Below are 230686 nucleotides of genomic sequence, written 5' to 3'. Positions count from 1 at the left end.
CTTCTTCCTCACGACTTCCGCCAGCGCCGCCTGAAACGCCGCCTTGAACCCCACGCGCGGGTATTGCTGCAATACGTCGTCCACGAGCGATGGCGCAATCTCGTCCAGATGCAGGCCCATGACGTCGGCATGCGCGCCGAGGTAGACGAGGGCGACTTCGGGCTCGCGCCGGTCGGCGATTCCCGCCGTCGAGTGCAGCGCAATGGCATCCCACACGATGCGCGCCCGTGCTTCCGAATCGCCATGGCTGAGCAGAAACCGGCTCGCCGCGTCGGCGCCATCGACCTCGAAGCGTTGGTCCGCCATGAAATCCTCCGTGAGTCCGAGGTCATGGAGCAGCGAGGCGAGATAGACGGTCTCGCGGTCATACGTCAGTCCTCGCTTGCGGCCCAACAGATCCGCAAACCACCAGGTGCGATGGACGTGATGCAGCATGGCGTCCGCATGTACGCGCTTGACCAGCGACGCTGCTTTGCGGGACAGGGTGGAGTCGGGGGCAGCGACACCACCGATGGTGACGATTGGGTTCACGACGGACACTCGCAAGGGAAGGGATGTGCAAAGTGTAGGCAAGGCGGCCATGACACAAATGACTGTTTTCAGTCGTTTTGTGCCAAAATGAAAAATCGTTCCGCATTCCAACGCTTCCGCATCCGTCCCTCAGATGACGACACACGCACAACCCGCCCGCGAGCGGCCGCCGTCGGCCGCGAGACGTGTCGTGATCCTCGGCCTGCCCCCCGTCGATGCGCTCGACGTCATCGGCCCCGCGGAGGTCTTCGCGAACGCCAACCGCATGCACGCGGGCAAGCGGCCACCATATGTGCTGGAACTCGTCACGGCCAGCCCCGGTACGCAGATCGAAAGCGAAACGGGCATCGCCCTCGTCGGGCATCGAACGCTGGCGCAGGAGCGCCGGGCGGCCAGGCCGATCGATACCCTGATCGTCACCACCGGCTTCAGCGCCATCGGCAATGCGGACCCCGCAGCCATTGCATGGCTGCAAAAGCGTGCCGCATCGGTCAGGCGCATGTGTGCCATCTGCGTCGGCGCATTTCCATTGGCGGAGGCGGGCCTGCTCGACGGCCGCCGCGCCACGACGCACTGGCAGGCCGCGTCGTACCTTGCGGAGCGTTACCCCTCGGTGACGGTGGACCCGGCGCCGATCTGGATCCGGGACGGCAATGTCTATACATCCGCCGGCGTATCGGCGGGCATCGACCTCGCGCTGGCACTGGTGGCGGAGGACCTCGGCGACGAAGTGGCGCTCGCCATCGCACGAGGCCTCGTGCTCTACCTGCGTCGCCCCGGTGGACAAGCGCAGTTCAGCACCACACTGCGCGCGCAGCACACACCGGGATCGGCGCTCGAACGCCTCTGCCGATGGATCGCCGAGAACCTCGACGCCGACCTCAGCGTGGAAGCGCTGGCGAGCCATGCGGCCATGAGCGTGAGAACGCTCATCCGCGCATTCCAGCGGGAGCTGGACACCACGCCCGCACGGTACGTCGAAGAGGTTCGCATCGAGGCGGTACGACGCGCGCTGGAGATGGGAGGGCGAACGGTCGAAGACATCGCGCGACGGCATGGTTACCAGAGCATTGATGTCCTGCGAAAGGCCTTCATCCGCCGGGTGGGCGTCAGTCCCAAGGACTACCTGAAGCAATTCACGCCGGAGCGTGGGGCTGCATAGCGGTTACTGTCCCCGCTACAGATGCGTGCATGACGCGAGCATGACGCGGGCCCGCAACAGCGGGGCCGCAACCGTTCACTGCTGCACCGCAATTTTCCCGCGCAATCTGTCATGCAGCACGATCTCCCACGGTCCCCCGCGGACACCACATCCCGATCCTCAGGAAACCTGGCCAGGTTGCCAACGCCGAGGCAATGCATCGGCAACGCCGTCGCACCGCACCAACGCGCGCCGCGCGGGAATGTCCATACGTTTGCTTATCAGAGTCCGATACCTATGCTTCGTACCGCGAGCGGAGCAACGCGCGTCGTTCGTGACGTGATGTGATGTTCTTTAAGGAGACAAGCGATGAGAGCATTCCAGCTTGGACTGATTGGCGCGGCCATCATGGCGGCGTTTGTGCCTTCCATCGGGGTAGCGCAGGGCAACGACGAAGCGTCGGCTTTCCGGCGAAGTAACCCAGCGCAGCTGGCCGCGATGGTCAAGGCGCGGCAGCATTTCTTCGGCCCCGAGAATGTCGACGAGCGGACAGGCAAGGTTCGCGAGGACAAGGTCATCTTCTCGTGGTTCAGCGTCGCGTCGTTCGCCGTCGCCGCCAAAGGCCGCGTGTTCCTGCTGGACTCGTACATCTACCGCCTCGCGGACAAGCGGGCATACGTACCCGCCACCGTGCAGGATCTGGTCGATGTCCGCCCCGAATTCATCTTTCTGGGCCACGGCCATGGCGACCATGCCGACAACGCGGCCTATATCGCCAAGCTCACAGGCGCGACGATCTACGGCGCCGCCGAGCACTGCGATGCGATGAAGGCCGACGCCGCGCGCATCTTCGGCGCCGGCACGACGGTCAAATGCGAGGCGATCACGACCGCCGGTTCTGCGCCGGGCGCGGAAGTTCGCACGCTGCGGCCGCTGGCGCCGGACCTGTGCATCACGGCATGGAAGCACGTGCATTCGGCCACCGTGCCGGTGGACCCGTCGCTGCCTCCCAATCCGATCAATGCGGTACGCGACCCGAGGGTAGACACGCTGTTCCCGCCGAACCCCGCGCCGGCGCTCGACACGCGCACCAACGCGGGCGTGGGCGGCCCGATTCCGATCATGTACCAGTTCACGGTCGGCGGATCGGACTTCACGTTCACGTGGCACGACACGGCCGGCCCGCTGAAGGAGCAGGCCCCTGCGCTGTTGCAGTACTTCACCACGCTGCCGAAGACCGACGTCGAACTCGGTGCTGGCGTGAGCATTGGCGAAGCGAACAATGGCGTGCGCGATATCACGATGTATATCCAGGCGCTACAGCCGAAGGTCTTCTTCATGACCCATACGGACAACTTCAATATCGGCGCATCGATGTTCTATCTGCAGGCGATTCAGCGGCAATTCGATATCTTCAATATCCCCGCCGCCGATCGTCCGGAGATCCGCGGCCTGCACGACCCCTACGACTACGTGCGTCCGGGGCTGATGACCTTCAATTACCGCGACGACTATTGGCGGGATTCACGGCGTGGCAATCGCCATAGCCGCTATTGTTCTGGTTGATCGATCGTCGAGCGTCTGGCGCGGCTTCGCATGAAGCGGATTTGGCCTTATGCTTTGTCGGCTTACCACGACAAGGAAGACAATGAGAGCCAAATCCGCCCAACAATTGGCGATGCTGTTCGCAACGACGTGCCTCACGGCCGCCGCCGCGCAAGCCGCCTCCATGACACCAGAAGCCGCCCAGACGCAAGCCGCGGCCAGCTACCGCGAGTATCTGGACCTGCTGAGCATCCCCAACGATTCGATCGTCCCCGAAGACATCCAGCGCAACGTGGCGTGGCTCGAACAGGCGTTCAAGAAGCGCGGCTTCACGACGCAGGCGCTCGATAATGACGGCAAGCCCATGCTGTTCGCCGAGTACCCGGGCAAGCAGCCGAATCGCAAGACGGTCCTGTTTTATATGCACCTGGACGGCCAGCCGGTTATCCCGTCGCAGTGGCAGCAGAAGAGCCCATGGACGCCGGTGCTGAAGCAGAAGGGCGCCAATGGCAACTGGGAGGAGATCGACACGAACAAGCTGTTCTCGGGCACGGTGGATCCGGAGTGGCGAGTCTTCGGCCGCTCGTCGTCCGACGACAAGGGCCCCATCATGATGATGCTGGCCGCGATCGACGCACTGAAGGGCGCCAACGGCGAGCCGGCGGTGAACGTGAAGGTGATCCTCGACAGCGAAGAAGAAAAGGGCTCGCCGTCGATCGCCAAGGTCATGCAGGCACATAAGGATCTGCTGGCCTGCGACGCGATCGTCATCCACGATGGCCCCATGCACGCGACGAACCGTCCGACGCTGGTCTTCGGCAACCGCGGCGCCGCCAAGGCGAAGCTGACCGTCTACGGCCCGAAGTCGCCGCTGCATAGCGGCCACTACGGCAACTACGCCCCGAACCCGGCACAACGCCTGGCCACGCTGCTGGCGTCCATGAAAGACGACACCGGCCGCGTCACGATTCCGGGCTACTACAGCAAGGTGAAACTCGGCGAAGCCGAACGCAAGATCATGGCCGCCGTCCCGGACGACGAGACCGCCCTGAAACGCCGGCTTGGCATCGCGCAGACCGACAAGGTCGGCAAGAACTATCAGGAAGCGATGCAATACCCGTCGCTAAACGTACGCGGCATGGCCGCCGCCGCGGTCGGCGACAAGGTCGCCAACATCGTCCCCGACAAGGCCGAAGCGGAGCTGGACCTCCGCACGACGCCAGACTCGGACGCCGCGTACCTCGGCAAGCTGGTAGAGCAACACATCGTCAAGCAGGGCTACCACCTCGTACAGGGCGCCCCGACGGACGAGGACCGCGCCCGCTACGACAAGCTGGCCTCTTTCAGCTACCAAAGCGAAGGCGGCAACGCCGCCGGCTCGCCGATCGATTCCGGCGTCGCCAAGTGGGCATACGCGGCGTTGACCGGCACGTTCGGCACCAACCCCGAACCGGTACGGATCCGAATGATGGGCGGCACGGTGCCCACCGCCGAAATCGTGAACGTACTGAAGGTACCGTTCGTGATCGTGCCGTTGGTGAACGCCGATAACAATCAGCATGCGGCGAATGAGAACCTGCGGCTCGGTAACTATACGAGCGGCGTGCGGACGATGTATGGGTTGCTGACGCAGGGGTTTTGAGTCGTTTCTGAGTTGTAATTCAAGGGATCGCAGCGCGTCGGCGCTGCGATCCCTATTGAGGGTGCTGCTCGTCAAAATGAGAGTCATCTCATATCCAGCGTGCGCCGAGTGGCTCAGAGTTGATGCAACGGATCGATGGTAGTGCCTCTTCAGGAACCACGATCCATTGGTCAACAAAGGAGCCAAAGATGCCCGACAACCCTCGCAGCAAAACGACGGAAGCTAAGACGGAACGGATGTTCGAGAAGCGACACCGAAAGCGCAACGCCGCAGACCGGATGATCAAGGTAGCGTGCATCCTCTGTGGCGGCACGTCAGCGGCGCTAACGGCGGCGGTGCTCGTACCCAGCGGCCCCGTGATCACTGGTATCGCGACAGTTTTGGGGCTGATTGGGAGCGGGTTGGTGGTGAGGAAATATGGGTGATCGCTCCGGTCGCCGCCACGCCAAGGACGCCTATCGCCCGTGAGTTCCGGGCCGCCAAGGCAGCCTTGGGGTTGCGCCAAGTGCAGATATGGGTGCCAGACACGCGCTCCCCCGCCTACATTGTCGAGGGCAAGCGACAGTCGGCGCTTATCGCATCAGAGCCTCGCGAATGGGAACTCGCGGAAGAGCTCGCCAAAATGAGTGATACGTCGGGGTGGAAATGAAGCGAGGTGACGTTGTTGTGGTTGCGATGAACACGGAGGTCGGTAAGCCTTGCCCAGCTCTCATCGTCCAATCGAACATCTACTTGGACCAGCATCCAACCGTCAACGTACTACCTATCACTAGCGAACTTCGCGGACACACCCGCATTTCGGATTCGCGTGGAACCGGACGAGCAGAATAGGCTTCGAGAGATATCGGAAATTATGGTTGACAAACTTCAATCGCCGCTGAGGGACAGAGATCGGAAAGGTTATCGGCCGTCTCGCCAGCGGTCGTATGGCGGAGGTGGACCGCGCACTGACCGTCTGGCTCGGTATCGTCTGATCTACACATGTTTTGATAAGAGCGCCTAATCTGTGCGCTCGGGCCCCGACGTCCGGACCGCATCGCGCCTGGCCTGCGGGCCCACTATTTTCGCGCCAGCAGATTCTTCAGCGCCACGTTGTCGAGCATTGAATCGGCCAGCAGGCGTTTGAGCTTGTTGTTCTCCTGCTCCAGCTCCTTCAAACGATGCGCGTCGGAGACAGTCGTCCCGCAAAACTTTGTCTTCCAGCTGTAGTGGCCCTGCCTCGGCCTCTTTCACCACGCCGATGCCACAGGGGGCAGGTCACAGGGTTTTTGGCCCGTTGTGCAAACGCGTATGTGTCGCTAATGTTTGTTATCGGTATAGTTGCGTGTTGTGAGGCAAACGTAGTACGCCCATGTATCTAAAAGCTGAGTCTTTTTCTGACTCAGCCGAAGCGCCGCAGCTACTTGGCGAACCGCCAGCGCTTGGCGGGCGTACAGGATGGTCGACCAGCTTGTACTGCATGCCTCCTGACGCCGGCGATCGTACATGTCGAGCGTCAACTGCCGCAGACGTTCGCACGGTCCTATCGAGGACGCACGACTACGAGACGTTGCTGAGGGCGTTGCGACGACTTGAGGGCGTTGCGACGACTGGCGCGCCTGGCGGGGACGCATACCCTCAATGCGCTTGCGATGCCTCACCCGGAGCTTGCGGGGATACGCCTGTCCGCCTCGCAGTGTATCGCCGTGGCCAGTCTGGCCCGGTCGCTTGCGCCGTGTATACGCCAGCAATTCGCAAGTGCTACGCGTTCTCTCTTGAGGTGGCCAGAACGCTGTGGTGCGCGTCGCCTTCTTTTCAGTGGCGCGCACCCCGGATCGATATCTGGACGAGTTTCACGGCCGCCGGTCTCTGTGACAGACGATTGGGCTTTGGCGACCATACGGGAGAAACCGCCAGCATGATCGTGGACAAGCTGTCGTCCATCACGGCCGATGGTGTGCAGCTACGCTGCTTCGGCAGTCTGCGGTTTGCGAAGCTGAGCAAAGCGCGCGCGGCGTGCCTCGTCGATGCCCTTGTCACACAGTTCCCTGATGCAGCTCAGAATGATGACCTGTTCGGCACCGCTATTTGCATCGCCAAAATCCTGATGCAACGTGCCGATTTCACCAGCGATCTCTACTGGCACATCGCCATACTCGCTGACCTGATAAAGAAATCGCAGCAATCCGCAGATCTCGATGGTACGCCGCCCCTTGTCCGTGTGCGGAATGAAGAAAAGCGGGTTGGAAACAACCTTCAGGTGTGCCTCGTATTGATCGAAGTGCGGGTGGCATATCAGGTACGCTTCGCGATTACGCGGAAACCTCTTGAGTTGCGGATTTGTGAGAACATTTTTGTTCGATTTTTCTCCGTTGCAGTCCTTGCAGGCGATGCATAGATTCTCGGGCTCGAACATGAACTCGGGGCGCGCGTCTTTCGCAATGATGTGCTCTGCGTCCCATGCGCCGTTGTGATCGACCACCATCTTCTGCTGGCAATAAGGACACACGTGATCCTGCACTTTGATGTAGTAGTCCTTTATGTGCTTTTTCACATCCGACAGGTCGCCGTCATCCGTCTTGTCCCAGTAGCTGCCCTGTTTTTGCTCGGGCGATAGTGCCGCGAAGGCGTCTACCTTGGCCCTGATCTTTCCTTCATACACGACTGGCGCGGGAATCATTGCAGACGCTCCATAAGGACCTCTTCGAGCATCGTCATGAGCTTGCTAACTGGATCCGACGCGTCCAGCACGGGTTTGAGCTTCAGCAGTTTGTGCGCAAACGAAACCTGTTCGTCGGACAGGGCTCCGGACTTACTGAACTGGGTCAAAAGCGAAATCAACTCGCGGGACAGGTACTCATTCTTGTATCCGGGGGCGCCGAAGGTATTGGCGAGCTGGAAATCCGACGATCGCTTGATCAGTTCGCTTGCGTCCACGGTTTCACCGGTTTCAATGTTGAGGACAAAGCAGTTTTCATCCTCCAGTCGCGAGATAATTTGGGGAGAATGGGTAGCGATGACGAAATGGCAGCGCTTGAAACGACTGAAGGTCGAAATCAGAAGCTTGATATAGCGCTCTTGCCACTCCGGGTGGAGGCAAATCTCGGGTTCATCGATGCAGATCAGTGATCCATCTTGAATATGCGCGGCGATGCCAAGAAAGCCCAGAACAACGGACTGCTCGCCAGAGCTGGCTTCGTTCAGATGAATTCTATTGTGGGAATTGAGCTTGCGCAGGCTTACTTCTCGGAGCTTGAGCAGCCCAAGCTCCAACAGAAAGACAAAATCCCCATCGATCTGGAGATTGGGGTTGTTGACGCTTCTTACGCCGGTATGATCGATCACAATATCGATTCTCGGGCGCGTGAGCGCACCTAAAAATCTGTTCAGCACATGCCAAATGGCTTTCGCATTCGCTGACCAGATCCGGGTGTTTGGTCGCCAACCACTCTCTCGCTTCTGCAAATACTCATGGAGGTGTGCAATGGCATCTTCCTCCTCCGCGTCGGTGCTCAGTAGCTCCTTCAGCTTGGAAATCGAGTACGGAAGTTGGAGGCGTGCCGCAATGGTCCCGTCGTACTCCAGGTAATTCAGAACATTGCAAACCTGTTCGGCATGTTGCCCATTTTCAATCATCGAGTCGATGAGCCCCGTTATGGCCCGACTCATAAAAGAAATGCCGAGATTGCGGCTGGAGAGGCCACGTATGCCGAGATACTCGTAGCTGGCGCTATCGATACCTGGAAGGTACATGCGAAAGTCAGGACGGGAGGGAGCCGGCAACGGAAACCGGTCGAATGGGCTGGCTGACAATGCGATCACACTGCTCGGTCTGTACTCGTAGGCGAGTTTGAAGTCCGGCGGTGGCGCACTGATTTGCAGATCATCCGAGTTCCGTCGCTCGTCACGGGCTTCGGGCGGGACGAACGTCTCGACAATTGCCTTCAGCAGTCGGCTCTTTCCCGTGCCGTTTTTCCCAACCAGTACGGAGTATTTGTTTGCATCCTCGACCACGTTAGGCGTCGTGGCATGGAGCGTTTTGCCACCAAGAAAAAAGACAGATAGCATGAATGTGAACGAGCGGTGTGACGATGGCGAGCGGGCCGTCGGGTGGGGCGGCACGCCTATGAGCTTTGGAGGAACGGAACGAAGCGGAACTTGTTAATGCTGGTCGCGCCGCGTGACGACTACGCTGGGCTGCTGCGATCGGTCATTGTGGAGAGCATTTCAGATTTGTGATGCGGATTGTCCCAAGGCGGGTGGACTGTACCTCATGGCATGGTAAGTGGCGCGTAGCACGGGCGCCCGTTCACGACGCAGTCGGCCTGCTGTTCTATCGGGCATTTTGTCGTGCTGCAACCCTACTTTCATGGGGGTGACGGCGCGCTGCCTCCTATAATTCAATTTAGTTTGATTAACGTCTGATAGAGAAAATATTCAATATTTGTTCGCGCCGTCTACGTCGTAAGCTCACTCCGGCTTCGGAGGCGAAAAAATTGATTGCCGGGCAATGCGGCTGCCGCGTAAGCGCGCGGACCCACGGGTAAAGATGTCTGTCGGGGCAAAGCACTCGCGTATCGCGTGTCTGTGTGAGCCATATTTTGCCGAATGCGAAGAGGGGTCTTATGGGAAGCTCAGGGTCTGGCAGTTTTTCCGATTATTCTGGATCGACCGCGCCGAAGAGCGGACCCGGCGCGGGCGGTGGCGGGACGAGCGGCGTCGACCGATGTCAGCAGGCATTCTCGACGGTGCTGGAAGAGGTGGCGCAATGCGACTACTTCACGCAGTCCAGAACTGTGCCGGGCGTCGACCAACCCCTGACCCTCGTTTTTGCGACGCGCGTTTTCGCGGTTGATCAGCGCGGTATCAAAGTCGGGGCCCTGCCGACCGCTTACAACTACCTCGCGTCTTGCCTCAAGGCCGGGTTGAGCTACACTGGCGTGGTCAGGTCGTCGGCGCTCACGCCAATGCCTACCGTTGAAGCCGACTTCGTTCCCCAATAATGGAGACGCACGCCGACGCAGTGCTGATCGTTGGGGAAATCGTCGTCGACTTCACCCTTCCTCAGCAGAAGGCGGAATCGAAGCTCAGGCTTGGTGGGATCGTCCATGCAGCGAGAGGTCTGTGGGCTGCCGGCGTGCCGTACGCGGTGGCCGCCTTCTGTCCGAAATATTTGGAAGGCGAAGCGCGCCGCTATCTCGCGGCGCACGGGTGCCAGGAATTCCACTGGGTCGGAGATATCGTTGGGGCGCCGAATGTCGTTGCGATTGTTGACCCGACTGAGGTCTCGCACCAGGGCTACGAAGACCTGCTGCGTCAATGCAAGCAGGTGGTAGTGCGCGAGCCGGCTCCTGATCTGCGGGGCTACAGTCGGGTGGTCGTCTTTCCGGGCAAATATGACATGGGCGGACTGCGAGACCAGTTTTCCCTTGATGCGAAATTTACGTTCGACGTGGCCTATGACGTCGACAGCCTAGCGTCCTTGCAGCCCTTCCAGGCCCGCACCGAAGCAGTCATCCTGTCGACGTCGTCAATACTCTTCGCGGCGCTAGGGGCGGATTCCGTTGATCCCCTGATTGCCGAAGTGACGACGCTCTCGCCCGAAGTCTTTCTCTTAAAGGAGAACCGCGGCGGCAGCCGACTCTTCGATTTGCGTGATGGCAGCGTCGAGGAAATTCCCGCTACGCTCGGTGAGACGGTCAATTCTGTTGGCGTGGGCGACGTCTATTCGGCGGTGATGGTCGCTTACGCGGAACGGGGTTGGGTCGAAGCGGCGTGGCGTGGATGCCAAGCCGCCACGGTGTATGCGCAGACCACGTATCCGGACGATCTGCGGCGGGATGTACGACGCAGCTTCGCCCTGACAGTGGGGGAGTTGCGCGGATTGGGCGGCACGAGGTTGCCCTGGCACGATCGCCAGCGATTCTCCATTTACCTCGCCGGGCCGGATTTTTCGTACGTCCACAAGCCCGAGCTGGACCGTGCCGTCGAGAGCCTCGTTTATCATAATTTTCGCGTACGACGACCCATCCAGGAGAACGGCGAACTGCCGAAGCCGGCCAGCGATGGCGACTTGCGCCGCACCTACCGGTTGGATTGCCAACTGCTAAAGGCCTGCGACGCCATTTTTGCGATTCCGTTGGAGCGCGATCCCGGCACGCTGGTTGAAATCGGAATGGCCATAGGGCTGGGTAAACCGGTCATCACATTCGATCCGCGCAACGAAAACAACAATACGATGGTCATAGCGGGAAGTTCGGTATACTCCGCGGACCTTGACGCGTGCCTGAACGGCACCTTCGACGCACTGGCCAAATTGAGGATCGCAACGGCATGAAGGCGGCGCTTCTCCTGGCGTCTGGCGGACTGGACTCCACGACCGTGGCGTATCAACTTTTTTCGAGGGGCGTTGATGTTCTGCCGGTATTTTTCGACTATGGACAGCATTGCGTGGAGACCGAGTGGAGCAGGGTTAATGAAGTGCTTCCGTCGGCGATGCGCCGGCCGGCGAGGTATGACATTTCCGACGTCTTCCGGGATTCCGCGTCGCGCCTAATTCGCGAGGCGAACCTCTGGAACGAGGAGGTCAAGGATGATGAGCTGTATATTCCGTACCGGACCATGCTGTTCTTTGCAGCCGCAGCAGCACGCGCCCAGACTGTGGGCATCTTGGACGTGTACACCGGCTTCATCAACAGTAACCATGCCAAAGAAATTGACTGTACCGCTGCGTTCATGAACAGCCTTGACGCGCTGACCACCACCATTGGTCCCGTGCGCTTTCACTCCCCCTTTCGCCACGCATCCAAGGCCGATGTCGCACGTGCGGCTGCTGATCTTGGCGTGCCGATCGGACGGACATACTCCTGCCAGGCGTCGGCAACATTTCCGTGCGGGGCCTGCCCTAACTGCGTGGAGCGGCTCCAAGCATTGAGACTGGCAGGGCTAGTATGAGCGTGGCCCAGGATTCTGCCATGGCGGTTCTGATGGCCGCGCGACGGATTGCGGACTGCGCGAGAGACGAGGGCGCGCTTGCCGAGCAAAATATTCCCAGGGCAACCTGCGGGCATCTCGGTGCGGTGCTGGCGGATTCGGTCCTGCAGGCTGGTCTGAACTACGCGACGGTGGTCCGCCCGAGGGTGCTCGCCATCTTGCGCACCTATCCCCAGCTAGGCACGGTCTCGGCGTTGCTCGGGCTGATCGAGGCGCGGGGGACTGGCGACTTCCTTAGCTGGCGACATCACGAAAAGGTCGCGCGGTTTGAAGCGCTGGTCGCTTTCCTAAAGGCCTGGGGCGTCGAGGACGTGCAAGACTTGCGTGCCCAACTGACTCTTGAAGCCTTTCGCAGTGCCATGCAGACCCTTCACGGCATCGGCCCGAAGACCGTGGACTACATGGGCTGCCTAGTGGGTATCGAGTCGATCGCAGTGGACCGGCACGTGCGCACGTTTGCCAGGAAGGTTGGTGTCGAGAATGACGACTACCATTTTCTTCGGAAGGCGTTCTGCTGCGCTGCGGATCTGCTTGCGCTCCCTCGTAGAGAGTTTGATGCCTGGCTCTGGCGACGGGCAACGACGTCCGCGCAAACGCAACTCGGCTTTGCATTCTGACCGTGGTCCGCTCGCTCCGATGGCGGGCGGACGGGCCTGATTGCTGCCGCGCTACTTTACGTCCGATGGACTGAATCAAGCAGTGCGACTCGCCTGCTGTATACCGCTCCCGCACCGGGCACCGGGGTATCGAGGACTTAGTTGAAACTCGCATGGATGCCGCGTTCTAGCTAAATCAAAATGTCCGCTTCAGACATACGACGCCCAGTCCGCAGTCTCGCCATCTACCCAATTCAGACCTTAAACAACCGCAAGCGCCTCTCCCGCGACTCGATCTCGTTGGTCGCAACGTTCCACTTGGCGGCGAAGGTAGTCCAGTTGCTGAACGCCTCGACGGTTCGCTGGATGATCTCCTTCGGCTTGGTGACGTCGTACTTGTTGCCGAAGGCAACCAGTTCCTCGACGGTGAAGTCATCCGCCTTGCCGGCGATCGTCATCTGATGCTGCAGCGTGTATCCATTGCCCGCGGAGAACGTCAGGTCATAGGCCGGCGACAGGCTCCACTCCCCGGTGGGGGACATCAGGAACGCGAAGTTCTTCACGTGGTCGTCCTGGTTACGACCCACGACATTGAAGATCATCCGTCGGTACGCTTCGTCGATGGCTTGCTGGGGCATCAGGAATGTGCGAATCCAGCGGAAGTATTGATCGTAGCTGTAGGCGCGCGGGATGTTGTAGTCGATGTGTGCGAGGCCTGCCAGGCTGTGCATATGGATTCGGCCGCCATCTGCGGTGCGGTCGAATCGCTTCGTCAGGAAGTGGAATCGACCGGTTGGCTCCTCGATAAAGTCCACTGGCGCCAAGGCTGGTGCCGGCGCAACGTGTTGCTACTGACCATCGCGGGGTTCCTTGTCTTCAACTCGATCACGGCGTTCTCGTCGAACTATTGGCTGACGCTGGCGGCGCGCTTCTTCGCCGGTGTGTCGGCAGGACTGGCGTGGAGTCTGCTGGCGGGATATGCACGCCGCATGGTGCCCGTGCATCGACAAGGCAAAGCCCTTGCAGTGGCGATGGTCGGCACACCGATCGCGCTGTCGCTCGGGGTGCCCCTGGGCACATGGCTAGGCACCGTTGTCGGCTGGCGCAGCGCATTCGCCGTCATGTCGGCGCTGACCGTGGTGCTGATCGGGTGGGTACTCGCCAGCGTGCCGGATTATCCGGGGCAGGCCGGCCATGAGCGCCTGCCTCTGCGCCGGGTGTCCACGACGCCCGGTGTGCGGCTATGCCGCTCAATGCTTGCTGATTGCCAAGGGCTGAAGCATATGCGGTGTGCGATTGTCCGGCCCGTTACCGGGCTGAAGCTCGTAGGCCAGCAGTCCGCACCTGCCGTTGCCACCGAGGGATGTGCCAACCAACGAGATCACGATTTCGTAATCGTGTCCCGGCAACGGGGTGAACTGACCTTCGGCGCCGCAGAGGGTCCGACCATCGAGTCGCGCTTCGATTAGCAATGGCAGCGGCACGTCTGCGCTAACGAAACGTTCGATGACCTCCGGATGTCAGCGCGGCTCGCAAGCACGAAACCTGACCTGCCGGCAGCCGCAAGACGCGTTTGTTCGCTCTTAAAGACTCCCAACCTGATCGGTGCTCGCGTGCAGGAGCACGCGGTCATGCATTGACGACAGCACGTCGTCACGCTGTCGATCGTCCGGAATCTGGTGGTAGGTGTCGTTGCGAATCGCGTCGTCGATCATGCCAAGCACATCGACCGTACGAGACTTTGCGTTCGGCGTCGTGATATCGCTCTGAAGACGACCCAATTCGTATTTCTGCACGCGGCTGGACTGGTCGGCCGCCTGCGTCAGGGTTGCCTGGACCAATGCGCCCTTGGCGTAGGCGAGCGACATGTCGCTGCTGGCCGTGTCGTGAATCTGATCGTAGTAATAGTTCTGTGAGTAGGGGCTGTCCGTCAGCATCAGCGCCGTATCACCGAACAGTGAGCGATGGAAGCTGGCGTCGAGCCTGGATTCCTGCCGTTGATGCACGCTGCGATCGAGTTCGCTTTTGCCCGAGATCTCGGTGTGCTGCGATACCTGATAGGAAAAGGCGTCGACCTCGTCGCGCCGCATCGGATTGCTGGCGACCGCCGTTTGCGAGATCGAAGCCTGGAAATCGCCGAGGCCGGTCATCATGCCGTGGTCGGCGCCGCTCAGCGCGATCCGCGATGCGGGAACGATGCCGTTCGACGACGGCTTGCCAAAAACGCCGTCGCTGCTGGCACGATGGCCGTGCAGCGCCGCGAAGGCATCCTTGAACATCGCCATGAGTGCGGGGTCGCCCTGGCCGCGCGACTTGGCGGCGTCGAATTGCTGCAGATAATGGCGGATGGCGGAGGCCTGCTGCGCGGCCGTGCCGAGCGTGGATGTCTCGCGCATATCGACATTGAGATCGAGGTCGCCGCTCGGGCCCCTGACCGAGACCGTGCGTTGCTGATCGCTGGCCACGAAGTCGATCGTCTGCGGCTGATTCTGGCCGACGTCGATGCTCGCATGCAGATTGACGGCGGCGAACAGGTCCGCATCGGTATCGAGCAGCCCACCGAGATCGAGACGCGGCGGCGTTTCGCCGAGCGCGTCGATGGCGGTCTGGAAAGCGCCGGCGAGCCCCGCGACCGCATCGCGGTCCTTGGCGCCGAGGGTGCCGCCGGTGACTGCCACGTTCACGGCGAGCCGGTCGGTATCGCTGCCGAGCGTCACGGTAATCGTCGCACCGCTGCGCATGGTAAGAGTGAGTCCGACCTGATTCAGGGCAGGCGCCTGAAACCTCGAGGCATGGATCGCATTCGCCTGGGCACCGGGCGCGACCCCGATCACCGACTGCGAGTAGTCGCTGCCATCCCCGCCCAACTGCGTGAGCAACGCCGCGCCGAGACCCGCGAAGCGACCGGACATTGTCGACGCCAGGACGTTGCCCGCCAGCCGTCCAGATATCGCGTCGCTCGAGGCGCGCTCCCACGCATAGGTCGGCGCGAGCTGCGCGCGCGTGTAGACGGGGGATCCACCGCCTTGCCCAAGCGCAACGGCCTCCGCGCCATCCGAAGCCGATGCCCCAGCGGACGCACCGGCCGGTCCCGCGGACGCGGGGCTGGTGCCAGATCTGCCATAGGGGGCAGTAGAACTGAGGGCAGGGGTTCCAACGGAGCTAATGGCGACCATGTCGAGTCATCGGATGATGTGCATCCGTGATGTATCGGCAACTTTCAGGGGGAACTTGAGCCGAGATGGGAGGCAGAGCTCAAGCGTGTACGCACCGTTGCGGAAACCTATCGGCAGGCGCGGCATCCTGATTAGGGAGTTCAGCGAATAGGAGGCCAGCCATCAACGGACCATTGAGCACGTGCATCACACCGTTACCGTTCGCTATCTCGGTACGCCGCTGTCAATCGCAGTCGCCGTTGAGCGACCCAGTACAGCGTCCGGAGGGGCGCCGCTTCTGCCTGGAGGCGTGCGGCCAGGTCGGCGGGCGGCGAGACTCGAAAGCCTAATTCCACGGCACAGGCGAGTCCGATGACTTGTTGCCTGATCGCCCGCGCATTCAGTTGATGTCCGAGCGAGGCGAGGACGAGCGGCAGGTACTCGCCTTCGCCCGCACTCCGAGGAAGGCGGTGTCGAACGTCTCGCAGTATTTCCAGCCGCCGGTTCCTCACTTCATCGAGCAATACGGATAGCTCTTCCCTGGGTGTCCTCACTGGATGGCGCATGGGTCGTCGGGCCCGGGAAGTACACGCCCAGGGTTCAATAGATTCTTCGGGTCCAGCGCCCGTTTCACTTGCCACATCAACTGCAGTTCCACCTCGGACTTGTACTTCCGCAGGTCGTCGCGCTTCACCACACCGATACCGTGCTCCGCGGAAATGGAACCCTGCTCACGGTGTGCGAGGCCGTCGACGGTCTCCGATACCACCCTGTAGTGCCGCGCCAGAAACTCGGCCGCCTGCTGGTCTCGGGGCCTGAGCGGATTGAAATGGACATTGCCATCGCCCAGGTGACCGTAGATGACGAGGCGAATCTCGGGGTCGAGCGCCAGCACCTCGGCCGACGCGGCGTCGATAAAATCGGCAATGCGCGAGATCGGTACGGACACATCGCACTTGATACTGCCGCCCGCGCGCGTTTGCGCATCGGAGATGTCTTCGCGAATGCGCCAGAAAGCCTGAATATCGGCAAGGCTCGCCGCAATCGCGGCGTCTTCGATCAGCCCTTCCGCGAAGCCGCGCTCGAGAATGTCCAATAGTGCCGCGTGCAATGCCTCGTCGGTGCCGCCCGATGTCAGCTCCATCAGAACCATCCATTCGTGCGCATGTTGCAGAGGCAATTTCGCATCGCCAAGGTAGTCCAGAACAAGTTCGAGCGCGGGAGCGGACACGAGTTCGAATGCGCTCACGGCGTTGCCAGAGCTGATCTTCGCGGCCTGAAGGAGCGCGACTGCCGCATGCGGGTTCTTCACCGCGATGAAAGCCGCCGCGGTAGCCCTCGGCTGCGGCGCGAGCTTCAGCACCACGGCGGTGACAATGCCCAGCGTCCCCTCGGCCCCAATGAAAAGTTGCTTGAGGTCGTAGCCGGTATTGTCTTTGCGCAGCCCCTTGAGCGACGAATAAATACGGCCGTCCGGCAGCACGACTTCAATGCCGAGCACGAGGTCCCGCATATTGCCGTACCGCAGTACGGCGGTGCCGCCCGCATTGGTGGAGACATTACCCCCGATCTGGCACGATCCTTCGGAGCCAATGCGCAGCGGGAAGAGTCGCTGTGCGTTCTCCGCGGCCTCGCGCGCAGCCGCGAGGGTGGCGCCGGCCTGCACCGTCATGGTGTCGTTGACGACATCGACCGACAGCACGCGGTTCAGCTTTCGCAGACTGATGACGACGGCCGTGCCGGTATCGTCGGGGACCGCGCCACCCATCAGCGACGTGTTGCCGCCCTGCGGTACGACCGGGACGTCGTGTTGGTAACACCACGATACGACATCGCCCACCTGCTGCGTCGAAACAGGCGTTACCACCACCATGGCCTCGCCGTGGAAGATACCGCGGTAATCCGTGAGATAGGGCCGCTTGTCCTGTGCGGCTACGGTGCAGTTGGCGGCGCCGACCAGTTCGGTCAGGGCTTCAGCGGCGGTCTGGACTGAAACGGTCATGCTGGATCCTCGCATCGTGCAGTGTCACTCCGCGCTTGCGCCGGAGTTGCGGATCAGCGTTGCCCACTTCGGGATTTCCTTCGAGACATGCGCCTTGAACGCTTCGGCGGTGCCACCCTCGGGCGTGGCGCCCAGTGCCGCGAGTTTGTCGCGCAGGCTCTTGTCCTGCAGCGCGATATTGAGTTCCTTGTTCAGAGCCGCGACGATGGCCGAAGGCGTGGCGGCCGGTGCGAAGAGCCCATACCAGGAGGAGATCTCGTAGCCGGGAAGTCCGGACGACGTCATGGTGGGCACACCCGGGAGAAAGCCCTGCGGCTGCGGGCTGGTGACGGCAAGCGCGCGCAGTTTCCCGCTCTGGACGAACGGCAGCACGGATGGCGCATTGTCGAACATCACCTGCACCTGTCCTGCCATCAGGTCCGTCAACGCTGGAGCGCTACCCTTGTACTGCACGTGCTGCATCTCGATGCCCGCCATGGAACGGAACATTTCGCCCGCGATAAAGGTGGAAGAGCCGAGTCCCGACGAGCCATAGTTGACGGCGTTCGGGTGCGCCTTCGCATAGGCAATGAAGTCGCTGACGCTCTTCACGGGAAGCGAAGGACTGACGACCATGATGTTCGGGAAACTCGCCACGAGCCCGATCGGTGCAAGATCCTTCTGCAGGTCGAACGGCAGCTTCTTGTAGAGCGTGACGTTGATGGTGTTCGCGTTCGAGCCAAGAAAGATCGTGTAGCCGTCAGGATTCGACTTGGCGACTGCATTGGCGCCGATGCTGCTTGCGGCGCCAGGCCGGTTGTCGACGACGAAGGTCTGTCCCATCTGGACGGACAGGCGATTGGCGATCAGCCGCGCGAGCGAATCTGCGGAACCGCCCGGTGCGTAGCCGATGATGAGCCGGACGGGCTTGGTCGGGTAGTGGGAGTCGGACTGGGCCTTTCCCTGTAGCGGCAGGAGCAGGGCGGTCGCGGCGAGAAGGGGGAGGGCAAGGCGCTTCATGATGGCAGTCATGCGAAATGGATGATTCGGGTAACGGTCGCGTGGCCGAACCTGCGGCCGGCGAACCCATTATTGGTTTCCGCCGCCCTCCGAATCAATGCAGTCGCCGCCGCTAAATCGTTGCCCTGTGGTCAACGATTCGGCGAAACTGCCGCCCCACCTAGGTCCCGCTGGCGAAAAGCGGCATCTGCGTAATGCACCGCTGTACTTCCTGCAGGGCGGCCGAAGACGCTCGCCCGGCGCGAACGATCAGCTGGACCGTGGCGGCCTCCAGGATGCTGTTCCGGATAGGGATATGGACCAGTTCCCCGGTGGCGACCTCGCGTGCGACGGCGTTGGCCGACAGAAAGGTGACCGTTGCGCCGGATTTCACGTGATTCTTCACGGCGGCGAGCGAGTTCGAGCTGAAGTGCGGGACGAACTGGATTCCCTCCGCGTACTCGGCGGACACCAGTAACTGCCTGACACCAAACTGTTCCTGCATCAGCGCCACGCGGTGCGGCAGCACATCCTTGAGCGCGATGGGTGCCCGCATTCGCGCCAACGGATGCCCGGGCGCCGCGATCAGCCCCACCGGTAGCGATCGTGACCGCAACAGGCGTACGGATCCACTCTCGGGCGAGCAGTACGCAATGCCGATATGCGCCTCGTCCTCCAGCACCATGCGCACCACCTCATAGCTGCTGACCTGGTCGAGCTTCAGGTTGATGTTCGGATAGCGCTTGCAGAAGTCGAGTGTCAGCGTCTGGCTGAGTTGTTCGAGAAATCCTTCCCCGGCGACGATGCGAATCTCGCCACGCTGTAGTCCCTTGAGCTCGTCGAGGCGCGCGAGAAGCAGCTCCTCGCTGGCCCAGCGGTCCCGGCAATGCTCGATGACCAGACCGGCAGCCTCGGTCGGCCGGACGTTGCGCCCGTGGCGTTCCAGGAGGCGGCACCCGAGCTCCCGCTCCAGTTGCTGGATCTGCCGCGTTACCACCGACGCCGCGACGTCGAGGCGCTCGGCAGCACCGCGGATGGAACCGGCTTTGACCACCTCGAAGAAGTATCTGAGCCGGTGCTCGTTGACGACCCGTCCTGCCTGACCCATTGCATCTCCAAGCTTGCGTTTCGGCAATTGTTGCCTGCGTAGCAACGAAATCGCAAGGGGGACGTTATTGTTCACAGGCCGGGGACCCCGCAGACTGTCGATTCTTCTCACTGGCAGCGATACATGTCTGAAATCTTCAAGCTCGGCGCGGGCGAAGCATTGCGCGGACGGCTCGCGACCACCGGCTTTCTACCGATGCCCTCGGTATGGGACGGCCTGAGCGCGAGGCTGGCCACGGAGGCCGGATTCGACGCGCTTTTCGTGTCGGGCCTGTGTGTGTCGGCCGCCCGCTTCGGGGGGCCGGATCTGGACCTCATCAGTTTCGCGGAGCTGCTCGACGCGCTCGTGATGGTGCGCGAAGCGGCGCCAGCCGCATTGGTCATGGTCGACGGCGACCATGGATTCGGGAATGCGCTGAACGTCGAGCGCACCGTCCGGGCGTTCGGCCGAGCAGGCGCGGCAGCCATCATGATCGAGGACAAGGCGTCTCCGCGTGTGCTGGAGGCGCAGGAGAAGCTATGCCTGCCGCGGAAAGAAGCGGTCATCAAGGTTCGCGCCGCCGTCGAGGCGTCCCGCGAGTCCGGCATGCTCGTGCTCGCGCGGACGGATTGCAGGCCCACGCTTGGCCTCGACGAAGCGTTGGCGCGCATCGCGCTATTCGTGGAGGCGGGCGCGGACATCGTGTTGCTCGATGCGCCCGCCAGCGAGGAAGAGATCGTGCGCTCCGTCGCCGCCGCACGCGGCCGGCCCGCTTTTGGGGTCGTGACTGGCGAACCATCGCGTCCGCCGTATTCCGGAAGACATGCGCAAAGCCTGGGACTGCGGCTGGGCACGTTTCCGTTTTCAACGCTGGCGCCCGCCATGCATGGCATGCGCGAAGCGTTGGCGCAGCTCGCTTCGGAAGAGGGGCGACCCTACGCCTTCGATCGCGCGGCATTGCGCCACGTGCTGGGATACGACGCCTATGCGACTCGCGCCGAGGCATTCACCACGCAGCAGACTCTTGTCGAATGAAGCGAATCCTGATTGCTGGCTTCCAGCACGAAACCAATACTTTCGCGCCGACCAAGGCGACGTACGAGAGCTTCGAGCGGGGCGAAAGCTTTCCGGCCATGCGTCGCGGTGACGCCATTCTGGAACTGCGCGACGTGAATCTTCCGGTTGGCGGCTTTCTGCGGCGTATCCGTACACTGGGACATGCCGTACAGCCCGTGATATGGGCAGGAGCGAGTCCTTCGGCGCACGTCACGGAGGACGCGTTCGAGAGGATCGCCGCCGAGATCGTGGATGCGGCAAAGCAAATCCGCCCCGAGGGTGTCTACCTCGACCTGCACGGTGCCGCTGTCTGCGAACATCTCGACGATCCCGAAGGGGAGTTGCTGGCACGGTTGCGCGATGCGGTGGGTCCAGACGTCAGAATCGTCGCATCGCTGGACCTTCATGCCAACGTCACATCCGGCATGCTCGGCGCGGCGGATGCATTGGTGGGATATCGCACATATCCGCATATCGACCTGGCTGCGACAGGCGCCCGTGCCGCGGATCTGTTGCATCGCCTGCTGGAACATCCGGGCCCCTGGCATCTGCACGCGCGGCGCGTCCCGTTCCTGATTCCCATCAATGCAATGTGTACGCAGACGGCGCCTGCCGCGGATGTCTACGCGGAACTCGCCCGTCTGGAGACGGGCGCGGCGGTGGAAAGTCTTTCGTTCACGCCAGGCTTCCCCGCCGCCGATATTCCCGAATGCGGCGGCGTCGTCTGGGGTTACGGGGCCGACGCGTCGGCCGTTGCCGCGGCAGTGGACCGTCTCCATGCCTGCGTGACGGCCGACGAGTCCGCGTGGGATGCGGGATTCCTTACGCCCGAAGCGGCGGTGGCGCGCGCGCAGGAGATCGTCCGAAACACCGGTGGGCCGGTGATCATCGCCGATACGCAGGACAACCCCGGCGCCGGCGCCGACTCGAACACCATGGGTATGGTTCGCGCCCTGCTGGCGGCGGGAGCGACAAATGCTGCCGTCGGCCTGATATGGGACCCGGAGGCGGCGCGCATGGCCCACGCGGCGGGTGTTGGCGCGCGGACGACGTTGTCCATCGGCGGGAAGTCCGGTGTGGCAGGCGATGCGCCGCTCATCGCCCGATGCGTGGTGCGCCATCTGTCCGATGGAAAGCTGCGTTACGACGGCGTGATGAAGCATGGATTGTGGACGGACATCGGGCCCGTCGCGGGCCTCGAAGTGGACGGTGTCACGATCTGCGTGTGCTCCGTCAAATCTCAGGTTATCGATCGCAATCTGATCCGCGCTGCCGGCGTCGAGCCCGCGGAGGTGGACATCCTCGTGGTCAAGAGCTCGGTGCATTTTCGTGCGGACTTCGAGCCTATCGCGCGCGCGGTGCTCGTGGCGAAGGCGCCGGGACCGATGGCCGCCGACCCTGGCGACCTGCCCTGGCGCCGCCTGCGGCCAGGCATGCGCGTGCGCCCGAACGGCCCAGCCTTCCTGTCTTAACCCTTTCGAGGTCCGTCATATGCATCCATCCGATGTCACTCGCCCCGTGGCGGGATATTTTACGTCCGTCACGGCGACGGAGTTGTCGTCACACCTGCAACGTGGCACGCTCGAGAGCCGTGAGGTCGTCCAACGATGCCTTGACGAGATCGAGCGACTGAATCCGCTGATCAACGCGTTTGTCCACGTCGACGCCGAAGGGGCCCGTCGTGCGGCTGCGGCTTCGGATCGAAGGCGGGCAGAGGGCCATGCGCTCGGCCCGCTGGACGGGTTGCCTGTCGCCGTAAAGGACAATATCGATACATTCGATATGCCGACGACCTATGGCTCCGCCCACTTCGCGGGCCATCGGCCGTTACGCGACGCCGCATGCGTGTCGACACTGCGTGCGGCCGGGGCGATCATCGTCGGAAAGACGCTGACCCACGAGTTCGCCTATGGTCCTACCGGGGACCGGTCCCTGCAGGGCGCCGCAAGAAATCCACACGACATGAGTCGCATGACGGGCGGTTCCAGCGCGGGCAGCGCCGCTGCCATCGCGGCCGGCATGGTGCCGCTGGCCCTGGGAACGGACACGGGAGGCTCTGTGCGGATTCCTTCGGCACTGTGCGGCACGGTGGGGTTCAAACCGAGCTTCAATACCCTGCCGATGGACGGCGTGTTCCCGCTTTCCTCGAGCCTCGATCATCTCGGCACGATGGCGAGGACGGTTGAGGACGCGGCGCTCATCTTTCGCGCGCTGCGCCCGGGAGCGGAAACCGTGGATGGCCCGACGGGGCGGCCGCGGGTGGCATGGATCGACGGCAGCGATCTCGGACCCATTGACCCTGCAGTGCGCGCATGCGTGCGGCGTCATGCGGAGGAATGGCTGGCGGGGAGGGTGGAATCTTTCGATGCCGTGGAGGATCTTCAGCCCCTCGCCAGGCGTCTTCTTGCGTGCGTCGCGGCGTTGCAAAGATCCGAGGCCTACGCGGTCCATGCCGCGCGCATGCGGGCCGCCCCAGAGCTTTTCGATGCTGAAGTCAGATCGCGGCTGGAGGTCTCCGCGCAGGTCGCCGGATGGGAATATGTGCAAGGTCTCCACGAGCAGCGATTGTTGCGCGAGGCCATGGCAACGTTCTTTACGCGCTACGACTTGCTCGCCATGCCCACCACGCCGATCACGGCGCCCCATGTCGGCGAACGAGACATCCTCGTCGATGGCACCCGCACGGAAGCAAGGGCGGCTCTGCTGAGCCTGACCAGCCCCTGGAACGCGACGGGGCTCCCGGCGTTGAGCGTGCCCGCCGGTTGCGTTGCGGGGCTCCCTGTCGGGTTGCAAATCGTCGCGCCTTTCGCACGTGACGCATGGCTCTTGAGGCTGTTTGAATCCGTCTGCTGACTTCGCTGCGTTGGCGGCTATCGTTCAGCTCCGGCGATCGGCCGCAAGGGGTGTCAGCAGGCTGACGGGCATGAACTCCGATGCAATCAGCGCGAAGATGCACAGCGACATCGCGCAGACACCACCCCGTGTTCCGACGGCGTCCCGGTAGGGGATTCTGAATGAGCGCGGCGAATGGCGTCGTATGTCTCGAGGGTCATGCATGCTCCGGTGCTGAGGAGGCAGATCCTCCGTCTGCCGAGATCATGACCGTTGCGGGGTCGCGTGACTAGCTAATGAAAGGCGATATCGGATATAAGTAACGCTTATCAGCCCCAAACGCCATCATCCAAGGAAGCCATTAGATATGAAAAGCCAATCTCGTTTTAGCATTTTTAACCACGAAATCGACACGGACGCAAAGGTGGTCCGGTCATTTCGGCGTTATCCGTTATGAACAAGGCGCGCCTCGCTCTCAGCGTGGACCATGCAACGATTGAACAGGCTGAACTCTTGGGGACGTTACTGCGCGATTGTCTTATCGAACTTGGCGCGAGCACTGAGTACCCGTATCTGCCGTTGTACTGGGAAGAAGCAGGTCGCAAGCCATATCTCTTCTTTATAGAAGGCAGAGTTGCTGGCTTTGCGCTCGTTCGCGAGGTGGCGAGATCCGTGCAGGAAATGGCCGAATTTTGGGTGGCTCCTGCCTATCGGCGCGCTGGCATCGGTCGGGCAGCGGCCCTAGAGATTTTTCGAGCACATCCAGGTGAGTGGGTCGTTTCAAGTTACCCTGGCAATGTGGCGGCGGAGGTGTTTTGGCGGGAAGTGATACCCGAGAAGGGACGCTCCGAACACGCGGAAGGTAATGGGTCCGTCTACCGCTTCGTCACGACGGATAACATGCCTATCGATCGGACCACCTAAAGCGGACGCCATTTTCACGTTAATTGTCCTCTTTCTTCTGCGGTTTAAGAACTAGATTGCAATGCCCTGCAGAATGGCAAAACGACTAGCGCAGAGGTTCGCGAGAAATTTGGAACGCCGCTCCGCGAAAGCGACGTCAGCGTGAATGATCAGGACATCAAGACGCTGTCGTATGCCTATGCAACGACCGGCGGGACGCCACTGGATGCCGGCGTCATTCCGGCCCGAGCATTAGACCTGTCGTTCTGGAAGGACACGCTCGTGTCGAACGTGTTTGTGTCTTCATTCAAGGAAGACGCGAGCAACTTCGATGCTTCCAAGCGCACCGCGATCGTTAAGGGTAAGACCACGCGCGAGGAAGTCATCGGACTGCTCGGAAGACCGGCGGGATACGCAATCTATCCGGTGATCAAGGAAAAGGACGGGGTGGCAATGCTGTACGCCTACAACACGACCAGCGGCAATGCCTTCAACCTGACGTTCGCCCGGCGCAGCCTTACTGTCACGATTGGACCAGATGAGATCGTCAGCGACGTCAGCTACGAGTCCTCGGGGAAGCAATAACAGATGCGAAAGACCCGGCTACACGCCGGGTCGCAATCTATTCGGCCGTCACGGACAGCAATGTCGGCGCTGAGCCTGGCCGCTGGAAATGACTGTTACCCGAACGACCACATTGGTTCACAAACAACCCGTCGCCATCTACCCAATTCAGACCTTAAACAACCGCAAGCGCCTCTCCCGCGCCTCGATCTCGTTGGTCGCAACGTTCCACTCGGCGGCGAGAGCGGGCCAGTTGCTGAACGCCTCGACGGTTCGCTGGATGATCTCCTTCGGCTTGGTGACGTCGTACTTGTTGCCGAAGGCAACAAGTTCCTCGACGGTGAAGTCATCCGCCTTGCCGGCGATCGTCATCTGATGCTGCAGGGTGTATCCATTGCCCGCGGAGAACGTCAGGTCATAGGCCGGTGACAGGCTCCACTCCCCGGTGGGGGACATCAGGAACGCGAAGTTCTTCACGTGGTCGTCCTGGTTACGACCCACGACATTGAAGATCATCCGTCGGTACGCTTCGTCGATGGCGTGCTGGGGCATCAGGAATGTGCGAATCCAGCGGAAGTATTGATCGTAGCTGTAGGCGCGCGGGATGTTGTAGTCGATGTGTGCGAGGCCTGCCAGGCTGTGCATATGGATTCGGCCGCCGTCTGCGGTGCGGTCGAATCGCTTCGTCAGGAAGTGGAATCGACCGGTTGGCTCCTCGATAAAGTCCACTGGCGCCATGTCGATGCCGAGTTCTTTCGTCAGGAGTGCGTACGTATATTCGACGCGATTGAACGGTTGCGCTTGATGATCCTTCGGGTTGGCGGACTCCACGCCCCCGAACTTGATCAGCCAGTGTTCCTCGCCAGGCTGCGGCTCGACGAATGCAGAGCGCATCTGCTTGTTGTCACGGTCCCAGAGAATGAGCGCTTTGGCCCGTGCGCCGCCGGCGCTCGCACCAATACGCATGAGTTCGGCGATGGCGCCGTCCTGTTCGCCGGCCACAATCTTTCGAGCGGCCTCGACTAGGGCGCCGACTTCGAGGGCTTCAGCCTCGTGGCCTGTCTGCGTGCGATCGATGCGGGGCAGAAACTCCAGGGCGCCCATGGCGCGGTCGCCGATGTAGAGCAGTCGTTGTACGGGGCTCATCGCCTTTTCAGGCTGGCCGCGATCAGCGAAATACTTCTTGATGATGAGGTTGCCGAAGGTGTCCGGCAAGGCGTCGGCCAACACGCCGGGGAGGCCAAGAAACGCCTCCGTTCGCCTGAGTTCAGGAAACTCAAATGAGCCCGTTTCAGCCGGCAGGTATTCAGGCGAGATGCTGTGACCGCCGGTGCCGAGGTACTCCGGGTCGTAATTGAACCCGATCCGCCCACTGTCAAATTCCGTGACGGTGCCGATAGTCTGGCCGTGCATCTGAACCTGTGCGCTGACCAGGACGCCCGGCGCCGGGCGAGAAACTCGTCTGCGCGCCGGCTGGGCGGGCCTTTTTTCGGTAGCCAACTACATCTCCTTTGGTTTGCGGGCGCGTTCCCTGACCTGACCGCGTTGGTTGAGCGCTGCGCTCGTAGGCAACGCATCCGGAACAGCAGCGTCAAGGTTGCTGAGCATGCCGAGTGCGCGCATGACCTTGATGAGGGTCGAAACCCGCACGTCTTTACCTGCCTCGAGGTCGCCTATAGCGTTTCTTCCGAGGCCGGCCCGCTTTGCCAGCTCATCGGCGGTCAGGTTACGCTCCATGCGCTTGACGCGTAATCGAGCGCCGATTTCTGCGGCAACCTCGCCACCGGTCGAAGAGTTGCGGATAGTAGACATTTGCGCAATCGGAGAAAGTTTATATTGCACTAGAGATGCAGCATTAACGACCGAAAATTAGGATAGCGCACGGTAGGGGGTGCGTTATGAATGTATCTCTCAACGATCTGGTCGTCAACAAATAAGGCACCCTTTGGCGTGCGCTAGCGACAAAAATTGACGTTTACGCATGCTATACCGTGCATTATGAAGGCTTTTTATCGCGCAGATCGACACATACCAGAAGGCACAGCCCCTCGGAGCACATGCCCTGTACGAGCGCTACCTTGAGGAGTTGAGCGGCTATCTGGATATCAAGGTTCGCGGTGGCGCCGACCTCGAGACGATGGCGAGCGAGCGGCTACCGGTGGAGACGCTCTAACGGCTGCTCGCGGCGGGGCTATCGGGGATGAAGTGGCCCAGGGGGTGCGGGAGGATTCTCGGACTACTTGGAGGTGGTCCAAGAATCTTCGCACCCCAATTCATGCAAGGTTCGATTGACGTTGACATGGGTCACGGTGCTAGACGCCGGAAGCAGATCAACCCATCCGCGGGTAGTCTGTATAACCGACGCTAGTTCCACCAAAGAACGAAGCCGGGTCGGGCGTGTTGAGAGGGGCTGCACGCATGATTCGTTCCGGCAAGTCGGGATTAGCGATGAACGGCCGGCCGAATGCAATGATGTCGGCACGGCCTTGAGCCACTGCCTCAGCAGCTGACTTTCCATCGTAACCGCCCGCTAGAATCAGAATGCCCTGATAGTCCTTACGCATGCTGAGGATCATGGCGTCCCATCTGGGGTCGGTCGAGTCTTCCTTAACGTTGCCCACCATCGCCGGCTCCACGAGATGGAGGTAAGCGAGCTTCCATTCGTTCAGGCGTTTTGCGATGTAGCCAAAAGTCTGTTCCGGCGTGTCGTCGCCCATGCCCATGAAGCGGCCCATCGGCGTAAGGCGGACGCCCACTCGTTCGGCACCGATCTCGGAAACGATCGCTTCAACGACTTCTAGAAGCAGGCGCGCACGATTCTCGAAACTGCCACCATACTCGTCCGTCCGATGGTTGCTGTTTGAATTGATGAACTGATCGAGTAAGTATCCGTTCCCAGCGTGAATCTCCACGCCATCCATGCCGGCCGCGATAGCATTGCGGGCTGCCTTGCGATAGTCCGACACAATCGAAGCGATGCCAGCCAGGTCGAGAGCCTGAGGCGTCGGAACGTCGCTCCATACGCCATTTCCATTTGCATCCTCGATGAAGGTCTTGCCAGGGACAGGCAGGGCGCTTGGTGCTACGGGCAATGCGCCATTGGGCTGAAAAGAGGGATGCGAGACGCGCCCCACGTGCCAGAGTTGCAGGAACATTCGACCGCCGGCAGCGTGGACAGCATTCGCGACCGCTTTCCAACCGTCAATTTGCGCTTCGCTGTAGATGCCCGGCGTCCATGCGTAACCTTGGCCCTGTTGAGAGATCTGGGTGGCCTCCGAAATGATGAGAGCCGCGGAAGCTCGCTGCCGGTAGTACTCGACATTCATGGACGTCGGCACGTTGCCGGGCTGGCCGGCGCGCGAGCGCGTCAGCGGTGCCATAGCGATACGATGAGGCAGCAGGAGCTCGCCAACAGAGATAGGTGAGAAAAGGGTCATCGACATTGCAGAGCTTTTCAGGTGAAGGTCAGTGAATGGAAAATAGGCGGCCAAACACCATCTTGGAAGCCTCGAAATCCTGGATCAACTGAACGAAGGGATCCGGCGCAGCTCGCGTGAGCGAGACGGTCTCTTCGTCTCGCATGCTTCCCGGCGGCCGGGAGTGACTATGTACCTGGCCACTACGATCGATGATGATGGCGAGAGGGCGTTTGGATGAAGGCATTGCGCGTTTCAGGTCAGGACCCGATCAACTTGCTGCGCAGGCTTTCGCCCGCCAACGGCATATCGCGGAGGCGAAGTTTCGTGGCATCGAAGATGGCATTGCCAAGCGCGCCTGCCGTGGGACCCATGGGCGCTTCGGCGACGCCGAGAAACGGCGCGCCCGGACGGTCAATAAGATGAACGTTGACCTGGGTCGGCACGGCGGAGAACCGCATGATCGGATACGTCCCCCAATCGAAACTGCGCAAACCATTGGCGTCGAACTTCAGTTGTTCATAGAGGGTCCAGCTTGCCGACTGAAGAATGCCGCCTTCGATTTGATTGCGGACCCCATCAGGATTGACGATCTGTCCGCAATCCACAGCGGCTTCTGCATGAACGAGTCGGACCCTTCCAGTGTCCTTCTCGATAGCTACCTCCAGCGCGATCGCCATATAAGCCATGATGTTCTTGTACTTTCCGAACGCGAAGCCGTAACCGTGGCCAGGTTTGCGTTTCCGATCGCTCCAGTCGAACTTGCCGGCGGCAAGACGGATGACATCGACAGCGCGCGGGTCGTCCATATGTTTTAGCCGGAACGCCACCGGGTCTTGACCGGCGGCCACAGCAAGCTCATCCATGAAGGTCTCGATCGTGAAAACGTTCATGTGAGCCCCCAGCGACCGCATCGCCGAAGTCCGAAGCGGCATGGTGGGCGAGAAGTTGTTCACGATATGGCGCTTCGGCAGGCGGTACAGCGGGATGGCGTTCCGATCGCCGCCGCCCTCTGGCTGCGTCATAGGCACAGATGGCGCTGGCTTGAAAGGCTTCGCGAGCAGCGTGGCCGGCAATAGTCGTCCCGCATTGACCACTCGCTCGTTATGAGAGCTGCTCCATAGCGCATAGTCCCAATTCACGATCGTCCCGTCGGCCGACAGCGACGCCTGGACTTTGGTGACCATTGCCGGCGTATAGTGATCCCAGACGTGTTCCTGATCGCGCATCCACTGAACGCGGACTGGTCGGCCGGGAAGCGCTCGCGCAATCCACGCGGCATGGGCGGCGGCATCGTCGGCGCCGTTGTGTCCATAGCATCCCGATCCGACGACATGGATGCAGCGCACTTTCTCCTTGTCCATCGACAGCATTTCAGCCAGGCCATCGCGAAGGGGATACACCCCCTGTGAGTGCGTCCAGACGGTCAGCGTGCCGTTATCGAGATGGGCCACGGCCGCGGAGGGACCGATCGATCCATGCATCAGGTATGGCTTGGTGTAGGTCGCAGAAAGCGTCTTCACCGCTGGGGCCGTCGCCGCACTGTTGTCCGCGATCACGATGCGCTCGGTGGCAATTTCCTTGAGCTGTGCGTGCACGTCCTCGGGGCGCGGCAGGATACGGCCTTTCCCCCATTGGCATCCGGCAGACAGCACACGCTGCGCCTGTACGGACTGCCACTCGTGCTGCGTGACCACCGCTAGCAGGTTGCCGTCGCGCAGCACGGCTACGACTCCTGGCATGGCGCGCACCTTCGTCTCGTCGAGTGCCAACAATGGCGCGTCGTAGGCGGGAGGGAGAACCACGCGGGCGTGGACCATGTCCGGGAACCTGAGGTCTTGCACATAGCTCGCCCCACCGGTCACCTTTGCCGGAATATCGGCGCGGGGCATCGACTTGCCGATTACCGTGAACGACGAAGGTTCACGCAACGGCGAGGTGACCTTGGCGGTGACATGCAGGTTGACCGTCGGCAGGAGGTCGGCAAAGCTCACGGAGCGGCCATCCCGAGCGGTGATCCGGGCGTCGGCCACCGTCAGCGTGGAGACATCCACTCGAAACTTTCTGGCCGCTGCGTCGCTCAGCAGTCCACGGACCTGTGCCGCGGCATTGAGCAACGCGCTCCCACTGTCCGCCATGGTATGGCTGCCCGCTGTCAGTCCTTCATCCGGCGATCGCGCGGTATCTGCCGTGAGGAAGGTGATCAGATGGGGGGCGATCTGTAATTCTTCGGCGGCTACCTGGTGCAACGCGGTCCGGACACCGGTGCCGAGTTCGACCTTGCCCGTGTAGACCGTGACGTGATTGTCGGGCGAGACCTTGATCCAGGCGTCGAGGAAAGGGTTGGTCTTGAGGCTGCCCGCGAGTCGTTCGCTCTGCTTTCCAACGCGGACTGCTGCGCCTTCATCGGCAAGAACCAGATCCGCCAGAGCATTGCTCGCGGGCAACAAGGAGAAGCCTACTACCAGCGAGCCGGATATCAGCAGGGCGCGGCGTTTCGGGCTATCAAGATGATCCTCGTTCTGGGCGTCGTGATGTGTCATTGCTTGCTCTCCGGCTTCGACTGTGCCGTCGCGGTAGCAAGGCTTGCGGCACGGATCGCGGCAAGGATCCGCATATGTGTTCCGCACCGGCAGAGGTTGGGTTCCATGTGTTGGAGAATCTCTGCGTCGGTCGGGCGCGGATTGCTTTCGAGCAGGGATTGGGCGCGCATGATCATCCCAGCAATGCAATAGCCGCACTGTGCTGCCTGGTGGTCGATGAACGCCTGCTGAAGTCGCCCAGGCTTGTCGGGGCTGCCGAGGCTCTCGATGGTCCTGATAGCGCCATCGCCGACTGCAGTGACTGGCGTGATGCATGAGAAGGTCGGCTTGTTGTCGACGATTACCGTGCATGCGCCGCACTGACCCATGCCGCATCCGAACTTGGCGCCATTGAGGCCGAGGTGGTCGCGGAGGGCATATAGCAGAGGCGTCGCAGGATCGATATCGAGGGCTTGCCTGGTGCCATTGATTGTGAGGTGGATCATCTCGATTGGTCTCCCTTCCTGATTTCGGCCGCGGTCTGCACGACATCCTTCCAGGGCGGCTGGTCGGTATAGGTCGCGCGTAGATAGTTCGCGATGTCGGCTACCTGGCGATCATTCAGCATGTGTTTGAACGGCGGCATGTAGTGCACCTCCCGCTCTCCTTGCCATTGCACGCCCTCCAACATCATTTGCACGGTATTGCGCGGCGTGGCCGCATTCACAGTGGAGCTTGTCGCGAGGCTTGGTCGTTGACCAAGGCTTTGCATGGGCGAATGCTCACCGTGACACGCGGCGCATGCCGCCGAGAACAAGACCGCGCCTCGCTGAATGGAGGTCTTGTCCGCGCCGGCATGATCGGGCGGCATAACGTCGCGGGTGCGCGGCTTCTGTAGCGATAGAAGATAGGTAGCGATGGCGTCCACATCGTCCTCCGGCACGGTGGCCAACTCTTGCGTGACCGGCAACATCGGGCCAGCGGCGGCGCTGTGCTGCGATGACATGCCGGTACGCAGGTACGCGATCAACTGCGATTTCGTCCACGGATGCGGCGACGCGGTAAGGGTGTTAAGCGAGGGTGCTTCCCAACCGTCCACCACGCCGCCATCGAACGCCTTCCCCCACTGTTCGCCGCCAATCGGGTTGAGAGGGGTATGACATGCTGCGCAGTGGCCGAGCCCGTTCACCAGTTCGCGGCCGCGGTTCCATTTGTCATCGCGAGACGCATCCCTGGCCTCCGGGCCTTCTCGCAGGAACAGGACGTTCCAGAAAGCGACGAGCGGCCGGAAATTGAGCGGGAAGATGAGGGCGTTGTCGGGCGCCTTGCTAACGACCGGGTCGCGTTGCATCAGAAAGGCATACGCGGCGGCGATGTCGCCGTCCGACATCCGCGTGTAATGTACGTACGGAAATGCGGGATAGAGCTGATGGCCGTCCCTCGAGATGCCACGGCGCATGGCGCGGGTGAAAGCCTCGAGCGACCATGACCCAATCCCCGTCTCCGTGTCCGGCGTAATGTTGGTGGTGTAGATGGTGCCGAAAGGGGTAGCAAGCGGCAGACCGCCGGCGTAGGGCTTGCCGCCCGGTGCCGTGTGGCAGACCGCGCAATCACCCAGCGCCGCGACTCGCGAGCCATGCAGGACCAGTTGTCGGTCGAATGAGGAGGGCACTGGAGGGACCGTCGGAGCAATCGCCTTTTCCCACGTTAGATAGACCGAGACGGCGGCGGCTAGGACCGCCGCAGCCGCTGCGAAGATCAGTAGTGGCAAGAAGCGATGTCGGGCTTTCATAGTTGTAGGGTCCCGTTAAGTTGAGAAGGGCTCAGGCAATGCTAGGGATTCTGGTTGGCGGCGACAATCGACAGGTGGGTGCTACCCATTAACACCAAGGTTTAAATCGATTGCGACTTCACGTCGAGCGCCGCGCTCCTTCGAAGAGATGCCGCAATGGGTCGCCGAAGCAGAGCATTCCAACTGGGTGCCAATGTACGGGACGCATCGACTCAGCACTACTAGCTGTCCACGCAACAAAGCTTTCGACGCTGCGCAACGCACGAGGCTCGTTCTTTTCGAGACCTCAAGGTCAGGCAGCCGCGGGCGAACGTGGACGGCAGCATCCGGGTATGGGAAAGCAAGCGAGGCTCGAGGCGTGTGTCGCGCCGGTTTGAAGTGAAAGGGCAGAGGTGTGGTCGTGCGTTGCGCAGGACGTAGTGCCGTCTGCCGCGACGCTTGATCCAGAGGCGCGATTGGTGCGACAGTGGCAACACCGTGAGCGCCTGAAGACGCTACTCATTCACGAGGCGACTCCCTACAATTTTGTCATCCATCGCCTGCAGCGCAAACGTTGCAGTCATCTACAACATCTTGACGCGAGTCGTTTTGGGAGTCAGCCATGCAGTACGGCCGTTTCGTCTATGGGGCCTTCTTTTCGTTCGCGTTCCTGGCTGCGATGCCGGCCGCGGTGTCAGCTAGCCCTTTCACGGTGAATGTGGACGATGTGGGGCGTAACAAGACCTTCGACAATGCACAGGTTTACGACGGGTTCGGTTGCCACGGCGAAAACGTCTCGCCGCGCGTATCTTGGACCCATGTTCCGAGCGGGACCAAGAGCATCGTTGTCACGATTCACGATCCTGACGCGCCGACCGCAGGCCTTGGATGGACGCACTGGAACGTCGTCAATATCTCGCCGATGACATCGTCGATTCCTAGAGGCGCCTCGGGGGATCCTGCGCTCTTGCCCGTCGGCGCGCTCGAGACGTTGACGGATTTCGGTGCATCGCGGTACGGTGGTCCTTGCCCGCCGGAAGGGGAGTCCCATCGTTACGTCATCACCATCTCCGCGCTATCCGTCGCGAGTATCGATGTAAAACCAGATGCTAGTCCCGCGCTGGTCGCATATCTGATGCACGGGAACATCATCGCTCAGGCTCGATTCGTCGCGCGATACCATCGGGCATCCGGAAAACGCAGCCAGGGCCGATAGCTGCTGGCAAGCGATGCCGGTAGCTTCATCACCGGCGTCACAGCGGCGTAAGGTAGCGATCTCCCACGCTCGATCGTCGGACCTCCGACAGCAACTTGCTCCGAGCGTAGTCTTAAGCGATCCAAGGCTCGTACGTGTGCAGCGACGGCATCGTCACCAGCTCACTTCTGGGCTTGCACACATGGGCTGCCTTGGGGCGGCCCTTTTTTTGGTTGATCATTAAGCGGCCCCGTTCCCACCACGCGCATCGCCGACTAGATGTTTAGACGCCATGCTCGCCCCAGACGAAAGTGCACGAAAAAATGAGAGTCGTCTCATTTTCGAATCACTTCGTAGGCTTCAAGATGGATGCAACGGGGCAATGCCGATATGCAATGGCGGCATTCACCGGACAATGCGAGGGGCTCGCTCACATCCTCTTCGTTCGATGCGAGAGAACTCCTCGTTCCATACGGGAGAACTGGCAGACGGAGGGAATATGTACTGTCAAAGTAGACCCAACATGTCGGCGTCGCTTGAGTGGCTCCTGCTGGAGGCTCTACTTCCGCTTTTTGGGGCAACCATCTTCTATGCCCTGCTTGGCGCCGCAAGGTGGCTGGTGACACCTAAGGCCAGACGTATGGGATGGGCCTGGACGGGTGCGGTCGACCCGACGGGATGGTTGTATGGCGGCACGATCCTCGCTGTCAGAGCGGGCCTTCAGGGCAAAAATCTGGCGATCTATGACGAGAGCCCGTACGTCGTCATCACTGCCTTCACGGCGGCTTTCATCGCAGGCATCATCCTCGCGGCTGCGATGGTTGCGCGAGGAGAAGATCCCGAGTGGAAGCCGCCGCTCCTTCTGCTCGTGCACATATGCGGCTTGATGGCAGTCATCGTCATTTCCGCATTCGAGATTCAAAGCGCTGCGTTCACTATTGGAGTCAGCAATGTATGACCAGCATCAGAAAGATACGATGGCACATGAGAATGCACACGCTACCGTGGGCTCCCATCCGGAAGAGGGCGCCGCCCGAAAGCAGCTCAGCGGCTTTGCCGACGGACTGATCAAGATCGCTTCTACTCTGAGCGGTGGTGTGTCGCTCGCACTCGCCGCCGCGGTATTCGTACCCAGCGCGCCAGCCCTAACCGGGGCCGCTGCGATTGTGGGGCTCGTTGGGTCCGGTTTGCTTGTGAGGAAATACGGTTGATCGTAGATCCGAGGCATCGGCCCGACCTCTGATTGCCGCAAGACCGTGTTGATCCGCCGAGACATCGGAGCGTCGGTACTGATGCCGCCACGGGCGCGCTTCAAAACTCCGTGAAAAGACTCCGGAGCACAACCTTGGCATCCGTGAAGTGCCTCACATCGTCCATCACCCGCTGCGTTTGCGGGCTCTTTAGCGCGTCATGCACGCCCTGTTCCGAGGCGAACGTGTATACGCCGATGGACTTCCATTCGCCCTTGGCGGAGTAGGGGAAGAACGCCTCCGCGGATTGGAGTCCATACTGTTCCCAGCATGACATCGCCAGCTTGAAATGTTCGTTCGCGTAATAGTCCCGATCGAACCGCGTGTTGGCGTCGCCCGTGCAAACCACAATCATCTTCGTCATCTTTTTTCCTCCTGTGCCCGATTTCAGGCGCTGATGCCGCCATCGACAAGAATCCCCGAGCCCGTGATATACGCGGCAGCCGGCCCGGCAAGGAACGCGACGGCGTCGGCAACTTCGCGGGGCTTGCCGTAGCGGGCGATCGAGAGGTTCGGCAGGATCGCCGTGGCGAGCGGGCCGTCGGCGGGGTTCATGTCGGTGTCGATCGGTCCGGGGCGAACCAGATTGACGGTGATGTCACGAGGGCCCAGTTCACGCGCAAGACCGCGGGTGAAGCTCTCCATCGCCGATTTGGTCGCTGCATAGACGGCGATACCGGTGAACGGCACCGAGAGTCCCGCATTGCTGCCGATGGTGATGATGCGGCCGCCATTCGGGATGTGCTGGAGCGCGACCTGAGTGGTCAAAAATACCCCGCGTACGTTCACGTTCAGCTGTAGATCGATATCGTCCAGCGACAGCTCGGAGAACGCCCCTGCGACAAGGACTCCCGCGTTATTGACGAGGATGTCGAGGCCGCCGAGTTCGGCAACCGTCCGCTCGACCGCGGTTTTCGCGGACTCCGGCCTGGCCGCGTCCGCCTGAATGGCGACGGCATTGCGGCCGAGGCTGCGGATGTCGGCGACAAGTGCCTCGGCTTTCTCGGCCGACTTCTCATAGGTGATGGCGACGTCGGCGCCGTCTTCCGCCAGCTTCAGCGCAATGGCGGCACCGATGCCGCGCGCGGCGCCGGTGACCAGCGCGCGCTTGCCGGCCAGGGGGTGAGAGGACTTGCTCATAGCGCTTTGACATTCTGTAGTGATCAATACAGAAAGTGTCGTCGATCTGAAGCGCCGGACGCAAGCATTATTTTGTATCGATCATTAAAAAAATCCCCGAGGTCGCCCCCTCACCCCCGTCCGCCTCGGCTATTCGACCGATCAAGGACGCAGGCGAGTGGAGGCAGAGATCTTCTTCCAGGGCAACTCGCCCGGGTCGACAAGCAATTGGCCGCGCGCCAATGCAAACAGAATGTCCTGCTCCGGATCCTCCACCAGGCGGTCGAAGTCCGCACGAAAATGGTGGGAGCTCTTGACGACGATGATCTTCATCGACTCGGGATCGATGGCCACCATCCGGAAGAGTTCACGATCCTGTGCCCCGATCCTCCCGCTCGCGACCACGATCAGAATTCCCTCCAGTTCCAGGCAGGCGGATCGACCCAGTTGCGTCTGGAATCCCGTCATCTTCGGACCCTTGAATGTCGTGACGCCGTTGGACAACGCACGAACGAGGAAGCGGCCCCGCACGGGTGGCTCGCTCGGCCCCGCCGGCGTGCGCACCGACTCGCCGATAGCCGTCTCCAGATACGCGCCAACACCCGCACGATGCGCCGCGTCTGCCGCAGTGGGGTCGTAGAGGACCCCAAGTGCCACGCGCTGCGGAAACACCTTGCCCGCGCCAGCGTTCACCAGAGCATGCAGCACGCCTGTCGTCGACCCGGTGCCGCCTATACCAGGGTTGTCCTGTGTGTCCGCGACCATGACAGGACCTTGTGACACCCCGGCGCGCGCGAGGGCGGCGTCCACAGCGTCCTGTGCAGTCTGTGCGGTGAGTCGCCACTGCGCCGGCTCCGCGATGTGTTCATAGAGTGCCGCGACAGCCTGCTCGGCCCGCTCGCCATGAGACCAGATTACCGGCGCACACTCTTCGAAGTCGGACGCGGGAAAGCCCATGCAGAAGCTGGATACGGTGCCGAGCTCGCGGTCGACGTTCTCGATCATCTCGTAGCAACCCTTGGCCGGCTGCGAAGACGTACCCTGCGAGTTGATCGATATGAGGTACGGGAGCCGGCGCGCGCTGGTTCGTTCCCTTCCTCCGTTTGCAACCAGTCGTTCAAGCAGTTCGGCGGCGCGTTCGCCCGTCTTGACGTAATCGATGTGCGGATACGTTCGAAACGCGACCATGGCGTCGGCCAGTTCGAGCATGCCACGCGTCACGTTCGCATGAAGGTCGAGGCTGACGACGATGGGGATAGTCTTGCCGACGATCGTGCGCAGGCGACCGAGGAGTTCGCCTTCCGCATCGTCGTGCGACTGGGAGAGCGCGGCGCCATGCAGCTCCAGGTAGATCGCGTCGAAATCGAGGCGGCGGGCATCGGCCGCGATGGTGTCGCAGATGTATTCGAACGCCTCGTCCGTGACGTACGACGAGGGCACCGCGCCGCACCACAGGCTTGGAATCAATGTCCACCCGCGTTCGCGTGCGTACCGCGCAAAGCCGGTCGCCGAGACGTCGATGTTGGCGATCATCTCCAGCATCGCCTGACCACGGGTCGGCTTCGGGAAAGTTTCGCCACGCTCGAATGCCGGCCAATCGGCAAGGTTCTCCGCGAAGGTGTTGGTTTCGTGCTTGAAGCCTGCAACGAGTACGCGCATGTTGAGTCCGGTCGGGTTTCGTTGACAGAATTCTTGTCGTGAATACACTGATGCACAATCGCTTCTTAGTGCGGTGGTCCGTAATGAAACTACTGTCCCCTGGTGGCCCGCCAACGTTGTCCGCCTCCGAACTCGCCTGGTTACGCTGCTTCGACGCCGCGGCGCGGTGCGCGAGCTTCACCAAGGCAGCCAACGAACTTCACATCTCGCAGAGTGCCGTCGGACAACAAGTCAAGAAGCTGGAAGAGCGGCTGGGGCATGCACTGATATTGCGCACGACGGCCGGTCTCAGGCTGACGCGCGAGGGCGAGCAGCTGTTCGCGGCAACGCGTGAATCCTTCAGGGGACTGGAGTCGGCAGTCCATCGATTGCATATCGCGCGCGCGGGCGAGCCCGTCAACGTGAGTTGCTCTCCGTCCTTCGCCATGTTCTGGCTGACCCTTCGGCTCGACAATTTCTACCGTGCGTACCCACATCTCACGCTGCGGGTCGTCGGGGACTCGCAGCATCCGGAGGCGGGACATATCACGCAGGAAAGCCTCGCCGCAGCCATCCGCTTCGAGCTTCCCGGCGGCCGGAGAGCTGACGACGAAGTGCTTTTCGACGAGTGGCTGGTGCCGGTGGCAACGCCCGCGTTCCTGCAGGCGCACCCCGACGTGCAATCCGTCGCGGATCTGCGCGGCGAGCATTTGCTGCACGCGGCGGACCCGTGGGAGGGGACCGAGCCCGCGCAGGAATGGTCGACGTGGCTATCCGCCATCGGTCATGACATCCCGGCGGCGACGCTGCGGCGCGGAACCCAGTTCAACCATTCTCTTCTGGCCATGCAGGCCGCGCTTGGCGGGCAGGGGGTCGCGATGGGAAGAGTGGCCCTCGTTCTGCGGTATCTGCTGCAAGGCAGGCTCGTCACGCCATTTCGGCAGCGGGTTCGTCTTGACGCCAGTTATCGCGTCGTCGTCAACGCGCAGCATCCGGAGGCGCCGACGATACGGAGCTGGCTGCGAAGCGAGGCCGATGTGTTTGTCGCCCAGCGCGATTCGCTTTTCGAGGACGAGAGGGTGGAAAAGGTGTAGCTGCCGGCATTCGCCGCACCCGGATGGGTGAGAATGAAGTTTTACTTCGGCGACTCCAACTACAGCGATGTTGTGATCTGGCCCTGAGGCACTTCAATATTGCGGTGCTCCTGGAGAGCGATGCCAGGCCTACAACATAAGGAGTTGGATGATGACGTTCTCAATGCCATTACGGGCGTGTCTCACGGGCCTGGCGCTTGCCTTGACGTGTGCGGTCGTGCATGCCGCGGACCCCGGTCGCCCGATCCGGCTGATTGTGCCCACGCCACCCGGTTCCGCGTCGGACGCGCTGGCGCGTGCGCTCGCGACGCCCTGGGGAAGCGCGAGCGGCCATCCGATCGTGGTAGAGAACTACGCTGGCGCGGGAACGACGATCGGCATGCGACAGATCGCGCGTGGCGCCAAGGATGGCTTGACGCTCGGCGTCATGAGCGCCAATCACACGATCAATCCATGGCTCTACAAGAACCTGCCCTACGATCCGATCGCCGATTTCACCCCGATTGCGATGATAGGTACGGTGCCATCGATGTTGGTGGCGAACAACCGGGTGGCCGCCAACTCGGCGTCGGAGCTCGTCGCGCTGGCGCGGTCTTCGAACACGCCGCTCGCGGAGGGCGTGGTGTCTGGCACGAGTTATCACCTGGCGAGCGAGGTCTTCAAGGAGCAAGCCAGCCTCGTGACGCGTCCGATCCCCTACAAGGGGACAACCCAGATCGTTACGGACCTGCTGGGAGGAACCATCGATATCGCATTCGTCGCCGCGCAGGCGGCCGCGCCTTTGGTGGCAGCGGGGAAACTGAAGGGCCTCGCGATGACCGGCACCGCGCGTAGCGAGGTCGCGCCGCAGGTTCGCACCCTGAAGGAGAGCGGGTTTCCGAACTTCAATGTGGATGTCTGGCTGGCTATCGTGGGGCCCGGTGGATTGAAGCCCGAGGACGTCGCCGCGCGGCGGAAAGAAGTGCTGGAAGCGCTCAAGTCTCCCGACATGGCGGACACGATGCGGCGCCAGGGCGTTCAACCCCTGTCGATGGAACAGTCCGCCATCCAGCCTTTCATCAAGCGCGAGTTGATGCGCAATAAACCCATCGTCGAGAAGCTCCAGATCTCCGTCGACTGAGCGCCGCGGCGTCCCACACGCCGTTAGAACGGGTAGACGATCGGCTCGTCGCGGGCGCTGATCCACTGCGTCTGCGTGAATGCGTGGAAGTTCGCCGGTCCGCCGAACCGGCTGCTGTTGCCCGATGCCCCCATACCACCGAACGGCACGTGGAATTCGTTGTTGACGGTCTGATCGTTGATGTGGACCATCCCCGCCCGGATGCGAGAAGCGAGCGCAAGGCCGCGGCCCAGCGACCGGGTGTGAATAGCGGCAGCCAGTCCATAGTCGGAAGCGTTCGCCAGCGCGACGGCTTCCTCTTCGTCGTCGAAGACAGTGATCGGCGCGACCGGCCCGAAGACTTCTTCCGAGAACACCCGCATAGGCGGCGTCACGTCGGTCAGAACGGTTGGCGCGTAGAAGAGCCCGTCATAGCGGCCGCCGGTCAGCAGCGTGGCGCCAGACTCGACGCTCTGTCTGACGATGCTGTCGACGCGGTCGCGCTGTCGTTCACTGATCAGCGGTCCGAGATGCACGGCTTGGCGATGCGGATCTCCCACCGTCAGGTTTCGCGCGCGCTCGGCGAGTCTGGCGGCATATGCGCTGGCGATGGAGCGATGCACGAGATGACGCCCGGTCTGCATGCAGATCTGCCCCTGATGCAGGAACGATCCCCATGCGCCATGGGAAGCCGCGGCATCGAGGTCGGCATCCTCGAGCACGATCATCGCGTTGTTGCCGCCCAGTTCAAGGGAGACCTTCTTGAGCGCCCGTCCGCACGCTTCCCCGATCGCGCGCCCGACGGCGGTGGATCCGGTGAAGGAAATCATGTCGATGCGCGGGTGACGCACCATGGCGTCGCCCGTCGCTGGGCCGCCTGGAATGACATGCAGCACGCCTGCCGGGAGGCCAGCCTGCTCGAAGACCTCGGCCAGAAGCAAACCACCTGTGATCGCGCTCATCGGATCTGGCTTCAGGATGACCGTGTTGCCCATCGCCAAGGCAGGCGCAACCGAGCGAATTGCGAGCAGGAGCGGAAAATTCCACGGTGCGATCACCCCGACGACACCGATCGGCACCTGACGGCTCAAATTCAGACGGCCCGGTATCGAAGACGCATAGAGTGCGCCTTCTGGCTGCAAGGGCATGGCCGCCGCCATGTTCAATTGCTCGTACGCGGCATGGAGTTCCCACTCCGCCTTCGGCGGCGTCGAGCCACACTCCCGGATGTTCCACCGGTTGATGTCGTCTGCCCGCGCTTTCAACAAACGCGCCGCTTCGCGAATGATCTCGGCGCGGCGATCGAAACTCATCGCGCCCCACGCCGCCTGCGCGGCGCTGGCCGACGTTGCGGCGTAGTCAATGTCCTCGATGAAACCCGTCCCAATCGTGGCGAGCTTCTCGCCGGTCGCAGGTTCGACGACGTCGGCGCACCCCGTCCCGGCCCGCCAGCCATCCGAATAGATTCGACCTTCCCACACCGCTTCAACGCGACTTTCCATGACTTGCGCTCCAGACATGCATTGCTGAAAAAAGAGTTGCCGGATTTGATTCGAATATCGTCGGCAACATCCGGTAGCGCGGAGACTATGCCCGCCGTCGCGGGGCGGTCAAGGCGAGGGGAGCGGCATTGTCGAGCGAAGAAAAGCGGGCGGGGTGGGGCATTACGGTGCGGCGCCGAGAGGCCCGCAAATGGCGCAGTGGTGCGCTATGGCGGCAATTCCATACATCGCGTTTCCGGCGTAACAAGGGGGCTCAGTCGGCCCCGGTGGGCGAGGCGTTATCGGTTGATTGACCGATACAGCCAATATTGCCGATGCTTATGAGGTCGTTCTTTTGTGAAACTGGCGAATTGCACCGGCGGGAATCGAAGCCTGAGGCCGGCGCAACTTGCGAAGCCTCGCGGTCGGCCGCTAGTCCATCCCCATGGCGTTCTTGCGGATCACGTCCTGCCAGAGCGTGTTCTCCTGCGCGACGTAGGTCGCCATCTCGGCCGGCGACTTGAGCAAGGGCGTCATGCCGCGCGCATTCATGGTCTGCACGATCGCGGGATCACGGAGGGCGGCATCCAGCGCCGCCGCCAGCTTGTTGAGGACCGGTGGCGGTGTCCGGGCCGGTACGAACAAGCCGAACCACGTGCTGACCTCGAAGTTGGGTACGCCAAGTTCGGCGAAGGTGGGCACGCTGGGCAGCACCGGCGAGCGCTTCGCGCTGCTGATGGCGATCGGCACAACCTTGCCCGCGCTGACCTGCGGCAACGTGGTGGGTAGCGGATCCATCAGGAAATCCACCTGACCGCCTAGCAGGTCCGCCATCGCCGGACCGCTGCCCTTGTAGGGCACATGCAGCATCGATATGCCCATCTGCATATCGAAGTAGGTCATCTGCACATGATGCGAGGTACCGGGTCCCGCCGAGCCATAGGTCAGGCTGCCGGGGCGCTTCTTTGCTTCCGCCACCACGGCCGCCAGGTTCGGATACTTGTCGGCGCGCCCGGTGATCAGCACGCTCGGCACCGAAGCAATGCCACCGATTGGTGCGAAGTCGGTCGTCGGCGCGTACGGTACGGATTTCATCATATGCGGCACCACCGCCATGGTGCTCGCCGCGCCCAGTAATACCGTGTAGCCGTCGGGCTCCGCGCGGGCCGCGGCGGCCGTCCCGATCGTGCCGCTGGCGCCGGGACGGTTGTCGATGACGAAGCTGACGTTGAGGATCTCGCCCATTTTCTGGAAGATCGGGCGCGCCACCGTATCGTTGATGCCGCCGGGCGGGAAGGGCACGATCACGCGGACTGGCTTTGACGGAAACGTATTCTGCGCCGTGCCCATCAGAGGCCAGCCGGAGGCGGCGGCAGCCATGCAAAGGAGGGCAAGCCTCAAATGCAGGCGTACCGAGGTGCGGCGTGGCAATGCGATGCCCATACGAAAGCTCCTGTTACCTGAGAGGGGGAACAACCGTGCCCGCATCCATTTAGCGAGATCCGTGCCTGACGCGTTGCTTCATTCAGGTGCCGACGCGCAGCGGGCTGCGCAGCTTGCGTAGCACCGCGAGTACGCTCTGCGCCGTGATGCGGCCCGTCTTGGGGTTCTCGGTGGGGATGTTCTGGATACGCAGCGAGAACGAGGCCGCATCCGAGTCCACCTCGATCTCGTGCGTGTTGCGCGTCAGCGCCGGATCCGCCCAGATCTCGAGTTGCGTACGGTCCGGACCGATGCCCGCGAGCGCCAGCGCCACCACCACGTTGAGGTTGGCGGGGAAGCCCTTTGCCGCTTCGCGCGCGGTGCCCGAGAAGATCTTGAGCGGCTCGGTCACATCCTCGATATCGATGTTGTTGTTGACGAGGAACGGCGCGCCAACCAGCCCCCGCACGGGCTTGCGCGTGATCATCCTGACCGAGTGGATGGTTCCTTCGGCGGCGGCGGTGACGGCGTCGAGACCCAGCAGCGCGCCCGTCGGCACGATGATCTGGCCGCCATGCGCGCGCGCCAGATCGACGAGGTCCATACGGTCGAGCAGCGCACCGCAGCTCAGCACGATCACCGTCTTGCCCGCACGCAGCACCGGTTCGGCAATCGCTCCCACCAGTTCCGCGGGGGCGCATTCGATGACGATGTCCGCGTGTTCGGCCAGCTCGGCGATGTCTACGATGGCGATATGCCCCTTTACGCCCCGCAGCTTCTCGGCGGCCCGCAGCTTGTCGCGCGCCGCCACGGCGGTCAGCCGAAGACCGTGGATGCCCTGATCCAGTTGCTCGACCAGCTTGGTGCCCACCGCACCGAGGCCGGCGATCCCCACGCGCAGTTCCCTGATCTCCTTGTCGCCCGACATGTCGTTATCTCCTGCAAGATCGTTGGTTGTTCGTGCGCATCATGGTCAGCGCTGCGAGGGGTCTAGACAAACAACTTGAATGCAGCGACGCATGAGTTATAGTGATGCGTCCTTTGCCCCCGCACGACCATGAAACGCCTACTCCCACCGCTGGTAGCGCTACGCGCCTTCGAGGCGGTGGCCCGGCATATGAGCTTTACGCTTGCGGCCGACGAGTTGTGCGTCACGCAGAGCGCCGTCAGCCGCCATATCCGCAACCTCGAAACGCATTACGGCGTGAAGCTGTTCAACCGGCTGACGCGCGCGATCGAATGCACGGCCGAGGGCGCGCGGCTGTTCGCCGTGGTGACCGCGGCGCTCGCGCAGATCGAAGCCGTGGGAGAAGAACTGACCGGACGTCCTACCTCGCGTCAGCTGCTGGTGAGCATCCTTCCGACACTGGCATCGAGCTGGCTGATGCCGCGGCTGGTCAATTTCACCCAGGCGCACCAGCACATCGAGATCCGGCTCATCACTTCCATCGAGGCCGTATCGTTCAGCCGCGACAAGATCGATGTGGCCATCCGTGTCGGCAAACCACCGGGCAAGCGCGCGCGGCACGGCGCGCCGCGCATCGACCTCGTGATGACGGACGAGTGGCGCGGCGTGGCGGTGGAACCGCTATTCCCCGATGTACTCGTGCCGATCTGCAAGCCCGAACTGATCCAGGGCAGGTTGCCCGTACGGCCGGCCGCGCTGACGCGGATGCCGCTGATCCATACCGACTCGCGCGTACGGGCCTGGACTGACTGGTTCGCGGCACAGGACATTGCCTACGAGCGCAAACCGGAAGCCTTGCACTTTGGGCACTTCTTCATGTCGATGCGCGCGGCCCTCGAGGGACGTGGGGTGGCACTGGTGCCCGATGTGCTCGTGGCAGACGACGTGGCGAGCGGCAACCTGATCGTGCCGGTGCGCGAGCGCGTGCAGAGCGGCGGCGAGTACTGCCTGCTTTACCGGAAAGAACGTGCCGGCGACGATGCCATCGCGGCGTTTCGCCAATGGGTCCATGCGGAAGTTGCCGCGATGGTGCGATAGCGTCGGCGCTACTCCTTGACTGCGCCGGTCATGCCGGAAACGTAATACTCCACGAAAAACGAGTACACCACGGCCACTGGCAGGGAGCCGAGCAAGGCGCCCGCCATCAAGGCACCCCAGTGATAGACGTCACCCTCGACCAGCTCCGTGACGATGCCAACGGGTACGGTCTTGACCTCCGATGACGAGATGAACGTCAGCGCGTAGATGAACTCGTTCCATGACAGCGTGAATGCAAAAATGCCGGCCGATATCAGGCCTGGCACCGCGAGGGGAAGGATGATCTTGACGAGAATCTCCCAGCGCGTCGCACCGTCGATAAGCGCGCATTCCTCGAGCTCGTAGGGAATCGACCGGAAATAGCCCATCAGCAGCCACGTGCAGAACGGGATCAGAAACGTCGGATAGGTCAGGATCAGCGCCCAGCGGGTATCGAACAACCCCAGCTGGAAAACAATCGAAGCCAGCGGAATGAACAGGATCGACGGCGGAATCAGATAGGCCAGGAATATCGCAAGGCCAACCTGTTTCGCGCCCTGAAAACGCAGACGCTCGATCGCATAGGCGGCCAGCACGCTAGCGGCGAGGGAGGCGAACGTGGACACCGTGGAGACGATCACGGTATTCAGCAGCCATGCGGGGTACGGCGTGTCGAACAACAGCTTCCTGAAGTGAGCCAGTGTGGGCTTCATCACGATCAGCGGGTTCGCGCTCTGCATCAACAGCTCGCCGTCCGGCTTGAACGCTGTAATACCCATCCAGTAGAACGGAAACAGCAGTACGAAGAGGAAGATGCCGATGGGAATATAAAGCGTGACCCAGCGCCGCGGAATGGACTGGAGATACTCCATTCCCTGCCGTTCTTCTTCCATGGTCGTCGCTTTCACTTGTCGCCCCCCTGTTGCCAGGCACGTCGCTGTAGTCCGAAGTAGGAGAACATGATGGCCGCGAGCAGGAACGGCACCATCATCGTGGCCAGCGCCGCGCCTTCACCCAGCGAGCCGCCCGGAATCGCGCGCTGAAAGGATAGCGTCGCCATCAGGTGCGTGGCATTGAGCGGACCGCCGCGCGTGAGCACATAGATCAGTTGAAAATCGGTGAAGGTGAACAGCACGGAAAATGTCATCACAACGGCGATGATTGGGGTCAGTAACGGCAGCGTGATGTAGCGGAACTGCTGCCATGGCGTGACGCCGTCGATCGACGCGGCCTCATACAGCGTGGGGGAGATCGTCTGCAGGCCCGCCAGCAGCGAGATGGCGACGAATGGAATGCCGCGCCAGACGTTGGCCGCGATCGTCGAGAATCTGGCCAGCCATGGGTCACCGAGAAAGTCGATATAGCGATCGATGATTCCGAGCCTGACCAGCGCCCAGCTGATGACCGAAAACTGCGCGTCATAGATCCACCAGAACGCCAGCGCGGACAGCGCGGTCGGCACGATCCACGGCAATAGCACCACCGCGCGAAAAAAGGACTTGAACGGGAGGTTTCGGTTGAGCAGCAGCGCGAGCCACAGACCTAGCGCGAACTTGAGCACGCTGGCAACCAGCGTGTAGAAGATGGTGTTGAACAGCGCAAGTTGCGAGATCGAATCGCCCGCAAGATAGCTGTAGTTCGCGAAGCCGATCCACTCGCCGGCGCGGCCGATCTTGGCATCCGTGAAGCCTAGCCAGACACCGAGCCCGAGCGGGTAGGTGAGGAACACCAGCAGCAACAACGCGGTGGGCAACATGAACAGCAGCCCGAGCGAATGGCGGTTGTTTGACAGGCGGGACAGCATGGCTCTCCTTGGCTGCCGCCGCGACGGGGAGCGCGTCGCGGCGGATTCCTCCACGACGATCGGATCGGCTAAGCCTTGTAGAAGCGTTCGGCACGCTGCGCCGCGCGTGCCGCGGCTTCCTTCGGCGTCCTGGAGCCGCTGGCCGCCTCCGCCACCATATCGAGCACGATATAGTCCGCCATAGATGCCGCCGATGCGGTCCCGAGCGGGCCCGCATGGCCGTTGTCGAGCATCAGCGAAGCCGCGTCGCGATAGACCGTGTGCTTGGGATCGGCGGTCCAGATCGGATTCGATTCGTAGGCCTTGAGCGGCTGGCTCACATACCCGATCGCGGCTTCCATCCATGCGTTGTATTGTTCAGGCTCCATCATGAATTGCAGATAGGCCTTGGCGGCGTTCGGGTACTTGCAGTACCTGAACACCATCATCTGTGTGATCTGCATCAACTCGGTCGGCTTGCCACTGGACCCGATCGGGAAATGCGCATGCTGTATATCGCGCGCCATCTCCTGCAATTTCGGCTCCTTCGAATTCTTGGCCGCGTAGTAGACCGATATGCCGTTGGCGGTTAGGCTGACCTGACCGTCAAGAAAGGCCTTGTTGTTCGATGGGTCCTGCCAGGACAGCGTTCCCGGTACGAACGTCGCGTATAGCTGTTTGGCGTACTCGAGCGCCGCCAATGTCTCGGGAGAATTGACCACGACCTTGCCCTTGCTGTCGACGAGCATGCCGCCGTGCGACCACAGCAGCCAGTGGGCCCAGTTGTTGCCGTCACCGACGGCCTTGCCGAGGGCGAAGCCGCATGGCGTGCCCTTGGCTTTCAGTGCCTGGCATAGTTTGAGGAAGCCAGCCGTATCCTTGGGGATCGCATCGAACCCCGCGGCTTTGATATGGCTGTCGCGATAGACCAGCGCGTTCCCCACCACGCCGAGCGGCAGCGCGATCCATTTCCCTCCGTGCGTGCCGTATTTTTTGCACACGTCGTACCAGCCGCCATGCTTGCCGCCGAGATAGGTGGCCACGTCGCTCACGTCGACGAGCTTGTCTGGATATTGCTGCGGATCATCGAACCAGCCCAGCACGATATCCGGACCGGTGCCGACGCTGGCGGCCACCGCGGCCTTGGGGCGAACGTCCTCCCAGCCTTCGTTGTCGACGCGTACCTCCACGCCGGTGAGGTCGGAGAACTTCTTCGTGTTGGCCATCCACAGATCTTCGTCGCCCTGCACAAACCGCTTCCAGCGCAGGACGCGCAGCTTGGCGCCGGCCTCGGGCTTGTACTGCAACGCGGTGGCGGCATGCACGGGGCTGCCGAGCGTCGTGACGGCCGCCACCGCCGCGGTGGACACAATGAAATCGCGCCTTGTGAATTTTCCGGAATTGCTCATTGCTGGTCTCCTCCATGTTTATGGGTATGTCACCGCCTGAACTTCGCGAGTGCTACAGCATGGAATCATTGCCGGGGCAGCGCCTGTCCCGTTTCCGCATCGAACAGATGCGTGTGCTTGTGGTCGGGAACCAGATGCAGCGCCTGTCCCGGTGCAAAGTCATGTCGCTCGCGAAACATCGCGATGAGCTCGGTGTCCCCAAAGCGCGAATACACCTCGGTATTGGCGCCGGTGGGCTCCACCACCGCGACGCTGGTCGGAATGCCTTCGCCCGGCGCGCCAAAGCTCAGATGCTCGGGTCGAACGCCGTAGATCACGCGCTGGTCGTCGGCGCCGGCACCTGTCGCGAGCCGCGCGGGGGATGGCATCTGCGTGCCGTCGGCGAATTCCACTTTCACCGTGCCGTTCTGACGGCGTAATACGGCGGGAATGAAGTTCATCGCCGGCGAGCCGATAAATCCCGCGACGAACAGATTGTCGGGATGGTCATAGATGGCCAGTGGCCGCCCGCGCTGTTCCACACGGCCTTCCCGCATCACCACGATCTGGTCCGCGAGGGTCATCGCTTCAATCTGGTCGTGCGTGACATAGACCGATGTGGTGCGCAGCCGCTGATGCAATTCCTTGATCTCGGCGCGCATCTGCACGCGCAGCTTGGCATCGAGGTTGGAGAGCGGCTCGTCGAACAGGAATACCTGCGGGTCTCGCACGATCGCGCGTCCCATCGCCACGCGCTGGCGCTGGCCGCCGGAGAGCTGGCGCGGATAGCGGTCAAGCAACTGGCCAAGTCCGAGAATGCCGGAGGCCTTGTCCACCTTTGTCTTGATCGCATCCCTCGACATGCCGGCCAGCTTCAGCGAAAACGCCATGTTGTCGTAGACGGACATATGCGGGTAGAGCGCATAGTTCTGGAACACCATGGCGATGTCGCGCTCTTTTGGCGGGAGGCGATTGACCACGCGGTTGCCAATGGCGACCTCCCCGACGGTGATTTCCTCGAGTCCCGCAAGCATGCGGAGCAGCGTGGACTTGCCGCACCCGGATGGGCCGACCAGCACCGTGAACTGTCCATCCGGAATATCGATGCTTACCCCGCGGATGACCGGCGTGCCGCCAAAGTGCTTCTCCACCTCGCGAATCTGTACCGATGCCATGCGTCCCGTCTCCTGGCCGAGTCCAAAGGCAGTCTAGGTCACGGACCTGTGCAGTTGAATGGGTATTACGAATAATCAGTAGTAACCCCAAGTCATCTGGTTATCCACCGGGCAGCTCTGCCATTTGCCGACGGCTTTGCCACGCTAATGTCAGATCGTGGCATCGCGCTCTCTCCGTACGCTGTGCCGGACCGCGATGTCGTCGCCTCCGCAGGGCTATGTTGCGACACTTCATCGATACCGACACGCCAGCCTGTTATAGTCCCGCGATACACGTATGAATTTTTTGAACGCGATGGGCTTCGAACAACTGGCAGCACTCAAGGCAAAACTGACCGAGCAGGCAAAAGAGCAGGCGAAAAACGAGGCGCGGGCGAAGGGTCCGCGTCCGGCGCGTCAGCCGCATCCCGCAAAGGGCTCCGCAAAGGGCGCCGGGCAGAATCCGGCGAAGGGCGCGGAGGGTGGCCGGGGTGCGAAACCTTCGGGCGCGCCGCGCCATGCCGCGAAACCGGCTACGCCGGTGGATCCGGTCGTACGCACGTTCGGCAAGCTGCAGAAGCGCTTTCCGCTGGCGTTCCCCAAGAATCCCGCGCCCAAGGTGCCGCTCAAGGTCGGCATTTTCGAGGACGTGCTCGCCCATGCCACGGAGCTCGGGCTCACCGAGGCCGAGTTGCGTGATGCAATTCGGACGTGGTGCCGTGGTGCGCGCTATTGGGCTTGCCTGACGGAAGGTGCGCCGCGGCTGGATCTGGCCGGGCAGCCGGCGGGCGCGGTGACGGAAGCCGATGCGCGTCGCGGCAAGCAGCTGCTGGCGGGCGGGCGCCGGAAGCAGGCGTCGGAGAAGGCATCACAGAAGGCGAAGGCACAGGCGGAAGGTGCTGCCGCCGAGCAGGCCCCTTCGGCTAGCACACCCGAGGCGCCGGCACGACCCGAGGGTGCCGCGGACGCCTGAAGCGGTTCCTTCCGAGCTTTGCCGTGGAAAAGCACGGGCGCGCTGCAAACGACCTGTGGGAACGATGAATCCGTAGCTTCGCTTCGTTTTTGGCGCCCTTCGCGGCGGTGACGGCCGCTGTCTCCTTGTTGATGGGTCCGAATATATCGGATCGATCAACATGGATGACCCTAGGCAATGGTATTTTCTCCAAAGATTTCAGGCGGCAACTCGATCGGCTCGCTCGATTTCACGACATCTCCTGCCAGGACATCGAGCCCAAGAGGCTCTGCCCGCATGCCGAGAGACGTCCCCCCGGGGCTGGACAGGCGCATGCCGAGGTCCAATGAGGGCGTGGATTCCATCAGCAACCCGCCAGTTACGGATCGTCGCCGCAACGGCTTGGCCAGGGCTCTCTCCGATGAGCACGCGCAAGTTCGCGGCGGTATGAACCGTTGGGGAGGGGGCGATCCGAGGTATCCGCAAGGCCACGAGCAAGACCACGAGCAAGGCCACGGTCGGGCCGGCTTTCACTATTACGGCCCGACGCAGACGCCCGGTGCCGGGCCGTCTTCCGCCCCCGCGAATCATGCTCCCCTTGCGCACGGAGGCCATTTCTATCCCCCGCACTTGCGGCAGGCCATGCCAGCGCTGCAGACGCAACCGGCGACACCAATCAGTCCTTGGCACATTGGGGCCACGCAAATCGCCAGTCATGTGCCACCGCTCGCGCAACAGATCGACGGTCTGACCCGCGGACCGCTGAACGCAGCGCTGAATCCGGGCAATCGTCCAGTCAGCGCGGTATCGGAGCGGCAGTCCGCCGATGGCGTTGTACAGAGATCCTTCTCTATTCAGATGTATCCCGGCACCGTGCCGCTCCGCGTCACCGCAACGGTCCGCCACGGTGTGCTGCAGCAAATCGACCTGAACCCGCCGAGAAGAACGATTCGATTCGAGGCGTCGCCGCCTGTCGTATTGCATGCGCCCGGCAACCCGATGGCGTCCGGCAGCGGCCATCCCGGCCATGCCGTGATACCTGGCGGGGCGCAGGTGATGCCATACGATTCTCGCCGCACACTGATGCCAATGAGCGAACGACATCGAGCGTTGGAGGAACGCGATGTCGCCCCTTATATGCAGTTGCGAAAGGATTACCCCGAGTACTTTCGAGGAGGCGACATCCATCGCCTCCAGGAAACCAATGCCTTCGCCTTCCGGGACGTCGTTGACGTGGGGATGGACGATTGTCAGGTCATCACGGGAGGCAACGGCTTACATATCGGGACCGACGGACTGGGGCCATGCATTGCGATCTGCGCGCGCGGGGTGACGGGCTCCGGCGAGACGGTACTTGGCGTATATCACTACTCCGGGGCCGGAGCCACGCCGGCAGAGGCGATGCATGAAATCGATACACAAATGCGTGAGAACGGGGCGCATGACATTGGCTACATGTTCGTCGGAGGCATGATCATGCCGATTGACAGCGACTCGGGGAGCTACGAAAACGAGTTGGGATTACTGGCGCTGGGGGACCAGTACCGCATCGAAGGTGCGCGGCTGCACCTTTGTCATGGCGACCATGACGCCGACGGCATGACGAACTCTACGGCGGTTGTACTCACACCCGACGGGGTGTTTTTCCGTTCGAATGCAATGTATCCGTATGCGCCCCAACCCGAGTAGGACGCGTCGCTATTTCAGAAAAACGTAATCCGCGCGATACGGGACACGGCTTTCCTGGCCTTCCTGCGAGCAAGCCTGTGCCGGTGCCAGCCCGCCGGAAGTGTTCAGGCGTTGCACGTATCGCGTCTTCGACAGCAGGCCCGGTCCGCCAGCATTCGTGGCCTGCAATAGCAGCAGTGGGATGCTATCCGGCTGGCTGGCGTTCGGCGCCTGTCGCAACACCTTTCCGGTCACCTTGCTGCCATCGGGTGCTTCCCAGCTGGGTCCGGCGTAATGCTTGACGGTGACGCGTCCGCCGTCGTCTTGCAGCGTGGCCTCCGGCGCTACGAATGTCCACGCCAGCCGGCCATCGGCGGCGCGTTTGCATTGGTAGATCTGCACGCCCGATGCGTGCATGACCGCGACGGTGCCCTGCGCGTCGGCGGGCTGCAGGTCGGGAGGCGCCGAGACCTTCTGCGACGCGCAGGCGGCGAGGGCGGCCACCGTGCAGAGCGTCATGAGCTTTGCCTTGCAAAAACGCCGGGAAATTTTATTCATCGTTCGCTCCTTGGCTTGTTTCGCGTATATCGCTCGAGCGAGCATAAGCCATCGCCTTAGGAAGCGTTCAACTCCTCTCGTCCCACCTCACCCCATACACCTCCCACACCGCCCCGCGCAGCGCCTCCACCATCCGCTCCGCCGCGGGCGACAGCAGTCTGTCTGTCCGGGTAATCAAACCGAAGTCGTCCATGTGGCATGGCACCTCGAGGGGCAATATCTCCAGCATCCCATGCCGCGCATAGTATTCGGCGACGTCTGCCGCCAGCACCGCAAGCATGTCGCTGAGTTCCAGCATGCGCGTCACGAAGAGGAGGGCGGAGGTTTCCACGATGTCGCGTGGCGGGACCAGACTCGCGCGGCGGAACATGACGTCGAAGCGGTGTCGCAGCACTGTACCGTCGGGCGGGACGACCCAGCAGGCGTTGGCCACGGTCTCCAGGGTCAGCGCGCCGGCGCTCAGCAGTGGATGGCCGGCTCTTGCGACAACGCACACCGGTTCGTCGGACATCGGACGGTAGCGGAGCGGTAGCTTGTCGTGTTCCGCCGATAAGCGGCCGATGACCACATCCAGCTTCTCTTGCGCGAGTCTCTCCAGCAGGACGTTGCTGTTCTCGATCTCCAGCGTCACGCGCACGCCCGGGTTGTCGCGTTTGAGGGCGGCGATGGCGGGCGGCAGCAGTTTTACCGCGGGCGAGGTGATCACGCCTACCGCGACGTGGCCGCGTTGGCCCGCCTTCAGACCCATGACTTCTTCCTGCGCCTGATCGAGGCTGCCGACGACCGCGCGGGCATGTCGGATCATGGCTTCGCCATAGAGCGTGGGGCGCATGCCTCTGGGCAATCGCTCGAAAAGCGGAACGTCGAGCATGGTTTCCAGTTCGCGCAACAGCTTCGATGCCGCCGGCTGTGTCATGTTGAGCGCTTCCGCCGCGCGATGGATGTTGCCTTCCTCGTCCAGCGCGACCAGCAGCATCAACTGGCGGGTCTTCAGGCGGGCGCGGACGTACCACGGGGACGTGCTCATGGTCTCAATGAATGAGGGTTTCTACTGATATCCGAATGGATATCGCAACCGCGTGATTCTTCATTAGAAGGATATTCGTCGCGTTTGTACACTCCCGCCAGAGAAAAGAAAAGCGAAAAAGCGCGCACCCTCGGTGCAGTGCCTACGGAGACAATCCCGCCCCCTGGCCGCGCGCTGTTCCTTTGCTTTCCCCCGCCATTCCCCAAAAGACGTCAGGAATATCCATGCCGGATTCGAAGAAAAAGCTCCGTTCCACCGAATGGTTCGGCACTGCCGACAAGAACGGCTTCATGTACCGCAGCTGGATGAAAAACCAGGGCATTCCCAATCACGAATTCGATGGACGACCGATCGTCGGCATCTGCAATACGTGGTCGGAGCTCACGCCCTGCAATGCGCATTTCCGCAAGATCGCGGAGCACGTCAAGCGCGGGATCTATGAAGCCGGCGGCTTCCCCGTCGAGTTTCCGGTGTTCTCGAATGGCGAGTCGAATCTGCGTCCGAGCGCGATGCTCACGCGCAATCTCGCGGCGATGGATGTGGAAGAAGCCATCCGCGGCAATCCGATCGATGCCGTCGTGCTGCTCGCCGGCTGCGACAAGACCACGCCCGCGCTGCTCATGGGCGCGGCCAGCTGCGATGTGCCCGCCATCGTCGTCAGCGGCGGCCCGATGCTCAACGGCAAGCTCGATGGCAAGGACATCGGCTCCGGTACCGCGGTATGGCAGTTGCATGAATCGCTGAAGGCCGGAGAGATCGACCTTCATCATTTCCTGTCGGCGGAGGCAGGCATGTCGCGCTCGGCGGGCACCTGCAACACGATGGGCACGGCCTCGACGATGGCCTGCATGGCCGAGGCGCTCGGTACCACGCTGCCGCACAACGCCGCCATTCCGGCCGTGGATGCGCGACGCTACGTGCTCGCGCATATGTCCGGCATCCGCATTGTCGACATGGCGAAGGAGGGCCTCACGCTGTCGAAGATTCTCACGCGCGAGGCCTTCGAGAATGCGATCCGCACCAATGCGGCGATCGGCGGCTCCACCAATGCGGTGATTCACCTCAAGGCCATCGCGGGCCGCATTGGCGTGCCGCTCGAGCTCGAGGATTGGACGCGCATTGGCCGCGATACGCCAACCATCGTCGACCTCATGCCGTCGGGGCGTTTCCTGATGGAGGAGTTTTACTACGCGGGCGGACTGCCGGCGGTGCTGCGCCGGCTCGGTGAAGCCGGATTGCTGCCGCACCCGGATGCGTTGACGGTCAACGGGCAGTCGCTTTGGGACAACGTGAAGGCCGCGCCGAACTTCAATGACGAGGTCATCCGCACGCTGGACAACCCCTTGATGCAGGACGGCGGCATTCGCGTCCTGCGGGGCAACCTGGCGCCGCGCGGCGCGGTGCTCAAGCCCTCGGCTGCCACGCCTTCCCTGCTCAAGCATCGCGGCCGGGCGGTGGTGTTTGAAAACCTCGAACATTACAAGGCGCGCATCGTCGATGAATCGCTCGATGTCGACGCGGACTCGATTCTCGTCATGAAGAACTGCGGCCCGAAAGGCTATCCGGGCATGGCGGAGGTCGGCAACATGGGCCTGCCGCCGAAGCTGCTGCGGCAGGGCGTCAAGGACATGGTGCGGATCTCCGATGCGCGCATGAGCGGCACGGCCTATGGCACCGTCGTGCTGCATGTCGCGCCGGAAGCCGCGGCCGGTGGGCCATTGGCGGCCGTGCGCGATGGCGATTGGATCGAACTCGATTGCGAGGCGGGCCGCCTGCATCTCGATGTGTCGCAGGAACAGCTCGCGGAACGCATGGAAGGCTTCAGGCCGCCCGAGCCGGATACGCGTGCCGGCAAGGGCGGGTATCAGCGGCTGTATGTCGAGCATGTGCTGCAGGCCGATGAGGGGTGCGATCTGGACTTTCTGGTGGGATGCCGGGGCGCCGATGTTCCGCGACATTCGCATTGAGACAATACCGACTGCAATAACAAAGACAACGAGGAGGAGACACCCGTGAATAGTCAAACCAACGCCGGCCTGGAGCGTCCTGTACCGCTACCACTTCCGGACGAGGGCGCCGTCAACAGGCCCGATGAGGAGTCCCGCATCGTCGGCATGCTGACCCGCAAGCTGATCCCGTTCCTGGCGCTGATCTACGTGGTTGCGTATATCGACCGCTCGGTGGTCGGCTTCGCCAAGCTGCACATGAATGCGGCCATCGGCATCAGCGACGCGGCATACGGACTCGGCGCGGGGCTGTTCTTCATTGGCTACTTCCTCTGCGAAGTCCCCAGCAACCTCGCCCTCGAACGCTTCGGCGCGCGGCGCTGGTTCGCGCGCATCCTGTTCACGTGGGGCGTCATCACCATGGCGATGGCGCTGATCCACAACGCCACCACGTTCTATCTCCTGCGCTTTCTGCTCGGCGCGGCGGAGGCGGGCCTCTATCCCGGCATCCTCTACTTCCTGACCAAGTGGTTTCCGATGCGCCATCGCGCGCGCATCATTGGCTTGCTCGTGCTGGCGCAGCCCATCGCGCTGATCGTCACCGGACCCATCGCAGGCTGGATCCTGTCGATGCCCGGCGCGTTCGGCCTCTCGAACTGGCAGACGCTGTTCATCGTAAGCGGCCTGCCCGCGGTGCTGCTGTGCCTGCCCACGCTGCGGCTGGTACCCGAGTCGCCGGCCGATGCGAAGTGGCTGTCAGCCGGCGACCGCGCGTGGATCGAACGCGAACTGTCCACGGACCGCAAGACGTTCGCGCTCAAGGCGCATGGCAACCCGCTCGCCGCCCTCAAGGACAAGCGCGTGCTGCTGCTGTCGCTGCTGTTCCTGCCGTTTCCACTGAGCATTTATGGGCTGTCGCTGTGGCTGCCGACGATCATCAAGCAGTTCGGCGTGAGCGACGCCACCACTGGCCTGCTGTCCGCGGTACCGTATCTGTTCGCGGTGGCGGGGCTGTATCTGGTACCGCGGCATTCGGACCGCAAGGGCGAGCGGTATTGGCATATCGTCGTGGTGTCCGCCGCCGCCGCAGTGACGATGGCCGCGAGCGCATGGGTGCAGACGCCCGCGCTGCAGTTCCTGTTCATCTGCCTGACAGCGTTCTCGATCTACTCGATCCAGGCCGTCGTGTGGGCGCTGCCGGGGCAGTTCCTGACGGGCGCCAGTGCGGCGGTAGGGATTGCCACGATCAATTCGCTCGCCAATCTCGGCGGCTATCTGGGTCCTTTCGGCATCGGTGTGATCAAGGATGCGACCGGCAGCATTGCCGCTGGCCTGTACTTTCTGGCGGCGATGCTCGTGTTTGCCGTCGTCATGACGTTCGTCGTGCGGTCGGCGCTGGATAACAAGGAGAGTCAATGACGAACACCCCACGATACCGGGGCATTTTCCCGGTCGTGCCCACGACCTTCACGGAATCGGGCGAACTCGACCTCGCCAGCCAGAAGCGCGCGGTCGACTTCATGATCGACGCGGGCTCCGACGGCCTCTGCATCCTCGCGAATTTCTCCGAGCAGTTCGCGCTGTCGGACGACGAGCGCGACGTGCTCACGCGTACCGTGCTCGAGCACGTGAATGGCCGGGTGCCCGTGATCGTGACCACCACGCACTACAGCACGCAGATCTGCATCGCACGCAGCCGGCAGGCGCAGGCCTTCGGCGCGGCGATGGTGATGGTCATGCCGCCGTACCACGGCGCGACCTTCCGCGTGCCGGAGCCGCGCATCTACGAGTTCTTCGCCAAGCTGTCGGACGCGATCGATATCCCGATCATGATCCAGGACGCTCCCGCGAGCGGCACCGTGCTGTCCGCGCCGTTCCTTGCCCGGATGGCGAACGAGATCGAGCAGGTGTCGTACTTCAAGATCGAAACGCCTGGCGCCGCCAACAAGCTTCGGGAACTGATCGCGCTGGGCGGGGGCGCGGTGGAGGGGCCATGGGACGGCGAGGAAGCCATCACGCTGCTCGCGGATCTCGAGGCCGGCGCCACGGGCGCGATGACGGGCGGCGGCTTTCCCGACGGGATTCGGCCGATCATCGAGGCGCATCGGGAGGGGAACGGCGATCTGGCGTTCGAGCGGTATCAGCGATGGCTGCCGCTCATCAATCACGAGAACCGGCAGGGCGGCATTCTGACGGCAAAGGCCTTGATGAAGGCCGGGGGCGTGATTGCCTCGGACGCGCCGCGGCATCCAATGCCGACGATGCCGGCGGCTACCCGCGCCGAGCTGCTCCAGATCGCAAAGCGGCTCGATCCGCTGGTCTTGCGATGGGCGTAGCGCCCGGGCGCCGCCGTTGCCAATTCATGAATTCGGGGCACGAATGAATTGATTCCGGGCGCATTGCGGCGCCGAATTCAAGTGCTAGCATCTCCTTCATAACAAGGCCGTACCACAGAAGGAGACATGTCATGAAGCTAGCCCGTCTTACCGCCGCGTGCCTCGCATGCGCCGCCATGATCGGAAGCGCCGCGGCGCAATCGTTCCCGCAGCGCCCGATCCGGCTGATCGTGCCGTACGCACCCGGCGGCAGCGCCGATATCGCGGCGCGACTCGTCACCGATGCATGGTCGAAAAACCTCGGCGGCACCATCGTGGTCGATAACCGCGCGGGCGCCGGCGGCAATATCGGCGTGGACGCGGTGGCCAAGTCGCCCGCCGATGGCTACACCATCGGCCTCCAGACCGTCTCGCTGGCCATCAATCCGGGGCTGTTCCCGAAGATGCCATACGACACGCTCAAGGATCTGGCGCCCATCGGCATGGTCGCGGGTTCCCAGCACGTCCTCGTCATCAACAACAAGGTCCCGGCCAAAAACCTGCAGGAGCTGATCGCGCTCGCCAGGGCCAGGCCCGACAAGATGACCTATGGCTCGGCCGGTAACGGCAGCACGTTCCACATGTCGGCGGAGCTGTTCAAGTCCGTCGCCAACGTCTCCATCGTGCACGTGCCATACCGCGGCGGCGGCCCGGCGCTGGTCGACACCATCGCGGGGCAGGTGGACATGAGCTTCCCCGTCATCTCCGCGGCACAACAGCACGTGCTGGCCGGCAAGCTCACCGCGCTGGCCGTCACGGGCTCGAAGCGCTCGCCGCTGCTGCCGAATGTACCCACTGCCGCCGAAGCCGGCTTGCCGGGCTACAACTTCGAGACATGGTTCATGGTCTTCGCGCCGGCCGGCACGCCGAAGGCCGTCATCGACAAGCTGAACGCGAGCCTCAATGCAACGCTCACAGGCGATGCGAAGGAACGCATGGTCAAGGAAGGCTTCGACCCGATGCCCACCACCCCGGAAGCCGCCCGCGCGCGTCTGGAGAGGGAGTTGCCGATGTGGGCGCAACTCATCAGGCAGCGCGGCATCACCGCTGAGTAGTTTTCACCGCCGAGTCATCTTGCGAACCCAGGTAGTCCTTATGTCCCCCCGCACCCTTTACAACAAGCTCGTCGACTCCCACACCGTCACGCGGATCGATGACGACAACGTCCTGCTGTTCTGCGACTTGCACCTCATGAACGAGTACACGAGTCCGCAGGCGTTCGCCGGATTGCACGAACAGGGCAGGGAAGTGCTCGTTCCCGGCCAGAATGTCTCCGTCGTCAGTCACATCATCCCCACGCATCCGACGAAGATCCGCGTGATCGCCGACCCCGCGTCGTCTTTGCAGGCCACGAACCTGCGAGCAAACTGCGAGCGGCACGGCATTCCGCTGTTCGATACCAACGACACGCTGCAGGGCATCGAGCACGTCGTGGCGCCCGAGCACGGGATGATCCGTCCGGGCATGGTGGTGATCTGCGGGGACAGCCATACGACGACCTACGGCGCGCTAGGTGCGCTGGGCTTCGGCATCGGCACATCGGAAGTCGAACACGTGCTCGCGACGCAGACGCTGGTCTATCGGATGGCGAAGACCATGCGCATTCGCGTGGACGGCACGCTGCCGGCCGGTACCACGGCCAAGGACCTGATCCTGATGATCATCGGCCGGATCGGCGCGCAGGGCGCGCGCGGCTATGTGGTCGAGTACTGCGGCTCGGCGATCCGCGCGTTAAGCGTCGAGGCGCGCTTCACGCTCTGCAATATGACCGTCGAAGCGGCGGCGCGCGGTGCGCTGATCGCGCCCGACGCTGTGTCCACTGACTACGTGCTGCGCCGCGCGCCGGACATGGACGACGCGCAGCGCACCGCCGCGCTGGCGTACTGGGAGCTGCTGAAGAGCGATGCCGACGCGGCGTTCGATCTCGACTTCGTGTTCGATGCCAGCGACGTGGAGCCGCACGTGACGTGGGGCACCAGCCCGGATCAGGTGGTGCCGGTGTCCGGACGGATTCCCTTCGCGGAGGATCAGATGGACGAAGCCGACCAGCGCTCCGTCGAGCGCGCGTTGTCGTACACGCACCTGCAGCCGGGCACCGCGCTCGAGGGCACGCCGATCCAGCATGTCTTCATCGGGTCGTGCACCAACGGCCGGATCGAGGATCTGCGGGCAGTGGCGGGCATCGTCCGCGGCAAGCGCGTGGCGCCAGGCGTGCGGGCGATGGTCGTGCCGGGGTCGGGCGCCGTCAAGGCGCAGGCCGAGCGGGAAGGCATCGCGGAGATTCTCACTGCGGCGGGATTCGAGTGGCGCCAGCCCGGCTGCTCGATGTGCCTGGCCATGAATGACGACGTGCTCGCCGATGGCGTGCGGTGTGCGTCCACGACGAACCGGAATTTCGAAGGACGGCAGGGGCGGGGCGCCATTACCCATCTGATGAGCCCCGCGATGGCCGCCGCCGCCGCCATCACCGGCGCCATCACCGACGTCCGCAAGCTGGAGAATGCCCATGTCTGACCACGTCACCCAAGTCGTCAACGCCGGCAACGCGGCCAACGCCACGCACATCGCCGGCAAGGCCGCCGCCATCCGGTTCGAGAACCTCGATACCGATCAGATCATCCCGAAGCAATTCCTGCGCGGCATCGACAAGGCGGGGCTCGACAAGGGCATCCTCTACGATCATCGCTTCGATGCCGATGGCAACCTCCGCCCGGACTTCGTGCTGAATCGTCCGGAATACGCGGGGACACGCATCCTCGTCAGCGGCGCGAACTTCGGTTGCGGCTCCAGCCGCGAGCATGCGGTCTGGGGGCTGCAGCAGTTTGGCATCCGCGCCGTGCTGGCGCCGAGCTATGGCGAGATTTTCTACTCCAACGCGATGAACAACCGGCTGCTGCTCGTCATGCTGCCGCGCGAGGTCATCGAGTCGCTGATGGACGCCGTCGATACGGACAGCGGGAACGAGATCTCGATCGATATCGATACCATGCGGGTGACAACGCCCGTCGGCGAGTTCGGTTTCCAACTCTCCGAACGGCATCGTCAGATGTTCCGCGAGGGGCTCGACATGATCGGTCTGTCGCTCAAGCACAAGTCGGACATCGAACGGTTTGCCGACCGGTATTGGGCCGACTTTCCCTGGACGCGGAACATCGCCCGGCGTACGCGCGACCGCCTCGGCGCAACCTGAACTCGTGCATAGGGATGAGGCGAAAATAAGTTTCGCTCGAATGTCTGTTTTCGGCCCGGTAGATGACGGGTACATGGCGGGTACATGGCGGGCGGCGTGTCGGGTGCCCGCACCGCGCACGACACCGCTTTCGCCCGCTCTCGACAATTTGACGCGGCTTGTACTGCACGTAGCGGGCGAACAAGGCGCTGCCCCACGCAGTCTTTGTACTGTCATTGAGACAATCAAGGCCCAGAATTCATGTCTGTGTCGCGGCTGCAACGCAAATTGAAATAAGAATCGTACGCATTTATATTCCGTGGCGCCCATCCTGGGCCCTTACTCGCCACCTGCCTACGATCTCATGATTCGCCGCACGCCCGTTGCGACCGCGCTGCTCGCCTTGTTTGCCGCGCCCACCGCCTTTGCCCAGCAGGCACCGACGCCGCCGGCCGCCGACCCCAACGTGCCGACGCTCAAGGCCGTGACCGTGCAGGGCGCCGCTTCGCGCGACGACTTCAATACCGGTACGACTTCGCTCTCGAAGCTGCCTGCCGATCTGCGAGACGTGCCGCAATCGGTGACGGTGGTCAACAAGGCTTTGATGGAATCGCAGGGCGTGAGTTCGCTGGCCGATGCCCTGCGCAACGTGCCGGGCATCACGATCGGCGGTGCCGAAGGCGGTCAGATCGGCAACAACATCAACCTGAACGGCTTTTCCGCGCGTACGGACATCTACCTCGATGGCTTCCGCGATCGCGGCCAGTATTACCGCGACACCTTCGCGCTGGATCAGGTGGAAGTGCTGATGGGGCCGTCGTCGATGCTGTTCGGGCGAGGTTCCACCGGCGGCGTGATCAACCAGGTCACCAAGAAACCGAAGCTGCAGGCCGCGACGGAAGTGACTGGCTCCGTCACCACGAATGGCCTCGTGCGTGCCACCGCTGACGTGAACACCCCGACTGGCGATACGTCGGCGTTCCGCATCTCCGCGATGGCCCAGGACGGCAAGCCGAGCACGCGCGACGAGATGACCGTGCAGGACTTCGGCATCGCCCCGTCGTGGCGTTATGGCATCGGTACCTCCACGGAAATCACGCTGTCCGCGCTGCTCCAGCACAACGAGGACATGCCCGACTACGGCCTGCCCGCGATCAATGGCCATCCGGTCAACGTCGACCGCAACACGTACTACGGCTTCAACAACGACCGCACGCGACAGAACATCGTGTCGCTCAACGGCGGCATCGATCACAAGTTCTCGCCAAACCTGCGGCTGCGCAACTACACGGCGTTCAACTACGTCGAGACCGATGCACGGGAAACCGCGCCGAACGCGGTCGGCACCCTCAACGGGGCAGGCGCCTTCACCGCGCTGACCACGACCAATCTGCCGCTGTCGCAGCTATATGTGCGGCAGCAGAGCCACGATCGCAACATCCGCGACTACTCGATCTACAACCAGACCGAGCTGACCGCGAAGTTCGATACCGGCCCGGTCAAGCACACGCTGCTGACGGGCCTGGAACTCGGCCACGACGGGTACAACAATCAGAACTACTATCGCAACGGCAGTTGCGGGACCACGCCGCTGAATCCGGCGACGGGCACGTCGGGCTTCGTCGCCTGCACGCCGGTGATCAATCCGACGTACTCGGATTCGCCGGGCAGCGTGCCGACGAGCACGGGGAACCTGCAGGGTGGATCGGCGAACACGGTAGCCGTGTACGCGAACGACTCCATCGAGTTCAGCAAGCAATGGAAAGCCGTCGCGGGCGTGCGTTACGACAAGTACATCGCCAGCATCAGCAACTCGATCAACTCGGGCAATACCGCGGGCAACACCGCGCTGCCCAACGCCAATCAGGACATCCACTTCACCAGCGTGCGGCTTGGTGGCATCTGGCAACCGACGGAGCAGCAGTCGTACTACGTGTCGTATGGCACGTCGTTCAATCCTTCGCTGGAACAGCTCGTGGGCACCGTGGGGCAGCAGTCGCTCGACCCCGAGAAGAACAAGGCGTACGAAGCGGGCGGCAAGTGGGACCTGATGAACGGCAACCTGTCGCTGACGTCGGCATTCTTCCGCATTACCAAGGACAACGCCCGTAGCCAGATCGACAGCACCACGTATGCCTTGACCGGCAAGATCCAGGTCGACGGTTTCCGCGCGGGCGTGACGGGGCGCATCACGCCGAAGTGGCAGGTCTTCGCGGGCTATACGTACCTCGATGCCGAGATCAAGGACGGTATCGCGGCCAACACGCAGGGCAAGGTGCCGACGAATACGCCGAAGCACACCGCCACGGCATGGACGAGCTATTCCGTGCTGCCGAACTGGGAAGTCGGCGGCGGGGCGTTCTACATGTCGCAGCGCTACGCGAACAACACCAACACCGTGCAGGTGGGCGGCTTCGTGCGCTGGGATGGCATGATTGCGTTCCACCAGCCGAAGTACGATGTCCGGCTGAATCTCTTCAACATCTTCGACAAGAAGTATTACGATGCGCTGATCCAGTCGGACGGCGGCCGGTCGGTGCCGGGCACGGGCCGCACCGCCATGCTGTCCTTCACGTATCGCATGTAGGCAGGAATCGCCAGGAACCACCCATGCTCGTCTGCGTCCCGAAAGTTCTCAATCCTGAACAGCTGGCCGTTCTGGTCCGGCAACTCGAACATGCGGGCGATGCGTGGGTGGATGGCCGGGTCACGGCCGGGTATTCCGGGGCGCCGGTCAAGTTCAACCAGCAGATCGACGAGCGTTCCGAGGTGGCGGCGCAGTGCCAGAGCCTGATCCTGTCCGCGCTCGAACGCAACCCGCTGTTCATCAGCGCGGCGCTGCCGAACATCGTGTATCCGCCGATGTTCAACCGCTACAGCGAGGGCATGACCTTCGGCGCGCACGTTGACGGCAGCGTTCGCATCCATCCCCACAACGGCCGCAAGCTGCGGACCGACATCTCGGCCACGTTGTTCCTTTCCGATCCCGAGAGCTACGACGGCGGCGAGCTTCAGGTCGAAGACACCTACGGCGTCCACGCAGTCAAGCTGGCCGCGGGGGATATGGTCGTCTACCCCGCCACCAGCCTCCACCAGGTCACGCCCATCACGCGCGGCACGCGCCTCGCCAGCTTCTTCTGGATCCAGAGCCTCATCCGCGACGACACGCAGCGCGCGCTGCTGTTCGACATGGACAACGCCATCCAGACCCTCAACCAGACCAACGCCGACGAACGCGCACGCCGCTCGCTGGTGGGTTGCTATCACAACCTGTTACGGCAGTGGAGCGAGACCTGATTTGCCGCGTTACCCGACGGCCTTCGCGGTCGGCGGTTGATGGCGCTCGCCGGGACGGGCGTACTGGATCGGCATCGCCCGCGCCGGTCTCAGCGGCTGCAGCACGTCCAGTGCGCGGCTCGCCATGGCCAGTTGCTCGGCTAGCGCGGCCGAGGCGGTTGTCATGGGCGATCGCAACGCGTTGCGCAGCCATCCGTGTTCGCTCAGCAGGGCCTTCAGCGGGCCGGGGTTCGGCTCTGCAAACAGCAGCCGGATGATCGGCATCAGCGTGTGAAAGAGGTGCCGTGCGACGTCCAGTTGCTGGTCGGCGACCGCGCGCCACAGCGCGGCGAACAGGTCGGGCCGGATGTGCGCCGAGGCGATGATCGCGCCGTGGCCGCCCATGCAGAGCGTGGAGAGCAGTTGGTGGTCTTCTCCCGCGAGCACGGCGAGGCGGCCGTCGGCGATGAGGGCCTGCGTGGTGTCGGCGTTGCCGCCGCAATCCTTGATCGCGCGGATGTTTTCGTGGCCCGCGAGCGAGAGGAGCGTGTCGGCGGTGAGCGTCGCCCCTGTGCGATACGGGATGTCGTACAGCACGAGCGGCGCGCGCGAGCGGTCGGCCAGGGATCGGAAGTAATCCTTCAATCCGTCCTGCGAGGGCCTGATGTAATACGGCGCGGGCGCGAGGATGCCCGCGAGGGGCCGCGTGTTGAGCTTGTCCAGACGGGTCAGCACATGCCTGAGATTGTTGCCGGCGAGGCCCATGATGACGGGCAGGTCACCGGCTTCGGCCAGCACGGTGTCCAGCACCGCGAGCTGCTCGGCCTGGTCGAGGGCGGCCGCTTCGCCCGTGCTGCCGCAGACGACGAGCCCCGCCAGTCCGCTCTCGCGGTAATGCGCGACCAGTCCCCGCAGGGCGACGTGATCCACGTCACCATGACCTGCGACGCCGCAGCCATTGGCGTCGCTGAAAGGCGTGACGAGCGGCAGCCAGATACCGCGGTAAAGAGATTCAACGGATGGCACTTCCTGCATTGCTTGCTCCAGATCGACCGATTCGGAAACCGCGAGACAAGCGGCGGAGCAGGGGGCGCTAGAAGGGGGAAGCCAGGAGGTACGCCAAAGGGCAATGGGCAAGGGGCGACCGTTTTCCGCGCTGATACTGTTCCGTCGCTCAACTGACGGAACAGCACGCTCCGGTCAGGTGAGCGACTGTTTTTTGGCTTTGGCGCGCGCGTCCCGCTGCGGCTGTTGCGCAGCAACTTCAGGGCGAGGAGTGTAAAGACGGCGGCTCATGATGGTCGCAATGTAGCGGCTTCCGGCGCGGGTCGTCAAGCCCGAGGCGGGCGTGCGGGCGATGGATGCCGCTGGCATAGCGATTGCAGGAAGGTGGCATTGCCCATCGGCTCAGCACGTTCCCCATATGGTCTCAGACGCCTCTCAGCATGCCTCGTCGCACGCCTCGTTACTGCACGCCAATCTTTCGCTCACGCCCGCCGCACGCAGGGTGCTACGCGAAACATTCGGCGTGCGCGGGCTGCGGCCCGGGCAGGGCGAGGTGCTCGCCGCCGTGCTCGAGGGGCGGGATACGATCGCCGTCATGCCGACCGGCAGCGGCAAGTCACTGTGCTATCAGTTGCCGGCGTTGCTCGGCGATGGACTCACGGTCGTAGTGTCTCCGCTGATCGCGCTGATGCAGGATCAGGCCGACAAGCTCGAGGCGCTCGGCTTTCCGCCTGCCGTCGTCAACAGCGTCGTGGGCCAGGACGAACTGGCGGGACTCGATGCCGCAGCCAGCCGGATTCTGCTGACCACGCCCGAGCAACTGGAGAAGGCCGAGGTGCGCGACGCGATTCGCCGTTGCGGCGTCTCCCTGTTCGTCGTGGATGAAGCCCATTGCATCTCACAGTGGGGACATGACTTTCGCCCTGCCTATCTCGGGCTGCATGACGCGACGAAGGCGCTCGGGCGTCCCCCGATGCTGGCCCTGACGGCGACCGCGACGGATCAGGTCGTCGAGGATATCGCCGAGCAGTTGCGCCTGCGCAAGCCGAAGGTCGTGCGGACCGCGTTGTATCGGCCGAATCTCGCCTATGCAGTGGAGCACGTTGCCGATGAGGCGGCACGCATGGCGGCGGTTCGCGCGCGGGTGGTCGATAGCCATGAACCGGGCATCGTGTATGCCGCCACGGTTGCGATGGCCGAGTCCATTCATGCGATGCTGGTGGAGGCGGACGGCTCCGTGGCCCTCTATCACGGGCGACGCACGGCAGCGCAGCGTACCGCCGCGCAGGAGGCGTTCATGACGGGCCAGGCGCGCGTGATGGTCGCCACCAATGCGTTCGGCATGGGTATCGACAAATCCGATGTCCGCTTCATCGTCCACGCGCAGTTTCCCGCGACGCTCGATGCGTATTACCAGGAGTCGGGCCGCGCGGGCCGTGACGGGAAGACGGCGCGATGCACGCTGCTGTTCCATGAGGGCGACAAGCGGATCCATCGGTTCTTCATGGCCAACCGCTATCCGTCTGCTGCGGACTTACGGCGGATTGCGGTGGCGATCCGAAAACAGCCCGCCACGACGGCTGAAGTCGGCATCGCGTTGCCGGACATCAGCACCACACGCCTGCAGGTGGGCCTGCGCATGCTCGGCGAATTTGGCGCGGCAAAGCGCGATCGGGGCGGCCGTTTCCGGCTGATGGAGGACGGCGACGCGGCGATCGAGCGCGTCTCGGAGCAATATGAGCGACGAAGCCGTGACGATCACGATGCCTTGCGCGCGATGATCGATTATGCGCGGAGCGGGCGATGCCGGTGGGCGATGCTGCTGGACTACTACGGCGAGGCGGCGTTCTCTGGCGAGTGCGGGATGTGCGATTCGTGCCGGCGAATGGCGGAACTAGCGGAGCTCACGGAGTTGGCCGAACTGGCGGGTGAGGGAGGAAGCGAGCGGCAGGAGGGTGAGGAGGCCGAGAAAGGCCGGACGATGGGGAAGGGCCAGGGGATTGGAAAAGGTCAAGAGCGGCCTGCCCATGCGGATCGCAAGGATGTCGTGACGTTTGTCGTCGGCGACGACGCCCGGGCGCCACGATTTGGGCGTGGCGAAGTGGTGGCCGTGTCCGACCTGTCGGTGGACCTCCGCTTTGCCGATGGCAGCGTCAGGCGCTTTCTGCCCGAGTACCTCAAGCCCGCGCGGCCCCGAAAATTACAACGTCTTGCCGCGCAAACTGCAACGGCGCCGGCCGCATAGACGCGCCGCCGTCGCGATGACAACGATTACTGCGCCGCACGCGTGCTGGCATGCGCGATGCGTCGGCCCCTGCATCTTTCAACAGGAGCCCAAGCATGAGCGAATCTACCCTCAACGGCAAGAAGGTCGCCATCCTCGTCACCGACGGTTTCGAGCAGGTGGAATTACTGGAACCGCGCAAGGCCCTCGACGCCGCCGGCGCGCAGACCACTGTGGTGTCGCCACAAGACAAGCAGGTGAAGGGCTGGAACATCAAGGAGTGGGGCGATACCGTCCCGGTCGACCAGCCGCTCGCCCAGGCCAGGCCCGATCAGTTCGATGCGCTGTTGCTGCCTGGCGGCGTTATCAACCCCGACGCGCTGCGCATGCAGCCGGAGGCGGTGGCCTTCGTCAAGGCCTTCGTGGACGCGGGCAAGCCGATTGCGGCCATTTGCCACGGGCCGTGGACGCTAATCGAAGCGGGCGCCGTCAAGGGCCGCAAGATCACCTCGTGGCCGTCGCTACGGAGCGATCTGACCAATGCAGGCGCGAACTGGGTCGATCAGGAATCGGTGACCGACGGCAACCTCGTCACGAGCCGCAAACCGGATGACATCCCCGCCTTCAACCGCGCAACGATCGAGCTGTTTGCCGGCGGCAGGTAAGCGACGCCGGCCTTCATCACGTCTCCACTTTTCCGGACCGCAGCGAGTGTAGCGGCGGCGAACGCGCCTGAAAAATGCCCACAAAGCGAGCAGGCGCGTTTCGCCGTAGACTTGCCGTGCTTCCTGAAACGGAGACTTTGCATGAAGGACGACGAAGGCATGAGCAATTTTCCAGCGGGCTATGAAGTGCCCGAGGTTTGGTCGTGGGAAACAGAGAACGGTGGGCAGTTCGCCAATATCAACCGGCCGACTGCCGGCGCCCAGGCCGAGACCGTGCTGCCGGTGGGCAAGCACCCATTGCAGCTGTACTCGCAGGGCACGCCTAACGGCCAGAAGATCACGATTCTGCTGGAGGAATTGCTTGAACAGGGCCACAAGGACGCCGAGTACGATGCGTGGCTGATCAATATTTTCAAGGGCGACCAGTTCGGGTCCGGGTTCGTCGATATCAATCCGAATTCCAAGATTCCCGCGCTCGTGGATCGATCGACGCCCACGCCTACGCGCGTGTTCGAGAGCGGATCGATCCTCGTGTATCTGGCGAGGAAGTTCGACGCGTTCCTCCCAAGGGAGCATCAGGCGCAGACGGAGGCGCTGAACTGGCTGTTCTGGCAGGTGGGCGCGGCACCGTACCTTGGCGGCGGGTTCGGTCATTTCTACGCGTATGCGCCAATGCGCATCCAGTACGCGATCGACCGCTTCGCCATGGAGGTCAAGCGCCAGCTCGACGTGCTGGACAAGCACCTGGCGAACCATCGCTTTCTGGCCGGCGAGGAATACTCGATCGCCGATATCGCCGTGTGGCCATGGTATGGCGCGCTTGCCGCCAACGAGATCTATGCCGACGGGGGCCGATTCCTGTCGGTGGGCGACTACAGGCACGTGCAGCGGTGGAAGGACGAGATCGCAGCGCGACCCGCGGTGAAGCGAGGACGAATCGTGAACCGGACGAGCGGCGCGCCCTCGGAGCAGTTGCGCGAGCGGCACGATGCGTCGGACTTTGCGAAGCTCGGGCAACCGACCAAGGCAAAAGCGAAGCGCTAGGCCGGGTTTCCCGCGATTGAGTTTTTCTCAATCGCGAACCAGAATCCCGGCATGGACCGCCTGCCGCCCCTCAACGCCATTCGTGCCTTCGAAATCGTCGCGCGCCGCCTCAGCATCACGGTGGCCGCCACCGAACTGCACGTCACCGCCGGCGCGGTGAGCCGGCAGATCCGGACGCTGGAGGAGGCGTTAGGGATTCCGCTGTTCGTGCGTGGGCATCGCGAGATCACGCTCACGCGCGAAGGCGAGGAGTACTACCGCGCCGTCACGAGTTCCATGGACGGGCTGCGCAAGGCGACCAGCCGCGTGATGCAGCGCACGCGGAGGACGCAGCTCAAGGTACGGGCGTACACCACGTTCGCGATGCGCTGGCTGATCCCGCGGCTGTCCAGCTTCCATGCCGCCAACAAGGGCATCGAGGTCCTGCTCACCGCATCCCTCGATCCCGTCGATTTTCGCCGCGAGGACATCGACGGCGCGATCCGGCTCGGCGATGGCAAGTGGCCGGGAGCGAAGACCTATCGGCTCGTCTCCAATCTGCTCGTGCCCGTATGCAGTCCCGCTGTTGCCAAAGGCGTGCGGGGCGTGGCGGATCTCCAGCGGCAGGTGCTGCTGCATTCGATCGCGCGGCCCGACGACTGGGCCTGCTGGCTCACTGCCGCCAGGGCCGGCGACCGCGTCGATCCGCGCAGCGGCATGACGTACCAGAGTTCGGCGATGGCCTATGCCGCGGCGCTCGAAGGGCAGGGCTTTGCGATCGCGCAGCGGTTTCTCGTGGAGGACGACCTCGATGCGGGCAAGCTCGTGGCCCCGTTTCGCAAGGTCGTCGACATGGGCGATTTCACGTACTACCTGCTGACGCCGGCAGATCGCGCGGAGAGTCCCAGTATGACGACGTTCCGCAAGTGGCTGCTGGCACAGTTCGATCAGGCCTAGTGCACGCCTCAGCCCGCACAGTGGACCGCGCGGCTGTCGATCAGACCGGCGATCTCTCCATTGGCAAAGCCAAAGTCCCGCAGCACCGCGATCGTATCCTGCCCGCACGCGGGCGCGTGCCGATGCGGCCCATCGTTGACTTCCGCGCTGCATACCGGAAAGCCCGGCATGCGGATCGTCCCATGGACGGGATGCGTCGCCTCGGCGATCATGCGATTGGCCGCGACCTGCGGATGCGCGGCAACGTCCGCATACGTCGCCACGCGCGCGCAGAGGATATCGGCCGCCTCTAGCACGGGAAGCCAGCCATCCGTCGTGCGGGTGACGAAGACCGCCGTCAACGCTTCCACCATGGCCTCGCGGTTCGCCACGCGCAGCGGCGACGTTGCGAACCGAGGGTCATCGGCAAGGCCGGGCAGGCCCAGCACGTCGCATAGCTTGCGCCACCGCTCGGGCATATAGGCCGCCACCATGATCCAGCCATCCCGCGTGCGGAACGCCTGATTCGGGGCCGCATAGGGCGCCGCGCTGCCGGCGCGCACGGGCAGTTCGCCATCGGCGAGATAGCTTGCCAGCGCCGATTGCTGCAAGGCCAGCGCCGCGTTGAGCAGGTTCACGTCCAGGTGCCCGCCGCGGCCATCGCGCTGCCGCTGCGCGAGCCTGGCGAGGATGCCCATCACCGCGACATACCCCGTCATCACGTCCACAACCGGCGACTGCACCTTGCACGGCTCGTGCCCCTCCGTGCCGATCAGGCTCATCAGCCCGGAATCCGCCTGCAAAATGCCATCGACGCCGGCACGATCGGCATAGGGGCCGACCTGTCCGTATGCCGAGATCGAGCAGTAGATCAGCGCGGGATGATCCGGACCCAGCTGCGCGTAACCCAGGCCAAGCCGGTCCATCACACCCGGCCGCATGCTTTCGACGACGATGTCGGCCTGTGCGATCAACCTTCGGGCGACCGCCGCGCCGTCGGCGGTCTTCAGGTCCAGCGCAATGCCGGACTTGTTCCGATTGAACGCGTGGAACAGCGTGCTGTCGTCACCGATCCAGCCAGGGCCGAGCCCGCGGCCGAGCTCGCCGCGCGGCGGCTCGACCTTGATCACGCGGGCGCCCATGTCCGCCATGAGCATCGTCGAGATCGGTCCAGCCGCAATCTGTGTGAAATCGATGATCGTGAGCCCTTCGAGCGCGTGGTTCAACATGATGGGCTCCCGGTCACATCGCGACCCTGATGTTGTTCTCGGTGATCACGCGCTGCCAGCGCTGCAGTTCGCCGCGGATATACGTCTTGAGTTCATCGGGGGACGATCCCTTGACCTCGAAGCCCTGATTGCGGAACTGCTCGGCGAGATCGGGCGCCTTCAATGCATTCAGCAGCGCGGCATTGAGCTTCTCAACCACCGCGCGCGGGGTCTTGACGGGCGCGAGCATGCAGTACCAGAGCTCGACGTCATACCCTTTCAGACCCGCTTCCGTGAAGGTCGGCAGGTCGGGCATCAGCGAAGTGCGATGCTGGCCCGCGATGCCGAGGGCGCGCAGCTTGCCGGTCTTGACGTACTGCGACGCCGAGGCATAGGTGGCGAACGACACCTGCACCTGGTTGCCCATCAGATCGGCGATCGAAGGGCCCGTGCCGCGATAGGGCACGTGGAGCAGTTCGGTCTTGTTCAGCCGCGCGAACACCTCGCCCGCGAGATGCTGGGGCGTGCCGGGCCCGGGGCTGCTGTAGCTGACCTTGCCGGGGTTGGCGCGCGTGTAGTCGATGAACTCCTTCAGCGTGCGGTACGGTTGTTCGGGGTTCGATACGAGCATCAGCGGTACGGAGCCGATCTTGCCGACGGCTTCGAAGTCGTGCTCGATGTTGAACGGTACCTTCATGCCGAGGTACGGGTTCATCGTGATCTGGCTCGAGGCGATGACGACCGTGTAGCCGTCGGGCGCCGCATGCGCGACGTAGTCCGCGCCGAGATTCCCGCCCGCGCCGGGCTTGTTCTCGATGACGATTGGCTGGCCCAGTTGCTGACTCATCTTCGGCGCGATGAGGCGCGCCAGGATATCGTTGCCGCCGCCGGGGGCGAATGGCACGACCAGCGTGATGGGCTTGCTCGGGTAGCTGGCCTGCGCCGCGGCTGGCATCGACATCGATGTAAGGCAGGCGACGGTGGCGAGGGTAACGATGCTCGGGCGCTTCATGGTTGTCTCCGGTATTGATATTGGTATTGGTATGGATATTGGTATGGGTGCTGGGGAGGGTGCGGGAATGGCGCGGGAGGCGTGCGTCACCGTCCTGTGAACGCCGGCGGCCGCTTCTCGGCAAACGCCGCCCGACCCTCGATCCGATCCGCGGTATCGCGCAGCGCGCCCCAGTAGAGCTCGGTAATCTCCTGCGCGTCGGCATCGCTGAGGTGAGCGGTCTGCCGCGCGAGCTTCTTCACTGCCTGCACCGCCAGCGGGGCGTTGGCGGCGATCCGATGCGCCAGGGCCATCGCCCGATCGACCAGTTCGCCCGGCGCCGTGACCTCGGAGACGAGCCCGATGCGCGCGGCCTCGGCAGCATCGATCCGCTCGCCCGTCAGCGCCATCCGCATCGCATAGGCCGACGGCACGGCCTTGAGCAGCCGGTGCAGGCCCGACACACCCGGGATCGAGCCCACGCGCACCTCTGGCAGCCCGAAGGTCGCCTCGGCAGACGCGATACGCAGGTCGCATTGCAGCGCGATCTCGATGCCCGCGCCAAGGCAGTGCCCGTTGACGGCCGCGATCATGGGCTTCCAGCACTGCAGGTTGCTCAGGTCCATCAGCCGCAAGTAGAGCCCGAGGTCCGCGGCGGGGCCGGGGGCGTGGAACAGCGCCTCTGCATAGGAGGCCCCCGAGGAGACCCCCGACGACGCCCCCGGGGAGCCCTGCGTGCCCTTGAGGTCCGCGCCCGCGCAGAACGCGCGCGTCCCGCTGCCGGTCAGCACCAGCGCCCGCAGATCGGATCGGTCGCGCACCTCGCACACGATCTCGCGCAAGGCATGCAGCGTGGCCACGTTCAGCGCATTGAGCGCCTCGGGCCGGTCAATCGTCAGCAGCGCCACGGCGCCTTCGGTCCGGAATGTCGCGCTCATGGGTATCTCCTACACGTTCGGCGATGACAGGCTGCGGCCGCCGCAGACATACAGCGTCTGGCCGGTCACGTACGACGCCTCCGGGCTGGTGAAGAAGCTCACTGCATTGGCGATATCGTCCGCCGTGCCGATACGCTGCACAGGCACCGACTTTCGCAGGCGCGCCTGCACGTCCGGCTCGAAATTGCGGAACAGCGGGGTATCGACGATGCCGGGCGCCACGGCATTGACCGTGATGCCTTTCGACGCGAACTCGATGGCGAGCGAGCGTGTGAGGCTGACCACGCCGCCCTTGGCGGACGAGTAGTTGGCCTGCCCGAAACCGCCGAGCCATGCCCGCGACGAGATATTGACGATGCGGCCGTAGCCGCGATCGACCATCCCCGGCAGCGCGGCGCGGCAGCACAGAAACGGCGCGCGCAGGTTCGTATCGACAACGAGGTCCCAGTCTTCGTCGCGCATCTTGAGGAAGCGCATATCGCGGACCACGCCCGCGTTATTGACGAGGCAGTCGATGCGGCCCAGCTTCGCTTCGATATGCGCGAACGCGGCGTTGACGGCCATGGAGTCGGTCAGATCGACGGTCACGCCCATCGCGCGGCGATCTGACTGAAGCAGTCCGGCTACCGCATCGGAGAGCGCATCGGCATCGCGATCGAGCAGCGCCACCGCCATGCCCTGTGCGGCAAGGCGCGTGGCAATGCCCAGGCCGATGCCGCGTGCCGCCCCGGTGACCACGGCGACGCGTTCGTTGTCGGAGGTGTCGGGGATATCGGGAGTGCCGGCAATGTTGGGGCTGTCAACGTTCATCTCAGACCCCCAGAATATGCACGGACGACGCGGCATGATCGACGCCCGCGATGCCGCCGCCCGTGCACTGCGTCAGACCGATGCGAGCATTGGCCACCTGCCGGCCGCCCGCGCGATCCTGCAGATGCCACATGACCTCGACCATCTGCGCGATGCCGGTCGCGCCGAGCGGATGCCCCTTGGCGAGCAGGCCGCCGCTCGGATTGACGGGCACGCGGCCGCCAAGGCGTGTGGCGCCCGACCGCAGCAGCGGCACCGCGTCACCGGGTGCGGCGAGCTGCAATGCCTCGTAGTACAGCAACTCGGCAATCGTGAACGCGTCGTGCAATTCCACCACGTTGACGTCGCGCGGGCTTACACCGGCCTGGTCGTAGGCCTGCCTCGCGGCACGCGCGGTGATCTCGGCATCGAGGATGTCGTCGTCGGCCTGTTCCCGGACGCCCGACACCACCACCGAAGACAGGACCTTGACGGGCTTGCGCTGCGTGGGCCGGCGCGTGGTCATCACGACGGCGGCCGCGCCATCGACCTGCGACGGGCAGCATTGCAGCAGCGTCAGCGGGTCGGCGATCATGCGCGAGCCGAGGACCTCGTCGATCGTCGTTTCGGTGCGTTGCTGTGCGAACGCGTTGAGCGAACCATGATGGCGATTCTTGACGGCGATCGCGGCAAGATCTTCCCGCGTGGCATCGCGTTCGTGCAGGAAACGCGTGCCGCGCATCGCATAGACCGCGGGCAGCACCATGCCCGCCGTCGCGTAGAGGTCGGTCTTGATGTCGTTGCGCTGCATCGGGATGGTGCCGCCGCCGAGCGCGGTCAGCTGTTCGATGCCGAACACGAGCACGGTCGAATACTGTCCGGCCATCAGCGCGTGGCGCGCCAGATGGACGCCGGTCGCACCGCTGGCGCACGCGTTCTCGACGTTGTAGACCGGAATGCCGCGCAGGCCCAGATCGCGCACGATCAGCTGTCCGAGGATCATGCCGTCGAGCACATTGGCGCAGTACACGGCCTCGATGTCATCGAGCGCAACGCCGGCGTCATCGACCGCCTTGAGGATCGCCTGCTGGGCCAGTTCGGGCGCGAGCACGCCCGTGTGGCGGCCGAAGGACGTCATGGCGCCGCCGGAAATATAGATGTCTTGCATGATCGCCATCACTCCTGAATCGCTTCGCTGATTGCCACGAACACATAGCCGTACGTGTCGTCGGCCCGCACGGCGTAGCGGTCGCCGATGACCGGTCGGTCCTTCCCCTCCAGCCGGCCGAATATGCGCACCGGGCCGTCGAAGTCGACATAGCCGAGCGCGTAGGGCTGCAGCCCCGATTTCGCGGAGGGATGAATGATCGTGAAGCTGTAAACGCTTCCCGCCCCCGTCACGGGAACGGTCGCGTGGCGCGCGGCCAGCGGCGAATGGTCGGGCAGGGCCGGGAACACGTACTCGCCCGTCGCGCGGTCGCGGGATGCGAGTAGCGTGGGCGGCGCGGCGGTGCTCCACAGGTTGGCAGGGACGTTTGACATGGGCGGTCTCCTTTATCGGTCTTTGGCGGATTGCGGCGGGTGCCGTGCGTTGACTCGATATTGGTGCGCGGCCGCCCCGCCGACAAACGAGATTTCCGCCGCGTTCGCTTGAGAAAAACGCAATCGGCAGACGGCAAAAAGCCCGCGCAAGGCGGGCTTCCGGGCCATGCGGCGGTCCGGATCAGGGCTGACCGGCGAGCTTCGCGAAGTCCCGGTCGAGCCGCGCCAGCGAGCTATCGATCCTGGTGCGCCGGTCCTGAATCCATGCCGCTTGATCGGCCAGCGTCTGCTTCGCTTCCTTGAGCATGCGGTCCATTTCCGCGGGCTGCGGGCCACCCGCCGTCGCGCGATGGTTGACGATCGCCACGGGGTCGAGCGTCTCGCGGAACTCCTGCTCGCTCATCGGCAGCGTCGCGGGACCCGTAGCGGTGTCGAACTCCCCGATGGCCTGCGCATAGATGCGCTGCGCTTCCGTGTACGGGAAATCGCTCGGGCGGATGTTTTTCGCCTTCGCATAGTCAACGACTTCCGACGCAAAGTGGTGGCCCACGCGGAACGGCAGCTTGTACTTGCGCATCAGTACATCGGCCAGTTCCTGCGAGGCGGTCCAGTCGCTGTTCAGCTCGTCGAGCGCGCGATCGCGGTCGATGACCAATGCGTTGAGAATACGGTCCCAGCCCTGCAGCACCTTGATGGCGCTCTGCACCATCTCCTTGTTCGGCTTGACCTCCTTGGCGTCGGCCATGCCCGGCGGCAGGTTGTGCGCGCGCATTACGGGTCCCATCGCCAGCGTGATCGCGGTGGAGGCCTCCGCGCGCGTCCCGTTGAGCAGCCCGGGATTGCGCTTCTGCGGCATCGCGCTGGACACGTACGTATTGCCGCCGCCTTCGCGCAGCAGAATCCACGGGCGCGAGTTCGCGTACTGCGCCATCACGTCCTCGATAAAGCTACCCGCATGCAGCGCGATGCTGGTCACGATGGCGCCGGCTTCCACGGGCTGATCGACGGCCGCGATCTGGTGCGCGTCGTAGGCGTTGTTCACGATCTTCGAGAAGCCCAGGTAATTCCCCATCCGCTGGCGATCGAGCGGCCAGCTCGTGCCATTCAGGACCGTCGTCCCCATCGGCGACTGGTCGATGCGCGCATAGGCCTCGCGAATCCGCTGCGCGTCGCGGTCCAGCGCGGCGGCGAAACCGAGGAGGTAGTGGCCATAACTATTGGGCTGTGCCGCGACGCCATTGGTGTAATTGGGCACGATGGTCTTGGCATGCTGTTCCGCCAGTCGCACGACGGTGGACGCCGTGGTGTTCAGTTGCGCCGCGAGCTTGAGCATCTCGTCGCGCAGAATCGCCGCACGGTACGTGGCATGCATATCCTGGCTCGACCGGCCCGCATGCAGCAGGGTCACTTCGACGCCGCCAGCCTTGATCAGCAGCGGTTCGAAGGTGATGACCGTGGAAGGCCGCTTGCCCCCCGCCTGCTCGCCATCCTTGAGCACCTTGTGGAGCCCGACGGCGATGCGCCGCGCGGTGGCTTTATCGAGCAGGCCCTGCTCCGAATTGATGACGGCCGTCGCCTTGTTGATCTCGCCGAGCCAATAGAACTCGTCGCGTTCTTTCGCCTGCTGCGCGTGGACAGGAACCGCCTGCACCAGCATGAGCGTGGCCAGGGCGATGAGTTTCGATTTGAACATTGGAATGCGGACGCGACAGTGGCGTAGCTCGGTTAACGTATGTCAGGTAACGTAGGTCAGGTAGCGCAGGACTATAGCGCATCCACATTCGATGACAAATATCGATGCGACGCGTATCCATATCTCTAGCGTATGGCAGTCCTGGCGGGCGCCGCGGCGCGCAGGTATCCGTCTACCGCCGTCACGAGATTGCCGACCGCATGGTCGAGGTCGGCGGTGGAGGCATCGTCGCTGGACCCCTCTGCCGCGGGAAAGATCGGCAATTCGGACGCCTGCGCGGGCGGGGCCTCCAACGCCTCGAGCATCTGGCCGGCCGCATCGTCGTAAGCGTCCGCGCGCTGCCGATCGCGCGCATCGGGCTCGCCGGCACGCAGCACTTCGATCACGGCGGCCGCACCGCAGATGATGCGTGCCGCCACGATGACCTCTCGCAGGCGGTCCAATGCTGCCGATCGCCACCTTCCCTCCAGCATGATCCTTTCGCGCGCCGTCTCCAGGCGCGTGCTGGCCATGCCGGCCTCGCGTTGCAGGTGGTCCAGCTTGGCCGCCTGGCTCGGGGCAAGCCTTGCCACGGCGGCGGCGAATGCCATGTTGGCGGAGATCGTCGATGAGAGGGCGGCGGCCAGGCCATTGTTGGCGCGACCCGGCCACAGCAGGAAGCTTGCCGCGACGCCCACGCATGCGCCGACGAACTCGTTGGTCAGCCGCGCGAGGATCAGGCCATCGGCGGGGCGAATGAAATCCGACAGCAGCATGAACATCGGCGTCAGGAAGACCACGAACAGCCCATAGTTCACGAGGCGCAGGGAGACGGTAATCGCCGCGAGCGGAAGGATGGCGAGCGCCATGGCGAGCGGCGTGGTGAGATGTGTGAGCAGATACGCGGCAAGGATGCCACCGACGAAGCTGCCGCATGCGCGTTCCACCACGCGCAGCCATGTGTTGGCGGAGATCGGCTGCGTCACGACGATCGCGGCGATCGCGCCCCAGTACGCGAACGTGACGTTGAACCAGGTGCAGACGAGATACGCGATCACCGCGGCGGTTGCCACGCGCACCGCGTGGCGCCAGACGAGCGCATCGATATGGAACGTCGCGGGGGGAGAGGGCGAAGGCGATGTGGGCGCGGGCGCGGATGCCGACTCTGCCGCCGACTGTGCCCCCGACTCTGCTCCCGACTCTGCTCCCGACTCTGCTCCCCTTGCGAGCCCATGATCGTGCTCCGCCAGCCTCAGGATCGCCATGGCCGCGAAGGATACCGCCCGCGCGGCCTGGTCGTTGCGTCCCGCCGTCCGCCGCACGAGGGCGTGGGCCTGCGCGCGCGGCACGTCGGCGATCGGCATCTCCTGCTCCGCGAGGTCGCCGAGGCTCTGCAACAGTTGCCGCAGACCTTGCAGCAGGGACCGCCAGTCCTCGGGAAGCGCCACCTCCGGATTGCGCCGAGAATGTCCGAGCGCGATCAGCGCGGAGAAAACCCGGCCGGCCGCGTCGATGCCAGGTCCCAGCACAGGGGCCGTTCGCGGATCATGCGCCGCGAGCGCGCGGCCGCGTTCGATCGACATGCGGACGCCGCGGCGGTAGACGGTGTCGAATGCCTCCCAGCCGTCGGCATCCATGCCCGGCCGCGCGTCCAGCATTTCCAGATGACCGGCCATATCGTCGAGCCGCGCGAAGATCGTCTCGAGCGTGAGGCAGGCGGACTGCCGGAAGGGCAGTTGCCACAGCACGATGCAGAACAGCATCGTCCATAACGAGCCGAGCAGGAAATAGCCGCCCTGCAAGAGGGCGCCGCCGAACGGCGCCGGCGACGCCACGCCGATGACCACGGCCAGCGAGGCGATGAGTCCCGCCTGCGCCGGCATCGGCCCGAGCGCGGGCTTGTACGACCGCGTCAGTCCGCAGAGGAACACGAGCACGAATAGCGTGACGATGCTGGCGCCATACCCCCAGTGCGCGAGATAGGCCGCAGCGGGCAGGACGACCGCGCCGAGCGCGGTGAACATGCCCATGCTCCTGAGACGTTCGTCCTTCGCGCCTTGCGGATCGCAGAGGCAGTTCCAGAACGCGGCCACCGCCCCGAATGCGACCTCCGGGCGCGCGAGCAGCACGGCGGCGCAGAGCATCGGCGCCATGGCCAGCGCCGCGTGAATGCCTTCCGCCACGGCGATGCGCTCGGGCGTCACGGCGAACACGTGGCCCTCCGACCGCAGCGTGCGACGGCTGACAAGGGAAACAAGCTTGCCGAGGAGGGCCATGAGACCTTTTGGCGTGTCGGGGAGGCGATGTGGCTGCTACCCCATTCTAGATAGCCCGGGGATTCCGGCAAGCTCGACGATGGTCGGGGGTCACACCATGAAAAACCCGACTGGCGTCGAGGCGTTTATGTCATCACTGGAATAGATCGCGCTCGCTACACTCCAGTCATGAACAAGGCGCATGCGCGCCGCAGAAGGAGACATGATGTATCGCGATCGGATCCGGCTGGCGAGCCTCCAGGACAAGATCATGTCGGCGGAAGATGCTGCCGCCCTGATTCAAGACGGCATGACCGTCGGCATGAGCGGGTTCACCCGCGCGGGCGACGCCAAGGCAGTGCCGCTGGCACTGGCGAAGCGGGCGGAGACGGATCCGCTGCAAATCACGCTGATCACCGGCGCATCGCTGGGCAACGACACCGACAAGATCCTCGCCGAGCGCCATGTGCTCGCGCGCCGGCTGCCGTTCCAGTCCGATGCCACGCTCCGTCGCAAGATCAACGATGGCGAGGTGATGTTCATCGACCAGCATCTCGGAGAGACCGCCGAACTCCTGCGCGGCGGCCAGATCGCGCCGGTGGACGTCGCCGTGATCGAGGCATGCGCCATCACGGAAACGGGCGGCATCGTGCCGACCACCTCGGTGGGCAACTCCGCAACCTTCGCGATGCAGGCCCGGAAGATCATCGTCGAGATCAACCTCAACATGCCAGCAGCGCTGGAAGGGCTGCATGACGTGGTGTCGCCCGCGTCGCGTCCGCATCGCCAGCCGATTCCGCTCACGGAGGTCGAGCAGCGCATCGGGCTGACCTATATTCCCGTGGATCCCGCCAGGATCGCCGCCATCGTCATCACGCAGCACGACGACAGCCCGTCGAACGCCGCGGCGCCCGACGACGAGACGCGCCGCATCGCCGGCCATCTGATCGGACTGCTCGAGAATGAAGTGAAGGCCGGCCGGCTGCCGCCGTCGCTGCTGCCGCTGCAGGCCGGCATCGGCACGATCGCCAACGCCGTGCTGCATGGCCTCGCCGATTCGCCGTTCCATGACCTGACAATGTATTCCGAAGTGCTGCAGGACAGCACCATTGCGTTGCTCGATGCGGGCAAGCTTCGGTTTGCCTCGGCCTCGTCGATGACGCTGTCCGCGCCGGTGTATGAGCACGTGCTGAACAACATCGCGCACTACAAGTCGCGGCTCGTCCTGCGGCCGCAGGAAATCAGCAATCATCCGGAGGTCCTGCGCAGGCTTGGCCCCATCACGATCAATACCGCGCTCGAGTGCGATATCTACGGGAACGTCAACTCGACGCACGTCGGCGGCACGCACATGATGAACGGCATCGGCGGCTCGGGCGACTTCGCGCGCAATGCGCATCTGTCCGTGTTCGTCACCAAGTCGGTGGCCAAGGGCGGCAAGATCTCGAGCATCGTGCCGATGGTGCCCCACGTGGACAACGCCGAGCACGACGTGGATATCCTTGTGACCGAGCACGGCCTCGCGGACCTGCGCGGCCTGGCGCCGCGCGAACGGGCGCGGGCGATCATCGACAACTGCGTGGATCCGGCCTATCGCGGCATGCTGCAGGACTACTTCGAGCGCGCCTGCGCGCGGGGCGGCCAGACGCCGCATCTGCTGGAGGAAGCCTTTGCGATGCATCTGCGGTATCGCGACACGGGCACGATGCTGCCGGCGCCGGTGGCGATGCCCACGCGCGCGGCCGCGCCCGTGACGACCGCGGAGCCGCTCGCGGCCTGACCGCCGCGTCCCTCAGCGTCCCTCAGCGTCTCTCAGCGTCTCTCAGCGTCTTTCGGCGTCATGTTTTCGCCGCGCTGCCCATTATTCGGCCGCCCATTACTCGGCCCCCATTACCTCGTCGCATACGTCCAGCCACGCCCTGGCCGCGTGCGACAGGTAGCGCCCCGGCGACCAGATGTGGGCGAGCGTCCAGTCCACAGTCGGCTCGATGAGTCGCGCGACGGCCAGCCTGTCGCGCGACTCGAGCCGTGCGACGAGCGGTTCCGGCAGGAACGTGGTGCCCAGTCCCGCAGCGGCCATCGATGCCAGAAAATCCCAGTGGCCGCTTTGCGCGACGACTCTGGGCTCGATGCGCGCCTCCAGGAAGATCTGGCGCATCGTGCGCGTCAGGGAGAAGGCTTCGGTCAGCATGACCAGCGGCTCCTGGCTCAGCGCGTGCAGGGAGATCGTGCCGACCGCGGTGCGTCCCGTGGTGCGTCCCGCGGTACGCGTCGCAGTACGGCCCGCACTGCGTTCCTTCGCCCACGCCGCGTCGCGCGGGCCCACGACCCAGATGGGATACTTCGCGAACTGCCGCGTTTCCAGCGCGAGTCCGCTGTCGCCGGGCAGCACGGTCGCGCCCACCTCAATCTCGCCATTGGCGACCTGTTGCTCGATCACCTGTCCGCCATGCTCCGCCAGCGTCAGTTGCAGGTTTGGATAGCGCTTGCGAAATGCGCTGACGGCGGGGGAGAAGAACAGGTTGACCATCGGCGGAATCCCCACGTGCAGTTGCCCGCGTCCCAACGATGAGAGGTCGGCCACTTCCAGCGTCAGCCGGTGCACCACGCCGAGCGCTTCCTGGCCGCGCTCGTAGACCACCTTGCCAACGTCTGTCAGCCGCACGGATTTCCCTTCCCGGATCAGCAGCGGCTGGCCGATCTCGTCCTCGAGCTGCCTGACCATCTTGCTGATGGTGGACTGCGTCACGTACAGGGACGACGCGGCCTGCGTGAAGCTCTTCTGGCGCGCGGTTTCCACGAAGTAGCGCAGCGCGCGGATGTCGATCGGCATGTGGGTCTCGCTATGAAAATTCCGACTGGTTGGCGGCATATTAAATCATGCAGGGAATATTCGCGCGGCCACTACACTTGGCATCTCTACCCCGCAATCGCGCCGAACCGCCGGCGTGTGACATGTTATGGCGCACTGGCCCAATGCCCGGCAGTGGCTGTTCTCGCTGAAGGCATTCGTGGCCGCGATGCTGGCCCTGTACGTCGCGCTCTCTTTCGGTCTGACCCGTCCTTACTGGGCGATGGCCACGGTCTATTTCGTCGCGAATCCTCTGACGGGCGCGACGCGTTCCAAGGCTGCGTATCGTGTCGCTGGCACGGTGCTCGGGGCGGCCGCCGCGGTGATCACGGTTCCGCTGCTCGTCAATATGCCGATCGTGCTGACCGGGGCCATCGGACTCTGGATCGTTCTGCTCGTTTATCTCTCGCTATTGCAGCGGTCGCCGCGGAGTTATGTGTTTCTGCTCGCGGCCTATACGCTGCCGATCGTCGCGCTGCCGACGGTGATGGCGCCCGCCGATGTGTTCGACATTGCGGTGTCTCGGGTGGAGGAGATCGTCATCGGCATCGTGTGCGCATCGCTGGTGGGAGCCATCGTCTTTCCCGCGCGCGTGGCGCCGGCATTGCGGGCGCGGGCACAGCAGTGGCTCGACGATGCGGAGGCGTGGGCGCGCGACATTGCGGCCGGTCATCCGCGGGCGGATGCCGGGCGATATCGGCTGGCGACGGACATGCTGGCGCTGGACCAGATGATCGAACAGTTGTCTTTCGATACCGAGAGCCGGGGGACGGTGGCGCGGGCTCGCGCGCTGCGTGCGCGGATGTCGAGCGTGATGCCGGTGCTTGCCGCGCTAGACACCGTGTTGCATGCAAAGCGCGAGGGCAGCGCGGTGGCCTTGCCGCCTGCCGCGCTGGAGACCGCGGTGGCGCGGCTCCGGGCGCGGCATGAGGCGCTGATGCGAACCTGCGTGACGCTGCAGCGGGGGATTGGGGATCGGGCCGGCGCTGCCAGTCGCGAAAGCGACGGCGGGGCAAGGGGGCGAGAGGCAGGCACCGGTGAAGGGGCGGGCGCCGGTGAAGGGGCGGGCGCCGGCTCATCCAGCGAGAGCGAGGACGCGGACGGGCTGCATCACGATCACGGCATGCTGTTGTTCAACGCGGCGTCGGCAGGGCTGGCTGTCTTCTGTGTCGGCATGCTGTGGATCCTCTCCGGCTGGCAAGACGGTGGCGGCCCCGTGGCGCTGTCGTCGATCGCGTGCTGCTTTTTTGCGACGGTCCATGAACCGCGCCCCGTGGCACGCCTGTTCATCAAATGGGGCGCCGTCTGCGCGACGATCTCGTTGTTCTTCCTGTTCGTGGTGCTGCCCTATGCCCAGACCTTCGAAGCACTGACTGGCCTGCTTGCCTTGCCGTACGTCGGCATCGGCGCGCTCATCGCGCGTCCCGGGTATAACGTGGTGGCGATGCTGCTCGCCATCACCACAGCGTCGTTCACCAACGTCCAGAGCATCCACGACGCCAATTTCATCGGATTGTTCAACACTTACCTCGCCAACGCCGCGGCATTGCTGTTCGCGCCGCTGTGGGCCATGCTCGTCCGCCCCTTCGGCTCGCAAGCCGTGGCCCGCCGGCTGATTCGCGCAAGCTGGCACGACCTGGCGCGCGCGGCCACCTGGCGCGCGGTCGATATCCCGGCCTCGGGCGCGGGCTTCGGCGCGCGCATGCTGGACCGGCTCGGTCAGCTGACGCCGCGGCTTGGCGCGACGCGTGGGAAGGTGGCGTCGGATGGCTTCGCCGAACTGCAGATCGGCTTTTGCACGATGGCGTTGCAACGGGCATTGCCATCGTTGCGCGGGCCGCTCCGGAAGGCCGTGCGACGCGTGTTGGCCATCGTCGCGCGGCATTTTCATACGCAGGCGCGGACGGGGAGCGCGGGGACAGTGCCGCCCGCGTTGCAGACGTGGATTCACGTGGCGTTGGCCGAAGCATCGCAGTTGCGGGATCGGGAACTCGCGGCCAGCGTGGAAAGCGCGCTGGTTGTGTTGGGCGTCACGCTTGGAGGGCATGAGACCGCGCGTTGACGACGAGCTCGACAACGTCGTCGAAAGGCAGTCGGAAGGTCGTCGGAAGTCGCGCCGATACGAATCGCATATCTTGATAACTACCATTATCTCGATGGAAACTTTAATCCCGGAAGTCCCACCGCTGAGGTATCATCCGGAAACCCGTTTTGCCCCGAGTTTTATTGCGATAGTCCGTGCCAGTCCCAGAAAAAGAACCCGTCCGACGCCAGCGCGCCGCCATCGCCCCCGACAGGCTGCTCGGCCCCCATCACTTCGCGTTCTACCGTGGCTGGCTCGAAGGCGTCGACCTCGCCCGGCTGGCCGACCGGTATCTCGATACGGGGCTCGACCTCCGCGTCGCCCGCGCGACCGTGGACTGGATCGCGGAGGAACTGGCCCGGGGCGTCCGCCGCCTCGCCACGCGAAGCAGGGCCGCGGCGGGGGAGGGCGGCACACCGCAACGCCGCTGGAGCGAGTCTGCCTGGCACGCGCTATTCCATCCGCCGGCCGGCGAGACGGCCGCCGCCCGCATCGCAAGACGCAAACGCCAACAGCGCGCGCTCGAGGAACTGCAGCCGCTGCTCGCCGCAAGACCCGCTCCCGACGATGCGGTCGCGGGCTGGTTCACACCCGCCATCGCACAGCGCCTCACCGCAGCAGGCATGACCACGCTCGCGATGCTGCAGGCCGGCATCGCGCAGGGTGGCGCGCGGTGGTTCCAGCGTGTGGACCGCATCGGCGCCCACACGGCCCGGCGCATCGAAGCATGGCTGGCGGAGTTCGCCGCCGAGCTGGGCGCCATTCCCGCCGCCGCACTGGTCCCCCGACGCAGCGCGACCGCCGCCGAGCTTGCAAGCCTTCGCCCGCCCGCCGCGATGGTCGCCCCGCTCGAATCGCTGTTGCTGCCGCCGGCCCTCGACGGCCGCCAGGGCCACAACCGCGCGAACGCCGGCAGCGAGCAGCGCATTGCCGCGCAGAACGACCTCATGGCGATTCATGCGTGGCTCGGCGTCCATCCCCCCATCGGCGGCCACACATGGCGTGCCTATCGCACGCAGGCCGAGCGCTTTCTACTGTGGGCCGTCTTCGCGCGCGGCAAGGCGCTGTCCGACCTGACCGTCGAGGATTGCAGTGCGTATCTCGCGTTCCTCGCCGATCCTCAGCCCGCCGCGCAATGGGTGGGACCGCGCGGGACGCCGCGCTATCGCTTCGACTGGCGCCCCTTCGAGGGGCCGCTATCGCCGGGCAGCGTGCGCCAGGCCTACACGATCGTAAAGAGCCTTTGCGCATGGCTCGTCAGCGCGCAGTACCTGCGCTACAACCCGTTCGCGCTGCTGCCAAAGCCGAAAGCGGCGGGGCAGGGCCGCATCAAGGTGGCGCGCAGCTTCACCGACGCGCAATGGCAATTCCTGCGCGGCTTCGCCGCGGGGCTGCCGCCCGATGACGCGCGCACCGCCCGCATGCAGTTCCTGTTGCGCTTTGCCTATGCCACGGGCCTGCGCATCTCCGAGCAGGCGCAGGTCACCGTTGGCGATCTGCGCCAGCAGGATCTCTCGGCCGATCAGCGCGGCGTGTGGACGCTGTCGTTCATCGGCAAGGGCACGCGCGCCCGCGAGGTCCATGTGCCCGCGCCCGTGATCGAGGCCCTGCGCGACTACCTGCAGGCGCGTGGGCTCGTGCGCGAGTTCGAACGCCTGCATCCGGCCACGCCGCTGATCGGCCGCGTCAAGAACGACGGTGCCAGCGGCAAGCTCTCCGTAGCGCAGCTCGACGCGATCTGGAAGGGGTTCTTCGCGCAGGCGGCCGACGTTCTCAAGACCGAGGACGCCGCCGCCGCGGCGCGCCTCGCGCAGGCCAGCGCGCACTGGCTGCGCCATACGTTCGGCTCTCACGCGATCGCGCGCGGCGTGGCGCTCGACGTCGTGCAGCACCAGCTTGGCCACGCGTCGCTGGCCACCACATCGGTCTACGTCCACGCGGAAGATGCGCGGCGCGCGCGGGAACTCGATCAGGCCGGCATGTATTGACCATCGCCCGCCGATGGGCCCATCCTGTCGCGTCACCGTTGCAATATCGTCGCCCCGCGCGACGAGAGGGAGGAGGGCACATGCTCAAGCACATCGAAACCGGCCTGCTGGACATCGCCTATGACGAACAGGGCGAGGCGGACGGATGGCCCGTCGTGCTGCTGCACGGATTTCCATACGACATCCACACCTACGACGACGTGGTCCCGCGCTTGAAGCGGCATGGGGCCCGCGTCATCCGGCCCTACCTGCGCGGCTACGGGCCGACGCGCTTCCTGTCACCCGATACGCCGCGCTCCGGCCAGCAGGCGGCACTGGGCGCGGATCTGCTGGCGCTGCTCGACGGCCTGCATATCGGGGACGCGATACTCGGCGGATACGACTGGGGCGGCCGCGCCGCGTGCATCGTGGCCGCGCTTCACCCATCGAGAGTCGGAGGGCTGGTTTCGGTCAACGGCTACAACATCCAGAACATTGCCGCCGCCATGCAGCCCGCCCAGCCGGAACAAGAGTATCGGCTCTGGTATCAGTATTACCTTCATGGCGAACGGGGGAGGGCAGGGCTTGCCGCGCATCGCCGCGAGTTCTGCCGATTGCTCTGGTCGCTGTGGTCGCCCACGTGGCACTTCACCGAGGAGACCTTCGCGCGTAGCGCGGCGTCCTTTGACAATCCCGATTTCGTCGACGTCGTCGTGCATTCGTACCGGCATCGTTTCGGATTGGTCGAGGGCGATCCTCAGTTCGACGACATCGAGCGCCAGTTGGCCGCCGCGCCGCCGATCAACGTTCCCGCGATCACGCTCGATGGCGGCGCGGACGGCGTCATGCCGCTGGCCGGAAACCAGTCCAATCTGCATCGTTTCACCGGCCGCCACCAGCGCCGCGTCGTGGACAACGTGGGCCACAATCTTCCGCAAGAGGCGCCGGAAGCGTTCGCCGACGCGATATTGGAAGTCCATGGATGGCGGCAGCCGGGGACTCCTGCCCGGTAACGCCCGAGCCGAAGACGCCCCTCCGCGGTGCAAGCGGACAGCGAGCAAATCGTACCGGCAATCGCGCTCCGGAAAATGTAATTGCTGCGCGCGCGGGGCGATCGAAACACGGCCGTGTGTCGCGTCTGGCGCTGGAATGAAGCTTGCGTTGCGGTGGCGATCCGTTTCCGCCTGGAGCCTTCATGTCCGCCGCAATGCCCGTCCGCCCGATTCCCTTCGACCCCAGCCTCGAACAGGTGCCGGAGGACGAGGCCACCACGGTGATCAAGCTGATGGAGGTGCTGCACGAGATCCAGCAGACCACCGCGAAGGACTACGGCTATGCGGTCCGCAGTGTCCATGCAAAGTGCCATGGCGTGGTGGACGCGGAGATGGAGGTGCTCGCCGATTTGCCGCCTGAACTCGCGCAAGGCTTGTTCGCGACACCGGGTCTGCATCCGGTCGTGATGCGGCTGTCCACGAATCCGGGCGACGTTCTCGAAGACAGCGTATCGACGCCGCGCGGGCTAGCCATCAAGATCAGCGAGGTGCCCGGCGAGCGGCTACCCGGCAGCGAGGGCCGGAGCACGCAGAATTTCGTGATGGTCAACTCGCCAGCGTTCTCGGCGGCCACGCCGGAGAAACTGCTCGCGAACCTGAGCCTGCTCGCCAAGACGACGGACCGGGCCCCGCGCGCGAAGAAGGCGCTGTCGGCGATGCTACGCGGGGTCGAGCAGGCGATCGAATCGGTCGGCGGCGAGAGCGCGACGCTCAAGAGCCTGGGCGGCCATCCACCGACGCATATTCTGGGCGAGACGTTCTACACGTGCGTCCCCATCCTCTACGGCCCGTACTATGCGAAGGTCAGCATCGTGCCCGTGTCCCCGGAGATTGCCGCGCTGGAGGGCACGCGCATCGCCTTGCGCGATCAACCCGATGCGCTGCGCGAAGCGGTCCGCGCGTTCTTTGCGCGGCAGGGCGCGGAATGGGAAGTGCGCGTGCAACTTGCCACGGACGCCAACACGATGCCGATCGAGGACGCATCCGTCGAATGGGACGAGGGCGTCAGCCCCTATCTGCCCGTGGCGCGTATTCGCGCACAGCCGCAGGACACGTGGGCGGAGGCGCGCGTCACAGCCATCGACGACTGCATGTCGTTCAACCCATGGCACGGAATCGCCGCGCATCGCCCGCTGGGCGGCATCATGCGCGTGCGCCGGCATGTGTACGAGGCCTCGGCCGACTTCCGCGAGCGGTTCAATCAGTGCCCCATGCATGGATAAGCACCGATAAGCATGGATAGTCAGGGTCGGTCACGGTCGGCGCGATCACGCGCTGGCCACGACCCTGACGGGAATCGACTTTACCGCGGGAACGTGGCTCTCCTTTGCATGGTGCCAGAGCGGCACCAGCGGATTGCATTCGGGGAAATAGCCCGCCACGCAGCCCGCCGGCAGATCGAACGCCACGACCTCGAAGGCGTCCACGCGCCGCGGCACACCATCGTCCGCCACCGTTTCCAGCGCAACTCGCTGCCCAGCGGCGAGGCCGAGACGATGGATGTCGTCCGGGTTCATCAGGACCACCATGCGCGTGCCCTTGATACCGCGGAAGCGGTCGTCGAGCGAATAGATCGTCGTATTGAACTGGTCGTCGCTGCGCAGCGTGAACAGCCGAAGGGTGGTGGCGTCGATCGGATGCACGTCGGGATCTTCGCATAGCGATTGCGGTGTGAAGAACTCCGCGCGGCCGCTTTTCGTTTTCCACTTTCGCTCGCGCGCGGGCAGGGGGCGGTGAAACCCGCCGGGCGTCCACATGCGCGCGTTGAAGTCGTGAAAGATCTCGGGATAGGTTTCGGCGATGGCTTCGCGGATCAGCGCGTAATCGTTCTCCCACGCCGTCCACGGTACCGAATGCGTTGGGCCAGCGTCGCCGATCGTCGCACGCGCGATGCCCGCGACGATCTGCTGCTCGGACAGCAGGTCGGGGCCCGCCGGCCTCGCAATGCCATGGGACCCGTGCATGCAGCCCGTGCTGTCTTCCATCGAAACGGCTTGCGGTTTGTCCCCCCGCATGTCGCGCTCGATGCGGCTCAGGCAGGGCAGGATGTACGACACGGTGCCGTGCACGAGGTGGCTGCGATTGAGCTTGGTCGTGATGCCGACCGTCAGGCGCAGCCTGCGCCATGCCGGCTCGAACGCAAAGCGGTCCGGCACCGAACGGACCAGATTGCCGCCGAGCTGGATCACCGCAAGGACGCTTCCCCCGATGATGCCCTTGCAGGCGCCGACGGTATCGAGCCCTTTCTCGCGCGGCGGCTCGAACCCATATTGCGCGGCAAGCTTGTCGAGTGGCGCGAGTTCAGGTTTCTCGGTGATGCCGACCGTGCGCTGCCCCTGCACGTTGGAATGGCCCCGCACGGGAGAGGGCCCCGCGCCGGGCTTGCCGATATTCCCACGCAGCAGGAGCAGATTGGTCAGCATCCGGACGTTCTCCACGCCGAGCCGATGCTGGGTCAATCCCATGCCGTAATGCGCGATCACCGCGCTGGCCTTGCCATACTCCGCCGCCGCGGCTTCTAGCGCGGCGCGCGTCAACCCGCTCTCGCGCTCGATGTCCGCCCACTCGGTTTGCGCGACGAACGCCGCGAACGATTCGAAGCCGACGGTATGCGCGGCGATGAAGGCACGGTCGAGTAGTCCCGGTTTGCTGTCGCGCAAGGCGAGGGCGTCTGCTTCGAGCAGTGCCTTGCAGAGGCCGGTGATCGCGGCAAGGTCCCCGCCTGCCTTGACCTGATGGTATTGCGTGCTGATCTGCGTGGCGCCGGGCGTCAGCATTTCCGCTGGCGACTGCGGATTCACGAATCGCACGAGGCCCGGTTCCCGGATGGGGTTGAACGTAATGATCGGCACGCCGCGGCGGCGCGCGTCCTGCAGTGGATGGAGCATGCGCGGGCTGTTCGTCCCGACGTTTTGCCCGAAGAAGAACATCAGGTCGGTCTTCTCGAAATCATCCAGCGTGATCGTGCCGACGCCCACGCCGATGGCCGCGGTCAGCGCCACCGACGTGCTCTCGTGGCACATGTTCGAGCTGTCGGGCAGGTTGTTCGTGCCGTACTGCCGCGCGAACAGCTGATACATGTACGCGGTTTCCAGCGAGGCACGGCCCGATGTGTAGAACACGGCGGCGTTGGGCGCGATCGCGCGCAGCTCTCGCCCGATCTCTTCGAACGCGCGCTCCCACGACACAGGTTCATAACGGTCGGTCTGCGCGTTCCATCGCATCGGCGAGGTCACGCGGCCCGCTTCCTCCAGATCATGGTCGTGCCATGTCTCGAGTTCCGCGACCGTATGCGTGGCGAAGAAATCGGGATCGACCCGTTTGTCCGTCAGGTCCCACGCGGTGGCCTTGGCGCCGTTCTCGCAGAACTCGAATGTATGCGGGTCTTTCGGCTTGGCCCACGAACAGCTGGTGCACATGTGGCCGTCGGGCTTGTTCTGCCGCATGAGGACGCGGCCGCCTTCGAGGGCCGCATGTTCGCGCGTGAGGACTTCCGCGACGGCTTTTACCGAGCCCCAGCCGCCCGAGGCATGTCCATACTCTTTCGTTTCTTTTTTACCGCCCGGCATAGGAACTCCACGTACGAATGCGCATGGCCGCCATTGGAGGCCATGCGTGGTGTCATTCCCGTTGACGGGTGCAAATTTCGTACCCTGTTTTATCTCGTACCAGGCTTAGCGTAGCGGAATCCGCGCCGTGAAACAGGTTCCGCACTCGCGGGTGGAGCGCACTTCCAGCGCGCCGCCATGGGCGCGGACGATCTCGTGGCAGATGTACAAGCCGAGTCCCAGGCCGCCGGCGGCGCTGCGTTCCGCCGGCCGCCAATACGGCTCGAAGAGCCGTTCCAGATCCTCGGAGGCGATGGGCTTGCCGCCGTTCGTCACGGACAGCACCAGTTCCGCTTCCAGCGCCTGCGCCCGGATGACGACCGGCGCTTCCGCATCGCCGTAGGCGAGGGCGTTCCCCAGCAGATTCGACACAAGCTGCTGCAGTCGCGCGACGTCGCAATGGACCGTCGTGTCGATGTGAATCTCTTCGACGATCACGCGGTCGGGACGGGTCTCCGCCAGTTCGGCGACAACGGCGTGCAATGCGCAGGCGAGATCGGACTCGGCGCGCGGGGCAACCGTCATCCCCGCGCCCAGCCGGCCGCGCGCGAAGTCCATGACGTCTTCGATCAGGCGCGACATGCGCTGCACCGCGGATTGGATGCGCTGGCCCGTCTTGACGTGTACCGGGTCGGACTTTTGCGCGATCAGTGCCTGCGCCGCATAGCTGATCGCGGAGAGCGGATTGCGGAGGTCATGGCCCAGCACCGCGATGAACTGCTCGCGCAGTTTCGCGGTCTCCCGTTCCTCGGACAACGCCGCGCGAACGCCCTGCGTCGCGCGATCGCTCGCGAGTTGCGCGGCGATGAGGCTCGCGAAGCTTTCGAACATCGCGAGCGTGCGCGAGTTGGCGACCGAGGCCGGATTGGCGTCGATGGCGCAGAGGTTACCGAAATAGGATCCATCGGGCAGCACGATCGGCACGGAGATATAGCTCCGCAAGCCGTAGATCAGCGGCGTGTGATGACCGTTGTAGATCGGATGCTCGTTGAAATCGTCCACCACGATCGGCTGACGCGCGGCGCGCGACTCGAAGCACAGCGTTGTACGCAGATCCAGTTGCCCGCCAGCGGCAAGCCCGAACGACACGCGATCATGCACCGCGCAGGCCGTCCACGACTCATCGGTCACCCGCGCGACGGCGGAGAAGCCCATGCCCGTCGCGTCGCACACGAGCTGCAGGATCGTCGGCACCGCGCTGATGCGGCTGACCGACGCAATGTCTTCCACCGGAACGGCAGGGGGCTGTGGCGCGGGGAGGGAGACACTCATCTGCGGGCTTTCTTGTTGTGCTAACCGGATTCACGCGTGGAGGCCGGTGGCCTGTGACGAAACGCGTACGCACAACATAGTACAGCGCGCGGATGGCTCCCGACACGCTTCAAGTCCTCCCCATCATCCGAGTCACCCCTTCATTTCCGCGATCGTCTGATCGGTGGTCAATACGGCGTGCGCCAGAAACTGATAATTCGTCATCGCGGCCTTGTAGCCGTCTCCGATGGTGGGATGACGCGGTCCCGCGACGGCGTCCGAGATCACGGCCACCACAAATCCCTGTTCGAGCAGATCCCGCAGATGGGACTCGACGCAAAGATTCGCGATCATCCCGCCGAGCAGGATTTTCGAGATGCCGTTCTTTCTCAACTGCAGGACGAGGTCGTTGGTTTGCGGGCCAAAGACCTTATGCGGGCTGACGACGATGGTTTTCCCATCGTTGATGTATGGCTTGAACGATTCGAGCCAGTCGGCGCCCGATCCTTCGAACCCAGTGAGATCCAGCGCGCCGGCTCTGGCAAAGCTCTTGTTTTCAAATTCACCTTGTTCGATCGGCCCGTTCATTTTCCACGTGACATCGGTCGGATAGAAGTAGTGCGGCGATATGAAAACCAGGTAGTCCAGTTCCTTGGCCTTTTTGAAAACGCGCTCCATGTTCTCCACCGTCTTGTTCTCTGTGACGCTCTCCTTGAGAACCGCCCAGTTCACGCCCCGAGGGCTGAGCACATCGTTCTGCGGATCGATGAAGACCACGGCGGTATCGCTGCGTTGACATTGCATGGTAGCCCCTTGGTGAGTTCGCCTTCAGCCAGACGACGGCATTAGTGCTAGGAACATTAGTTCCTGTTCAGCCGTCACGCGTCGATCGCTTGTCGAAATGGCACCACGCCTTAAGAAATCGCATCACCATGCGCCCCGGCGGCCCCGATGGTCGTGATTCCGGGCTGGCCGGCAATCCAGGTTTGGACGAACCTTCTAGCAGCGTCGATATGCCGGAGGGGCCAGTCATGCGTGTGCGTAGCGTAGTCGTGCGTTATCCCTTGCTCGTTGCCGCGACCTTGAGCGTTCTTTTCCCCCTCGAATCGACGACCGTCGCAGCCGCGAACGAGGACGCCGTTGGCTCGCCGATCTTCGGCGTGACGCTGCCCCCCGGGTATCGGGAGTGGCCCTTCGTCAGCATTGCGCATGAAGCGGGGGACAACAACGACATACGGGTGGTATTGGGAAACGAGACCGCCATGACGGCGTTCCGCAACGGCGTCCGGCCGTTTCCCGACGGCAGCATCATCGTTCGTCTCGCATACGTCTACGAGCCCTCGGCGCAGAACAACGCGGCGTTTGGGCGCGAGCAATCGTTCGTCGCTGGCAAGCCGACGAACGTGCAGGTGGAAGTAAAGGATTCAAAGCGGTACGCCAGTACGGGAGGATGGGGGTACGGGCAGTTCGAGGAGGGAAAGGTGAATACGAGTCTCAAGGTGATCAACAGCTGCTTCGCCTGTCATCAGAAGCTGCCCGCCAAAGAGGACTTCATATTCACCAGGTTTTCCAGGTAGACCTGAGCCATCGATGGCAGGCCGAAGGCCGTGCGGCACCAACGTTATTTAACATAATACGTGTTGTACATTAAACATGTATTATGAAGCACTTAGACGGCTTGGCTCTTCGGATGCGCCAGGAAAAACCTCACCATCTCGCGGCTGGCGTCTGGTCCTTTGGGGTCCGTGTACGACCCGGCGCGGCTGCCGCCGGACCAGGCATGGCCCCCGCCATGAAGGATCCAGTACTCCGCGGGGATGCCGCCCGGTGGCGTGATCTGGTGGCGCGTGTACGCGCGGCCCGGGCGCGTGGTGTTGCGCGCTGTGTTGCGCGCTGTGTTGCGCCCTGTGTCGCGCGTGGTTTGGCGTTGCTCCGGGCCTTGCTCGTACGGCTCGATCAGGCGCCCGCCGTTGGACGGATGCACGGTGGGGTCCGCGTCTCCGTGAAAGACGATCATCGGGCGTTGCGGGCGTACGGGCGCGGTGGTGCCGCGCTTGGAGATGCCGAGGCCCGTGCCGCCCTTCATGGCGCCCAGTGCCGATGGCAGATCGTGCGCGGCACCGGCCGGCAGGCCCGAGTGGACGCCGGCGGCGGCGTACAGGTCCGGATAGCGGTCGATCATGATGGCGGCCATGGCGCCGCCGGCGGAAAGGCCCGCGATGTAGATCCGCCTGGGGTCGATCGGCTGGGTGGCCAGGACCTCTCGCGTGATACCGGCAAGGATCGCCGGTTCGCCGCGGTCGGCTTGCTGGTCGCCCGGGCGGAACCAGTTCCAGCATTTCGATGGGTTCGCGTTGGCGCCCTGAATGGGATAGACCACCGCGAAACCGAGTTCGTCGGCCAGCGCGTTCATGCGCGTGCCGGCGGCGAAGTCGTCCGCGTCTTGCGTGCAGCCGTGGAGCATGACGACCAACGGCATGGGCGCGCTTGCGGGCTTCGCGGGCATGTAGAGCTTGTATTCGCGTTGGCCGGCCTGATTGGCAAAGCGGTGGCTCGTGAAACGGCCGGATGCGGTGAGCGGCTCGCCGGCCGTGGCGGGCTCCACGGTGGGTTCCAGTATTGGCGCCAACGCGGGCTCCACGGTCGGCTCAGCCACCGCCCCTGCCGGCTTGCGGCGCTTCACAGTGTCGTCGGTCAACAGGTGCTGCACGACCTGCGCGGGCATCGGCGCGCTCAGTTCATCGCGTTCCAAGTCATCGCGTTCCAGGTCATCGCGTTCCGCTCGCATGCCGCTGGGCTGCGACGAAGGCATCAGCGCGCGCTGGATGATCGCGGTGGCCTCTGCCGGCCCCGCGCTGCGGAGCGCGCGCATGGCGTCATGCATCGAAGCCAGAAAGGCGTCGTTCATTTTCATGGGGTTTCCTTGCAATGCTGGCGAACCAGCCCGGCTGAATGCCCGTAGTGCTCGTCATGAGCCGGTGTGCTATCGGATGCGTCCAGCCAATGCCGCCTTGACGGCAGCTGGCGCGTGAAAGGCTCCAAGGACGACGACCGATTCGATCGTCGCCTCGGCCAGTTCGGGTGTGACATCGGGCGCGATGCTCGCGAGACCGAGCACGCGGATCGCCAGCCGTTCGTTGGCGCGCAGCGCCGCCTCGAGGTCCTGCTTCGTGAATTGCTGAAGACCGAGAACCAGCTGGCGGCGCGTCGCCGTTTCCTCGATCGCCTTCGCGTGGACGGACAGCTGATTGCGGATGGCCGTGCGGATCAGGTCCGTCCGGTTGGAGTAAAAGCCCTCCTCCACCAGCAAGTCGATTTGCCCGAGGTCCACGGGGCCAAGGTTGATCGTGATTTTCTCGGTGTCGCCGCCCTTGGGTTTCAAGGCGACGACGGGGGCTGCGTTTGCCATTGCTATCTCGTTCCGGGACGTCGTCGGCATCCGGATACCATCCACCCGCCATCCATATGGATGGTTATACGCAACGCCGGCCCAGAGGTCAAGCGTCAAAAGGTCAAGCGTCAAAAGAAGTGCCGCACCCCAACGCGCACCATGACCTGGTCCGGCCCGGACGCCACATTCGCCGCGCCCGCCACATACGCGGCGTCGAGCACGCTGTCGGTCTTGTCGCCCGCCACGTGCTGGTAAACGGTCTGCAGGTAGACGTCCGTCCGCTTGGAGAGCAGGTAGTCCGCCATCAGCCCCACCGAGTGGTACACGGGATGTCTGCGCCCCGAGGTCGCATCGAAGGTTGCGCGCGTGTAGGCGTACATCGCGCCGAACCAGTACGAGCGGCTCGGCTGGTACTTGATGTTCGCCTCGACGTTCTGGAACCGCAGCGCGGTAAGCGTGCCGGACGCCGCGACGATGTCGCCCACGTAAGCGGAGCTGCGTGGATCGGACACGTCCGTTTGCGCGTACGACACGCCCAGCTGAAACCTGCCCATCTCGTACGTGCCCCCCGCCCCCCAGATCCTGAGCTTGCTGCCGGGCAGGTTCTGATCGGCGCCATTGTTGAGCGCGCCAAAGGACGTGGCCGAGGGGCGGTCGGCCTGGAGGTAAGCGGCGGCGAGCGTCAAACCGCCCTTCGCATACTGCGCGCCGCCGCTGAACACGCGATTGTTCGAGAACTTCGTGTCCTCGCTGAAGCCGTACAGGCCGCCGAACTTCAGGCCCCCTATCGCCGGGCTCGTGTACTTGACGGCGTTGTTGATGCGAAACGTATTGATGAGGTTGTCGTTGTCGTATGGGTGCGCGAACATGTAGCCGCCCCACGAGCCGCCCGCGGTGGTCTGCGCGAGGTAGTCCACCACGGAGTCGTACTGGCGCCCGAGCGTGACGGCGCCCCAGCGCTCGTCGTTCAGGCCCATATAGGCCTGCCGCCCAAACAGCGCGCCGCCCTGATACGCGCGGCCGTTGTCGACATCGAAGCCGTTCTCGAGCAGGAACAGCGCCTGCGTGCCGCCGCCGAGATCCTCGCTGCCCTTGAGGCCCCAGCGGCTGCCATGCGGGAACCCGCTGGCCATCGCGACCTGGCTGTGGCCGCCAACGTTGTTGGTGTAGTTGATGCCCTCGTCGATCACGCCATAGAGCGTGACGGATCCCTGTGCCAGGGCAGGCATCGATGCCAACGTGGAAACTGCGGAAAAAAGCGCTGCCATGCACAGGCAACGTGTGCGATCGTCCTTCTTGAAAGTCATGCGGATTGTCCTGATCGGGCATCGGCCCGACGCGACCCTGCGGGGTCGTCTTGAGCGGCACGCGCTGGAAAAACGTCAGCGCCGCGAGAATGAAAAAGAGCTGCCGAAGCAGCTCTTGAGGAGACGGAGTATACCTCAACGTGCCAGATGGCTCGCGAGGTAGTCGATCAACACGCGCACTTTCGAAGGCAGGAAGCGGTTCGGCGGATACAGCAGCCACACCGGCCCCATATAGGCGCGCGCCTCGAATTCCCAGTCGCCGAGCACCTGCACGAGTTCGCCGTCCCGCAAGGCGTCAGCCAGCGCGAAATCCGGGAGGATCGCGATGCCGATGCCGTGGAGCGCGGCGTCGAGCCGCGCGCTCACGTCGTTGGCGATATATCGTCCCCGCACCTCCACCGATTGCGTCTCAGCAGATCGTGTCTCCTGTCGTGTCTCCTGATTACGCCGGAATACCCATCGGTTGTCGTCAACGGTCTCCCCGAGGAACAGGCATTCGTGCCGCGCAAGATCCTGCGGCATCGACGGGGTGCCGTGGGCCGCGAGGTAGGCCGGCGATGCGCAGAGCAGCCACCGCGCGACGCCCAGCTGCCGCGCGGCGAGGCCCAGGGGAGGCGTGCGCGTGAGCCGGATCACGAGGTCCACATCGTCGCGCAGCGGATCCAGCTCGCGGTCCACGAACATCAGCTGCACGTCGATCTGCGGCCATTGGCGCAGGAATGCCGGCAGCAGCGGATGAATGACGGACCTTGCATAGGAGATCGGCGCGCTGAGGCGCACCCTTCCCTGCGGCGCGGTCACCAGATTGCCCGCGATATCGGCCGCGCCCGACGCGGCATCGAGCATGTCGCGGCAATAGCGATGGACCAGCGCGCCTGAATCCGTCAGCCGCAGGCTGCGCGTGGATCGCTCGAGGAGTCGCGTGCCGAGCGCCTCTTCCAGTCGCTTGATCTGCCGGCTGATCGTCGACGGCGTGGTCCCGAGCTGGCGCGCGGCCTCCGAAAAATTGCCGGCCTCGACCACGCGGGCGAACGTGGCCATGTCGGGCAGCAGCGCGTGGACTTCCGTGGGGAGCATGAGGGGGCGCTTATTTGTGCTTGGGACGCATAGATGATGTGCGCATGGACGGCATTATAGTTTTCGGTGCAACGACGCACAATCGGCCCCGTCCAAGGACATCCACCGTCGACTTCGACAATCATCGGAAGGCCGCCATGTCGCTCTCCCCTCCCAATCGCCTGCTCTGGGTCGCCGACCTCATGCTGCTCGCCGTCGCCATTGTGTGGGGCACGAGCTATGGCGTGGTCAAGTTCGCCCTCGATTTCTATCCCGTGCTCGGATTGCTCGCGCTGCGGTTCGGCATCACGTTCGTCGTCCTGTCGCCCGCCTTGCGTTCGTTACGCGGCGCCAATCGCGCGTCGATGGCCGGCGCCGTGCTGTGCGGCGTATTGCTGCTGGCGATCTTCCTCGCGGAGACGTACGGCGTAGCCTATACCCATGCCTCGAACGCTGCGTTCCTGATCAGCCTGTGCGTCGTGCTGACGCCGCTCGTCGAATGGGCCATGCTGCGGCGGCGGCCGTCCGCGATGGACTGGGTCGCCGTGTCGTTGTCCCTTGTGGGTGCCGCGATGGTGACCGGTGGCGTGATCCATCCCACGAGCGGCGATGCGCTGATCCTCCTCGCGGCGCTGCTGCGCGCGATCGTGGTTTGCGTAACCAAGCGCGTCATGCGCGATGCAAGACTGGCCCCTCTCACCGTAACGGCCATTCAGGCGGGCGTCGTCACGGCGGGCAGTCTCGTTGTCGCGCTCGCGATCGTGCGCGAGCCATTGCCGGCCCTGCCCTCGCTGACGGAAAACGGCGCGTTCTGGCTCTGCATTGGCTATCTGATCGTCGCCTGCACGCTGTTCGCGTTCTTCGCGCAGAACTACGCGGTCAAGCGGAGCAGTCCCACACGGGTCGCGCTCCTGATGGGGGGCGAGCCCGCGTTCGGCGCGCTGTTCGCCTATCTGTGGCTGGGCGAGCAATTGTCGGTCTGGGCGTGGTGTGGCGGCGCGCTGATGGTGCTTTCGTCGCTGCTCGCGACCGTGCGATGGCCATCGCGCACGCCGGGCGTGGCGTCAGGCATCGAGGTCCCGCGCGAGGCATGACGGGCTATCGGCCCATCTGCTCCCCGAGATATCGCGCGGTCTGGCCTGTCCGCGCCCGGGCGACCTTCGCCGGCGGCCCGCACACCACGATCTTTCCGCCCGACTCGCCAGCACCCGGTCCGATGTCCAGAATCCAGTCGGCCTGCGCCGCCACGCGCATGTCGTGCTCGACGACGACGACCGTGTTGCCATTGTCCACGAGCCCCTGCAACTGCACGAGCAGCCGGTCCACATCGGACGGATGCAGGCCATTGGTGGGTTCGTCGAGCACGTAGAGCGTGTCGCCACGATGCGCGCGCTGGAGTTCGGTCGCGAGCTTGATGCGTTGTGCCTCGCCGCCGGACAGCTCTGTGGCCGGTTGCCCGAGACGCAGATAGCCCAGGCCGATGTCGCGCAGCACGGTCAGCGGCTTCATGGCCTGCGGCTGTTCCGCGAATACCTCGCAGGCGGCATCGACGGTCAGGTCCAGGACCTGCGCGATATTGCGGCCCTGCCATTCGATCTCGAGCGTCTGCGGCTTGTACCGCGTGCCGTGGCACGTCGAGCACGGCGCGTAGACGCTCGGCAGGAACAGCAGTTCCACGCTGACGAAACCTTCGCCCTCGCAGGTCGGGCAGCGCCCCTGCGCGACGTTGAACGAGAACCGCCCCGGCGTATAACGCCGCTTGCGCGCGGCCGGCGTCTCGGCAAACAGCTTGCGCACGACGTCGAACAAGCCCGTATAGGTGGCGAGGTTGGAGCGCGGCGTGCGGCCGATCGGCTTCTGATCGACGCGCACGAGGCGGCGGATCGTCTCCATGCCACCGGCAATACGCCCATGCGTCGGCACCTCCGAGGCTGGCAGCATCCCGCCCTCCCCGCCCTGCTCGCTTTCATCTGACAGATCGGCCAGGTCCACCGCCTTGCCGAGATGTCGCGCCACGAGCTCGGGCAGCGCCTGGCTGATCAGGCTCGACTTGCCCGATCCCGACAGGCCCGTCACCGCGGTAAAGCAGCCCAGCGGGATGTCCGCGTCGACGCCGCGCAGGTTGTTGCGGGAGACGCCCGCCAGCCTGAGCCAATTCCGTGCGGTCCGCGGCTCGCGCGCGACTGGCCGTTGGGCATCGAACAGATAGCGTGCCGTGCGCGAATCGGCGACATTCGCGAGGCCGTCGGGCGTGCCGCTGTAGAGCACGCAACCGCCACCCTCGCCGGCCGCCGGCCCCACATCGACGATCCAGTCCGCGCTGCGCACGGTCTGCATGTCGTGCTCGACCACGAACAGAGAATTGCCGCTGGCCTTGAGCCGCTGCAGCGCGCGCAGCAATGCCTCGCCATCGGCCGGATGCAGGCCCGCCGACGGCTCGTCGAGCACGTACACCACGCCGAACAGCTGCGACGACAACTGCGTCGCCAGCCGCAGGCGTTGCAGCTCGCCGGACGACAGCGTCGGCGTGCTGCGGTCGAGCGAGAGATAGCCGAGACCGAGATCGGTGAGCGGCGACAATCGCTCGAGCAATTCTCCCGCGATGCGCTCCGCGGCAAGACGCCGTTCGTCGGTACCCGTCACGGCGCTCTTGCCGGTGACGACGCCATCCATGATCTCGGCGACGCGGGCCAGCGGCAAATGCGCGAACTCCGCGATATCGAGCCCGGCGAACGTAACGGTCAGCGCGGCCTTCTTGAGCCGCTTGCCGTGGCACAGCGGACAGTCGCTGCCGACCATGAACTGCGCGACCCGCTTTTTCATCAGCGCGCTCTGCGTGTTGGCGAAGGTCTGCAGCACGTAGCGCCGCGCGCCCGTGAACGTGCCCTGGTAGCTCGGCTCCATCTTCTGCTTCAGCGCGGCGCGCACTTCCTTCGCGGTGAAGCCCGCATAGACGGGCACGGTGGGCTGCTCGTCGGTAAAGAGGATCCAGTCGCGGTCCTTCTTCGGCAGATCGCGCCAGGGCTTGTCGATGTCGTACCCGAGCGTGACGAGGATGTCCCGCAGATTCTGGCCATGCCAGGCTGGCGGCCACGCGGCCACCGCGCGCTCCCGGATCGACAGCGAGTCGTCGGGCACCATCGACCGTTCCGTGACGTCGTACACGCGGCCCAGGCCGTGGCACTGCGGACAGGCTCCCTGGGGCGTGTTCGGCGAGAAGTCCTCCGCGTACAGCATCGGCTGCTTCGGCGGATATCTGCCGGCACGCGAGTAAAGCATGCGGATGAGGCTGGAAAGCGTGGTGATGCTGCCCACCGTCGAGCGCGCGTTCGGCGTGCCGCGCTGCTGTTGCAGTGCGACTGCCGGCGGGAGGCCCTCGATCGCGTCCACGTCGGGCACCCCGACCTGATCGATCAGCCGCCGCGCATAGGGCGCCACCGATTCGAAGTAGCGCCGCTGCGCTTCCGCGTACAAGGTGCCGAAGGCCAGCGACGACTTGCCCGAGCCGGAGACGCCCGTGAACACGACCAGCGCGTCGCGAGGGATATCGACATCCACGTTCTTGAGGTTGTGCTCTCGCGCGCCGCGCACGCGGACCATGTCGGCGGAAGCGATCTTTCGCGTCGTCATGACTGTGGGCTCGCCGATGGCTGCGCCCTGGCTTTGCGGGCCTCCAGCATGCCCCGGATATTGAGGGCCGCCAGGGCGAACTGGAGCACCACGAGCGCGAATGCCGACGTGTGCAATCCCCACACGACCCACATGAGATTACTGACCAAAAATACCCAGAACCCTGTCTTGCGCCGTCCCGCGCCGCGCGATCCGACGAGCCATGTCGCCAGCACCGTCACGGCCATGGCCGGCCATTGCATGGTGTCGAGCCAGTCCAAAGCGTCTCCCTCTCAGGCGGCATCCGTGCCGACGTTCTTACGGGAAGCAATGTCCATTCCAACCGTGGTGCCGCGTCAGCATGCGGCAAGGTTTATCGGCGATACTGCGCGTTGGCAAATTACGTGTACCGGCATGGCGGCAGAGGGGCAGATGGAAGAGAACGCATCGAACTTGCCATCGGACTTGCAATCGAACCTGCAATACTCCGCGCATATGCCCGCGGAGGTCAGGCAGACCATCATCAGCCGGGCGCTGCCCTACGCGCCGATCGGCATCTCGCGCGTCCGCAGCGACCGGCGCAACACCGGCATGACCGATCCGTACGAGCGAGAACCCGCGTACCTCGTCGTGCTGCAGTTGCGCCCCTTCGGCGAGCAGAATCTCTGGCTCGCGGGCCGGCCGGCGCCACATGTGCCCTTCGATGCGGGCTGGCTGGCCGTCTACGACCTCGAGCGGAACTGGGTGGCCGATCTGATCGGCGAGTATGACTGCATGCAGTTCTACATCCCGCAGTCCGCGCTTGACGAAACCGCGGCCGATCTCGGCGTCCGGCCCGCGCAGCGCCTGCACTGCCCGCCGCACATGGCCACGTCCGATCCCGTCGTGCATCATCTCAGCCGCGCCCTGCTGCCCGCGCTGGCGCATCCCGAGCAGGCCTCCACACTGTTTATCGATCATATGGCGCTCGCGCTGCGTGCGCATCTGGTCCAGGCATACGGCGGCGTGCAGGTGCCCGCGCGGCGGGTTCAGCCGGGGCTGTCGCCGTGGCAGGAACGTCGTGCCAAGGAACTCATCATGGCGAACCTCGACGGCGAGATCTCGCTGGAGGCGCTCGCCGCCGCCTGCGGGCTGTCGCGCGGGCACTTTGCCAAGGCGTTCCGCGCCTCCATCGGCATGCCGCCCCATCGATGGATGGTGCTGCAACGCGTGGAGCTGGCGAAGCACTACCTGTCGCACGGCGCCATGCCGCTCGGAGAGGTCGCGCAGGCGTGCGGGTTCGCGGACCAGAGTCACTTCGCCAGAACGTTCGGGCGCGTCGTGGGCACCGCGCCCGCAGCCTGGCGGCGGCTCCATCGCTGAGTCCCGTCCGCGGTCGCGGCATTATTAACAATTGGAAGAATTTGTGACCCCGAAAACCAAAGGCTTGAAGTCGCAAAAACCCTAGTTGTTGCAACCCCACGCGAGTTGTAACCGCCCGCCGCGTTACGCGCAGACCACTTCAACCGGCGAGAATGCTCTCCCAACGTCGCTTATCTTCGGAAATGTCGCATCGTTGTGGAGGCCCATGCATCGGACTTCGGCGGTTTTCGTCATATTTAGACAAGCATTTTTGCCACAGTAACAACATTTTCGGGTTTGGCACGGTGTCGATTGAGTAAAATGGCGCGCCACGCTAGAGCCATAACCCCTTGTTCCACCGCTATTTGCCGTTTATTCGCATCATGATTCGCCGCGGAGACCGTTCGTTCCCATGGTGCCGCCCACGATGACGCCGAGGTTTGCCGTGCGCGGCTGGTCGGCATGGGCCGGCGGACTGGACACCCCCGAGGCATGGCGCGCGTGGAGCAAGGCGCCGGTGTTGCCGCCGGCCGCGCCGCCGGTGCCGGCATTGGCTGAGGTCGCCGCGATGTTGCGACGGCGCGTGCCGCCGCTCGGCCGCGTGGCGCTCGCGCCCGTATACGCGTGCGCGCGAGCGATCGCCGCACAACCCGGCGCGGACGCGGACGCGGACGCGGGTCCGGTGCCGGCGGTCTTCTGCTCGCGGCATGGCGATACCGCCCGGCTGGTGCCGATGCTGAACGAACTCGCGGCGGGCGCCCCGCTGTCGCCGACCGCCTTCGGGCTCTCCGTCCATAACGCGATCGGCGCGATCCGGTCGATCGACCTCACGGACCGCACCAACCTGCTGGCGCTGTCCGCGGGACGCGACACGGTGGAGACGGCGGTGTTCGAGAGCTGCAGCCTGCTGGCGGAGGGTGCCGCCGAAGTGCTGCTGGCCTATTACGAGGCGCCGCTGGCCGAGCCATATGCGCCCTTCGTGGACGAACCCGAGGCCATGTACAGCTGGTGCTGGCGCCTGGCCGTGCCGCGCGAGGGAGAACCGCACTACGCGCTGGCCGTGGGGGACCCTGTGCGGGACCAGCCTGCGATGGCAACGGCGGAGCAAGCGGCCCGGCCATTGCTGCCGCATGGGCTCGATGTCCTGCGCTTCATGCTGGCCGGTGACGCCGCGTTGATCCATCGCGGGGAGAACACGATGTGGGAATGGAAATACCAAGGGCAACCATGTCCGAGCACCTGATGCCGCTAGAACGGGCGTGGCGTACCTGCGCCACGGGCCTGTGTTTCTCCAGCTTCGGCCTGGGCGGGCTCCTGCTGCGCGTGGCCGTGTTCCCCGTGCTCGCGCTGTTGCCGTGGAGCGCCGCCACGCGCAAGCGCATCTGCAAGGACGTGGTGCACTACGCGTTCCGGCTGTTCGTCTGGCTCATGTGCACCGTCGGCGTCATCCGCTGCGAAGTCCGCAATGCGGAGCGGTTGAAGCGCGAGGGCCTGCTTATCGTGGCCAATCACCCGTCGCTCGTCGATGTGGTGCTGCTGATCGCCCTGACGCGCCGCACGGATTGCGTGGTCAAGGCCTCGCTGGCCGAGAACCCCTTTACGCGCGGACCGGTCAAGGCGACCGGCTACGTGCTCAACGATTCGGGCGTGTCGATGGTCCAGGGTTGCATCGACTCGCTGCGCGCGGGGAACAATCTGCTGATTTTCCCCGAGGGCACACGCACGCCCGCCGACGGCCAGATCCGGCTGCAGCGCGGCGTGGCGAACATCGCCGTGCGCGGCGGGTTTGCATTGACACCGGTGGTAATCCGTTGCGCGCCACCGCTGCTCCGCAAGGGGGATAAATGGTATCGCGTGCCGGTGCGCCGTCCGCGATTCGTGGTCGATGTGCAGGAAGACCTCGATCCCGCTCAGTTTTTCCCGGCCGGAGCCGATGATGCAATGGCAGTGCGCGCCGTGACGCACGCACTGACAGAATACTTTTCCAGGGAGGTACGCCGTGGAGGCGCTTGAACAAGAAATCAAGGAACTGATCGTGACGTCGCTGGCGCTGGAGGAAGTCGCGCCGGCCGACATCGATACGCATGCACCATTGTTCATTGAAGGGCTCGGGCTCGATTCGATCGATGCGCTGGAACTGGGACTGGCGCTGCAGAAGCGTTTTGGCGTGACGATGAGCGGCGACAAGGACGAGGTCCGCGCGCGCTTTGCCAGCGTGGCGGCCCTTGCGGCCTTCGTGGCGGCGCACCTTGGCGCGAAACATGAGGCCGACCGCAACGAAACCTCCGAGAGCCAGGCGGCCTGAGCCGTCCGGCATCCCCGATACTATCCAGCTGGCAGGCATGGCCATGACTCACGACGAAATCTTCGCGCGGATTTCCGCGGTGCTGCAGGACTCCTTCGAGATCGATGCGGATCGCATCCGACCCGACGCGCGCCTGTATGAAGACCTCGACATCGACAGCATCGACGCGGTGGACCTTCTGGTCAAACTGAAGCCGATGCTCGACAAACCTTTGAAGCCCGAGCACTTCAAATCCGTCCGGACGATTCAGGACGTGGTGGAAGCGCTCGCGCTGCTGATCGACTCCGATACGTCCGCGACGGCCTGATGTCCTGGCGGAAGTTCGGCCTGGTAGCCATGACGCTGTGCTACCCGGTGGTCGTCTACGTGGGGCTCCAGTACTGGCCGCCCCGCATTGTGGCGCTCTTTCTGATCGCCATGCTCGTCTTGCGCCTTGCCACCGGCAGGCAGGCCGGCGCGCGCGCGATGGCGCTGGCGGCGGGCGCGGTGGCGCTTGTCGTCTTTGCCTCGGGCGATGCGATGCCGCTCAAGCTGTATCCTGTTTTCATCAATGCGCTGATGCTGGCCATCTTCGGGTGGAGCCTTTGGCATCCGCCTACGGTCGTCGAGCGTATCGCGCGGCTGCGGGAGCCGGATTTGCCTGCGGCGGGCGTCGCTTATACGCGCAAGGTCACGGTGGCATGGTGCGTGTTCTTTTGCTGCAATGGCGCGATGGCATTGCTGACCGCCCTGTTCGCCGATGACGCGGGGTGGGCGCTTTACAACGGGGCGATCGCCTACGTGCTGATCGGCGCGATGTTCGCCGGGGAATGGCTCGTGCGGCGGCGGGTCATGGCTGGGGGGCGGCATGTCTGAGGGACGGGTCGGTTCGATGTCCGTACGACCGCATGCGCATGCCGATGGGTTTGCTCCGTGGCATGGCGTGCGCGGCGCGATGGCCGGACTTGCCGCGCGGGCCGCAGCAGGAGACGCGGCCGCCGCCGGGTTGCTGGCGAGCACGGCGGCGTGGCGCGCGGCGTTCGCCGCGGCGCCGGGACAACGCTGGGCGATCTACATCGAGGCCCCCGACGCCTTCGCCGCGGCGGTGTTCGGCGCCTGGCACGCGGGCAAGCATGTCGTGCTGCCCGGCGACTTGCGGGCCGACACGATCGAGGCGCTGCGCGCGCACATCGACGGCTGGGCCGGCGATATAGACGGCGCACTGGTGCCCGGCGTTCCGGACATTCCCGACCTTCCCAACCTTCCCGACCTCCGGGCGCCGTCAGGCGCTACCGCGGGCGACGCTGCGCCGAACGGTTGGCCTACGCTGCCGGCGGACACCCCTGTCACACTCTTCACCTCCGGCTCGACCGGCGCCCCGACCGCGATCGCCAAGCGGCTGTCCCAGCTCGATGCGGAAACGGCGACGCTGCAGGCGGCGTTCGGTGCGCTTACCGGTACGCGTGCCGGCGTTGACGCGCAGGTGCTGACCACCGTCTCGCATCAGCATATCTACGGCCTGCTGTTCTGCATCCTCTGGCCCCTCGCCGCAGGCCGTGCGCTTGCCGATGGCAGGCTCGCGTTCAACGAGGAGCTGGTGACGCGCTGCGCGGTGATGGCGCAGGACACCGCGGTTCTCGTGACCAGCCCCGCTCACCTGCGCCGGCTGCCGGAAGGCCTTGACTGGACGCCCGTGCGCGGGCGGCTCGCCGCAGTGTTCTCTTCGGGCGGGCCGTTGCCCCCCTCCGCCGCCGACGACGCGCTGCGGCAGCTTGGCCAGTCGCCGATCGAAGTGTTCGGCAGCTCCGAGACCGGCGGCATTGCCTCGCGCCAGCGCGCCACGCATGGCGACCGCTGGACCGCGCTGCCCGGGGTCGAATGGCGCATCGAGGACCGCTTTCTCGCCGTGCGATCGCCGCATTTGCCCGGCGACGGCTGGTACGTCTGCCCCGATCTCGCCTACGCTGACACGGACCACAGCTTCGTGCTGCAGGGCCGCGCGGATCGTATCGCGAAGATCGAGGAGAAGCGCGTCTCGCTGACGGCCATCGAGCAGGCGTTGATGGCGTCCCCATGGGTCCGCGATGCGCGCGTGCTGCTGATGGAACTGCCCGTCGGCACGCGCATCGCCGCCGCCCTCGCGCTGACCGACGAAGGCGATGCCGCTCTCGCCGAACGCGGACGTGCCGCGCTGATCGCCGGGCTCAAGGCCTCGCTTGCCGGCAGCATCGATCCGCTCGCCGTGCCGCGCCGCTGGCACGCATCGCGCGACGATCTGCCCGCCAACACGCAGGGCAAGACGACCGACGCCGCGCTGCGCGACCTCTTCCGCCAGACCCTGCCCTCCGTGACGTGGCTCGCGCGCGACTCCGCCAAAGCCGCGGCGATGCTCGATGTCCATCCGCATCTGGCCGTGTTCGACGGCCACTTCCCCGGCGCGCCGATCGTGCCCGGCGTCGCGCAGGTCGACTGGGTCATGACCCTGGCCCCGCAGGCCCTGCCGGTGCCCCCGCGCGATGCATTCCTGCGGCTCGATGTGCTGAAGTTCCAGGGCATCATCCGCCCCGGCATGCAGGTCCGCATGGACCTCGAATGGCTCGCGGACAAGCGCGCGCTGGCGTTCCGGCTGACGTCCGACGCGGGACCGCACGCAAGCGGCCGCGTCGCGTTCGGGAGCGGCCATGACTGATGCCACGATGACACACGCGAAGCCATCGGGCACCGCGGATTTCCGACCGGTCGTGCTCGTCCCCGTGTTCAATCACGAGCGCGCGATCGGCGCGATGGTCGATGCCATCCTCAGGCATCCCGTGCCGTGCCTGCTGATCGACGATGGCAGCAGCGAACGCTGCGCGGCGGTGCTGCGGGACCTCGCCGCGACACACGCCGACCGGGTCACGCTGATCCGGCTCGATCGCAATCAGGGCAAGGGCGCGGCCGTCATGGCCGGATTCGACGCCGCGCTGCAGGCCGGCTATACGCATGCGCTGCAGATCGATGCCGATGGACAGCACGATGCGGGCTGCATCCCCGCATTCTTCGACGTCGCGCAACGGCACCCCGACGCCATCGTGTGCGGCACGCCCGTGTACGACGCCTCCGTGCCGCGCGGACGGTTGATCGGCCGGTATGTGACGCACGTCTGGGTGTGGATTCATACGCTGTCGTTCGCCATTCGCGACTCGATGTGCGGGCTGCGCGTCTATCCGCTGGCGTCGGTCGTACCGCTTGTGCGGACGCAGCGCATCGGCCATCGCATGGAGTTCGACACGGAAGTGATCGTCCATCTGGTCTGGCGAGGCGCCCCTGTGCTGAACATCGCGACGCCGGTGACCTATCCGATCGACGGCGTCTCTCACTTCCGTATGTGGCGCGACAACGTGCGCATCTCCTGGATGCATACGCGATTGTTCTTCGGCATGCTCGGCCGGCTGCCGACGCTGGTCGCCCGCAAGCTCGCCCGCAAACTGGCGTGACCGCGCGACAGACGCCGACAACCATGCGCACGCTCGTCCCGCCCACGACCGAAGGCACCGCCGCTCAGGACGCCCCGCGTCACTGGAGCCGCATCGGCGAAGCCACGTGCGTGTGGGGTATCTGGTGCCTGTATGCCGTGCACCGCCTGCTCGGACGCGCCGTGTTCCGCGTGACCCTTTATCCGGTGGTGGTGTACTACTGGCTCGCCCGGCCCGTCGCCCGACGCGCGTCGCTGGACTATCTGCGCCGCCGACATCGCGCCATGGGCGGCGAAGGCAGCGCGCCCGGCGCGCGGCAAACGCTGCGGCATGTGTATGCGTTCGCCGAGACGCTGCTCGACAAGCTGCTGGCCATCAGCGGGCGCTATCCCTTCGACGACGTCGCGCGCGAAGGCGTGGAGGCGCTCGAGCGACAGCTCGAGACCGGACGCGGCGGCATCATCGTCACCGCGCACATGGGATGCCTCGAACTGTGCCGCGCGCTCGCGCAGAAGCGCGCCGGCCTGCGGCTGACCGTGCTCGTGCATACCGCGCATGCGGAGCGATTCAATCGCATGCTGTCGAAGCTCGATGCCGACAGCACGCTGCAACTGCTGCAGATCGACGACATCACGCCGGCCACCGCGCAGGAACTGAACGAGCGCGTGAATGCCGGCGAATTCATCGCGATCGCGGGCGACCGGATTCCCGTGCATGGCGGCCGCACCGTGCGCGTGCCGCTTCTCGGCGCGCCCGCACAGTTTCCGATCGGTCCGTACGTGCTGGCCGCCCTGCTCGATTGCCCGCTCTTCGCGATGGGCTGCATCCGGCAGGGCAAGGGCCATCTGCTGCGATTCACCGAACTGGCGCGCACCGTGGCCTTGCCGCGCGCGCGGCGTACCGAAGCCCTGACGGTTCATGCGAGCGCGTATGCCGCGTGGCTGGAGGGGATGCTGGCGCAATCGCCGTACGACTGGTTCAATTTCTATGACTTCTGGGCGAGCCCGGACAACGGCGCGGCGGGTACGCACCCCTCGCGCTGACTCCCTCCAACCATGAACCCAGTCCTGAGTCACGACATCACGCTAAGCCCCGCGTTCCACGACCTCGATCCGATGAACGTGGTGTGGCATGGCAACTATGCGCGCTACGTCGAGCTGGCACGTACCGCGCTGCTTCAGAAATTCGATTACGACTACCCCGCGATGCGCGACTCCGGTTATGCATGGCCCATCGTGGACCTGCGCCTGCGCTACGTGCGGCCGATCGTCTACGGCCAGACCGTAACCGTGCGCGCGACAATCGTCGAATGGGAGCATCGGCTGAAGATCGACTACCTCGTGCGCGATGCGGCCACGGGTGAGCGGCTCACGAAGGGCTATTCGGTCCAGGTTGCCGTCGATATGCAGACCGGCGAGATGTGTTATGAGTGTCCGCCGGTGTTGTGGGAGCGGCTGGGGGTGAAGCCATGAGCCGCGGTGTCCGCGGTGTCCGTTTACGGGCGGCGTTTGTCGCGCTGGGAATATACGTGTCGATAGGCGTGGCGATCTCTGCTGGCGGCTGGGCCGCGCGGGCGGATGCCGCGGACCCGGCACAGCGCAACACCTCCCCAACCAGCCCGGCCGACAAAGGCTCCGACTCCCTGCGCGAGATCGCCGCGCGGCTATCGGATGCTCCGGTCATCCGGGGCCGTTTCGAGCAACGGCGGCAGCTTGCGGGGTTCGCGACCCCGCTCGTCTCGAAGGGCGACTTCGTGCTCGCGCGCGAGCATGGGCTCGCCTGGAATACGCGCGAGCCCGTGGCATCGAGCCTGGTCGTCACGCCGACGCAGCTCGTCGTGCGTGGCGCGGACGGACAGGTGCAGCAACGCATGGCCGCGGACGATCAGCCCGCGATGCGGATCCTGGGCGAGTCCATGGTGGCCCTGCTGCGCGGCGACTTCTCGTCGCTGCTCCCGCGGTTCACCGTGGAAGCGCGCAAGACCGGCAAGGACGGTTGGGCGCTCACGCTCACCCCGACCGACAGCGGCATTCGCCGCGCGTTTACGCGCATCGACATCGCCGGCGACCGTTTCGTGCGGAGCATCCGCATGGACGAGGCTGGCGGCGACACCACGCAGATCCGGATGATCGATCCCTCGGCATCGGCGCCATTGACCGCCGCGGAGGCGCAGCGTTTTGAGTAAGCAGACTTACCCGGCTCGCGGTCATGCCAAGGACGCTGGCGCGCACGCGTCGGCGCCGCTGTCTCCTGTTGCAAAGGCGCTGGCGGTGCTCTGGCTGCTGCTCGTGCTGGCGCTCGGCTGGCATCAGGCCAGTTTCTGGCGCGAGGGGCGGGTCGATACGGACATCATGGCCCTGCTGCCATCGAGCGAGCGCACGGCGACGGCGGATCGCGTGCTGCGGCAACTGGCCGAGGATGTCTCGCGCGAGGTCGTCGTGCTCGTCGGCGCGCCAGACTGGCAGGCGGCGCGCCATGCCGCGGATGGCATTCGCGCCGTCACGGGGGAGCATCCCGCATTGCTGAAGCCGGTGGACAAGCTCGGCACGTTTGACGTCGATGCCGCGCTGGCGTTCTACCGACCGTGGCGAGACCGTCTGCTCACCGATACGCAGCGCGCGCAACTCACCCACGCCGATCCGGATGCGCTATCGCGGCAGGCCCTCGCCCGCCTGTATCAGCTCTCTTCGGGTTCCGCGCTGACTGGGTGGTCGGCGGACCCGCTCGGTCTCTGGCAGGACTGGTGGCTGGCGCGCGCGGACGTGACGCGCGTGCGGGAGCGCGATGGGCTCGCTTCGTTCTCGGCCGATGGCATGCAGTGGATCCTGCTGACCTATCGCATCGGCAAGCCGGCGTTCTCGGTCGGTGGGGATACGGACTACAGCGAGCTGCTGGCCGCGGCCGAAGCGCGGGCGCGGCGCGACCATCCCGGGGTGCGCGTCATCTCGGCGGGCATTCCGCTGCATGCGGAAGCGGCGGCGGCACGGGCGAGTCTCGAGATCAACGTGATCGGCTTTGGGTCGCTGGCCGCGGTGCTCTTGCTCGTGTGGCTCGCGTTTCGATCGTTGCGGCCGATCGTGCTGGTGGCCTTGTCGCTGGCCATCGGCACGGCTGCCGCCATTTCCGTCACGGCTATCGTGTTCGATCGCGTGCATCTCATCACGCTGGTGTTTGGTGCCAGCCTCGTGGGGGTGGCTGAAGACTATGGCATCCATTACTTCGTGACGCGGCAGGCCAATGGCCAGCGCACGCCGGCCAGCACGATGCGCTTGCTGCTGCCCGGCATGGCGTTGGCCCTGTCCACGAGCGTCGTGGCGTATCTCGCGCTGGGCGTGGCGCCGTTTCCGGGGCTCCGGCAGATGGCGCTGTTCTCGGCGGTGGGTCTGGTTGCCGCGTTTTTGACCGTGGTGCTGTGGTTTCCGCTGCTCGACCGTGGGCGTCTGCGGCCGACGCGCATGTCCGAGTGGCTCGCGCGCGGGCTTGCGCGGTGGCCGCGGGCGGGGTGGGATCGGCGTACGTTCGTTTTGGGTGCGTTGCTGGCGTTGTTTGTCGCGGGCGGTGTGTGGCGGGTGCGGGTCGTGGACGATGTGCGGCAACTGCAGAATTCGCCTTCGCATCTGGTCGAGGCACAGCGCACGGTTGGGCGGTTGCTCGGAAGCCCGAGCCCGACGCAATTCCTGCTGGTTCGCGGCGCAACGCCGGATCAGGTGCTCGAGCGTGAAGAGGCCGTGAAGGCGCGGCTGCAGCCGTTGATTGCGCAGGGGCGGCTCGATGGTGTGATCGCGCTTTCCGATTGGGTACCTTCCGCCGGACGGCAGCGGGCGGATGCCGCGCTGACCGAGCCGCTCGAGGAGGAGGTGCGCGAGCGGGTGGCAAAGGCGTTGCGGACGGCTCGGGTGACCGTGCCTTCGGGTGCCGCCGCGCCTGCCGATGTCCTGACGCTGTCCGCGTGGCTGGCTAGCCCGGTGTCCTCGGCCTTGCGTCATCTGTGGCTCGGTCGAGAGGGACATGCGGCGGGGCCATATGCGAGTGTCGTGTTGCTGCGGGGGCTGGCGGATCCGGCAGCGGCGCAGGCGGTGGAGCGGGCGGTGATGGGCGTGTCGAACGCATCGGATGGTCCCTCGGATGGTCCGGTTGCGGCGACTGCATCGGCTGCCGAAGCGGCCGGTGCTTCGGGTGCTGCGGCTAATGCCGCTGCCGCGCCTGTTCCGGGCGTGGAGGGCGTGGAATACGCGGACCGTATCGCTGACCTGACCGGTCTGCTGCACCACTACCGCGTGCTCATGAGCTGGCTGCTGCTGGCCGGCGCGGTGGCCGTCGCGGCGCTGCTGGCATGGCGCTATGGCCGCGCGTCATGGCGCGCCCTCGTGCCGACGCTGCTCGCGGGACTGTGCAGCGTGGCGCTGCTCGGCTGGCTGCATGTCCCGCTCCAGCTCTTCCCCGTGCTGGCCCTCGCGCTCTTGCTGGGCGTCGGCGTGGACTATGGCATCTTCCTGCTCGAGCATCCAGGCGACGGCGTCTCGTGGACCGCGATCGTGCTCGGTGCGGCCAGCACCCTGCTGGCATTCGGCCTGCTCGCCCTCTCCTCGACGCCCGCGCTGCACGCATTCGGCATCACCATGCTTGCGGGCGTCGGCGCCGTGTGGGCCCTTTCACCGTGGTTCCGCCCATGACGCGTCTGCTCGGACCCTTCCGCCCCCTTCGTGACCGCCCGGTTGAACCGCTCGCCATGTGGGGCATTGCGAAAGCCGTGCCCGCTATGGTCGTGCCCTCTCTAGCCGTGCTGGCGATGTGCCTCGCGGCGTGCGCCGGGCCGGCTGGCACGACGGATGTGCGGCCGCCCGCGGCAGCGATGATGCCGGCGCCGTTGCTGCGGCTGCCCCCCGCAGCACTGCAGCGCGAGTTGATGCTGCAGCAAACCATCGCGGCCGATTTCATGCGGGCCGGCCAGCCAGAGCATCGCGAGTTGCAGGTGCTGCTCGAAGCCAATGCCACCCACACGCGCGTGGCGGCCATTGGCGGTGGGCAGGTACTGGCGCGGCTGGACTGGGATGGCACGGAACTGCGGATCACGCGCTCGCCGTGGGCGCCCGACAGCGTGCAGCCCGAGCGTATCCTCAGCGACCTCCAGCTCTCCCTGTGGCCCGCGCCCGCAATCCGTGGCGCGCTGCCGCAAGGCTGGGCGCTCGACGATGCGCCCACCGGGCGGCGCCTCCGTCAGGGCGACGACGTCGTCGTGGAAATCCGCTATCCAGATGCCGCCACCACCCTCATCGAGCAGCGCCGCGATGGGTATCGACTCACCATCCGCACGCTGAGCGGGAACTCCGGAGCCAACCAATGACCGCCTATCTCAACGCCGTCGGCGTAACGTGCGCGCTCGGCCGTGGCCAGCAGGCTGTGCGTGGGGCCATGTGGCATCCCGATAGCAATGCCCCCGGCGAGGTCACCGACCGCTATACGCAAGGCCGCCACCTGCTGCTCGGCACGGTCGAGGATTTGCCGGAAGACGCCGCACTCGACGCCGCACGCGCAGCGGGAATGGCCGCCGACGACTGGCCCGTCAATCACCGCAGCCGCAACAACACCCTCCTGCTGGACGCGCTCGCGCAGATCCGCGACACCGTCGATGCGGCCATCCAGCGCGTCGGCCCGACTCGCGTGGCCGTGATCATCGGCACCAGCACGTCCGGCATCCGCGAAGGCGAACAGGCGATCCAGCATCTGTCACAGCACGGCGCGCTCCCGCAGGCGTACCACTACGGCCAGCAGGAACTCGGTTCGCCCGCTCTGCTGCTGGCCAGGGTGCTCGGCACACGCGGGCCCGCGTACGCTATCTCCACCGCCTGCTCATCGGGCGCCAAAGCCATTGCGGCCGGCGCGCGCCTCCTGCGCAATGGTCTCGCCGACGTGGTGATCGCCGGCGGCGTGGACACCCTCTGCGCGTTCACGGTAGCAGGCTTCTCGGCACTGGAATCCGTCAGCGCCACGCGCTGCAATCCGCTGTCCGCGAACCGCAACGGCATCAATCTCGGCGAGGGCGCCGCGCTGTTCGTGATGTCGCGCGAGGCGGGCCCCGTCAGACTGGCTGGCTGGGGCGAGTCCTCGGACGCATACCATGTGTCGGCCCCCGATCCCAAGGGAGAAGGCGCACGCCTCGCGATGCGCCAGGCGCTACAGGTAGCCGGCATCGAGCCCGGCGCCATCGACTATGTGAACCTGCACGGCACCGCCACGCCCGCCAACGACATCATGGAAGCCCACGCCGTCGCGGACCTGCTTGGCAACGACGTTCCCGTCAGCTCGACCAAACCGCTGACGGGCCACACGCTTGCCGCCGCGGGCGCCATCGAAGCGGCGCTGTCGTGGCTGACGCTCGCGGACAATCCGCGCGGCCAGTTGCCGCCGCACTGGTGGGACGGTGCCGCCGACGCCGCGCTGCCGACGCTCCACGTGGCCGCGCCGGGCAGCAGCCTTGGCCGCGCGCCGCGCTACGTGCTGAGCAACTCGTTCGCATTCGGCGGCAGCAATTGCACGCTGGTGATGGGAGCCGCCTGATGACACAGGAGACACAGGACGCGCCGTCGATGAACCCATCGACGAACCTTAAGACCTCCCTGCCACCGGTGCGTGAAATCGTCCCGCACGGCGGCGCCATGCTGCTGCTCGATGCCCTCGTGCACGCCGACGACACGCATTGCGTGGCACGCGCCGAAATCCGCGGCACGCAGTTGTTTGTCGACGCCAGTGGCATGCCGGCATGGGTCGGCATCGAATACATGGCGCAAACCATTGCCGCATGGTCCGGCATGCGGGACCGCCTCGCCGGCAAGCCTCCGGGCGTGGGCTTCCTGCTGGGCTCGCGCCGCTATGAATGCGACGTGTCGCACTTTCCGATTGGCAGCACGCTGACGGTCCACGCGCAGCCCGAACTGATCGGCGACAACGGCCTGGGTCAGTTCTCCTGCCGCATCGACATGGCCGGCCGCGAGGTTGCACGCGCCAACGTTTCCGTTTTTCAGCCTGCCGACGCGCAGGCGTTTCTGCAAGGACAAGAGGTATGAGCAATCCCACGGTTCTGGTCACGGGATCGTCGCGCGGCATCGGGCGCGCCATCGCGCTGCGCCTGGCCCGCGAAGGCTACGACGTGGCCATCCATTGCCGCTCGCGCCGCGATGAAGCGGAATCGGTGGCCGACGCGGCGCGCGCATGCGGACGCAAGGCCCGCGTGCTGAGCTTCGACGTGTCGCAGCGAGAGGAAACGTCGCGCGTGCTGCTGGCCGATATCGAGGCGCACGGCATGTATTACGGCGTGGTCTGCAATGCGGGCATTGCGCGCGACGCGGCGTTCCCCGCGATGACCGGCGAGGAATGGGACGAGGTGGTCCACACCAACCTGGACGCGTTCTACAACGTGCTCAATCCGCTCGTGATGCCGATGGTTCAGCGTCGCCAGCCGGGCCGCATCGTCACGTTGTCTTCGGTGTCCGGACTCGTGGGCAATCGCGGCCAGACCAACTACAGCGCCGCCAAGGCCGGCATCATCGGCGCGACCAAGGCGCTCGCGATCGAGCTGGCCAAGCGCGACATCACCGTCAACTGCGTGGCGCCGGGCCTCATCGATACCGACATGGTCGAAGCCCACGTGCGCGAGGAAGCGTTGCGCATGATCCCCGCGCGCCGCCTCGGCTCGCCGGACGAGGTCGCCGCGACGGTGGCCTTTCTGATGTCGCGCGACGCGGGGTACATCACGCGCCAGGTGATCTCGGTCAACGGAGGAATGTTCGGATGAAGCGCGTCGTGGTGACAGGCGCGGGCGCGATCTCCGCGCTCGGCAATGACTGGGCCGCCGTGCGCGAGTCCCTCGCATCGGGCCGCAACGCCGTCGTGCGCATGGCCGAATGGGATGACATCAAGGGCCTCAACACGCGGCTCGGCGCCCCGGTGCCGCCGTTCGAACTGCCGCCGCATTACACGCGCAAGGCCACGCGTTCGATGGGCAAGGTTGCCCTGATGTCCGTGCTCGCAAGCGAGGTCGCGCTGCGCGACGCGGATCTGCTGGGCCATCCGCTCGTCTCGGGCGGCAAGATGGGCATCGCCTATGGTTCTTCGACCGGCACGCCCGAGGCCGTGGCCGACTTCGGCCGGATGCGCACCGAGCGCACGACGGAGGACATCAGCGCGACGACGTATATCCGCATGATGCCGCATACGACGGCCGTCAATATCGGCGTGTTTTTCGGTATCACGGGACGCATCGTGACGACGTCGAGCGCGTGCACGTCGGGCAGCCAGGGCATCGGCTACGCCTACGAGGCGATTCGCGGCGGCCGGCAGATCGCGATGCTCGCCGGCGGTGCAGAGGAACTCGACGCTACGGAAGCCGCCGTCTTCGACACGCTGTTCGCGACGAGCACGCGCAACGACGACCCTGAGACCACGCCGCGCCCCTTCGACAGCGAGCGCGACGGCCTCGTGCTCGGCGAAGGCGCCGCCACGCTGGTACTGGAAGAGCTCGAGCATGCACGGGCGCGGGGCGCGAAGATCCTCGCCGAGATCGTAGGCTTCGGCACCAACAGCGATGGCGCGCACGTGACGCAGCCCAAGGCCGACACGATGGCCGTCGCCATGCGGCTCGCCCTCGAAGATGCCGCGCTCGATGCGCAACGCATCGGCTACATCAACGCGCACGGCACCGCCACCGATCACGGCGACATCGCCGAGTCCCATGCCACGCATGCCGTGTTCGGCGCGGGTGTGCCGGTCAGCACGCTCAAGAGCTACATCGGCCATACGCTCGGCGCGTGCGGCGCGCTCGAAGCCTGGATGACCATCGAGATGATGCGCGACCGATGGTTCGCGCCGAACCTCAACCTCCGCACGCCCGATCCGCGCTGCGCCGCGCTCGACTACATCATGGACGCGCCGCGCGAGCTCGATACGGACTACGTGATGAGCAACAACTTCGCATTCGGCGGCATCAACACGTCGCTGATCTTCCGCCGATGGAACGAAGGCACCGAGTAACGTCCCAAACCAACCATAACAAGGCCTGATCGATGACTCTCACCTCTTCCCGTCTCGCACTCAACGTGGCCGCCGCCACCTGCGCGGCCGCCCTGCTGGTATCGCCCGCTCATGCGCGCGATACCAAATACATGCTGCCGCTCAAGGATGTGCTGACCATGCCCGAAGCCAAGGAGAAGCTGGACCCGTCGTTCCGCTTCTTCCTCGCGGGTCAGACGACCCCGCCCGTGCTGGAACGATTCGAGGACGGCGTGACCAACCGCAAGACCAACGGCGTGGGCAAGAGCGACGAGGACGGCTGCCGGTGGGCCGCGCTGTCGGCGCTGGTGGCATTGCAGGACACCGCGAAGTCCAAGGGCGCGAATGCGGTCATCGACATCGTCAGCTACTACAAGAAGAATCAGGTCGAGAACCCCGCCGAATACGAGTGCCACGCAGGTGCGGTGGTGGTCGGCGTCGCGTTGAAGGGCACGTACGCCAAGGTCGCGCCGTAATGCCTGTGCAGATCCGCCATGGAAGCGTGACGGCGCTTGCGGCACAGGCGCCGTCGCCTTCCATGTGGATGTCCGGTAGCGAATGCGCGCGGGCGTCGGCCATTCGCGCCGAGCCGCGCCGCGCGCAGTTCATCGCGGGGCGATGGCTCGCGCGCAGGTTGCTGGCGGAGACCCTTGGCGGATCGTGGCGGGACTGGACGCTGACGGCGGAAGACGATGCGCCGCCGCGCGTGTCGGGTCCCGCGCCGGCCACGCTGTCGATCTCGCACAGCGGCGATGTCGTGGCCTGTGCCGCGGGCACCGTGCCGGTCGGCATCGACGTGGAGGCCCGCGCGCCGCGCAGGGACCTTGGCGCGCTGTACGACGCCATCACCACCGACGAGGAGCGCCGGGTCGTCGCCGCGCATCTGGACGCCGGCGCCGACAGCATGTTGCCAAACGCTATGCTGCAATGCTTCACGCATGCGTGGGCGCTGAAGGAAGCCTGTATCAAGCGCGAGGGCGGCGGCCTCTTTCACACGATGCTGGGCCATGCCGTACGGATCGACGCCGCCGCCGATGCGGCGCGGGCCAATGCGTGCACGTGGCAATGGGAAGGTCATGTTCTGGCCCTCAGCGCCGAGACAGCGTCCATCGCCGCCCTCACCAATTTCCCCACCCTTTCCGCATTCGCCGGCCCGCGCTATTGGAAGCTGACGCGGCACCTCGCATCCCGCTGAGTCGTCGTCTGAGTCACCCCTTTGATCATGTCTGAAATCACCGTACCCGATCTCCCCGACAGCACCGCCACGCGCACGCCCCTCGCGCCTGTCGCCTTCGACGGCACGCCGCTGACGATCGAGGACGTCGTCGCGCTCGCGCGGCGCGAAGCCACCGCCGTGCTGTCCGACGCGCCGGACTTCCGCGCACGCATCACGCGCGGCATGGCATTCCTCGACCAGTTGCTGGAAGAAGACGGCCGCATCTATGGTGTGACGACCGGCTATGGCGACTCCTGCGAAACCGCGGTACCCGTGGATCGCGCATGGGAGTTGCCCGTGCATCTGTACACGTTCCACGGCTGCGGACTCGGCCGCCTGCTCGACGCGGAGGAGACGCGCGCGGTGCTCGCGGCGCGGCTTGCATCGCTGTGCCAGGGGTACTCGGCGGTCAGCCCGGGATTGCTCGAGCAGCTTGCGGCGTTTCTCGCGCATGACGTGTTGCCTTGCATTCCGGCCGAGGGCTCGGTCGGTGCAAGCGGCGATCTGACGCCGCTGTCTTACGTCGCCGCCGCGCTCTGCGGCGAGCGTGACGTCGTCTACGCGGGCCGGCGTCAGCCGGCGGCCGAGGCGCTTGCCGCCATCGGCCGGGAACCGCTGCGGCTGCGGCCCAAGGAGGCGCTGGCCATCATGAACGGTACCGCCGTGATGACCGGCCTTGCCTGCCTCGCCTGGGCGCGCGCGGCCAACGTCGCCGCGCTCTCGGCCACGCTCACGGCCGGCGCCGTCGTGGCGATCGATGGCAACCCCTATCACTACGACGAGACGCTGTTCCGCGCCAAGCCGCATCCGGGCCAGACCCGCGCCGCCGCGCGAATCCGCACGCTGCTGGGCGGCTCGCGCGCCCCGCGCCATGCCAGCCGGCTGCAGGACCGTTATTCGCTGCGCTGCGCGCCGCACGTGATCGGCGTGCTCGAAGACGCGCTCGACTGGTCGCGAACGTGGATCGAAACGGAACTGAACAGCGCGAATGACAATCCGCTCGTCGATCCCGACGAGAACCGGGTGCTGCATGGCGGCCATTTCTATGGCGGCCATATCGCGCTGGCGATGGATGCCCTCAAGACGGCAGTGGCCAGCGTGGCGGATCTGATGGACCGTCAGCTCGCCACGCTCGTCGATACGCGCTACAACAACGGCCTGCCGGCTAACCTGTCGGGCGCGGTGGGCGACGAGGCCCCGCTGAACCATGGGCTGAAGGCCGTGCAGATCGGCGCTTCGGCGTGGACCGCCGAAGCGCTGAAGCAGACCATGCCCGCCACCGCGTTTTCTCGCTCGACCGAGTGCCACAATCAGGACAAGGTGAGCATGGGGACCATTGCCAGCCGCGATTGCCTGCGGGTGCTGGAACTGACGGAACAGGTGGCGGCGGGGATGCTTGTGGCCGTGCGTCAGGCCATCGGTCTGCGGCTGAGGTATTCGAATGCAACGAAGGCGGATGCAACGACAGCGGATGCAACGGGAACGCGGACCGGAACACCGACGGAGGCATCGGTGCCCGCGCCGTTGCAGTCGTTCGTCTCACGGCTGGAGGCCGCGATCCCGCTGCTGGAGCGGGACCGGGCGCTGGAACCCGAGCTTCGGGCGATGCTTGCGCAGATCCGCGCCGGGCAGTGGTAAGCCGTCAGTCCTTGCGATCGCAGCTGCCGTCGGCGCAGCCGCCGCCCGATTCGCGTGGCGGATACAGCGGATAGCGCAGCGCCGCATAGATCAGCACGACGACGCCCGCGGCGGTGATCCAGTCGAGCAGATCTTTCATGATGCCGCCTCCATGGGAAGTGCTTCCAGTCTAGGCGCCCGACGGCCTCGCGCAAACGAACGAATCCGTCGGAGCTTATGACGACAATCAGAACGCCGGCAGAATGGCGCCCTTGAACTGCTTGTCGAGGAAATCCTTCACCTCCTGCGACTGATACGCCGCAACCAGCGGCTTGACCCACGGCTTGTCCTTGTCCTGCGCGCGCACGGCAATCAGGTTCGCATACGGGCCACGGAGGTCTTCGATCGCGATCGCATCGCGCGTCGGTGACAGGTTGGCCTTGACCGCGTAATCGGTGTTGATCGACGCGGCCGCCAGGTCGCTCAGCGAACGCGGCAGGATAGCGGAGTCGAGTTCCACGAACTTGAGCTTCTTCGGATTCGACGCGATATCGAGCGGCGTGGCGTTCTTGCCCGCAGCGGTCTTCAGCGTGATCACGCCCTTGGCCTGCAGCAGCCGCAGCGCGCGGTTGCCATTGGACGGGTCGTTCTGGATACCGACCTTCGCGCCTTCGGGTAGCTCGGCCAGCGATTTGTACTTGCTCGAGTAGAAGCCCATCGGCGCCACGTAGGTCAGCCCCACATTGACGATCTTGTAGCGGCGCGCCTCGATCTGGCTGTCGAGGAACGGCTGGTGCTGGAAGCCATTGGCGTCCAGGTCGCCGGCGTCGAGCGCGGCGTTCGGCTGCGCGTAATCGTTGAACTCGACGATGCGGATGTCCAACCCATTGCGCTTGGCTACGGTGCGCACGACTTCCCAGATCTGCGCGTCCGGACCGCTCATCGTGCCGAGGCGGATGACCTGGTCGGCGGCATGAGCCTGAGCCGTCAGCCCCACGGCAAACGTGGCGGTAGCGGCAGCGATGAGTTTGAACAACTTGCGGCGATGCATGACATGACTCCTCTGTAGGACGTTGTGATCTCGCCCCCGCGCGGGTAGCGCGAGAGCGTCACGGATGGTACGGATGTCGCCGCCCTCGGGGAATGAATAACTTCGGCTATCGATATGCGCGGGCTGTCGTCCTGCAACACGGTAGGACGGCGCCCTATACCGGCGCGCGCGAGAGTCGGAAATGATCGAAGCATGCGGCACGCAGACCGCCCGCTCCGCTCACTATCTTCCGCATTTGCCCAGGAGTTTCCCCATGATGTATCACCGCTTCCTCATCGGTTCGCTCCGGTCCGAGGACGTAGCAGAAGTCCACCTGATTCGCGCGGAACCGCGGGACTGGGCTTGCCTGGCAAGGATCGAATCCGGCATCCAGTCGCTGCGCGAGACGCGGCGCGATATTCCCCCGTATATGCTCGTCCACGACCGCGCATGGCAGGAGGCCACCTGCCAGCCGGAGAAGCTGATCCGCACCGCGCGCAAGTTTTCCTACGACTCCGTCGACGAATTCGTCGATCTGCATCTGCGCCAGACCTTCCACGAGCATGCGCTGGCCGTGCTGTCGCAGGCCTGGAATCCGGGCGGCAACATCATCGTTCGCGCGGCACGCGTTGCAAAAACGGCCACGCGCGAGCGCGCGCCGCGCGTCAAAAAATGCAACGCGCGTGACTTGGCGAGCGCGTAGAGGCCGGTAAACAGGGCCATGACGGCCCTTTCGGTGCTGGTACGCGGTTTGCAATGTCATTCCCGTGCGCCCTCTTGGTCGTGCATTCCCCCACAAAAAGGAGAGAGCATCATGGATAAGTCAAAGGTACCTGTCGACCAGCGCGCGGCGCTGGGCATGCTTGCGGACGACCACAAGCTGGTCAAGAAGCTGTTCCGTCAGTTCGAAGACGCTAGCGACGAAGAGAAGGAAGCGATCGCGATGGAGACGTGCAAGCAACTGACCGTCCACGCGGAAATCGAGGAAGAAATCTTCTATCCGTCGCTGCGCGGCGTGTCGGACAAGATCGACGACATGCTGGACGAAGCGCAGGTGGAGCACGGCGTGGCCAAGGACCTGATCGCCAAGATCGAATCGGGCGACAAGGAGATGCTCGACGCGAACTACAAGGTGTTGTCGGAATACGTCGGCCACCACGTGGAAGAAGAAGAAAAGGAAATGTTCGAGGCCGTGATCAAGGCCAAGGTGAACCTGCGTGAAGTCGCCGAGAAAATGGAGCAGCGCAAGATGGAGTTGATGGGCGAGCCAGCCTGATCTGCCCCTTCCCCGACGGCGGTGCCCCTGGGCGCCGCCGGTTCGCTTCCCATGACGATTCGCATCGGCATATCCGGTTGGCGTTACGCAGGCTGGCGGGGGGTGTTTTACCCCGAGGACCTGCGGCAGCGCGATGAGCTCGACTATGCGTCGCGTCATGTCGATACGATCGAGATCAACGGTTCGCACTATTCGCTGCAGACCGTCGATAGTTATCGGTCATGGCACGATGCCACGCCCCCGGGCTTCGTATTTGCCGTCAAGGGCCCGCGCTACCTGACGCACTGGCTGCGTTTCCGTGACGGGGACACAAAGGACGACAAAAACGGCGACAACCGGGCGCACGTGGCCCTCGCCAACTTCTTCGCCTCCGGCGTGCTCGCGCTCGGTCGCAAGCTCGGCCCATTCCTCTGGCAGTTTCCTCCGAATTTCCGCTTCGACCCTGCCGCCTTCGAGCATTTTTTAGCGATGCTGCCGCAAAACCTCGCTGCCGCGCGGACGCTCGCGCGGTCGCACGATGGCCGCGTTCGCGATCCATGGTTTGCGGCGGAAGGCTCGCGCAGGCTGCGGCATGCGGTGGAGATACGCCACGACAGTTTCTGCGACCCCGCTTTCACGAAGCTGCTGCGCAAGTACCGCGCGGCATTGGTCGTCTCCGATGCGGTGGCCGAATGGCCGTACGCCGAGGACGTGACGAGCGATTTCGTCTACCTGCGCCTGCATGGTTCGGAAACGCTCTATGGCGGCGCGTATTCCGATCGCGCGCTCGATCGGTGGGCCGCGCGCATCGAGGCATGGAGCCATGGGCGCGAGCCCGAGGACGCGCAGCGCATCGAGACGCGCGCAACACGCCCGCAGCGCACAACGAAGACGCGCGACGTCTATTGCTACTTCGACAACGACATGAAGGTGAAGGCGCCGTTCGATGCCAGACGGCTCATGGCGCGCATCGAAGAGGCGACTGGGGGCGGACTGCGCACGGAGGAACCGGGCGAACACAGCCTGGACGAACACAGCCCGGACGGAGACAGGCCGCGCCAAGACAGCCCAAAGCCTCAGTCGGCATCGACCTCGCGCGCGTCGCGCCGCAGCGTGCGCGGCGCCGCCCCGAACGTGCGCTGAAACACTTCGCGCAGATGGCGCCGGTCGCGGAAACCGGTTTCACGCGCGATGACCTCCAGCGAATGCCGTCCCCGCTCGACGAGGTTACGCGCCGTTTCCAGCCGGATGCGCTCGACCGCCCGTGACGGCGACTCTCCCGTTTCCGATTGAAAGACGCGCTGGAACTGCCGCGTGCTGAGGTTGGCGGCATGCGCCATATCGGCGATGCGCAATGGCTTGGCCAGGTTCTTGCGCACGAACTCGAGCGCGGTCTGCACCTTGTCCGATTTCGGCGCCAGCTTCAGCATCTCGGAGTGCTGGGACTGTCCCCCGGAACGCCGGTGATGCATGACGAGGACGTGCGCGACGCGGCTGGCGATCTCGGGTCCGAGGTCTTTCTCCACCATGCCCAACGCGAGGTCCATCGCCGCAGTGAGGCCCGCCGAGGTCCAGATGGTGCCATCGACGACGAAGATACGGTCCATATCCACCTTCGCCAGCGGGCAGCGGGACTTCAACGCATCGGCGAAGGCCCAGTGCGTGGTGACGCGCCGATTGTCGAGGAGGCCCGCGTCGCCGAGCGCGAAGGCGCCCGTGCACATCCCGACGAGCCGCCGTGCGCGTGACGAAACGTCCTTGAGGAAGGTCACCTCGTCCGGATGCGTGGGCCGGTCGGTGGGGTCGACGATGCCGCTCACCATCCAGCTGTCCGCGGCATCGAGCACCGCCGGCAACGTTGCCACCGCCGCGCCCACGGAGGCCCGCCTGTCGCCGCCAGCGATCGAATAATTCGTGACGCAATACACCGGCTCACGCGCGACCACGTTGGCAAATTCGAACACCGTCTGGGTGCCGAGGGCCATGACCTGAAAGCCCTCCGTCAACAAATATCCAATCCGATGCATCGTTCCGCCGCGTGCCACATGTCCGAGAACCGGATTATAAATGTCGCGTCGAGTTCCTGCATTTCACCGATCATCGGTCCACGGCATGCCCAGCGGCGCATGCCGATGCCTGTCTCCCCTTGAGGTACCTTTCCCATGACCGATCTGATCGACATCGCCCTCCAGGCCGCCGGAGGCCTTGCCCATTTCCGCAGTTTCCGTACCGTCTCGGCGCGGCTTCACCACACTGGCGCGCTCTGGCAACTCAAGCAGCGCGAAGGCGTGCTGACGGACTCGCGTGTCACCGTCGACCTGCACGCGCAACGCGCTTCGCATGCGCCGTTCGCTCCTTCCACCGACCATTCGATCTTCACCGCGGACCGCGTGGAGATCCGCCGCGAGGACGGCAGCCTCGTCGAATCGCTCGACGCCCCGCGCGCGTCGTTCGACGGATTCGAGATGGCGACGCCATGGTCCAACACGCAGCTGGCTTACTTTGCCGGTTACACCATGTGGACCTATCTGACGTCGCCGTTCGTGTTGCGGTTTCCGGGCGTGGAAGCGGAAGAAATCGAGCCCTGGACGGTGGACGGCCTGCCGTGGCGCCGCCTGCGCGTCAAGTTCCCGCCGGGCATCGCCACCCATAGCGCACTCCAGACGTTCTACTTCGATGCGGACGGCCTGCTGCGTCGTCACGACTACGAAGTCGATATCCAGGGGCGCAACGCCGCGGCACGTTATCTAAGCGACTACGTCGAGGTACAGGGACTGCGGATGCCCACGCGCTTCCGCATTTATCCCCGCACCCCGGACAACCTCGCCCTGCCCGAGCCGCTGATCGTGGGCGTGGATCTCTCGGACTTCCGTTTCGAGTAAAAAGGTCAAGCCATGTTGTGATGCAGCGCAAGCCGGACTGAGTGGCACCGGCCCCCCGGGATGCAAGGGCCGGCCCCCGCGGCGCCATCTCGCTTTTGTCCTCACGTACATGGAATTGTTTATGCCGGTGAACACCGAAGATTCTGTCGCCGCTACGCGTTCGCCCTCGCCCGCGGTGACCGCGCTGGGCCTGTCGCTGGTGCACGATGCCACCGCGCCGCTGACATCGCTTGTCTTGCTGGCCGCGGCCGGCCAGCGCTGGCTGGCGGGCGACCGCCCCAATCTCGAGGAAGCGCGGCTCTGCTTCGCCGATATCGCCGCCCATACGCAGTCTCTTCTCGACCTGTTCGATACCGTCTCGCGAACGGTAACGCGCACGGTATCGCGCAACATGGCGCCAGCCGTGCCGCCCTCGCCCTTCGATCTGCGCGCCCTGCTCCACGACATCGGGACGACGATCAACCGCGCCGATACGAGCCCAGGCGGCGGGGTGTGGCTAGACTTGCCGCCGGCGCCCGTGACGATCCATGGCAACCCGTGGCAACTGCGGCAGACCCTGCTGATCGCCCTGCATCTTGCGATGCCCGATGTGGTAACCCATGCCGCGGACCCTCGCGCCACCACCGATACGTCCTATGCGGTGGCCGTCACGCTCACGGCCACCGACGCGGAGGCAACCGTCGAGATACGGGCCCTCAGCCGCCATGCGCGCCGGCCACGTCATGGCGCGCCCACGCTGAACGACGACCGCCGTGACGAGATCGCGGTGCTCGATGCGGTCATGCGGCTACATGGCGGGAGTCTGCGGCACGGAGCTCCCGGCACGGACGAACCCTGCCTGATTTTTGGGTGGCCACGCCAGCCGGACATGACGCCCTCCCGGGAACCCGGTCAATCCACGTGAATCTTCGCCTGCTTCACGATATCGCCATACATGCGCAGATCCGCATCCACCTGCTTGCGGAACTCGGCCGGTGTATTGCCCGATGGCACGATACCGAGCGTCAGCAGCCGGTCGCGCGTGTCGGGCTCGTTGACCACGGCATTGAGCGTCTTCTGCAGCTTGTCGACGATCGGCGCCGGTGTCTTCGCGGGAGCGAACAGCCCCACCCACGAGTTCACCTCGATATTGGCGATGCCGGATTCGATCATTGTCGGCACGTCGGGCAGCGATGGTACCCGCGATGCCGACGACACCGCGATGGCGGTGGCCTTGCCGTTCTTCACGAACTGATGCGCACCCGCGACGGCCGTGTACAGCACGGGCAGCGTCCCGCCCACGAGATCGCCCATCGCCTGGCCGCCGCCCTTGTACGGCACGTGCGTCATCTTGATGCCCGTGCGCGCCTTGAGCAGTTCGCCCGCGAGATGTGGCGTGCTGCCGGTGCCCGCGCTGCCATATGACAGGCCATCGGGCAGCGTCTTCGAATACGCGACGAGGTCCTTGAGGTTCTTCGCTGGCACATTGGGATTGGCCACGAGAATCAGCGCCGCGTCACCGATCTTGCTGATCGGCGCGAAGTCCTTGAGCGTGTCGAACGGCACCTTTGCATAGACATGCGGATTGATGACCATCGTCCCATCGAAACCGAGCAGCAGCGTATAGCCATCGGGCTCCGACAGCGCGACCTGCTGCGTGCCGATATTGCCAGACGCGCCGGGCTTGTTCTCCACCACCACGGATTGCCCGAGCCGCTGTCCGAGCCGGTCCGCCACCACGCGCGCGCTCGTGTCGGCAACGCCGCCAGGCGCAAACGGCACGATCAGCCGGATCGGGCGCGTCGGGTAAGTCTGCGCGTGCGCGGGCACCGCCGAAGCCATGGCGGCGAACGTCACCACGGCAGTCATCAATATCTCACGTCGTTGCATCGTGTCTCCCCTTGTCTTTGTTCTGGGTATGCGTCGATCTCATTCAGGCTGAATCCCGCCGCGTTGCGCGACGGCCGACCACTTGCGCGTCTCCGAGACGATGAACTCGTTGAACTGCGCCGGCGGCGTCAGCACGACGTTGGCGCCCTGGTCCTGCATCTGCCTGGCGACCGAGGGGTCCGATGTCACGCGGCGCAGGTCGGCATTGATCTGGTTCACCACCTGCTGGGGCATGCCCTTCGGGCCGAACAGGCCATACCAGTTCAGCGATTCCACGCCCGCAAGCCCCGCTTCCTTGAACGTCATCGCGTCCGGGAAGATGGACATGCGTTCGTCCGCCGCCACGCCGATCACGCGCAGATTTCCGCCCTGCACGTGCGGCATCGCGGTCAGCACGCTGGTGAAGCCCATTGCCAGATGGCCGCCGATGACGTCGACCATGATCTGCGAGCCGCCCTTGTACGGCACGGACACGGTCTGCAGATGGCCGATCTGGCGGAACAGCTCACCGGTCAGGCGCGTGGTCCCTTCCGAATAGCCCACGCCAAGCGGCTGCTTGCGCGCGGCCTCGACGAGTTCGGTGAGGTTCTTGTATGGGCTCTTCTTCGATACGACGAGCACCATCGGCGACACGGCGAGCCGCGTGATCGGCGTGAAGGCGGCCGCGGTGTCATACGGCAGGCTCTTCATAAGCACCGGATTGATTGCATGCGAGCCGACCACCATCATCAGCGTGTAGCCATCGGCCGAGGACTTCGCGACGTGGCTCGTGCCGATGACGCCGTTGGCGCCGGGCCGGTTCTCGACTACAACCGACTGGCCCCACAACTCGGACAGCTTCTGCGCGACGAGACGGCTGACGATATCGGTGCCGCCGCCGGGCGCGTACGGGACGATGAGCGTAACGGGCTTGTCGGGCCATTTGCCCGCGGCGGCATGCGCGGTGAGCGCCGGGACTGACAGGCCTAGCAACAGGACGGACAGGACGGACAGTACAAAAAGGGCAATACGAATCCAACTGCGGTGCAGCATGTTTGTCTCCGGATGTTGTCGTTATGTTTTGGTAATGCGTGAGATGCAGACGGTACGGGTTATGCGGCCTCCCGGCTGCGTTCCGCGGCCTTCGCGTAATGCCGTCGCAACCACGCAATCGATCTGCCGCCCAGCGGACGCGCCAGGACAGACTCTGCAAACGCAACCGCGTCGACCAGCCCGTGCAAGTCGATGCCGGTCGCAAAGCCGCTGCGCTCCGCCATCAGCACGAGATCCTCGGTCGCAAGGTTGCCTGCCGCGCCCGGCGCGAACGGACAGCCGCCGATGCCGCCCACGCTCGCATCGAAATGCCGCACGCCCGCCTCGAGCGCCGCCCATGCGTTCGCGGCACCGAGCCCGCGCGTATCGTGGAAATGAACGGCCAGACGGTCAGCGCCGATCGCAGCCACCAGCTCTTTCATGCGTACCTTGACCGCCCCGGGCGCCGCGGCGCCGATGGTGTCGGCAATGACGATGCGCTCCGCACCGGCCGCCTTCATGCGCTCGGACGAACGCAGCACGGCGTCGAGCGGGACCTCGCCCTCGAACGGGCACTCGAACGCCACGGCCACGTAGGCACGTGTGCGCAAACCAAGGCGGCGCGCCTCGATCAACGTGCGCTCGCTCACCTCCGTGGCCTGATCGAGGTCCATGTTGATATTGCGTTCGTTCATCGTGCGCGTGGCGGACAGCACCACGGCAATCTCGCGCGCGCCCGCCGCGTGCGCGCGCTCGAGGCCCTTGAGGTTCGGCACGAGCGCCGAGGTCTGCAGCGCGGGCAGCGCGGCGTTCAACCTCTGCACGAGGTCCGCCGCGTCGGCCATCTGCGGCACGGCTTTCGGCGAGACAAAGCTCGTCACCTCGACACTCGGCACCCCCGCGGCGGCGAGCCGCCTCACGAGTTCGAGCTTGTCGTCGGTGGACACGTGGATGGCCTGGTTCTGCAGCCCGTCCCGCGGGGAGACGTCGGTAATGACAATGCGATCGGTGGTAGTCATATGCGTCGCGCCTCAGCCGATGGCGCCGTCGGCGCGCAGCGCTTCCACACGGCTCGCGTCGTAGCCCAGAAAATCGCGCAGCACGGCCGCGGTGTGTTCGCCAAGAGAAGGGGGACACGTGTAGGCGGGTTCCGTCACCGCCGACAGCTTGACCGGATTGCCTGGCATGCCGATCGTCTCTCCGGTCTTCAGCGTGACCTCGCGCACCATGTCGCGCGCGCGGACCTGCCGGTCGTCTAGCGCCTGCGCGAAGTCGTTGACGGGGCTGCATGGAATGCGTGCCTGGCGGAGCTTCCCGAGCCAGTACGCCGACGTCTCCTGGCGCAGCTTCTCGCCGATGATCGCGTCGATATGCGCCTTGTCCGCGTAGCGTCCTGGTTGCCGCGCATACTCGGGCCGGCGCAGGTCCGGGTGTTCGATCACGCTCAGGAAGCGCTCGAAGAACGCGTCGCCGATGCAGGCGATGACGATGTACCCATCGCGCGTCGGATACGTGTTGTACGGCACGTGCACGAAATGGCTGTTGCCGATGCGGTCCGGCACGTGGCCCGACATCAGATGCATCGTCGCCATGTAGTTGAGCATCGAGATCTGCGCGTCAAGCATCGAGATGTCGACGTGCTGTCCACGCCCGGTCTGGTCGCGTGCGGCCAGCGCCGCGAGCACGCCAATCGCCCCGAAGATCCCGCCGCCGAGATCCCCGATCGGAATGCCGCTGCGCACGGGGGGGCCGTCCGCCATGCCCGTGATCGACATGCCGCCGCCCATCGCCTGCACGACCTGGTCGAACGCGGGATGCTGCGTATCCGGGCCCGTCTGGCCGAAGCCCGTGACCGAGCACGTGATGATGCGCGGGTTGACCTCCGACAGCGTGGCGTAGTCGATACCGAGGCGCGTCGTCACGCCCGCGCTGAAGTTGTCGAAGACCACATCGGCGCGGCGGACCAGATCGAGGAAGACCTCGCGGCCCGCTTCGCTCTTCAGGTCCACACACACGCTTTCCTTGTTCCGGTTCAGCGTCAGGAAGTAGGCCCCCATGCCGTCGCGCGCATAGTCGTCGCTGTCCGCCAGCAGCTTGCGCGTCCCTTCGCCCGCGCCCGGCGGCTCCACCTTGATGGTGCGCGCGCCGAGGTCCGCGAGCAGCATGGTCCCGTACGGGCCGGACAACATATGGGTCAGGTCCAGTACGGTGATGTGTTCAAGCGCCTGCATCGTCTCCTCCATGTATGGTTGCAGGTCATAACGCAACGCGCGTGCCATGCTGAAGGGCATTGATTCTTAAAGGTTTTTCGCGCAGGACTTCGAGATGTCGCGTTGCATGCGACATTCTGTGAAACAATCGATGAAACGTCGATGCAACAAAGCGACAAACCTGCGCCATGCCGCCATGACGACCGATCGCCCTTTCCGCCCCCGCCTCTGCTTCATCAGTTACCGGCATCTGAGCCACTTCGCGATGACGCTGCTCGACGAGTACGCCGACCGCGCCGACATCGAGGTCGTGAACGGTTCGTTCGACGCGGCGCTCACCTTCGCGCGGGAGCGCATGCGGCTGGGGACTACCGATGCCTTCATCAGCGCCGGGGCAAACGCGACGATCCTGCGGACCGCATTGCGCGCGCCCGTTGCCACGATCAAGCTCAGCGGATTCGACCTGTTGCTCGCGCTGATGAACGCGCGGCGCGTGTCCAATCGCGTGGGCGTGGTGATGTACGGCGCGCCGATTCCCGAGCTCGACGCCATCAAGGACTTGCTCAATATCGAGGTCGCGCAGTATGCGTACCGTACGCCCGACGAGGCGCGGCACTGCTTTGCGTTGCTTGCGCGCGATCGTTACGAAGTGGTCGTCGGGTCCAGTCTGGTGCTGGAGTTCGCCGAGCAGTACGGCATGCAGGGCCACCTCGCGTATTCGCTCGCGGCGGTGCGCCAGGGCATCGAGGATGCGATCGAACTGGCGCGCGCGGCGCGGCAGGAAGCGAGCCGCTACGAGCAATTGAGCGGCGTGGTGCACAACCTGCAGGAGGCTGTGCTCGCCGTCGATCGCGAGCACCGGATCGTGGCGCTCAATCCGCCGATGGAAAAGCTGCTAGGCAGGCCGCAGGCGCAGTTGTTGCGGCAGTCGCTGGAGACGATCGAGCCGGCGCTGTCGCTCGCGCATACGCTGGAGACGGGTGCGCAGGATCGCGCCGCGGTGCTGCGCCTCTCCCAGCGCGACTGGATCGTGAATCGCACGCCGATTCGCGAGCATGGGCAGATCGTCGGCGCGGCCATCACGCTTTACGACGCGCGCACCATTCACGATGCGGATGCCAGCCTGCGCAGCCAGCAGCGTCATCGCCAACCCACCGCGCGCCATAGCTTCGACAGCCTGATCGGCCAGAGCGAACCGTTCCGGCGCGCCTGCGCGACGGCGCAGCGGTTTGCGCGCACCGATATGACGATCCTGCTCTCCGGGGAAAGCGGCGTTGGCAAGGAGTTGTTCGCGCAGGCGATCCACAACGCCAGTTCGCGCGCGGCGCGGCCGTTCGTGGCCATCAACTGCGCGGCGTTTCCGGAGTCTTTGCTCGAGAGCGAGCTGTTCGGTTACGACGAAGGCGCGTTCACGGGGTCGCGGCGCGGCGGCAAGCGCGGGCTGTTCGAGGCCGCGCATACGGGCACGCTGTTTCTCGACGAAATCGGCGATATGCCCGTGTCGTTGCAGACGCGATTGTTACGCGTGTTGCAGGAGCGCGAGATCGTGCGGCTGGGCGGTGCGCTGCCGATTCCCGTCAACGTGCGCGTAATTGCCGCCACGCATCAGCCGTTACGGGAACTCGTCGCCGGCCGGCAATTCCGCCAGGACCTGTACTACCGCATCAACACGCTGCATCTGCATCTGCCCGCGTTGCGCGAGCGGCCCGAGGACATTGCGCCGCTGGCCGAGGCATTGTTGCGGCGCAGCCTCGGACGGCTCGGTTCCTCGCTCGATGCGGCGCGACTGTTGCCGCGTGTGCTGCCGCGGCTCGCGGAATTCCCGTGGCCCGGCAATGTGCGCGAGCTCGAGAACATTTGCGATCGCATGGCGGTGTTCTTCTCGCAGTGGCGGCACGAGGACGAGATCGACTTCACCGAGCTGCGGCACGATTGCGCGGAGCTCTACGAGGACGCCGCGCCCGCCTCTTCCCAGAGAACCGGCGATCGCCACCGCGCGCGCGAGGTGCTCGACGCTTGCGGCGGCAATCGGCAGGAGGCCGCGAAGCGGCTCGGCATCAGTCGCGCCACGCTATGGCGATGGCTGCGCGACGACTGAGGGGCTTCACTGCACCGCGATGCCGACGGACTTCACGAGCTTCTCGATATTGACGCTGTCGTTGCGAATCAGCGCCGCGAATTCCGGCGCGTCGGCGTAGTTCACCTCGGTGCCGCTTTCGGTCAGGCGCCGACGCAGGTCGGGATCGGCGAGGCTCGTGGCGAGCGCGGCGCGGAGCTTTTGCTGGACATCCTTCGGGGTACCCTTGAGCACCGTCATGCCGTACCACGGGTACATCTCGAAGCCCGGATAGCCCTGCTCGGCAATCGTCGGCAGCGAGGGCATGGCCGACGAGCGCTTGGGCGTGGTCACGCCAAGCGCGCGGAACTTGCCGCTCTTGATATGCGGCAGGCTGGAGACGATCGTATCGAAGTACGCGTCGACGCTACCGGCCATCAGCGCCGGAATCGCCTCCGCGGCGCCCTTGAACGGCACGTGAACCATGTCGATGCCGGCGGTCTGCTTGAACATTTCGCCGGCCAGATGCGAGGTGGTGCCCTGGCCGAACGACGCGTAGTTGACCTTCCCGGGATGCGCCTTGGCATACGCCACGAACTCCGCGAGCGAATTCACGGGCATCGAGCTGTTCACGACGAGCACGAGCGATTGCACGCCCACCTCGCCGACCGGTTCGAAGTTGTCGGGATTGTACGGCAGCTTCGAGTACAGGAAGCGGTTGCTGACGAGCGTGCTGTTGGAGCCGAGCAGCACCGTGTAGCCGTCCGCCGGGGCATTGGCCGCGGTCTGTGCGCCGATGATGCCGCCCGCGCCGGGACGGTTCTCGATGAGCACGGGGGTTTTCAGTTCCAGCGCCATACGCTCGCCCAGAAAACGGGCGATGCTGTCGGTTCCGCCGCCCGCGGGGAATGGCACGACGATCTTGACGGGCCGCGTGGGCCATTTTTCCTGCGCTTGCGCGGGGACGACGGACGCGAGCGACAAGAGGGAAAGAAGCACTGCACCTGCTGCGGAAAGCTGTCTGAGTGTTCGGTTCATTCCACGCACCATGAAAGTAGTCGGCGCCACGCAAGCAGCAACTTGCATGCCATGAAAGATGCATCAATGCGGTGCCGGGACCCTGGTGCGGGTTGGGTGCTAATCCGAGACCGATGGTGCGGGGCGCCGCCGTATCCATTCGGCGAACGCTTCATCCTCGATGCGGTAGTCGCCCATCGACAGGCGCGTGACGACGTTGTCCGCCATGAGCCGTCTCAGTGCATGAGCCGCCGTATTCCGCGTGGCTGGCTTGCCTAACATGGCGCCGAGCTTTTCGAGCGTGGCCGCTGCGTGGAGGTCCGGCTCGCCGCGCGCGATGAGGTACAGGATGGCGCGGTCCGATGCCTTGATCTCTTGCCATTGCTGGAGCGAATGCTCGTCGGAGAACACCGACGCCTTCGTATGAACAAGCGCCGCGGTGTCGCCCTGGGTCTGGTACAGCATGTACCGCTCGATGAAGCGCTTGAAAAACTCCGGGGTTCGATGCAGGGCCTCGAACGCGCGCAATCCCTGTTCGAGCGTCAGCTTGTTTCGGGCCATGCTGTTCAGCAGCCTGATGCTGTATGCCACGAACTCGTCGCCGAGCAGCGGAAACGGCTCCAGCGGGGCCCAGTTGTAGAACGGCTCGGACGCGCGGGCGAACATCGCGCGCAGGGTGGTTTCCGAGCTGCCGGCGAAGATGACCTTGATGCGGTCCTTGCGGATGTCTAGCGCGGCGCGCAACGCATGCGCGAAATCGCCGTGGTCGGCGCGGGCAAGGACCTGGGCTTCGTCGATGACCAGCAGCAGGGTCTTTTTTGCGCCGTCGAGTTGCTTCAATACTTCATGGAGGGCGCTGGTTCGGTCCGCGCCGGCTTTACCGAGCTCGGCTTCGAGCGTACCCTCGATCCCGCCGGGTAACTTCGCGCCGGCCTTCAGCTTCTTTACCGGGGCACGCAGCCGCGACAGCACTGCCGCGGCGCCTTTGGGCTCCAGCGCTTCGTTCAATGCCGAGACGAGTGCGATTTCCGGCGAGGTGCGGCGGTCCCACAGGTTGGTGTACGCCGTCAGGTAGCCGCGGTCGAGCGCTGCGGGAATCAGGTCCTGCCGCAGAAACTCGGTCTTGCCCATGCGCCGGCGCGCAAACAACCCGCGTGCGGCGGAGAGCTTGAGTTCGAATGCCTGCAGGTACGCGTCGGCCAGTTCCGGGCGCGGGAAATGCCAGGGGTCGTCCGGGGTACGGTCACCGCTTCTCATGACTTCTCACGAAAATTGATACTTCTCAGATTTATTGAGAAGTCATGATACAACCGGTCAGTGGCGCGGGTAAAGCGCCGGGATGCGGAGGCGGAAGGCCCGTGCCGTGGCCCGTGCGGTGGCGGCGCGTGCTGTAATGCGTCTGCCGTGCTTGCGTCTCCTTCGCTCATGTCCCTGCTGCTCATGACCCCTCCGCCCTTGCTCGACCGCCTGCTGCAAATCGTCACCCGCCGCTACCGGCTGCCCGACCTGACGGCGCTGGCCACGAACGTGGCGTCGCCGGCCGTGGCGGTCGCGGTGGCCATCGAACGGGCGCGTCTGTCGATCGGGCCGGACGGCGCGCCTCCACCATCGGAAGTCCGACAGGCGTTTCTTGGCGCGCTGGCGCAGCTCGTGCGGCAGGCATTGCGCGAGGATGCGGGCGACCCGGTATTCCAGGCCATGATGCTCCGGCATCGCGTGGCGGCGGTCCGGGAGTATGCGTCGCTGTCCACGCATGCCGAGCAGGACCGGCGGCAACTGCGCGGCGCGGTCAACGCCATCGCCCATCCGGGCCGGCGGGCGCGCACCGCCGATGCGGACCAGCGCGCGGCCCTCGAGCGCCTGCACGCCGCGGCCACGCAAGGCGATTGGCCCGCGCTCGAATCCACGGCGCGGCAACTCCGGGCGCTGCCTGGCGTTGCCGCCGATGGGGATGGCGGCGGTAGCGCCCCCCTTATCGCCTCCCTCATCGCCCCCGGCATCGACAAGCTGCTCGCCCACCCGGCGCTGGCGCGCATGCAGCGCCTCGACGCGCTGGCATCGCACCCACGCGTCGCGGCGTACCGCGCCCTGTGGTCTCGACATGGGCCTGAGGCGGGCACGGCCACGGCGACCTCGGCCGGAGTCGCCTCGCGGGAGCGGGGGGCCGCCGCGGAGGCCGCCGCCGCGCGGGCGCTGGCCGTCATGGCGGATCGGCTCAACGCCGATGCGCGTTACCGTGCCGCCGACGTACCCGGCACGGCCTCCCCTTACCGCATCGTCACCTCGATGCGCGTTCCCTCCACCATCCCCGCCAGCCACGACCGCGCCAAGAGCGAGTGGGACGTCGTGCTCCTCCGGCAAAGACCGGGTGGCGGCGATACGCACGATTACGACATCTGCCTGCTGCTGGAGGTAAAGGCATCGGTCGAGGCCGCCACCACGGACTTCCCACGCCTGCTCCGCGGGCTGCGGCTGCTTGGCCATGCCGACCCGGACAAGCGCTACGCGTTCGACACCAACGAGGGCACGGTCTGGTTGCACGGTGGCTCGCTACATGCCTTCGGCATGCGCGGGGCCGACCGGCAAAAGGACCCCGAACGTGACGGCCACCGCGACGAGAGCGGTGTCGCGGCCTTCCTCTACTGCTGCGATGCCCCGGCAGACGCCACGCCGCGCGTGCTCGGCGCCGCCAGCCGCATGCAGTTGTTGTCGGCCGCGGCGAGTCTCGACTATGCGAGCGCTCTCGCCGAAGGCGCGGACCCCGAAGTGTCCATGCTCGCCCCCGTGTGGGACCAGCTCCTCACGTCGCCCCGATGGGCCACCGTCCTGCATCAGTACCCAATGCTCCGGGAGGTCCGCGAGCGCATGGTCCATACCGCGGACCTGCTGGCTGTCGCGGCCAGCGCCTGATTGCCGCGCGCTATCATTCTGCAGAATTCGTTGCACCAAAGGGCTGGACCAAGAAACCACTGCCATGCGCGCCGACACCGCCGACTACCGCGCCCTCTTCCTCTCCGACACCCCACTCATGGACGCCCGCGCGCCCATCGAGTTCGCGCGCGGCGCGTTCCCGCATGCGGCCAATCTGCCGCTGATGTCGGACAGGGAGCGCCACGAGGTCGGTCTCTGCTACACCCAGCAAGGCCCCGACGCCGCCATCGCGCTCGGGCATCGGCTGGTCAGCGGCGAGGTCAAGGCGTCGCGCCTCGCCGCGTGGGCGGCGTTTGCCAACGCGCATCCCGACGGCTACCTCTACTGCTTCCGCGGCGGCATGCGCTCGCAGATCGTGCAAACGTGGCTGCGCGAAGAAGCCGGTATTGCGTACCCGCGCGTCACGGGCGGCTACAAGGCCATGCGCGGCTTCCTGCTCGAAACCATCGCGAAGGCCGCCCGCCCGACCGCGATGGTCGTGCTGGGCGGCATGACCGGCACCGGCAAGACCGACGTACTGACCGGCCTCGCGCAAGGCATCGACCTCGAAGGCCACGCGCATCATCGCGGCTCGAGCTTCGGCAAGCGCGTGCGCGCGCAGCCCGCGCAGATCGATTTCGAGAACGCGCTGGCCATCGACATCCTGCGGCGGCAGGATGCGGGCCATCGCGTGCTCGTGTTCGAGGACGAGGGCCAGACCGTCGGCGGCCGCAGCATGCCGTTCGACCTCTATCAGGCGATGCAGCAATGTCCGCTCGTCTGGCTGGAGGACACGCTGGAACATCGCATCGAGCGCATCCTGCGCGACTACGTGGTGAACCTCCGCGCGGAGTTCATCGCGGCCTATGGTGCAAGCGACGGCGACGCGCGGTTTGCGGAGCGCCTGCGCCAGAGCCTCGACAAGATCGCCAAACGGCTCGGCGGCGAGCGGCACAAACGGCTGCGGGCCATGCTGGACGAGGCGCTCGATGTGCAGCGCGACACCGGCGCCGTCGATGCGCACCGTGCATGGATCGCCCGACTGCTCGTCGAATACTACGACCCCATGTATGCGTATCAGCGGCAACTCAAGCGCGACCGCATCGTCATGAGCGGCGATGCCGGGGCGGTCGTCGCTTATCTCAGGCGGCTCGGCGCATAGCGTCAGCGGTCGATTGTTGCCTCGCTTATCGTCTCGCTTATCGTCTCGTTTATCGTCTCGCTTATGGTCTCACTTAGCGCGTCGTCTAGCGCGCCGTTTAGCGCCTCGATGGTCGCCGTGGGCAGCGAATCGCAATACTGACGGCAAACGTCACGCGCCACGCCCGCCGCGGCATGCACCGCCACGCGTGCATCGTCGCGCCGATACAGCGCGATCACGATCGGCGGAGGCGACGGCAGCATCGGGAGTTCGACGAGTTCGCCGGTGTCGAGATACTCCGCCACGAGCAGGCTCGGGACGGCCGCCACGCCATAACCGTCGCGCAGCAGATGGATCATCGCGGCGACGGACGGCATGCACGTGACGCGCGTCTGCGAGAGCGGCACGCCATGCGCGCTGGCCAGGCCGCTGACCATCGCATCCACAGCGAGTTGCGGCAGCGTGCCACGACCGAATGTGAGCACGGGATGCCGCAGCACGGCGCGCACGAGATCGTCCTGCGTGTCGGTCTCGGCCAGCATGTCCCTTCGCGCGATCCACCGCACGGGATAACGCGCGAGCGGTTGCGCGACGATCGACGGATCGATCGCGCTTTCCACCTGCAGCACGAGGTCGAGGTCGCCAGCCAGCAGCCGCGGGCCCAGCACGGCGGTGGCATCGACGGTCAGGTCCACGACGAGCTCGGGATACCCGGTTTCCAGCGCGCGCACGAAATGCGGCAGCCAGCTGTGCACCACGGTCTCCACGACGCCGAGCCTGAGACGCCCCGAGATTTGCTGCCCCCGCTGCGCGGCGAGTTGCAGCGTCCGCGCGGCATGCACGACCTCGCGCGCATGATTGAGCAACCGCTCGCCGTCGTCGCTGAGGCGGAACTGACTGGTGCCGCGATCGACGAGCGTCACCCCGAGCTCGGCTTCCAGGGCCTTGATGCGCGAGGAGATGGCGGCAGGCGTGGCATGCAGTTCGCGCGCGGTGGCGCGAATGCTTCCCGAGCGTGCCAGCGACAGCAGCGTTTCGAGAAAGCGGGTATTCATGGCGTCATGGCGTGCGGGGGTTCTGGAGGCCGGTGCCGGGCGCATCGGATGGGCTCCGGCTGGGCTGCCACGGAGTATGCAAGATTTCTGCCCGCACGGCATCGGTGCCGCCCCCACGCCGAAACGAGGCGTCGCCCCCGTATGCGAAGCGTGGGCGTCGAGAGCGAAGCGGCTGGCGCTTGCGCGCGATCGGGGCGCTACGCTGCGGGAGCGTCCAAGGCATGGTGCGGCGGACGTAGTGTCGTCTGAAGTGTCGTCTCTCATGACGCCAGTAATGGGCGCCTGAGGTGCCATCGGATAGCGAGGCCCGTGCATGCCGAACAATACCTTCCTCCTCAAACCGTACTCGCTGGCGTCCCAAATCGCAGACCAGATCTCGGGCGAATTTCCAGCAATCCTCCGGCCGCTTGTGCGGCCACTCGCGAAGCACTACGCGAAAGAGTTCTACGCCAACGCCGGCATCACGGCGTTCACGGCCACGCAGGTGCATGCGGTGCAGCCCCCGCCGCTCCGCCGCCCCAGCCGCCCGGCGCCTCAGGCCGCCGGCGCCGCCTTCAATCCGCACGCCACCGGCATGGACCGGTTCCACGGCCACCAGCCGCCGCCGCCCTACTCGGCCAAGCCCGCGCCGCACGAACGCTACGCGCCGCCGCCGGGACCGCCGCCCTACGCACACACTTACACGCCGCCCGCCAGCCCGCCGCGGGGCGTCCCCCCGCAAGCGCCTCCCCCGTCGACGTTCCCACAACCGCTGCCGTTCCACCTCCAGCCCCCGCCGGCCGACGATGCGATCGGGGCGCAGCTGCATGCACAGTTGAACGAGATCATGGCCACGATGCATGCCACGGCCGAGGTCCCCGGATGGGAGTCGCACGCGACGGGACATCCCACCATGCCCGCACCCGCCTACACCGCCTCGGCGCAACTCGACCCGCGCGAACAGGCCGACATCGACCGCGCGATCGCGCTCAGCCTCAAGGAAGCGACGGCAGGCCCGCATGGCATGCCCCCCGCCCACGCGCGAGACGAACAGCAGTCGGTTGCCCAGGCGCTAGCGGGACTGCGCAAGATCCCGCCGCTCGAGACCGCGGTCACGCCATGGGACAAGCTCGGCGAGACGGAGAGGGCCGCCTACGCCAATGCGACCGAATATCTCGAAGAGGCGTCGGCACACGTTACCCGCACCGACCGCATCGCGAAGGTACTCGCCGGGCACGACATGATGCTGATCCCGAACAGCGGCAACACGCGCCGCACCCCCGCGGAGGGGGCACCGGGCGCGGACCCGAACTGGGCGACAAATAACTGCCTGCTCATCTCGCTGATGCAGCATGCCACCGGCGACTACGACAGCGATCATGCACCGCTCGTCAATCAGTTCCGCGCGATCATCGAGCAGGACCCGTCCATGGGCATCCGCCCCGGCGACAAACTGCCCGCGCAAGGCAGGATCGCCGACGGCATCGTCTCGCTGATCAACAACGGCCTCGGGCTGGAGCGCCCGCTGCGCATGGTCACGGTATCCGACGCCAGCGGAGTGCTCCACGTCGAAACCACGGGACCCGACGACGACCATCGGCGCGACGTCATCGTGGTCGATATGGGCGGGCATTTCGAGGCCGCGGCCCCGGCGTCCGTCATCGCGGCGCGGCGCGCCCAGGACGAGTCCCCCCGGCGCGGCGCTCCGGCCACCCGAGATGACGCCACGCAATCGACAGGCTCCAACACCCCGGCGGCGCCCGCCGGTATGGATGCCATGAGCGAGCTCGCCAACGCGCAGATGCGAAGCACGCTGATCCAGCAGCATCAGCAGATCGCCGAAACCACCAGGCAAGCCAGGTCGTCCATGGTGTCTCTGACGGCACCATAATGGGACGAGATCGTAATGGCGTCGGGCCACGTTCGGTCTATGATCGCGATCTGATCCCACAAGCTGCAGATCGCGATCCCCGATGCATATCCGCTGGCTGGAAGACTTCATTTGCCTCGCGCAGGCGGGCAGCCTCGCGCGCGCCGCCGAGTTGCGCAATGTGACACCGCCCGCGTTCGGCCGGCGCATCCAGGCGCTCGAGGTCTGGGCCGGCGCGCCCTTGATCGACCGCAGCGCCTATCCGGTGCGACTCACCGCGGAAGGCAGGCAGTTCCTCGAAGCCGCCGAAACCGCGCTGCGCACGCTCGATGAAACGCGGCTGGCCCTGCGCGCCGCGCATCGGGCGGACGCGTCCACGCTTACCATCGCGACCGGCAAGACGCTCGCCCGGTCGATGGTCCCCGTATGGCTCGCCGGCCTGCGCCATGCCCTGCACGGCGACCCTATCGGCGACGGGTTTCGCACGCGCCTCTCGACCCATGCCACGCACGACGCGCTCGAACGCTTCACGGAAGGGCATGCTGACTTCCTGCTGTGCTACAGCCCCCACGACCTGCCCGTGATGCTCGACGATGCATGCTATGTGTTCCACGCCGTGGGTGTCGAACGGCTCGTGTGCGTCTCGGCAGCGGACGACAAGGGTCGCGCGGCCTTCCAGATTCGCGGGGCCAGGCCATCGGCGCCCGTGCCGTTCATCGCCTATGCCGAGACGCTGACCATGGGCCGCATGGTCAATCAGGAGATCGCGCGCCGCAAACTATTGAGCCTGCTGGACACGGTAGCGATCAGCGATTTCGCCGAATCGGTGCATGAGATGGTGCGGCAGCATATGGGACTGGCATGGCTGCCCGCGCGGCTGATTGCCGATGACCTGCATGCGGGCCGGCTTGTGCGCGCCGATAGCCATGGCGGCAACTCGGCGGACCTCGCGCTCGACATCCGGCTGTACCGGCCACGCGCCCCCATGCGCGCGCTGGCGGAGACGTTCTGGCGCGCGGCCACGACCGCATGATGCAACCAAGATGTTCATGCACCATTCCGTCTCATTGCCGAAACGGCAAGCCCCGTTGCCAAAGCCGCAAGCCGCCACCCGCGATGCCCACTACCATCGCCGTGCATCGACCCACGACTTCCCTGCCGGAGAAACCATGAAGACCCTGCTGCGCGCGGCGTGCCGCGCTACCCTCGCCGCAACCCTGGGCGCCAGCGCGCTCGCCGCCCACGCGGCGGGTGCCTATCCCACCAAGCCCATCACGCTCGTCGTCGGCTACACAGCCGGGGGCAGCGTCGACCTTGTGGCGCGCTCCATTGCGCCCGAACTTGGCAAGCGGCTCGGCCAGAGCGTCGTGATCGAGAACCTTGGCGGCGCGGGCGGGACCATCGGCGCGCAGAAGGTCGTCAAGGCCGAGGCCGACGGCTACACGCTGCTGCTCGGCTCCGGCAGCGAAGTCTCCATCGCGCGGCTGACCAATCCCGCCGTGCGTTACGACGGCGAGAAGGACCTCGCGCCCATCACGTTCGTCGGTACGCAGCCGATGGTGCTCGTCGGAAAGCTGGCATTGCCGGCGAGCGATGCCGCAGCGCTGATCGCGCTCGCGAAGAAGCAGCCTGGCCAGCTGTCGTACGCATCGTCGGGCGTCGGCACGCCGCTGAACCTCGCTGGCGAACTCATCAAGCAGCAAGGCGGCGTAAATATCACGCACGTCCCGTACAAGGGCGCGTCCGCGATGTCGACGGACCTGCTCGGCGGCCAGATCGACCTCGCCGTGATGGTGCTGTCGTCCGCGCTGCCGCATATCCAGGCGGGCCGCGTGCGCGCATACGGCCTGACCGAAGCGAAGCGCTCCGCCGTGGCGCCCAACGTACCGGCACTCGCGGAAACGCCGGCGCTCAAGGGCGTCGACATGGGCGTCTGGTTTGGCCTCATGGCGCCGGCCGCAACGCCCAAGCCCGTGGTGGAACGCCTCAACACCGAGATGCAGGCCGTGCTGGCCATGCCCGACGTGCGCCGCAAGCTCGCGGAGGCCGGCGTGGACGTCAAGCCTGGCGCGCCGGCCGAGTTCGCCGCGTTCGTACGGCGGGAGACCGGCCGTTACCGCACCATCGTGCAGGCCGCCAATATTCGCGAATAAGACGATAACGATCGAGACAGGATTTCCATGACGCAAACGCCAACGCCAACGCCAACGCCAACGCAGACTTTCGACGCTTACCCCGTGGAAGTCGAGTTCCCCGACATTCGCCCGTACGCCGCCGGCAACACCGGCGTTCCCTACGTGCATACGTTCGACAGCGGCGTGCCTGGCCCGCACGTGATGGTCAACGCGCTGACGCACGGCAACGAGGTCTGCGGCGCGATCACCGTGGCGGGCCTGCTTGCGCACGGCCTGCGCCCGCGCAGCGGCCGCCTGACGCTGTCGTTCGCGAACGTCGACGCCTATGCGCGCTTCGACGCCGCGCACCCCGATGCTTCGCGTTATGTCGATCAGGATTTCAACCGCGTGTGGACCGCCGCCGTGCTCGACGATGCGTCGCGCGATTCTTCGGAACTGCGCCGCGCCCGCGCGATGCGGCCCGTGATCGATACCGTGGACCTGCTGCTCGACCTCCACTCGATGCACGAAAAAAGCCGGCCGCTTATCGTCTCGGGTCCGCTCGACAAGGGCATCGCACTGGCCCGCGCCGTCGGCGCGCCGGCCGACATCATCGTCGATGAAGGCCACCCCGAGGGCCGCCGCATGCGCGACTATGCGGACTTCGGCGATCCCGCGAGCCCGCGCAACGCGATCCTCGTCGAATGCGGCCAGCATTGGGAAACCCGCGCCGTCGACGTGGCGCGCGACAGCACCGCCCGCTTTCTGTTGCAGGCCGGCATCGTCGAAGCCGCGGACCTTCCCGCGGGCTGGCTCCGCCCCGATCCCGCTGCGCAACGTGTCATTCGCGTGACGGAACCGGTCGTCGCCGCGTCGATGGACTTTCGCTTCGCGGGCCCGTACACGGGGCTGGAGACCTTTGCCGAGGCCGGCGCCGTCATCGCCTGGCGCGACGGCGAGCCCGTGGTGACACCGTACGACGATTGCGTGCTGGTCATGCCGTCGCTGCGGCAACTGCGGCCCGGCGTCACCGTCGTGCGACTGGGCCGGCTCGAGCGCTGAGCGGCCCCCCTCTTCGCCTTCCTTGCCTAAGCTGCACTGCACAACAAATAATGGAGCGTGCCCCACGGGCGTCCCCAAGGGAGGATCGCATGGTCCAGCATGGCGAGGAGCAGGAAACCGCAGTGATGACGGAGGACGGTGTCAGCACGTCTGGCGCTCCAGAATCTGACGCCGCGGCGCGGGCGTCCCGGTCCGGTCCGGCGCGCGCCACGCTAGCGGTCGACCTCGCGCTGCAAGGCGGCGGCGCGCACGGCGCCTTTACCTGGGGCGTGCTCGACCGCCTGCTCGAAGAGCCTTGGCTGCGCATCGACGGCATCTCCGGCACGTCGGCCGGCGCGATGAACGCGGCGGTGCTGGTCCACGGCCACGCGCGCGGCGGCGCGGCGGCCGCGCGCCAGGCGCTGGACGACTTCTGGCACCGCGTGGCCGACGCCGCGCGCTTCAGTCCCTTCCGGCGCAGTCCCCTCGACGTGATTCTCGGCCGCTGGACACTCGACAACTCGCCGCTGTTCGTCGCGGCCGATCTCGCGGCGCGCATCTGGTCTCCCTACGACCTCAACAAGGCTGGCAGCAATCCGCTTGCCGAGATCCTGCGCGACACCGTGGATTTCGACGCGCTTGCGCAGGCCCCGATCCGGCTGTTCGTCACGGCCACCAATGTCGAGACCGGCCGTGGCCGCGTGTTCCGCAATGCAGAAATCACGGCCAGCGTGCTGCTGGCCTCGGCTTGCCTGCCCACGGTATTCCAGGCCGTGGAGATCGATGGCGTGCCCTATTGGGACGGCGGCTACGCGGGCAATCCGACGATCACGCCGCTCGTGCGCGAGTGCAAGTCGCGCGACACCATCCTCGTGCAGATCAATCCGGTGGCGCGCCCCGGCGTGCCGCGCAGCGCGCGGGACATACTGAGCCGCGTCAACGAGATCTCGTTCAACGCCACGCTGCTCAAGGAGCTGCGCATGATCGCGGTATTGCGACGCGTGGCCAATGCCGGCGACTGCGAGGGCGCGCAATGGGCCGGCATGCGCATCCATCGCATCACCAGTGACCGCATGGCCGAGTTCGGCTCGTCATCGAAGCTGAACGCCGAATGGTCGTTCCTCTGCATGTTGCGCGATGAAGGCCGGCAGGCGGCCGAGGCCTTCCTCGCGGACCACGGCGACGCACTGGGCCAGCGCTCCACGTTCGATCTCGACGAACTGCTCGAGGAGGTCTGACCGATGGGCCTGCTCGGCATCGTCATTGCCCTTGCGGCAATGATCTGGCTCGCGTTTCGCGGATGGAGCATCCTGCTGATCGCGCCGGCGGCGGGGCTACTCGCGGCGGCCACGGCCGGCGCCCCGCTGCTGGCAAACTGGACGCAGACGTTCATGGGGACCGCGGCAGGATTCGTCGCACAATTCTTTCCGCTGTTCCTGCTCGGCGCGTTGTTCGGCAAGCTCATGGACGACAGCGGCTCCGTCACGGCCATTGCGGACTGGATGACGCGCACGCTCGGGCCACGCCGCGCCATGCTGGCCGTGGTGCTGGCCGGCGCCCTGCTCACCTACGGCGGCGTGAGCCTGTTCGTGGCGTTCTTCGTCCTCGCGCCGATGGCCCATGCGCTGTTCCGCGCGGCCGATATCCCCCCGCGCCTGATGCCGCCCGCGATCGTGCTCGGCACCTCCACCTTCACGATGTCCGCGCTGCCGGGCACGCCAGCCATCCAGAATGCGATCCCCATGCCGTTCTTCGGCACCACGCCGTTCGCGGCGCCGGGCCTCGGCATTGCGGCCAGCGCGATCATGCTCGCCTTTGGCCTCTGGTGGCTCGGCCATGCCGAGCGCAAGGCCCGCCGCGCGGGACATGGCTATGGCACCGAGATGCCGACCGGGCCAGACGAGGTGGCCGAGCGTCCGCTGATCCGCGAGCGGGCAAGCACCGCGCACGATTTCGATCCGGCCGAGGCCCTGCATGGCCAGCGCAGCGTCGAAGCGCCCGGCGCGATGGTTGCGCTGTTGCCACTGGCCGTCGTCATTGGCGTGAACCTGACGATGACGCTCGTCGTCCTGCCACGGTGGCAAGCCGAGTATCTGGAACTGCCGCAGTGGGGCGAGACCAGCCTGCAGGCGCTCGGCGGCGTGTGGTCGGTCATCGTGGCGCTGATCGCGGCGATCGTCTGCCTCGTGCTGCTGAATCTGCGGCGGCTGCCGGCGTTGCGCGACACGATGGGCGCGGGGGTCCATGCGGCCGCTCTGCCCGTCCTGAGCGTCGCGAGCCTCGTCGGCTTCGGCGCGGTGGTGGCATCGCTGCCCGGATTCGCCGTGGTGCGAGACTGGGTGCTGGGCATCGAGGGCGGGCCGCTGGTGTCGCTCGCCGTGGCGACCAACGTGCTATCGGCATTGACGGGCTCCGCCTCGGGCGGCCTGACGATCGCGCTGGAAGCGCTGGGCGGCACGTACCTCACGCGCGCGGCGGAGATCGGGCTCGATCCGGCGGTCCTGCATCGCGTGGCGGTGATGAGCGCGGGCACGCTCGACACGCTGCCGCACAACGGTGCCGTGGTGACACTGCTTGCGGTGTGCGGCGCGACACATCGGCAGAGTTATGGCGGCATCGTCATGGTCGGGATCGTCGGGCCGATGCTCGCCCTGGCCGCGGTGATCGCGCTCGGCGGCTGGCTGGGGTCGTTCTAGCGGGCGTTCGCGGTGGGGGGACGAGGTGGGGGACGAGGTGGGGGACGAGGTGGGGGGCAAGTTGCAGGCTCAAGTCCCGGGAATCGTCCACCCCAGCCCGCGCACGTTGCGCACGAGCGTGCTGCCGAACTTGCGGCGGATGCCGTAGATGATAGCGTCCACCGCGTTGCTCTCGACCTCCTCGCCCCAGCCGTATAACCGCTCCTCCAGCTGCGCGCGCGAAAGAATCGCTCCCGGCCGTTCGAGCAACGCGAGCACCAGCGCATACTCGCGCGCGCTCAGCGCTTCCACGCGGCCGTCGTAGTCCAGCCGCCGCAGGTTGAGGTCCAGCGTCGCCTTGCCATGCACGAGGGTGGACGACGCCGAGCCCGACTTGCGGCGGATGACCGCGCGGATGCGCGCGAGCAGTTCGCGGGCCTCGAACGGCTTGATCACGTAATCGTCGGCGCCGAAGTCGAGGCCATCGATGCGCGTGTCGACATCGTCGCGCGCCGTGATGATCAGCAGCGGCGTCTCGTCGTGCTTCGTCCGCAGCCATTTGAGGATCTCGAGCCCATCGATGTCGGGCAGGCCGAGATCGAGCAGGATCGCGGAATAGGAGCCATCGTCGATGGCCGAGCGCGCGAGGTCGCCCGTCCGCGCCCAATCGACGCTGCACTGCGCGTCCTTGAGCGCTCGCACCAGGCTTTGGCCGATCTGCGGATCGTCCTCGATCAACAGGATTCTCATCGCGCAGCCCTCATTGAACTGGCGCGTCCGCGCGCGCCAGCGGCAGCACGATGCGCGCGACGAGTCCATGGCCGCCATCGGGCCGGCCGGAAAGCGTAACGCTGCCGCCGAGATTCTCGACAACGGTCTGGACGATCGCCAGCCCAAGCCCGCTGCCCTCCTCGTCCGTCGCGCCCCCGCGATAGAAGCGGTCGAACACGCGCGTGCGTTCCGCGTCGGGAATGCCCGGCCCGTCGTCGGCCACCTCGATCTCGGCATGGCCGTCGAGGCGCCGCACGCTCACATCCACGCGGCAGCCCTCGCCGCCGTAGCGGATCGCATTGTCGATCAGGTTCTTCACGAGCATGCGCAGGTCGGTCTCCTGCGCCCGCACGACGGCATCGTCCATCTGCTCCGCGCCAAGGTCCACGCCGCGATCAAGCGCAAGCGGCAGCAAGTCCGTCACCACGTCGGTGACCACCTGCGGGAGCGCGACCTCGGACGGCGAGGCACGCGCGCCGATTTCCGCGCGGGCAAGGCCGAGCAACTGCGTGACGAGCGTCGATGTACGGCGGATGCCGCGCTGCAGTTCGTCGATGCGGTCCTCCATCGCGTCCGGCGGCGCGTGCCGCAGGTTGTCGACCTGCAGCTGCAACGCCGTGATCGGGGAGCGCAGCTCGTGCGCGGCATCGGCGATAAACGTGCGTTCCGCATCGATCAGCGAGGACAGCCGCTGCATCATGCGATTGATCGAATCCAGGAACGGCCGCAGCTCCTCCGGCGCGGCATGGGTCTCCACGGGCCGCAGATGATTGAGGTCGACCTTGGCCACGCGCTCGCCGATCTCCCCGAGGGGGCGCAGCGACATGCGGACGCTCGCGCGCACGACCCAGCCCAGCAACGGCAACAGCAACAGCACCGGTACCGCGGCCCACATCGCCACACGCGCCGCGTTGTCGTTGCGCACCGCGCGTTGCTCGGCCATCTGGACCCACGCCGTGCCCGCCTGCATGGCAAACACGTCCCACATGCGGCCGTTGGCCCCTCGCGCCTCGGAGAAGCCCGGCGGCACACGCGGCACGAGCACGGTGGGGTCGCTGGTATGGCCGGGCAGCGCGCCATCGCCGGGGCGCCAGGTCTGTATCACGATATGCGGCGTCTGATGTCCCGGCGGCGCTGGCACTGGCATCGCGGCGGGCGACGCCTGCATCGTCGAGCCCGCGTGGGCGAGGTCCTCGTTGAACTGGCTCGCGAGCTGGCGCACCACGACCCATGCGCCAAAGGCACCCAGCAGCCCGATCGCCAGCGCCAGGCCGCCAAGGGACAGGCTCAGGCGGCGATGGAGGGAACGGACGGCGGTCTGGCTCGGCATGTCGTCTCCTTTATCGCCTTTACTGTGTCGGCAGCAGCGTCCCGCCGAGTTCGCCGAGGATCGTTGGAATCAGTTCCGCCACGGTGGGATGAATCGCCATGGTCCGCGCGAGCAGCTTGTATGGCTGGTCCGCGGCCATCATCGAGAGGATCGAATGCACGGCCTCGTCGCCGCCGACCCCGAGTATCGCGGCGCCGAGAATGCGATCGGTATCGGCATCGACGACGACACGCATCGATCCCTGGCTCTCGCCCTTCTCCACGGTACGCATCACCCGAGTCATCAACCGCTTGCCGATGCGCACGCGGTGTCCCGCCTGCCGCGCCTGTGCCTCCGTCATGCCGACCCGGCCGAGCGGCGGGTCGATGAACAAGCCGTACACCGGGATGCGGTCCGCCACCGAGCGACGCTCGCCGTCCAGCAGATTCGCGGCGACGATCTCGAAGTCGTTGTAGGCGGTATGCGTGAATGCGCCGCGGCCATTGCAGTCGCCGAGCGCCCAGACACCCTCCACGTTCGTTTTCAGCCCATCATCGACGACGATATAGCCATGCGCATCCGTCTCTATGCCTGCCTTGTCGAGTCCCAGATCGTCGGTGTTCGGCTGCCGGCCCACCGCCACCAGTACGTGGCTGCCGACCACGGCGGGCTCGCCGGACTCGCAATCGACGCCAACCTCTACGCCCTCGGCATGCGGGCGGACCGTGATGCAGTTGGCGTCGGTCCGGATCGTGATGCCTTCGGCTTCGAGAATGCTCCGCACCTGCGCGGACACTTCCTCGTCCTCGCGCGCGATCAGCCGCGCGCCGCGCTCGACCACGGTCACCTCGGCACCGAAGCGGCGAAACACCTGCGCGAACTCGAGCCCGATATAGCTGCCGCCGATTACCACGAGGTGCCGGGGCACCGTCTCCAGCGCGAGCGCTTCCACATTGGTCAGGTGCGGCACACCGGGCAGCCCGCGGATGGCCTCGGGCACGAGCGCGCGTCCGCCCACGTTCAGAAAGATCTTGTCCGCGGTCAGGAGCCTGTCGCCAACGCGCACGGTGCGCGCGCCTTCGAAGCGCGCGTGGCCGCGAATCAGCTGGGCGCCCCGCATGCCTTCGATCCAACGGGTCACGCCGTTGCGGCTCTTCATCACGATGCCCTGCGTGCGGGCGTGCACGGCGGCCATGTCGATGCGAACCTTGCCATCGAGCATCACGCCATATTCCGCCGCCCGCGCGGTCATGCGCGCCGCATAGGCGCTGGCCACCATTGCCTTGGTCGGCGTGCAGCCGACGTTCACGCACGTCCCGCCCACGTCGCCGCGCTCGATCACGGCGACCGTCATGCCCGCCCTGGACAGCCGATTGGCCAGCGCGGGCGCCGCCTGGCCGGTGCCGATCAGGATGGCGTCGAAACGTTCCGGTGTGGTCATGGCGGCTCCCTTGGTTGGATCTGGCTGCGGTGAATGGGCTCGATGCGCGAACGATTATAGGTAGGCGCGGCCCGCTGCATCCGCTCAAATGTGCGCCGGCTTCCCCTTGCGGCGGTCGACGCGCCGTCTGCAAGGTTTTTGAAGCGCTGCTAGTATCCACAGACTTTCATTTTGAAACTATCAAGGACATGACAACCCTGTTCGATCCCGTCCAAATCGGCGACCTGCCCCTGCCGAACCGCATCGTCATGGCGCCGCTGACGCGCCTCCGCGCGGCCAATCCCGTGCATGTGCCCAACGCGCTCATGGCCGAGTACTACGCGCAGCGTGCGTCCGCCGGCCTGATCGTGTCCGAAGGCGTGCCCGTGATGCCCGACGGCGTCGGCTACCCGAACGTGCCGGGGCTGTGGTCGGAAGAACAGGTCGGCGGCTGGCAGATCGTGACCCGGGCCGTGCACGAGGCCGGCGGCCGCATCGTGGCCCAGCTATGGCACGTCGGCCGCATCACCCATCCCGATTTGCTGGACGGACGCCAGCCCGTGGGGCCGAGCGCGATTGCGGCCAAGGGGAATGTCAGCCTGCTGCGTCCGCAGCGCGAGTACGTGGTGCCGCGCGAGCTGTCGCTCGACGAGATCCGGGACATCGTGGCTGGCTTCGCCCGCGGCGCGGCCAATGCCAAGGCCGCCGGGTTCGATGGCGTGACTATCCATGCCGCCAACGGCTACCTGCTGGACCAGTTCCTGCAGGATGGCTCGAACCAGCGTACCGATGCCTATGGCGGCCCGGTCGAGAACCGCGCGCGCTTGCTGCTGGAGGTGGCCGACGCGGTGGCGGCGGTGTGGGGTGCCGGCCGCGTGGGCGTGCACCTCGCCCCCCGCTCGCCGAGCCATTCGATGGCCGACTCCAATCCGTCCGAGACCTTCGGCTACGTGGCCCGCGAACTTGGCCAGCGCAAGATCGGCTTCCTGTTCGTACGGGAGACTCGCGGCGAAGGCGCCCTTTTGCCGCAACTCAAGCGCGAGTTTGGCGGCGCGGTCATCGCCAATGACGGATTCGACCTCGATGCGGCGCAGGCCGTGCTGGCCGAAGGCCACGCCGACGCGGTGTCGTTCGGGCGCGCGTACATCGCCAACCCCGACCTTGTCGAACGCCTGCGTCAGCGCGCGCCGCTCAACGAAGTCAATCCGGCGACGATCTACGACCTGGAGCACGCGAGCGGTACCGGTTATACGGACTACCCGCTGCTCGCCGCCTCGTAAACACGTAACACGAGCGCACGTAACACAGGCGCACGTAACACAGGCGCACGTAACACGGGCGCGTCCGCCGCTCAGCTCTGCTGACCGGCGCGGCGCGCGGAGACCTTGCCCAGCGCCGCGAGATCCAGATTGCCCTCGCCATGCGCGAGGCTGTCCAGCAGGTTGTCGCGCAACACGCTGGCGAACGGCATTGGCACCTCGCCGGTGCCGGCCGCTTCCAGCGCAAGCCGTACGTCCTTGTAGCCGAGCGCGAGCTTGAACCCCGGCGGATCGAACTGACCGTTCGCCATCGCCATGCCATAGCCGCGGTACGCGGGCACCGCGAAGATCGTGGACGTGATCATGTCGAGGAAGTCCACGTTCGAGACCTCCTGGCTGCGCGCCAGCGCCGCCGCTTCCCCCATCGATTCGATCGCGCTCGCGAGCATGAAATTGGCCGCCAGCTTCACGATGCTTCCCTGTTCGGGCCGCTCACCGAACCGCCACGTCTTCTGGCCCAGCACGTCGAACAGCGGCTGCAGGCGGTCGAGCAGCGCGGCCTCGCCGCCAGCGAGGATATTGAGCTTGCCGTCGCGCGCGACGTTCACGCGACCCAGCACCGGCGCCGCGACGTAGCCGACGCCACGCGTCGCGTGGAAGTCCGCCATCTCCCGCGTGAACGCCACGGAGACCGTGGCCATGTTGGCGTGGATCGCCCCGGGCGCCAGCGCGCCCAACACGGCGTCGTCGATGACGGCACGCGTGGCCTGATCGTCCGCCAGCATCGTGATGAGGACCTCGGCCCCGCGCGCCGCATCCACGGCGCTGGCCGCCGCATGGCCGCCGGCCGCCGCGAGGGCGGCGACGGGCGCCGGAGAACGGTTCCAGCCGCGCACGCGGTGGCCCGCCTTGACGAGGTTCGCGGCCATGGCCGCGCCCATCGTACCGAGACCGACAAAGGCAACTTCCATGGCGATCAGACCTTGTGGATGGGAATCACCGTACGCCCGCCGCACTCGCGCAGCAGCGTACGCAGTTCCCGGATCACGGGAAAGACCTCGTGATTCCAGTCCGCGCCCTGCTTGTCGTGCGCCTGCTGTTCCAGTTCGACGATGTCGCGGTCTTCCTGGAAAATACGTTCGGTAAACCAGACGAGCAGCGGCCACGCCAGATCCATGACAAATGGCACCTTCGGCCGGCGGATCGACAGCACGCCAAACGTCCGGTTGGTCCGCTGGGCCGCGTCCAGCGGGACGTAGGCGATCCACAGGTCCATCACCAGCGTGCCGCTCGCGGTGCGGATCTGCAGCGTCTGGTACGGATATCCCGTGCGCACGGTCATCACGTCCTTGCCGCCGGTCCCGCTCTCGTTCTTCTTGCCGCCGCCGAAGACCAGCGACTCGCCGATGGGCTGCTTGCCCGCCTCGCGATAGAACGTGTAGTCGACCTCGACGAAGCCCTCGCCGCGGCGCCGCCCCAGCGAGCGCGCGCGCATGTTGCCCATCTGCCGGCGATGCAGGAACTGATGGTTCATGTCCATCAGGTTCTCGTGCATGAACGAGTAGTGGCACTTGACCTCGCGGCCAAAGCGGCGGGTCTTGTATTCGCGGTTCGTCACGGAGGCGAGTTCCGGCACGGGCCGGCTGTCCGCCAGCGCGGGGTCGCCCGTGAACACGAAGATCAGGCCGGCCTGCTCGCGGCACGGATAGGCGCGCACGCCATTGGGCAGGCGCTCCTTGCCGAGGTAAGGCACGTCAATGCACTTGCCGCTGCAGTCGTAGCTCCAGCCGTGATAGCAGCAGCGTAGCGTTTCGCCGTCCACGACGCCGGCGTGCAGCGGGACCTGACGATGCGCGCAGCGGTCCTCGAGCGCGAACAGCTTGCCGGTCTCGGTACGGACCAGCACGATGGGGTCGCCGGCGAAATGCACGCCGTGGGCGCGGCCCTTGCGGACTTCGCGCGACCAGGCGAGCGGATACCAGTAATCGGGGTGGATCGGCACGCGGCGCAGATCGCGTTCGACCTGCGGGGCCGCGGACGGCTCTACCGGGCCATCGACGGGCTTGTCGACGGCTGTTTCATTCGTACGGCTGTCAAGCAAAGACTCTGCATACATGCGGGACGTCTCCTTGCGTCACTGAAAGACTCGGCGATTGTTCTCGAAGGTGTTGTAGCCAGGACTGCGTACCGCCAGCACTGGAGTCTACGCGAACGGGATGCCGATCGGGAAAACGGATGTGCAACAGTCGCTTGCAGACCCTGCGCGGTCTGCGTCTGCGAAGCCGCTGCGCCTCCCGCATCGCAGCAAGGTCCGCGCCAGCCGTCGCCCCAAAAATGCACGGCGCTGCAGGGAACACGAGTATCCTTGCGGAATGTCCGTATCCGCGTCTCATCATGCCCCGCACCGCCTCGTCCCTTGACCCCGCCGTCGGCGCGGGCGAGGAACCGATCGCGGCGCCCTCGCAACCGCCGGGCGACGATCGTTTTCGCACGCTCGTGGAAACCGTCAGCGACTACGCGATCTTCACGCTGGATGTTACCGGCCATGTCACCAGCTGGAACGCCGGCGCGGCACGCATCAAGGGCTATGCCGCCCACGAGATCATCGGCAGCCATTTCTCGCGGTTCTATACCGAGGAAGCCAAGGCGCGCGACTGGCCGGGCATCGAGTTGCGGGCCGCGGCCGAACAAGGCCGCTTCGAGGACGAGGGCTGGCGCGTGCGCAAGGATGGCACCCAGTTCTGGGCGAACGTCATCATCACCGCGCTGCGCGACTCCGCGGGCCGGCTGACCGGGTTCGGCAAGGTCACGCGAGACATGACCGAACAGCGCCTCGCCGCCGAGGCCATGCGCCAGAGCGAGGAAACGTTCCGCATGCTGGTGGAGAGCGTCAAGGACTATGCGATCTTCATGCTGGACCCCGATGGCCGCGTCATGAGCTGGAACTCCGGAGCGTCATATATCAAGGGCTACCGGCGCGACGAAATCCTTGGCCAGCATTTCTCGCGCTTCTACCCGCAGGACGACGTCCGCATGGGCAAGCCCGACATGGAGCTCGCGATCGCGAAGCGCGAAGGCCGTGTGGAGGACGAAGGCTGGCGCGTGCGCAAGGACGGCACGCTGTTCTGGGCCAACGTCACGATCACCGCGATCTACGACGACGCGGAGACGCTCCGCGGCTTCGCCAAGGTCACGCGAGACATGAGCGAACGCAAGCGGCTCGAGGAACTCGAGCGTTCCGGCCGGCGCATGAACGAGTTCCTGGCCACGCTTTCGCACGAACTGCGTAACCCCCTTGCGCCGGTGCGTAACGCGTTGACGGTCATGCGGCTGCGGCCGGGCGACCCCAGCACCAGCGAGAAGAGCCTCGGCCTGATCGACCGTCAGGTCACCCACCTCACGCACCTGGTAGACGATCTGCTCGACGTCGGCCGCATCGCGTCGGGCAAGATCGAACTGCGGCGCGAGCCGATCGACGCCAGCGACGTGGTCGCGCTAGGCATCGAAGCCGCGCACCCTTCGCTCGAGGCGAAGGGGCAGACCGTCAGCATCAACGCCGATGCGGGCCCGCTGCCGCTATTCGGCGATCAGACCCGGCTGGTCCAGGTCATTCAGAACCTCCTCCTCAATGCCTCCAAATTCTCTCCACCCGGTTCGCCGGTCGCCATATCGATCCACGCCCAGGGACGTACGCTCGTGATCCAGATCATTGACCAGGGCCGCGGCATTTCGCGCGACGCGCTCGACGACATCTTCAACCTGTTCGTGCAGGAGGACCGGCCCGGGAGCAATGCGCAGGGTGGCCTCGGCATCGGTCTATCGCTCTGCCGTTCCTTCGTCGAAATGCATGGCGGCTCGATCACCGCCATGAGCGAAGGCGCGGGCCTCGGCAGCACCTTCACGGTGCGGCTGCCAATGGCGAGCTCCGCCGACGCGGCGGACCGCGCGGACGACGACCGGGCGGCGGGCACGCGTCCGCTCCGCGTGGTGCTCGTGGACGACAACCGCGACGCGGCGGACAGCATGGCCATGCTGCTCGAGATGTCGGGCCATGAGGTGGCGGTCGCCTACGATGGCATGGAGGCGGTGCACGCCGCGGCGCGGGTCCGCCCCGACGTGGCGCTGATCGACCTCGCCATGCCCGGCATGGACGGTTTTGCCGTGATCCATGCCCTGCGCGGCATGCCCGCGCTTTCCGGCACGCGGTACGTCGCGCTGACGGGTTTCGGACAGGCCTCGGACCGGCAGCAGACGCAGGATGCGGGGTTCCATGCGCACCTCGTCAAGCCCGTGGATCTCGACAAGCTGCTGGCGGCGCTCGCCGATTTCGGCCCCGCCGGCGCGTAACTTTTACATGTCGCGCGCAGGCCCTGCCGGTAGGTTTTGCCGGACGGGCCATACACGTCCATCGCCGATCACATAGAGGTGCATACCCGGCTCGGCGCGCACGCTCGCATGGCCGGTGAATGCGCCGAACGCGGGGAGAATCGCGCCTTCCGGTCCGAATACGAAGCATGGCAGCCGTACGCTGTCGGCGCTTCGGCGGCCGCGCAGATGGAACGCCGGATGCAAATGGCCGGCCAGCACGTAGCCCGCGCGCGAGGCCCCCGGTGTATGGCAGAGCGCGAACGGTCCCGCCACGTGGGGCTCGGTGGTGACGTCGATCGATAGCGCCGGCGGCGGATCGCCGGCGTGCAGGTCGTGATTGCCCCGCACGAGCGTCATCCGCAGCTCCGGCGGCAAGGCGCTGCGCCAGTCCTGCAACGCCAGCAATACCGCCGCGGTGCGTGCCGCGCGCGCATGCAGGAAATCCCCAAGGAATACGAGCTCGCGCGCGCGATAGCGCATGACGAGCGACCGCAGCCGCGCGAGGTTGCTGGCCGTGGTGCCGGCCGGCACGGGCTGGCCGAGCGCGCGGAACGATGCGGCCTTGCCGATATGGACGTCGGCCACGAGCAGCATCGCGCGCGCGGGCCACCAGATCGCGGGGTCGGGAAGGAGCCATAACGTTTCGCCGGCCGCGTCGATGGCGACGGCGCCCGAGGCGATGAGGTTGGCTTCCGTCGAAGCGGCGGTTTCCGTCATAGCGGCGGCAACGGCTTCGAAGGCTTGCGTGCGCGCCTGGGCTTGCGCGGCCCGCTGCCGCCGGCGTGGTCGCTCATGCCGAAGCGCGCCACCGTCGCCACAGTATCGGCATCCGGCGCCGGATCCTGCGCGCTTTTCTTGCCTCGCGTCCCGGTGCCATTGGCCACATTCTTTGCCACATTCTTTGCCACATTCTTTGCCACATTCTTTGCCACATTCTTCGCCGCGTTTTCTTCCGCACTCTTCGCGGATATCGCCACTGCCCCGTCGGCGGGACCGGCCGCCCGTTCGAGGTCGGCGAGCATCCGCGCGATGCGGTCGGCGAGTTTTTCGGTCGTCAGTTTCTCCCGCAGGAATTCCACGACGAGCGGAAATGCAAACGGCGAGGGCCGCTTGAGCACGCGCAGGTCGAGCGGCAACGCCGCGAGCCGGGCCAGCGTGGCGCCAAGGCGGTGCGCATCGAGTTCCTGCATCAGGACTTCTCGCTCCGCCTGTCCGAGCAGCAGATTATCGGGATCGTGCTTGCGGAACACCTCATAGAAGAGGCTCGACGACGCCTGCAACTGCCGCGCGCTGCGTGCCTCGCCCGGATAACCCTGGAAGATCAATCCCGCCACGCGCGCAATCTCCCGAAAACGCCTGAGCGACAGTTCGCCCGCATTGAGGCTGCCGAGCACGTCGGCCGCCAGGTCGCGACGCGTCTCCTCGGCCAGCACCTCGGGCAGCAGCTGGCCCCAGTCGATCTCCGGTGGCGTCAGCAATTCCAGCCCGTAGTCGTTGACCGCGACGGAGAACGTGGCGGGCACCTTCTGCCCCAACCGCCACGCCAGCAGACTGCCGAGCCCCAGATGCACCGACCGTCCCGCGAACGGATACAGGAACAGATGCCACCCCTCGCGCGAATGGAGGCTCTCCGCCAGCAGCGTATGCCGCGTTGGCAGCGCGGACCATCGCGTCTGGAGCTCGACGATCGGCTCGATGAGCGGCAATTCCGGTGTCTCGCGCGGATCGAGCTGCCGCCCGGCCACCGCTTCGAGCATGTCGAGCATGGTCTCCGCGAGCTCGGTCGAAAGCGGCATGCGCCCGCCGTTCCAGCGCGGCACCACGGGCTTGCGGCCGGTGGCGCGGCTCACGTACGCTGTCATCTCGTGCACCCGCACGAGCTCCAGCAGACGTCCGCCGAACAGAAAGCAGTCTCCCGGCGCCAGCCGCGCGATAAAGCCCTCCTCCACGCTGCCAAGCGACGCACCGCCCGAGCCCGCGCGCGACCAGTAGCGAACCTGCATCGTCGCATCGCTCACGATGGTGCCCACGCTCATCCGATGGCGGCGCGCGAGACGGGCGTCGGGCACGCGCCAGACACCGTCGTCGTCGGGCAATGCACGCCGGTAGTCGGGGTACGCGGAAAGCGTCTGCCCGCCCTGCCGCACGAAGTCGAGGCACCACCGCCACTCTTCGTCCGTCAGACCGCGATAGGCCCACGTGGTCCGCACCTCGCGCAGCAGTTCCTCCGCGCGAAAGCCGCCGCCGAGCGCCACCGTCACCAGATGCTGGACCAGCACATCGAGCGGCTTGTCGGGCGATTCGCGCGCCTCGATGCGCCCCGCCGCGACGGCATGCCGCGCGGCGAGCGCCTCCACGAGTTCGAGGCTGTGAGTGGGTACCACCGTGGCCCGCGAGGTCCTCCCGGGCGCGTGGCCCGAGCGACCCGCCCGCTGCAACAGCCGCGCGACGCCCTTCGGCGAGCCGACCTGCAAGACGCGTTCGACCGGAAGAAAGTCGACGCCGAGGTCCAGGCTCGATGTGCAGATGACCGCGCGCAACGCACCCTGCTTCAGGCTCACCTCGACCCATTCGCGCGTCGCGCGATCGAGCGAACCATGATGGAGCGCGATCTGGCCCGCCCATTCGGGCCGCGCGTCGAGCACGGCCTGATACCAGATTTCCGCCTGCGACCGCGTATTGAGGAACACGAGCGTGGTGCTGCTCTCCTCGAGTTCGCGCACGACGTGCGGCAGCATCGAGAGCCCCAGATGGCCTGCCCAGGGGAATCGCCCCGCCCGGTCGGGCAGCAGCGTATCGATCGTCAGCGCCTTTGGCGTGTGGCCGCGCACGCGCACGCGCCGCGCGGGTGGCACGCCCGCCAGCAGCACGTCGCTGGCATGATCGAGGTTGCCGAGCGTGGCCGAGAGCCCCCACACGCGCAGCGCGGGCTGCCAGCGATGCAGGCGGGCAAGCGCGAGCTGCGTCTGCACGCCGCGTTTGTTGCCGATGAGCTCGTGCCATTCGTCGACGACGACCAGTTTCACGCGGCCGAGCGTCTGCCGCGCGTCGGCGCGGGTGAGCATCAGCGAGAGGCTTTCCGGCGTGGTCACGAGCGCGCTCGGCAACCGCCTGGCCTGCGCCGCGCGCTCGCCGCTGTTGGTGTCTCCGGTGCGTAGCGCCACGGTCCACGGAATGCCAAGCTCCCCTAGCGGCGCCTGCAAGGCGCGCGTGGTATCGGCCGCGAGCGCGCGCATCGGCGTGAGCCACAGCACCGTGAGGGGGGCGGCGTCCGACTTCGACGGGGACGCTTGATCCGTATCCCCAGAACTGTCCGCGAAGACGAGCAGCGCGCCGAGCCACGCGGCATAGGTCTTGCCCGTGCCCGTCGTGGCATGCAGCAGCCCGCTCTGGCCGGCGCCGATGGCGTCCCATACCTCGCGCTGGAACGCAAACGGCGTCCAGCCGCGCCCCGCGAACCACTGTTCGATCCGCGCCGCGAGCGCGCTCATGCGGCATCCTCCGCGGGCGCCGATCGCAGCATGCCTTCGAGCGTAGCCAGCGTGTCGGCTTCGGCAATGGGCTTGTCCGTGCGCCATCGCAGCATGCGTGGAAACCGCACCGCGATGCCGCTCTTGTGGCGCGTGCTGCGGGCGATCCCCTCGAAGCCCAGCTCGAACACCTGCGTGGGTTCCACGCTGCGCACGGGCCCGAACTTTTCGACCGTTGTACGCCGCACGATCGCATCCACCTTGCGCATCTCCTCGTCGGTGAGGCCGGAATATGCCTTGGCGAACGGCACCAGCGCGCGATCGGGCGTATCGGGCGGCCCATTCCAGACGGCGAAGGTGAAGTCCGTATAGAGGCTTGCGCGGCGCCCATGTCCACGCTGCGCGTAGATCAGCACCGCATCGACGGTGTACGGATCGATCTTCCATTTCCACCACACGCCGACGTCACGGGTGCGCCCCGCCCCGTAGGCGGCATCGGCCGCCTTGAGCATGAACCCTTCCACGCCCATGTCGCGCGACGCCTCGCGCAGCGTCCCGAACGCTTCCCAGCTATCGGCCTCCACGAGCGGGCTGAGTTCGAGCGCGGGATGCACGGTGGCTTCCAGTACGCGCTCCAGTTGCGCCCTGCGCTCCGCCTGCGGGCGCCCGCGCCAGTCCTCGCCTCGCCATTCGAGCAGGTCGTAGGCCATCAGGATGGCCGGCGCATCGCGCAGCAGCTTCGCGCCCAGCGTCTTGCGGCCGATGCGCTGCTGCAACAGCGCGAACGGCTGTACCTGCCTGTCCTTCCAGATCACGATCTCGCCGTCGAGCACGGTGCCGTCGGGCAGCAGCGACGCCGCTTCGGCCAGCTCCGGAAACCGTTCGGTAATCAGTTCCTCGCCGCGCGACCAGAGCCAGGTGTCGCCCTGCCGGCGCACGAGCTGCGCGCGGATGCCGTCCCACTTCCACTCGACGAGCCAGTGCGATGGCTTGCCCAGCGCCGCATCGAAGGTCTCGATGGGCGCCTGCAGCGGATGCGCAAGGAAGAATGGATAGGGCTGGCCGCCGCGCGTCGTCACGTCGTCATCGGCCGTCGAGATCAGGGCAAGAAATTTTTCGGCATCGGGACGGGCCGAGAGATCGGTGTAGCCGACCATCCGCTCGGCTACCCGCTTGGGATCGATGTCGGCCACCGCGCCAAGCGCGCGCGTGACGAGCAGCCGCGATACCCCGACGCGGAAGCTGCCCGTGATCAGCTTGAACAGCACGAGGCGACCGCGCGCGTCCAGCGGCCGCCACAGCGCGTCGAGCCGTTGAGCCACCTCGTCCGGCGGCAGGCCGCGCAACGGCAGCACGCGTTGCTCCACCCATTCGGCCAGTCCGGCATCGTCGGCCTGCACGGGGTCCGGCAGCAGCAGCGCGATGGTCTCGGCCAGATCGCCGACGGCCTGATAACTCTCCTCGAACAACCACTCGGGCAGACCCGCCGCGCGCTGCGCGAGTTCGCGCAGCGCGGCCACGCGCACGATCTGCCGTGGCTTGCCGCCCGCAAGGAAGAACACCGCCCAGGCGGCGTCGGCCGGCGGCGCCTGCCGCAGGTAGGCGACCAGCGCGGCGAGCTTGGCATTGCTCGACGTCGTGCCGTCGAGCGCGGCGTACAGGTCGGCAAAGGCTTTCATGCGGGCGGCGCCTCCGCCCCTGCTTCCGCCGTGCCGCCCGCCACGTCCGCATCGGTATCTTCCTCGTCGCCGTAGGCGGTATCGAACGCCTGCGCGCGCCAGCCGCGTTCCGAGAGATAACGCACCATGACGGGCACGTTGCCGTGCGTCACGATCACGCGCTCGGCGCCGGTGGCCGCGATCGCCGACATCAGCCCGGGCCAGTCGGCATGGTCGGACAATGCAAAGCCCCGGTCCACGCCGCGCCGGCGCCGAGTGCCGCGCAATTGCATCCATCCGCTCGCGAACGCATCGGACGCGTCGCCGAACCGCCGCAGCCACGGAGAACCGTGCGCGGACGGCGGCGCCATGACCAGCGCCCGGCGCAACGCGGGGCTCCGCGGCGCAAGGTCCGCGGCCTGCATTACCGGCGGCAAGGCGACGCCCGCCTCCCGATAGGCCTGGTTCAGCGAAGTCAGCGCGCCATGCGCGATGATCGGCCCCGGCAGCGCGACGTCCGACCCGGCATGGGTCATCAAACCATGCAGGATGCGCTGCGCCTTCCCGAACGCGTAGGCATACATCACGCTCGCGCGCCCGGCCTCGGCATTGACGCGCCACCAGTCGAAGATCTCCGCCATCAGCGTCGCCTGCGCGGGCCAGCGATAGATCGGCAATCCGAACGTGCTTTCCGTGATGAACGTATCGCATCGCACGGGCTCGAACGGCGGGCAGGTGCCGTCGTCCTCCACCTTGTAGTCGCCGGATGCCACCCAGACACGGCCGCCGTGCTCCAGCCGCACCTGCGCGGAACCCAGCACATGCCCTGCGGGATGCAGGCTCAGCGTCACGCCACGATGCACGATGCGCGCGCCATACGGCAACGTATCGAGCGTGATGCCGGGCAGCCGGGCGAGGAGCACGCCGCGGCCCGGCTCGGCGCACAGGTAATGGCCATGTCCAAAACGCGCGTGGTCGGAATGGGCGTGCGTAATCACGGCGTGCGAGACCGGACGCCAGGGATCGATATAGAAATCGCCGGGTGGGCAGTACAACCCTTCGGGCCGTGCCACCACCAGGTCTGCGGTCTGCTGGGTCTCCATGACCGGCGGCCCTCCTTCGCGACGGTATCGTCGCGTCCGTATATATTGTGCCGCCGCATGCGGGGCACCGGTCCAGCGGTTGCGTTCCGCTCATATTGTCGGCGCATTCCGACAATATGCCTTAAAATGCACACGCTACGGACTCACTCTGAATTCGGTTGCGGCGTCAATCAGCCGGAGGCCGATAGTGTGAACTATCAATCCCACCTAGAATGGTTTTCGATGCCCGTAGTCCCCGTCCGGACGACTGCCACCGCGCAGCGCGTACCGGTCCTGCCCGAAATTCAATACCAATCTCTCCATGCGACAAGAAAACCAGCGCCTCGCCGATCTGCTTCGTGACGAACAGGACGCCATCGTCAAGAGCTGGACCGCCGAGTATCACCTGAACGCCGGTGGCCGCGGCATCAGCAACAATCTGGCCGCGGAACAGGCCGCGATCCTCAAGGGACTGGAAGCGGGGGTTCGCAACGACGGCGATGCAGCCAGCTTCGAGGCTGGACCCTGGTCCGCGCTGCGCGAGACGCTGTCGCAGTTGTCGGCTTCGCGCGCCGCACAGGGCGAGACCGCCGACGTGACCAGTGCATTCGTCCTCGCCATCAAGCGGCCGATCTTCGACGGCCTGCAGCGCCATCGCGGCGAGGTCGATAAGCAGATCGAGGTGCTGTGGACCGCGTCCTCGATCGTCGATCGCATGGCGCAGTGGACGATGTCCGCCTACCAGCGCTCGCGCGAAGACATCATCGCGCGCCAGCAGCACGAGCTGCTGGAACTGTCGACGCCAGTCATCAAGCTGTGGGAAGGCGTGCTCGCGGTACCCGTCATCGGCACGCTCGACAGCAGCCGCGCGCAGATCGTCATGGAGACGCTGCTCGAGCGCCTCGTGGAGACAGGCTCCGAACTGGCGATCATTGACATCACGGGCGTGCCCACTGTCGATACGCTCGTCGCGCAGCACCTGATGAAGACGGTGACGGCCATCCGCCTGATGGGCGCGGAAAGCATCATCAGCGGCATCCGTCCGCAGATCGCGCAGACCATCGTGCATCTCGGCATCGACCTGCAGGGCATCCAGACCAAGTCCTCGCTGGCCGACGCGCTGGCGGAAGCGATGCGCCGCACGGGCCATACGGTCACGCGCAGCGCCTGAGCGGGAGCCGACATGGAACGCATTCCAATCCTGCGCATGGGCAAGTTCCTGCTCGTGACGATCCAGATCGACATGCAGGACCAGACCGCCCTGCAGTTGCAGGAAGACCTCGCGTCGAAGATCGAGAAGACCGCCGCGCGGGGCGTGCTGATCGATGTATCGGCGCTGGAGATGGTGGACTCGTTCATCGGCCGCATGCTGGTGAGCATCTCCGGCATCGCGCGGATCCTCGGCGCGGAAACGGTCGTCGTGGGCATTCAGCCCGCGGTGGCCATCACGCTGGTGGAACTGGGCCTGTCGCTCGCCGGCGTGCGCACCGCCCTCAATGTGGAGCGCGGCATGGCCATGCTCGACGCCGCCCGGGATCATTGACATGAGCGCCCTACTGACGGGTCAACCCGCCGGCCAGCCAAGCGGCGCGATGGCGCCCACCGGCAGCACGCCCCTGCGCGACGAGCGCGACATCGTGCAGGCGCGCGCCATCGTGCGCAGCCTGTCCGTCGCCCTCAAGTTCTCCCTCGTCGAACAGACCAAGATGATTACCGCGGCCAGCGAACTCGCGCGCAATACCGTGGTGTACGGCGGCGGCGGCGATATGCGCTGGGAGGTCATCGGCGACGCGACGCGCAAAGGATTGCGCCTCCATTTCGAGGACAAAGGGCCCGGCATTCCGGACGTCGAGCAGGCACTGGTCGACGGATGGACCACGGGTGGCGGGCTCGGCATGGGATTGTCGGGCAGCAAGCGATTGGTAAACGAATTTGCCATCCGTACGAACGTTGGCGAGGGGACCTGTGTCAGCATCACTCGGTGGAAATAGCACCCACGGCCCCCACGTCGCGTTTCCGATGGGCGATCCGAGCCGCGTCGGCGAGGCGCGCCGGTTCGCCGCCGACCTCGCCTCGCGACTTGCGTTCGACGCGATCCAGTCGGGCCGGCTCGCCGTGGTGGTCAACGAGCTCGGGAAGAACCTGCTGCGCCACGCGGTAGGCGGACGGCTGCTGATCGGCGCGCGCACGATCGGCGACAGCGTGGCCATCGAACTGGTGTCGATGGATCAGGGCCCCGGCATCGCGGACATCCAGGCCTGCATGCGCGACGGCCATTCGTCCGCGGGCACCGCGGGCCAGGGCCTCGGCGCCATCCAGCGCATGGCCGACGATTTCGATATTCACTCGCAGCACGGTGACGGCACGCTGGTGCTGGCGCGCTTTTATCGCGAACGCGACCGCAGCGGTGCCCCGCGGCGCCTGACCGGTTTCGCCGTTGGCGCGATCTGCCTCGCCGCCCCGGGCGAACGCGCGAGCGGCGATGGCTGGAGCGTCTCGATCGGCGCCGGCACCGCCGAGGTGATGGTCGCCGACGGCCTCGGTCACGGCCCGGATGCCGCGATCGCCGCGGACGCGGCGCTGGCCGCATTCGACCGCCCCCGCGCGTCCGGTCCGAGCCGCTTCGTCGAGCAGGCGCATGCCGCGTTGCGCGGGACGCGTGGCGCGGCCATCGCCATCGCGCAGCTCGATGCCAATGCGAGCCGCATCCGATTTGCCGGCGCGGGCAACGTCATCGGGCGTATCCTCTCCGGTGTGGCCGATCGCACGCTGCTGACGCAGAATGGCACCGCCGGCGTACAACTGCGCACGCATGTGCAGGAGCAGGAGATGGAGTGGCCCGCGCACGCGCTGCTGCTGGTCTGCTCGGATGGTGTGCAATCGCGCTGGCAACTGGAAGAACGCAGTCTGCTGCAACGGGATCCGGCCCTCGTGGCCGCCTTCGTCATCTGGAAATTCTGCCGTGGCCGCGACGATGCCACCGTGGTGGTGATCCGCCGCGCGGAGAGCTGAACATGCCCGAACTTGAACACGACCCCGCCACCCTGCAGGCCATGCTGGCGGCGCGCACGCAGGAAGTGGAAGCGCTGCGCGCGGAACTGGAGGAGACCAATCGAGGCGTGCTCGCGCTGTACTCGGAACTCGATATCCAGGCCGACCAGCTGCGCCAGGCCACCGAACTCAAGAGCCGGTTTCTGGCCTACATGAGCCACGAGTTCCGCACGCCGATCGTGGCGATCCAGAGCATCACGCGGCTGCTGATCGACCGCGTGGACGGGCCCCTCACGACAGAGCAGGAACGGCAGGTCAAGTTCGTCCGCGATACCGCTTCGGAGTTCGCGGAGATGGTCAACGACCTGCTCGATCTCGCCCGGCTCGAGGCCGGACGCGTCGATGTCTCGCCGGCGTGGTTCGACATGGTGGCGCTGTTCGACGCGCTGCGCGGCATGTTCAAGCCCGTGCTGACCAACCCGGAGGTGTCGCTCATCTTCGAGGAGCCGAACGATATCCCGAAGCTGTTCGCCGACGACCGCAAGCTGTCGCAGATCCTGCGCAATTTCATTTCCAACGCGCTCAAGTTCACGCCGAGCGGCGAAGTCCGCATCGCCGTGCACAGCGACGACCCGGCCACCATCACGTTCTCGGTCCGCGACACGGGCATCGGCATCCCCGCCGAAGCGCACGGCGCCGTGTTCCAGGACTTCGTGCAGATCGACTCGCCGCTGCAGCGTCGCTACCGGGGCTCCGGCCTCGGGCTCGCGCTGAGCAAGCGGCTTGCCGAGGTGCTGGGCGGTCAGGTCGGCTTCGAGAGCGAAGTCGGCGTCGGCTCGCGCTTTTATGTCACGCTGCCCGTCACCTACGCCGCGCCGGCCGGGGACGCCGCCAACCTCACTGTAGACGGAGGCGGCCATGGGCACTGAACCGATGCATCCCGCTATGTCCGCTATCTCGCCCGCATCCGCGACCCCGCCGGATGCCGACCGCGAAGCCGCGCCAATGGTGCTCGTCGTCGACGACAATCCCGTCACGCGCTATGCCACCGTTCGCACGCTGTCCGCGGCGGGCTTCCGCACCATCGAGGCCGAAAGCGGCCAGGAAGCGCTGCAGCGCGCGGACGTGACCGTCTCGGCGATCGTGCTCGACGTGAACCTGCCCGATATCGACGGCTTCCAGGTCTGCCGCATGCTGCGGGACCGTCCCGATACCGCGACGGTGCCCGTGGTGCATCTGTCGGCCACGTACGTGCAGGACTACGACAAGGTGCGCGGGCTCGATGCCGGCGCCAGCGCTTACCTGATCCACCCCGCCGAGCCGGCCGTGCTCGTCGCGACGATCTCCTCGCTGCTGCGCGCCAGCGCTGCGGAGCGCTCGCTGCGCGAGTCCGAGTCGCGCTTCCGCGCGATCTACCATCAGGCCATCGGCGGCATTTGCACGATCGATCTCGATGGCCGGTTCGTCGACATCAATCCCGCGATGCAGCGCCTGCTGCGCCGGCCGCCAGAAGAACTCGTCGGACAGCCCGTCATGTCGTTCGCCCCGCCGGCCTGGCGCGAACGCGTGCAGGAGGCCACCGGTCCCCATGCGAATCAGGGCTGGCAAGGCGCATTCCCCCTGCTCGACGCGGAGGGCCAGCTCACGTTCTTCGAATGGAGTATCTCGGCGGTGCTCGAGACTGGCGTCAAGGTCGCGGTCGCGTCCAACATCACGGATCGCGTCAACCTCGAGCAGCAGCGCGAGCAGCTGATCGAACGCGAACAGGCCGCGCGCGCGGCCGTCGAGCGCCTCAACCGCATGAAGGACGACTTCATCGCGATCCTGTCGCACGAACTGCGCAACCCGCTCAACGTGATTTCGGTGTGGACGCATGTGCTCGGGCGCCATATCGACTCCGACGAAGGCCGTCGCGGGCTCGCCGCCGTCGAGCGCAACATCGCGATCCAGCGCCGGCTCGTGGCCGACCTGGTCGACGTGTCCATGCTCAACGTCGGCAAGATGAAGCTCGAGCGCGAACGCACGAATCCGGGTGACGTCATCCGTAGCGCCATCGAAAGCATGCAGGCGTCCGCGGCGGAGCGCCGTGTGACGCTCGACCTCGAGGTCGCGCCGGGCCTGGCGAACGAGGCCTTCATCGACCCGGCACGGTTTCAGCAGATCCTCTGGAACCTGCTCTCCAACGCCATCAAGTTCTCGCCCGAAGGCGGCGTCGTGCGCGTGACCGCGCGTGGCGAAGGCGATGCGATGCAGGTCGCCGTGGTCGATCAGGGGCGCGGCATCTCCGCCGAATTCCTGCCATTGTTGTTCGACCGCTTCACGCAGAGCGACGATGCCAACCGCCGCAAGCACGGAGGCCTCGGTCTTGGACTCGCCATCGTCAAGCATCTGGCGGAGATGCACGGGGGCTCGGTGCTCGCGCGCAGCGCTGGCGAGAACCAGGGCTCCACCTTCGAGGTCACGATCCCGCTGCACGATACCGCCCGGGGCGCGGACGCCGATGCGGCCCGCAAACAGCCGGCACTGACCGAGCAGCCGGTGCCGCTCCACGCGCTCGACATCCTCGTCGTCGAGGATGACGCCGATGCGGCCACCGCGCTCTCGACCATCCTTACGAGCTATGGCGCCCGCGTCCGCTGCGCGCGGGATTGCGACGAGGCGCTCGCGCACATCCATCAGGCCACGCCCGACCTCGTGATCAGCGATATCGGGCTGCCCGGGCGCGATGGCAACGACCTGATCCGCGACATCCGCATTCGGGAAACGCTCGAATCGCTGCCGCGTGTGCCGGCCATCGCGCTGACTGCGTTTACGCGCCAACAGGACCGCCGCGTCGCGCTGGAGTCGGGGTTCGATGCGGTCTGCGGCAAGCCGCTGCGTCTTCAGGACCTGCTCGGCGCGATCGAGGCCACGCTCGGGCCCGGCCATGGATAGGAATCCCCACAGATTCTTCTGCTCATCGTGTACGAAATTTCCGAAATGTTAGCCGGAATTGCCGCAAATAGCTGACGTGTTAGGCGCGATTGCGCGCCAAATTTCATAGATCTCCGATTTCGCCATGCCTGCTGGATAGGCAACATTCGGGGCTCCCAAAACGCGAATCGTTCGCATCCGCGACGCTTCGTTCTTCAAGAGCCAACCGAAGATGAGATCCAGCTTGCATTCCATGCCGGCGCGCGCGGACGCGCCCGCCCCCCGCGTTCGTCCGCTCGCGGCCCTGATCCGGCTATCCCTCCTGACGGGCTGCCCGCTTGGCGGTGCCGCGATGGCCCACGCGGGCGAACTGCCGACCCTCCCCGCCGTGACCGTCAGCGCGCCGACGCTCGCGGCGACCGATACGCGGGGCCAGCAGCTGGACATGCCCTTCGCCAACGGCGCGCTGGGCAGCCGCTCGCAACTCGACACGCCGTTCTCCACGACGATCGTCAGCGGCGAGAACCTCGACGACCGCCAGGTCACCAAGCTCGGGGACGTGTTCGCGCTCGATGCTTCGGTCACCGACAACAGCAACGCCAACAGCGCGTGGAATTCGTATCTGACCGTGCGCGGCGTGCCGCTCGACTGGCAACGCGGCTTTCGCATCAACGGCATGCCGTATGTCGGCTACGGCAACACCCTGCCCTACGAACAGCTTGCACAAGTCGAGCTGCTCAAGGGGCCGGCGGCCTTCATGTACGGCTTCGCGGCGCCGGGCGGCGCGATCAACTACGTCACCAAAAAGGCGCCCGCGGCCGGTCAGCCGCTGCTAGCCAGCATCGATGCCGGTTACCGGAGCGCGCATCTGTGGGGCCAGCATCTCGACCTCGGCGGACGCGTGGGCCCGGAAGACAGATTCGGCTATCGCGTGAACCTCACGCACGAGGAAGGCAAGCCCGCCAACGCGGTTGGCATGAACCGCAACGCGGCATCGCTGGGACTCGAAGCGCGTATCACGCACGCCCTGACATGGACGTTCGACGGTATTTATCAAGATCGCAATGCCTGGGGCCAGACCCCGACGTTCGCGACCTACGCGATCCACGGCAAGCAGTTGCCCGGCGCCGTCACCGGGCGCGGCGGGAGGTTCGCAGGCCCTGACCAGCACCTCTATACCAACCTCCAGCTCTATACGACGGGCCTCCGCTACGCGCTGTCCCCGGACTGGACGCTGAGCACGCGCTACAGCTTCTCCAAACAATGGCGCAACCGCAACGAGTCATCGTTCCAACTGAAGGATGCCGCGGGCAACTACGACGACTATCGCTACTACGGCATCCAGGGGCATCAGTTCAATTACGTCGAGGCGATGGCCGAAGGCAGGTTCCGCACAGGACCGGTCGGGCACCAGATCGTGGCGGGCGTTTCGGGGCAAAAGCAGCGTAACGCGTACAGCCGGGGCACGGGTCGCTTCTTCCTGCTGGGCACGGGCAATCTCAATGAGCCCAACACGAACGTGTTCTACACACCGGACGGGCTCGTCATGTACCGCTCGAGCGACATCGAGCAAAAGGCGGCGTTCGTCTCGGACACGATGCAACTCACCGAGCGCTGGGCCTTGCTGGCCGGCGTGCGCTACACGAACTTTTCGCAGCACTACTACCACCGCGGCGGCGCGACGAAGAGCGTGTACAGCAAGAGCGGCGTGATGTCGCCCACGGCCGCGCTGATGTTCAAGCCCGACCCGGGCACCACGCTTTATGCCAGCTATGTCGAATCGCTCGAACCGGGCACGCAGGTGAGCGACCCGAGCCTCGCCAATTTCGGACAGCAGCTCGATCCGATTCGCAGCCGCCAGTACGAGGTCGGGGCAAAGACCGACCGGGATCACTGGACTGGGACGGCGGCGCTGTTCCGCCTCGAACGCGGCGCACAGTATCGCCAGGGCGACTACATGGCGCAGGACGGGCTCGAGGTGTACCAGGGCGCCGAACTGGATGGCTATACCCGCTTTGGTCAATGGGACGTCAAAGCGAGCGCGATGTACCTGCATTCGCGCTATGCGCGCGGTGCGGCGAACAATGGCCATCGCGTCGCCGGCGCGCCGCAGCTCGTGCTCGCCGGTGCGGTGGGATACCGCGTGCCGTTCGTCCCCGGCCTGCGCCTTGGCGTGGACGGCAAGTACACCGGCAGTGTCAAGCTGCGCCCCGCCAATGACATCGCGCTCGGCGGCTACACCGTGTTCAATGCGGGGGCGACGTACCAAACGCGGCTTGCCGGACGCGACATCACGCTGCGGGCGGTGCTCGCCAACCTCACCAACAAGCGGTTCTGGGGCTTCCAGTACGCCGACTACATGCAGCCCGCCGACCCGCGCGCGATCAGCCTGAACGCGAAGATCACGTATTGAAGTCCTCGCGGCGGTGAGATATCCGTCCGATACCGGCTGCTCGCTGGATGAGCGGCCTGTCGGACCGTTCCCACTGGCGAACCCGGCAATCGCTGCCTACATTGAGGGCATCGGTATCGCCCCGGAGGATTCGCCATGGCCCGCTCGCTCGTCTTGTCCTTATTGCTACTGCTTACGGGCAACGTGGCGCATGCCGTCACCAAATGTCAGGGGCCGGACGGCATCCTCTATCAGAACGGCTCCTGCCCGGCGGGATACACCAATATCACGGCGGGCATGAAGGCCAACATCACCACTGTGCCTCGCAGCACGCCGGCGTCGCGCCAGCAGGACGCCGCCTACGCGCGCGTGCTGGCCTCCGCGGCACGCGAGCGCGACGCGCAGTGGACGCTCGATCAGCAACGGTATCGCATCGCGCAGAACAACTTCTGGGCCGAGTGTCAGATGCTCGAGTTCCAGCTTCGGGCGAGCGAACGCGCCATCGTGGAATCGCCCACATGGGAAGGCGCGCGCCGCTATCGCGACAGCCATCGCGCGCTACGCACGCAGCAGTACGACCTCGGGTGCTACGGTTGATGAGCGTCGTCCGATGTCTTCACCCGCGCGGGTTACTTACACCCCGCTTACAGCACGCGCCATGACGATCAGAAATCCCGCCGATATTAGCCGTGCTTAGATCGGCCTACAAAAAGATTCAGACGCCAAGCGTAGCGCCGTTCCCTACAATCCGGGTCACATTCCGGCCCGCCAGCTTTCGTCGTTGTTTGTCGTGAGTTTCGCGGTCGCAACTCTCATCCGTGAAGAAACATGATGACTCTGACCGCGATCGTTGCGTACATGCTCGCCTGCATCGTTGCACTGGCCTACGGCGCCCGCTGGGTGCTGAAGAATGACCCGCTGCTGCGCAAGCATGTGCTCAAGCCAAACACCCTGCCGCACGCTGGTCCGCCCCACCCGCACCCGCACGCCCGTACACATACCGAGGACCGCGGATAGCGCACGCTAACCGCGGCGCCTTCGCGCCGTTTCCCTTGTTGGCCCGGTCATGTCCTGCCGGGCTTTTTTCTTTTCCGCCGCCGTCCTACAGGGCGAGGTGCGACGCGCCGACACCGCGGGGCATCGGTTTGGCTATGGTGTTAGCAGGGCATCTTGCCCGTGCCGCTCCCATATCGATCGCCATCATGTCCGCCCTTGCGCCGCCCGCGCCGCCTTCTCCGCCCTCCCCGCCCACCCCGCCGGAAATCATGCCGGAACCGGATACTCAGCCAGTGAGCGGTGTCGAAACGCCACCCCCCGCGGTCGTGACACCGCCCGTCGCCGTCGAGGACGAGGCGTCCGCCCGCTATGTGCGGCGTGCGAGCATCGCGCTTGTGATCCTCGCCACGCTTGCCTCGCTGTATGCCTTGCACGCGGCGCGCACCTTCCTGGTTCCCGTGGTCATGTCGATCGTCCTTGCCTATCTGCTCGATCCGCTCGTGGCGGGCCTGCAGCGCGTCCGCGTACCGCGCAGCGTCGGGGCCACCTTCGTCCTGCTGGCGATGTGCACGCTGCTGTCATGCCTCGCGTATCTGCTGCAAGGCCAGATCGAGTCGATCGTCGACCGGCTACCGGAAATTGCACGCAAGTTGTCGCGCTCTCTGGGCGCGCTCATGTCCGGCGACGATTCGATGATCCAGAAAGTGCGGCGTGCCGCCACGGTGCTCAGCGGCACGGGACAGCCCGCGCCGGCGCGGGCGCCGCAGGTCGTCGTCGAGCGGTCCAGCGACGGTCTGAGCAATGTGCTCTGGCTTGGCTCCGCCGGTGTGTTCTCGATGCTGGCGCAGATGACTGCCGTGCTGTTCCTGACATGGTTCCTGCTGCTCGGCGGCGACATGTTCAAGCGCAAGTTCGTGAAGATGGTCGGCAAGACCATCAGCCAGAAGAAGATCAGCGTGCATATGCTCGCGGAGATCAACCGGTCGATCCAGCGCTACATGCTCATGCTGCTCGTCACCAACGCGGCATTGGGGTTTTGCACGTGGCTGCTGCTCAAATGGCTCGGCATGGACAATGCGGGTACATGGGCCGTCGCCGCTGCCGCGCTGCACCTCGTGCCTTACTTCGGCGCCGTACTGATCGCGATCTGCCTGGGCGTGGCCGCCTTCATGCAGTTCGGCACGCTCGGCATCGCCGCGATCGCTGCGGGCGGCTCGCTGCTCATTGCCACGCTCATCGGATCCGTCGTGACGACGTGGATGACGGGCCGCATGGCGCGCATGAACGCTGTCGCCGTGTTCGTCGCGCTGCTGCTGTTCACGTTTCTCTGGGGCACCTGGGGCATGCTGCTGGCTATTCCGCTGGCCGTCATTGCCAAGGTCGTCGCGGACCACGTCGAAGGCCTCGAGCTACTTGCCGAATTTCTGGGCGAATGAGCCAGCCGTTTCACGCCGCAATAATTTCATTCCGCAAAACTATGATGCACCGCATGATGACGCGGTGCAGTCCATCGCCTATAACGTGCCTCTGACGCCCGCGCACGCCACGTGCGGGCCATAAAGGAGCCGCCGCCGACTCGCGTCATGCGCGTTGCCAAGAGTTTCATCCGGCGAAATTCCAAAAAAACAGGAGACACGGTGACGGTACCCAGCACGTCCCTGCAGAAGGCCTGCCGGCTGCTGCGCGCGCTCTCGGATACGCGCCATACGCGGCTGACCGACGTCGCCGCCGCGGCTGGCGTGGACAAGGCGTCGGCACTCCGGCTGCTGGAGACGCTCGTGTCCGAAGGCCTCGTCGAACGCGACCCCGAGACCAAGGCGTTCTCGCCCGGCCGCGAATGGCTGACGCTCCAGTCCGCCGCGCAGCGCCGTTTCGATCTGCGTCCCGTTGTGCGGCCCGCGCTCATCCGGCTGGCCAATGCCTTCGAGGACTCGGCAATCCTGTCCGTGCCCAGCGGCTGGGAGTCGGTCTGCATTGAACTGCGCCTGGGCACGTTCCCCATCCGCGCGAATTATCTCGACATCGGCAGCCGCCGTCCCCTTGGCGTGGGTGCGGGCAGCCTCGCGTTGCTCGCCGCATTGCCCGACGAAGAAGTCGAAACGGTGCTGGGCTGCATCGCGCCCTCGCTCCGCCGCTATCCGCGGCTCAATGCCGATGTGCTGCGCCGCCATATCGACGCTACGCGGGAGCGCGGCTACGCGGTCCTGCTGGACGTCGTGGTCGAGCGCATGGGTGGCATCGCGATCGCGCTGCCGGATGCCAATGGCTATCCGCTGGGCGCGATCAGCATGGCGGCGCTCAACGAACGCATTACCGAGCGCGAGGCGGTCATCGCCCGTGCCCTGCGCCGGGAGGCCGAGGCGATCTGCGCCACCTGGCGTGGCCGCGCGCCTGCTCCCCAACCCACCACCACCACCACGACCATCGAGGAGGCTTGACCGCATGCGCTGGAAACAACGTCCGGAAGGTTCCAACTGGGGGGACTTCGGTCCCGACGATCAGCTGGGACGCGTGAACCTGATCGGCCCCGAGCAGGTGGTCAAGGGCGCGCGCGAGATTCAGACTGGTCTCAGCTTCTGTCTGTCGCTGCCGCTGGACTATCCCGGCGGCAACAAGCTGAATCCCCGGCGGCACCCTCCCGTGCTGCGGCCGACGTTCCGCGAAGACACGCCGTACCTGAACTTTCCGCTGGCGAAGGTGCACCCCGCCGCCACCGACGTGATCAGCGACGATCAGGTGCTGCTCTCGCTCCAGTATTCGACGCAGTGGGACTCGCTCGCCCACGTCGGCGCGCTGTTCGACGCCGACGGCGACGGCCGTCCGGAACGCGTCTACTACAACGGCTATCGCGCGAACGACCATATCGTCGGCCCGATGGAGTATGCGGAGGATGACGGCTTCTCCGCGCACCCGTGCGGCCACGACCACAGCCACGCCGATGCGCTCGGCATCGAGAACTTTGCGGTCAAGGGCATGCAGGGCCGCGGCGTGCTCGTCGACCTCGCGCAGGTGTATGGCACGGACTTCCGCGACATCGGCTACGACGACCTGATGCGCGCCATGGACGCGACCGGCGCCGAGGTCGAGTCCGGCGACATGCTGCTGCTGCGCACGGGCTTTGCCGAGGTCGTGCTGTCCATGGCCCGCGATCCCGACGAGAAGGTCCTGCACCACAGCTGCTGCGCGCTCGACGGGCGCGACGAACGGCTGCTCCAGTGGATCACCGACGCGGGCATTGCCGCGCTCGTCGCGGACAACTACGCCGTGGAGCGCTTTCCCGCCCGGCCAGCGCCCGCCGGGCAAACCACGCATCCGATGCTGCCGCTGCACCACCACTGCCTGTTCAAGCTCGGCCTCCCCCTCGGCGAACTCTGGTACCTCCAGGAGCTTGCCGACTGGCTGCGCGCGAACGGCCGCACGCGGTTCATGCTGACCGCGCCGCCATTGCGGCTCCCCGGCGCAGTCGGGTCGCCGGCGACGCCGATCGCTACCGTCTGATTGCCGCGCGCCTGCGCGCCTGCTCGCCACATAGGTGGACGGTGCGGGCTGGTGGGCAAACCCAATGTTTGGCCGTTAATTGCTGTTTTAGCGACATCCAACAAGAAAGCCGAGGAGACAATCATGCGTATTCCCTTCGCCCGCAAGGCCATCGCCGCCATCGCGCTGGCCGCCACCGGTGCATTGACAATGCCCGAGGCCATCGCTCAGCCCAAACCCGGCATTTCCGACGACGTCGTCAAGATGGGCCTGCTGCTGGACATGAGCGGCCTGTACGCCGACGTGACCGGCCGTGGCAGCGCCGCCGCGGCGCAGATGGCCATCGACGACTTCGGTGGCAAGGTCCTCGGCAAGAAGATCGAGCTCGTCGTCGTGGATCACCAGAACAAGGCCGACATCGCGGCCAACAAGGCGCGCGAGTGGTTCGATACGGACCACGTCGACGCGATCCTCGACGTGGCCGCGTCAGCCCCCGCCCTTGCCGTGCTCGACGTGGCGAAGCAGAAAAACCGCATCGTCGTGTTCTCGGGCCCCGGCACCGAACGCATTACCAACGACCTGTGCACGCCGGTCTCCATCCACTATGCGTACGACACCTATGCGCTGGCCAACACCACCGCCAAGGCGATGGTCCAGCGTGGCGGCAAGACGTGGTACTTCCTGACCGCCGATTACGCGTTCGGGCACACGTTGCAGCAGTCCGCCACGACGGTCGTGCAGGAAGCCGGCGGCACCGTGCTCGGCGCCTCGCGGCATCCCACCGGCGCGAGCGATTTTGCGTCGTACCTGCTGCAGGCGCAGGCCAGCAAGGCACAGGTCGTGGGGCTCGCCAACGCGGGCGGCGACACGGTCAACGCCATCAAGGCGGCGTCCGAGTTTGGCCTGACGCGGAACAACGCGCAACGCATGGCCGGCCTGCTGCTGTACATCAACGACATCCATGCCATCGGCCTCAAGACCGCGCAGGGGCTCGTGCTGACCGAGGCGTTCTACTGGGACATGAACGACCAGACGCGCGCGTGGTCGCGCAAATACTTCGACAAGGTCAAGAAGATGCCCAACATGAGCCAGGCGGGCGTGTATTCCTCGGTAACGCACTACCTCAAGGCCGTGCAGGCCGCAGGCACCGACGACACCGCCGCCGTGATGAAGCAGATGAAGTCGATGCCGATCAACGACTTCTTCGCGAAGAATGGCCGCATCCGCGAGGACGGCCGCATGATCCACGACATGTACCTGTTCGAGGTCAAGGCGCCAAACGAGTCCCGGTATCCGTGGGACTACTACAAGGTGCTCGCCACCGTGCCGGGCGACCAGGCCTTCATGCCCGCGTCCAAATCCCAATGCCCCCTGATGAAGAAATAACCCGATGACAGTCAGCTATGTACGCGGCGTGGGCAACACGCCTTTCGGCCGGCTGCCCGGCAGCACGCCGCTGACGCTCATGGCGGACGCCGCGGCCGTCGCGCTCGATCAGGCCGGCCTGCGGCGGGAGGACGTCGACGGCGTGCTGTGCGGCTATGCCACGACCCTGCCGCACCTGATGCTCGCCGACCTGTTCTGCGAGACCGCATCGCTCTCACCCGCCTATGCCCACGGCATGGCCGGCGGCGGCGCGACGGGCGGGCTGATGGCGATGCTCGCGCATGACCTCGTGCGCGCGGGCCGCTGCCGCAATGTGCTCGTCGTGGCCGGCGAGAACCGGCTCTCCGGACAGAGCCGCGACCAGTCGATGCAAACCCTCGCGCAGGTCGGCGAACCCGCCATCGAAGTGCCCAACGGCGCCTCGGTCCCCGCCTACTACGCATTGCTGGCCTCTCGCTATCTGCACGAGACCGGGCTGGATGCCGATGCACTGGCCGAGTTCGCCGTGCTGATGCGCCGGCATGCGGGCGGCCATCCCGACGCGCATCTGCGCGAGCCGATGACGCTCGAGAACGCGCTCGCGGCCAAGTGGATCGCGGCGCCGCTGCGGCTCTCCGACTGCTGTCCGATCTCGGACGGCGCGGTGGCCGTGGTGGTGTCGGCCGAACCGGGCGCCGGCACGCCCGTGCGCATTGCCGGCGCGGGACAGGCTCACCGGCACCAGCATCTGAGCGCCATGGACAGCGTGATGAACTCCGGCGCGGCCGATGCGGCGCGCCGCGCGTTTGCCGAGGCGGCCTGTACGGTGGGCGATATCGACCTGCTCGCCATCTACGACTCGTTCACGATCACGCTCGTGATGCTGCTCGAGGAACTCGGCATCGCACCGCGTGGCCGCGCGATCGACCGGCTGCGCGTGGGCGACTTCGGCGTCGATGGCGCGCTGCCGCTCAACACGCATGGCGGCCTGCTCGCGTTCGGCCATTCGGGCGTGGCCGGCGGCCTCATGCATCTGGCCGAGGCGAGCCGTCAACTCGCGGGTCGCGCCGGCGAGCGGCAGATCGCGCCCAAAACCCGGGCGCTCTTCCATGCGGACGGCGGCGTGCTGTCGTCGCATGTCAGCCTGATTCTGGAGACCGCATGACGCATCCCTACACCGAGGGCCTCGCCGCGGGCGTGGTTCGCTATCAATGCTGCGCGGCATGCGGCGCGTGGCAGCCGCTGACGCGTCTGGCGTGCCGCGCATGTGGGGGCGCCGACTTGCACTGGAAGGATGCGAGCGGGTCCGCCACGGTATTCGCCGTGACCGAGGTATCGCGCGCGCCCACGGACGCATTCCGCGAGCTCGCGCCCTACACGCTGGTCCTGGCCACGCTCGACGAAGGCCCGCGCGTGATGGCCCATGCCGCGCCCGGCGTACGCATCGGCGACCGTGTGCGCGCGTCGTTCATGCCGTTCGGCGATGGCACCCTGCTGCGCTTTCTCTAACCCGACACGCAATACGAACACAGATCACACGACATGCCGACTCAACTCGACGCCCTGCTCTCGCCCGCCTCCATCGCCGTGATCGGCGCCTCCGACAACATCCACAAGATCGGCGGCCGGCCGATCTACTACATGCGCCAGCACGGCTATGCGGGCACCATCTACCCCGTCAACCCGCAGCGCGAGACGATTCAGGGCATCCCGTCGTTCCCGTCGCTCGACGCCCTGCCCACCGTGCCGGAGCTCGCCATCATCGTCGTGGCGGGCGACGCCGCCGTGCAGGCGGTCAAGGACTGCGCCCGCCTCGGCGTCCAGTCGGCGATCGTGATCGCATCGGGCTTCGGCGAGGCCGGCGAGGAAGGCAAACGCCAGCAGGACGAGATGGTGCGCATCGCGCGGGACGCCAGCCTGCGCATCGTCGGACCCAATAGCCAGGGCCTCGCCAATTTCGGCAATGGCGCCGTGGCCAGCTTCTCGACCATGTTCATCGAAGTCCCGCCGCAGGACGGCCCCGTCGCCGTGGTGAGCCAGAGCGGCGGCATGGCCGCGATGGTCTATGGCCTCCTGCGGAGCCAGGGCATCGGCGTGCGCCATGTGCATGCCACCGGCAATCAGGCCGACGTCACCGTGAGCGAACTCGCGCTGGCCGTGGCCCACGACCCCGACGTGAAACTGTTGCTGCTGTATCTGGAAAGCCTGTCCGACCCGGACACGCTCGCGCAGGCGGCCGCGGTGGCCCGCGCGCGCGGCGTGCCCGTGGTCGCGGTCAAGGCCGGCCGCACCGGCGCGGGCCAGCGCGCGGCCGCCTCGCACACGGGCGCGATGGCCAGCGAAGACCGCGCGGTGGACGCGTTCCTCGCGCGACATGGCATCTGGCGCGCGGACGACGCGCATGCGCTGGCGCGTTGCGCGCCGCTGTATCTGCGCGGCTGGCAGCCGTCGGGCCGCCGGCTCGTCGTGGTCAGCAATTCCGGCGCGAGCTGCGTGATGGCTGCCGACGCGGCGGATACGCTGGGCCTGTCGATCGCTCCGCTCTCGGACGCCACGCAGGCCGCTCTGGCGGAACGCCTGCCCGGCTTCGCCGCGACGGCAAACCCCGTCGATGTCACCGCGGCCTTGCTGACCAATAGCGCGCTATTCGGCGACGTGCTGCCGGTGGTCGCCGAAGATCCTTCCGCCGATCTCTTCCTGCTCGATATCCCCGTCGCGGGGATGGGCTACGACGTGCCGCGCTTTGCCCGCGATGCGGCGCACTTCGCCGACAACGCGGGCAAGCCGATCGCGGTGGCCGCATGGCAGGAATCCGTGGCCAGCGTGTTCCGCGCGGCCGGGGTGCCAACATTCCAGAACGCGGCCGATGCGCTGGCCGCCTTCCAGCAGCTGACCGGCCATCAGGCATTGCTGCGCACCGTCGCGCAGGAGCCGCCGACCGTCACGGCCTTGCCCTCGCGCGCGCATGACGGCAACACGCGCACGCTCTCGGAGGCCGCGAGCCTCGCACGTCTGGCGGACGCCGGCATCAGCGTGGTCGAGCACGCGCTCTGCCGCACCGCCGACGAAGCCGTGGCGGCGTGGCGCGGGATCGGCGCGCCCGTCGCCGTAAAAGCCAGTTCACCGCAAGTCCCGCACAAGAGCGAGCATGGCCTGGTCATGCTGCATTGCAACGACGAGCAGACCATCCGCCAGGCGTTCGACGCGCAGACGCGCACGCTGTCCGGGATGCAGGCCGAGTGCGAAGGCGTGATCGTCGCGCGCATGACGCGCGGCCAGCGCGAACTCATGGTCGGGGCGCATTGGGATCCAACGTTCGGCGCGGTGTTGCTCGTAGGCGACGGCGGCAAGTATGTGGAAGTGCTGCGCGACACCGCGCTGCTGCTGGCCCCGGCAAGCCCCGCGGCCGTGGGCCGCGCGCTCGCGTCGCTGCGCATCGCGCCCCTGCTGTCCGGTGTGCGCGGCGACAAGCCGATCGACATGGAAGCGTTGTGCCGGCTGGCGGCCGATGTGGGCCGGATGGTTCACGACGCGCGTGGCGCGATTGCCTCGGTCGACCTCAACCCCGTGATGGCCGGGCCGGACGGCGCGGTCGTCGTCGATGCATTGATCGAGGTGACCGGGCAAAGTTGAAACGGGGGGCGCGAAAGTGGGGATGGTGGCAGCCGGCCGCAAGGGCTCCTATTGTTCATGGGCAGAAATACTGTGTCGACAAAACTGGCCTATGACGTAACGAATCCGTGCCGTTACATTGGGCGGCCCGCGTGCATCGAGCCCATCCGGACGCATGCGAGGCTGCCACAATAAGGACCCCGATAATGAAAACCCATCATGCCTGCCTGGCGGCACTGTCCATGCTGCCAGCCCTCGCTTCCGCCCAGGGAAGCGGCGTTACCCTCTATGGCGTCGTCGACGACGGCATCGAATACATCAACCACCTGCCGCGCGCCGGCAACAGCAGCGCCGCCGTGGTGCGCATGTCGGCGGGCAACCTGTCGACCTCCCGCTGGGGCCTGCGCGGCCGCGAGGACCTCGGCGACGGCCTCGCCGCGGTGTTCCTGCTCGAAAACGGATTCGATTCCGATACCGGCAACGCCAACCAGGGCGGCCGGCTGTTCGGGCGTCAGGCCTACGTCGGTCTGCAGCAGCGCTACGGCACGCTCAGCCTGGGCCGCCATCAGAATCTGGTCTACGACTTCTCCAACGCCTTCGACCCGATGGCCATCGCCACGCGGTATTCGCTGCTGATGCACGACCGCTGGATGTCGAGCCGCTCGGACAACTCGGCCAAGTTCTTCGGCCAGACGGGCGGCATCTACTACGGCCTGCTCTACAGCACGGGCTACGACAGCAGCGCCGGCGGCGAAATTCCGGGCGACTATAAGGCCGGCCGCGAAATGAGCGCCGCGATCGGCTACGCGTCGGGTCCGCTTGCCCTGCGCGTGGTCTATGACGACCTCCATGGCAGCTCGCGGGCCACCGACGACAACCGCGAACGCCGCGCGGCGATTGCCGGCACCTACACGTTCGGCCCGGCCAAGGCGTTTATCGGCTACCGCTGGTACTACGGCGACTTCACGACGAGCACCCTGCGCACCAACCTCTACTGGGCCGGCATGCAGTACCAGCTGACGCCGGTGATCTCGGTAACGGGGGCGGCCTACTACACGGACGTCCGCAACAGCGGCGGAGATCCGTACAGCTTCGTCCTCTCGGGCTCCTATGCGTTCTCGAAACGCACGGACGTGTACACGGTGCTCGGCTTCACACGCAACCGCGAAGGATCCAACCTGAGCCTGACCGGCTTCGGCCCCTCGCTGAACCCGGCCGCGACGACGCTGGTGAACACGTCGGAACAGGTGGCCGCCGGCCAGAACCAGTTTGGCGCGGTGATCGGGATTCGCCATCGGTTCTGAGGTCAGGCGGGGCACCCGGGCGGGGCGGAACTTTCCTACTTGAAAAACGCCCAATACTGTATATATTCACAGTAACTGTACGAATACACAGTATTGGAGCACGAGATGGAAGACCTCGTCCGGGTGCACAACGAATACGACCGCCAGGTACTGGCATGGCTCCGGGTCCGCGTCGGCGACGCTGCCCTGCAGAGCGCCGCACACCAGGCCGCCACCGACGGTGAAAAGCCTTATCTGTCAACGATTTGCCGGAGCCTCGGCCTCCGCCCGCCGTCCCGCGGCACCTTCCGCGAGGAAGCGGCCAGGACGCACCGCGCGGTAGGCGAGCGCTATCTGGCCCGCATTCGCCAGATCCTCGGCGCGGACCAGCCCGAAGCGGACGGTGCCACGGCGGCGAGCCACCGGCCCGCGCGCCCGTTCTCGCGCCCCTTCCAGCGTCCGTTTCCCCGGCCCGCTTCGCGCCTGCAAGGGTCCCTGTTCTAAACCGGAGCCCGGGACCGCCCGGGAACTCCGAAGATCCGCCAAGACCCGCTGAGACCCCATCAAGCCGGCAGATCCGCCACCCGCATCGCCGGCGTGATCTGCCGCGGATCGGTCACGAGCTCGATCAGCGCCGGCTGCCCAGCCGCCCTCGCCCGCTCGAGCGCCGCCGGAAAGTCCTCCGTCCGCTCGATCCGCTCCGCCACCGCCCCGCAAGCCCGCGCCATGCCGACGAAGTCCGGCGAAGGAATCGTCGTCCCGCTCTGACGCCCCGGATAGCGCCGTTCCTGATGCATCCGGATTGTCCCGTACATCCCGTTGTTCACCACGACGACAATCAGATTCGCCCCATGCGCGGCGGCCGTGGCAATCTCCTGCGGATACATCAGAAAGCACCCATCCCCCGCCAGCGCGATGACCGTCTTCTCCGGCGACCGCAGCTTGGCCGCGATCGCCGCCGGCAGCCCGTAGCCCATCGCTCCGCAGGTCGGTGCGAGCTCCGTCCTCGGCTGCTTGTACGCGTAGAAGCGATGCAGCCAGACGGTGTAGTTACCCGCCCCATTGGTCAAGACCGAATCCGCGGGCAGCACGTCGTTCAAATGCGCCATTGCCGCCGCCATATCGACACCCGTCAGTTCAGGATGCGGCCTGGGCACGGCAACAAACGCCTCGTGCTCGGCCCGCGCGCCGGCCGTCCACTCGCCCCACCCGGGCGCCGTGGCGGGCTTGAGCGAAGCCAGCATCGCCGCCCCCGGCTCGACGCCGGCATGAATCGGCAAATCCGCCTGATACACGCGCCCCAGCTCGGCATTGTCGGCATGGATATGCACGAGTTTCTGCATGGGACGCGGCACCTCCAACAGCGTGTAGCTATCGGTGGCGATATCGCCGAGCCGCGTGCCGAACGCAACGATCAGATCCGCGCTCCGCACCCGTTCCGCCAGCTTCGGACTGACGCCGAGGCTGAGGTGGCCCACATAGTGCGGATCGCGGTTATCGAACGTGTCCTGCCGACGGAACGCGCATGCCACCGGCAGGTTCCAGGCCTTCACGAACGCCGCGAAATCCCGTGCCGTGGCGGCCGTCCAGTTCGCGCCGCCCGCAATCACGAGGGGACGCTTCGCCGAAGCCAGCGCCGCCGCCAATGCCGCGGCATCCTCGGGCCGCGGCGCGGCGGAGACGACCCGATACGGCGCCGCATCGACCGTCTCGCACAGGTTGTCGAGGACGTCCTCCGGCAGCGCGATCACCACCGGCCCGGGCCGGCCGGACGTCGCCACCTGAAACGCGCGCGCCACGATCTCGGGAATGCGCGCCGGATCGTCGATCTCCACCGCCCACTTGGCCAGCGTGCCGAACACCGCGACGTAGTCGACCTCCTGAAACGCCTCCCGTCCCTTCTGCTCGCGCGCGATCTGCCCGACGAACATGATCATTGGCGTCGAGTCCTGCTGCGCGATATGGACGCCGATGCTGGCATGCGTGGCGCCCGGCCCGCGCGTCACGATGCAGACGCCCGGCTTGCCTGTCAGCTTGCCATCGGCCTCGGCCATGTTCGCTGCCGCGCCCTCGTGCTTGCATACCACGAGGTCGATCGCGGGCTGGTCATGCAGCGCATCGAGGACGTCCAGAAAGCTCTCGCCCGGCACGCAGAAGATGCGATCGGTGCCGTGGATGCGCAGTTGATCGACGAGGACGCGGCCACCGGTGCGGGCCGGGAAAGAAGGAGTCGGAGCGGTCATGGCGGAGCGTGAGGGATGGGTGGAAGGAAAGACGTGGCGGGAAAAAATGGATTGTCTGCGATTGTTCCGTTTGACGCCGCGCGACGCGCGGTCTATCGTGCATTTCTGTTATGCGAATTATGCAAGGCAATACCCCGCATGGGCGTGTAGATTTGCTGACGGCGCGTACGCATTGACGCCCTGAATACTACAAAGCAAAGCAACAGGAGACCACGCAATGCCCTTTCCTCATCGCATGATGCGGCCGCTGCTGGCCGCGGTTTGTCTTGGATGCATGGCCAGTGCCCCCGTCGCGCGAGCGGAGCCGGCCGATAAATACCCCACGAAGCCCATCAACTATGTCGTCCCATTCGCCGCCGGCGGCACCACGGACCTGCTGGGTCGCCTGATCGGCCAGCGTCTGTCGCAGGTGCTCGGCCAGTCGGTCGTCGTGGAAAACCGGCCCGGCGCCGGCGGCAATATCGGCTCGGACTACGTGGCCAAGGCCGCCCCCGACGGTTACACGCTGGTCGGCGGCACCATCAGCTCCCATTCGATCAATGTGAGCCTGTACCCCAAGATGCCGTACGACCCGGTCAGGAGCTTCCAGCCCGTGGCGCTGATCGGCACGCTGCCCAACGTGCTCGTGGTGAATGCAAGCAGCCCGTGGAAGTCCGTGGAAGACGTGATCGCCGCCGCCAAAGCCAAACCGGGCGCGATCAACTTCGGCTCGTCGGGCAACGGCACCTCGCAGCATTTGTCGGCCGAACTGTTCGCCAACATGGCCAGCCTCAAGCTCACGCATGTCCCGTACAAGGGCAGCAGCCAGGCCGTGCAGGCCCTGCTTGGCAATCAGGTGGACCTCGTGTTCGAGAACAGCGTCGCCGCGGTGCCGATGATCCAGTCCGGCAAGTTCCGCGCGCTGGCCACCACGGGCCCGAAGCGCTCGGCCGAACTGCCCGATGTCCCCACCATGGCCGAAGCGGGCCTCAAGGGGTACGAGATCGTGTCGTGGCAGGCCATCTTCGCGCCGGCCAACACGCCGGCCCCCATCGTCAACAAGCTCGCCACCGAGATCGGCAAGATCATCCGCGAGCCCGACATGCGCGCCAAGCTGGCCGCGCTCGGCGTGGAGCCGTCCGGCGCCGGTCCGGCGGAACTCGGCGCGTTCCAGAAGCGTGAAGTCGCCAAATGGGCGGAACTGATCAAAGTGGCCAACATTCGACTGGAGTAATCGACAGCATGAGCGAACATCGCATTCCCGCAGCCGCCCTGCACCAGTGGGTGCAGGACCTCTGGCTCGCCGCGGGCTCCGACGCGCGCGAGGCGCGCCTGACCGCCGACCACCTCGTGCTGGCCAACCAGTCCGGCCACGACTCGCATGGCGTGGGCATGATCCCCAAGTACGTGTTGTCGTGGCAGGCCGACCAGTTGCAGCTGAACCAGCGCGTGGGCGTGGTCCACGAGTCGGGCGGCATCGTGAGCCTAGACGCCAACCGGGGCATGGGCCAGGCCGTGACCGAAGAGGCGATGCGCGTGGGCATCGCGCGCGCGAAGGAGCATGGCGTATGCGTGCTTGGCCTGCGCCGCGCGCACCATCTGGGCCGCGTCGGGCACTGGGCCGAACAGGCCGCGGCCGCGGGCATGATCTCGATCCACTTCGTCAACGTGCTGTCCAAGCCGATCGTCGCGCCGCACGGCGGCTACGACGCGCGCTTCGGCACCAACCCGTTCACGATCGCAGTGCCGATTCCGGGCCGTCCGCCGCTGGTGCTCGACTTCGCCACCAGCGCGATCGCGCTCGGCAAGGTGCGCGTGGCCAACAACAAGGGCGTGCCCGTGCCGCCGGGATGCCTGATCGACGATCACGGCAACCCGACGAACGACCCGTCGATCATGTTCCCGATGGCCGGCGGTCCCCACGGCGCGCTGCGCACGTTTGGCGAGCACAAGGGCTACGTGCTCGCGATGATGTGCGAGCTGCTCGGCGCGGCCGTCACCGGCGGCCACACCATCCGTCCGGAAACGCTCACGCACGAGCACGCGGTGTGGAACAACATGCTGGCCATCGTGTTTGACCCCGCGCGTCTCGGCACGAGCACCACGTTCGGCCACGAGGTGGAAGCTTTCGTCGAGTGGGTCAAGGCGTCGCGCATGCAGCCCGGCACCGAGGAGATCCTGTTCCCCGGCGACCCCGAACGGCAATGGCGCCAGCTCCGCGCGGAGACGATTCCCATCGACGCGGGCACGCTGTCGCAACTCGATGACGCGGCCGCGCGCGTACTGCAATCGCGCGGCAAATCGCCGGGACCGCTCACGCGGCTGGCGCTCGACTGAATTTCCGGAGACACCATGAGTACCGCCCCTGCCCAAACTCACCCGCCTCACCTGCCCCACCTGTCTCCCCTGCCGAACAAGTTCCGCGCGGACGTGCTGGCGCGCAAGCGCCTGATCGGCTGCTGGAGTTCGCTGGGCCATCCCATCACCACCGAGATCGTCGGCCTCGCCGGCTTCGACTGGATCCTGCTCGATGGGGAGCACTCGCCCAACGACGTGCTGACCTTCGTGCCGCAGCTCATGGCGCTCAAGGACAGCGTCAGCGCGCCCGTCGTGCGGCCGCCGTGGAACGACCCCGTCATGCTCAAGCGCCTGCTGGACGTGGGCTTCTACAACTTCCTGATTCCGTTCGTCGAGTCGGCCGAGGAAGCACGGCGCGCGGTACGCGCCACGCGCTACCCGCCCGACGGCATTCGCGGCGTGTCCGGCATCCAGCGCCAGAACCGCTACGGCACGCTGCCGGACTTCTTCAAGACCGTCAACGAGAACATCTGCGTGCTCGTACAGGTGGAAAGCCGCAAGGGCGTGGAGGCGATCGACGAGATCTGCGCCGAGCCCGGCGTGGACGGCATTTTCATCGGCCCCAACGACCTCGCGGCCGCCTACGGTCATCTGGGCAATCCGAACCATCCCGACGTGCAGGCGGCCGTGCAGCGCATCTACGATGCGGCCAATCGCGCGGGCAAGGCCATCGGTACCCTCACGCCGGTGGAAGCGGAAGCGCGCCGCTATCTGGATATGGGCGCGCACTTCGTCGCGGTAGGCCTCGACCACGGCCTCCTGCGCGATGCCACGCGCGCGCTGCGGCAGAAGTTTGCCGACTGACTGACACAACCGGAACGTGACATGAGCAAGATCGGATTCATCGGACTCGGCGTCATGGGCAAGCCCATGGCGCTCCATCTCCAGCAAGGCGGCCACACCGTCCTTGCGCATACGCGCAGCGGCGTGCCGAAGGACCTCCTCGACGCGGGCCTGCAATCGCGCGACAGCGCGGCCGACGTCGCGCGCGAAGCGGAGGTCATCGTCCTGATGCTGCCGGACACGCCCGACGTCGCACGCGTGCTGTTCGGCGAAAACGGCGTGGCGGAAGGCATCGGCAAGGGCAAGGTCGTCATCGACATGAGCTCGATCTCGCCGATCGAAACTCGGGAATTCGCGGCGAAGATCGAGCAGCTCGGCGGCGAATATGTCGATGCGCCCGTCTCCGGCGGCGAGGTCGGCGCCAAGGCCGCGACGCTGTCGATCATGTGCGGCGCGAAGCAGGAAGTGTTCGATCGCGTGCTGCCGCTGCTGCAGCTGATGGGCAAGAACATCACGCTCGTCGGCAACGTCGGTGACGGGCAGGTGGCCAAGGTGGCCAACCAGGTCATCGTGGCGCTGACGATCGAGGCCGTCGGCGAGGCGCTCGTGCTGGCGGCCAAGGCCGGCGCGGATCCCGCTCGCGTGCGACAGGCGCTGATGGGCGGCTTCGCGAGCTCGCGCATTCTCGAAGTGCACGGCGAACGGATGATCAAGCGGACGTTCGATCCGGGCTTTCGCATCGAACTGCACCAGAAGGACCTGAACCTCGCGTTGTCCACCGCGAAGGCGCTCGGCATGGCCCTGCCGAACACGGCGTCCGCGCAGCAGCTGTTCAACGTGTGCGTCGCGCAGGGCGGCGCGGCGTGGGACCACTCGGGCATGGTGCGCGCGCTCGAGCATATGGCCTCGTTCCAGATCGGCGATACGCCCAAGGCGTAAACGCTACGCACGGCGCCATGTCGCTGAACTCGGACGACCTTGCCTGCTTCGTCTGCGTGGCCAACACGCAGAGCATCTCGCGCGCGGCGCTCGAGCTCGGTGCCGACCAGTCGACGGTCAGCCGCCAGATCGCCCGGCTGGAGGCCGCGCTCGACGCGCGGCTGTTCCATCGCAGCGGCCGCGGCGTGGTGCTGACCGAAGCCGGCAACACGCTGCTGACCTATGCGCGGCAGGTCGCCAGCACACTGAGCGAGGCGCGCGCGGCCGTGCGCGCCTCCACCGCGAGCGGTCCGGCGCAGATGGTCATTGCCGCGCAGCCGACCATTGCGAATACGGCTTTCGCGGCGATTGCGGCTGCGCTCAAGCAGCGTTTTCCCGCCACGAAGGTACGCTTCGTCGAAGGCCTTGCCAGCCCGATCCTCGCCTGGCTGGCCGCCGGCGAGATCGACGTCGCATTGCTGTACCTCCCCGAGCAACAGGGTGCGCTCAAGGTCGACGTTCTGCTCGAGGAAGACCTCACGCTCGTCACGCCGACTTCATGGAGCGCCTCCGGGAGTCACTCCGCCAACCACCTTGGCGCGACATTTCCGGCCAGACGCCTCGGCGAAATGCCGATGATCCTGCCGAGCACAGGGCATGGGGTGCGGGTCCTCGCGGAACAACTGGCCGCGCGTGTCGGCACCGCGCTGAACATGACGCTCGAGTGCGATGCGTCGAACACGGTGGCGATGCGGCTGGTGGAAGATGGATGCGGCGCGACGATCCTGCCGTTCGCGGCCGTGGCGGACCGCGTTGCACAGGGACGCCTGCATTCGGCGCGGATCGTGGAACCGGTGGTGACGCGTCAGGTCGCGCTGACGACGGCGCGGAACCGGCCGCCTGTTCCCGAACTATGGGAAGTCATGCAGGCCGTGCGCATGTCGGTGCGGAACATCGTGATGTCCGGCGCGTGGCCGGGCGCGCGACTCGTATAGCCGCACACCCGGCCACGCTTCCCTGACTGGCAACGTTACTGCTTGGTGCCTTGCTGGAGCTGCTGCGTGGCCTGCTCGTTGGCGGCCTTGTACGCGTCCTTGCGCTCCTGCTTCGCCGCGTTCACGTCCTGCTTGTACTCCGACTTGGCGGCCTTCTTCTCGGCGGCGTATTCCTGACGCGCTTCACGGCGCTGCTCGCGGCGCTCGACCAGCGGATCCTTCGGCGGCTGCACTTGCGTGTAGCCCGGGGGCACGGTGTTAGCGCCGGCAGCCGGTGCCGTGGTGGAGGGAGTCTGCGCAAACGCGGTGGCGGACATCAGGCCCGCGGCCAGCGCGCCAATCAGAGCAGAAGTACGAAGGGTACGGTTCTTGGACATATGAGACCTCTCTAGTCGTTTTGAGAAAAACAAGTCGCAAAGACCTGTACTGCTTGCCTGCCGAAGTTTAGAAGCCCGATCGTGGCCGGGGTGCCGCATTCACACATCTCCTTACAAAAACTCATCCACGCTGACAGACAGAGCCTGACAAGGCCACAGTCCTACGCAAAATCGGCGCCGTCCGGCTTGCACACGCCCGCGCGGTGAACCACACTAATTGACGACGTCCTGGATGGGGCACCATTGGAGGCACCATGCATCTGGAAGGATCCTGTCATTGCGGCGCTGTGCAATTCAGTCTTGAATCCGACTCGCCCTATCCGTATATGCATTGCCACTGCTCGATCTGCCGCAAGACGGCGGGCGGTGGCGGATATGCGATCAATCTCGGTGGCGACGCCAACACGCTGCGTGTGCGCGGCGGCAAGAACGTCGCGATCTATCACGCCGTGATGCGTGAGCCCGGCCAGCGTCCGAAGCGCTCGAAAGGCCAGCGGCATTTCTGCGTCAAATGTGGCAGCGCGCTATGGATGTGGGACCCGCGCTGGCCCGACCTCGTGCATCCGCACGCCAGCGCCATCGACACGCCACTGCCGAAGCCGCCCGAGGTAGTCGAGGCGGGCCTCGACTACGTTGCCCCCTGGGTCGATGTGCCGCGCGGCAAGGGCCACAAGCATGTCGGCACATGGCCCGAGGAGTCGTTGCACGACTGGCACGCGCGCCACGGATTGCTATCGGAATAGCCGCGTCGGTATAACCGCGCCGGTATAACAATCAGGAGAGTCGTCATGCCCCGCATGCCCGCCCTGCCGTTGTCCACATTCGCTGCTGCGCTCATGGCCGGGTTCACCCTGCTGGCGGCCGGCTGCGGCGAATCGTCGAAGCTGCCGGAGTCGGCCGGTATCGGTCCCACGCCGCAGTTGCCCGAACCGAAAAAGCAGACCATCCCGACCGTGCATGTCGCGACGGCCAAGGGCTGGCCGAGCGGCAAGACGCCAGTGCCCGCCGAAGGCATGACCGTGACGGCATTCGCGGGACAGCTCGATCACCCGCGTTGGGTCTATGTGCTGCCCAACGGCGACGTGCTGGTCGCGGAGTCGAACGCGCCGCCGAAGCCCGATGACAACAAGGGCATCAAGGCGTGGTTCTCCAGCATGTTCATGAAGCGCGCGGGGGCAACCGTGCCCAGTGCCAACCGCATCACGCTGTTGCGCGACGCCGATGGCGACGGCGTGGCGGAAGTCAAGACCGTATTCCTGCAGAACCTCAACTCGCCGTTCGGCATGGCGCTCGTGGGCGCGGACTTCTATGTGGCCAACACCGATGGCGTGGTCCGCTTCCCGTATGCGCCGGGACAGACGACGATCACCGCGCCGGGGCAGAAGGTCGTCGACCTGCCGGCCGGCCCGCTCAACCATCACTGGACCAAGAACATCATTGCCAGCCCCGATGGCACGAAGCTCTATGCGACAGTCGGGTCCAACAGCAACGTCGCCGAAAACGGCATCGACAAGGAAGTCGGCCGTGCGGCCATCTGGGAGATCGATCCGCGCACCGGGCAGCATCGCGTGTTCGCAAGCGGCCTGCGAAACCCCAATGGCATGGCGTGGGAATCGTCCAGCGGCATGCTGTGGACGTCCGTGAACGAGCGCGACGAGATCGGCAACGACCTCGTGCCCGACTACATCACCTCGGTGCGCGACGGGGGCTTCTACGGCTGGCCGTACAGCTACTACGGGCAACACGTCGATGAACGCGTGAAACCGCCCGCGCCGGACATGGTCGCCAAGGCCATCGTGCCCGACTATGCGGTGGGCGCGCATACCGCGTCGCTGGGCCTGACCTCGGCGCAGGGCAGCAGCCTGCCCGCGCAGTTCCAGCACGGCATGATCGTCAGCCAGCACGGCTCATGGAACCGCAAGCCGCGCTCGGGCTACAAGGTCATCTTCGTGCCGTTCGATCAGGGCAAGCCGAGCGGCGCGCCATTCGACGTGCTGACCGGCTTCCTGAACGAAGATGGCGATGCGCAGGGCCGCCCCGTCGGCGTGGCGATCGACACGCGCGGCGGACTGCTGGTGGCCGACGACGTCGGCAACATGATATGGCGCGTGTCCGGGGCCAAATAGGCTCAGCGCGTGCCGAGGTAGTCCAGCTTGCCGATCTGCACGCCCTTGTGGCGCAGCAGGCCGTACGCCGTGGTCACGTGGAAGAAGAAATTCGGCAGCGCGAAGGACAGCAGGAACGTCTTGCCGTCGAACGTCACGGGGCCCGTGCGCATCTTGAGCTCGATCGTGCGCGACTCGCTGCCTTCGAGCTGCTCGGGGCGGATCGTTTTCAGGAAACCGATCGTTTTGGCGATGCGTTCCTGCAAAGCCTCGAAGGTGGTTTCGTCGTCGGCAAACGACGGCACTTCCACGCCCGCGAGCCGCGCGCCGGCACCCTTGGCCGAATCGCTGGCGCGCTGGATCTGCGCCGGCAACGCGTCCATATCCGCCACCAGCCGCGTGCCGATCAGCTCCTGCGGATCGATGCCCTGCTCCCGCGCATGCGCAAGGCCCTTGTCGAGAATCGCCGACAGGTTGGTCAGGTAGCGGATGAATACGGGAATCGATGCGTCATACATCGACAGGGGCGTCTGGGACATGGGCAAGGTCTCCTTGGGGGCGGATGCCGGAAAGCCGAGAGCATAGTGCAAATCCGCTAAACGTGTCGCCCGCGCACTCAAGGTTATCTGGCAGTCATCCGGCGCAAGGCCGCCGCATCGCAAACGCCATAGCCCAGTCCATCCACGCTCGCCCGTACGGCACCCAGCAACGCCGCATTGTCCGCCGCCACCTCGCCCGACGGCAGGAGCATGTTGTTCTCGAACCCGATGCGCGCATGTCCGCCCAGCAGGATCGCGGCCGCCGCGCAGGCGGCCTCCTGCCGGCCGAACGCGCACACCGCCCATTCGATCCCTGACCGGTCCAGCCCCAGCTCCCGCCAGACAGCCAGAAACGGCACCAGATCGGCGGGCGACGACGTCTGGCCCACCGAATAGCGCCCCAGCACGAACAACACCCAGTGCCCATCGGCCGGAATCACGCCCCGCGCGCGCAACGCCGCATAACGCCGCACGTCGTCGGCGTCGTAGAGGATGTACTGCGCGACGACCCCTTCATCCCGCATCCAGTGAAAGAAGGCGCCCGCCTCAGCCTCCGCGGCCTCCTCGGCCCCAGAAACCTCCGTGGGCACCAGCTCCCGCACCGCCACCGATGCCGCCTCGGGCCGCAACGCGCGGACCACCGCCATCTGCTGCGCGGGCGCATATATCCCCACCGCCTCGGTCGTCAACTGAATGACCAGCGCCTGCCCCACGGCCTGACGCACAGCGGCTACCGCCGGCGCGTAGTCCTCGACTTCCAGGCTATGCGTGCCGTCACCCTTTCGTACGTGCAGATGCATCATCGACGCGCCCGCATCGAGGCACTCCCGCGCGCACCGCGCGAGTTCCGCGGGCGTTATCGGCAGCCGCGGATGATCGCGGTGCGTCTTGCGCGCGCCGTTCGGCGCCACCGCCAACACATACCCATGCCGCGACGCATCGGAAGACGACGTCATCGATCTCTCCTTTGACTTCCCAATTGGTCTCATCACGCCGGCAACACGGCATCCACCGTGGCCGCGAACCGTTCGACAATCCGGTCGATATCCTGCGCGGTGCTGATGAACGGCGGGGCAAACAACACATGGTCTCCGCGCACGCCATCGACCGTGCCGCCCATCGGATAAATCAGCAGTCCGTTCTGCATCGCCGTGGACTTGACCTTCGCATGCACCTTGCGCGCGGGATCGAGTGTCGCCTTGGTTTCGCGGTCGGCCACGAACTCCACGCCGACGAACAACCCGCGCCCCCGCACGTCGCCCACATGAGGATGCGCGCCCAGGACCTCCCGCAGCCGCGCCCGCAGCTGCTCCCCGCGCGCCCGGACGTTCTCCAGCAATCCCTCCCCGGCAATCGTCCGCTGCACCGCCAGCGCGGCCGCGCAAGCCGTCGCGTGTCCGATATAGGTGTGGCCGTGCTGGAAAAACCCGCTGCCGCCGACGATCGCATCGTAGATCCGGTCCGTCGACAGCATCGCGCCAATCGGCTGATACCCCGCACCGAGGCCCTTGGCGATCGTCACGATATCGGGCACCACACCATCCTCTTCGCACGCGAACGTATAGCCCGTGCGCCCCATACCCGCCATCACCTCGTCGAGGATCAGCAGCACGCCATACCTGTCGCACACCGCGCGAATGCGCCGCAGATAGTCGCCGACCGGCGGCACCGCGCCCGCGGTCGCGCCGACCACCGTCTCCGCCACGAATGCGGCCACGCTCTCCGGCCCGAGTTCCAGAATCTTTGCCTCGAGCTCATCCGCGAGCCGCTGCGCATACTCGCCATCCGTCTCTCCCACGCGCTGATCGCGATACGCATAACAAGGCGATACATGATGCGCGGGCACCAGCAACGGCAGGAACGGCTCACGCCGCCACGCATTGCCGCCGATGGCGAGCGCCCCCAGCGTATTGCCGTGATAGCTCTGCCGACGCGCGATGAAGTGCCGCCGCGACATCTGCCCGACCTCGACGAAGTACTGCCGCGCGAGCTTGAGCGCCGCCTCCACGGCTTCCGAGCCGCCCGAGACGAAGTACACGTGGTTGAGATCGCCGGGCGCCGACGCGGCAAGCGTCTCCGCCAGCGCCTCGGATACCTCGGTGGTGAAAAACGAGGTATGCGCGTACGCCAGCGTCTCCACCTGCTCCCTGATCGCCGCGATCACGCGCGGATGCCCATGCCCCAGGCACGACACCGCCGCGCCGCCCGACGCATCGATATAACGCTTGCCCTGATTGTCGAACAGCTCGACGCCCTGCCCGCCAGCGGCGATGGGCATCGTCTGACGCGGATTGCGGTGGAAGACCTTGGTCATGATGTGTGGTGGTGAGGACCGATGGTCAGAGTATATGGGCGCGCTCCGCACAACGCAACATTTGTTTCACGCATAGCGATCATGGAATCGAATGATTCATCTGGCGTTGTCCGTCCATGCACCGCGGGCCCCACCGGCCGGACAGCCCGTGCCTTGTCCCGGCCAACTTGTGCAACAATCGTTACATCGCCGCATCCCGACCCGCCACCCATGACCCCCACCCCCGCGCCACCCCAGCACCTCGACGCGCTGCTCGCTCACCTGCGCGAACAGTTCCCCGAGCTCAGCCCGCAATTCCAGGGCGGCGCGCGATATCTGCTCGACCATCCGCAGGAGGTCCCGCTGCTGTCGATGCGCAAGGTGGCGACGGAAGCCGGCGTGCAACCCGCCACCCTCGTACGGCTCGCACAGTTCCTCGGCTTCGAAGGCTGGCAGGGGCTGCGCGAACTGTTCGTCGAGTCGATGCGCGGCGGTCCGCAGCCCTACGCGCGCCGCGCGCGCAAGGTCGTGCAGGCGAGTGGCTCCAATCGCCTGCTGAAGGACATGTTCGACGCGCAGCATCGCAACCTCGACGTGACCGGCGAGCAGAACGCGGCCGCCATGACGACGGCCGTGGACCTGCTGAGCGCGGCGGGCAACGTCTATGTGGCCGGCTTCCGCTCGTGCGCGCCCATCGCGTCCACCCTGCATTACGTCTATCGCCTGTTCCGCCCGACGGTCCAGTTGATCCGGGGCGACGCCGGCGCGCTCGAGATGGAATTGCGCGCCCTCACCGCGCGCGATGCAGTCGTCGTCATCAGCTTCGCCCCCTACTCCGCGGAAATCCTCCGCGTCACCGACGCCGCGCGCGAAGCGGGTTGCCGGATCGTAGCGATGACCGACAGCACGGTGGCGCCCATCGCGCTGCACGCGGACTGCACGCTGCTGTTCTCGGTCGAGAGCCCGTCGTTCTTCCCGTCGATCACGGCCGGCATCGCGCTCGCGGAAGGGCTCGTCGAGCAATTGCTGGCGCGAAAGGGCAAGGGCGCGATCAAGGCGCTCGAACATACCGAGGGCCAGCTGCATCAGGCCGGCGCGTACGTGGTGGACAAGGGCGCCGGCAGGGCCGTGAAGCGCAACTGAGCCATAGCGGAGGACGGTCGTCATGAACCTGCGGCAGATCGAAGTCTTTCGCGCCGTGATGAGCACCGGATCCGTGAGCGATGCCTCGCGGCTGCTGCACGTCTCCGTGCCCGCGGTCAGCCGCATGTTGTCCTATACGGAAAGCCGGCTCGGTTTCCCCCTGTTCGAACGCATCAAGGGCCGGCTGCATCCGACGGAGGAAGCGCGCCGGCTCTATCACGAGGTGCAGCTCGTGTATCGCGGCGTCGAGCGCATCGAGGACCTGATTCACGAGCTGGCCGACCGCCGTCACGGGCTGATCAGCGTCGGCGCGAGCCCCAGCATCGGCCAGATGCTCGTGCCGCAGGCCATCGCGCAATTCCATATCGGCAACCCGGACGTGCGCATTCATTTCCAGTGCATGACGCACGCGCAATTGAAGACGCAACTGCTCGACCGGCAGATCGAGCTCGGCGTGTCGACGCTGCCGATGGATCATCCGACGCTGACCACCACGCCGCTCGCCTCCAGCCGCGTGGTCTGCATCTGCCCGCCATCGCATCCGCTCGCATCGCGCGCGTCAGTCACGGTGACGGATCTGCTGCCGTATCCGCTCATCGCCTATCCCCCGGACACGCCGTTCGGCCAGCGCATCGACAAGCTCTACCGCGAGGTCGGCGAGTCGCCACGCGTGGCCATCGAGGCGGGCCTGCCGCATACCGCCTGCGCGCTCGTGCATGCGGGCGCGGGCATCGCGCTCGTCGACGAATTCCTGCTGCGCGGCTGGCCGGGCGCGCGATTCCACGTGCTGCCCCTGGAGAACGCCGCACCGATCGTCGCGGATCTCGTGCACCTGCGGACCGAGTCCGTCTCTCCGGTCGCCGAGGCCTTCATCCGCGTGCTGCGCAATGTGCTGGCGCAGCACGATGTCGCCGCTCCGCCCGCCGCTCCGCCCGCCGCCTGACCCTCCTGATCCACTGACCACTACCGTGCACGCCGCACTGTCCGTGTGCACCGCACCACCGCTGGGCAATGCCTTAAACCGCGATTAAGACCGACGCACAAACCGTCATTCGACGCGCCTCCGCGCGGTTCCGATAATGGCTCGCATCGATGGCGCGAACCGCGCCGCCATCCCGACTCTCACGGAACCCGCATGCAATCCAAGCGTACCCTTGGCCTCGCCGTGGCACAGATGGGCCCAGTCCATCTCGCCGACTCCCGCACCCGCGTCGTCCGCCGGCTGATCGACATGATGCGCGACGCGCGCGGCCGCGGCGCGACGTTCGTCGTCTTTCCGGAACTGGCGCTCACCACGTTCTTTCCGCGCTACTGGATGGAGGAAGCCGAAGCGCAGGCGCGCTTCTTCGAACGCAGCATGCCCGGCCCGGAAACGCAGCCACTGTTCGACGAAGCCAGGAAGCTCGGCATCGGCTTCTATCTCGGCTACGCGGAACTGACGCCCGATGGGCAGGCTTTCAACACGTCCATCATCGTCAGCGCGGAGGGCGCCATCGTCGGCAAATACCGCAAGATCCATCTGCCCGGTCACAGCGATCACAAGCCCGACGCGCCGTTCCAGCACCTCGAGAAGAAGTTCTTCGAGGTCGGCGACCTGGGTTTCCGTGTGTTCGATACGCAGGACACGCGCTTCGGCATGTGCATCTGCAACGATCGCCGCTGGCCCGAAACGTATCGCGTCATGGCGCTGCAGGGCGCCGAGCTCGTCGTACTCGGCTACAACACGCCGTCGCGCAACATTCACTGGAACGAGCCCGCGCATCTGCGCACGTCCACGCATCTGATCTCGCTGCAGGCCAATGCCTACCAGAACGGCATCTGGGTGGCGGCGGCGGCCAAATGCGGCAGCGAGGATGGCCATCACATGATCGGCAACTCGGTCATCGTGGCGCCCACTGGGGAAATCGTCGCACGCGCGCTGACCGAAGAGGACGAGGTCATTTCGGTCCAGGCCGACATGACGCTGGGCGAGCATTTCCGCGAGCATGTCTTTAACTTCGCGAAACATCGCCGCCCCGAACACTATCGCCTCATCACGGAGCGCGTGGGGGTCGGCGAACCGCTGCTTTGACCGCCGCCGCGAGGCCACCGCAAGGGCGCCGCGCACGCTTGTTGCATACCAACGTTTCTCTCCGATCCTGCCGTCTTTCCGAAGGAAGTCGCATGTTCCCGCTTCGCTCGTATCCGCTCTCTCGTAACCTGACACGCCTGACCCGCCTGACCCGCCTGACACATCTGACGGTCGCCGCGATCGGCCTCGCGCTCGCGTTGCCCGCGCTGGCCGCATGGCCCGACAAACCCATCACGTTCGTGGTCCCCTCCGCGGCGGGCGGCTCGCCCGACGTGCTCTCGCGCCTTGTTACCAACGAGATGACGCGCACGCTGGGCGTGCCGATGGTCATCGAGAACCGTCCCGGCGCGGCGGGCAATATCGGCATCCTCCAGATCAAGAGCAAGGCCGCGGATGGTTATACCGTCGGCTACGGCAACGTCAACACGCTGGCCGTCAATCGCTCGCTGTTCAAGAAGCTGCCCTATGACGTGGACAAGGACCTCGTGCCCATCGTTCATGCGTTCGACCTGTACAACGTGCTGATCGTGCGCAGCGATGCGCCGTATCAGAACGTCAAGGGACTGATCGACGCGGCCCGGAAGAACCCCGGCACGCTGTCGTTCGGCGCCCCCGGTATCGGGACTACCGGCCACCTCGGCGGCGAACTGTTCAAGAGCATGGCGAAGATCAACGTGCTGTTCGTGCCTTACAACGGCGGCCCCGCCGCGCTGCAGGATCTGCTCGGCGGCCGCATCGACTACATGTTCGCGAACTCGTCGGAAGTCGGTCCGCAGATCGCGGCGGGCAAGGTGCGCGCGCTCGGCGTCAGCAGTCTCAAGCGTCTGCCGATCCTGCCGACTGTGCCGACACTCGACGAAGCGGGCCTCAAGGGGTATCAGACCGTGGCGTGGGGCGGTGTCGTGGCACCGCGTGGCACGCCGCCGGAGGTCGTGGCCAGGCTCAATCAGGCCGCCAATGCCGCGCTCAAGACCGATGCGGTACGCGATGGCCTCGCCAAGCTCGGTGCGGTGCCCGCGGGCGGCAGCCCGGCCGACTTCCAGGCGACCATCAACGAGGAAACCGAGCGCTGGCGCAAGCTGATCGACGAAGCGCACATCGAGAAGCTCGACTGATGGCCATGACGCAATCTCCTGGCGCTTCGCGCCTGCTGCTACGGGGCGGCATGGTGATCGACGGCAGCGGCGCGCCGGCGCGCGCCGCCGATCTCCTGATCGAGGGCGACCGCATCGCGGCGATCGTCGAGCGCAATGGCGGCGCCGACGTCCTGTCGCATGGCGTCGCGGACCGCGACATCGAGGTCCGCGACATCGCCGGCCTCACCGTCGCCCCCGGCTTTATCGATTCCCACACGCATGACGACGGCTACCTCCTCGCCCACCGCGACATGACGCCCAAGGTGTCGCAGGGCATCACGACGGTCGTCACGGGCAACTGCGGCATCAGCCTCGCGCCTTCCCCGTCCGTGGACAAGCTGCCCCAGCCGCTCGACCTACTCGGCCCGCGCGAGCTGTTCCGCTTTCCCCGCTTTGCCGACTGGCTCGCCGCGCTGCGCGCGCAGCCCGCCGCCGTCAACGTCATCCCCCTCGTCGGCCATACGACGTTACGCGTGGCCGCGATGGACGATGTCAGCCGGCCCGCCACGCCGGAAGAAACCGCGCGCATGCAGGCGATGCTCGCGGAGGCGATCGAAGCGGGCGCCTTCGGCATGTCCACGGGCACGTTCTACCCGCCGGCCGCCCATGCGACCACACAGGAAATCATCGAAGTCGGCGAGCCGCTACGCAAGGTGTCGCGCGCAAGCAGCGCGATCTATGCCACGCATCTGCGCGACGAGGCCGATCATATCGACGCGGCCATCGAAGAGGCGCTGGACATCGGCCGCGCGCTCGACACGCGCGTGGTGTTCTCCCACCACAAGCTGGCGGGCGAACGCAATCACGGCCGCTCCGCCGTGACGCTGGCCCGCATTGGCGAGGCCGGCAGGCAGCAACCCGTCTGCCTCGATTGCCACCCATACCCGGCCACCTCGACGATGCTGCGGCTGGACCGCGTCCGCCTGGCCCGCCGCACGATGATCACGTGGTCGGAAGGCTATCCCGAGGCCTCGGGCCGCGACTTCGACGACGTCCAGCGGGAACTGGGCCTCGACGACGACCAGATGCTCGCGCGGCTGTCGCCGGCGGGCGCGATCTACTTTCTGATGAGCCAGGAGGACGTCGACCGCATCGTGTCCGACGCGCAGTGCATGGTGGGCTCCGATGGCCTGCCGTTCGACAAGCATCCGCATCCGCGCCAATGGGGCACCTTCACGCGCATCCTCGCGGACACAGTACGCGAGCGGGGCCTGATGCCATTGGAGACCGCCATCCACAAGATGACCGGCCTCGCCGCGCGGTATTACGGCCTGCCGGACCGCGGCTTGCTGCGACCTGGCATGCGCGCCGACCTCGTGGTCTTCGACCCCGCCACCGTCACCGATCGCGCAACGTTCGACGACCCGATTCAGCCGAGCGAGGGCATCGCCGGCGTCTGGGTCAATGGCCAACGGGTCTGGGATGGAATAAACGCCACGGGCGCCTACCCGGGGGAGATGCTGGCGCCAGCTTGAAACCGCCGGCTGACGACATCCGCGAACGCCCTCACCTTCGCCGAATGCCGGCGCTGCTGGGGGCTCACCAGATGGATCGGCATCGGCACCGCCTCCCATTCGGGCAGCAATCGTTGCAATGCGCCGCTGGCGAGGTCTTCATCGAACAACCATGTCGGCGAGTAGCCGATCCCCATGCCGGCCAGCAGCGACGCCCGCATGACCTCGCTGCTGTTGGTCTGCAGATTCCCCTGAATCCGCACCGCGCTCGTCGTACCCGCCGGCACCTCCGCACCCTTCCCGGCCGTGAACTGCCAGACGTTGCGCGAGATCGTTTCGGTGTAGACGAGGCAATTATGCTGCGCCAGATCTTCCGGCGTCCTGGGTGCCTGCAGTCCTGCGGGAAGCTTCCTCAGATAGTCGCGATGCGCCACGAGCATCCGATGCGTCGTCCCGATCCGCCGCGCCACGAGACTGCTATCCGATAACTCGCCGATCCGCACCGCGACATCGATCCCCAGCTCGACCAGATCGACAAACCCGTCATGCAACCGCAGATCGATCTTCACGTTGCGATGCTCGGCGAGAAAATCCTGCACGATTGGCATCAGCTTGCGACGCCCAAACCCGACCGACGCCGCCACACGCAGCCACCCCGACAACTGCTGCGCCCCTGTCCGCACCGCCCCTTCCGCCTCCGCAATCTCCGCCACCAGCCGCCGCGCCTGCTCGAAGTACCGCGCCCCCTCCTCGGTCAACGCCAGCGACCGCGTCGTGCGCGTCAGCAACTTCGCCCCCAAATCCGCCTCGAGCGCCGCCACCTGCTTGCTGATCGCTCCCTGCGTGACATCCGCCTCATGCGCCACGGCCGAAAAACTACCCGCTTCCACCACCCGCACAAAAGTCCGCATCGCCTGCAGCTTGTCCATGCCTTATTCCCCGCCGGAATGAATGACAGGAGCATATCGCACTGGCATGTTCACGGGAGACGCCCTTCGTATGCACTACACAGAGGACTGCAAAAGCGCCTCGGCCAAACGGTTGGCTCGCGAGGACAGGTCCGTGCATCGCGCCATCAGAACGTCGAACGATTCAGCTTCATCGAGAAGAAGCCCGTCATCAACCATGCGGCGATAGTCGTCCGCCAACGCGCTTCGGCCATCGCCAGCAGGCACGAGCTGGAGGCCGCCGTTGACGGCGCTCGTGTAGTCGATCGGGTTGCCACCCTTATCCCTTTCCGCGAAGAACATCGCTTTATGGCCTGCTACCGCGCTCGCCAAGGCACGATCAGCGATTGCCATGTCGGCAATGCCCGCCTCACTGAGCCGCACGAGATCGTGCCAGTGACGCGCAAAGCGTTCACCGCGCAATCGCCCCTGACAGCAGAACACGTGGATGGCAGTCGCCTTTTCCCAAAAGGTCCGTTCGGCATGCATGACCCGAGGCTCTGCTGTGGGGAAAACGACTTCATCCACCCACGCTGCCGCGTCGCACGCCACGGCGCGCCGGCTTGCAGGCTCGCCGGTCGCTCGCGCGCCAAACTCAAGCATGACGCTTGGTGCAACGTACCCAGTGCCGGACGTAGTGGCGTCATAGTCGATATGCAGCTTTTCTCCGTCGACACGGATCGTAGCCGACAGAGACTCTCGCGCAAGCGCGTGTGCAATGACGGGCTGCACCGTCTCGCTGACCCATAGTGGGAGACGGCTACGCACCTCGCTGGTCCAGCGCCTTTCCTCGCTACGTGTCTTCGGCAATCCATCACTGCGATCGGCTGCGAGCTCCGGGGCAATCGCGCGAATGTCGTACGTCAAATCGACATCCTCTGAAAATCGTTTGATCACGCCGTAGGCTTTCGACAGCGATGTTCCGCCTTTAAAAACGAGATGTATGCCTAGAGGCGACGCATAAAGGGTTCTCAATGCCCACACCACCCATGCGTCCTTCTCAAGAAGATGTGCCGGTCGCCCCGAGCGATCGGCGGCAATGCTGAGGACATCCTTCCGATCGTCGGGAGACAGATGCAAAAAAGCGTCAGCCATGCGCGACCTTGCCAAGGCTGCGCGCGAGCCACGTTGGAAACTGGGGCGCTGCTGCGACCAGTTCACCGAAGACCGTGTCAGGCAGCGTCTTCTTGAGCAATTGCAGCGCTGACTCGGCATGTTCAGGTCCCAGCCATGCAAGAGCCCGCACCGCCTGGCCCGCCAGCCGATGCGGCATGGCCAGTTGCCAGCGAGGCGCATGACGGAGCTCTACGGTCTGTCTGCCGAGATTCATTGTCCGGGTCCGCCCGGATGTCAGAAAGACGGACCGCACGGGCACTTGCGTCGTGAGACCGAGACGATTGGCGGCAGCGGCGCCATTCGAGACGATGACCTCGCCCCGCTGGGTGGCTAGCGCCTCCACCGCCTGCTCGACCGACGGCGCCCTTTGCCCAAACCGCGTCATCACCGGCATCAGATACACGCCTCGGCCGGCCCTGAGCAACTGACCGCGCTCGGCCAGACGCGACAGCGCCTGGTCAAGCGCGGCGCGGTTTCCCAAATGCAGCAGGCTCTTGGCCGCCACAGGCGTACCTTCGGGAAGGTGTCTGGCGTATTCGAGAATGGATTCTGTGAGGCGTTGCATGTCAGAAATATACGCGAGTTTCTGACACTTCGCCACGACCCCAATGTGGACAAAAAGGCTGACCTTTCCCTGTACGCCACCACTCGCTCCACTCCGCATCGCTCGTCACCTCCCCACCGCATCACCGCCGCATCAACACCGCATCAACGCCGCATCGCCGCCCATAGCGGCCACCGCCAGCTGGCGCTCGGCTTGTCGCGCCGCATCCAGGATAGGAACTTCGCCGTCGGCGCGGCGCGGTCGATCACCGACTGGATACCGACCATCATCTGCTCTGCGTCGCACGACCTGCACGTCAATTCCAGCGTTAATCGACCCATCCTGCCCATGCCCACCAGCGCGTCCTTGTACCCATCCGCGCTCAAGCGCTCGACGATGGCATTGAAGTCCTTCTCGCCTTGGGCCAGCTGGTAATTCAGGATGTACATGTATTCCACCTGCTTCGATGTCGGCATTGCAATGGCTCCGTGGTTGAAACGAGAGAACCGTACCAACGCAATGAAATGCGCGCGATCGCCATATGCTCAAACCGCGGGGGGATCTGCGCGAGATCAATTGCTGACTCGGCGGGTCACGGCATGTACGCGCCATCGCGGCGGGCCCAGGACAGGAATTTTGCCGATGGCACAAGCATCTGAAAATCGATGCACCGCCTGCTCATCGATGACGACGCCTCGCTCGCGAGGCAGATGTAGGTCAACGATAATCGCCCGCTACGCGTGATGCGGATCAGCGCATCCTCGAAGCACGGTATCCCGAGCCGCTCGACGAGCGTGTCGACGTCGCGGTCGTCTTTGGAGAGCTGGTAGCTCAGGGTGAAGGTGTAGTGAGTCGGCGCCTTGGAGGGCTTGGAGAGCTTGGAGGGCTTGGCGTTCTTGAGAAACTTGTTTTGCATGACGCTGATTCCGAACTCGGAGAGTTGTCGAACCACAACCCTATCAGCGCCGCAAAGTGCGCTGAATAGCCGTTCTCTCGAATATGCAACGCCCGCGCCCATATGAGAATTTTTCGGCGAAGTCCGACATCGACATCAGTCCGCGAATCACGCGTCCATAGAAAACCCGCCGTGCTGGCGGGTTCCATCCGGTCGCTCTGGCGGTCCTTATCCAACCAGCGCCTCGAACGCCTTGGCCGCCCTCCGCGGCAGCCGTCGGCTCTCCTTGGTCAGATTGACCTGCAATGCCACGCGCGCAACATCGAGCGCCTCCATGGTCAAGGCATAGCTGCCTTTTGCGTGCAACCACGCCAGGACATCCGCCAGATGCCAGATGGACGCGCTGCCTTCATGCACAGGCGCCGGGAACGTTCCGGGATGCGACAACATCAGCTTGCGCATGTTCTGCCGCGACACGCCGATCATCTCCGCGACATCGGTGAGCCCAACGAGATCGGGCGCCACCTCGATCAGCCGCGCCTCAGGCACCGCCCGCCGCACGTCCGCCAACGCACTGCGCACCGCCGCATCGGCGCTGTCGGCCTCCCGCGTGAACGCAAGCGCGAGCCGCCCTGGCAGCCCAATGCCAACCAGCGCATCGTCGCAACCCGCCTCGCCGAGCCGCCCGACCAGCGAGTCCGCATCACGCGGACCTTCGGTCAGTTGATACTTCAGAGTGAAGGTGTATTCCATCGACTAGTCCTCCCGCAGCTTTGCGGCCTGAATCAAAAATTGTTGGATGGCGCAGTTGTCGACGACACGCCGTATCGCGCGCGCGTGATTGACGGCGTCTCTGGGCGTGCTCCAGATGCTGGTGATACAGAACTCGCCGCACCGACAATCCCGCGCGTTATCGGGACAATAAAATCCGTCCCCATGCGTGACTACCGCCCGGCTCGACGCGCCAACCGCATGCTTCCGCATGCCTGAGCGCGTCCTCGACTTCTTTCTTCGGATGAATGGCCCGTCCCATCTGCAATCTCCGGCATGGCATCCCATGCAGTTGTCACCTGACAACTATAAGCCTGCGAATTACCCCTTTGGAATCGCCGTTCCCCGATTTATTCACCGCCGCAACCTTCACCAGAAAACAAAAAGCTCACCCGAAGGTGAGCTTTTCAGAGGTCCTGCGAACGCCGGGGAATTATTCCCACTCGATCGTCGCCGGCGGTTTCCCAGACACGTCGTACACCACCCGATTCAGCCCGCGGACTTCGTTGATGATGCGGTTCGAGCAGCGGCCAAGCAGCGCGTATGGCAGGTGGGCCCAGTGGGCCGTCATGAAGTCGGTCGTCTGGACCGCGCGCAGCGCCACGACGTAGTCGTACGTGCGGCCATCGCCCATCACGCCCACGGACTTCACCGGCAGGAAGACCGCGAAAGCCTGGCTCGTCAGGTCGTACCAGCTCTTGCCCACCTGATGCGGTTCGCAGAGGCCCGCCGCCGCGTCCTGTTCGGTGGCGATGGTCTTGCGCAGTTCCTCGATGAAGATCGCATCCGCGCGGCGCAGCAGCTCCGCGTAGTCGCGCTTCACTTCGCCGAGAATCCGCACGCCGAGGCCCGGGCCCGGGAACGGGTGGCGGTACACCATCTCCGGCGGCAGGCCGAGTTCGACGCCCAGTTCGCGCACTTCGTCCTTGAACAGGTCGCGTAGCGGCTCCAGCAGCTTCAGGCCCAGCGTTTCCGGCAGACCGCCCACGTTGTGGTGGCTCTTGATCGTGGTCTGCTTCTTGGTCTTGGTGCCGCCCGACTCCACCACATCCGGGTAGATCGTGCCCTGCGCCAGCCACTTGGCGTTGCTCAGCTTCTTCGCTTCCGCCTGGAACACCTCGACGAACTCGCGGCCGATGATCTTGCGCTTCTGCTCGGGATCGGTCACACCAGCGAGGTGGCCGAGGAACTGGTCGGAAGCGTCGATATGCACGACCTTCGCATGCAGACGGCCCGCGAACATGTCCATGACCATCTTGCCTTCGTCCAGGCGCAGCAGGCCATGATCGACGAACACGCAGGTCAGTTGATCGCCGATCGCGCGATGGATCAGCGCGGCCGCCACCGACGAATCCACACCGCCGGACAGGCCGAGGATCACCTCTTCATCGCCCACCTGTTCCCGAATCTTCGCGACGGCTTCCTCGATGTGGTCGCGCATCACCCAATCCGGCTTCGCGCCGGCGATCCCGAGCACGAAGCGCTCGATCATCTCGCGGCCGCGCACCGTGTGCGTCACCTCGGGGTGGAACTGCACCGCGTAGTAGCCGCGGTCCACGTCGGCCATGCCCGCGATCGGGCAGCTCGGCGTCGACGCCATCAGCTTGAAGCCCGGCGGCAGCTCGGCGACCTTGTCGCCATGGCTCATCCAGACCTTCAGCATGCCATGGCCTTCCGGCGTCACGAAGTCCTGGATGTCCTTGAACAGCGGGGTATGGCCATGCGCGCGCACCTCGGCATAGCCGAACTCGCGATGGTCGCTCCACTCCACCTTGCCGCCCAGCTGCACGGCCATCGTCTGCATGCCGTAGCAGATGCCGAGCACCGGTACGCCGAGATCCCACACGGCCTGCGGCGCGCGCAGCTGATGGTCCTCGTACGTGCTGGCGTGGCTGCCCGACAGGATGATGGCCTTCGGCGCGAACTGCCGCACGAACGCGTCGGACACATCGTTCGGATGGATTTCACAATAGACGTGCGCCTCGCGGACACGGCGGGCAATCAGCTGCGTGACTTGCGAGCCGAAATCAAGAATGAGGATTTTGTCGTGCATGATGGGGGGATGGCAGTTCTTCCGTCGCGGGATCGGGCATCACTTCGGTACCGGGGCCATACCCCGGCGGCGGCGTGATGACCGGCTCGCGCCGGTATTCAGGATAGTCGCGCGATGCGCCGGCCGGCCGGACCGCATCGTCATAGGTCGTTTCGTTGATCGGCGCGCCCGGACCCACGGGACCGCCTGGGTGACGCCCGGCCGCCGCCGCGGCCTGACGCTCGGCATCGCGTGCCAGCTGCGCTTCACGCTCGCGACGCCGCACGCGCTTGGCCGCCGGAATCTGCACGGCCGCGAAGAACGCGAGCACCGCGGCCAGCGTCAGCAGCCAGATCTTGCCGGCACCCTGCACGGGCATGTCGAGGAACAGCGTCCACGCGACGATCAGCACCGCGCCGACCAGATTCACCTGCCCGACCGTGCGCGCGATCGCGACAGTCAGTTGCCCGTTGATCGTCGCCTGCACCAGCAGCCAGGCAAACCCGACCATCGCCACACCGAGCAGTTGCCCGTACAGCGCGGGTTGCGGCTGCGGCAATTGCAGCGCGGCGTATAGCGTCGCAAACGGCGACGCGAGCAGCAGGATGCCCAGCAGCAGTTGAAGCAAGGCATCGAGAAACAGCACCGCTCGCAGCAGTATCTTCATTGGCGCTCCTGTCGGCGTCTCATGTACACACGGCCGCGCGGCCGGGCCCGCGATCTGCGCGGGCAGGGCTTCACGCGGCCGTGCGTCCCGTCACGGGCCAGCAACGTCGTGGCTCGATCAGTCGATGTGATAGTTCGGCGCTTCCTTCGTGATCTGGACGTCGTGCACGTGCGACTCGCGCATGCCCGCCGCCGTGATCTGCATGAACTCCGCGGTCTCGTGCCACTGGGCGATCGAGCTGCTGCCACAGTAGCCCATCGACGCGCGAATACCGCCGGTCAGCTGATGGATGATCGCCTGCACCGGACCCTTGTAAGGCACGCGGCCCTCGATGCCTTCCGGCACGAGCTTGTCGACGTTGGCGGTGTTGTCTTCCTGGAAGTAACGGTCCGCGGCGCCGTCCTTCATCGCGCCCACCGAACCCATGCCGCGGTAGCTCTTGAACGAGCGGCCCTGATACAGGAACACTTCGCCCGGCGCCTCTTCTGTACCCGAGAACATGCCACCCATCATGACGGCATGCGCGCCCGCGGCGAGAGCCTTGGCCACGTCGCCCGAGTAACGCACGCCACCGTCGGCGATCAGCGGCACACCGGTGCCCTGCAGCGCCTCGGCCACGTTGGAGACGGCCGTGATCTGCGGCACGCCCACACCCGCGACGATACGCGTGGTGCAGATCGAACCCGGGCCGATACCGACCTTGACGCCATCGGCGCCGTGATCGACCAGCGCACGCGCGGCGGCACCGGTGGCGATATTGCCGCCGATGACCTGCACCTGCGGATAGTTCTGCTTGACCCAGCGCACGCGGTCCAGCACGCCCTGGCTGTGGCCATGCGCGGTGTCCACCACGATCACGTCGACGCCGGCCTTCACCAGCAGATCCACGCGCTCGTCGTTGTCCGGGCCCACGCCAACTGCCGCGCCCACGCGCAGCTGACCATGGTCGTCCTTGCTCGCCAGCGGGTTATCCACCGCCTTCTGGATGTCCTTCACGGTAATCAGGCCACGCAGCTCGAACGCGCCGTTCACCACGAGCACGCGCTCCAGACGGTGACGGTTCATCAGGCGCTTGGCTTCCTCCAGCGGCGCGCCTTCGGCCACGGTCACCAGCTTTTCGCGCGGCGTCATCTTCGCGCGGACGGGCGCTTCCAGGTCTTCCTCGAAGCGCAGGTCGCGGTTGGTGATGATGCCGACGACGGTCTTGCCTTCGAGCACCGGGAAGCCGGAAATGCCGTGATGCTGCGACAGCGCGATCACATCGCGGATCTTCATGTCCGGCGAAATGGTGATCGGATCACGCAGCACGCCCGACTCGTAGCGCTTGACGCGCGCCACTTCGCGCGCCTGATCGGCGGGCTTCAGGTTCTTGTGAACAATGCCGATGCCGCCGGCCTGAGCCATCGAAATGGCGAGGCGGGCTTCCGTGACGGTATCCATGGCGGCGGAGACCAGCGGAATGTTCAACTCAATGGAACGGGAAAGGCGGGTACGAAGGGAAACATCCCGGGGCAGGACGGCCGAATAGGCCGGTACGAGCAGCACATCATCGAACGTGAGTGCTTTCTGGACAAGACGCATAGCGAATCCTCTAGGCGCAAAAGCAGATTATACAGGAATGCAGGATTTGCTGATGCTTTCCTGCAATCCCTTTGTTATGCTCGCCTTCCTTTGAAAAATCGAGAACGGAGACGATGGGAATCGGCGTGCTGTGCGGCCTGCTGGCCGGTGCGTTCTGGGGCATGGTGTTCATCGCGCCCAAGTTGCTGCCGGCATTCTCGCCGTGGGAACTCGCGATCGGCCGCTACCTCGCCTATGGCATCGTCGCGCTCGCGGCCACGCTGCCGATGCTCCGCCGCATCCTGCGCAAGCTGACGCGCGCGGACTGCATCGCGCTGCTGCGGCAGGCGTTCACAGGCAACCTCCTCTACTACGTATTGCTCGCATTCGGCGTGCAACTTGCCGGCGTGGGGCCGACCTCGCTGATCATCGGCATCCTGCCGATCACGGTAACGATCATGGGCCGCCGCGATCATGGCGCGGTGCCGCTGTCGAAACTGATCGTGCCGCTGCTGGTCGTCGCGGCGGGCATCGCCTGCATCAACATCGATCTGTTCTCGGGCGGCGGCGGCGCGCACGGCGCGGCCGCCGCCGACGCCGTGGCGCGCCCGGTCTGGGAAAAGATCGCCGGCGTGCTGTGCGCCGTCGGCGCGCTCGTCTGCTGGTCGCTCTACGCGGTCGACAACGCGCGCTACCTGCAACGCAACCCCCATTTCAGCGGCAACGAATGGTCCGCGCTCTACGGCCTGTCCACGGGCTTCGTTTCTGCTGTCCTCGCCATCGCGGGCTGGGCCGCCGGCGGGCTCTTCGTCGGCAGTATCTCGGCGGCAGCCACCCCCCGCGACTGGCAGTGGTTCTGGATGGTCAACAGCGCCGTTGCAATCGGAGCGTCGCTTATTGGCAACAACCTGTGGAACATCGCGAGCCGCCGGCTGCCGCTTACGCTGTCCGGTCAGATGATCGTCTTCGAGACGCTATTCGCGCTGGCATACGGCTTTGTCTTCGACCATCGCTGGCCGCGGCCGCTGGAGATGGCCGCCATTGCATTGCTGATGGCCGGGGTGGCCTGGTCCGTGCGCTTGCACGCCCCGGACAAGTCTGCGTAGACTCTTGTGCGTTCGCCACCACGCCCGTCCCTGCCCGACGGAACGCCATGAAACGCTCGTTCGCGCGCCTTTTTGCTCCCGCCCTGCTCGCCACCGCGGCCATCGCCGCGCTGCCCGGCGTCGCCCTTGCCCAGTGGCAATGGCGCGACGAGGCGGGACGCAAGGTCTACAGCGACACGCCGCCCCCGCCAAACATTCCGGCACGCAACATCCTGGCGGCGCCGGGCCGCGCGCCGGGCGCGTACGTGCCGGCGGAAGGAGAAGGCGCTGCCGCGGGCGACAAGACAGCAAAGAACGACAAGGCCGGCGGCTCGGTCAGTACGATCGCCGCATCGAATGACGGCAGCCAGGCCGCGCTGCAGGCTCAGAAGGAAGGGTTCGAGAAACGTCGCGCGGCGCGCCTGAAGCAGGAAGAGGAAGCCGCCGCGAAGGAAGCCAGGCTGGCCCAGCGGGCCGCGCGCTGCCAGGAACTGCAGAACTACGCGATGGGCCTGTCGCAGAACGCGCGCATCGCGCGCATCAACAGCGAAGGCGCGCGCGAGGCGCTGGACGACGCCCAGCGCGCCGCGTCGCTGGAACGCACGAATACCGCGATCGCGGCGGAGTGCGGCGCCGCCGGCGGCTGATCCGCGCCGATCGGTAAAGCCCCAGTCAGTCGGACTTTCCGCGCAGCCATTTCTGGCCTTCGCGCGTACCCGTGGCGCGGGTTTTCTGCACGCGTTTGCGCCGCGCCTGCTTGGGATCGGCCGTCAGCGGCCGATACACCTCTACGCGATCTCCCTCGCGCACCACCGTATCGAGTGTCTTGAGCTTGCCGAAGATCCCCACGCGCATCGTGTTCGGGTCGACTTCCGGACAGGCCCGCACGAGCCCGCTGGCCGCGATGGCCTGCAAGATCGATGTCCCCGCGGGAACCTCGATCTCTTTCAGGAATACGCTACCCGGCGCGCTACCCGGCCCGCTACCCGGCCGCGCATAGCAGACGGCGAGGCGCACGCGGGACGTCGCGGTGGCATCAGGTCTTGTTGTCATACACCACCTCGGCCCGCTTCACGAACGCATCGACGAACGTGTTGGCGATGACGCTGAATGCGGGGCCGATGATCTTCTCGAGCAGGATGCTCGCGAATTCGTAGTGCAGATGGAATTCGATCTTGCACGCGTCGGCGCGCAGCGGAATGAAGCGCCACGTGCCATTGAAGGTCTTGAAAGGTCCGTCCGCGAACGTCATATCGATGCGGGTGGGACGCTCCTGGATATTGCGCGTGTGGAAGTACTGCTTGATGCCGCTGAAGTGGATGTTGATCTTCGCGTCGAGCAGGGTCTCGGTCTGTTCGAAGACCTCCACCCCTCCGCACCACGGCAGGAACTTCGGATAGTCCTCCACGCGGGTTACCAGGTCGTACATCTGCTCGGCGGAATACCCAAGCAGTACGGATTTGTGGACGTCGGCCATGTAAGCGGAATGCGGGGCGCTGCCGGGCTGGGCCGGCGCCTGTCTGGTTTGCTAGAATCGGGATTTTAGCCGACACGCGCGCGAAGGGCATCCCCAGCGCGCATCCGCACCGCACCTCCAACCCCTGACGCATGACCATCGCAGACAACAAGAAAGCCTTTTTCGACTACTTCATCGAAGAGCGGTACGAGGCCGGCCTCGTGCTCGAAGGCTGGGAAGTCAAGGCGATTCGCGCGGGCCGCGTGCAGATCAAGGAAGGCTATGTCGTCGTGCGCAACGCCGAAATGTTCCTGATCGGCGCGCATATCAGCCCGCTGCAGAGCGCCTCCACCCACGTCACGCCGGACCCCGTCCGCACACGCAAGCTGCTGCTGAAGTCCGCCGAAATCAGCAAGCTGATCGGCAAGGTCGAGCAGCGCGGCTACACGCTCGTCCCGCTGAACCTCCATTACCAGCGCGGCCGCGTGAAGTGCGAGATTGGCCTGGCCAAGGGCAAGAAGCAATTCGACAAGCGTGAAACCGAGAAGAATCGCGACTGGCAGCGCGAGAAGGCGCGCATTCTCAAGGGCGGCGCCAAGGAGTAATCCTTACAAACCCGCCGGCGACTTCATCAGCCGCCACAGCGTCGTACGGCCGATACCAAGCGCGCGGCTGGCCGCGGCGCGATTGCCGCCATGCGCTTCCAGCGCGCGCAGCACGTCCTCGCGCGTGGGCGCCGGCCGTCCGCGTGGCTCTACCCGCGCACCGTCCTCCAGCGCCCCCCTCGTCTCGCCGCTCATCTCGCCAATGTCATCGAACTCGGGGAAGATCTCGCGCAAATCCTGCCGCGCGCCCCATGTGTCATCGGCCAGATAGATCGCCGCCCGCGCCACGAGGTTCTCGAGTTCTCGCACGTTCCCCGGCCATGCATACGACGTAAACAACGGCTGGAGGAACGCCAGGATGCGCGCATCGTGTTCGCCAGCCGTCCGGTCGGATAGCCCGTATTTGCCGCGGCTGCGCGCCAGCAGCTGCCGGGCGAGCTCCGGAATGTCCTCGCGCCGCTCGCGTAACGCCGGCAACGCGATCTGCAGCAGATTCAGACGGAAATAGAGATCGGCACGGAACGTCCCCTGCCGCACGAGTTCGCGCAGGTCGCGGTGCGTGGCCGCGATGACGCGCACATCGATCGGCGTCGCGCGACCCGCGCCGAGCTTCATGACCTCGCGCTCTTGCAAGACCCGCAGCAACCGGCTCTGCAACGCGGCGGGCATCTCCCCGACTTCGTCCAGAAAGATCGTGCCCGTATGCGCCACCTCGAACAGGCCGGGCTTGCCGCCGCGCCGCGCGCCGGTGAATGCGCCCTCTTCGTGCCCGAACAGTTCGCTCTCGATCAATCCTTCCGGCAGCGCCGCGCAATTGAAGGCGACGAACGGATTGCCCCGTCGGTCGCCCGCGTTGTGCACGCCCTGCGCGACGAGTTCCTTGCCCGTGCCGCTCTCGCCGATCAACAGCAATGTGGCATCGTGCGCGGCGCTTGCCTGCGCCAGCCGCCTGACGCGATCGATCCCGGCCGATGCGCCCGTCAGATCGGCAAGCTTGTGCCGCGCGACGAGATGCCGTGGCCGCTGGCTCGTGCGCAGCGATCGGTCGATACGCTGCGCGACGAGCGCATCCTGCGCGGTGATGACCGTGCCCGACCGTATGCCATGATCGACGATCGGCAGGCTGTTCATGATCAGCGCGCGGCCGCCCATCTGCTCGATGCGTTCTTCCTGCGCCGCGCCCTCCTCGCTTGCCTCCCGCAGTTGCGTGCCGAGCGCACGCAACAACTGCGCATTGACGTCCTGCGTGCGATCCACGCCCAACAGCTCCAGCATCGCGGGATTGACCACTTCGACCTGCCCGGATTCGTCGAACGCGGCCACGCCATCGCGCAGGTGCGCGACGATCGTGTTGAGCCGCACGCGCTTCGACTCTTTTTGCCGGCTCATGCGCGCGAGTTCGATGGAGCGCTCGAACGCCTCTTCCACAGCGCCGACGGAATACAGGAACACGCTGTGCAGGCCCGCGCGCAGCGCGAGGTCGCAGGCCATGCCGGGTCCGATGATGACGGTGCACCCTCCGGCCGACAGCCTATCGACGGCCGCGCGCACCTCGTCGATGGAGCGATAGGCAAGCTGCCGAAGCTCGATCCGCAGGTACTTGCCGAGTTCGGCCAGCTCCTTCGAGATGGCCTCATGCAGGACGAGGCCGATGGACTCGCCGGGCCACAGCGAAATCGCCTGCGCGATCGCGCTCAGCACGTCGAAGCCGTTGACCTTGACCATCACCACCGGCACCGCCAGGTTGTCGCGCAGATACGCGCCGTTGGACCCGGCAGCCAGCACCACATCGACCGTACCCGCATCGATATGCGTCCGCAACGCCGCCACCGCCGCGCCGTAGCCCGCCCGGATCGAGAAAAATCGCGCCTGATCGCCGTAGCGCGGCGCGACGGTTTCGCAAAGCGTCGCCAGTTGACTAAAACTGACGAGAGCGATGCCGGGACGTCCGGCGATGGCGTTCGATACGGCGGGGGTCATACTGTTTCGTTCCAGCGTCGGTGTGGAACGTTCTATGAAACATGCGAAACATTGTCGCACGGATAGCATGCGCGCGATATCGCCTCTAAGCCGTTGATCTACAAGACATTGGGAAGATCGGCGGTCACTGGCACGCTCCGTGCGAAACAGGCCTATCTACTGAACACCTGGAGACCATGATGACTACCTCTTCCGCGGCCCGCCGCGCCGCTTTCCGCGCCAGGGTCGAGGCCCGCCAGGGCCTGCTCGTGCCCGGCGCGTTCAATGCCATGAGCGCGCGCGTCGTCGAGGACGCCGGCTTCGAAGCGCTGTACCTCACCGGTGCGGGCGTGACGAACATGTCGCTGGGCCTGCCCGATCTGGGCTTCATCGGCCTGCACGAAGCCGCCGAGCACACCTCGCGCGTGCGCGACGCCATCGATCTGCCGATCATCGTCGATGCCGATACGGGCTTCGGCAATGCGGTCAACGTCCATCGCACGATCCGCGTGCTGGAACGCAGCGGCGCCGACGCGGTGCAGCTGGAAGACCAGATCATGCCGAAGAAGTGCGGCCACTTCTCGGGCAAGGAAGTCATCAGCACGAGCGAGATGGTCGGCAAGATCCAGGCCGCCGCCGATGCGCGCGAGGACGGAAACCTGTTGATCATCGCGCGCACCGATGCCGCCGCGGTGCATGGCATCGAGGACGCGATCGAACGCGGCCAGCGCTTTGTCGAGGCGGGCGCGGACATCCTGTTCATCGAAGCCACGGAGTCGCTGAGCGATATCGAACGCCTGCCCGCCCTGATCGACATTCCGCAGCTCATCAATATCGTGATCGGCGGCAAGACGCCGACGCAGTCGCGCGAGGCGCTCGCCGGCCTCGGCTACGCGATCGTGCTGTATGCGAACGCGGCCCTCCAGGGCGCGGTACTGGGCATGCAGCGCGCGCTCGGCACGCTGCGGGAGCAGGGCCGGCTGGACGAAGATGCCACGCTTGTGGCACCGTTCAGCGAGCGTCAGCGGCTGGTCAACAAGCCGTTCTACGACGCGCTGGACAAGAAATACGCCGCGAAGGACTAACACTACCGCTTCGGGCTTGGCTTCACCTTTGTGCTGTACCTTTGTTTGACGGAGACACGTTTTGCATAACACCATCCCACGCACCCGCGCCACCCGCGCCACGCTGTTCACGCGCTCGGTGATCGCCACGGCCACGCTCATGGCATCGTTCATGGCCGCGGGCCCCGCCCACGCCGCCGACAAGTGGCCATCCAAGACCATTCGCTTCGTCGTGCCGTTCGCGGCCGGCGGCGCCAATGACCTGATGGCCCGCGCGGCTGCGGAAGGCGCGTCGAAGGTACTCGGACAGACGGTGCTGATCGACAACCGTCCCGGCGCCGGCGGCACCGTGGGCGCGGAGATCGTCGCGCGCAGCGCGCCCGATGGCTACACGTTCCTCATCAGCGCGGCGGGCGTGGTGTCGAACAGCATGATCAAGAAGTCGATTCCGTTCAAGGACGATGCGCTGGTCCCCGTCGTCATGATCGGGCTGGCTCCGTCCGTCATCGTCGTGCCGAAGAACGCGCCGTACAACAATCTGCGCGAGTTCGTCGAAGCGTCCAAAAAGGGCAACGGCTTCAACTTCGCCACCGCGGGCACCGGCAGCACGCCACACTTCGTGGCCGAGATCCTCAACGTGAAGTACGGCGCCAAGCTCCAGCCGATTCCGTACAAGAGCGGTGGAGAGAGCACGACGGCCGTGCTCGGCGGACAGGTGGAAGGCACGTCGGAGGCCAGCATCATCGCATTGCCGCACATCCTCCACGAAGGCAAGTTCAAGGCGCTCGCCACGACGTGGACGCAGCGGATCTCCGCGTATCCGCAGCTGTCGACGGCCACCGAGCAGGGCTTCACCGATTTGCAGATCGCGCACTGGGCCGGCGTGCACGCGCCCAAGGGCACGCCCGACGCGATCATGGACAAGGTGGCCGCCGCGGTCGATCAGGCCATGCGCGATCCGGCCGCCGCGGCCAAGCTCAAGGAAGTCGGCATCGAGCCCATCGGGGGCACGCGCGCGGAGTTCAACAAGTTCGTGAACACCGAGCGCCGTCGTCTGGGCGAAATCGTGAAGGCCGCGAAGATGCAGGAGAAGTAAGCCTGCCGCAGCGCCATAAAAAAGGCCGCCCGAGGGCGGCCTTTTTATTCGAAGCGCGGCTTACGAAGCCAGCTGCTTCCAGGTATCGATCACCGAATCCGGGTTCAGCGAGATCGACTTGATGCCTTCCTTGGCGAGCCATGCCGCGAAGTCCGGATGGTCCGAAGGGCCCTGGCCGCAGATGCCGACGTACTTGTCCAGGCGCAGCGCTGTCGAGATCGCACGGGCCAGCATGAACTGCACTGCCGGATCGCGCTCGTCGAAGTCCTTCGCCAGCAGCTCCATGCCGGAATCGCGGTCCAGACCCAGCGTCAGCTGCGTCAGGTCGTTCGAGCCGATGGAGAAGCCGTCGAAATACTCGAGGAACTGTTCGGCCAGAATCGCGTTGGACGGCACTTCGCACATCATGATGATGCGCAGGCCGTTCTCGCCGCGCTTGAGGCCGTGCTTGGCCAGCAGCTCGATGACCTTGGCCGCCTGACCCAGGGTCCGCACGAACGGCACCATGATCTCGACGTTCGTCAGGCCCATTTCATCGCGCACGCGCTTCATGGCCTTGCATTCCATCTCGAATGCTTCGGCGAAGTCGTCGGCGATGTACCGCGAGGCGCCACGGAAACCCAGCATCGGGTTTTCCTCGTCCGGCTCGTAGCGCGAACCGCCGATGAGCTTCTTGTACTCGTTCGACTTGAAGTCCGACAGACGCACGATCACGGGCTTCGGATAGAACGCCGCGCCGATCGTCGCAATGCCTTCGGCGAGCTTGTCCACGTAGAACGCGCGCGGGCTTGCGTGGCCGCGGGCCACCGATTCCACGGCCTTCTTCAGGTCGGCATCGACCTGCGGATAGTCGAGGATCGCCTTCGGGTGCACGCCGATGTTGTTGTTGATGATGAACTCGAGACGCGCCAGGCCCACGCCTTCGTTCGGGATCTGCGCGAAGTCGAAGGCGAGCTGCGGGTTGCCCACGTTCATCATGATCTTGACGTCGATCGCCGGCATTTCGCCGCGCTGGACTTCGGTCACTTCCGTCTCCAGCAGGCCATCGTAGATCCGGCCTTCGTCGCCCTCGGCGCACGACACCGTCACCAGCGTGCCGTCCTTGAGGATGTCGGTCGCGTCGCCGCAGCCGACCACGGCGGGTACGCCCAGTTCACGCGCGATGATGGCCGCGTGGCAGGTACGGCCCCCACGGTTCGTCACGATCGCCGACGCGCGCTTCATCACCGGCTCCCAGTTCGGGTCGGTCATGTCGGCCACGAGCACATCGCCCGGTTGCACGCGTTCCATTTCCGACGGATCGTTGATCACGCGGACCGGACCGGTGCCGATCTTCTGGCCAATGGCGCGGCCGCTCGTCAGCACGGGAGCGGTGCCCTTCAGCTTGAAGCGCTGCTCGGCCTTGCCGGCGGACTGGCTCTTCACCGTTTCCGGGCGCGCCTGCAGGATGTAGATCTTGCCGTCCTTGCCGTCCTTGCCCCACTCGATGTCCATCGGGCGGCCATAGTGCTTCTCGATGATCACCGCGTACTTCGCCAGCTCCGAAACGTCCTCGTCGGTGATCGAGTAGCGGTTGCGCAGTTCCACCGGCACGTCCACGGTCTTCACGCGGCCGGCTTCGCCCGGCGCCGTGAATTGCATCTTGATCAGCTTGGAGCCGATCGAGCGGCGGATGATCGGGTACTTGCCCGAGGCCAGCGTCGGCTTGAACACGTGGAACTCGTCCGGGTTCACGGCGCCCTGCACCACCGTTTCGCCCAGGCCGTAGCTCGAAGTAATGAACACCACATCGGGAAAGCCCGACTCGGTGTCGATCGTGAACATCACGCCCGACGATGCGAGGTCGGAACGCACCATGCGCTGGACGCCGGCGGACAGCGCCACCACGTCGTGGGCAAAGCCCTTGTGCACGCGATAAGAGATCGCGCGGTCGTTGTACAGCGAGGCAAACACGTGCTTGATCTTGTCCAGCACGTCGTCGATGCCGCTGACATTGAGGTACGACTCCTGCTGGCCCGCGAACGACGCGTCCGGCAGATCCTCCGCCGTCGCCGACGAGCGCACGGCGAACGATGCCTCGGCGCCTTCGCGCGCGGCCACGTTGGCGTAGAACTCGCGGATCTCCTTTTCCAGGCGCGGCTGGAACGGCGCGTTGGCCACCCAGCCACGGATCTCGGCGCCGGCCTCGGCCAGTGCCTTCACGTCATCGACGTCGAGCGCCTTCAGACGCTCGGAGATGCGCGTGGTCAGATCGTTGTGAGCCAGGAAGTCACGGAATGCGAGCGAGGTCGTCGCAAAACCGCCGGGAACGCGGACGCCGGCTTGCGCCAGCTGGGAGATCATCTCGCCGAGCGACGAGTTCTTGCCACCGACAGTCTCCACGTCGTGCATGCGGAGCTGCTCGAACGGCAGCACGTAGGCGCCGTCGATAGCGCCGGCATTTGCCTGATTGGCGTTGGTCATGAAAGCCTCAAAACAAAGTAAGAAATCTTTCGTGTCGCCCGGTATGTTGTTGGCGTTCTGTTCCCGGAAGCGATCGCTTGGCTAAGCATTTGCGGCGCATCGCGGCGCATCGCGGCATCGTGGCCGATGCCGCTGGCAACCTTCATGCTGCGGCGCACATCGTTGACAATCGGCCCGGGGATCGTTGTCCGGTCTGGGCCTGTGCAATTGCTTAGCCAAAAGATCGCCGCTATTCTACCGTGCCGCACCGCACTTCGCGAAAATGCGGCTTCAAATTATTGATTCGCCATGTCCCTTCCGGAAGCGCCTGATGCGCCGCAGCCAGCGCCTGTAACGCCTGCCGCCCCGGCTCCTGCCGCCGCGCCCACCACCGCTCCCGCCGAACGCCCTGCCGTCCGTACGGTCTTTATCGTCTCCGATGGCACCGGCATCACGGCCGAGACCTTCAGCCACTCGATCCTCGCGCAGTTCGAGATGCGGTTCCGCAAGGTCCGCATGCCCTTCGTCGATACGCCCGAGAAGGCCCATATCGCCGTCGGCAAGATCAACGAGGCGTTCTACAACGAGGGCGTGCCGCCGATCGTCTTCACCACGCTCGTCAACGCCGAGTCGAACAAGGCCATCCGCCGCGCCAAGGCAATGATCCTCGACATGTTCCAGACCTTCATCGAGCCGCTCGAGAAGGAACTGGGGCTCAAGTCCACCCACGCGATCGGCCGCTTCCACCAGAACGCCGACACGGAAGCCTACAAAAACCGCATCGAGGCGATCAACTTCTCGCTCGCCCACGACGACGGCCAGTCCCACAAGAACCTGCAGGAAGCGGACGTCATCCTCGTCGGCGTCTCCCGCAGCGGCAAGACCCCGACCAGCCTCTACCTGGCCATGCAATACGGCCTGAAGGCGGCCAACTATCCGCTGATTCCCGACGATTTCGAACGCGGCAAGCTGCCCTCGGCGCTCTACGCCTTCAAGAACAAGATCTTCGGGCTGTCGATCGACCCCCAGCGCCTGACCGAAATCCGCAACGAGCGCCGGCCCGGCAGCAAGTACGCGGCCATCGAGAACTGCCGCTACGAGGTCAACGAGGCGGAAACCATGATGCGCCGCGAAGGCATCAAGTGGCTTTCCTCGACCCACAAGTCCATCGAGGAAATCGCGACGACGATCCTCCAGGAAATCAAGGTCGACCGCGACAACTATTGACCTCAATTTTGAGAATCGTCTCCTGTTCGGAGCCTTGACACGGTGGCAAATTTCAATGGCAACGCTTTCGTTGTCCACTGGAGAACCCCACCGTGTCTCATACTCAAAACCTTCATACCCAAAGCCTTCCGCATGCCGCTGGCTGCTTCCCGAATACCCTCACCCCACGCGACCCGGGCCACGTGCCGCTGAAGGCCGGCGCCTTCCTCTTCGCCGGCATCCTCGCATCGCTGTCCGCCGTGTTCGCCATCGTGGAATACAGCAGCCGCGACCTGAAGGACGCCCTCGCTCGCATCGAAACCCAATTCGAAAGTCGGCTCAATCGCCTGGAAACCAGATTCGATCAGCGGTTCGATCGCATCGAGTCGCAGGTGCAGGCACTGGATCGCAAGGTGGACAGACTGGAAATTCGGCTCGACAAGGTCGAAGCATCCATCGCCCCGAAGCGTGGGGAACACGCCGGGCACCATGCCGGACAACACGCCGCGCAACACGCCGACCTCCAGGCGCCGACGCGCTAGCCCGCTATGCGCCCGCCCCGCGCCGCTGCCGCACCGCCTCGAACAGGCAAACGGCAGTGGCCGCCGCCACATTCAGCGACTCGAGCCCACCGGGCTGTGGAATGGTGACCGTGCGCGATACGCGCGCCATCCAGTCCGCGCTGACGCCCGAGCCCTCGTTACCGACCACCCAGCCCACCGCCGCCAGCAAGTCGGTATCGAACACCGCGGCATCCGCATGAGAGGACGTCGCCAGCAGCGGCACCTGCAGGCGACTGGCCAGCATGTCCAGCGTGCAGTGCTCGACGATGTTCAGATGGAAGTTCGCGCCCATGCCCGCGCGCAGGGTCTTGACCGACCACGCGGAGGCGCTACCCGTGGTCAGGAAAGCATGGGGAATGCCCGCCGCGGCCGCGCTGCGCAGGATGGAGCCGACATTGCCGGCATCCTGCACGCCATCGAGGATGACGCAGTCGGTGTCGATGGTCTGCGGCAGATGCCCGCCAGGCGTGTCGATGACCAGCAGCAGGTCGATGCCGTTGGCCACCGCGGCGACTTGCGAGAACAGCGCGTCGGCCAGCACGATGACGCGTGCCTCGTCGATCGACTCGCGCAGGGCCCTCACCTCGGGATGATCGTAGTGACGCTCGCCAAGCACGCACTGCACCGGCTGGCCAAGCGCGGCGACATAGGCCTGCGCGAGATGCACGCCATCGAGCACGGACTGGCCGGCCTTGCGCTGCTGATGGGTGGACCCCGTCAGCGCCTTCAGGTGCTTGAACAGCGCGTTGTCGCGGGACGTAATGTGTTTCACCAGACCAACCTCAAAAAACTCAGAACGGCGGCGCTTCCTGCGCGACCATCGCGGCGCGATCCAGCACGATCCGCACGGGCGCGAAAGAGCGGCGATGATGCGGCGTGGCGCCGAACTGATCGAGCGCGGCGAGGTGTTGCGGCGTGGGATAGCCCACGTGGCTGTCGAACCCATACTCGGGATACTGCTGGTGCAGCGCGTGCAGCTCCCGGTCCCGCGCCACCTTGGCGAGGATGGAGGCGGCCGAGATCGCCCGGACCTTGGCATCGCCCTTGACGATCGCTTCGACCGGGAATGCCACCTGAGGACAACGGTTGCCATCCACCTGCACGAGGTCGGGAATGACGCCCTTGGCCGCCAGCCCCTGCACCGCGCGCTGCATCGCCAGCATCGACGCATGAAGGATGTTGATGGAATCGATCTCCTCGACCGTCGCAAACGAGATATGCCAGCCGAGCGCCCGCTCGCAGATCCGTTCGAACAGCACCTCGCGCTTCTCGGCGGTGAGGATCTTGGAATCCGCGAGCCCGCGGATCTGGCGCGCGGGGTCGAGCACCACCGCGGCGGCATAGACCGGACCGGCCAGCGGGCCGCGCCCGGCTTCATCGACGCCACAGAGGTGGCGCACGACCGCGACGGTCTGCGTGAGCTCGAGCCCCATCTGCGGCGAAGGTCCCTTGGCGCGCGGCATCAGCGGACTCCCCGCTGATGCATCAGGTCGACCACGACGTCGGCGGCGATCGATGCGGTATTGCGTTTCAGCGTCTGGTGCATGGCCGTGAAATGCTCGCGCAGGAATGCGATATTGCCTTCGTCGTTCAGTTGCAGCAGCGTTTCCCGCGCCAGCGCTTCCGGCGTGGCATCGTCCTGCAGCAGCTCCGGCACGACGAAACGTCCGGACAGGATGTTAGGCAGCCCGACATAGGGCAGATAGCCCTGCCGCTTCATGATCTGCGCGGTCAGCCAGGGCACCTTGTACGAGATGACCATCGGCTTCTTGTACAGCGCGGCCTCCAGCGTGGCGGTGCCGCTCGCGAGCAGCACCACGTCGGCGGCTTCCATCGCGAGGTGCGACTGGCCATCCACGATGGTGACGTCGAGCTCCGGATATTCACTATAGTGCGCCTCGACGATCGCGCGCAGCGGCGCGCTGGCGGCGGGCAGCACAAAGCAGAGATTGCCGTCCATGCGATGCATGCGCGCCATCGCGCCGAAGAACGTGGCGCCGAGGTTCTTGACCTCGGACTGCCGGCTGCCCGGCAGCACGGCGACCACGCGCTTGCCCTCGGGCAGGCCGAGTTTCGCGCGGGCGCCCGCGACGTCCGGCTCCATCGGGATCACGTCGGACAGCGGATGGCCGACGTACGTCGCCGGAATGCCCGCGCGCGCATAGATCTCGGGTTCGAACGGAAACAGGCAGAGGATATGGTCCACCGCACGCGCAATCGTGCGGATCCGCCCGCCGCGCCATGCCCAGATCGACGGACTCACGAAATGCACGACGGGAATGCCCGCACGACGCAGCGGCACTTCCAGCCCGAAATTGAAATCAGGCGCATCCACGCCGATGAAGCACAGCGGCGGCTGCGCGATCAGCTTCTCCCGGATTGCGCGCCGCGTGGCCAGGATCTCGCGGAGGGAGCCCAGCACCTCGACGTAGCCGTTGACGGAGAGCGTCTCCATCGGCCAGTGCGAAACGAAGCCCTGCTCCATCATGCGGCGGCCGCCGATACCGGCGTAGTCCACCGTCTCGCCGAGCCGCGCGTGCAGCCCTTCCAGCAATAACGACGCCAGCAGGTCACCGGAAGCTTCTCCGGCCACCATCGCGACAGTGCCGCGTTTCGGGCTCCGTCCGGCGCCCTGCTCAGGGACCTGCTCAGTGACTTGCTGAGTCACCCGATCACCCGGCTGCAGCGCGGATTCCCCGGGCATCTCGCCCCCCACGGTGGCATCGACCATGTCGGGATCGGCTTAGCGAACGATGCCGCGCTGCGTCGTGGCCAGGAAGTCGGCGAGCGCGCGCAGCGGCTCAGACGTCGTGGCGTCCGATTGCGCGAGCAGCGCCGCGATTTCATTGCGCGCGTCGTCGAAGTTGAGGTCCGACTTGTACAGCAGCTTGTACGCCTGACGCAGCGCGGCGATCTGGCCCGCGTCGAAACCGCGGCGGCGCAGACCCTCGACGTTCACGCCGTGCGGCGTGGCCTTGTTACCGCCCTTGTCGCCGGCGGCGATCACGAACGGCGGAATATCCTGCACGAGCGCCGAAGCGCCGCCGAGAAACGCGTGCGCCCCGATGCGGACGAACTGATGCACGCCGCTCATGCCGCCCAGAATCGCCCAGTCGCCTACCTGCACGTGGCCGGCGATCTGCGCGTTGCTGGAGAACACGACGTGGTTGCCGACGTCGCAGTCGTGCGCGATGTGCACGTACGCCATGATCCAGTTGTCGTTGCCGAGCCGGGTCAGGCCGCGATCCTGCACGGTGCCCGTATGGATCGTCGTGAATTCACGAATCGTGTTGCGATCGCCGATCTCGAGCCGCGTCGGCTCGTTGGCGTACTTCATGTCCTGCGGGGTGCCGCCGATCGAAGCGTAGGGGCCGATACGGTTGCCCTCGCCCAAGGTGGTGTGCCCTTCGACGGTGGTATGCGAGCCGATCCGGGTACCGCTGCCAATCCGCACGTTCGGCCCGACGATGGAAAACGGGCCGACGGTGACGTCGGTGGCGAGTTCTGCCTTCGGGTCGACCAGTGCGGTGGGATGGATTTGCGTCATACGTCCTGTCCTGTGGTCTGATGCGTGGGAAGTGGCGCGGCTCAGGCGTCGGCCTGCTTGACCGTGCACATGAGTTCGGCTTCGCAGGCGATCTCGCCATCCACTGTGGCGTTGGCCTTGAACTTCCAGATGCCGCGGATGTAGCGCTCCACGGTCACGTTCAGGTGCAGCTGGTCGCCCGGGTACACCACGCGCTTGAAGCGCGCGCCGTCGATGCCGACGAAGTAGTACAGCGAGCCTTCCTTGCGCTCCATGTCCGCGCCGAACGTCAGCAGGCCAGCCGACTGCGCGAGCGCCTCAAGAATCATGACCCCGGGCATCACCGGTTGTTCCGGGAAATGGCCCACAAAGTACGGTTCGTTGATGGTGACGTTCTTGAGCGTCTTGATCCGCTTCTGCGGCTCCAGCTCGAGCACGCGGTCGACGAGCAGGATCGGATACCGATGCGGCAGCAGCTTCAGGATCTTGCGAATGTCGATGTCGGATGCGGTCATGATGATTTCTCTTGGTCTTGTGTTGGGGCGGGATCCGACGACTGGCCGCGCAGGCGGCGCTCCAGCTGGATCACCCGTTCGCGCAGCTTCGCGAGCCCGCGTACGATGGCGGCGTTGCGTTCCCATTCGCCATGCGGCAGGAACGGGAAAACGCTCGTGAAATGGCCGCCAGGCTTGCTGATCGACTTCGTGATCGAGGTGCCGCCCGAAATCGTGGTCCGGTCGGCAATGGTCAGGTGGCCCGCGAAATTGGCCGATCCGCCGATCACGCAGAATCGGCCGACCCGGGTACTCCCCGCGATCGCGGCGCAACCCGCGATCACGGTATGCGCGCCGACCCTTACGTTATGCGCAATCTGGACCTGATTGTCGAGCTTGCAGCCTTCTTCGATCACCGTGTCCGCCATCGCGCCACGGTCGATCGCGGTATTGGCGCCGACCTCCACGTCATCGCCGAGCACCGCGCGTCCCGTTTGCGGGATCTTCACGTACGCGACCCCGGCCGGGCCGATATCCGGCGCGAAGCCGAAACCGTCCGCGCCGATGACCGCGCCGCTGTGCAGGATGTTGCGTTTACCGACCACGCAGTGGTGATAAACCGATACATTCGCGTAAATCAGCGTATCGTCGCCGATCTCCGCATGTGCACCGACAAAGCTGTTGCCGACGATGCGGACACGCTCGCCCAGTTTCGCTCCGGCTTCGATGACCACATTGGGGCCAATGAAGCATGAGGCGGGCACCACGGCATCCGCCGCCACGCTCGCGCGCGGATCGACGCCGGTCCGGGTGTCCGCGCTGGCGCGGTCGAAACGCTGTGCGATGCGGGCAAAGCAGACATACGGATTGCGCGCGACCAGCCAGTTGCGGCCATCGGCATGGCCTTCGGCGCGAATGCGCTCGAGGTCGGCGGGCGACACGATGATCGCGCCCGCGCCCGACGATACAGCCTGCGCGAGGTACAGCGGATTGGAGAGGAACGACAGGTCGCCGGGGCCGGCCTGATCGAGCGGCGCGAGGCCGGCAACGGTCAGGTCGGGATCACCCACAACCTGCGCGCCGTTCTCGGTGGCGAGCTGCCCCAGTGTGGGTGTCTGCATGGCGGTACTTCCTGAGAGGGAACGAGGGCTTACTTGGCGCCCGTGGTGCTCGCGTTCAGCGCCTTCATCACGTCGTCGGTGATGTCGATACGCGGATTCACGTACACGGCTTCCTGCACGATCAGGTCGTATTTGCGCTGTTCGGCCAGGCTGCGGATGACGCGGTTGGCACGCTCGAGCACCTGGGCCAGCTCCTCGTTACGGCGCTGGTTCAGGTCTTCGCGGAATTCACGCTGCTTGCGCTGGAATTCGCGGTCGAGGTCGGCCACTTCGCGCTGACGGCGCTGGCGGTCCGAATCCGCGAGCACCGCGGTGTCCTTGTCGAGCTTGTCGGCCATGCCCTTGATCTTCTGGGCCATGTCCTGCAGCTCGCGGTCGCGCTTGGAGAATTCCTGCTCGAGCTTGACCTGGGCGGCCTTGGCCGGCTGGGAATCGCGCAGGATGCGCTCCGAGTTGACCGCGGCAATGCGCGCCTCCTGAGCCATCGCCGGCGCTGCCGCGCACAGGGCCGCCGCGGCCAGCGCGGCCGCGCTCAGGGATTTCATCAGTGGGGAATGGAGTTTCATGAAACGAATCCTTTGTCGCAATCAGAACGCGGTACCAATCTGGAACTGGAAGCGCTGGACACGGTCGGTGTCGTCCTTCTTGAGCGGGAAGCCGACGCTGACCTTGAGCGGGCCGATCGGGGACAGCCACGACATACCGACACCGGTCGAGTACTTCAGGTCGTTGACCTTGATCGGCGCACCTTCCTGGTACACGTTACCGAAGTCGAAGAACGTGAACAGTCGCAGCGTACGGTCCACACCCGAACCCGGCAGCGGGAACACGAACTCGACGTTACCGATCAGCTTGGACGCGCCGCCGACCGGATTGCCGTTCTGGTCCTTCGGACCCAGCGTACTGGTCTGGTAGCCACGCACCGAGCCGATACCACCGGCATAGAAGTACTTGAACACCGGGAACGGCGTGTCGCCGTAACCGTGGCCGTACGCAAACTCACCGTTGAAAGCCAGCGTGAAGGCCTTCGACAGCGGATAGAAATACTGCTGCTGGAAGCTCGCGCGATAGTACTGCGTATCGCCGCCCGGCACGCCGACTTCGAGGTTGGCCTGCGTGTACGGACCCTTGGTCGGAATCAGCGCGCTGTCGCGGCGGTCCCGCGCCCAGCCGATCGTGAACGGGAAGTTGTTGATCGGGTCGCCGCTGTTCTTGCCCACCTTGCGGAGCCATTCCTGATACTGCGTGGGCGTATTCGTCGACGTGTAGACCTGCGTGCGCTCGTAGCCGATACCGAAGAACACGGTATCGATTTCCGAGAACGGCACGCCGAACTTGAAGCCGCCACCCGCGGTGACGATCTTGTAGTCCTGGTCGCCCGTGTAATACAGCGGACGCGCGGTACGGTAGTAGATATCGGTCGAGCGGCTGATGCCGTCCACCGTGAAATACGGGTCGTACTGCGTCAGCGAGATCGTGCGGAACGACTTCGCGGTGTTCACGTCGAGGCCGAGGCTGGTACCGGAGCCGAACACGTTGTCCTGGCGCAGGCCCGCCTGCAGCACGAGCTTGTCGGTCGAGGAGAAGCCCAGACCCAGGCTGATCTGGCCGGTCGGCTTCTCGGTCACGTTCACGTTCACATCGACCTGGTCGGGCGCGCCCGGCACGTCCTCCGTGGTGATGTTCGTGTCCGTGAAATAGCCGGTACGGTTGATACGGGCCTGCGACTGCGTGAGTTTCTCGCTGTCGAACCACGAGCTTTCCATCTGGCGCATCTCGCGGCGCACCACTTCGTCACGCGTCTTGCTGTTGCCCACCACGTTCACGCGGCGCACGTAGACGCGGCGCCCCGGGTCGACCATCAGCGTCAGCGCGACTTCGCGCTTGGACTGATCGATGTTCGGCTGCGGATTGATCGTGGTAAAGGCGTAGCCGTACGTGCCCAGCAGGTCGGTGATGGCCTTCGTGCTCGCGGTCAGCTTTTCGGACGAGAAGATGTCGCCCTTCTTCAGCTGCATGAGCTTTTCCATCTCTTCCTGCTTGCCGAGCAGTTCGCCGGCCAGGCGGATGTCGGACACCTTGTACTGCTCGCCTTCCTTGATGTTCAGCGTCAGGTAGATGTCCTTCTTGTCCGGCGTGATCGACACCTGCGTCGACTCGATCTGGAACTCGAGGTAACCGCGATTCAGATAGTACGAACGCAGAGCTTCCAGGTCGGCCGTCAGCTTCTGCTTCGAATACAGGTCGTTCTTCGTGTACCAGGACAGCCAGTTCGGCGTCGACAGCTGCATCTCGTCGCGCAGCGTGCTTTCCTTGAACGCCTTGTTGCCGACGATATTGATCTGGCGGATCTTCGCGACGGGGCCTTCATCGACGTTGAACACGACGGACACGCGATTGCGGTCCACCGGCGTGACGGTCGTCTGCACGTCCGCGGCGTAGTACCCGCGCGCCACGTACTGGCGCTTGAGTTCCTGCTCGGCCTTGTCGATCAGCGCCTTGTCGTAGTAACGCGCCTCGGCCACGCCGACGGCCCGCAGCGACCGGCGCAGCGTGTCCTTGTCGAATTCCTTGATGCCGACGAACTCGAGCTGCGAAATGGCGGGACGTTCCTCGACCTGCACCACGAGCACGCCATCTTCGGCGCGGATCTGCACGTCCTTGAAGAAGCCCGTGTTGTAGAGCGCGCGAATGGCATCGGCGCCCTTGTCGTCGGTGAAGGTTTCGCCGACGCGGACCGGAAGGTAACCGAACACGGTGCCAGGCTCGACGCGCTGCAACCCTTCGACGCGGATGTCCTTGACTACGAACGGATCGGCGGCCCAGCCCGCAGGGCTCCAGGCCGCGATAATCGCACTCGTCAGCACGCCCAGCGAGATGCGCTTATTTCTGATCAATGTCGATCCCCTCTCTCTCAAATCGATGCGATGCGATGCAGGAATATTTTTAGGCTCTGGCGCCGCGGCGCGTACCCGTCGTCCCGGCCCACGCGCAGCTACCCGCGCGCCAGGAACAATCGGCTGACGTCATTGAACAAAGCGAGTGAGGTCAGGAGCAAGATGCAGGCGATGCCGACCTTCTGCAGCGTCGCCTGCCAGTGATCTGGTACGGGCCTGCCAGTCAAAAATTCCACGCAATAATACAGCAAATGCCCCCCATCCAGAACCGGAATAGGTAACAAATTCAGTACACCGAGGCTCACGCTGACAAGGGCCAGGAAGCTGATGAACGGCTGCCATCCGAGGTTGGCCGCGCGGCCGGCGTAGTCCGCGACGGTCAGCGGGCCGCTGAGATTCTGCAGTGAAGCCTCGCCGATGAGCATCTTTCCAAGCAGCTTCAGCGACAGCACGCTCGTGTTCCAGACCTGCGCGGCGGCGCGGACCGTCGCCTGACCGAGCGGATAGCGCACGATCTCCGTTTGCACGGCCTGATTGAGCGCCGCGCCCAGCTTGCCGGCCGGTTTCGCGGCGCCGCCATCCTTCGGCGTTTCGCCGGGGGCGGTGTCCAGCGTGACCGGCACGTCCAGTCGTTCGGCGCCGCGCTGAATCCCCAGCACGACGGACTGGCCCGGCTGCGCGCGCACCGCGCGGATCAGCTCGCTCGCCTGCGTCAGCGGCTTGCCGCCGAAGGCGACCACCTGGTCGCCGGCCCGCAGCCCGGCGCGCTGCGCCGCGCTGTCCGGCAGGACTTCGGCCACGGTGACCGGGCCGCCTTTGAGGTTCAGGCCCAGCGTGGCCAGCGGATCCTGCTCCGGATTGCCGCCGGTATTGGGCAGGCGGCCCAGGCGCACGTCGCGCTCGGCGCCGTCGGTGCCGCGCACGCGCAGGACGGCCGGCGCATCGTCGAAGCCGTTTGAGAAAACGGCCATGCGCAGGTCGTTCCACGAGCGAATCGGTTCGGTACTGTCATGCGCGGTCAGCGACAGCACGCGGTCGCCCTCGCGCACCCCGGCCTCCGCCGCTACCGTGCCGGCCACCGGCGCCGCCACCACGGGCACCGGTTCGCGCATGCCGCCGGCGTGCAGCACCATATAGAAGACGATGGCCAGCAGGAAGTTGGCCAGCGGTCCAGCCGCCACGATCACGAACCGCTTGCCGACCGGCTGGCGGTTGAACGCGCGCGGCAGCTCGGCCGCATCGATCGGCGGATCGACCTCCGGATCGCGCTCGCGCTCGTCGAGCATCTTCACGTAGCCGCCCAGCGGAATCGCCGCCAGCGTCCACTCGGTCCGGTCACGGCCCCGGGACACCCACTTCGCGAGCGGCCGGCCGAAGCCGATCGAAAACCGCAACACCTTGACGCCGCAAGCCCGCGCCGCCAGGTAGTGCCCCATCTCGTGCACGAAAATCAGAATGCACAGGGCAACGATGAATGCGATCACGGTTTGCATGGCATGTCATCCATCAAGACTGCGGACCCCGGCGAGTACGGTCGTACATCGCCACGATCATCAGCGAGCGAGGCTCGCCACCAGTTGTCGCGCCGCCGCGCGCGCGCCGGCATCGGCCGCGAGCACGCCGTCGAGCGTTTCCGCCGACCCTTCGTGCGGCTGGCCGAGGACGCCCTCGACCACGCGCGCGATGTCCGTGAAGCGGACGCCCCCGGCGAGGAACGCCTCGACGGCGATCTCGTTGGCGGCATTCAGTACCGCCGGCGCCACGCCGCCCGCGCGCAGCGCGTCGAAGGCGAGCGCCAGGCAGGGGAAACGGTTCAGGTCGGGCACCTCGAAATGCAGGCCGCCGGCCACGGTCAGATCCAGCGGCGTCACGCCCGAGTCGATGCGCTCGGGATACGCCATGCCATACGCGATGGGCGTGCGCATGTCGGGGTTGCCGAGCTGTGCGAGCACCGAGCCGTCAGCGTACGCGACCATCGAATGCACGATGCTCTGCGGATGGATCAGGACCTCGATCTTCTCGGCCGGTGCGCCAAACAGCCAGTGGGCCTCGATGACCTCGAGCCCTTTGTTCATCATCGTCGCCGAATCCACCGAGATCTTGCGGCCCATGACCCATTTCGGATGCGCGCAGGCCTGATCGGGCGTGATGTCGTGCAGCGTCGACGGATCGCGCGTGCGGAACGGACCGCCGGACGCTGTCAGCAGCACCTTCGACACGCCGGCGCGGTAGCGCGGATCATCGGTCGGCAGGCACTGGAAAATCGCGTTGTGTTCGCTGTCGATCGGGAGCAGCGTCGCGCCATGCTCGCGTACGGCGTCCATGAAGATGGCGCCGGACATCACGAGCGATTCCTTGTTGGCGAGCAGCACGCGCTTGCCCGCGCGCGCGGCCGCCAGCGACGAACGCAGGCCCGCGGCGCCGACGATCGCGGCCATGACCGCATCGGTCTCAGTGTCCGCAGCCACCGACTCGAGCGCCTCCGGTCCATGGCTGACGGCCGTCTTCACACCGGCCTGGCGCAGCAGGGCTTCGAGTTCGCGCGCCGCCTCCGGACTGCCCACGACTGCGCGGGCCGGACGAAACTCGGCGCAGGCGGCCGCAAGCTTGTCGACCTGGCGATGCGCCGACAGCGCGTGAACCGTGTAGCGGTCCGGATGGCGGCGCACGACGTCGAGCGTGCTTTCGCCAATGGATCCGGTTGCGCCGAGAATGGTGATGCGTTGCATAGAAACCAGTTCAGATAAGGATCACAGCCACGCCAGCAGCAGCGCCGCCAGCGGAAATACGGGAATCAGCGCGTCGATGCGGTCTAGCACGCCACCGTGCCCCGGCAACAGTCCGCTGCTGTCCTTCATGCCGACCTGCCGCTTGAGCAGCGACTCGAACAGGTCGCCGATCACGCTCGCGGCCACGAGCAGCGTGGTCAGGACGGCCACGATGCCCAGGCCATGGCGGTCCGCCATCGCGGAGAACCACGTCGGCGCGAACGCGTGCGTGGCCGCCAGGCCAAGGCCGAGCGCCATGACGAGCACCCAGCCGCCAAGGGCGCCTTCCCACGACTTGCCCGGGCTGATCGTGGGCGCGAGTTTG

The 230686-nt window shown here is 65.5% G+C and carries 209 protein-coding genes and 3 pseudogenes (2 of these 212 cut by a window edge); 116 read left to right on the top strand and 96 right to left on the bottom strand.

The window, feature by feature from the left end; genetic code table 11:
• Window positions 1-531: the 5' portion of an HD domain-containing protein gene (locus KHP16_RS07375; RefSeq protein ID WP_109581045.1), read on the bottom strand. The gene continues 111 nt to the left of window position 1, outside the view; the window shows 531 of its 642 coding nt (coding positions 1-531); the start codon lies at window positions 529-531; its stop codon lies off the left edge, out of view.
• A gap of 133 nt (window positions 532-664) precedes the next feature.
• On the opposite strand from KHP16_RS07375, the gene KHP16_RS07370 reads away from it, so the two are divergent.
• From KHP16_RS07370 to KHP16_RS28665, 6 genes are all read left to right on the top strand, one after another.
• Window positions 665-1693, top strand: coding sequence for a GlxA family transcriptional regulator (locus KHP16_RS07370; RefSeq protein ID WP_211959867.1), 1029 nt, complete (start codon window positions 665-667; stop codon window positions 1691-1693).
• Window positions 1694-2041: 348 nt separating this feature from the next.
• Window positions 2042-3238, top strand: coding sequence for an MBL fold metallo-hydrolase (locus KHP16_RS07365; protein ID WP_121490877.1), 1197 nt, complete (start codon window positions 2042-2044; stop codon window positions 3236-3238).
• Window positions 3239-3350: 112 nt separating this feature from the next.
• On the top strand, window positions 3351-4859 hold the full coding sequence (locus KHP16_RS07360) for a M20/M25/M40 family metallo-hydrolase (RefSeq protein ID WP_244214502.1): 1509 nt from the start codon (window positions 3351-3353) through the stop codon (window positions 4857-4859).
• 188 nt (window positions 4860-5047) lie between these two features.
• Window positions 5048-5284: a hypothetical protein gene (locus KHP16_RS07355; RefSeq protein WP_211959866.1), complete on the top strand. Its 237-nt coding sequence runs from the start codon at window positions 5048-5050 to the stop codon at window positions 5282-5284.
• Window positions 5281-5508 carry an antitoxin MazE-like protein gene (locus KHP16_RS28670; RefSeq protein ID WP_211959865.1) on the top strand — a complete coding sequence of 76 codons (228 nt, stop codon included), beginning with the start codon at window positions 5281-5283 and terminating at the stop codon, window positions 5506-5508. The genes KHP16_RS07355 and KHP16_RS28670 overlap by 4 nt, the downstream gene beginning before the upstream one ends.
• Window positions 5505-5690, top strand: coding sequence for a type II toxin-antitoxin system PemK/MazF family toxin (locus KHP16_RS28665; protein WP_211959864.1), 186 nt, complete (start codon window positions 5505-5507; stop codon window positions 5688-5690). The genes KHP16_RS28670 and KHP16_RS28665 overlap by 4 nt, the downstream gene beginning before the upstream one ends.
• 198 nt (window positions 5691-5888) lie before the next feature.
• Here KHP16_RS28665 and KHP16_RS28325 read toward each other — a convergent pair.
• From KHP16_RS28325 to KHP16_RS07335, 3 genes and pseudogenes are all read right to left on the bottom strand, one after another.
• Window positions 5889-6067 (bottom strand): annotated as a pseudogene (locus KHP16_RS28325) (IS3 family transposase); the annotation flags it as partial.
• Between the two features lie 734 nt (window positions 6068-6801).
• On the bottom strand, window positions 6802-7518 hold the full coding sequence (locus tag KHP16_RS07340; protein WP_211959863.1) for an HNH endonuclease: 717 nt from the start codon (window positions 7516-7518) through the stop codon (window positions 6802-6804).
• The gene (locus KHP16_RS07335) at window positions 7515-8906 is read right to left on the bottom strand and encodes an ATP-binding protein (RefSeq protein WP_211959862.1); all 1392 of its coding nucleotides are present in this window, start codon (window positions 8904-8906) and stop codon (window positions 7515-7517) included. The genes KHP16_RS07340 and KHP16_RS07335 overlap by 4 nt, the downstream gene beginning before the upstream one ends.
• A gap of 521 nt (window positions 8907-9427) precedes the next feature.
• Here KHP16_RS07335 and KHP16_RS28320 point away from each other — a divergent pair.
• From KHP16_RS28320 to KHP16_RS07315, 4 genes are read left to right on the top strand one after another with little or no spacing between them, the layout of a single operon-like run.
• Window positions 9428-9841, top strand: a complete 414-nt coding sequence (locus KHP16_RS28320; RefSeq protein ID WP_244835674.1) for a hypothetical protein — start codon at window positions 9428-9430, stop codon at window positions 9839-9841.
• The gene (locus tag KHP16_RS07325) at window positions 9841-11175 is read left to right on the top strand and encodes a nucleoside 2-deoxyribosyltransferase (RefSeq protein ID WP_244835673.1); all 1335 of its coding nucleotides are present in this window, start codon (window positions 9841-9843) and stop codon (window positions 11173-11175) included. The genes KHP16_RS28320 and KHP16_RS07325 overlap by 1 nt, the downstream gene beginning before the upstream one ends.
• On the top strand, window positions 11172-11792 hold the full coding sequence (locus tag KHP16_RS07320; protein ID WP_211959861.1) for a 7-cyano-7-deazaguanine synthase: 621 nt from the start codon (window positions 11172-11174) through the stop codon (window positions 11790-11792). The genes KHP16_RS07325 and KHP16_RS07320 overlap by 4 nt, the downstream gene beginning before the upstream one ends.
• 20 nt (window positions 11793-11812) lie before the next feature.
• Window positions 11813-12448 (top strand): HhH-GDP family DNA glycosylase, encoded by a 636-nt coding sequence (locus tag KHP16_RS07315; RefSeq protein WP_244835672.1) that lies wholly within the window; start codon window positions 11813-11815, stop codon window positions 12446-12448.
• A 233-nt stretch (window positions 12449-12681) separates the two neighbouring features.
• On the opposite strand, the gene KHP16_RS07310 is transcribed toward KHP16_RS07315, so the two are convergent.
• A complete protein-coding gene (locus KHP16_RS07310) occupies window positions 12682-13242 on the bottom strand; it encodes a type II toxin-antitoxin system HipA family toxin (RefSeq protein ID WP_244835671.1) in 561 nt (186 codons plus the stop codon).
• Here KHP16_RS07310 and KHP16_RS28615 point away from each other — a divergent pair.
• Window positions 13159-13896: an MFS transporter gene (locus KHP16_RS28615; RefSeq protein WP_211959858.1), complete on the top strand. Its 738-nt coding sequence runs from the start codon at window positions 13159-13161 to the stop codon at window positions 13894-13896. The two genes, KHP16_RS07310 and KHP16_RS28615, sit on opposite strands and share 84 nt — an antisense overlap.
• Window positions 13897-14010: 114 nt before the next feature.
• On the opposite strand, the gene KHP16_RS07300 is transcribed toward KHP16_RS28615, so the two are convergent.
• The 4 genes from KHP16_RS07300 to KHP16_RS07285 all read right to left on the bottom strand — a co-directional run bounded on the left by KHP16_RS07300 (window position 14011) and on the right by KHP16_RS07285 (window position 19670).
• Entirely contained in the window at window positions 14011-15603 is a 1593-nt protein-coding gene (locus KHP16_RS07300; protein ID WP_211959857.1) for a hypothetical protein, read from the bottom strand.
• 529 nt (window positions 15604-16132) lie between these two features.
• Window positions 16133-17584 carry an FAD-binding oxidoreductase gene (locus KHP16_RS07295; RefSeq protein ID WP_211959856.1) on the bottom strand — a complete coding sequence of 484 codons (1452 nt, stop codon included), beginning with the start codon at window positions 17582-17584 and terminating at the stop codon, window positions 16133-16135.
• Window positions 17585-17608: 24 nt separating this feature from the next.
• A complete protein-coding gene (locus KHP16_RS07290) occupies window positions 17609-18583 on the bottom strand; it encodes a tripartite tricarboxylate transporter substrate binding protein (RefSeq protein WP_211959855.1) in 975 nt (324 codons plus the stop codon).
• 160 nt (window positions 18584-18743) lie between these two features.
• Window positions 18744-19670 carry a LysR family transcriptional regulator gene (locus tag KHP16_RS07285; protein ID WP_211959854.1) on the bottom strand — a complete coding sequence of 309 codons (927 nt, stop codon included), beginning with the start codon at window positions 19668-19670 and terminating at the stop codon, window positions 18744-18746.
• A gap of 123 nt (window positions 19671-19793) precedes the next feature.
• On the opposite strand from KHP16_RS07285, the gene KHP16_RS07280 reads away from it, so the two are divergent.
• The 5 genes from KHP16_RS07280 (at window position 19794) to KHP16_RS07260 (ending at window position 25025) form a co-directional block, all read left to right on the top strand.
• Window positions 19794-20684: an isocitrate lyase/PEP mutase family protein gene (locus KHP16_RS07280; RefSeq protein WP_211959853.1), complete on the top strand. Its 891-nt coding sequence runs from the start codon at window positions 19794-19796 to the stop codon at window positions 20682-20684.
• On the top strand, window positions 20681-22177 hold the full coding sequence (locus KHP16_RS07275; protein ID WP_211959852.1) for a M81 family metallopeptidase: 1497 nt from the start codon (window positions 20681-20683) through the stop codon (window positions 22175-22177). Before KHP16_RS07280 ends, KHP16_RS07275 begins: the two co-directional genes overlap by 4 nt.
• Window positions 22178-22259: 82 nt before the next feature.
• Window positions 22260-23558: an amidase gene (locus KHP16_RS07270; protein ID WP_211959851.1), complete on the top strand. Its 1299-nt coding sequence runs from the start codon at window positions 22260-22262 to the stop codon at window positions 23556-23558.
• Between the two features lie 432 nt (window positions 23559-23990).
• Window positions 23991-24461 (top strand): GNAT family N-acetyltransferase, encoded by a 471-nt coding sequence (locus KHP16_RS07265; protein WP_211959850.1) that lies wholly within the window; start codon window positions 23991-23993, stop codon window positions 24459-24461.
• 141 nt (window positions 24462-24602) lie between these two features.
• Window positions 24603-25025 (top strand): hypothetical protein, encoded by a 423-nt coding sequence (locus tag KHP16_RS07260; protein WP_211959849.1) that lies wholly within the window; start codon window positions 24603-24605, stop codon window positions 25023-25025.
• A 147-nt stretch (window positions 25026-25172) separates the two neighbouring features.
• Here the strand turns inward: KHP16_RS07260 and KHP16_RS07255 are convergent, their stop codons facing one another.
• The 6 genes from KHP16_RS07255 to KHP16_RS07230 form a co-directional block, all read right to left on the bottom strand.
• Complete coding sequence (locus KHP16_RS07255; RefSeq protein ID WP_211959848.1) at window positions 25173-26504, bottom strand: type II toxin-antitoxin system HipA family toxin; 1332 nt, start codon at window positions 26502-26504, stop codon at window positions 25173-25175.
• Window positions 26505-26816, bottom strand: a complete 312-nt coding sequence (locus KHP16_RS07250) for a helix-turn-helix transcriptional regulator (RefSeq protein WP_211959847.1) — start codon at window positions 26814-26816, stop codon at window positions 26505-26507. It abuts the gene before it with no gap.
• Between the two features lie 518 nt (window positions 26817-27334).
• Window positions 27335-28447: an alkene reductase gene (locus KHP16_RS07245; protein ID WP_211959846.1), complete on the bottom strand. Its 1113-nt coding sequence runs from the start codon at window positions 28445-28447 to the stop codon at window positions 27335-27337.
• Between the two features lie 233 nt (window positions 28448-28680).
• A complete protein-coding gene (locus KHP16_RS07240; RefSeq protein ID WP_211959845.1) occupies window positions 28681-30963 on the bottom strand; it encodes a xanthine dehydrogenase family protein molybdopterin-binding subunit in 2283 nt (760 codons plus the stop codon).
• Window positions 30960-31448 (bottom strand): (2Fe-2S)-binding protein, encoded by a 489-nt coding sequence (locus KHP16_RS07235; RefSeq protein WP_115952297.1) that lies wholly within the window; start codon window positions 31446-31448, stop codon window positions 30960-30962. Before KHP16_RS07235 ends, KHP16_RS07240 begins: the two co-directional genes overlap by 4 nt.
• Window positions 31445-32734 (bottom strand): c-type cytochrome, encoded by a 1290-nt coding sequence (locus KHP16_RS07230; protein ID WP_211959844.1) that lies wholly within the window; start codon window positions 32732-32734, stop codon window positions 31445-31447. The genes KHP16_RS07235 and KHP16_RS07230 overlap by 4 nt, the downstream gene beginning before the upstream one ends.
• A 601-nt stretch (window positions 32735-33335) precedes the next feature.
• Between KHP16_RS07230 and KHP16_RS07225 the strand changes: the two genes are divergently transcribed.
• From KHP16_RS07225 to KHP16_RS07215, 3 genes are all read left to right on the top strand, one after another.
• Complete coding sequence (locus KHP16_RS07225) at window positions 33336-33929, top strand: YbhB/YbcL family Raf kinase inhibitor-like protein (RefSeq protein WP_211959843.1); 594 nt, start codon at window positions 33336-33338, stop codon at window positions 33927-33929.
• 502 nt (window positions 33930-34431) lie between these two features.
• Window positions 34432-34866: a hypothetical protein gene (locus tag KHP16_RS07220; RefSeq protein WP_211959842.1), complete on the top strand. Its 435-nt coding sequence runs from the start codon at window positions 34432-34434 to the stop codon at window positions 34864-34866.
• On the top strand, window positions 34859-35119 hold the full coding sequence (locus KHP16_RS07215) for a hypothetical protein (RefSeq protein ID WP_109581098.1): 261 nt from the start codon (window positions 34859-34861) through the stop codon (window positions 35117-35119). Before KHP16_RS07220 ends, KHP16_RS07215 begins: the two co-directional genes overlap by 8 nt.
• A 100-nt stretch (window positions 35120-35219) precedes the next feature.
• On the opposite strand, the gene KHP16_RS07210 is transcribed toward KHP16_RS07215, so the two are convergent.
• The 3 genes from KHP16_RS07210 to KHP16_RS07200 all read right to left on the bottom strand — a co-directional run bounded on the left by KHP16_RS07210 (window position 35220) and on the right by KHP16_RS07200 (window position 37936).
• Window positions 35220-35522 carry an EthD family reductase gene (locus tag KHP16_RS07210; protein WP_211959841.1) on the bottom strand — a complete coding sequence of 101 codons (303 nt, stop codon included), beginning with the start codon at window positions 35520-35522 and terminating at the stop codon, window positions 35220-35222.
• A 23-nt stretch (window positions 35523-35545) separates the two neighbouring features.
• Window positions 35546-36298 carry an SDR family oxidoreductase gene (locus tag KHP16_RS07205; protein ID WP_211959840.1) on the bottom strand — a complete coding sequence of 251 codons (753 nt, stop codon included), beginning with the start codon at window positions 36296-36298 and terminating at the stop codon, window positions 35546-35548.
• 141 nt (window positions 36299-36439) lie between these two features.
• Window positions 36440-37936 carry a M81 family metallopeptidase gene (locus KHP16_RS07200; protein WP_211959839.1) on the bottom strand — a complete coding sequence of 499 codons (1497 nt, stop codon included), beginning with the start codon at window positions 37934-37936 and terminating at the stop codon, window positions 36440-36442.
• 116 nt (window positions 37937-38052) lie between these two features.
• On the opposite strand from KHP16_RS07200, the gene KHP16_RS07195 reads away from it, so the two are divergent.
• The gene (locus KHP16_RS07195; RefSeq protein WP_211959838.1) at window positions 38053-39009 is read left to right on the top strand and encodes a LysR family transcriptional regulator; all 957 of its coding nucleotides are present in this window, start codon (window positions 38053-38055) and stop codon (window positions 39007-39009) included.
• 148 nt (window positions 39010-39157) lie between these two features.
• A complete protein-coding gene (locus tag KHP16_RS07190; RefSeq protein WP_211959837.1) occupies window positions 39158-40129 on the top strand; it encodes a Bug family tripartite tricarboxylate transporter substrate binding protein in 972 nt (323 codons plus the stop codon).
• A gap of 23 nt (window positions 40130-40152) precedes the next feature.
• Here the strand turns inward: KHP16_RS07190 and KHP16_RS07185 are convergent, their stop codons facing one another.
• The 3 genes from KHP16_RS07185 to KHP16_RS07175 all read right to left on the bottom strand — a co-directional run bounded on the left by KHP16_RS07185 (window position 40153) and on the right by KHP16_RS07175 (window position 43939).
• On the bottom strand, window positions 40153-41610 hold the full coding sequence (locus KHP16_RS07185) for a benzaldehyde dehydrogenase (protein WP_211959836.1): 1458 nt from the start codon (window positions 41608-41610) through the stop codon (window positions 40153-40155).
• Window positions 41611-42021: 411 nt separating this feature from the next.
• Window positions 42022-43032, bottom strand: coding sequence for a Bug family tripartite tricarboxylate transporter substrate binding protein (locus KHP16_RS07180; RefSeq protein ID WP_211959835.1), 1011 nt, complete (start codon window positions 43030-43032; stop codon window positions 42022-42024).
• A gap of 82 nt (window positions 43033-43114) precedes the next feature.
• Entirely contained in the window at window positions 43115-43939 is an 825-nt protein-coding gene (locus KHP16_RS07175) for an aspartate dehydrogenase (RefSeq protein WP_109581106.1), read from the bottom strand.
• 129 nt (window positions 43940-44068) lie between these two features.
• On the opposite strand from KHP16_RS07175, the gene KHP16_RS07170 reads away from it, so the two are divergent.
• A complete protein-coding gene (locus tag KHP16_RS07170; protein ID WP_211959834.1) occupies window positions 44069-45016 on the top strand; it encodes a LysR substrate-binding domain-containing protein in 948 nt (315 codons plus the stop codon).
• An 8-nt stretch (window positions 45017-45024) separates the two neighbouring features.
• Here the strand turns inward: KHP16_RS07170 and KHP16_RS07165 are convergent, their stop codons facing one another.
• The 4 genes from KHP16_RS07165 to KHP16_RS07150 all read right to left on the bottom strand — a co-directional run bounded on the left by KHP16_RS07165 (window position 45025) and on the right by KHP16_RS07150 (window position 49341).
• Window positions 45025-45888 carry a carbohydrate ABC transporter permease gene (locus KHP16_RS07165; protein WP_109581108.1) on the bottom strand — a complete coding sequence of 288 codons (864 nt, stop codon included), beginning with the start codon at window positions 45886-45888 and terminating at the stop codon, window positions 45025-45027.
• 11 nt (window positions 45889-45899) lie between these two features.
• On the bottom strand, window positions 45900-46799 hold the full coding sequence (locus KHP16_RS07160; RefSeq protein WP_109581109.1) for a carbohydrate ABC transporter permease: 900 nt from the start codon (window positions 46797-46799) through the stop codon (window positions 45900-45902).
• 68 nt (window positions 46800-46867) lie between these two features.
• Complete coding sequence (locus KHP16_RS07155) at window positions 46868-48187, bottom strand: ABC transporter substrate-binding protein (RefSeq protein ID WP_211959833.1); 1320 nt, start codon at window positions 48185-48187, stop codon at window positions 46868-46870.
• Between the two features lie 65 nt (window positions 48188-48252).
• Window positions 48253-49341, bottom strand: a complete 1089-nt coding sequence (locus tag KHP16_RS07150; protein ID WP_211959832.1) for an ABC transporter ATP-binding protein — start codon at window positions 49339-49341, stop codon at window positions 48253-48255.
• Window positions 49342-49636: 295 nt separating this feature from the next.
• Between KHP16_RS07150 and KHP16_RS07145 the strand changes: the two genes are divergently transcribed.
• A complete protein-coding gene (locus KHP16_RS07145; protein WP_211960010.1) occupies window positions 49637-50293 on the top strand; it encodes a ProQ/FinO family protein in 657 nt (218 codons plus the stop codon).
• A 621-nt stretch (window positions 50294-50914) separates the two neighbouring features.
• Window positions 50915-51961, top strand: coding sequence for a XopAK family type III secretion system effector (gene xopAK / locus KHP16_RS07140; RefSeq protein WP_211959831.1), 1047 nt, complete (start codon window positions 50915-50917; stop codon window positions 51959-51961).
• A gap of 9 nt (window positions 51962-51970) precedes the next feature.
• Here xopAK and KHP16_RS07135 read toward each other — a convergent pair whose 3' ends face one another.
• Together KHP16_RS07135 and KHP16_RS07130 are read right to left on the bottom strand one after the other, a co-directional pair.
• The gene (locus tag KHP16_RS07135; RefSeq protein WP_244835670.1) at window positions 51971-52498 is read right to left on the bottom strand and encodes a DUF3455 domain-containing protein; all 528 of its coding nucleotides are present in this window, start codon (window positions 52496-52498) and stop codon (window positions 51971-51973) included.
• A gap of 67 nt (window positions 52499-52565) precedes the next feature.
• A complete protein-coding gene (locus tag KHP16_RS07130; protein WP_109581114.1) occupies window positions 52566-53525 on the bottom strand; it encodes a LysR substrate-binding domain-containing protein in 960 nt (319 codons plus the stop codon).
• 224 nt (window positions 53526-53749) lie between these two features.
• Here KHP16_RS07130 and KHP16_RS07125 point away from each other — a divergent pair, with 224 nt between their 5' ends.
• The 8 genes from KHP16_RS07125 to KHP16_RS07090 all read left to right on the top strand — a co-directional run bounded on the left by KHP16_RS07125 (window position 53750) and on the right by KHP16_RS07090 (window position 64312).
• The gene (locus KHP16_RS07125; protein WP_211959830.1) at window positions 53750-55492 is read left to right on the top strand and encodes an IlvD/Edd family dehydratase; all 1743 of its coding nucleotides are present in this window, start codon (window positions 53750-53752) and stop codon (window positions 55490-55492) included.
• Between the two features lie 69 nt (window positions 55493-55561).
• Window positions 55562-56890, top strand: coding sequence for an MFS transporter (locus KHP16_RS07120; RefSeq protein WP_280528128.1), 1329 nt, complete (start codon window positions 55562-55564; stop codon window positions 56888-56890).
• Window positions 56887-57807 carry a dihydrodipicolinate synthase family protein gene (locus KHP16_RS07115; protein WP_211959829.1) on the top strand — a complete coding sequence of 307 codons (921 nt, stop codon included), beginning with the start codon at window positions 56887-56889 and terminating at the stop codon, window positions 57805-57807. Before KHP16_RS07120 ends, KHP16_RS07115 begins: the two co-directional genes overlap by 4 nt.
• Before the next feature lie 131 nt (window positions 57808-57938).
• Window positions 57939-58901, top strand: coding sequence for a tripartite tricarboxylate transporter substrate binding protein (locus KHP16_RS07110; RefSeq protein ID WP_109581118.1), 963 nt, complete (start codon window positions 57939-57941; stop codon window positions 58899-58901).
• A 40-nt stretch (window positions 58902-58941) separates the two neighbouring features.
• Entirely contained in the window at window positions 58942-60360 is a 1419-nt protein-coding gene (leuC, locus tag KHP16_RS07105; RefSeq protein WP_211959828.1) for a 3-isopropylmalate dehydratase large subunit, read from the top strand.
• Window positions 60353-61036, top strand: coding sequence for a 3-isopropylmalate dehydratase small subunit (gene leuD / locus KHP16_RS07100; protein WP_211959827.1), 684 nt, complete (start codon window positions 60353-60355; stop codon window positions 61034-61036). The genes leuC and leuD overlap by 8 nt, the downstream gene beginning before the upstream one ends.
• A gap of 343 nt (window positions 61037-61379) precedes the next feature.
• Complete coding sequence (locus KHP16_RS07095) at window positions 61380-63602, top strand: TonB-dependent receptor (protein WP_115952872.1); 2223 nt, start codon at window positions 61380-61382, stop codon at window positions 63600-63602.
• 23 nt (window positions 63603-63625) lie between these two features.
• The gene (locus KHP16_RS07090) at window positions 63626-64312 is read left to right on the top strand and encodes a Fe2+-dependent dioxygenase (RefSeq protein ID WP_109581122.1); all 687 of its coding nucleotides are present in this window, start codon (window positions 63626-63628) and stop codon (window positions 64310-64312) included.
• 9 nt (window positions 64313-64321) lie between these two features.
• Here KHP16_RS07090 and dapA read toward each other — a convergent pair whose 3' ends face one another.
• Entirely contained in the window at window positions 64322-65326 is a 1005-nt protein-coding gene (dapA, locus tag KHP16_RS07085; RefSeq protein WP_211959826.1) for a 4-hydroxy-tetrahydrodipicolinate synthase, read from the bottom strand.
• Between the two features lie 388 nt (window positions 65327-65714).
• On the opposite strand from dapA, the gene KHP16_RS07080 reads away from it, so the two are divergent.
• The 4 genes from KHP16_RS07080 (at window position 65715) to gcvA (ending at window position 70165) form a co-directional block, all read left to right on the top strand.
• Window positions 65715-67541, top strand: a complete 1827-nt coding sequence (locus tag KHP16_RS07080) for a RecQ family ATP-dependent DNA helicase (RefSeq protein ID WP_211959825.1) — start codon at window positions 65715-65717, stop codon at window positions 67539-67541.
• A gap of 95 nt (window positions 67542-67636) precedes the next feature.
• On the top strand, window positions 67637-68185 hold the full coding sequence (locus KHP16_RS07075) for a type 1 glutamine amidotransferase domain-containing protein (protein WP_109581129.1): 549 nt from the start codon (window positions 67637-67639) through the stop codon (window positions 68183-68185).
• 141 nt (window positions 68186-68326) lie between these two features.
• The gene (gene yghU / locus KHP16_RS07070; RefSeq protein ID WP_415831245.1) at window positions 68327-69229 is read left to right on the top strand and encodes a glutathione-dependent disulfide-bond oxidoreductase; all 903 of its coding nucleotides are present in this window, start codon (window positions 68327-68329) and stop codon (window positions 69227-69229) included.
• 51 nt (window positions 69230-69280) lie between these two features.
• Entirely contained in the window at window positions 69281-70165 is an 885-nt protein-coding gene (gcvA, locus tag KHP16_RS07065; protein WP_115952272.1) for a transcriptional regulator GcvA, read from the top strand.
• An 8-nt stretch (window positions 70166-70173) separates the two neighbouring features.
• Here the strand turns inward: gcvA and KHP16_RS07060 are convergent, their stop codons facing one another.
• From KHP16_RS07060 to KHP16_RS07025, 8 genes are all read right to left on the bottom strand, one after another.
• Complete coding sequence (locus KHP16_RS07060; RefSeq protein ID WP_211959824.1) at window positions 70174-71373, bottom strand: CaiB/BaiF CoA transferase family protein; 1200 nt, start codon at window positions 71371-71373, stop codon at window positions 70174-70176.
• Between the two features lie 13 nt (window positions 71374-71386).
• Window positions 71387-72364, bottom strand: a complete 978-nt coding sequence (locus KHP16_RS07055) for a Bug family tripartite tricarboxylate transporter substrate binding protein (protein ID WP_211959823.1) — start codon at window positions 72362-72364, stop codon at window positions 71387-71389.
• Between the two features lie 86 nt (window positions 72365-72450).
• Window positions 72451-73281: an enoyl-CoA hydratase/isomerase family protein gene (locus tag KHP16_RS07050; RefSeq protein WP_211959822.1), complete on the bottom strand. Its 831-nt coding sequence runs from the start codon at window positions 73279-73281 to the stop codon at window positions 72451-72453.
• A gap of 9 nt (window positions 73282-73290) precedes the next feature.
• Window positions 73291-74091 carry an SDR family NAD(P)-dependent oxidoreductase gene (locus tag KHP16_RS07045; RefSeq protein WP_211959821.1) on the bottom strand — a complete coding sequence of 267 codons (801 nt, stop codon included), beginning with the start codon at window positions 74089-74091 and terminating at the stop codon, window positions 73291-73293.
• Between the two features lies 1 nt (window position 74092).
• A complete protein-coding gene (locus tag KHP16_RS07040) occupies window positions 74093-75238 on the bottom strand; it encodes a thiolase family protein (protein WP_211959820.1) in 1146 nt (381 codons plus the stop codon).
• Between the two features lie 8 nt (window positions 75239-75246).
• Entirely contained in the window at window positions 75247-75612 is a 366-nt protein-coding gene (locus KHP16_RS07035) for a Zn-ribbon domain-containing OB-fold protein (protein ID WP_211959819.1), read from the bottom strand.
• A 181-nt stretch (window positions 75613-75793) separates the two neighbouring features.
• Window positions 75794-77305, bottom strand: a complete 1512-nt coding sequence (locus tag KHP16_RS07030) for an argininosuccinate lyase (RefSeq protein WP_211959818.1) — start codon at window positions 77303-77305, stop codon at window positions 75794-75796.
• A 125-nt stretch (window positions 77306-77430) separates the two neighbouring features.
• The gene (locus KHP16_RS07025) at window positions 77431-79560 is read right to left on the bottom strand and encodes an FUSC family protein (RefSeq protein WP_211959817.1); all 2130 of its coding nucleotides are present in this window, start codon (window positions 79558-79560) and stop codon (window positions 77431-77433) included.
• Window positions 79561-79765: 205 nt separating this feature from the next.
• Here KHP16_RS07025 and KHP16_RS07020 point away from each other — a divergent pair, with 205 nt between their 5' ends.
• The gene (locus KHP16_RS07020; protein ID WP_211960006.1) at window positions 79766-81319 is read left to right on the top strand and encodes an acetyl-CoA hydrolase/transferase family protein; all 1554 of its coding nucleotides are present in this window, start codon (window positions 79766-79768) and stop codon (window positions 81317-81319) included.
• A 96-nt stretch (window positions 81320-81415) separates the two neighbouring features.
• Here the strand turns inward: KHP16_RS07020 and KHP16_RS07015 are convergent, their stop codons facing one another.
• Window positions 81416-82372 (bottom strand): LysR family transcriptional regulator, encoded by a 957-nt coding sequence (locus KHP16_RS07015; protein ID WP_211959816.1) that lies wholly within the window; start codon window positions 82370-82372, stop codon window positions 81416-81418.
• 127 nt (window positions 82373-82499) lie between these two features.
• Between KHP16_RS07015 and KHP16_RS07010 the strand changes: the two genes are divergently transcribed.
• From KHP16_RS07010 to KHP16_RS06995, 4 genes are all read left to right on the top strand, one after another.
• A complete protein-coding gene (locus tag KHP16_RS07010; protein ID WP_211959815.1) occupies window positions 82500-84452 on the top strand; it encodes an FUSC family protein in 1953 nt (650 codons plus the stop codon).
• 176 nt (window positions 84453-84628) lie between these two features.
• Window positions 84629-86461, top strand: a complete 1833-nt coding sequence (locus tag KHP16_RS07005) for a phage integrase family protein (RefSeq protein WP_211959814.1) — start codon at window positions 84629-84631, stop codon at window positions 86459-86461.
• Window positions 86462-86541: 80 nt separating this feature from the next.
• Window positions 86542-87453 (top strand): alpha/beta fold hydrolase, encoded by a 912-nt coding sequence (locus KHP16_RS07000; protein ID WP_115952260.1) that lies wholly within the window; start codon window positions 86542-86544, stop codon window positions 87451-87453.
• A 182-nt stretch (window positions 87454-87635) separates the two neighbouring features.
• The gene (locus KHP16_RS06995) at window positions 87636-88715 is read left to right on the top strand and encodes a catalase family protein (protein WP_211959813.1); all 1080 of its coding nucleotides are present in this window, start codon (window positions 87636-87638) and stop codon (window positions 88713-88715) included.
• 45 nt (window positions 88716-88760) lie between these two features.
• Here KHP16_RS06995 and KHP16_RS06990 read toward each other — a convergent pair whose 3' ends face one another.
• From KHP16_RS06990 to KHP16_RS06980, 3 genes are all read right to left on the bottom strand, one after another.
• A complete protein-coding gene (locus KHP16_RS06990) occupies window positions 88761-91061 on the bottom strand; it encodes an FdhF/YdeP family oxidoreductase (RefSeq protein WP_121490933.1) in 2301 nt (766 codons plus the stop codon).
• A 105-nt stretch (window positions 91062-91166) separates the two neighbouring features.
• Entirely contained in the window at window positions 91167-92372 is a 1206-nt protein-coding gene (locus KHP16_RS06985; RefSeq protein ID WP_121490934.1) for a GAF domain-containing sensor histidine kinase, read from the bottom strand.
• Window positions 92373-92504: 132 nt separating this feature from the next.
• Window positions 92505-93155 (bottom strand): cysteine hydrolase family protein, encoded by a 651-nt coding sequence (locus KHP16_RS06980; RefSeq protein ID WP_211959812.1) that lies wholly within the window; start codon window positions 93153-93155, stop codon window positions 92505-92507.
• 89 nt (window positions 93156-93244) lie between these two features.
• On the opposite strand from KHP16_RS06980, the gene KHP16_RS06975 reads away from it, so the two are divergent.
• Entirely contained in the window at window positions 93245-93928 is a 684-nt protein-coding gene (locus KHP16_RS06975) for a cytochrome P460 family protein (RefSeq protein WP_244835669.1), read from the top strand.
• A 92-nt stretch (window positions 93929-94020) separates the two neighbouring features.
• On the opposite strand, the gene KHP16_RS06970 is transcribed toward KHP16_RS06975, so the two are convergent.
• The 4 genes from KHP16_RS06970 to KHP16_RS06955 all read right to left on the bottom strand — a co-directional run bounded on the left by KHP16_RS06970 (window position 94021) and on the right by KHP16_RS06955 (window position 98126).
• Window positions 94021-95265: an extracellular catalytic domain type 1 short-chain-length polyhydroxyalkanoate depolymerase gene (locus KHP16_RS06970; RefSeq protein ID WP_211959811.1), complete on the bottom strand. Its 1245-nt coding sequence runs from the start codon at window positions 95263-95265 to the stop codon at window positions 94021-94023.
• Between the two features lie 69 nt (window positions 95266-95334).
• Complete coding sequence (locus KHP16_RS06965) at window positions 95335-95760, bottom strand: CopG family transcriptional regulator (RefSeq protein WP_109581143.1); 426 nt, start codon at window positions 95758-95760, stop codon at window positions 95335-95337.
• Window positions 95761-95870: 110 nt separating this feature from the next.
• Complete coding sequence (locus KHP16_RS06960) at window positions 95871-97049, bottom strand: porin (protein WP_211959810.1); 1179 nt, start codon at window positions 97047-97049, stop codon at window positions 95871-95873.
• Between the two features lie 135 nt (window positions 97050-97184).
• Window positions 97185-98126, bottom strand: coding sequence for a LysR family transcriptional regulator (locus KHP16_RS06955; protein ID WP_211959809.1), 942 nt, complete (start codon window positions 98124-98126; stop codon window positions 97185-97187).
• Between the two features lie 137 nt (window positions 98127-98263).
• Between KHP16_RS06955 and KHP16_RS06950 the strand changes: the two genes are divergently transcribed.
• Window positions 98264-99199, top strand: a complete 936-nt coding sequence (locus KHP16_RS06950) for a DMT family transporter (protein WP_211959808.1) — start codon at window positions 98264-98266, stop codon at window positions 99197-99199.
• 4 nt (window positions 99200-99203) lie between these two features.
• Here the strand turns inward: KHP16_RS06950 and KHP16_RS06945 are convergent, their stop codons facing one another.
• Window positions 99204-101735 carry an excinuclease ABC subunit UvrA gene (locus KHP16_RS06945; RefSeq protein WP_211959807.1) on the bottom strand — a complete coding sequence of 844 codons (2532 nt, stop codon included), beginning with the start codon at window positions 101733-101735 and terminating at the stop codon, window positions 99204-99206.
• Window positions 101732-101995, bottom strand: a complete 264-nt coding sequence (locus KHP16_RS06940) for a hypothetical protein (protein ID WP_109581148.1) — start codon at window positions 101993-101995, stop codon at window positions 101732-101734. The genes KHP16_RS06945 and KHP16_RS06940 overlap by 4 nt, the downstream gene beginning before the upstream one ends.
• A 49-nt stretch (window positions 101996-102044) precedes the next feature.
• On the opposite strand from KHP16_RS06940, the gene KHP16_RS06935 reads away from it, so the two are divergent.
• The 20 genes from KHP16_RS06935 to KHP16_RS06840 all read left to right on the top strand — a co-directional run bounded on the left by KHP16_RS06935 (window position 102045) and on the right by KHP16_RS06840 (window position 120693).
• Window positions 102045-103076: a helix-turn-helix domain-containing protein gene (locus KHP16_RS06935; protein WP_244835668.1), complete on the top strand. Its 1032-nt coding sequence runs from the start codon at window positions 102045-102047 to the stop codon at window positions 103074-103076.
• A gap of 391 nt (window positions 103077-103467) precedes the next feature.
• Window positions 103468-104298 (top strand): beta-ketoacyl synthase chain length factor, encoded by an 831-nt coding sequence (locus KHP16_RS06930; RefSeq protein ID WP_244835667.1) that lies wholly within the window; start codon window positions 103468-103470, stop codon window positions 104296-104298.
• On the top strand, window positions 104283-105068 hold the full coding sequence (locus KHP16_RS06925; protein WP_109581149.1) for a lysophospholipid acyltransferase family protein: 786 nt from the start codon (window positions 104283-104285) through the stop codon (window positions 105066-105068). Before KHP16_RS06930 ends, KHP16_RS06925 begins: the two co-directional genes overlap by 16 nt.
• Window positions 105055-105360 (top strand): phosphopantetheine-binding protein, encoded by a 306-nt coding sequence (locus KHP16_RS06920; protein WP_211959806.1) that lies wholly within the window; start codon window positions 105055-105057, stop codon window positions 105358-105360. The genes KHP16_RS06925 and KHP16_RS06920 overlap by 14 nt, the downstream gene beginning before the upstream one ends.
• Window positions 105361-105403: 43 nt before the next feature.
• Window positions 105404-105667, top strand: a complete 264-nt coding sequence (locus KHP16_RS06915; protein WP_109582665.1) for an acyl carrier protein — start codon at window positions 105404-105406, stop codon at window positions 105665-105667.
• Entirely contained in the window at window positions 105667-106215 is a 549-nt protein-coding gene (locus tag KHP16_RS06910) for a COG4648 family protein (protein WP_109581151.1), read from the top strand. The genes KHP16_RS06915 and KHP16_RS06910 overlap by 1 nt, the downstream gene beginning before the upstream one ends.
• A 16-nt stretch (window positions 106216-106231) precedes the next feature.
• Window positions 106232-108028 (top strand): AMP-binding protein, encoded by a 1797-nt coding sequence (locus KHP16_RS06905; RefSeq protein ID WP_244835666.1) that lies wholly within the window; start codon window positions 106232-106234, stop codon window positions 108026-108028.
• Window positions 108021-108815: a glycosyltransferase family 2 protein gene (locus tag KHP16_RS06900; protein WP_244835665.1), complete on the top strand. Its 795-nt coding sequence runs from the start codon at window positions 108021-108023 to the stop codon at window positions 108813-108815. The genes KHP16_RS06905 and KHP16_RS06900 overlap by 8 nt, the downstream gene beginning before the upstream one ends.
• Window positions 108816-108838: 23 nt before the next feature.
• Window positions 108839-109837, top strand: a complete 999-nt coding sequence (locus tag KHP16_RS06895; protein ID WP_211959805.1) for an LpxL/LpxP family acyltransferase — start codon at window positions 108839-108841, stop codon at window positions 109835-109837.
• Between the two features lie 12 nt (window positions 109838-109849).
• Window positions 109850-110266, top strand: coding sequence for an acyl-CoA thioesterase (locus KHP16_RS06890; protein ID WP_109581153.1), 417 nt, complete (start codon window positions 109850-109852; stop codon window positions 110264-110266).
• A complete protein-coding gene (locus KHP16_RS06885) occupies window positions 110263-110979 on the top strand; it encodes an outer membrane lipoprotein carrier protein LolA (protein ID WP_211959804.1) in 717 nt (238 codons plus the stop codon). Before KHP16_RS06890 ends, KHP16_RS06885 begins: the two co-directional genes overlap by 4 nt.
• Window positions 110972-113467 carry an MMPL family transporter gene (locus KHP16_RS06880; RefSeq protein ID WP_244835664.1) on the top strand — a complete coding sequence of 832 codons (2496 nt, stop codon included), beginning with the start codon at window positions 110972-110974 and terminating at the stop codon, window positions 113465-113467. The genes KHP16_RS06885 and KHP16_RS06880 overlap by 8 nt, the downstream gene beginning before the upstream one ends.
• A gap of 86 nt (window positions 113468-113553) precedes the next feature.
• Entirely contained in the window at window positions 113554-114138 is a 585-nt protein-coding gene (locus KHP16_RS06875) for a DUF3261 domain-containing protein (protein WP_244835714.1), read from the top strand.
• On the top strand, window positions 114135-115352 hold the full coding sequence (locus KHP16_RS06870; RefSeq protein ID WP_211959803.1) for a beta-ketoacyl-ACP synthase: 1218 nt from the start codon (window positions 114135-114137) through the stop codon (window positions 115350-115352). Before KHP16_RS06875 ends, KHP16_RS06870 begins: the two co-directional genes overlap by 4 nt.
• Window positions 115352-115858, top strand: coding sequence for a hotdog family protein (locus KHP16_RS06865; protein ID WP_244214434.1), 507 nt, complete (start codon window positions 115352-115354; stop codon window positions 115856-115858). The genes KHP16_RS06870 and KHP16_RS06865 overlap by 1 nt, the downstream gene beginning before the upstream one ends.
• The gene (gene fabG, locus KHP16_RS06860) at window positions 115855-116586 is read left to right on the top strand and encodes a 3-oxoacyl-ACP reductase FabG (protein WP_109581156.1); all 732 of its coding nucleotides are present in this window, start codon (window positions 115855-115857) and stop codon (window positions 116584-116586) included. The genes KHP16_RS06865 and fabG overlap by 4 nt, the downstream gene beginning before the upstream one ends.
• Complete coding sequence (locus KHP16_RS06855) at window positions 116583-117821, top strand: beta-ketoacyl-ACP synthase (RefSeq protein ID WP_211959802.1); 1239 nt, start codon at window positions 116583-116585, stop codon at window positions 117819-117821. Before fabG ends, KHP16_RS06855 begins: the two co-directional genes overlap by 4 nt.
• A gap of 32 nt (window positions 117822-117853) precedes the next feature.
• The gene (locus KHP16_RS06850) at window positions 117854-118315 is read left to right on the top strand and encodes an excinuclease ATPase subunit (protein ID WP_109581158.1); all 462 of its coding nucleotides are present in this window, start codon (window positions 117854-117856) and stop codon (window positions 118313-118315) included.
• Window positions 118315-119034: a 4'-phosphopantetheinyl transferase family protein gene (locus KHP16_RS06845; protein ID WP_211959801.1), complete on the top strand. Its 720-nt coding sequence runs from the start codon at window positions 118315-118317 to the stop codon at window positions 119032-119034. Before KHP16_RS06850 ends, KHP16_RS06845 begins: the two co-directional genes overlap by 1 nt.
• 27 nt (window positions 119035-119061) lie before the next feature.
• Window positions 119062-120693, top strand: a complete 1632-nt coding sequence (locus KHP16_RS06840) for an HAL/PAL/TAL family ammonia-lyase (protein WP_211959800.1) — start codon at window positions 119062-119064, stop codon at window positions 120691-120693.
• Between the two features lie 4 nt (window positions 120694-120697).
• Here the strand turns inward: KHP16_RS06840 and KHP16_RS28515 are convergent, their stop codons facing one another.
• Both KHP16_RS28515 and KHP16_RS06835 read right to left on the bottom strand, forming a co-directional pair.
• The gene (locus tag KHP16_RS28515) at window positions 120698-120832 is read right to left on the bottom strand and encodes a hypothetical protein (protein ID WP_258307871.1); all 135 of its coding nucleotides are present in this window, start codon (window positions 120830-120832) and stop codon (window positions 120698-120700) included.
• An 87-nt stretch (window positions 120833-120919) separates the two neighbouring features.
• Complete coding sequence (locus KHP16_RS06835; protein ID WP_109581160.1) at window positions 120920-121723, bottom strand: MetQ/NlpA family ABC transporter substrate-binding protein; 804 nt, start codon at window positions 121721-121723, stop codon at window positions 120920-120922.
• Between the two features lie 253 nt (window positions 121724-121976).
• On the opposite strand from KHP16_RS06835, the gene KHP16_RS06830 reads away from it, so the two are divergent.
• The 3 genes from KHP16_RS06830 to KHP16_RS06820 all read left to right on the top strand — a co-directional run bounded on the left by KHP16_RS06830 (window position 121977) and on the right by KHP16_RS06820 (window position 124100).
• Window positions 121977-122405 (top strand): hypothetical protein, encoded by a 429-nt coding sequence (locus tag KHP16_RS06830; RefSeq protein WP_109581161.1) that lies wholly within the window; start codon window positions 121977-121979, stop codon window positions 122403-122405.
• Between the two features lie 111 nt (window positions 122406-122516).
• A complete protein-coding gene (locus KHP16_RS06825) occupies window positions 122517-122978 on the top strand; it encodes a hemerythrin domain-containing protein (protein ID WP_109581162.1) in 462 nt (153 codons plus the stop codon).
• A gap of 51 nt (window positions 122979-123029) precedes the next feature.
• Window positions 123030-124100, top strand: a complete 1071-nt coding sequence (locus KHP16_RS06820; protein ID WP_211959799.1) for a DUF72 domain-containing protein — start codon at window positions 123030-123032, stop codon at window positions 124098-124100.
• Here KHP16_RS06820 and KHP16_RS06815 read toward each other — a convergent pair.
• Window positions 124034-124984 (bottom strand): GlxA family transcriptional regulator, encoded by a 951-nt coding sequence (locus tag KHP16_RS06815; RefSeq protein WP_211959798.1) that lies wholly within the window; start codon window positions 124982-124984, stop codon window positions 124034-124036. The genes KHP16_RS06820 and KHP16_RS06815 overlap by 67 nt on opposite strands.
• Window positions 124985-125119: 135 nt before the next feature.
• Between KHP16_RS06815 and KHP16_RS06810 the strand changes: the two genes are divergently transcribed.
• Both KHP16_RS06810 and KHP16_RS06805 read left to right on the top strand, forming a co-directional pair.
• Window positions 125120-125839, top strand: a complete 720-nt coding sequence (locus KHP16_RS06810) for a hypothetical protein (protein ID WP_121490951.1) — start codon at window positions 125120-125122, stop codon at window positions 125837-125839.
• A 121-nt stretch (window positions 125840-125960) separates the two neighbouring features.
• Entirely contained in the window at window positions 125961-126743 is a 783-nt protein-coding gene (locus tag KHP16_RS06805) for an ATP-binding protein (protein ID WP_211959797.1), read from the top strand.
• Here the strand turns inward: KHP16_RS06805 and KHP16_RS06800 are convergent.
• From KHP16_RS06800 to KHP16_RS06785, 4 genes are read right to left on the bottom strand one after another with little or no spacing between them, the layout of a single operon-like run.
• A complete protein-coding gene (locus tag KHP16_RS06800; RefSeq protein WP_244835713.1) occupies window positions 126731-127687 on the bottom strand; it encodes a Bug family tripartite tricarboxylate transporter substrate binding protein in 957 nt (318 codons plus the stop codon). The genes KHP16_RS06805 and KHP16_RS06800 overlap by 13 nt on opposite strands.
• A 60-nt stretch (window positions 127688-127747) precedes the next feature.
• A complete protein-coding gene (locus KHP16_RS06795; protein ID WP_211959795.1) occupies window positions 127748-128740 on the bottom strand; it encodes a tripartite tricarboxylate transporter substrate binding protein in 993 nt (330 codons plus the stop codon).
• 59 nt (window positions 128741-128799) lie between these two features.
• Entirely contained in the window at window positions 128800-129738 is a 939-nt protein-coding gene (locus KHP16_RS06790; RefSeq protein WP_109581168.1) for a hydroxymethylglutaryl-CoA lyase, read from the bottom strand.
• Between the two features lie 12 nt (window positions 129739-129750).
• On the bottom strand, window positions 129751-130950 hold the full coding sequence (locus KHP16_RS06785) for a CaiB/BaiF CoA transferase family protein (RefSeq protein ID WP_211959999.1): 1200 nt from the start codon (window positions 130948-130950) through the stop codon (window positions 129751-129753).
• Between the two features lie 175 nt (window positions 130951-131125).
• Between KHP16_RS06785 and prpR (KHP16_RS06780) the strand changes: the two genes are divergently transcribed.
• Entirely contained in the window at window positions 131126-133027 is a 1902-nt protein-coding gene (gene prpR, locus KHP16_RS06780; protein ID WP_244835662.1) for a propionate catabolism operon regulatory protein PrpR, read from the top strand.
• A 6-nt stretch (window positions 133028-133033) separates the two neighbouring features.
• Here prpR (KHP16_RS06780) and KHP16_RS06775 read toward each other — a convergent pair whose 3' ends face one another.
• Window positions 133034-133984, bottom strand: coding sequence for a Bug family tripartite tricarboxylate transporter substrate binding protein (locus KHP16_RS06775; protein ID WP_244214431.1), 951 nt, complete (start codon window positions 133982-133984; stop codon window positions 133034-133036).
• A gap of 138 nt (window positions 133985-134122) precedes the next feature.
• Window positions 134123-135259 (bottom strand): ATP-binding protein, encoded by a 1137-nt coding sequence (locus tag KHP16_RS06770; RefSeq protein ID WP_109581171.1) that lies wholly within the window; start codon window positions 135257-135259, stop codon window positions 134123-134125.
• A gap of 168 nt (window positions 135260-135427) precedes the next feature.
• On the opposite strand from KHP16_RS06770, the gene KHP16_RS06765 reads away from it, so the two are divergent.
• Together KHP16_RS06765 and mnmH are read left to right on the top strand one after the other, a co-directional pair.
• Window positions 135428-136912, top strand: coding sequence for a 3-deoxy-D-arabino-heptulosonate 7-phosphate synthase (locus KHP16_RS06765; RefSeq protein ID WP_211959794.1), 1485 nt, complete (start codon window positions 135428-135430; stop codon window positions 136910-136912).
• Window positions 136913-136976: 64 nt separating this feature from the next.
• Window positions 136977-138074, top strand: coding sequence for a tRNA 2-selenouridine(34) synthase MnmH (gene mnmH, locus KHP16_RS06760; protein ID WP_211959793.1), 1098 nt, complete (start codon window positions 136977-136979; stop codon window positions 138072-138074).
• 2 nt (window positions 138075-138076) lie between these two features.
• Here mnmH and KHP16_RS06755 read toward each other — a convergent pair whose 3' ends face one another.
• A complete protein-coding gene (locus KHP16_RS06755) occupies window positions 138077-139108 on the bottom strand; it encodes a LysR family transcriptional regulator (protein WP_211959792.1) in 1032 nt (343 codons plus the stop codon).
• A 313-nt stretch (window positions 139109-139421) separates the two neighbouring features.
• Between KHP16_RS06755 and KHP16_RS06750 the strand changes: the two genes are divergently transcribed.
• The 6 genes from KHP16_RS06750 to KHP16_RS06725 all read left to right on the top strand — a co-directional run bounded on the left by KHP16_RS06750 (window position 139422) and on the right by KHP16_RS06725 (window position 146808).
• Complete coding sequence (locus tag KHP16_RS06750) at window positions 139422-140978, top strand: hypothetical protein (RefSeq protein WP_211959791.1); 1557 nt, start codon at window positions 139422-139424, stop codon at window positions 140976-140978.
• A gap of 82 nt (window positions 140979-141060) precedes the next feature.
• On the top strand, window positions 141061-141990 hold the full coding sequence (locus KHP16_RS06745; protein ID WP_109581175.1) for a LysR family transcriptional regulator: 930 nt from the start codon (window positions 141061-141063) through the stop codon (window positions 141988-141990).
• Between the two features lie 136 nt (window positions 141991-142126).
• Window positions 142127-143110 carry a Bug family tripartite tricarboxylate transporter substrate binding protein gene (locus KHP16_RS06740; protein ID WP_109581176.1) on the top strand — a complete coding sequence of 328 codons (984 nt, stop codon included), beginning with the start codon at window positions 142127-142129 and terminating at the stop codon, window positions 143108-143110.
• A gap of 27 nt (window positions 143111-143137) precedes the next feature.
• Window positions 143138-144133, top strand: a complete 996-nt coding sequence (locus KHP16_RS06735) for a M14 family metallopeptidase (protein WP_211959790.1) — start codon at window positions 143138-143140, stop codon at window positions 144131-144133.
• Window positions 144134-144363: 230 nt separating this feature from the next.
• The gene (locus tag KHP16_RS06730; RefSeq protein ID WP_244835712.1) at window positions 144364-145350 is read left to right on the top strand and encodes a patatin-like phospholipase family protein; all 987 of its coding nucleotides are present in this window, start codon (window positions 144364-144366) and stop codon (window positions 145348-145350) included.
• 3 nt (window positions 145351-145353) lie between these two features.
• On the top strand, window positions 145354-146808 hold the full coding sequence (locus tag KHP16_RS06725; RefSeq protein WP_121490959.1) for a GntP family permease: 1455 nt from the start codon (window positions 145354-145356) through the stop codon (window positions 146806-146808).
• 69 nt (window positions 146809-146877) lie between these two features.
• Here KHP16_RS06725 and KHP16_RS06720 read toward each other — a convergent pair whose 3' ends face one another.
• The 3 genes from KHP16_RS06720 to KHP16_RS06710 are packed head-to-tail and all read right to left on the bottom strand — an operon-like array spanning window position 146878 to window position 150308.
• The gene (locus KHP16_RS06720) at window positions 146878-147537 is read right to left on the bottom strand and encodes a response regulator transcription factor (RefSeq protein WP_109582676.1); all 660 of its coding nucleotides are present in this window, start codon (window positions 147535-147537) and stop codon (window positions 146878-146880) included.
• A gap of 10 nt (window positions 147538-147547) precedes the next feature.
• On the bottom strand, window positions 147548-148888 hold the full coding sequence (locus KHP16_RS06715) for a sensor histidine kinase (protein ID WP_109581179.1): 1341 nt from the start codon (window positions 148886-148888) through the stop codon (window positions 147548-147550).
• 19 nt (window positions 148889-148907) lie between these two features.
• Window positions 148908-150308 carry an FAD-containing oxidoreductase gene (locus KHP16_RS06710; RefSeq protein WP_211959789.1) on the bottom strand — a complete coding sequence of 467 codons (1401 nt, stop codon included), beginning with the start codon at window positions 150306-150308 and terminating at the stop codon, window positions 148908-148910.
• A 188-nt stretch (window positions 150309-150496) separates the two neighbouring features.
• Here KHP16_RS06710 and KHP16_RS06705 point away from each other — a divergent pair, with 188 nt between their 5' ends.
• Window positions 150497-151567, top strand: coding sequence for an alkene reductase (locus KHP16_RS06705; protein ID WP_179593010.1), 1071 nt, complete (start codon window positions 150497-150499; stop codon window positions 151565-151567).
• Window positions 151568-151638: 71 nt separating this feature from the next.
• Here the strand turns inward: KHP16_RS06705 and KHP16_RS06700 are convergent, their stop codons facing one another.
• Both KHP16_RS06700 and KHP16_RS06695 read right to left on the bottom strand, forming a co-directional pair.
• On the bottom strand, window positions 151639-152517 hold the full coding sequence (locus tag KHP16_RS06700) for an NAD(P)-dependent oxidoreductase (RefSeq protein WP_211959788.1): 879 nt from the start codon (window positions 152515-152517) through the stop codon (window positions 151639-151641).
• Between the two features lie 5 nt (window positions 152518-152522).
• The gene (locus KHP16_RS06695; protein WP_109581183.1) at window positions 152523-153662 is read right to left on the bottom strand and encodes an aromatic ring-hydroxylating oxygenase subunit alpha; all 1140 of its coding nucleotides are present in this window, start codon (window positions 153660-153662) and stop codon (window positions 152523-152525) included.
• 278 nt (window positions 153663-153940) lie between these two features.
• On the opposite strand from KHP16_RS06695, the gene KHP16_RS06690 reads away from it, so the two are divergent.
• Window positions 153941-155893 carry a PAS domain-containing hybrid sensor histidine kinase/response regulator gene (locus KHP16_RS06690; protein WP_109581184.1) on the top strand — a complete coding sequence of 651 codons (1953 nt, stop codon included), beginning with the start codon at window positions 153941-153943 and terminating at the stop codon, window positions 155891-155893.
• Between the two features lie 3 nt (window positions 155894-155896).
• Here KHP16_RS06690 and pdeM read toward each other — a convergent pair whose 3' ends face one another.
• Genes pdeM through KHP16_RS06670 form a run of 4 tightly spaced genes read right to left on the bottom strand, consistent with a single transcriptional unit; the run spans window position 155897 to window position 162145 of the window.
• Entirely contained in the window at window positions 155897-156631 is a 735-nt protein-coding gene (gene pdeM / locus KHP16_RS06685) for a ligase-associated DNA damage response endonuclease PdeM (RefSeq protein ID WP_211959787.1), read from the bottom strand.
• A complete protein-coding gene (locus tag KHP16_RS06680) occupies window positions 156628-159405 on the bottom strand; it encodes a ligase-associated DNA damage response DEXH box helicase (protein ID WP_211959786.1) in 2778 nt (925 codons plus the stop codon). Before KHP16_RS06680 ends, pdeM begins: the two co-directional genes overlap by 4 nt.
• Window positions 159402-161063 (bottom strand): ATP-dependent DNA ligase, encoded by a 1662-nt coding sequence (locus KHP16_RS06675; RefSeq protein ID WP_211959785.1) that lies wholly within the window; start codon window positions 161061-161063, stop codon window positions 159402-159404. The genes KHP16_RS06680 and KHP16_RS06675 overlap by 4 nt, the downstream gene beginning before the upstream one ends.
• Window positions 161060-162145 (bottom strand): ligase-associated DNA damage response exonuclease, encoded by a 1086-nt coding sequence (locus tag KHP16_RS06670; protein WP_121490968.1) that lies wholly within the window; start codon window positions 162143-162145, stop codon window positions 161060-161062. Before KHP16_RS06670 ends, KHP16_RS06675 begins: the two co-directional genes overlap by 4 nt.
• A 301-nt stretch (window positions 162146-162446) precedes the next feature.
• On the opposite strand from KHP16_RS06670, the gene KHP16_RS06665 reads away from it, so the two are divergent.
• From KHP16_RS06665 to KHP16_RS06605, 13 genes and pseudogenes are all read left to right on the top strand, one after another.
• The gene (locus tag KHP16_RS06665) at window positions 162447-163295 is read left to right on the top strand and encodes an STAS domain-containing protein (RefSeq protein ID WP_109581189.1); all 849 of its coding nucleotides are present in this window, start codon (window positions 162447-162449) and stop codon (window positions 163293-163295) included.
• 12 nt (window positions 163296-163307) lie between these two features.
• Window positions 163308-163667: an STAS domain-containing protein gene (locus KHP16_RS06660; protein ID WP_109581190.1), complete on the top strand. Its 360-nt coding sequence runs from the start codon at window positions 163308-163310 to the stop codon at window positions 163665-163667.
• A 1-nt stretch (window position 163668) separates the two neighbouring features.
• Window positions 163669-164115, top strand: coding sequence for an ATP-binding protein (locus tag KHP16_RS06655; RefSeq protein WP_373561893.1), 447 nt, complete (start codon window positions 163669-163671; stop codon window positions 164113-164115).
• Between the two features lie 28 nt (window positions 164116-164143).
• The gene (locus KHP16_RS06650) at window positions 164144-165136 is read left to right on the top strand and encodes an ATP-binding SpoIIE family protein phosphatase (protein ID WP_109581191.1); all 993 of its coding nucleotides are present in this window, start codon (window positions 164144-164146) and stop codon (window positions 165134-165136) included.
• Window positions 165137-165138: 2 nt separating this feature from the next.
• Window positions 165139-166044: a sensor histidine kinase gene (locus KHP16_RS06645; protein WP_208648198.1), complete on the top strand. Its 906-nt coding sequence runs from the start codon at window positions 165139-165141 to the stop codon at window positions 166042-166044.
• Window positions 166034-168049 carry a hybrid sensor histidine kinase/response regulator gene (locus tag KHP16_RS06640; protein WP_244835661.1) on the top strand — a complete coding sequence of 672 codons (2016 nt, stop codon included), beginning with the start codon at window positions 166034-166036 and terminating at the stop codon, window positions 168047-168049. The genes KHP16_RS06645 and KHP16_RS06640 overlap by 11 nt, the downstream gene beginning before the upstream one ends.
• 232 nt (window positions 168050-168281) lie before the next feature.
• Complete coding sequence (locus KHP16_RS06635; protein WP_211959996.1) at window positions 168282-170441, top strand: TonB-dependent siderophore receptor; 2160 nt, start codon at window positions 168282-168284, stop codon at window positions 170439-170441.
• A 135-nt stretch (window positions 170442-170576) separates the two neighbouring features.
• Window positions 170577-171017, top strand: a complete 441-nt coding sequence (locus tag KHP16_RS06630) for a hypothetical protein (RefSeq protein WP_179593003.1) — start codon at window positions 170577-170579, stop codon at window positions 171015-171017.
• A gap of 231 nt (window positions 171018-171248) precedes the next feature.
• A complete protein-coding gene (locus tag KHP16_RS06625) occupies window positions 171249-171437 on the top strand; it encodes a hypothetical protein (protein WP_115952214.1) in 189 nt (62 codons plus the stop codon).
• Window positions 171438-171709: 272 nt separating this feature from the next.
• Entirely contained in the window at window positions 171710-172852 is a 1143-nt protein-coding gene (locus KHP16_RS06620) for an AI-2E family transporter (protein WP_244835660.1), read from the top strand.
• 201 nt (window positions 172853-173053) lie between these two features.
• Window positions 173054-173854, top strand: coding sequence for an IclR family transcriptional regulator (locus KHP16_RS06615; protein ID WP_211959783.1), 801 nt, complete (start codon window positions 173054-173056; stop codon window positions 173852-173854).
• Window positions 173855-173858: 4 nt separating this feature from the next.
• A complete protein-coding gene (locus tag KHP16_RS06610) occupies window positions 173859-174914 on the top strand; it encodes a cyclase family protein (protein WP_211959782.1) in 1056 nt (351 codons plus the stop codon).
• 123 nt (window positions 174915-175037) lie between these two features.
• Window positions 175038-176153, top strand: a pseudogene (locus tag KHP16_RS06605) (ABC transporter substrate-binding protein); the annotation flags it as partial.
• A 44-nt stretch (window positions 176154-176197) separates the two neighbouring features.
• Here the strand turns inward: KHP16_RS06605 and KHP16_RS28660 are convergent.
• Window positions 176198-176269 carry a hypothetical protein gene (locus KHP16_RS28660; protein ID WP_407935564.1) on the bottom strand — a complete coding sequence of 24 codons (72 nt, stop codon included), beginning with the start codon at window positions 176267-176269 and terminating at the stop codon, window positions 176198-176200.
• 14 nt (window positions 176270-176283) lie between these two features.
• On the opposite strand from KHP16_RS28660, the gene KHP16_RS06600 reads away from it, so the two are divergent.
• The 5 genes from KHP16_RS06600 (at window position 176284) to KHP16_RS06580 (ending at window position 181657) form a co-directional block, all read left to right on the top strand.
• Window positions 176284-177423 (top strand): thiolase family protein, encoded by a 1140-nt coding sequence (locus tag KHP16_RS06600; RefSeq protein WP_211959781.1) that lies wholly within the window; start codon window positions 176284-176286, stop codon window positions 177421-177423.
• Window positions 177420-177767: a Zn-ribbon domain-containing OB-fold protein gene (locus tag KHP16_RS06595; protein WP_109581200.1), complete on the top strand. Its 348-nt coding sequence runs from the start codon at window positions 177420-177422 to the stop codon at window positions 177765-177767. Before KHP16_RS06600 ends, KHP16_RS06595 begins: the two co-directional genes overlap by 4 nt.
• 33 nt (window positions 177768-177800) lie before the next feature.
• Window positions 177801-179891, top strand: coding sequence for an acetate--CoA ligase family protein (locus KHP16_RS06590; protein WP_211959780.1), 2091 nt, complete (start codon window positions 177801-177803; stop codon window positions 179889-179891).
• 185 nt (window positions 179892-180076) lie between these two features.
• Window positions 180077-181174: a porin gene (locus tag KHP16_RS06585; RefSeq protein WP_211959779.1), complete on the top strand. Its 1098-nt coding sequence runs from the start codon at window positions 180077-180079 to the stop codon at window positions 181172-181174.
• Window positions 181175-181279: 105 nt separating this feature from the next.
• On the top strand, window positions 181280-181657 hold the full coding sequence (locus tag KHP16_RS06580) for a hypothetical protein (RefSeq protein ID WP_244835659.1): 378 nt from the start codon (window positions 181280-181282) through the stop codon (window positions 181655-181657).
• Between the two features lie 59 nt (window positions 181658-181716).
• Here the strand turns inward: KHP16_RS06580 and KHP16_RS06575 are convergent, their stop codons facing one another.
• Window positions 181717-183396: a thiamine pyrophosphate-binding protein gene (locus tag KHP16_RS06575; protein WP_211959778.1), complete on the bottom strand. Its 1680-nt coding sequence runs from the start codon at window positions 183394-183396 to the stop codon at window positions 181717-181719.
• Window positions 183397-183613: 217 nt separating this feature from the next.
• Here KHP16_RS06575 and KHP16_RS06570 point away from each other — a divergent pair, with 217 nt between their 5' ends.
• The 5 genes from KHP16_RS06570 to KHP16_RS06550 are packed head-to-tail and all read left to right on the top strand — an operon-like array spanning window position 183614 to window position 188429.
• Complete coding sequence (locus KHP16_RS06570) at window positions 183614-184609, top strand: Bug family tripartite tricarboxylate transporter substrate binding protein (protein ID WP_115952205.1); 996 nt, start codon at window positions 183614-183616, stop codon at window positions 184607-184609.
• 8 nt (window positions 184610-184617) lie between these two features.
• Window positions 184618-185712 (top strand): malate/lactate/ureidoglycolate dehydrogenase, encoded by a 1095-nt coding sequence (locus tag KHP16_RS06565; protein ID WP_115952204.1) that lies wholly within the window; start codon window positions 184618-184620, stop codon window positions 185710-185712.
• Window positions 185713-185727: 15 nt separating this feature from the next.
• A complete protein-coding gene (garL, locus tag KHP16_RS06560; protein ID WP_109581207.1) occupies window positions 185728-186537 on the top strand; it encodes a 2-dehydro-3-deoxyglucarate aldolase in 810 nt (269 codons plus the stop codon).
• A 21-nt stretch (window positions 186538-186558) separates the two neighbouring features.
• The gene (locus tag KHP16_RS06555; RefSeq protein ID WP_109581208.1) at window positions 186559-187455 is read left to right on the top strand and encodes a 2-hydroxy-3-oxopropionate reductase; all 897 of its coding nucleotides are present in this window, start codon (window positions 186559-186561) and stop codon (window positions 187453-187455) included.
• 17 nt (window positions 187456-187472) lie between these two features.
• The gene (locus KHP16_RS06550) at window positions 187473-188429 is read left to right on the top strand and encodes a LysR family transcriptional regulator (RefSeq protein WP_109581209.1); all 957 of its coding nucleotides are present in this window, start codon (window positions 187473-187475) and stop codon (window positions 188427-188429) included.
• A gap of 35 nt (window positions 188430-188464) precedes the next feature.
• Here KHP16_RS06550 and KHP16_RS06545 read toward each other — a convergent pair whose 3' ends face one another.
• Window positions 188465-188806: a hypothetical protein gene (locus tag KHP16_RS06545; RefSeq protein ID WP_109581210.1), complete on the bottom strand. Its 342-nt coding sequence runs from the start codon at window positions 188804-188806 to the stop codon at window positions 188465-188467.
• A 254-nt stretch (window positions 188807-189060) separates the two neighbouring features.
• Between KHP16_RS06545 and KHP16_RS06540 the strand changes: the two genes are divergently transcribed.
• Both KHP16_RS06540 and KHP16_RS06535 read left to right on the top strand, forming a co-directional pair.
• On the top strand, window positions 189061-189549 hold the full coding sequence (locus KHP16_RS06540) for a GFA family protein (RefSeq protein ID WP_109581211.1): 489 nt from the start codon (window positions 189061-189063) through the stop codon (window positions 189547-189549).
• A gap of 54 nt (window positions 189550-189603) precedes the next feature.
• The gene (locus KHP16_RS06535) at window positions 189604-190932 is read left to right on the top strand and encodes a PQQ-dependent sugar dehydrogenase (RefSeq protein WP_415831208.1); all 1329 of its coding nucleotides are present in this window, start codon (window positions 189604-189606) and stop codon (window positions 190930-190932) included.
• 2 nt (window positions 190933-190934) lie between these two features.
• On the opposite strand, the gene KHP16_RS06530 is transcribed toward KHP16_RS06535, so the two are convergent.
• From KHP16_RS06530 to KHP16_RS06520, 3 genes are all read right to left on the bottom strand, one after another.
• Complete coding sequence (locus KHP16_RS06530; RefSeq protein ID WP_244835658.1) at window positions 190935-191450, bottom strand: DUF1993 domain-containing protein; 516 nt, start codon at window positions 191448-191450, stop codon at window positions 190935-190937.
• An 83-nt stretch (window positions 191451-191533) separates the two neighbouring features.
• Window positions 191534-192406 carry a beta-keto acid cleavage family enzyme gene (locus tag KHP16_RS06525; protein ID WP_211959776.1) on the bottom strand — a complete coding sequence of 291 codons (873 nt, stop codon included), beginning with the start codon at window positions 192404-192406 and terminating at the stop codon, window positions 191534-191536.
• Window positions 192407-192438: 32 nt separating this feature from the next.
• The gene (locus KHP16_RS06520) at window positions 192439-193764 is read right to left on the bottom strand and encodes an aspartate aminotransferase family protein (protein WP_211959775.1); all 1326 of its coding nucleotides are present in this window, start codon (window positions 193762-193764) and stop codon (window positions 192439-192441) included.
• A gap of 210 nt (window positions 193765-193974) precedes the next feature.
• Here KHP16_RS06520 and KHP16_RS06515 point away from each other — a divergent pair, with 210 nt between their 5' ends.
• The 5 genes from KHP16_RS06515 (at window position 193975) to KHP16_RS06495 (ending at window position 199568) form a co-directional block, all read left to right on the top strand.
• Window positions 193975-194886, top strand: coding sequence for a MurR/RpiR family transcriptional regulator (locus KHP16_RS06515; RefSeq protein ID WP_109581214.1), 912 nt, complete (start codon window positions 193975-193977; stop codon window positions 194884-194886).
• A 22-nt stretch (window positions 194887-194908) separates the two neighbouring features.
• Entirely contained in the window at window positions 194909-195829 is a 921-nt protein-coding gene (locus KHP16_RS06510; RefSeq protein ID WP_121490975.1) for a LysR family transcriptional regulator, read from the top strand.
• A gap of 192 nt (window positions 195830-196021) precedes the next feature.
• The gene (locus tag KHP16_RS06505; RefSeq protein ID WP_211959774.1) at window positions 196022-196957 is read left to right on the top strand and encodes an N-carbamoyl-D-amino-acid hydrolase; all 936 of its coding nucleotides are present in this window, start codon (window positions 196022-196024) and stop codon (window positions 196955-196957) included.
• Window positions 196958-197049: 92 nt separating this feature from the next.
• Window positions 197050-198072: a Bug family tripartite tricarboxylate transporter substrate binding protein gene (locus tag KHP16_RS06500; RefSeq protein WP_211959773.1), complete on the top strand. Its 1023-nt coding sequence runs from the start codon at window positions 197050-197052 to the stop codon at window positions 198070-198072.
• 5 nt (window positions 198073-198077) lie between these two features.
• Complete coding sequence (locus KHP16_RS06495) at window positions 198078-199568, top strand: N-acyl-D-amino-acid deacylase family protein (protein ID WP_211959772.1); 1491 nt, start codon at window positions 198078-198080, stop codon at window positions 199566-199568.
• Here the strand turns inward: KHP16_RS06495 and KHP16_RS06490 are convergent.
• The 10 genes and pseudogenes from KHP16_RS06490 to guaB all read right to left on the bottom strand — a co-directional run bounded on the left by KHP16_RS06490 (window position 199538) and on the right by guaB (window position 208100).
• Complete coding sequence (locus tag KHP16_RS06490; RefSeq protein WP_109581218.1) at window positions 199538-200476, bottom strand: LysR family transcriptional regulator; 939 nt, start codon at window positions 200474-200476, stop codon at window positions 199538-199540. The two genes, KHP16_RS06495 and KHP16_RS06490, sit on opposite strands and share 31 nt — an antisense overlap.
• Window positions 200477-200551: 75 nt before the next feature.
• On the bottom strand, window positions 200552-201589 hold the full coding sequence (locus tag KHP16_RS06485; RefSeq protein WP_211959771.1) for a nucleotidyl transferase AbiEii/AbiGii toxin family protein: 1038 nt from the start codon (window positions 201587-201589) through the stop codon (window positions 200552-200554).
• Entirely contained in the window at window positions 201582-202175 is a 594-nt protein-coding gene (locus KHP16_RS06480) for a DUF6088 family protein (protein ID WP_211959770.1), read from the bottom strand. Before KHP16_RS06480 ends, KHP16_RS06485 begins: the two co-directional genes overlap by 8 nt.
• A 143-nt stretch (window positions 202176-202318) precedes the next feature.
• A complete protein-coding gene (locus tag KHP16_RS06475) occupies window positions 202319-202630 on the bottom strand; it encodes a hypothetical protein (protein ID WP_109581219.1) in 312 nt (103 codons plus the stop codon).
• 116 nt (window positions 202631-202746) lie between these two features.
• The gene (locus KHP16_RS06470; protein WP_109581220.1) at window positions 202747-203070 is read right to left on the bottom strand and encodes a hypothetical protein; all 324 of its coding nucleotides are present in this window, start codon (window positions 203068-203070) and stop codon (window positions 202747-202749) included.
• 207 nt (window positions 203071-203277) lie between these two features.
• Window positions 203278-203802: a helix-turn-helix transcriptional regulator gene (locus tag KHP16_RS06465; protein ID WP_121490979.1), complete on the bottom strand. Its 525-nt coding sequence runs from the start codon at window positions 203800-203802 to the stop codon at window positions 203278-203280.
• 3 nt (window positions 203803-203805) lie between these two features.
• Window positions 203806-204082: pseudogene (locus KHP16_RS28310) on the bottom strand (hypothetical protein).
• Between the two features lie 171 nt (window positions 204083-204253).
• A complete protein-coding gene (gene guaA, locus KHP16_RS06460) occupies window positions 204254-205873 on the bottom strand; it encodes a glutamine-hydrolyzing GMP synthase (RefSeq protein ID WP_109581222.1) in 1620 nt (539 codons plus the stop codon).
• Window positions 205848-206519 (bottom strand): hypothetical protein, encoded by a 672-nt coding sequence (locus KHP16_RS06455; RefSeq protein WP_109581223.1) that lies wholly within the window; start codon window positions 206517-206519, stop codon window positions 205848-205850. The genes guaA and KHP16_RS06455 overlap by 26 nt, the downstream gene beginning before the upstream one ends.
• Before the next feature lie 117 nt (window positions 206520-206636).
• Window positions 206637-208100, bottom strand: coding sequence for an IMP dehydrogenase (gene guaB / locus KHP16_RS06450; RefSeq protein WP_109581224.1), 1464 nt, complete (start codon window positions 208098-208100; stop codon window positions 206637-206639).
• Window positions 208101-208213: 113 nt separating this feature from the next.
• Between guaB and KHP16_RS06445 the strand changes: the two genes are divergently transcribed.
• A complete protein-coding gene (locus tag KHP16_RS06445; RefSeq protein ID WP_211959769.1) occupies window positions 208214-209185 on the top strand; it encodes a DMT family transporter in 972 nt (323 codons plus the stop codon).
• 47 nt (window positions 209186-209232) lie between these two features.
• On the top strand, window positions 209233-209811 hold the full coding sequence (locus KHP16_RS06440) for a DUF4124 domain-containing protein (protein WP_211959768.1): 579 nt from the start codon (window positions 209233-209235) through the stop codon (window positions 209809-209811).
• Between the two features lie 25 nt (window positions 209812-209836).
• Here KHP16_RS06440 and KHP16_RS06435 read toward each other — a convergent pair whose 3' ends face one another.
• Both KHP16_RS06435 and KHP16_RS06430 read right to left on the bottom strand, forming a co-directional pair.
• Window positions 209837-210217 carry an RnfH family protein gene (locus KHP16_RS06435; RefSeq protein WP_211959767.1) on the bottom strand — a complete coding sequence of 127 codons (381 nt, stop codon included), beginning with the start codon at window positions 210215-210217 and terminating at the stop codon, window positions 209837-209839.
• Window positions 210201-210641, bottom strand: a complete 441-nt coding sequence (locus tag KHP16_RS06430) for a type II toxin-antitoxin system RatA family toxin (RefSeq protein WP_109581228.1) — start codon at window positions 210639-210641, stop codon at window positions 210201-210203. The genes KHP16_RS06435 and KHP16_RS06430 overlap by 17 nt, the downstream gene beginning before the upstream one ends.
• A gap of 131 nt (window positions 210642-210772) precedes the next feature.
• On the opposite strand from KHP16_RS06430, the gene smpB reads away from it, so the two are divergent.
• A complete protein-coding gene (smpB, locus tag KHP16_RS06425) occupies window positions 210773-211225 on the top strand; it encodes an SsrA-binding protein SmpB (RefSeq protein WP_109581229.1) in 453 nt (150 codons plus the stop codon).
• A gap of 3 nt (window positions 211226-211228) precedes the next feature.
• Here smpB and prpR (KHP16_RS06420) read toward each other — a convergent pair whose 3' ends face one another.
• Complete coding sequence (gene prpR / locus KHP16_RS06420) at window positions 211229-213205, bottom strand: propionate catabolism operon regulatory protein PrpR (RefSeq protein ID WP_211959766.1); 1977 nt, start codon at window positions 213203-213205, stop codon at window positions 211229-211231.
• 179 nt (window positions 213206-213384) lie between these two features.
• Between prpR (KHP16_RS06420) and KHP16_RS06415 the strand changes: the two genes are divergently transcribed.
• Window positions 213385-214269, top strand: a complete 885-nt coding sequence (locus KHP16_RS06415) for an isocitrate lyase/PEP mutase family protein (RefSeq protein ID WP_211959995.1) — start codon at window positions 213385-213387, stop codon at window positions 214267-214269.
• A gap of 139 nt (window positions 214270-214408) precedes the next feature.
• Complete coding sequence (locus KHP16_RS06410) at window positions 214409-215344, top strand: Bug family tripartite tricarboxylate transporter substrate binding protein (protein WP_115952858.1); 936 nt, start codon at window positions 214409-214411, stop codon at window positions 215342-215344.
• Window positions 215345-215404: 60 nt separating this feature from the next.
• On the opposite strand, the gene ppsA is transcribed toward KHP16_RS06410, so the two are convergent.
• Window positions 215405-217807, bottom strand: a complete 2403-nt coding sequence (ppsA, locus tag KHP16_RS06405) for a phosphoenolpyruvate synthase (protein WP_109581233.1) — start codon at window positions 217805-217807, stop codon at window positions 215405-215407.
• A gap of 288 nt (window positions 217808-218095) precedes the next feature.
• Here ppsA and ppsR point away from each other — a divergent pair, with 288 nt between their 5' ends.
• Complete coding sequence (ppsR, locus tag KHP16_RS06400; protein ID WP_109581234.1) at window positions 218096-219013, top strand: posphoenolpyruvate synthetase regulatory kinase/phosphorylase PpsR; 918 nt, start codon at window positions 218096-218098, stop codon at window positions 219011-219013.
• Between the two features lie 182 nt (window positions 219014-219195).
• Complete coding sequence (locus KHP16_RS06395) at window positions 219196-219534, top strand: hypothetical protein (RefSeq protein ID WP_211959765.1); 339 nt, start codon at window positions 219196-219198, stop codon at window positions 219532-219534.
• Between the two features lie 4 nt (window positions 219535-219538).
• On the opposite strand, the gene KHP16_RS06390 is transcribed toward KHP16_RS06395, so the two are convergent.
• From KHP16_RS06390 to KHP16_RS06340, 11 genes are all read right to left on the bottom strand, one after another.
• Window positions 219539-220327, bottom strand: coding sequence for a TrmH family RNA methyltransferase (locus tag KHP16_RS06390; protein ID WP_179592985.1), 789 nt, complete (start codon window positions 220325-220327; stop codon window positions 219539-219541).
• Between the two features lie 19 nt (window positions 220328-220346).
• Window positions 220347-221018, bottom strand: a complete 672-nt coding sequence (gene rnhB / locus KHP16_RS06385) for a ribonuclease HII (protein WP_109581237.1) — start codon at window positions 221016-221018, stop codon at window positions 220347-220349.
• Window positions 221018-222151, bottom strand: coding sequence for a lipid-A-disaccharide synthase (gene lpxB / locus KHP16_RS06380; RefSeq protein ID WP_244835657.1), 1134 nt, complete (start codon window positions 222149-222151; stop codon window positions 221018-221020). The genes rnhB and lpxB overlap by 1 nt, the downstream gene beginning before the upstream one ends.
• A gap of 147 nt (window positions 222152-222298) precedes the next feature.
• On the bottom strand, window positions 222299-223102 hold the full coding sequence (gene lpxA, locus KHP16_RS06375; protein ID WP_109581238.1) for an acyl-ACP--UDP-N-acetylglucosamine O-acyltransferase: 804 nt from the start codon (window positions 223100-223102) through the stop codon (window positions 222299-222301).
• Between the two features lie 41 nt (window positions 223103-223143).
• Window positions 223144-223596 (bottom strand): 3-hydroxyacyl-ACP dehydratase FabZ, encoded by a 453-nt coding sequence (gene fabZ, locus KHP16_RS06370; protein WP_109581239.1) that lies wholly within the window; start codon window positions 223594-223596, stop codon window positions 223144-223146.
• Entirely contained in the window at window positions 223593-224696 is a 1104-nt protein-coding gene (gene lpxD, locus KHP16_RS06365; RefSeq protein WP_211959764.1) for a UDP-3-O-(3-hydroxymyristoyl)glucosamine N-acyltransferase, read from the bottom strand. The genes fabZ and lpxD overlap by 4 nt, the downstream gene beginning before the upstream one ends.
• A 29-nt stretch (window positions 224697-224725) precedes the next feature.
• The gene (locus KHP16_RS06360) at window positions 224726-225262 is read right to left on the bottom strand and encodes an OmpH/Skp family outer membrane protein (RefSeq protein WP_109581241.1); all 537 of its coding nucleotides are present in this window, start codon (window positions 225260-225262) and stop codon (window positions 224726-224728) included.
• Window positions 225263-225283: 21 nt separating this feature from the next.
• Window positions 225284-227593, bottom strand: coding sequence for an outer membrane protein assembly factor BamA (gene bamA, locus KHP16_RS06355; protein WP_109581242.1), 2310 nt, complete (start codon window positions 227591-227593; stop codon window positions 225284-225286).
• A gap of 98 nt (window positions 227594-227691) precedes the next feature.
• Complete coding sequence (gene rseP, locus KHP16_RS06350; RefSeq protein ID WP_211959763.1) at window positions 227692-229086, bottom strand: RIP metalloprotease RseP; 1395 nt, start codon at window positions 229084-229086, stop codon at window positions 227692-227694.
• A gap of 60 nt (window positions 229087-229146) precedes the next feature.
• A complete protein-coding gene (ispC, locus tag KHP16_RS06345) occupies window positions 229147-230322 on the bottom strand; it encodes a 1-deoxy-D-xylulose-5-phosphate reductoisomerase (protein ID WP_109581244.1) in 1176 nt (391 codons plus the stop codon).
• A gap of 21 nt (window positions 230323-230343) precedes the next feature.
• Window positions 230344-230686, bottom strand: the end of a protein-coding gene (locus KHP16_RS06340; RefSeq protein WP_211959762.1) for a phosphatidate cytidylyltransferase. Its footprint extends 479 nt past the window's final position; only the last 343 of its 822 coding nucleotides appear in the window; its start codon lies beyond the right edge, outside the window — the gene reads right to left on this strand; it ends in the stop codon at window positions 230344-230346.

This window comes from Cupriavidus plantarum, from assembly GCF_905397285.1.
In the GTDB taxonomy this organism is placed as follows: Bacteria; Pseudomonadota; Gammaproteobacteria; order Burkholderiales; family Burkholderiaceae; genus Cupriavidus; species Cupriavidus plantarum.
This window is presented reverse-complemented; position numbering and strand designations above follow the sequence as displayed.

Bases quoted from the DNA above. Each gene is read 5' to 3' on its own strand.
- KHP16_RS07210 (WP_211959841.1), bottom strand. From the start codon at position 35,522: ATGACGAAGATGATTGTGGTTTGCACGGGCGACGCCAACACGCGGTTC.
- KHP16_RS06815 (WP_211959798.1), bottom strand. From the start codon at position 124,984: ATGCATCGGATTGGATATTTGTTGACGGAGGGCTTTCAGGTCATGGCC.
- KHP16_RS07285 (WP_211959854.1), bottom strand. From the start codon at position 19,670: ATGGGTCAGGCAGGACGGGTCGTCAACGAGCACCGGCTCAGATACTTC.
- leuD (WP_211959827.1), top strand. From the start codon at position 60,353: ATGTCTGACCACGTCACCCAAGTCGTCAACGCCGGCAACGCGGCCAAC.
- KHP16_RS06530 (WP_244835658.1), bottom strand. From the start codon at position 191,450: ATGTCCCAGACGCCCCTGTCGATGTATGACGCATCGATTCCCGTATTC.
- KHP16_RS07030 (WP_211959818.1), bottom strand. From the start codon at position 77,305: ATGTTCAAATCGAAACTCATCGCCCTGGCCACGCTCATGCTGGTGCAG.
- KHP16_RS06550 (WP_109581209.1), top strand. From the start codon at position 187,473: ATGTCGCTGAACTCGGACGACCTTGCCTGCTTCGTCTGCGTGGCCAAC.
- KHP16_RS06600 (WP_211959781.1), top strand. From the start codon at position 176,284: ATGACAGTCAGCTATGTACGCGGCGTGGGCAACACGCCTTTCGGCCGG.
- ispC (WP_109581244.1), bottom strand. From the start codon at position 230,322: ATGCAACGCATCACCATTCTCGGCGCAACCGGATCCATTGGCGAAAGC.
- KHP16_RS06650 (WP_109581191.1), top strand. From the start codon at position 164,144: ATGGGCGATCCGAGCCGCGTCGGCGAGGCGCGCCGGTTCGCCGCCGAC.
- KHP16_RS06410 (WP_115952858.1), top strand. From the start codon at position 214,409: ATGGCATCGTTCATGGCCGCGGGCCCCGCCCACGCCGCCGACAAGTGG.
- KHP16_RS06430 (WP_109581228.1), bottom strand. From the start codon at position 210,641: ATGGCCGACGTCCACAAATCCGTACTGCTTGGGTATTCCGCCGAGCAG.
- KHP16_RS06575 (WP_211959778.1), bottom strand. From the start codon at position 183,396: ATGACCGCTCCGACTCCTTCTTTCCCGGCCCGCACCGGTGGCCGCGTC.
- KHP16_RS07355 (WP_211959866.1), top strand. From the start codon at position 5,048: ATGCCCGACAACCCTCGCAGCAAAACGACGGAAGCTAAGACGGAACGG.
- guaA (WP_109581222.1), bottom strand. From the start codon at position 205,873: ATGCACGACAAAATCCTCATTCTTGATTTCGGCTCGCAAGTCACGCAG.
- KHP16_RS06495 (WP_211959772.1), top strand. From the start codon at position 198,078: ATGACGCAATCTCCTGGCGCTTCGCGCCTGCTGCTACGGGGCGGCATG.
- fabZ (WP_109581239.1), bottom strand. From the start codon at position 223,596: ATGACCGCATCCGACATCGACATTCGCAAGATCCTGAAGCTGCTGCCG.
- KHP16_RS06830 (WP_109581161.1), top strand. From the start codon at position 121,977: ATGATGTATCACCGCTTCCTCATCGGTTCGCTCCGGTCCGAGGACGTA.
- KHP16_RS06755 (WP_211959792.1), bottom strand. From the start codon at position 139,108: ATGAATACCCGCTTTCTCGAAACGCTGCTGTCGCTGGCACGCTCGGGA.
- KHP16_RS06455 (WP_109581223.1), bottom strand. From the start codon at position 206,519: ATGAAGATACTGCTGCGAGCGGTGCTGTTTCTCGATGCCTTGCTTCAA.
- KHP16_RS06490 (WP_109581218.1), bottom strand. From the start codon at position 200,476: ATGGACAAGCTGCAGGCGATGCGGACTTTTGTGCGGGTGGTGGAAGCG.
- KHP16_RS07090 (WP_109581122.1), top strand. From the start codon at position 63,626: ATGCTCGTCTGCGTCCCGAAAGTTCTCAATCCTGAACAGCTGGCCGTT.
- KHP16_RS06910 (WP_109581151.1), top strand. From the start codon at position 105,667: ATGTCCTGGCGGAAGTTCGGCCTGGTAGCCATGACGCTGTGCTACCCG.
- KHP16_RS06480 (WP_211959770.1), bottom strand. From the start codon at position 202,175: ATGCAACGCCTCACAGAATCCATTCTCGAATACGCCAGACACCTTCCC.
- KHP16_RS07205 (WP_211959840.1), bottom strand. From the start codon at position 36,298: ATGAGCAAGTCCTCTCACCCCCTGGCCGGCAAGCGCGCGCTGGTCACC.
- KHP16_RS07155 (WP_211959833.1), bottom strand. From the start codon at position 48,187: ATGAGCAATTCCGGAAAATTCACAAGGCGCGATTTCATTGTGTCCACC.
- KHP16_RS06800 (WP_244835713.1), bottom strand. From the start codon at position 127,687: ATGACTGCCGTGGTGACGTTCGCCGCCATGGCTTCGGCGGTGCCCGCG.
- KHP16_RS07265 (WP_211959850.1), top strand. From the start codon at position 23,991: ATGAACAAGGCGCGCCTCGCTCTCAGCGTGGACCATGCAACGATTGAA.
- KHP16_RS06555 (WP_109581208.1), top strand. From the start codon at position 186,559: ATGAGCAAGATCGGATTCATCGGACTCGGCGTCATGGGCAAGCCCATG.
- KHP16_RS06720 (WP_109582676.1), bottom strand. From the start codon at position 147,537: ATGAGAATCCTGTTGATCGAGGACGATCCGCAGATCGGCCAAAGCCTG.
- KHP16_RS07180 (WP_211959835.1), bottom strand. From the start codon at position 43,032: ATGGGCATCGCATTGCCACGCCGCACCTCGGTACGCCTGCATTTGAGG.
- KHP16_RS07230 (WP_211959844.1), bottom strand. From the start codon at position 32,734: ATGAAAGCCCGACATCGCTTCTTGCCACTACTGATCTTCGCAGCGGCT.
- KHP16_RS07240 (WP_211959845.1), bottom strand. From the start codon at position 30,963: ATGACACATCACGACGCCCAGAACGAGGATCATCTTGATAGCCCGAAA.
- KHP16_RS07045 (WP_211959821.1), bottom strand. From the start codon at position 74,091: ATGAACGTTGACAGCCCCAACATTGCCGGCACTCCCGATATCCCCGAC.
- ppsA (WP_109581233.1), bottom strand. From the start codon at position 217,807: ATGACCAACGCCAATCAGGCAAATGCCGGCGCTATCGACGGCGCCTAC.
- mnmH (WP_211959793.1), top strand. From the start codon at position 136,977: ATGCGCGCCGACACCGCCGACTACCGCGCCCTCTTCCTCTCCGACACC.
- KHP16_RS06810 (WP_121490951.1), top strand. From the start codon at position 125,120: ATGACCGATCTGATCGACATCGCCCTCCAGGCCGCCGGAGGCCTTGCC.
- KHP16_RS06985 (WP_121490934.1), bottom strand. From the start codon at position 92,372: ATGAGTGTCTCCCTCCCCGCGCCACAGCCCCCTGCCGTTCCGGTGGAA.
- KHP16_RS06770 (WP_109581171.1), bottom strand. From the start codon at position 135,259: ATGAGAAGCGGTGACCGTACCCCGGACGACCCCTGGCATTTCCCGCGC.
- KHP16_RS06485 (WP_211959771.1), bottom strand. From the start codon at position 201,589: ATGGCTGACGCTTTTTTGCATCTGTCTCCCGACGATCGGAAGGATGTC.
- pdeM (WP_211959787.1), bottom strand. From the start codon at position 156,631: ATGACGGAAACCGCCGCTTCGACGGAAGCCAACCTCATCGCCTCGGGC.
- KHP16_RS06475 (WP_109581219.1), bottom strand. From the start codon at position 202,630: ATGCCGACATCGAAGCAGGTGGAATACATGTACATCCTGAATTACCAG.
- KHP16_RS07080 (WP_211959825.1), top strand. From the start codon at position 65,715: ATGGTCTCAGACGCCTCTCAGCATGCCTCGTCGCACGCCTCGTTACTG.
- KHP16_RS06630 (WP_179593003.1), top strand. From the start codon at position 170,577: ATGGCCCGCTCGCTCGTCTTGTCCTTATTGCTACTGCTTACGGGCAAC.
- rnhB (WP_109581237.1), bottom strand. From the start codon at position 221,018: ATGCCGCGCGCCAAGGGACCTTCGCCGCAGATGGGGCTCGAGCTCACG.
- KHP16_RS06465 (WP_121490979.1), bottom strand. From the start codon at position 203,802: ATGGAATACACCTTCACTCTGAAGTATCAACTGACCGAAGGTCCGCGT.
- KHP16_RS07175 (WP_109581106.1), bottom strand. From the start codon at position 43,939: ATGTCGGGCGACAAGGAGATCAGGGAACTGCGCGTGGGGATCGCCGGC.
- KHP16_RS06510 (WP_121490975.1), top strand. From the start codon at position 194,909: ATGAACCTGCGGCAGATCGAAGTCTTTCGCGCCGTGATGAGCACCGGA.
- KHP16_RS07200 (WP_211959839.1), bottom strand. From the start codon at position 37,936: ATGCGCGTACTCGTTGCAGGCTTCAAGCACGAAACCAACACCTTCGCG.
- leuC (WP_211959828.1), top strand. From the start codon at position 58,942: ATGTCCCCCCGCACCCTTTACAACAAGCTCGTCGACTCCCACACCGTC.
- KHP16_RS07010 (WP_211959815.1), top strand. From the start codon at position 82,500: ATGGCGCACTGGCCCAATGCCCGGCAGTGGCTGTTCTCGCTGAAGGCA.
- KHP16_RS07300 (WP_211959857.1), bottom strand. From the start codon at position 15,603: ATGGTCGCCATTAGCTCCGTTGGAACCCCTGCCCTCAGTTCTACTGCC.
- KHP16_RS06970 (WP_211959811.1), bottom strand. From the start codon at position 95,265: ATGAAAATGAACGACGCCTTTCTGGCTTCGATGCATGACGCCATGCGC.
- KHP16_RS06610 (WP_211959782.1), top strand. From the start codon at position 173,859: ATGCGCTGGAAACAACGTCCGGAAGGTTCCAACTGGGGGGACTTCGGT.
- KHP16_RS07110 (WP_109581118.1), top strand. From the start codon at position 57,939: ATGAAGCTAGCCCGTCTTACCGCCGCGTGCCTCGCATGCGCCGCCATG.
- KHP16_RS06925 (WP_109581149.1), top strand. From the start codon at position 104,283: ATGTCCGAGCACCTGATGCCGCTAGAACGGGCGTGGCGTACCTGCGCC.
- KHP16_RS06440 (WP_211959768.1), top strand. From the start codon at position 209,233: ATGAAACGCTCGTTCGCGCGCCTTTTTGCTCCCGCCCTGCTCGCCACC.
- KHP16_RS07170 (WP_211959834.1), top strand. From the start codon at position 44,069: ATGAAACGCCTACTCCCACCGCTGGTAGCGCTACGCGCCTTCGAGGCG.
- KHP16_RS06905 (WP_244835666.1), top strand. From the start codon at position 106,232: ATGTCCGTACGACCGCATGCGCATGCCGATGGGTTTGCTCCGTGGCAT.
- KHP16_RS07135 (WP_244835670.1), bottom strand. From the start codon at position 52,498: ATGAATAAAATTTCCCGGCGTTTTTGCAAGGCAAAGCTCATGACGCTC.
- KHP16_RS06870 (WP_211959803.1), top strand. From the start codon at position 114,135: ATGACCGCCTATCTCAACGCCGTCGGCGTAACGTGCGCGCTCGGCCGT.
- KHP16_RS06935 (WP_244835668.1), top strand. From the start codon at position 102,045: ATGTCCATTCCAACCGTGGTGCCGCGTCAGCATGCGGCAAGGTTTATC.
- KHP16_RS06670 (WP_121490968.1), bottom strand. From the start codon at position 162,145: ATGGAGACCCAGCAGACCGCAGACCTGGTGGTGGCACGGCCCGAAGGG.
- KHP16_RS06865 (WP_244214434.1), top strand. From the start codon at position 115,352: ATGACACAGGAGACACAGGACGCGCCGTCGATGAACCCATCGACGAAC.
- KHP16_RS06625 (WP_115952214.1), top strand. From the start codon at position 171,249: ATGATGACTCTGACCGCGATCGTTGCGTACATGCTCGCCTGCATCGTT.
- KHP16_RS06995 (WP_211959813.1), top strand. From the start codon at position 87,636: ATGTCCGCCGCAATGCCCGTCCGCCCGATTCCCTTCGACCCCAGCCTC.
- KHP16_RS07325 (WP_244835673.1), top strand. From the start codon at position 9,841: ATGGAGACGCACGCCGACGCAGTGCTGATCGTTGGGGAAATCGTCGTC.
- KHP16_RS07035 (WP_211959819.1), bottom strand. From the start codon at position 75,612: ATGTCAAACGTCCCTGCCAACCTGTGGAGCACCGCCGCGCCGCCCACG.
- KHP16_RS06980 (WP_211959812.1), bottom strand. From the start codon at position 93,155: ATGCAATGTCAACGCAGCGATACCGCCGTGGTCTTCATCGATCCGCAG.
- KHP16_RS06655 (WP_373561893.1), top strand. From the start codon at position 163,669: ATGAGCGCCCTACTGACGGGTCAACCCGCCGGCCAGCCAAGCGGCGCG.
- KHP16_RS07145 (WP_211960010.1), top strand. From the start codon at position 49,637: ATGGGCTTCGAACAACTGGCAGCACTCAAGGCAAAACTGACCGAGCAG.
- smpB (WP_109581229.1), top strand. From the start codon at position 210,773: ATGACCATCGCAGACAACAAGAAAGCCTTTTTCGACTACTTCATCGAA.
- lpxB (WP_244835657.1), bottom strand. From the start codon at position 222,151: ATGGTGGCCGGAGAAGCTTCCGGTGACCTGCTGGCGTCGTTATTGCTG.
- KHP16_RS07360 (WP_244214502.1), top strand. From the start codon at position 3,351: ATGCTGTTCGCAACGACGTGCCTCACGGCCGCCGCCGCGCAAGCCGCC.
- KHP16_RS28615 (WP_211959858.1), top strand. From the start codon at position 13,159: ATGGATTCGGCCGCCATCTGCGGTGCGGTCGAATCGCTTCGTCAGGAA.
- KHP16_RS06790 (WP_109581168.1), bottom strand. From the start codon at position 129,738: ATGACTACCACCGATCGCATTGTCATTACCGACGTCTCCCCGCGGGAC.
- fabG (WP_109581156.1), top strand. From the start codon at position 115,855: ATGAGCAATCCCACGGTTCTGGTCACGGGATCGTCGCGCGGCATCGGG.
- KHP16_RS06710 (WP_211959789.1), bottom strand. From the start codon at position 150,308: ATGACCACACCGGAACGTTTCGACGCCATCCTGATCGGCACCGGCCAG.
- KHP16_RS06990 (WP_121490933.1), bottom strand. From the start codon at position 91,061: ATGCCGGGCGGTAAAAAAGAAACGAAAGAGTATGGACATGCCTCGGGC.
- KHP16_RS06840 (WP_211959800.1), top strand. From the start codon at position 119,062: ATGTCTGAAATCACCGTACCCGATCTCCCCGACAGCACCGCCACGCGC.
- KHP16_RS06580 (WP_244835659.1), top strand. From the start codon at position 181,280: ATGGAAGACCTCGTCCGGGTGCACAACGAATACGACCGCCAGGTACTG.
- KHP16_RS07250 (WP_211959847.1), bottom strand. From the start codon at position 26,816: ATGTCTACTATCCGCAACTCTTCGACCGGTGGCGAGGTTGCCGCAGAA.
- KHP16_RS06645 (WP_208648198.1), top strand. From the start codon at position 165,139: ATGCCCGAACTTGAACACGACCCCGCCACCCTGCAGGCCATGCTGGCG.
- KHP16_RS06695 (WP_109581183.1), bottom strand. From the start codon at position 153,662: ATGTATGCAGAGTCTTTGCTTGACAGCCGTACGAATGAAACAGCCGTC.
- KHP16_RS06855 (WP_211959802.1), top strand. From the start codon at position 116,583: ATGAAGCGCGTCGTGGTGACAGGCGCGGGCGCGATCTCCGCGCTCGGC.
- KHP16_RS28665 (WP_211959864.1), top strand. From the start codon at position 5,505: ATGAAGCGAGGTGACGTTGTTGTGGTTGCGATGAACACGGAGGTCGGT.
- KHP16_RS06835 (WP_109581160.1), bottom strand. From the start codon at position 121,723: ATGCATCGCCGCAAGTTGTTCAAACTCATCGCTGCCGCTACCGCCACG.
- KHP16_RS06700 (WP_211959788.1), bottom strand. From the start codon at position 152,517: ATGGAAGTTGCCTTTGTCGGTCTCGGTACGATGGGCGCGGCCATGGCC.
- lpxD (WP_211959764.1), bottom strand. From the start codon at position 224,696: ATGCAGACACCCACACTGGGGCAGCTCGCCACCGAGAACGGCGCGCAG.
- KHP16_RS07235 (WP_115952297.1), bottom strand. From the start codon at position 31,448: ATGATCCACCTCACAATCAATGGCACCAGGCAAGCCCTCGATATCGAT.
- KHP16_RS07245 (WP_211959846.1), bottom strand. From the start codon at position 28,447: ATGTCGATGACCCTTTTCTCACCTATCTCTGTTGGCGAGCTCCTGCTG.
- KHP16_RS06470 (WP_109581220.1), bottom strand. From the start codon at position 203,070: ATGCAAAACAAGTTTCTCAAGAACGCCAAGCCCTCCAAGCTCTCCAAG.
- KHP16_RS07315 (WP_244835672.1), top strand. From the start codon at position 11,813: ATGGCGGTTCTGATGGCCGCGCGACGGATTGCGGACTGCGCGAGAGAC.
- KHP16_RS06515 (WP_109581214.1), top strand. From the start codon at position 193,975: ATGACCCCCACCCCCGCGCCACCCCAGCACCTCGACGCGCTGCTCGCT.
- KHP16_RS07060 (WP_211959824.1), bottom strand. From the start codon at position 71,373: ATGTTGAACCACGCGCTCGAAGGGCTCACGATCATCGATTTCACACAG.
- KHP16_RS06845 (WP_211959801.1), top strand. From the start codon at position 118,315: ATGCCTGTGCAGATCCGCCATGGAAGCGTGACGGCGCTTGCGGCACAG.
- KHP16_RS06525 (WP_211959776.1), bottom strand. From the start codon at position 192,406: ATGACGTCGTCTTCCGATGCGTCGCGGCATGGGTATGTGTTGGCGGTG.
- KHP16_RS07190 (WP_211959837.1), top strand. From the start codon at position 39,158: ATGATGACGTTCTCAATGCCATTACGGGCGTGTCTCACGGGCCTGGCG.
- KHP16_RS07040 (WP_211959820.1), bottom strand. From the start codon at position 75,238: ATGCAAGACATCTATATTTCCGGCGGCGCCATGACGTCCTTCGGCCGC.
- KHP16_RS06725 (WP_121490959.1), top strand. From the start codon at position 145,354: ATGGGCCTGCTCGGCATCGTCATTGCCCTTGCGGCAATGATCTGGCTC.
- dapA (WP_211959826.1), bottom strand. From the start codon at position 65,326: ATGCAGGAAGTGCCATCCGTTGAATCTCTTTACCGCGGTATCTGGCTG.
- KHP16_RS06795 (WP_211959795.1), bottom strand. From the start codon at position 128,740: ATGCTGCACCGCAGTTGGATTCGTATTGCCCTTTTTGTACTGTCCGTC.
- KHP16_RS06950 (WP_211959808.1), top strand. From the start codon at position 98,264: ATGTCGCTCTCCCCTCCCAATCGCCTGCTCTGGGTCGCCGACCTCATG.
- garL (WP_109581207.1), top strand. From the start codon at position 185,728: ATGAGTACCGCCCCTGCCCAAACTCACCCGCCTCACCTGCCCCACCTG.
- KHP16_RS06805 (WP_211959797.1), top strand. From the start codon at position 125,961: ATGCCGGTGAACACCGAAGATTCTGTCGCCGCTACGCGTTCGCCCTCG.
- KHP16_RS06965 (WP_109581143.1), bottom strand. From the start codon at position 95,760: ATGGCAAACGCAGCCCCCGTCGTCGCCTTGAAACCCAAGGGCGGCGAC.
- KHP16_RS07095 (WP_115952872.1), top strand. From the start codon at position 61,380: ATGATTCGCCGCACGCCCGTTGCGACCGCGCTGCTCGCCTTGTTTGCC.
- KHP16_RS07320 (WP_211959861.1), top strand. From the start codon at position 11,172: ATGAAGGCGGCGCTTCTCCTGGCGTCTGGCGGACTGGACTCCACGACC.
- KHP16_RS06745 (WP_109581175.1), top strand. From the start codon at position 141,061: ATGCATATCCGCTGGCTGGAAGACTTCATTTGCCTCGCGCAGGCGGGC.
- KHP16_RS06765 (WP_211959794.1), top strand. From the start codon at position 135,428: ATGTCCCTGCTGCTCATGACCCCTCCGCCCTTGCTCGACCGCCTGCTG.
- KHP16_RS06690 (WP_109581184.1), top strand. From the start codon at position 153,941: ATGCCCCGCACCGCCTCGTCCCTTGACCCCGCCGTCGGCGCGGGCGAG.
- KHP16_RS07280 (WP_211959853.1), top strand. From the start codon at position 19,794: ATGTCTGAAATCTTCAAGCTCGGCGCGGGCGAAGCATTGCGCGGACGG.
- KHP16_RS06705 (WP_179593010.1), top strand. From the start codon at position 150,497: ATGACAACCCTGTTCGATCCCGTCCAAATCGGCGACCTGCCCCTGCCG.
- KHP16_RS07165 (WP_109581108.1), bottom strand. From the start codon at position 45,888: ATGGAAGAAGAACGGCAGGGAATGGAGTATCTCCAGTCCATTCCGCGG.
- KHP16_RS06635 (WP_211959996.1), top strand. From the start codon at position 168,282: ATGCCGGCGCGCGCGGACGCGCCCGCCCCCCGCGTTCGTCCGCTCGCG.
- KHP16_RS06825 (WP_109581162.1), top strand. From the start codon at position 122,517: ATGGATAAGTCAAAGGTACCTGTCGACCAGCGCGCGGCGCTGGGCATG.
- KHP16_RS06590 (WP_211959780.1), top strand. From the start codon at position 177,801: ATGCCGACTCAACTCGACGCCCTGCTCTCGCCCGCCTCCATCGCCGTG.
- KHP16_RS07055 (WP_211959823.1), bottom strand. From the start codon at position 72,364: ATGAAGCGCCCGAGCATCGTTACCCTCGCCACCGTCGCCTGCCTTACA.
- KHP16_RS06895 (WP_211959805.1), top strand. From the start codon at position 108,839: ATGCGCACGCTCGTCCCGCCCACGACCGAAGGCACCGCCGCTCAGGAC.
- KHP16_RS06520 (WP_211959775.1), bottom strand. From the start codon at position 193,764: ATGACCAAGGTCTTCCACCGCAATCCGCGTCAGACGATGCCCATCGCC.
- KHP16_RS06680 (WP_211959786.1), bottom strand. From the start codon at position 159,405: ATGAGCGCGCTCGCGGCGCGGATCGAACAGTGGTTCGCGGGGCGCGGC.
- KHP16_RS07015 (WP_211959816.1), bottom strand. From the start codon at position 82,372: ATGCCGATCGACATCCGCGCGCTGCGCTACTTCGTGGAAACCGCGCGC.
- KHP16_RS06585 (WP_211959779.1), top strand. From the start codon at position 180,077: ATGAAAACCCATCATGCCTGCCTGGCGGCACTGTCCATGCTGCCAGCC.
- KHP16_RS06900 (WP_244835665.1), top strand. From the start codon at position 108,021: ATGACTGATGCCACGATGACACACGCGAAGCCATCGGGCACCGCGGAT.
- lpxA (WP_109581238.1), bottom strand. From the start codon at position 223,102: ATGACGCAAATCCATCCCACCGCACTGGTCGACCCGAAGGCAGAACTC.
- KHP16_RS06890 (WP_109581153.1), top strand. From the start codon at position 109,850: ATGAACCCAGTCCTGAGTCACGACATCACGCTAAGCCCCGCGTTCCAC.
- KHP16_RS07215 (WP_109581098.1), top strand. From the start codon at position 34,859: ATGTATGACCAGCATCAGAAAGATACGATGGCACATGAGAATGCACAC.
- KHP16_RS06545 (WP_109581210.1), bottom strand. From the start codon at position 188,806: ATGTCCAAGAACCGTACCCTTCGTACTTCTGCTCTGATTGGCGCGCTG.
- KHP16_RS07115 (WP_211959829.1), top strand. From the start codon at position 56,887: ATGACGAACACCCCACGATACCGGGGCATTTTCCCGGTCGTGCCCACG.
- KHP16_RS06570 (WP_115952205.1), top strand. From the start codon at position 183,614: ATGCCCTTTCCTCATCGCATGATGCGGCCGCTGCTGGCCGCGGTTTGT.
- KHP16_RS06885 (WP_211959804.1), top strand. From the start codon at position 110,263: ATGAGCCGCGGTGTCCGCGGTGTCCGTTTACGGGCGGCGTTTGTCGCG.
- KHP16_RS06750 (WP_211959791.1), top strand. From the start codon at position 139,422: ATGCCGAACAATACCTTCCTCCTCAAACCGTACTCGCTGGCGTCCCAA.
- KHP16_RS07335 (WP_211959862.1), bottom strand. From the start codon at position 8,906: ATGCTATCTGTCTTTTTTCTTGGTGGCAAAACGCTCCATGCCACGACG.
- KHP16_RS07290 (WP_211959855.1), bottom strand. From the start codon at position 18,583: ATGAAGCGCCTTGCCCTCCCCCTTCTCGCCGCGACCGCCCTGCTCCTG.
- KHP16_RS07025 (WP_211959817.1), bottom strand. From the start codon at position 79,560: ATGGCCCTCCTCGGCAAGCTTGTTTCCCTTGTCAGCCGTCGCACGCTG.
- KHP16_RS06500 (WP_211959773.1), top strand. From the start codon at position 197,050: ATGTTCCCGCTTCGCTCGTATCCGCTCTCTCGTAACCTGACACGCCTG.
- KHP16_RS06850 (WP_109581158.1), top strand. From the start codon at position 117,854: ATGACTCTCACCTCTTCCCGTCTCGCACTCAACGTGGCCGCCGCCACC.
- KHP16_RS06960 (WP_211959810.1), bottom strand. From the start codon at position 97,049: ATGACTTTCAAGAAGGACGATCGCACACGTTGCCTGTGCATGGCAGCG.
- KHP16_RS06540 (WP_109581211.1), top strand. From the start codon at position 189,061: ATGCATCTGGAAGGATCCTGTCATTGCGGCGCTGTGCAATTCAGTCTT.
- KHP16_RS07185 (WP_211959836.1), bottom strand. From the start codon at position 41,610: ATGGAAAGTCGCGTTGAAGCGGTGTGGGAAGGTCGAATCTATTCGGAT.
- xopAK (WP_211959831.1), top strand. From the start codon at position 50,915: ATGCCAGCGCTGCAGACGCAACCGGCGACACCAATCAGTCCTTGGCAC.
- KHP16_RS07075 (WP_109581129.1), top strand. From the start codon at position 67,637: ATGAGCGAATCTACCCTCAACGGCAAGAAGGTCGCCATCCTCGTCACC.
- prpR (WP_211959766.1), bottom strand. From the start codon at position 213,205: ATGACCCCCGCCGTATCGAACGCCATCGCCGGACGTCCCGGCATCGCT.
- KHP16_RS06735 (WP_211959790.1), top strand. From the start codon at position 143,138: ATGACGCAAACGCCAACGCCAACGCCAACGCCAACGCAGACTTTCGAC.
- KHP16_RS06675 (WP_211959785.1), bottom strand. From the start codon at position 161,063: ATGAAAGCCTTTGCCGACCTGTACGCCGCGCTCGACGGCACGACGTCG.
- KHP16_RS06445 (WP_211959769.1), top strand. From the start codon at position 208,214: ATGGGAATCGGCGTGCTGTGCGGCCTGCTGGCCGGTGCGTTCTGGGGC.
- KHP16_RS06640 (WP_244835661.1), top strand. From the start codon at position 166,034: ATGGGCACTGAACCGATGCATCCCGCTATGTCCGCTATCTCGCCCGCA.
- KHP16_RS06740 (WP_109581176.1), top strand. From the start codon at position 142,127: ATGAAGACCCTGCTGCGCGCGGCGTGCCGCGCTACCCTCGCCGCAACC.
- KHP16_RS07050 (WP_211959822.1), bottom strand. From the start codon at position 73,281: ATGAGCGCGACATTCCGGACCGAAGGCGCCGTGGCGCTGCTGACGATT.
- KHP16_RS07295 (WP_211959856.1), bottom strand. From the start codon at position 17,584: ATGACCGTTTCAGTCCAGACCGCCGCTGAAGCCCTGACCGAACTGGTC.
- KHP16_RS06535 (WP_415831208.1), top strand. From the start codon at position 189,604: ATGCCCGCCCTGCCGTTGTCCACATTCGCTGCTGCGCTCATGGCCGGG.
- KHP16_RS06505 (WP_211959774.1), top strand. From the start codon at position 196,022: ATGCAATCCAAGCGTACCCTTGGCCTCGCCGTGGCACAGATGGGCCCA.
- rseP (WP_211959763.1), bottom strand. From the start codon at position 229,086: ATGCAAACCGTGATCGCATTCATCGTTGCCCTGTGCATTCTGATTTTC.
- KHP16_RS07160 (WP_109581109.1), bottom strand. From the start codon at position 46,799: ATGCTGTCCCGCCTGTCAAACAACCGCCATTCGCTCGGGCTGCTGTTC.
- KHP16_RS07000 (WP_115952260.1), top strand. From the start codon at position 86,542: ATGCTCAAGCACATCGAAACCGGCCTGCTGGACATCGCCTATGACGAA.
- KHP16_RS07150 (WP_211959832.1), bottom strand. From the start codon at position 49,341: ATGGCATCGGTACAGATTCGCGAGGTGGAGAAGCACTTTGGCGGCACG.
- KHP16_RS06915 (WP_109582665.1), top strand. From the start codon at position 105,404: ATGACTCACGACGAAATCTTCGCGCGGATTTCCGCGGTGCTGCAGGAC.
- KHP16_RS06665 (WP_109581189.1), top strand. From the start codon at position 162,447: ATGCGACAAGAAAACCAGCGCCTCGCCGATCTGCTTCGTGACGAACAG.
- KHP16_RS07020 (WP_211960006.1), top strand. From the start codon at position 79,766: ATGTATCGCGATCGGATCCGGCTGGCGAGCCTCCAGGACAAGATCATG.
- ppsR (WP_109581234.1), top strand. From the start codon at position 218,096: ATGTCCCTTCCGGAAGCGCCTGATGCGCCGCAGCCAGCGCCTGTAACG.
- KHP16_RS07365 (WP_121490877.1), top strand. From the start codon at position 2,042: ATGAGAGCATTCCAGCTTGGACTGATTGGCGCGGCCATCATGGCGGCG.
- KHP16_RS06875 (WP_244835714.1), top strand. From the start codon at position 113,554: ATGGTCGTGCCCTCTCTAGCCGTGCTGGCGATGTGCCTCGCGGCGTGC.
- KHP16_RS06785 (WP_211959999.1), bottom strand. From the start codon at position 130,950: ATGCAGGCGCTTGAACACATCACCGTACTGGACCTGACCCATATGTTG.
- gcvA (WP_115952272.1), top strand. From the start codon at position 69,281: ATGGACCGCCTGCCGCCCCTCAACGCCATTCGTGCCTTCGAAATCGTC.
- KHP16_RS06595 (WP_109581200.1), top strand. From the start codon at position 177,420: ATGACGCATCCCTACACCGAGGGCCTCGCCGCGGGCGTGGTTCGCTAT.
- KHP16_RS06360 (WP_109581241.1), bottom strand. From the start codon at position 225,262: ATGAAACTCCATTCCCCACTGATGAAATCCCTGAGCGCGGCCGCGCTG.
- KHP16_RS28515 (WP_258307871.1), bottom strand. From the start codon at position 120,832: ATGAAAGATCTGCTCGACTGGATCACCGCCGCGGGCGTCGTCGTGCTG.
- KHP16_RS06415 (WP_211959995.1), top strand. From the start codon at position 213,385: ATGACTACCTCTTCCGCGGCCCGCCGCGCCGCTTTCCGCGCCAGGGTC.
- KHP16_RS06955 (WP_211959809.1), bottom strand. From the start codon at position 98,126: ATGCTCCCCACGGAAGTCCACGCGCTGCTGCCCGACATGGCCACGTTC.
- KHP16_RS07220 (WP_211959842.1), top strand. From the start codon at position 34,432: ATGTCGGCGTCGCTTGAGTGGCTCCTGCTGGAGGCTCTACTTCCGCTT.
- KHP16_RS06930 (WP_244835667.1), top strand. From the start codon at position 103,468: ATGGTGCCGCCCACGATGACGCCGAGGTTTGCCGTGCGCGGCTGGTCG.
- KHP16_RS07225 (WP_211959843.1), top strand. From the start codon at position 33,336: ATGCAGTACGGCCGTTTCGTCTATGGGGCCTTCTTTTCGTTCGCGTTC.
- KHP16_RS07340 (WP_211959863.1), bottom strand. From the start codon at position 7,518: ATGATTCCCGCGCCAGTCGTGTATGAAGGAAAGATCAGGGCCAAGGTA.
- KHP16_RS07130 (WP_109581114.1), bottom strand. From the start codon at position 53,525: ATGAGCACGTCCCCGTGGTACGTCCGCGCCCGCCTGAAGACCCGCCAG.
- KHP16_RS06820 (WP_211959799.1), top strand. From the start codon at position 123,030: ATGACGATTCGCATCGGCATATCCGGTTGGCGTTACGCAGGCTGGCGG.
- yghU (WP_415831245.1), top strand. From the start codon at position 68,327: ATGAAGGACGACGAAGGCATGAGCAATTTTCCAGCGGGCTATGAAGTG.
- KHP16_RS06945 (WP_211959807.1), bottom strand. From the start codon at position 101,735: ATGACGACGCGAAAGATCGCTTCCGCCGACATGGTCCGCGTGCGCGGC.
- KHP16_RS07125 (WP_211959830.1), top strand. From the start codon at position 53,750: ATGCCGGATTCGAAGAAAAAGCTCCGTTCCACCGAATGGTTCGGCACT.
- KHP16_RS06435 (WP_211959767.1), bottom strand. From the start codon at position 210,217: ATGACAACAAGACCTGATGCCACCGCGACGTCCCGCGTGCGCCTCGCC.
- KHP16_RS06565 (WP_115952204.1), top strand. From the start codon at position 184,618: ATGAGCGAACATCGCATTCCCGCAGCCGCCCTGCACCAGTGGGTGCAG.
- KHP16_RS06660 (WP_109581190.1), top strand. From the start codon at position 163,308: ATGGAACGCATTCCAATCCTGCGCATGGGCAAGTTCCTGCTCGTGACG.
- KHP16_RS07275 (WP_211959852.1), top strand. From the start codon at position 20,681: ATGAAGCGAATCCTGATTGCTGGCTTCCAGCACGAAACCAATACTTTC.
- KHP16_RS07370 (WP_211959867.1), top strand. From the start codon at position 665: ATGACGACACACGCACAACCCGCCCGCGAGCGGCCGCCGTCGGCCGCG.
- KHP16_RS06715 (WP_109581179.1), bottom strand. From the start codon at position 148,888: ATGCCGAGCCAGACCGCCGTCCGTTCCCTCCATCGCCGCCTGAGCCTG.
- prpR (WP_244835662.1), top strand. From the start codon at position 131,126: ATGACGACCGATCGCCCTTTCCGCCCCCGCCTCTGCTTCATCAGTTAC.
- guaB (WP_109581224.1), bottom strand. From the start codon at position 208,100: ATGCGTCTTGTCCAGAAAGCACTCACGTTCGATGATGTGCTGCTCGTA.